A 225,582-nucleotide genomic window follows, 5' to 3' on the forward strand; every position below is an offset into this window, starting at 1 on the left:
TTCTTGATGCAATTGAAAAAGCTGGGGGATTTTTAGCTGATGCTGACCAAATGAAAATTAATTTGGCTGCACGAGTCGTTGATGAAATGGTCATCTATGTCCCGAAGATTGGTGAACAAATGGTGGATAAGACGGAACACGTAGTATTTAATAATACAGATGATGGTAAAATCGATATTAATCGTGCGACAAAAGAAGAATTGGAACAATTGCCTGGAATTGGTCCTTCAAAAGCAGCCAGTATTATTTCCTATCGGGAAGAGAACGGTTTTTTTAAAACGATTGAGGAATTGATAAATGTTACGGGTATTGGAGAAAAATCGTTTGCGCTCATTAAAGATCATATTAAAGTTCGTTAATTAGAAAGCGGTTGACGGTGTTAATTTTTGCTAGCTAAAATGAGAGTAATAGTGAGCTTTAAATGGAGGAGAATGTAAATGAATCGTGTTTCATGGGATCAATACTTTATGGCGCAAAGTCATCTTTTAGCTTTAAGAAGTACATGTGAGCGCCTTCGTGTTGGAGCAACAATTGTTAGAGATAAACGGATCATTGCCGGTGGTTATAATGGGTCTTTATCAGGTCAAGCCCATTGTATCGATGAAGGTTGTTATATCATTGATAATCATTGCATGAGGACAATTCATGCTGAAATGAATGCCATATTACAATGTGCCAAGTTCGGTGTTCAAACGGAAGGTGCAGAAATTTATGTCACCCATTTTCCATGTATACATTGTACAAAAGCGATTATTCAAAGTGGAATTAAAGCAATTTATTATGCGAATGATTATAAAAACCATCCTTATGCGCTCGAAATCATACAAAAAGCTAATGTGAAATGTCAGAAAGTCGCACTAGATGGCATGGTCATTGATACAAAAAGCAAGGAAAAGAGAATATTTGTTGAGAGTCTCATTCAAAAACTAGCCGACCAAGGAATATGTGACGATGAAATTAAATTATTGAAAGAAAAAAGCGATCGTTTATTTAATTCTTATTTTTAGCTAAGGAGGTGGCCAGTCTTGCAAGGAAAATGGATATACGTTGCTTTTTCCGCTTTTCTTGGGTTGATGGCTGCCCTTTATAATTTTCATTATAGTCTTGTAATCATTGCCATCCTTTATTTAATTTGGATTGCTTTCAATGAAAACCGGGTTTCCCTTTTCTTTGTTTGCTCATTTTGGTTAGTATTGTGTGCAATTTTATTTTTGTGGACAAACGAGCGTAATGTTTCTCATTTAACTGGAGAAGAAACATCATTTAAAGGTGTCATTAAGACAATTCCAACTATTGATGGAGACCGTGTCACTTTCATCTATCAACTCCCCTCGAAAGAAAAACTTCAAGTATCATATCGAATCAAAACAGCTGATGAAAAAAATGAATTGAGCCGTCTGCAAGTGGGCATGAGCTGCCGTTTAAAAGGGCAATTAACAATTCCTCAAAAAGCTAGAAATTTTTCCGCTTTTGATTATCAAAAATTTTTATTCTATAAACGGATCCATTGGCTTTTCATACCGGATACGGTTTCTCTTTCCCATTGTACTCCTTCAACAGGTTACAAATATTTTCTCCAAAAATGGAGGGCCACCCAGCTTTCATTTATTAAAGACCATTTTCCAGAACATACGGTTGGTTTTGTTCAAGCGTTAATTTTTGGCGAACAAGAGGAAATGAGCAAAGAAGTTCAAAAAGATTTTCTCCAATTTGGTTTATCACATCTTTTAGCGATTTCCGGATCCCATGTTGTATTGATTGTTGCTGTATGTTTTTATATGTTCGTTCGTTTAGGAGTGCGGCGTGAACGAGCGTTTATGATTATTTTTTGTTCCTTGCCAATTTATATGATTTTAACCGGATGTTCCCCATCGGTTGTAAGAGCCTGCTTGGCGGCGATGCTCGTTTTAGTATCGCAAATACAGAAATTTAAAATTCCACCGTTAGATGTAGCAAGCCTCGTTTTTTTAGTAATGGTTTTACTCAACCCGTATTACATCCTAGACATTGGCTTTCAGCTTTCTTTTATTGTAAGTTTTACACTTATTCTATCTTCACAAATCATCTCTTCTTACGAAAAAGATTGGCAAAAATTAGTTGTTGTTACTGTAGTTGCTCAATTTAGTTCTTTACCGCTTGTTTTGTATTATAATTTTGAATTTTCATTGCTAAGTTTTCCCCTCAATTTTCTTTTTGTACCATTTCTATCTATTATCATTCTACCGCTCTCACTTTTTTCATTTATAGCAAGCCATTTGTTTGAACCATTTGGTGATTTTTTAATTTCATTTCTTTCTATACTGATTAATTATGCTGTTTCTTTTCTAGAAGAAATACGATATTTTTCACAGTTTACACTTCTAACTTTTGGAAAGCCTGAACGATTCTTTGTAGTCATTGAATATATCGTTATCATTTATTTTTTTAAAAGTTGGGAAATGTTTGGATTGAGGCCTCAACAAATGAAAAAAGCAGTTCTTTTATTGTTGGTCACTTTTTCTGTACACTTGTTTTCGCCTTATTTTTCAAAGGAAGGAAAAATTACGATGATTGATGTTGGACAAGGGGATAGCATTCTTATTGAGCTCCCTTTTCGTCAAGCAGTCTATTTGGTTGATACTGGCGGACAAGTTTCTTTATCAAAAGAAAAATGGCAAGAAAGGAAAAAGACCTTTGATGTCGGGGAAGATATTTTAGTGCCGCTGTTAAAAGCGAAGGGAATTCACAAGATTGACAAATTAATATTAACTCATAGTGACTGGGACCATATTGGGGGAACTAAAGCTATTCTTCACCATTTTAATGTAAAGGAGGTCATGCTTGGGAGAAATGAAATCTTTTCTATGGACAATGCATTATTAAATATATTAGGTGATGATGAACGTGCTAATAGACCGATCATTCAATTTGTAAAGAAAGGAGATTATTGGAATGAAGCTGGGCTTACATTTTATGTATTAGGCCCGGACGGCACTGAATTCAACGGAAATGACCGTTCGATTGTTCTTTTTACTAAACTAGGAGGCCTCCGCTGGCTATTTACAGGAGATTTAGAAAAAGAAGGGGAATGGAAATTGCTTCAAGCATATCCGTATTTAAAAACAGATGTCCTAAAGGTCGGCCACCACGGCAGCAAGACTTCAACGACGGAACCTTTTATTCAACAAATTGAACCAAAAATCGCCCTCATTTCTGTTGGTGAAAATAATCGTTTTGGTCATCCCCATCCAGAGGTGATCGATTTATTAAAGAAGAATAAGGTGAAAGTTCTAAGAACTGATGAAAATGGTTCCATTAGTTATAAATTTATTGGCAATAAAGGAACGTTTGAATGGTTATTGCCATAATATAAATCAGCAATGATTGCAAAATTCCAATAAAAATAAAAAGACTGCTTCCCGCAGTCCTTTTCTACCACTAAAGGATATGTTCTTTTCCATTCACTTCTTTTATCCAACAGTTTTGATAACAGTGGCGATAATAAAAATAGTAACAAAAAATCCGAATGAAGCGATAAATCCAACAGCTGAATCAACCGCATCGTTACGTTTGCTTTGTACATCCTTTTCAAATTCGTTCATCTAAATCCCTCCCATATTGACATTTTTAGTATAAGCGAAGTGATGAAAAAAATCCATAATATTAGGGAAAATAGTATTTCTTTTTCACGAAATGACAAGAGTTGTCATCAATATGTTTTTCAAAATTAGCACAAGATAATTTCAAAGGTACAACCGTTGAATAGAATGGAACCCGGGCCTTTCTATTCAGCGTTTATTATAAAGGGAGGGGTTGATGAATTCAACTCCTCTCAATGGTTTTATTTCAATGTACCGCATTCACTTCAAACTTCCATCTTGTCAAAAGTATAACAACCGTCTAGCATAAAGATATTGATGGATGGAGGTGTAATTGGTTGGGTACATATCAGACGTTACATAAAAAAATAAAGGAAAAGCAAATTGCACCTTTATATTTATTTTACGGGCAAGAAGAATTTTTAATAGAAGAAACGGTCAGTTTGCTTGTAAATACCGTACTAACAGATGAAGAAAAAGAAATGAATTTATCGGTATACGATATGAGTGAAGTTCCGATCGAAGTTGCCCTTGAGGATGCTGAAACATTGCCGTTTTTAGGAGAAAAACGGGTCGTTATCGTGAAAGATCCTTATTTTTTCACTGGTCAAAAGGATAAAAATAAAATTGACCATGATTTAAAAAAATTGGAAGAATACTTACAAACACCATCACCAGATGCTGTTGTCATCTTTAGCGGATTTTATGAAAAATTGGATGAAAGAAAGAAAATCGTCAAATTGTTTGAAAAACGTGGCGAAATTGTACATATGCCTCTACTTGATGAACAGGCGCTTCGTGCTTGGGTTAAAAACCGGGTGAAAAATGAGAAAAAGGAAATTGAAGATCGTGCACTTGATCTTCTTCTATTGCTCGTCGGGCCAAAGTTAATTCTTTTAGCCAACGAAATTGATAAAGTCATTACTTATATGGGTGTTGAAAAAAAAATCGATCAAGCAGTTATTCAAAATATTGTTGTCAGGTCATTAGAACAAAATGTGTTCGCTCTTATTGACCGGATTGTTAAAGCTAGAACGGAAGAAGCTTTGGCCATCTATTATGATTTATTAGAACAAAAAGAAGAGCCAATAAAAATCCTTGCTCTAATTGCAGGGCAATTCCGTTTTATTTATCAAGTAAAGTCATTGTACACAAGAGGATATGGTCAAAAGCAAACGGCAAGCTATTTAAAGTCACACCCCTTTAGAGTAAAACTAGCTGCAGAACAGTCAGCACGATTTACTGAACAAGAACTCGAAGACATCATCAAAACTCTGGCAGATGTTGATTACAAAATGAAAACTGGTAAAATGGACAAAAAATTATTATTAGAATTGTTTATATTGCAATTGAAAAAATAAAAAAGAAGCGCCATCAATGGGTGCTTCTTTTTTATCATTATGCGTTTTGTAGTGCATTTAATTTTTTAGCTAAGCGTGATTTTTGTCGAGCTGCTGCATTTTTATGGATAAGACCTTTACGTGCAGCTTTATCAAGCTTTCGAGAAGCTGTTAAAAGTGCGCTTTTTGCGTTTTCGATATCGTTATTTACAAGAAGTGCTTCAACTTTTTTAATAGCTGTACGCATATCAGATTTAATAGACATGTTATGTGCACGGCGTGATTCGCTAACTTTTACGCGTTTAATAGCAGATTTAATATTTGGCATTCCTTTCACCTCCCGATAAGCCGTTACGACTTTACATAGAACAAACAATATTCTATCAAAAGGGTTAGTTCATTGCAATACTTTCCGAAATGCAAAAATTATAATAAATGCATGTTTATTTGTTAAACGGTTATGCTAATTTTTAACAGAGTTTCTTTTTGATAAGGGGGTTATTCATTGAAACAAAAACTAGATTTATCAAAATACAATGTTCGTACTGATTTGGCTATTGAAGCCCATGACATGGTAGTTGAACAACAAAGAAAAAGCGATCAAAATTTATCAACCATTGAAGGTGTCATTATTAAAGAAAAAACAGAAGGAAATGTGAAAATTACGAAGGTGGAAATTACACCGAAGGGGGCAGAAGCTGTAGGCAAGAAGGCAGGTAATTATTTAACGTTGGAAGTGCAAGGGATTCGTCAGCAAAATACAGAGTTGCAAAAAGAAGTGGAGCAAATATTTGCTAGAGAATTGAATGGGTTTTTAAAACAAATAGGCATACCCGATCAAGCAAGCTGTCTTGTTGTTGGTTTAGGAAACTGGAATGTAACCCCTGATGCACTCGGTCCTATTGCAGTTGAAAATCTACTTATTACTAGACACTTATTTACTTTAGAACCTGATACAGTGAAGGATGGATTTCGTCCAGTTAGTGCAATCGCGCCAGGGGTAATGGGGCTTACCGGAATTGAAACGAGCGATATTATTGATGGCGTGATAGCGAAAACAAAACCTGATTTTGTTATAGCAATCGATGCTCTAGCAGCAAGATCCATTGAAAGAGTCAATTCTACTATTCAAATTTCTGATACTGGCATCCATCCAGGTTCAGGTGTTGGAAATAAACGGAAAGAATTAAGCGAAGAAACATTAGGAATTCCCGTTATAGCCATTGGGGTTCCGACTGTTGTAGATGCTGTTTCTATCACAAGCGATACAATTGATTTTATATTAAAACATTTTGGACGAGAGCTTAAAGAAGGAAATCGTCCAAGTCGGTCATTAGCTCCTGCAGGATTAACTTTTGGTGAAAAAAGAGTATTGCGTGAAGATGATTTGCCGGGGGAACAAGAACGCCGCTCGTTTCTTGGATTAGTTGGTACGCTGTCTGATGAGGAAAAACGAAGGTTAATTCATGAAGTATTATCGCCAATAGGACATAACTTAATGGTGACCCCAAAAGAAGTGGATGTTTTTATTGAAGATATGGCTAACGTGATCGCTTCTGGATTAAATGCCGCTCTGCATAACGAAGTCGACCAAGATAACGTTGGAGCTTATACCCATTAGGAGTCCTTTTCTCTTTTTTGTCTATTACTAGTTCTATCTCTCAAAGCTATCGAATAAATGTGTTAATAGAGACGAAGCTTTGAGAGGGGCGAGGAGCATTTGCGCAATTTAATGATCTCATTTAATAGCAATACATTGATTAAGCCAATCATTATAGTAACAACATCGCTAATGGTTATGTTCGTCATCGCAGGGATGTTGACAGCGTTGAAACCGGAGCTCAGAATATCATCTTCATCGGTCAACCAATGGAGCCAAGAGTTTGAAACGAGCTTTTTTGTCCATTTGCTAGGATTCGAAAATCAATATTTTAATCAAGCGATTCCAGCGAGTGATAAAAAAACGATTAACTTAAGTACAATTGCTTTTGAACTGGCAACGAGTATCAATCCGAATGACCCGCGTAGTTTATTAGGGAGAGAGTTGCCTGGTTTTTCGCTTTTTGACGGGGAAATTATCGTCGCTGGACAAGGTACGAACTATACGAATATGCCATATGAATCATCTCCGCCGCTTGAAGTGCTTTTACAAGAGCGGGAAGCATCTATTGAAAACATTGAGAAATATGAAGAATCAGGAAATGTTCCTCCGCCAGCATTAACGACAAATGGAGAAAAGGTTGTCTATATTTATACAACTCATTCCCGGGAGTCATACTTGCCGCATTTGCCGGAAGGTACAAAATCAACCGAATCATACTCTCATGAAATGAATGTAATGAATGTTGCAGAGAAACTTGGAAAAGAATTGAAAAAAAGAGGTATTGGTGTTCAGGTAGAAAAAACTGATTTTACAAAAGTCGTTTCTGAAAAAGGAATGAAATACTATCAATCATACGATGTATCAAGGCCTGTTATTAAACAAGCGATGGAAACTAACCGTAAACTAAAATACTTTTTTGACATCCATCGCGATTCCCAGCCTCATAAAGTAACAACAACTACAATTAATGGAAAAAAATATGCCCGAACGATTTTTATCATTGGCGGTGAACATGCCAAATATGAACAAAATTTAAAATTGGCAACCGATTTGCATAACTTGTTAGATGAAAAATACCCTGGATTAAGCCGGGGAGTCACAAAAAAACAAGGGGAAGGGACAAATGGCAAATTTAATCAAGACTTATCAGAAAATGCTATCTTAATTGAAATCGGTGGGGTAGAAAACAGTATTGAAGAAGTTTTCCGAACAGCAGAAGCTCTTGCAGAAGTATTCAGCGAATACTACTGGCAAGCAGAAGAAGTAAATGGTTAGAGGGATCCGACATGAAAAAATTTATTGGAAAATGCCTCCTCTTAAGTATAATATTATTTTTCGGTGTTCTTCTTGGTATGCAAAAAGCAAATGAAGGCCTTCTTGAAATGAAAGGCTTTGATGATCAAACATTTGCAGAAGCTTTTCATTTTAAGAAAAATGAGGACGGAACAGTTGGAGCATCTGTTCTTGGTAATGAAATTACAGCTCATGATCTTGAGGAAAAACAAAAAATGTTGGAAGAAATGAAAGCTTATCATGTTTTATCTAATATTGGTCTAAAACTAGCTGACTTATTGGGGATTTTGTTTCAATCTCTCGTTCATTTTATCGTTATTACTCTTGATAAGTTTCTGTCATTCATTGGCTGATGGGGGATGCCGATTGTGAAGCAGGGAATTAGGTCCTGCTTCTTTTTCTTTTTCAATTGAATAGTTTTTACGATATTGTTATAATCAAAATCAGTGCAATTTGCTCACGTAGTAGGAGTGGTAACGAATGAATAGTGAAACTAGGCGAAACCGGCAGAAGATGATACGAAATTTTTCAATTATTGCTCACATCGATCATGGGAAATCGACGTTAGCGGATCGAATTTTAGAAAGAACAAGCGCGGTTACCGAACGAGAGATGAAAGAGCAAATTCTTGATGCTATGGATCTTGAACGGGAACGGGGAATTACGATAAAGCTAAACGCCGTTCAATTATTATATAAAGCTAAAGACGGAAATGAATATATTTTGCATTTAATCGATACACCTGGGCATGTTGATTTTACGTACGAAGTATCAAGAAGCTTGGCTGCGTGTGAAGGTGCGATCTTAGTTGTCGATGCCGCTCAAGGGATTGAGGCGCAAACATTGGCTAACGTTTATTTAGCGTTGGATAATAACCTTGAGATTTTACCTGTGATCAATAAAATTGACTTGCCAAGTGCAGATCCAGAGCGGGTAAAAAGAGAAATTGAAGATGTTATTGGGCTTGATGCATCCGAAGCTGTTCTTGCTTCTGCAAAAACTGGCATAGGAATTGATGAAATATTAGAGCAAATTATTGAAAAAATTCCTGCTCCATCTGGAGATCCTGATGCCCCATTAAAAGCATTAATTTTTGATTCGCTTTATGATTCTTACCGGGGTGTAATTACGTATATTCGCGTAGTAGATGGTACAGTAAAAGTTGGCGATAAAATAAAAATGATGGCCACAGGAAAAGAATTTGAAGTAACCGAGGTTGGTGTTTTTACACCAAAACCGGTTCCACGAGATGAATTGACCGTTGGAGATGTTGGCTTTTTGACAGCTTCCATCAAAAACGTTAGTGATACTCGTGTCGGTGATACAATTACTAGCGCTAATAATCCTGCTAAAGAACCATTACCAGGATATAGAAAACTTAACCCGATGGTATTCTGCGGATTATATCCGATTGATACGAAAGATTATAATGATTTACGTGAAGCGCTCGAAAAATTACAATTAAATGACTCTTCCCTTCAATTCGAAGCGGAAACATCCCAAGCACTTGGTTTCGGTTTTCGCTGTGGGTTTTTAGGATTATTACATATGGAAATTATTCAAGAGCGTCTTGAACGTGAATTTAACATTGATTTAATTACAACAGCTCCAAGTGTTATATATAAAGTGAAATTAACAAATGGTAAAGAATTAACCATTGAAAATCCGTCAGATATGCCAGACCCGCAAAACATCGAAGCAATTTTTGAGCCGTATGTGAAAGCTGCTATTATGGTTCCAAATGATTATGTTGGTGCTGTAATGGAACTTTGCCAAAATAAGCGGGGCACATTTATCGATATGCAATATTTAGATGAAACCCGTGTAAATATTACGTATGAGTTGCCGTTATCAGAAATCGTGTACGACTTTTTCGATATTTTAAAATCAAGTACAAAAGGCTATGCATCTTTTGACTATGAACTGATCGGATATAAACAATCGAAATTGGTTAAAATGGATATTCTATTAAATGGCGAAAAAATTGATGCTTTGTCGTTTATCGTTCACCGTGATTTTGCATATGAACGAGGAAAAGTCATTGTTGAAAAATTAAAAGATCTCATTCCTCGACAACAATTTGAAGTGCCTGTACAAGCTGCCATTGGCACAAAAATTATCGCTCGTTCAACAATAAAAGCAATGCGCAAAAACGTTCTTGCGAAATGTTATGGCGGTGATATTTCCCGTAAGCGTAAACTTCTTGAAAAGCAAAAAGAAGGTAAAAAGCGGATGAAGCAAGTCGGTTCTGTCGAAGTTCCTCAGGAAGCATTCATGGCAGTCTTGAGAATGGATGATCAAAAAAAATAAACAATTCATAAAGGGTGACTATGCAGTCATCCTTTTTTATACATAGAAAAAGTACATTTTTGTTAAAGAATGAAAGGAAATGATTAATGGCACGGTCAGTCTATCTTCATATCCCATTTTGCGAATCAATTTGTCATTATTGCGATTTCAATAAATTTTATATTAACAGGCAGCCGGTGCACGATTATTTAATTGCATTGGAAAAAGAGATTGAACATACAATAGCAAAATATCCGCCTGAAGCTATAAAAACCGTTTTTGTTGGAGGCGGTACACCAACAGCATTGCCGCTTCGGGAGCTTGACTTTTTATTTAATATCATTCATAAACATTTGGGTGCATATTTTAATGAAGAAATAGAATTTACTTTTGAAGCAAATCCCAGTCCTTTATCAAAAGAAAAAATTTTGTTATTAAAGGATGGTGGGGTGAATCGCCTGAGCTTTGGTGTACAAACATTTGATGATGAATTATTAAAAATAATCGGCAGATCACATCGATCGATCGATGCTGTACGTTCAATTTATTTGGCCCAAGAAACAGGATTCCAAAATATTAATGTTGATTTAATTTATAGTTTGCCTGGCCAAACTACATATCAGTTTAAAGACACAATTGAAAAAGCATTTACCCTTGGTGTTCAGCATTTTTCCGGTTATTCATTGCAAATTGAGCCTAAAACCGTATTTTACAATTTAATGAGAAAAGGAAAGCTTCAGTTGCCTACTGAAGATGAAGAAGCAATGATGTATGAAATTTTGATTGATGAAATGAAAAAAAACGGTTATGAACAATATGAAATTAGTAATTTTGCATTACCAGGCTATGAAAGCAAACATAACTTAACGTATTGGTGCAATGAAGAATATTATGGAATCGGTGCAGGAGCCCATAGTTATGTCGATGGGGTTCGGAGGGTAAATGCTGGGCCTTTAAATCAATATGTAACTCTCATCAATAAGAATGGATTTCCATATATTGAAGAACATATAGTTACAATACAAGAAAAAATGGAGGAGGAGATGTTTCTCGGTTTAAGGAAAACGGCAGGTGTTTCCGTAGATTTATTTATACAAAAATTCGACAAAAATATTTATGAAATATTTGGAGAGGAAATCAACATGCTTGTGAAAAAAGGATTGCTTGAAGAAACAGACGGTTCAGTTAAATTAACGAAAAATGGAATGTTTCTTGGAAATGAAGTTTTCCAAACGTTCATTAAGTAACTTCACTTTCTGATATTAAAAATGGGCTCGCTTATTGACAATTTACGCTCATTTTTGGTAACTTATATTATAGATTTAGCACTCGCTGTATCCGAGTGCTAACAGGGGTGATTTTTCAATGCTAACCGAACGTCAGCTGTTAATCTTACAAGTGATTATCGATGATTTTATTCGGTCTGCACAAGCCGTTGGCTCTAGAACTATAGCCAAAAAAGAAAAAATTTCCTTTAGTCCGGCAACGATACGAAATGATATGGCTGATTTAGAGGAAATGGGGTTTATTGAAAAGCCGCATACCTCATCAGGACGTATTCCTTCGGAAAAAGGATATCGTTTTTATGTGGATCACCTGCTGTCCCCATCACAGTTAAATGAAGAGGAACTTGCGTCCATTCGCGAACTTTTCAATAGCAAAATTTATGAAATTGAAATGGTTGCCAAAAAGTCAGCCAAACTCCTTTCAGAGTTTACAAACTACACAACGATTGTGTTAGGTCCGGACTTAAAAGAAACTCGGCTTAAGCAAATCCAAATCATTCCTTTTAACCGTGAGAAGGTAGTTGTAATAATCGTTACAGATACGGGTAATGTTGAACATCAAACATTGTCATTGCCTGAAGGTTTGGATGTTTCTGCTTTAGAAAAATTCGTAAACATATTGAATGAGCATTTGAAAGGCTGTCCGATTATTGAGCTGCAGGACCGTATTCAAAAAGAGCTAATTGGAGTTATAAAAAAATACCTATACGATCATAATTTTGTATTTGAGTTAATGAATAAAATTTTTGATCACAATAAAACGGAAAAAGTATTTTATGGTGGGAAAACAAATATGTTATCCCAACCGGATTTCACCGATATTAATAAAATTCGTTCCTTATTATCTTTAATTGAACAGGAAAACATTGTTTATAACTTATTTAAATCAAAAGATGCTGGAATTTCAGTGAAAATCGGCCAGGAAAACAAAATTAAAGAAATGCAAAACTGCAGCGTTATAACGGCAACTTATTCAATTGGTAATGAGCCTATGGGAACCATTGCAATTTTAGGACCTACTAGAATGGAATACTCAAGGGTTATTACATTGCTCAAAATTTTCTCTGAAGACTTGTCTAAGGCGTTAACTTCCTTGTATCAAAATGAAATGTAATGTCCATATTGGTAAAAGGGAAGATTGATAGAAAGCGGTTTTCCGCTTTCCTATACATAAATTTTAGCAATAACTGAATAAAGGCTAGTAGGAGGTGAAACGAATGGTTGAAAAAGACTATTCGATGACAGAAGAAAATATAAAAACGGAGAAAGAAGAGCAAGATTCATTGCAAAATGAAACAAAAGTTGAAACTCAAACTGCTATAAATAATGATCAAGAAGCTTCTGCAGAAAATGCTTCAGAAAATCAAATAGAAAATGAGCAAGATCAAGCGTCGGAAGAAAGCGAAGAACTTTCACCGGAAAAAATAGAGATTAAAAGGCTAGAGCAGGAGCTTGAAGAAAAGCAAAATAGGCTTTTGCGCCTTCAAGCAGATTTTGAAAATTATCGGCGCCGCGTCCGTTTGGATCAGGAAGCTGCTATGAAATATCGTGCTCAAAGTTTAATTGAAAATCTACTTCCTGTCCTTGATAATTTTGAGCGGGCTTTAAATATAGAAGTAAAAGAAGAAGAGACGAAACAATTGCTTAAAGGAATGGAAATGGTTTATCGCCAATTGCAAGATGCTTTGAAAACAGAAGGTTTGAATGTCATTGAAGCAGTTGGCAAAGAATTTGATCCAAATTATCACCATGCTGTCATGCAAGTTAACGACAGCAATTATGAATCTAATGTGGTTGTTGAAGAATTACAAAAAGGCTACATTTTGAAAGATCGAGTAATACGTCCGACAATGGTTAAAGTAAATCAATAGATTTTTTGACTCTCTGAAATTATTTAAGGAGGATTTTTTTATGAGTAAAATTATTGGTATCGACTTAGGTACAACAAACTCATGTGTTGCTGTTATGGAAGGTGGAGAACCGAAAGTTATTCCAAATCCTGAAGGAAACAGAACAACACCTTCAGTTGTTGCTTTTAAAAACGGTGAACGCCAAGTTGGTGAAGTTGCAAAAAGACAAGCGATCACAAACCCTAACACTGTAATTTCAATTAAACGTCATATGGGTACAGACTATAAAGTAGAAATTGAGGGAAAAAAATATACTCCTCAAGAAATTTCAGCAATTATTTTGCAGCATTTGAAATCATATGCAGAAGATTATTTAGGAGAACCGGTTACAAGAGCAGTTATTACAGTACCTGCTTATTTTAATGATGCTCAGCGTCAAGCGACAAAAGATGCAGGTCGAATTGCCGGTCTTGAAGTTGAACGGATTATTAATGAACCAACTGCAGCTGCGTTAGCTTATGGTTTAGATAAAGAAGATGAAAACCATACAATTTTAGTTTATGACCTCGGTGGCGGTACGTTTGACGTATCAATCCTCGAATTAGGCGATGGTATTTTTGAAGTAAAAGCGACAGCGGGAGATAACCAACTTGGTGGGGATGATTTTGACCAAGTCATTATCGATTATTTAGTTGCTGAATTCAAAAAAGAACATGGCATCGATCTTTCTAAAGATAAAATGGCATTGCAACGTTTGAAAGATGCTGCTGAAAAAGCGAAAAAAGACTTATCAGGAGTTACTACAACACAAATTTCTTTACCATTTATTACAGCTGGAGAATCAGGTCCCCTACATTTAGAAATGACATTAACGCGTGCAAAATTTGAAGAACTTTCAGCTCATTTAGTTGAAAGAACAATGGGACCGGTTCGTCAAGCTATTCAAGATGCAGGCATTTCTAAGAGCGAAATTGACAAAGTTATTCTTGTAGGGGGTTCAACACGGATTCCTGCTGTTGTAGAAGCGATCAAAAAAGAAATCGGAAAAGAGCCACACAAAGGTGTTAACCCTGATGAAGTTGTTGCCCTTGGTGCAGCCATTCAAGGTGGAGTATTAACAGGAGATGTAAAAGATGTTGTCTTATTGGATGTAACTCCGCTTTCATTAGGGATCGAAACAATGGGCGGTGTCTTTACGAAATTAATTGAGCGCAATACAACAATTCCAACGAGCAAATCACAAATTTTCTCAACAGCAACTGATAATCAAACTGCTGTTGATATTCACGTTCTTCAAGGAGAGCGCCCAATGGCTGCGGACAACAAAACATTAGGACGCTTCCAATTAACAGATATTCCGCCAGCACCACGCGGAGTTCCACAAATTGAAGTTACGTTTGATATCGACGCTAACGGTATTGTTAACGTTCGTGCAGTTGATAAAGGAACAGGAAAAGAACAATCAATTACTATTAAATCGCAAACAACATTGTCAGATGAAGAAATTGAAAGAATGATCAAAGAAGCAGAAGCAAATGCGGAAGCTGATAAAAAGCGGAAAGAAGAAGCAGAACTTCGCAATGAAGCTGACCATTTAGTGTTTACGACAGATAAAACATTAAAAGATTTAGGCGACAAAGTTGATGCGGCTGAAAAGAAAAAGGCCGAAGATGCTAGAGATGCCTTAAAACAGGCAATTGAAAAGAACGACATTAATGAAATTCGCGCGAAAAAAGATGCATTGCAAGAAATTATCCAACAGCTTTCTATTAAGCTTTATGAGCAAGTTGCAAAAGAAGCTCAAGCAAACCAAGCAGGCGCTGAAAGCACAAAGGCAAAAGATGACAATATTGTAGATGCCGAATTTACAGAAATCAATGAAGAAGAAGCAAAGAAATAAATTGTTTAATCGGTTGCATTGAATGGTCAAAGTCAGGCCTGTCTTGGCTTTGACCTTTTCATTTGCAAAAATGTGCATCGATTCCAAACTTATCTATTATTTATTGCATATCCTAGTCTTGAAGTGATATCATAAAATTTATGCAGTTAGAGATTAGTACGGGAAATTCAGGAGTGGATTTATATGAGTAAACGAGACTATTATGAAGTCCTCGGTGTTTCAAAAGATGCCACAAAAGATCAGATCAAAAAAGCTTATCGCCAACTTGCCCGAAAATATCACCCAGATGTAAACAAAGAGCCGGATGCGACAGAAAAATTTAAAGAAATAAAGGAAGCGTATGAAGTTTTAAGCGATGATGCGAAAAGAGCCCAGTATGATCAATTCGGCCATGTTGATCCAAATGCTGGAGGATTTGGCGGTTTTAGCAGTGCTGATTTCGGCGGTTTTGGTGATATATTTGATATGTTCTTTGGCGGGTCTTCGCGGAAAAGGGATCCGAATGCACCTAGACAAGGTGCCGATTTGCAATATACGATGACATTGGAATTTAAAGAGGCTGCATTCGGTAAGGAAGTAGATATAGAGGTGCCAAAAGAAGAAGAATGTGATACGTGCAACGGCAGCGGAGCAAAGCCTGGAACAAAGCCGGAAACTTGTCCACATTGTAAAGGAAGCGGCCAGATTAGCATCGAACAACAGACAGTATTTGGACGTATTGTTAACAGGCGCGTTTGCCATTCTTGTAACGGTACTGGTAAAATGATTAAACAAAAATGCGCAACTTGCGGTGGCACAGGAAAAGTGAAGAAGCGCAAAAAGATCCATGTTAAAATTCCTGCAGGGGTCGACGATGGTCAACAAATGCGGGTGGCTGGCCAAGGTGAACCAGGAATCAATGGTGGGCCTCCAGGAGATCTATATATTGTCTTCCATGTACGTCCACATGAATTTTTTGAAAGAGATGGCGATGATATTTATTGTGAGATGCCGATCACGTTTACACAAGCAGCACTTGGTGATGAAATAGAAGTTCCAACATTGCACGGAAAAGTAAAATTAAAAATTCCTGCAGGAACCCAAACAGGTACGAGATTCCGTTTAAAAGGAAAAGGTGTGCCAAATGTTAGAGGCTATGGTCATGGGGATCAACATATAAAAATTCGCGTTGTCACTCCAACAAATTTAACAAGCCGTCAAAAAGAATTATTGCGGGAATTTGCTGAAATTAGTGGAGAGAATCATCAGACTGAATATGATGATAGTTTTTTTGCGAAAGTTAAGCGCGCCTTCAAAGGATAATGGTAAAGGAAGGGCAAAAGGTAAAAAATGGACAATCGAATGAAAGAAGCCTTGCGGCAGATAGATTGCCGCTGGGCACTTTCGCTTGTTTAGAAAAAGCAGTAAAAAATATAATTCAGAAAAAAGCGAGTGTTGAATACGATGAAATGGTGTGAAATTAGCATTCATACGACCCATGAAGCAGTAGAAGCCATCTCATATATTTGCCATGAAAATGGTGCAAGTGGCGTTGTCATTGAGGATCCAAAAGACCTTTATAGAGTTTGGGATACGGAATACGGAGAGGTATATGAATTAAATCCGGATGATTATCCGAAAGATGGTGTCATTATTAAGGCATATTTGCCCGTAACTAGTTCACTTGTTGAAAATATTGAAGCGATTAAAGAAGCAATAAATAATCTAGTTCAATATGACATTGATCTCGGTCGAAATTCAGTTCAAGTTAATGAAGTAAATGAAGAAGACTGGGCAACAGCTTGGAAAAAATATTACCATCCAGTGAAAGTGTCCGAAAGAATTACAATCGTTCCGACATGGGAAGAATATGAGCCGGAAAGAAAAGATGAAATGATCGTTGAATTAGACCCTGGGATGGCTTTTGGTACAGGCACTCATCCTACAACGGTGATGTGTATTAAAGCTCTTGAAAAAGTAGTCGAAGAAGGGATGCATGTCATTGATGTAGGTACCGGATCGGGAATTCTCAGCATCGTTTGTGCTAAACTAGGAGCGGGAAAAGTCGATGCGTATGATCTTGATGAAGTTGCTGTAAACAGTGCCAAAATGAATATTGAGCTAAACAAAGTATCAAATATCGTTACGGTCAAACAAAACAATTTATTAGAAAACATTATTGGACAAGCTGATGTCATTGTAGCTAATCTCCTTGCAGAAATTATTTTACGCTTTATTGACGATGTTTATTTAAAACTAAAAAAGAATGGTTGGTTTGTTACTTCAGGAATCATTAAAACTAAACAAAAAGAAATTGAAGAAAGACTTGTTAAAGCTGGCTTTACAATCGAGGAAGTTTTACAAATGGAAGATTGGGTTGCCATTATTGCCAAAAAATAAACCAAAATAGATATTTATTAATGGGTGAGTTGTTCGTGCAAAGATATTTTGTGAAAAACAGTCAAATTATCGATAATAAAGTAAAACTAATGGATCAAGATGCCCATCATATTTCGCGGGTTATGCGTATGAAAATTGGAGAATGTCTCATTTGCTGTACAGAAGACGGGAAAGTTGCCAAATGCGAAATCCAAGAAATTACTAATGATTTCGTTGTTGCAGCTATTATAAAATGGTTAGATGAGGATAAAGAACTGCCCGTGTTTGTAACGATAGCTCAGGGCTTGCCAAAAAGCGATAAATTAGAGTTTATTGTCCAAAAAGGAACGGAGATGGGGGCTTCTTGCTTTCTGCCTTTTTTTGCATCGCGCTCGATCGTGAAGTGGGATGAAAAAAAAGGAAGAAAAAAGGTTGAGAGACTTGAAAAAATTGCAAAAGAAGCTGCCGAACAATCACACCGGACGAAAATTCCCATTATTAAAGAACCAGTGGGAATACATGAACTTATTGAAGAAAGCAAGTCGTACACATATAAGGCCGTTCTTTACGAGGAAGACGCAAAGCTTGGTGAAAAAAGCAATCTATCTAGTATTCTTTCGAAACTTGATTCAGGAGATTCTTTAATTGCAGTTATCGGTCCAGAAGGTGGTTTAACTGAACAAGAAGTTTCATTTCTTTGTCAAAACGGATTTATTCGATGCAGTTTAGGCAAACGAATTTTAAGAACAGAAACAGCCCCTTTATATTTTCTAGCTGCTGTTTCCTATCATACTGAATTATTGGGGTGATCAATATGCCATCAGTGGCTTTTCATACATTAGGTTGTAAAGTAAATCATTATGAAACTGAAGCAATTTGGCAACTATTTCAAGAATCTGGGTATGAGCGGGTAGATTTTGAAAAAATTGCAGATGTCTATGTTATTAATACATGTACCGTAACAAATACAGGTGATAAGAAAAGCCGGCAAATCATTCGCCGGGCGATCAGGAAAAATCCAGATGCTGTTATTTGTGTAACAGGCTGCTATGCGCAAACATCTCCGGCCGAAATATTAGAAATCCCAGGGGTAGATATTGTTATTGGAACCCAGGATCGTCATAAACTTCTAGACTATATTAAACAGTATGAAAATGAACGGAAACCAATCAATGCTGTTGGCAATATTATGAAGGCAAAAGTATTTGAAGAGTTGGACGTTCCTTCCTTTACAGACCGTACACGTGCATCATTAAAAATTCAAGAAGGCTGCAACAATTTTTGTACGTTTTGTATCATCCCTTGGGCTCGCGGCTTATTACGTTCAAGAAAACCTGAAGATGTAATTAAACAAGCGCAAGCACTAGTGGACGCAGGCTATAAAGAAATTGTATTAACAGGCATTCATACTGGCGGCTATGGAGAAGACTTAAAAGATTATAATTTTGCAATGCTTCTTCGTGAATTGGATGAAAAAGTCGTTGGATTAAAACGGATTCGCATTTCATCCATCGAAGCAAGCCAAATTACAGATGAAGTGATCGATGTATTAGAACGTTCCAATAAGATTGTTCGCCATTTGCACATTCCACTTCAATCAGGATCTAATTCTGTTTTAAAACGAATGCGCCGTAAGTATACGACCGAATTTTATGTTGAGCGTTTAAATCGGTTAAAAGAAGCACTTCCTGGGCTAGCGGTAACATCAGATGTCATTGTAGGTTTTCCGGGAGAAACAGAAGAAGAATTTATGGAAACTTACAATTTAATTCGTGATAATAAATTTTCTGAACTGCATGTTTTTCCATATTCAAAAAGAACCGGTACACCAGCAGCGCGCATGGAAAACCAAGTCGATGAAGAAGTGAAAAATGAACGTGTCCATCGTTTAATCGCTTTGTCTGATCAGTTGGCGAAAGAATATGCTTCTAATTATGAAGGAGAGGTACTAGAAGTCATTCCGGAAGAACAATTTAAAGAAGATCCATCCAGAAAGAACCTTTATGTAGGCTATACAGATAACTATTTAAAAGTTGTTTTCCCTGGTACGGAAGAGATGATCGGCGAGATTGTAAAAGTAAAGATTACAAAGGCAGGTTATCCTTATAACGAAGGCGAATTTATAAGCATTGCTTCTGACCAAGGAGAAAAAGAAGTGAAAGTTGGCTAACGGAAGGATGGATTAAGATGACCGTTCATCTTGCAAAAATGATTGATCATACAGCCTTGAAACCTGAGACTACGAAAGAGCAAATAGTAAAATTATGTAATGAAGCGAAGGAATATGGGTTTTTTTCTGTTTGCGTGAATCCGATGTGGGTACAGGAAGCAAGCAACTTGTTAAATGGAACAGATGTAAAAGTTTGTACAGTCATAGGCTTTCCTTTAGGGGCTAATACACCTGAGACAAAAGCATTTGAAACGAAAAATGCTATTGATAAAGGTGCTACAGAAGTCGATATGGTTATTAACATTGGAGCTTTAAAAGATAAAAATGATGATCTAGTAGAACAAGATATTCGCGCAGTTGTTGAAGCAGCTCATGGTAAGGCATTGGTCAAAGTGATCATTGAAACATGTCTTTTGACAGAGGAAGAAAAAGTAAGAGCATGTAAACTTGCGGTTAAAGCAGGCGCTGATTTTGTAAAGACGTCTACCGGTTTTTCATCTCTAGGAGCAACAGTGGAAGATGTTAAACTCATGCGAGAAACTGTAGGAGAGCAGGTAGGTGTAAAAGCTTCAGGAGGAATTCGTGATCGCGAATTTGCCCTCCAACTCATTGAAGCAGGGGCGACAAGAATTGGTGCAAGCGCAAGTGTTGCAATCGTAAAAAGTGAAAAAGCTGAAGCAGACTATTAATGATGGTAAAGGCAGTCCCATATAAAGAATGTGGGGCTGCCTTTCATTTTTATAAACTAAGCTTTCTCCCCATGAAGTTTCATAATAAATTGTGCTAATAACCCTGCAAGCGGCAAAGCAATAAAAGATGATAGTACATTAAAAATTACGCTGACATGGGCAAGCTGTACATCTGGCAGTGAAGTGAGAAAAGATGCAACATCACCAAGAGATTTTATAAATGGGAAAAATAATAAAACTCCAAAAATATTTAGCCAAATATGGGCATAAGCGGCCCATTTTGCTTCTTTATTAGCACCAATACTAGCAATAAAAGCTGTTATGCATGTGCCGATATTAGCTCCTAGGACGATTGCAATTCCTGATGTTAAAGTAACTAAATTTTCGTTTAAAAAACCCATGATAATCCCGGTCGTAGCCGTACTAGATTGAATGATCGCCGTTAATAAAGTTCCAAGACCAACTCCGATTAAATTGCTTTCATTTGACAATTTAATTGATGTATGGACAACCGGAATGGAAGAGAGAGGTTTTGCTAAATTTTCAAAACCGTTCATCGCCACAAATAAGCAACCTAGTCCAAATAAAATGGCACCAATATTAAAGGAAATGTGGTTTTTTGTAAATAATAATATCGCACCGATCAATAATAAAGGTAGAATGGCATCAAAAAGGTCAAACGCAATAAATTCGGTTGTTAATGTTGTACCAATATTCGTACCTAGGATTATGCCGATCGATTGTTTAAACGTTAACATTCCAGCTGCAATAAATCCTATTGTTATAACCATTACAGCGGAACTGCTTTGCAAAATGGCTGTAATGAATGTACCGACTACCATCCCTTTGAATGGTGAATCAGTTATTTTTACCAATAATTCTTGAATCCGTTTATGTGATAAATTATAGAGCCCGATTCTCATTACGGTCATTCCGTATAAAAAAATTGCAATAAAAACGGTAAATAAAGTGAAGATTTTGATCATGAATAAGTCACCATCCTAAAAGCGAAATAGACCGTATGATTACTTTCAACAACCATTCTATGGACAAGTAACATCGGACATGACTTAAACTTTTCGACAGAAAAAATTTATATTCTTTTCTTTAAAGAGGAACAATAGAAATGGCGAATATAAGTTGAAAATCAAACATATTTATTATATAATGGCAAAAGACATGTCTTTTTATAAGCTTTATTTTAATAAGTAGAAAGCATGTCTGGTGCTATGGTTTTTCGGAGGGAGGGAAGTATTTATGTCAGTTACTCGCGTTCGTAAAAATGAATCACTAGAAGATGCTCTTCGTCGATTCAAGAGAGCCGTTTCGAAAAATGGTACACTTTCTGAAGCTAGGAAGCGTGAATTTTATGAGAAACCTAGTGTAAGACGTAAGAAAAAATCAGAGGCTGCAAGAAAGCGTAAGTATTAAGAGAGGGTGTTTTTATGAGTCTGCTTGAGCGTCTTACTGACGATATGAAGCAAGCGATGAAAGACAAAGATAAAGAAAAGCTGTCTGTGATCCGCATGGTGAAAGCTGCTCTTCAAAATGAAGTGATTAAGCTTGGCCATGACTTATCTGAAGAAGAAGAGCTTACTGTTTTAAACCGCGAATTAAAACAGCGTAAAGACTCCCTCCTTGAGTTCGAAAATGCTGGCCGCAGCGATTTAGCTGATAAAATTAAACTTGAAATTGAAATATTGATGAACTATATGCCTAAACAGCTGACTGAAGAAGAGCTAGAAGAAATTGTGAAACAAACGATTTCCGAAGTAAATGCTACTTCGAAGGCTGATATGGGCAAAGTGATGGGGGCGATTATGCCGAAAGTGAAAGGGAAAGCTGACGGTTCGTTCGTCAATCGCCTCGTTATGAAGCATTTATCATAAATTTTCAATGACCAAAGGGACTATTCCTAAATGCCTGTCGTCTGAAAAGATGGCAATGAAAGGAATAGTTCCTTTTTTCGTATAAAAAAGGTTTAATCATGAAACTTCTTCCTACATTAAAACGTATAGTTAAATAAAATAGTTTATTAAGAAAGGGGTGTTTTATGAAGCGGATGTTGTCTGTGAAAAAACGAGCAACTGTCATATCTTTTATTGGTTTGTTGTTTCTATTTTTATTACAAACGATGATTGTAAATGCACAAACAGAAAAAATCGTCTATTTTATTCCAGTAGAAAAAACGGTGGAACAAGGACTTGGTGCATTCTTGGACCGCTCAATAGCTGAGGCGGAAAAAGCGAACGCAAGTCAAATCGTCTTAGAAATTAATACACCAGGTGGCGCAGTGGATGCAGCGATGGATATTGCAAACAGTTTAAGGAATACAGATATTCCGACAACCGCATTTATCAATAAAACTGCGTTATCCGCTGGTGCTTATTTGGCCTTAAATGCTGACCAAATCGTAATGGTGCCTCATTCGACAATCGGTTCTGCAGCAATAATCGATTTGGAAGGGAATACTGCAGGGAAAAAAGCGGAATCCGCATGGCTTGCGGAAATGAAAGCTTCTGCAGAACGAAATAACCGAGATCCAATATATGCGATGGCGATGGTCGATGCAGATATTGATTTACCAGAATATGGGGCAAAAAAAGGGGATTTGTTGACACTGACAGCTGAAGATGCATTGAAAGTTGGCTATGCTGAAAAAATCGTCAACACAAGAAGTGAATTGTTAGATTATTTAGGTTTATCAGGGGCAACTATCGTTGAAATGAATGAAAGTTTTGCTGAAAAAGTTGCCCGGTTTATTACCCATCCGGTTGTCATTCCGATTTTGTTATCAATCGGCAGTCTTGGATTAGTGATGGAACTTTATACACCTGGATTTGGCATACCTGGAACGATGGGGTTAATATCATTGTTATTATTTTTCTATGGCCATATGATCGCGGGGTTAGCTGGAATGGAATCAATAATATTAGTCGTGATCGGTTTTATATTACTCGTTTTGGAGTTTTTTGTTCCAGGTGGAATCTTGGGACTTATCGGCGTGCTTGCTATTATAGGAAGTTTATTGTTGGCAGCAAATGATATTAGTCACATGATTTTTTCAATTTTAATCGCACTTGTAGTAACAATAGTTGCATCCGTCATATTATTTAAACGTTTTGGTTATGAAAAAGGCATTTTTCGGAGAATCATTTTATTTGATTCGACAAGTAGCGATAAAGGGTATGTTGCAACAACAACTCGTTCGGAATTAGTTGGCCAAGAAGGAATTAGCGAAACTCCTCTTCGTCCGTCAGGGGTAGCTATTTTTAATGGAGAGCGCATTGATGTTGTGACAGAAGGTGGTTTTATTAACGCTAATAAAAAGGTAAAAATAATAAAAGTGGAAGGTCCGAAAATTGTCGTTCGGGAAATAAAAAATGAACAGGAGGATTCGTAATGATTGCAGAAGGGACTATATTTTTATTGCTCTTAGTTGGACTTATTATTATTGCTTTGTCAATATTGTTTACATTTGTGCCTGTGATGCTCTGGATTTCCGCTTTAGCTGCAGGGGTTAGAATTAGCATTTTTACGTTAATCGGAATGAGGCTCCGTCGTGTTATTCCAAGCCGAGTCATTAATCCATTAATTAAAGCGGTAAAAGCAGGCTTGAATTTGAATACAAATCAGCTTGAAAGTCATTACCTAGCTGGGGGAAACGTTGACAGAGTTGTTAATGCATTAATTGCAGCACACCGTGCTAATATTGAACTTTCATTTGAACGCTGTGCGGCTATTGATCTTGCCGGCCGCGATGTGTTGGAAGCTGTGCAAATGAGCGTAAATCCAAAAGTAATTGAAACTCCTTTTATCTCTGGGGTAGCGATGGATGGTATTGAAGTAAAAGCGAAGGCGCGAATCACTGTTCGAGCAAATATCGACCGCCTCGTCGGTGGTGCGGGAGAAGATACAGTCATCGCCCGTGTTGGTGAAGGTATTGTTTCAACAATCGGTTCACAAACGGATCATAAAAAAGTTTTAGAAAACCCAGACATGATTTCACAGACTGTATTAACAAAAGGACTTGATTCGGGAACTGCTTTTGAAATTTTATCAATTGATATTGCTGATATTGATATTGGTAAAAATATAGGTGCTGTACTCCAAACAGACCAAGCTGAAGCTGATAAAAAAATTGCTCAAGCAAAAGCGGAAGAACGACGCGCAATGGCAGTTGCTAGAGAACAAGAGATGAAAGCGAAAGTAGAAGAAATGAAAGCGAAAGTCGTGGAAGCAGAAGCGCAAGTTCCACTTGCAATGGCAGAAGCGCTTCGTTCCGGAAACATCGGTGTCATGGATTATATGAACATTAAAAATATTATCGCTGATACACAAATGAGAGACTCCATTGGAAAAATTTCAAAAGATCTTGATGAGGATGAAATTTAAGATGGAATGGTTTTTCGAATTTCTGTTTGGAAATCTTGCTTTTTTGATCTTTATTGTTGGAGGAATTATCAGCTTTCTGAAACGATCTGGTGAATCACAAGGTAGAAAAAAACTTTCAGAACATAAAAAGATTAAGCCTTTCATTCCTCAACTTGAAGAGTTGTTCGAAGAAATAAAAAATATCCAACAAAAAGAAATGCGTAAGCCAACTGAATGGCAGGAACCGGAATTTGCGTTAGACATAAGAAATGATAGAGAACAACGAAAAGAAAACTTGTATTTAGAAAAATTACAAGAAATGAAAAAGACAAATGATCAATTGGATGTGCCTAATACAAATTTATATATGAAAAAAACTGGTCAGAAAATAAAAGGCAATCAATCTATTAAGAAAAAACAAGTGATAAATGGAGTCATTTGGAGCGAAATCATCGGTCCACCCCGGGCGAAGAAAAAACATACTTACTCCTATTTTAAAAGAAGCTAAGCGCTATTGCTTAGCTTCTTTTTTGTGCTAAAACATTTTTCTCGTTCATAAACATGAAAGGAAAGGGGGCTCTATGTATGAAAAAATTCAGACAACAATTAAAAAATTGGGTTACACGAAAAATGGAACTGCCAGCAGATGTTATGATGGATCTCCCTAGAATTACGATGATCGGGCAAATTCATATTTACATAGAAAATCATCGTGGCTTGCTGCAATTTTCCGATAAAGAATTGCGATTGCTATTAAAACAAGGGCAGCTGCTTATTAAAGGCGAGCAATTTGTCTTGAAAACGATGCTGCCTGAAGAGATCTTGCTGGAAGGGAAAATATCTCAAGTACTTTATTTGGATGAACCAGGTAAGTAAGGAGGAGATCTTCAGCTTATGAAAAATCAATGGACCAATTTTTTTTCAGGGTATGTAAAAATAAAAGTGACCGGAAAACTAATTGAACCTTTTTTAAATCATTGTGTCAAGGAAAATCTTAGAATTTGGAATTTGAAAAGGATTAATCCGAATAGTGTCACTGGATATTTAATGCTTGAAGATATCCCAAAAATAAGAAAAATCATTCGTAAAAGCGAATGCAAACTTGAATTTATTGGGCGAAGGGGCATACCGTTTTTATTAAAAAAAATGATTTCCAACAGTGGTTTTATTATTGGGTTATTAGCAGCAGTTTTTCTTATTTTGTTCTTATCAAATATCGTTTGGAGCATCGAAATTACCGGTGCAAACCCTAAACTTGAGCATGATATACGAAAAGAATTATCGGCAATAGGCATTAAACGAGGAAAACTACATTTTTCTTTGCCTACAAATGAACAAATTCAAAGCAAGCTAATGGAGCGCATTCCTGAAATTACTTGGGTCGGAGTACAATTAAATGGAACATCCTATCATTTTGAAGTGGTTGAAAAGAAGGTTGTGGAAGAACCGGCACCTTTAAGTCCTAGACATTTAGTTGCAAAGAAAAAAGCGGTTATCTATGATTATTTTGTTGAACAAGGACAACCTGTTGTGAAGATCAACGATTTTGTAAGGCCGGGACAAATTTTAGTATCAGGTATTATTGGAAAAGAAGGAAAAACAGAATTAACTGCTGCAAAAGGAAAAATTTTTGGTGAAATTTGGTACAAGTCTCACATTACAGTCCCGCTTGAAACAGAATTTCACGTTTTTACAGGAAAATATATGGAGAAGTATTACCTAAATATATTTAATTTTTCAATTCCTTTATGGGGATTTAAAAAAGTAGAATTTTCAAATTATAAAATTGAAAACATTGATAAACAAATAAAATTTTTAAAATGGAATTTGCCGATCGTTTATCGTAAACAAATCATCAGGGAAGAGGAAAAACATCTTCGTAAATATGATCAAAAAACAGCTATACAAGTTGCTAAAAAAACGGCCATTGATGCTTTAAAAGCAAAACTTGATGAAGATGCGGTCATAAAAGGTGAAAATGTTTTGCACCAGAAAGTGGACAATGGTAAATTAAAATTGATGATCCATTACCAAGTTATAGAAGACATTGCAATACCACAACCAATTGTTCAAGGAGACTAAAGAATGCAAGATCATTTAAAAACAATGAATATCCAATTGCAGACTTTAAATGAAGCACTATCTTTATTTGGAACGGAAGATCGTAATTTAAAAATGTTGGAAGAAAAGCTTCAGCTTACGATTGTCACAAGAGGAGAGTCCGTTAGCGTCTCAGGAGACCCTGAAACACTCCAAATAGCAGAACAGGTTTTGTTGGCTCTCTTAAAAGTGATCCGGAAAGGAGCCAGCATTTCCGAACGAGATGTCATATATGCAGTTGATTTAGCTAAAAAGGGCATGCTGGATCAATTTGAAGAATTGTATGAACAAGAAATAACAAAAAATGCAAAAGGAAAATCAATCCGAGTTAAAACATTAGGACAAAGAAAATATATTAATGCAATAAAAACGCATGATCTTGTCTTTGGCATTGGACCTGCTGGCACGGGAAAAACATATCTTGCCGTCGTCATGGCAGTAGCAGCTCTGAAAAAAGGGCTCGTGAAACGCATTATATTAACAAGGCCAGCCGTGGAAGCTGGAGAAAGTCTTGGTTTTTTACCTGGCGATTTAAAAGAAAAAGTCGACCCTTATTTACGCCCTTTATATGATGCATTGCATGATGTGTTGGGGGCAGAACAAGTAGCACGTTTAATTGAAAGAGGCACAATTGAAATTGCACCACTAGCATATATGCGAGGGCGAACATTAGATGATTCTTTTGTTATCTTAGATGAAGCACAAAACACGACACGAGAACAAATGAAAATGTTTTTGACTAGATTGGGTTTTGGTTCCAAAATGGTAATTACAGGCGACATTACGCAGGTAGATTTGCCAAATGGGGTCCAGTCTGGATTAAGTGCGGCCCAAAATATTTTGAAAGATATTGCAGGAATTTCATTTATTTATTTGGAACAATCGGATATAGTCCGCCATCCATTAGTTCAAAAAATTATTCATGCATATGAGAACTATGGAAAAAATTGAAGGGGATTAAAATTATGATCATTGATTTTATTGATGAACATCAATTAGTTGATGAAAAACAAAAAGAGGAAATTGAGAAATTATTGCAATTTGCTGCTGAAAAAGAAAATGTCCCAAATGATGCAGAAGTTTCCATCACATTTGTTAATAATGAGGAGATTCAAGAAATTAATAAAATTTACCGCGGCAAAGATCAGCCTACAGATGTAATTTCTTTTGCAATGGAAGAAATGGGTGAAGGGGAAATAGAAATTAAAGGTACGGATTTGCCAAAAATGCTTGGTGACATTATTATTTCCATTCCTAAGGCAATCGAACAAGCAAAAGAATATTCACATAGCTTTATGCGTGAATTAGGTTTTTTAAGTGTTCATGGTTTTCTCCATTTGTTAGGATATGACCATATCGAAGAAGATGATGAAAAAATTATGTTTTCGAAGCAAAAGGAAATATTGGATGAATATGGACTTCATCGCTAAAGAATTGAAGAGATTGTTTAGAAGCTTCGGCTTTGCCATTCAAGGATTTATTCATGCGGTAAAAAAAGAGCGAAATATGCAAATTCATTTGACCGCTGCATGTCTCGTTCTTTTTTTCGCTTATTTTTTTTCGATTTCCCGAATGGAATGGATCATTATTTTGCTATGCATAGGAAGCGTCATTAGTTTGGAATGCATCAATACGGCTATTGAACGAACAATTGACCTTTGTACAGATGAAATTAAACCGCTTGCTAAACAAGCGAAAGATACTGCGGCTGCTGCTGTTTTTGTTTTTGCAATCATTTCTGCTATTATAGGAGTAATCATTTTTTTCGAAAGAGTATTAACTTTTTTGAATTTTTTGTAAAATTCCGCTGAAAATATATAAAAATTAGTGTAAAATAGAATGAAAGGGTTTCAGGTGAATGGATAAAAAGACAGTCATCAATGTACTGATTGACAAAGCAAAAGACGCAAGAAAAAACGCATATGTGCCGTATTCTAAATTTAAAGTAGGAGCGGCCCTAATGACTGATGATGAAAAAATTTACACAGGATGTAATATTGAAAATGCAGCTTACGGATTATGCAATTGTGCAGAAAGAACAGCGCTTTTTAAAGCGTATTCAGAGGGGGAGCAAAAATTTAAAGCGTTAGCAGTTATTGCCGATACGGAGCGCCCTGTGTCACCTTGTGGTGCATGTCGACAAGTAATGGTAGAACTTTGCGATCCAGAAATGCCGGTTTATTTGTCTAATATAAAAGGCGATCTTTTAGAGACAACCGTGCAGGAGTTGTTACCAATAGCATTCTTAGCGAGGGATTTACATGAAAAATGAAGCACACTACAAATCAGGATTTGTTTCTATTATTGGTAGACCGAATGTTGGTAAATCAACGTTCTTAAATAAAGTAATCGGCCAAAAAATCGCAATTATGAGCGACAAACCACAAACGACAAGGAATAAAATCCAAGGGGTATATACGACTGATAGCTGCCAAATTATATTTATTGATACTCCAGGCATCCATAAACCGAAACATAAACTAGGCGATTTCATGATGAAAATTGCTCTAAATACATTAAAAGAAGTAGATTTGATATTGTTTATGGTCAATGCTCAAGAAGGCTTCGGAAAAGGAGAACAATATATTATTGAATCTTTAAAACAAACGAAGCAGCCAGTTTTCCTTGTCATAAATAAAATTGATCAAGTACAACCAGATGATTTATTGAAAATCATTGACGAATATAAAGGATTATACCCATTTAAAGAAATCATCCCGATTTCTGCACTTCAAGGGAACAATATAAACACTCTTCTTGAACAGATTGAAAAATATATGCCAAATGGGCCGCAATATTACCCTTCCGATCAAATTACTGATCATCCAGAACGTTTTATTATTGCTGAATTAATACGAGAAAAAGCCCTCCATTTAACGAGAGAAGAAGTTCCCCATTCCATTGCGGTTGTAATGGATAAATTGGAACGGCGGGAAGATGGTCATACGGTTTATATTGCCGCAACGATCATTGTAGAACGCGATTCCCAAAAAGGGATTATTATCGGTAAGCAAGGAAAAATGCTAAAAGAAATCGGCCGTTTAGCCCGAATGGACATTGAAGCTTTATTAGGGTCTAAAGTTTATCTTGAGTTATGGGTTAAAGTTCAAAAAGATTGGCGCAACAAGTTAAGCCAATTAAGAGATTTTGGCTTCCGGGAAGATGAATATTGATTTTTACAATTTTTCACTAACATGAAATAAAATTGTTAGGTCAAGCTATTAGCAAGGAGTTTTAGGTAAGGCTAGTTTAAACATTGAAAGGTGGGGTTTCTTGTGATTGATTTTACCTGGAAAATCTTCGCGAAAACTGGCAACTTAGAAACTTATCTTCTTTTTAAGGAGATTGAAAGGGACTATCAAGAAACTGCTGAAAAAAATGTTAACGAGCTAATTGAAACAGAAGCTCCTTGATCCCTTGACCGTGAATTGTAAAAAAATTGGATGGTGTTAAAATTGCTCCGAAAAGTTGAAGGAATTGTCATCCGAACAACCGATTATGGTGAAACAAATAAAATTGTAATTTTATTTACTAGGGAAATGGGCAAAATCGGTGTGATGGCCCGCGGTGCTAAAAAGCCGCAGAGCAGATTAACTCCAGTTTCCCAATTGTTTATTTACGGTCATTTTCTTGTTCAAATTGGCTCTGGTTTAGGAACATTGCAACAGGGGGAAATCATTTCCTCTTTTCGTAATTTGAGCGAAGATTTATATAAAGCTGCTTATGCTGCTTATCTTGTTGAGTTGACAGATAAGCTGACAGAAGAGAAAAAAACAAACCCTTACTTATTTGAATTGCTTTACCAAACCCTTTATTTTATGAATGAAGGACTAGATATTGAAATTCTTACTTCTATATATGAAATGAAGATGCTTTCGCTTGCTGGCATTCATCCAAAATTGGATGGATGCGCCTCCTGCAGCAATACGGAAGGAAAATTCGCCTTCTCAATTCGGGAAGGCGGTTTTATATGCCATCGATGCTACCATAAAGACCCGAACCACATGCGGATTTCAGAAGCGGCTTTAAAATTGCTTCGGCTATTTTATTTTTTTGATTTAAAACGGCTCGGGAAAATTTCTGTGAAAGATACGACAAAAAAAGAAATAAAAGCAGTTATTTCAGCGCTTTATGATGAATACTCAGGCTTAAACCTTAAATCAAAACGTTTTCTCACCCAACTAGAACGGTTTAATCAACAATAAAATAATGTATCTTGCTTCTTCATTCATATAAATTAAGCTATAATTAATATATCAATAGTATAACACAATTATTACATCATTCTTCCAAATGGATTGTTTTTTGAAGAAGTTCTAAGGTGGTGAGTAAAATAGAACTTAGTAGCCGTCAAGAAAAGATTTTACAAATTGTTAAAGATCATGGGCCGATTACCGGTGAACAAATTGCCGATCAGTTAAATTTAACACGGGCAACTTTACGTCCGGATTTAGCTATTTTAACAATGGCCGGTTATTTAGAGGCCCGGCCTCGAGTAGGCTATTTTTATACAGGAAAAACCGGCTCGCAACTGTTAACAGAAAAGATTAAGAAACTGCAAGTTTACCAATATCAATCAATGCCGGTTGTTGTCGATGAAAGTGTTTCTGTTTATGATGCCATTTGTACCATGTTTCTTGAAGATGTAGGGACTTTATTTGTAGTTGATAAAAATTCTTCTTTAGTAGGTGTTCTTTCTAGGAAAGATCTTTTGCGTGCAAGCCTAGGTAATTCTAACCTCGAGGCAATTCCGGTCAATATTATTATGACAAGAATGCCGAACATAACTTTTTGTCATAAAGATGATCTTATTATTGATGTTGCGGAAAAAATTATAGAAAAACAAATCGATGCGGTACCGGTTGTAAAACATACTGAACATGGTTATGAAGTGATCGGAAGGCTTACAAAAACAAATATGACGAAAGTTTTAGTTGATATTGCTAAAGATGAAATTATTTAAGTTTTTAGGTTTCATTTTGGTTAAGTAATTTATAGAAAGGAATGGAGGAATTTTGGATAACGCCAATGTATATGTAGTCTCCGATTCAGTAGGAGAAACGGCCGAGCTCGTTGTGAAAGCGGCTGCAAGCCAATTTCAATCTTTTAGAATCAATATTAGGCGAATTCCTTATGTTGAAGATACAGAAACATTAAGTGAAGTCGTTTCACTTGCGAAGGAAAATAAGGCAATTATCGCTTTTACACTTGTTGTACCAAGCATGAGGGATTTTTTAATTAATGAAGCATCTAAAGCTGGGGTTCCAGTTGTCGATATTATTGGTCCGATGGTTAAACAAATGCAGGAAAGCTATAATAAGAAGCCTAGGGAAGAACCGGGGTTAGTTCGACAATTGGATGAAGATTATTTCAAAAAGGTGGAAGCTATTGAATTTGCAGTCAAATATGATGACGGTCGGGATCCTCGCGGAATCCTTAGAGCAGATATCGTCCTCTTGGGTGTATCGAGAACTTCAAAAACACCTTTATCACAATATTTAGCATTAAAGCGTTTAAAGGTTGCTAACATTCCGATCGTTCCAGAAGTCGAACCACCGGAAGAATTATTCCAAATTTCCGCTGACCGTTGTTTTGCTTTAAAAATTAGTCCTGAAAAGCTTAATCATATTCGCAAAGAAAGGCTCAAATCGCTCGGATTAAGTGCTTCAGCAAACTATGCCAGCCTTGACAGAATTAAAGAAGAGCTTGCCTATTTTGATAAAGTTGTAGAAAAGATTGGCTGTGAAGTTATTGATGTATCGAATAAAGCAGTTGAAGAAACTGCGAACTTAATATTAAGTAAATATACAAAAAAACATTGAAATAAATGTCTCGCAAAAGACAACGGCTTATCATCATCGTTAAGCCAATGTCACGAGACATTTTTTTATTTTTTTCTAGTAATTTAAATAAATATATATTACAATAAAATATTGTGATTAATGAAAAATATTATGTTTATACTTGACAATGAAAGAATAAACTAGTAGTGGGTTTACGTATAATTCCTTGCCTTTTCGACAAAAATCAAAATTATAAAATAATTTTTCTTAAGAAGGAATCCTTACAATTATGTAGAATAAAAAAGGTGGTGAACATTAAAATATATTTTATACAACCAATTTTAATAAAATATGTCGAAATTTGGAGGAATTTTGAATAAGAAGATAGAATAAATTATAGTAGGTAGAATGATCAACTTCATGTACATGGTGATGAAAAAATGGGAAATCGAATTCCCGAAGAAACCATTGAAGAAATACGAAACAAAATCGACATAGTTGAAGTAATTAGCGAATATGTTCAATTAAAAAAACAAGGTCGAAATTATTTTGGACTTTGTCCTTTCCATGGCGAAAAAACGCCTTCTTTTTCTGTATCTGCTGAAATGCAAATCTATCACTGTTTTGGCTGTGGTGCTAGCGGCAATGTTTTTTCATTCATTATGAATGTTGAGAATTGCACGTTCGTTGAAGCCGTAACGACTCTTGCTGAAAGAATACATATTGATTTGCCAACGACAAGGAATCAACAACCTTTCAATGAAAAAACAAATGATTTTAGTGTAGCATTGCGTGCCCACGACCTGCTACAAAAATTTTATCATCATTTCTTAGTAAATACAAAAGAAGGAAAAGATGCTCTTCTTTATTTAGAAAAAAGGGGATTCACCGATAAAGAAATTGAAAGATTTCAAATCGGCTATGCTCCCAATTCTTCCGATTTGGCAACTAGATTTTTTGAAAAAAGAGGCTTTAATCTTTATGAATTGGTTAAAAGCGGACTTCTTTCAAGAAGGGAAAGTGATGGAAAATTTTATGATCGATTTCGAAATCGCATCATGTTTCCGATTTGGGATCACCAGGGCCGGACCATTGGCTTTGGGGGACGATCACTTAGTGATGAAGAACCAAAATATTTAAATAGTCCTGATACAAAGTTATTTAATAAAGGAAAGATATTGTATGGACTTCATTTGGCAAAACCGGCCATCCGTAAAAAGGAACAGGTCGTTTTGTTTGAAGGATATATCGATGTCATATCCGCCTGGCGCGCTGGTGTTGAAAATGGTGTTGCTACCCTTGGGACTTCCTTAACAGAAGAACAGGCACGAATTATTCGGAGAAATGCAGAAACTGTTGTCATTTGTTATGATTCCGATCATGCAGGTATCAATGCAGCCTACCGGGCACAATCAATTTTAACAAATGTCGGCTGTACAGTACGAATTGCGAAAATGCCAGAAGGTTATGACCCTGATGAATACATTTTAGCTTTTGGACATGAAAGTTTTCAAAAAAATGTAATCGATCAGAGCATGACTCTAATGGCTTTTAAAATGGACTATTTGCGAAAAGGCAAAAATTTAAAAAATGAAGGAGAACTAATTGCCTATATCGAAGAAGTATTGAAAGAAATTAGCATGTTGCCGGGAGCTATTGAAAGGGATCACTATTTAAGGCAGCTTTCTGAGGAATTTTCCATATCGTTAGATGCTTTAAAAAGTGAGCAGTATCAAATTTATAGAAAATTAAGAAAAAACAAGGATATTTCATCTCTATATAGAAATAATAGTAATAATAATTTAAAAGCGGTTATTGTTAATAAGAAACTTCACCCGGCTTATTATAATGCTGAAAGATTGATCCTTGCACATATGCTTAGGAGCAATGAAATTGCCCAACAAATTAAAGAGCAAATTGGTTGCTCATTTAATATAGATTCCCATAATGCTATTGCTCTTTTTATTTATGGCTATTATGAAGAAGGTCATTCCCCAGATGTTAGTGGAATCATTCAAAATATTGATGATGAAGAGCTTAGAAGAATTGTTTCTGAGTTGGCAATGATTGAAATCAATTCGAACATATCCGATGAGGAATTATCTGATTATATAAAGCAGGTGTTGAATTATCCAAAATGGTTAAAAATAAAAGAAATCGAAAGAGAGAAATTACAGGCTTTGAAAGTAAACGATGTAATCAAGGCAGCGCAGCTTACCCAGCAGATGATCGAATTAAAAAAAGACTTGAAATAACTACAACAGATCGTTTGAATTTTTGGAAGGAGGGGAACTGATGGCTGAAAAAAGCGCTCGTTCAAAAGAAAAAGAAGTAGATACAGAATACACGCTTGACCAAGTAAAAGAGCAAATTGTTGAACTCGGAAAAAAGCGTGGTGTCCTTACATTTGATGAAATTGCTGAACGCCTATCGCCTTTTGAACTAGATTCAGACCAGATGGATGAATTTTATGAGTATTTAGCTGATAAAGGAATCGATGTAATTTCCAAAGTAGAACATGATGATGACATGATTGATGATCCTGGTTATCAAGAACTGGAAAAAGAAGAAGAGTTTGATTTAAATGATCTATCGGTTCCACCGGGAGTAAAAATAAACGATCCAGTCCGCATGTATTTAAAAGAAATTGGAAGGGTTGACTTATTGTCTGCCGAAGAAGAGATTGAACTTGCGGAACGAATTGAAAAAGGTGATGAAGAAGCAAAACGCCGTCTTGCCGAAGCAAATTTAAGGCTCGTTGTTAGTATAGCCAAACGGTATGTTGGACGTGGCATGTTATTCCTTGATTTAATTCAAGAAGGAAACATGGGATTAATCAAGGCAGTTGAAAAATTTGATCATCGGAAAGGGTTCAAATTCAGTACGTATGCAACTTGGTGGATCCGTCAAGCTATTACACGTGCGATTGCTGACCAAGCAAGAACAATTCGTATTCCGGTTCATATGGTAGAAACAATCAATAAGTTGATTCGTGTTCAAAGGCAATTGCTTCAAGACTTAGGACGTGAACCAACCCCAGAAGAAATTGCTGAAGAAATGGATTTAACGCCAGAAAAAGTTCGTGAAATTTTAAAAATTGCTCAAGAGCCAGTTTCTTTGGAAACACCGATCGGCGAAGAGGACGACTCACATTTAGGCGATTTTATCGAAGACCAAGAAGCAACATCACCATCCGATGCTGCTGCTTATGAACTTTTAAAAGAACAGTTGGAAGATGTATTAGATACATTAACAGATCGAGAAGAAAATGTTTTGCGTCTTCGCTTTGGGTTAGATGATGGCAGAACTCGGACACTTGAAGAAGTTGGTAAAGTGTTTGGTGTAACAAGAGAACGTATCCGTCAAATTGAAGCAAAAGCATTGCGGAAGTTACGTCATCCAAGCAGAAGTAAACGCCTCAAAGACTTTTTGGAATAAAACGTTGGGAAATAGTTTACTTCATGTATAAGGAAGTAAACTATTTTTTGTTTTTTTTTGAGGTGAAATATATGGATAAAAATAGAAAAGAAATTATCTTAAAAGAAATCCATTTTTGGAAAGAGCATCATCTACTACCTGAACATTATTGCAATTTTTTAATCACCTTATATACAGAAGGTTCTGAATCTGAACGTAAGATTTATGAAAAAAAACAGGTTGGATTACATAAAAAATTGTTTAGTTATTTCTTTTATGCTTATTTACTATTGCAGTTCTTATTAACGGTAGTTGTTTTATATTTTACTGAAATGTCGATTGATTTGCAAATTGCTTCAGTCTCATTTTTTTTAATAGTAAACGCGCTAAGCATCGTTTACTTGTGGAAGAAAAAGCGACAGTTTTTTCATATTGCTCTCATCATTGGGGTATTAATACTATTTCTTACAACCGTTCATGTTAGTTCATTACTAACGGATGAATCCATTTATTTCTTTTTTACAGTGTTGTTAAATTGTGCATTTTGGGTATTCATCGGGTTTCGACTGCATTTAAAATATTTAATTATTTCTGGCATTTTGGGAGCTAGTCTTTTGATCATTTATTCATATTTGTAAATAGCTGTAACTTGAATATTATATTTTTTTATTAACAATCTAATAATAGGAAGAATTTATTATTTTACTTAATGAAAAAATAAAAAATATTTAAATTGTGCAATACCTCTTCCACGAAACAACTATTTCAAGTAAAATAAATAGTGTTGCAAACAATCGGGAAAATTGTGAATTTTGTACATAAGGAGGAAGAAAAAATGAACCGCAATCCATTAATGCCATTTGCACTTATTGCTATTTTAGGTATCGTTTTAATGGTAGGGGTCTCGTATTGGGGATTAAACAATGCGGACAAGCTTCTTGCTGCAGAGGAGGGCGAGCAAACGAATACAGAACAAGCTGGACCTGCTGCTGATGATCCAGAAGGATTAGTTAAAGCAAGCTGTGCATCATGTCATGGACAAAATCTTGAAGGTGGAGTAGGACCAGCATTAGCTGATGTTGGCAGCCGCTTATCTGCTGAAGAAATTGCTAATATTATTAACAATGGCCAAGGTGCAATGCCTCCTGGATTAGTTGACCCTGAAAAAGCGGAAGCAATTGCAGGATGGCTAGCAGAGCAAAAATAATTTAGATTTTCTAGCAAGCTTTCTATCTCAAGGTAGAAAGCTTTTTACTTTTTTATTCGAGAAGATTATAGTATACATAGCAATTATTGAAAAATTATAGGTGATAGAATGAATGAGATGGTTTTATCAAAGAGGTTGAAAAAAGTTTCAAATGAAATCCCTCCCGGTTCCAAATTAGCTGATATCGGTTCTGACCATGCTTATTTACCATGTTATGCTGTTCTTGAAGGATTGGCTGTATATGCTGTTGCGGGAGAAGTGAACGAAGGACCTTATCAATCGGCCAAAAAACAGGTTGAAAAATTGAAGTTGGAAGATAGAATAAAGGTTCGAAAAGGCGATGGTTTGGAAGTCTTACAAAATGGAGAAGTCAGTGTAATTACCATTGCAGGAATGGGCGGGATATTAATAAGTGAAATTTTAGAGACTGGCAAAGAAAAACTTGAAGGAGTAAAAAGGTTAATTCTTCAACCAAATGTTGGAGCTAAAAATGTTAGACGTTGGCTTATTGAAAATGGTTGGGAACTTATAAAAGAACATATATTGGAAGAAGATCAAAAAATATATGAAATTCTCGTTGCTGAACGCGGGAACCCGCTCGCTCCATATCAAAATGAAAAGCTTGAATCAGCTTTATTGCTCGGTCCATTTCTAATGAAAGAGAAAAATGAAGTATTTATAAAAAAATGGACATATGAACTTGCGAAATGGAAAAAAATTATGAAGCAGTTGGAAAATGCAGTATTAAATGATGAAACGATTGAAAAAAGAGAGAGAATCATGAATAAAATAGCAATAGTAGAGGAGGTTTTGCAATCATGAAATTTGCAAATGGCCAAGAAATCATCCAGGAGTTTGAAAGATTTGCTCCAAAATATTTAGCAATGGATGGGGACAAAATAGGTTTACAAATCGGCACGCTGAACAAGCCGATAAAAAAGGTGATGGTTGCCTTAGATGTTTTGGAAGAGGTTATTGATGAAGCTATAAAAGAAGAAGTAGATTTGATCATTGCCCACCATCCACCTATCTACAATCCATTAAAAACAGTCATCACTGACAATCCATCTGGTAGAATTGTTTCTAAATGTTTAAAACATGATATTGCCGTTTATGCAGCGCATACGAATTTAGATATTGCAAATGGAGGAGTTAACGATCTGTTAGCAGCTGCATTAGGATTGCAAAATATTGAAGTGCTCGCACCGACTTATGAAGAGCGATTAAAAAAACTTGCAGTTTATGTTCCTGAGAGCCATGCGGAACAACTTAGAAATGCTTTAGGAAAAGCAGGAGCGGGAAATATCGGCAATTACAGTAATTGTACATTTAATACTGCCGGTACCGGCACTTTTTTGCCAAATGATGAGGCTAATCCATTTATTGGTACGGCACGAAAGCTCGAATTTGTAGATGAAATTAAAATTGAAACGATTTTCCCTGCATCGATTCAAAATAAAGTGATTCGTGCTCTTTTAAATGTCCATCCTTATGAAGAGCCAGCGTATGATATTTATCCTTTAGAAAATGAAGGAGAAATTTTCGGATTGGGACGGATCGGTTTTCTACCGCAAGAAATGACGTTAAAACAGTTTGCGGAACATGTAAAGAAAAGTTTTGAAGTGCCTTTTGTTCGCGTCGTTGGTAAATTGGATGCAACGGTTCGGAAAGTGGCTGTTCTTGGAGGAGATGGAAATAAATTTTGGACAAAAGCTAAGTTTAAAGGTGCCGATGTTTATGTGACGGGCGATGTGTATTATCACGTTGCCCATGATGCGATGATGGAAGGACTTCATATTGTAGATCCTGGCCATAACGTCGAGAAAGTGATGAAACAAGGGGTCGCTAATATCTTGGAAAACTTTATAATAGAAAAAAAATATAATACAAAAGTAATCATTTCCCGCATTCATACGGATCCGTTCCAAGTAGTATAAATTATCATAATTGGCACGAGCGATGAAAAATATTTGCATTAAAAAAGGTGTATATTGCTTATATTAGTAATATACACCTTAATGTTTTCATCAATCGTTTATCGTTTAATTTTCGGCAATATTTTGTCTAAAGTGACTTTACGTTCAATTTTCCAAGTAGATTCATCATTAGGGTCAAATTGTTCTAAAAATGCAATTACTTCTTTTGTAATAGGTGTAGGTGTTGAAGCCCCGGCAGTTACAGCAACCTTTTTGATATTTTTTAACCAATCAATATTAATTTCGGATACGTCAGCAATTCGATAGGCAGGGGTGCCTGCAATTTCCTCTGAAACTTGTGCTAAACGATTTGAATTGTTGCTGCGCGGGTCACCGACTACTATCGTCAAATCAGCATCTTTTGCTTGTTCAGCAACTGCTTCTTGACGAACTTGTGTAGCCATGCAAATTTCATTATGAATCTCTGCTTGTGGATATTTTTCTTTTACCTTTTTCATTATATCGGCAACATCCCATTGGCTCATCGTTGTTTGATTTGTTACGATAATTTTATCGGATTTAATCTCAAGGTTTTCAAGATCTTGTTCATTTTCAATTAAATGAACAATTTCTGGTGCGATTCCAAGAGCACCTTCTGGTTCTGGATGGCCTTTTTTGCCGATATAAATGACTTCATAGCCTTTTGATTTGGCATCACGGATGAGATCATGAGTTCTTGTGACGTCAGGGCAAGTAGCATCAAGAACTGTTAGCCCGCGTTCCTCAGCGAGCTTTTTAACTTCAGGAGAAACACCATGTGCTGTAAAAATTACTGTGCCTTCGGTTATTTCTTCAAGAAGTTCTTTTCTTGACTTTCCTTTTATATCCAATGTGATTATATTTTCTTTTGCAAATGCTTCTGTAACATGTTGATTATGAACAATCATACCTAATATATATATAGGTCTAGGTAAATTTTTATCGAGTGCTGCGTTTTGGGCAATTACCATTGCATCAACAACACCGTGGCAATAGCCTCTAGGAGAAATTTTTATAACTTCCATCCCGAGACCCTCCTTTCGTAACTCCATTAACTTTAGGTTATCCGCTTATTAATTATAAGCGAGAGGCGCAGGAATTACAAAGGAAAGTCCTAAATATATAATTTTGGTTTTGATGGTCTCGTCTTCAGTTCTTTTGGCTTGTTTGTTGTTTTATGAATGAATAATTGTTCTTCTTGATGTTGCATATGTTCATCAGAGTCACTATTTTCATTCTCCGAATCGTTCGTTTCATTAGAATCTATACTATTTAATTCTTTCATCATTTTTAACATGGCTGGCATGTTCTTAATAAAAGGCCCATATTGCTGAACCATTGGTCCGATTTGTTGAGCAATGCCGATCGCTTTTTGAATATTATTTAACATGCCGGGGAGACCGCCTGATGAGAAATTTCCTAGTAAATTTGAGAATCCGCTTGCCCCACCAAACATTTGAGGACCTACACCTGGTTGAAATCCCGATCCAAACATGTTAGGAAAATTAAAGCCGTGAGAACCGAAACCGATACCTCCCTGGAAAGGCGCATGATTCCCTCCAAAGCCGAAAAGCTTAGAAAATAATTGTCCAAATCCTCTCGGCTGATGATGCATTGGATTTGGCATCATTGGCCATTGTCTAAACGGGTATTTGGTTGGTCGTTGTATTGGCATACGCATTGGGAAACCGTTCTGTCTATAAGGAAACATTCTATTCCTCCTTTCTTAAATGAAATAACACATCCGCTCATAGTTAAAATATGCGGAATTTGTACGAAAGTGTTAGTTGCTCAAATGTTTGGTTAAAATGAAAAGGCGGTATTGTTAGATATTTTTTCATGTTTGTCTTATACTAATAAGATGATAGAAAAATTATAGTTACGAAAACAAATAAGGGGATTTACTAAATGGAGAAATCAACATTTACCCAATTTGAATTAAAAGCATTTTTGCTAGAAGCTATCGAACATATTGGTTTTCAAAAGCCAACAGAAATCCAAGCAAGAATTATTCCAATTATAAAAAAAGGTGAAAGTGTAATCGGCCAATCGCAAACAGGCACGGGAAAAACCCATGCTTACTTACTTCCAGTTCTCGACCGTATAAACCCACAAAAGGAACAAGTCCAAGCTGTCATAACAGCACCTACAAGAGAACTTGCTAGTCAAATTTTCGAAGAATTAAACAAGCTTATCTCTTTTTGTCCGGAACAAGAACAAATAACAGCAAAACTTTTTATTGGTGGTACGGACAAGCTTCGAGCGATCGAAAAACTAAAGAGCCAACCACATGTCGTCGTCGGTACACCTGGCCGAATTAACGATCTCATTAAAGAACAGGCATTATTTGTTCATACAGGTACGATGCTTGTTGTAGATGAAGCGGATTTAATGTTGGATATGGGATTTATATTTGATGTTGATCAAATTGCTGCACGGATGGCACAGGAGTTGCAAATGCTCGTATTTTCGGCAACAATCCCTGAAAAATTAAAACCTTTTTTGAAAAAATATTTAGAAAATCCTACATTTACTGCTGTTGCTCCTAGACAAGTGGCAGCTGAGAAAATTGAACATTTATTAATACCATTAAGGCATCGTGACAAAATAGAACTCGTATATGAAATTTCCAAACAATTTAATCCATATTTAGCACTTATTTTTACAAATACGAAAGTAATAGCAGATGAAGTGGCTGATCGTTTGCTTGAAAAAGGATTAAAAGTTGGACGGATCCATGGAGATTTAACACCTCGTGAAAGAAAGAAAATGATGAAGCAAATAAAAGATCTCGAGTACCAATTCATAGTTGCCACCGATTTGGCATCAAGGGGCATTGATATTGAAGGTGTCAGTCATGTTATTAACTATGAATTGCCATCGGATTTAGCTTTTTATATTCATAGGGTTGGCCGAACAGCTCGTGCAGGATTTTCAGGGACTGCAGCTACCATTTATGAAGCTCGTGATCGACATGCTTTGGACAAGCTTGAAAAAATGGGGATTGATTTTAAACATGTCGACATTAGAAATGGAGAATGGATTGATTTAGGTGTACGAGACAAAAGAAAAGAAAGAAAAAAACAATTGGACGAACCTGAAATAATTGCACATAAAGTGATTAAAAAACCTAAAACTGTGAAGCCGGGTTATAAAAAGAAGCGCCAACAATTAATTGAACAGTTTGTTAGAAGAGAAAAGAGGAAAATGAAAAAACGAAGTAAATAAAGGGAGAGGAATTATGTTATTAATTGGATCACACGTTTCAATGAGCGGGAAAAAAATGCTTCTAGGAGCGAGCGAGGAAGCCGTTTCCTATGGAGCGAATACGTTTATGATTTATACAGGTGCCCCGCAAAATACGAGAAGGAAACCGATTGAAGAATTAAATATTGAGGCAGGCCTTTTGCATATGAAAAACAACGGCATTGAAGAAATTATTGTACATGCCCCGTACATCATTAATATCGGTAATAGTGAAAAATTAGAAACATTTAAGCTAGGTGTTGATTTTTTGCGTTCTGAAATTGAAAGAACGGAAGCCATTGGAGCAAAGCAAATTGTGCTCCATCCTGGTGCACATGTCGGTGCGGGAGTCGAAAAAGGAATTAAAAAAATTATCGAAGGTTTAAATGAAGTTTTAACAAAAGACCAAAATGTTCAAATTGCTCTTGAAACGATGGCAGGCAAAGGTTCAGAATGCGGAAGTACGTTTGAAGAACTTGCCCAAATCATTGACGGGACTACCCATTATGAAAAATTATCGATCTGCTTTGATACATGCCATACCCATGATGCCGGTTATGATATTGTTAATGATTTTGACGGTGTGCTTGAAGAATTTGACCGTATTATCGGACTTGACCGTCTAAAAGTTTTGCATATTAATGACAGCAAAAACGAACGTGGGGCGCGAAAAGACCGCCACGAAAATATCGGTTTTGGAAAAATAGGCTTTGAAGCGTTAAATTATATCGTACATCACCCGCAATTGGAACATATACCAAAGATTCTTGAAACACCATATGTAGGTGAGGATAAGAACAATCAAAAACCACCGTATCGGTTTGAAATAGCAATGCTAAAATCAAAGCAATTTGATGAAAATCTTTTAGAAAAAATTGTTCAGCAATAAAAAATGGAAGTTGGAGAGGCTGAGAAAAGGTTCATAACCTTCGCTCAGCTTTTTTATTTAAAGTTTATTTTTAAACTCATTAAGCAATTGGTTTGCCTTTTTAGCTAAATGTATATTTACTTCTTTTCCAATTTTTTTTATTATTTTCCGATGTTGCTCATCATCATTAACATTTATTGATCGTTCCGCTTTTAATATACTGATGATTTTGGCAGCTTCATTTTTCGTTAAGCTCACATTGTATTTTTTTGCATGGACTAACAATTCATCCGGTGTAATGGCTTTTAATTTTTGATTGATAAACTGTTGTACGATCATACGATTCATTGTATGCCTTTCCCCTCTCTTTATGCCGCTTACATATATTCATCATATGTGCTCTCATTAAAGTGGTTCTATCCAAAAATTGATAAGGACAGTTATAAATGATTCGTGAAAAAAAAGTCTATACTATGAATGCTCCTCAAATTATGAAAGTGAGGGATCTTTAGTGGAAGATGAAAAATTAAATGAACAACGACAAAAAAACGTTGAAATACGAGAGCGCAATGATTGGGGTACGACAACCTCCGATTATCATGAAGAGACCGCGACAGAAGTGGCACCTAATATTAACGGCAGACAAGGACAATTATCGGGTCAGAGAGATGCAAATGAAGAAACTGGCGGCAGGGTGATGGGAGCTATTGCATTAGCATTGTCACTACTCGCGTTGTTTTATGCACCAGTCCTTTTTGGAGCCGCAGGGATAATTGTTGGTTTTATAGCACGTCGAAGAGGAGCAAGCGGTCTTGGAAATTGGGCAATTGGTATCGGTGTTGTGGCAATGATCATCGACTTATTTATCGACCCGTTTTTCTAGAGGTGAGTAATATTAAAAGGAGCTTAGCCATATAGAAGGCTAAGCTCTTTGTTTCTGATAATATTCTTCTGCCAATTGATCCACTTCTTTTTTTAGTTCTTCTACAAGTTTTTCCTCTGGTACTTTCCGAACAATTTCCCCATGGCGGAAAAGTAATCCTTCTCCTCGGGCACCGGCAATTCCTATATCTGCTTCGCGGGCTTCTCCAGGTCCATTCACTGCACAGCCAAGAACGGCCACTTTAATCGGTGCTTTAATTTTTGCGATATATTCTTCAATTTCATTGGCAATGCTAATTAAATCAATTTCAATTCTTCCGCATGTTGGGCAGGAAATAAGGGTTGCTGCATTAGCTGCTAAACCAAATGCTTTCAATAGCTCCCTTGCGACTTTTACTTCTTCAACTGGATCAGCACTTAAAGATATACGTATTGTATTTCCGATTCCTTTGCTTAAAATAGCTCCTAATCCTGCTGCACTTTTCACTGTACCTGCAAAAAGTGTTCCAGATTCTGTAATTCCTAAATGGAGTGGATAATCAAAAGCTCTTGCTGCTTTTTCATATGCTTCAATTGCCAAATTAACATCTGATGCTTTTAATGAAACGATAATATTATGGAAATCAAGATCTTCTAATATTTTAATATGATAGAGCGCACTTTCTACCATGCCATCGGCTGTAGGATAGCCATATTTATCTAAAATTCTTTTTTCAAGGGATCCGGCATTGACACCAATGCGGATTGGAACTCCTCTTTCTTTTGCTGCTTTAACTACGGCTTCTATTTTTTCTCGTTTTCCGATATTACCAGGGTTAATTCGAATTTTGTCAGCCCCGCCTTCAATTGCTTTTAGAGCGAGACGGTAATCAAAGTGAATATCTACAACAAGCGGGATGTTAATTCGTTTTTTTATTTCAGGGATTGCATTTGCCGCACGTTCATCTGGACAAGCAACACGAACAATTTGGCAACCTGCTTCTTCTAAGCGTTTTATTTGTGCAACCGTTCCGTCAACATCGTGTGTTTTTGTGGTTGTCATACTTTGGATAATGACTTCATTGTTTCCACCGATCGTCAAATTCCCTACTTTAATCGGGCGGGTTTTTGTACGATGTGTTATCTCATTCATGCGAAAAACGCTCCTTCATAATGGTATACTTATTTATTGTACCAATGTCTTCAAAAAAATGACAAGAGTTTTAGCTGAAGGAGCTGATATTGTTTACTTGTTATAGACAGGAAATTTGTATGTTTTTCCTACTTGAATGAGTTCAGGTGTTGTATTTGGATTTAATTGTTGAAAATCGGTTATTAATTGAGAGATTGAAACTGGGAGCGGACCTCCTTGAAGTTTTTCTACAATTGATAGGACTGTTTCACCAGCTTTTACTTCAACTTCTATATAAGAATAGTCGCCATTATTCGCATCTGTCGCTGTTTCCTCTTCGTTTACACTTTCCTTTTCATCGCTTATTTTTTCATCCATTTCATCTTTTTTAAACAAAACGACGGAAGCAGGTGTACTTAAAACTCCTTCGCTTAAATCATAATAAATAACATATAAGACAAACAAAAATAGTAAAAGCCCAAGCAATTTTTTCATTTTTGAATCACCGCTTTTTCCTTTTTTACCACTTTATGCTTGTCTATGTAAAATATGAATACTATACAGAAATTTTCGGAGTATCCATCCATTTGATTGCTTCTTTTATACGTATATCTTTTCCTTTATTGTTTTTTTCCTTTTTCTTTTGCATAAGAGACCTTCCTTTCTGAAAAGTAAAATTTTAATAGGGTTATTACTTGTAAAATTACCAAAATAAAAACTGCCTATTCAGGCAGCTTAGGATCATCATTATGTTGTGACTGTTTTGATTTTGGAATTTCAACAATAATCAAATATAGAACGATTGAAGCAGTCATCCAATAAAGAAAAATAGCGAAAGGGATATGGATTTTCAGGGCATCTGTAATTGCAAAAAAGAGCGTCGGAATTGTAACTGCATACGCAGACAAAATCCATAAAGCGCTATAAGGGAGCGACCGCTTTAGTTGATTTGCAATGATTAACCCGATAAGTGCTAAAAATGAAATGCCAATCAATTTAAAACTTGTTTGCAGTAAATACATAAATATAAATGCAATTGGCAACAGTATTAGGATAATTGTTTTAAATTGTTCAGTAGATTTTATTAACATTTCCTTATTGATTGTTAAATTGCCAAAAGTAGAATATGGAAGCCGTTGTCTCTCTGTTTCAGAAACGAATACAGCTTCGTTTTTTAATAAGCCTATTGCATTCGTATACGTAAATACATCTTCAGCTGTTAATTCTCCTGTTGTATCGAATATGAAAGTAAAGCCATAATTTTCAGTAATCAGCGGTGAATCTAGTTCAGATGTCAATTCGCTATTTTTAAGTGTAAATTCAGGCAGGTCAGTAGCAATTTTATCTATTGCCATTGCTGAGAATTTCCTTAAATCATTGCCAATCGATACAGCAGTAATTGAACTGCATATAAACATTAATAGAAAAACATAACCTATTGTTTTTCCAATACCTTGGAAACGAAATAAGGCCATATCTTTAGGCGAATATAGACTTTTATAAAATTGTTTAAAAACATTCATTTGAAATTCACACCCTTTCATTCGTAATATTATACATTCCACTCAATAGAAACAAGGAAAAAATGTTTTAATTGAGTTTTCGTTGTTTCTTATGTTATATTATGTAGGCAAACTCTTTTAAAGAAATTTTATATTTTCTTAAAAAACTGTTGACATATTGCTCAATGTCCGTTATATTTAAAAATGTCGCTAAACGATATTCCACAGTAGCTCAGCGGTAGAGCAATCGGCTGTTAACCGATTGGTCGCAGGTTCGAACCCTGCCTGTGGAGCCATTATTCGGCGGTGTAGCTCAGCTGGCTAGAGCGTACGGTTCATACCCGTAAGGTCGGGGGTTCGATCCCCTCCACCGCTATTCTATTGTTTTAATAAATATTTTATGTTGGACCCTTAGCTCAGCTGGTTAGAGCTATCGGCTCATAACCGATTGGTCGCAGGTTCGAGTCCTGCAGGGTCCACCATTTTATTAAGGAGGAATACCCAAGTCTGGCTGAAGGGGTCGGTCTTGAAAACCGAGAGGCGGGTCAAACCGCGCGGGGGTTCGAATCCCTCTTCCTCCACCATTATTATTGTCGCGGGGTGGAGCAGTCCGGTAGCTCGTCGGGCTCATAACCCGAAGGTCGCAGGTTCAAATCCTGCCCCCGCAACCAAAATACATAACATGTCTCTCTAATTTTTTTTGCCTAAAAGATGAATAAATACTTTTATGGCTCGATAGCTCAGTCGGTAGAGCACGACCGAATAAGCTTCCAAGAAATAGCATCAGCGTACCGACCGAACCGCTTCATGAATAAACTTTCTGAGGTCGGGACGGAGGACTATCATCTTTGAAGCACAATCATTTTTTTCAAATGCCAACTATGGCTCGATAGCTCAGTCGGTAGAGCAGAGGACTGAAAATCCTCGTGTCGGCAGTTCGATTCTGTCTCGAGCCACTTTCTTTTAAGAAATTTCTTTTGCCACAGTATACAATACTGTGGTTATTTTTTTGAATTTGATGACAAATAAGAAAGAATGGACTGCTTCTGATCATTAAGGTAAAGAAGTGGACTAAATACAATTACGTACAATAAAGTTTCATTTTGTGACAAATTATTGAAGTCATTAATAAAAATTTAGGTAAAAGGTGTTTAAAATTGAACAGTATGTATAAAAATTAACCTGTTTGGCTAAAATAAGGTTGTTATGGAAAAATTTCGAGTTTAAAAATTGAAAAACGGTGGAATAAGTGTTAATGTAAAGGCATGGAATATTTTTTAAACTTAGATGTATAAAAAGTTAAATAAAATGGTCAGGAGGAGATCTAAAAATGGCAAAACATGAATTACCACAATTACCTTATGCTTATGATGCATTAGAACCACATATTGATGCAAGAACGATGGAAATCCATCATTCAAAACATCACAATACTTATGTAACAAATTTAAATAATGCTCTTGAAGGCCAAGAGGAACTTTTAAATAAGTCAGTTGAAGAGTTGATTGCTGATCTTAATGCAGTTCCTGAAGCTATTCGTACAGCTGTACGTAACAATGGCGGCGGTCATGCAAACCACACTTTATTCTGGACAGTTATGAGTCCAAATGGAGGCGGCGAGCCTACTGGCGAGCTTGCTGAAGCTATCAACCAAAAATTTGGCAGCTTTGAAAAATTCAAAGAAGAGTTTTCTAAAGCAGCAGCTACTCGTTTTGGTTCTGGGTGGGCATGGCTTGTTGTAAACAATGGACAACTTGAAGTAACAAGCACTCCAAATCAAGATTCACCATTAATGGAAGGAAAAACGCCTATTTTAGGTTTAGACGTATGGGAGCATGCTTATTACTTGAAATATCAAAATCGCCGTCCAGATTACATTAGTGCATTTTGGAATGTTGTAAATTGGGAAGAAGTTGCAAAACGTTACAATGAAGCAAAATAATAATTGTTTCATGTGAACTTTATAATTTTGTTGCTAATATTAAGGAAGAAATAGCGGATGTAGACGAAAAAGAACCAAGAACGCACCATTGATGTGCGCTTTCTTGGTTTTTTTATTTTAAAATGAAAAACTAATATGTTTTTCTATTAGTAGTATTTTCAATGATGTTCATGTATGATAACTATAATTTGAATTTGCAGAAAATTAGGATAGGAGAAGGCGGTTGCTATTATGAGTGGATTAAAAATATTGGAACTTTCAACAAAAGAGGAAATTCGTAAAGCATATTCCGTGATGAAACAGTTAAGAACCCATTTGGATGAACAAACGTATCTTGACCTAGTTATGGAAGCAAAAGAAAAAGAAAATTACAAGTTGTTTGCTCTTTTTGAGGAAAATACTCTCGCTAGTGTTGTTGGGTTTCAACCAATGATTACCTTATATTATGGCCGGTTTGTTTGGGTTTGTGATCTTGTAACGGATGAAAATAAACGTTCAAAAGGTTATGGAGAAAAACTGCTTTCTTTTGTACACCAATGGGCTAAACAGCATCATTTTAATACGGTAGCATTATCATCTGGATTACAACGATTGGATGCACACCGTTTTTATGAAGAAAAAATGGGTTATCAAAAAGTAAGTTATGTATTTAAGAAAAGTTTAGAAAAATAAATTTTTCCTTGATGGTCTGTTAGCTTGAAAATGCCTATCTTGGAATGAGAAAAAATAAAGAAATGAAATCCAAACGTATGACACCATTATCGCTGGAAAACTATTCATATTTAAATGTAACTGATGAACAAAAAAATTACAAATGCTTGATACTTCGGGATCCGTTAGTCGTACGAATATTGAACGATGTGGATTAATACTTGTTGCAACTGAATTCTTAAAAGTAATTGAATTTTATATCACTATGTCCATTCCTATAAAAGCTGTCCCTAAAGCTGGACAGCTTTTTTTGTTCATTTTAGGTATTATTTGTTAAACAATATAATGAAAGAAAAAATTGATAAATTTATTTTAATTTCTTGACTTTGTCTGTATATTTTGATAATTTATTATCAAATATCGATAACAAATTATCAGTAATTGATAATCCTGTACTGGAGGGATATCAACGAATGGAAAAAATTACAGCAATGCGTGGACCAAATTTACGTTGTAAAGGTTGGAGGCAGGAAGCATTATTACGTTTATTAGAAAATGTTCTTGAAAATGGTGAAAATCAACAAGAATTGATCGTTTATGCTTCCCTTGGTAAGGCTGCAAGAAATTGGCCTTCTTATTATGCGATTGTAGATGCTTTAAAAAATTTAGAGGAAGACGAAACGTTAGTCATCCAATCAGGAAAGCCGATAGGTATATTTAAAACACATCCATTTGCACCTATTGTAGTAATGGCTAATTGTAATATTGTAGGAAAGTGGGCTACAAGTGAAAATTTTTATGATTTACAAGAAAAGGGCTTAATTTGCTGGGGAGGGTTAACGGCAGGTGCATGGCAGTACATCGGCTCCCAAGGTGTCATTCAAGGTACTTATGAAATTTTTCAAACGATTGCCCGCAAGTATTTTAATGGAAGTTTAAAAGGCCGTTTCATCTTAACAGCAGGTTTAGGAGGCATGGGCGGTGCACAGCCCCTCGCTGGTGTAATGGCAGAAGCAGCTATCCTTGTCGTTGAGGTTGATGAAGAACGTATCAATAAACGAATTGACCACGGATACCTCCAAAAGAAAACAAACAGCTTAGATGAAGCTTTAGCATGGATTGATGCAGCAAAAGAAGCGGGTGAAAGTGTTTCAGTTGGATTACTTGGAAACGCTTCCGAAATTTATCCGGAAATTTTACGTCGTGGTATCGTACCAGATATTGTTTCTGACCAAACTGCTGCACATGATTTAGTTTATGGGTATATACCGGCAGGTTTTACAGTTGAAGAAGCAAAACAGTTTCGAAAAATGAATCCAGAATTATTGGCAAAGAAATCATTAGAATCGATTGCAACAGAAGTTCGAGCAATGCTCGAGTTTAAAAATCGTGGTTCAATTGTATTTGATAATGGGAATAATATTCGCTCACAAGCATTCCAAGCAGGAGTTGAAAATGCTTTTGATATTGATATCTTTACAGAGGCTTTTTTACGGCCGTTATTTGCAAGAGCAATTGGACCGTTCCGTTGGATTGCATTATCGGGTAATCCGGAGGATATTCGTACGATCGACCAATATATTTTAGAAAATTTTTCTCACAATGAAATTGCATCTAACTGGATCAAATTAGCAAATAAATATGTACCATTTGAAGGACTTCCTGCACGGATTGGCTGGTTTGGACATGGTGAGCGGACCGAACTTGCATTAGCAGTTAATAAAATGGTAAAAGAAGGAAAACTTTCTGGGCCAATTGCTTTCTCAAGAGATCATCTTGATGCAGGGGCTATGGCACATCCGAATATTATGACTGAACGTATGAAAGATGGCAGTGATGCTATTTCTGATTGGCCATTAATTAATGCGATGCTTAACTGCTCATCAATGGCCGATTTAGTAACAATCCATTCTGGAGGCGGTGGTTATGCTGGTTATATGACAAGTGCTGGTGTAACAATCGTTGCAGATGGAACAAATGAAGCAGATCTAAGATTGAAATATACATTAGACAATGATACAGGAATAGGTGTTCTCCGTTATGCGGATGCAGGTTATGAGGAAGCATTAGATGAAGTTGAGAAAAAAGGCATTAGGAGAATTAATACAGAGGACTATTCAAAATAAAGGAGTGCAAACGATGCGACAATTAACAATGGACGATGTAAAAGCTGCAGTAAAAGGTGGTTCGGTATTTGCTTCAGGAGGCGGCGGTTGGGTCGACCATGGATTGGAAATCGGCAGTGCTGCTATTACGATTGGAAAACCGAAATTAGCAACTGTAGATGAGATTCCTGATGATGCTATTATCGTCACAGCAACAGCGATTGGAGCTCCAGCCGGTACTACCGATTGGCAAATGCTAGGAAAAGATTATATAAAAGCTGTTCAACTTCTCCAAGAAACTCTTGGAAAAAAAGTATATGGATTAATGACTCCGCAAAACGGGATGTCAAGCACGATTAATGGTTGGCTGCCTGCTGCAGCATTGGATATGGTTGTAGTTGATGCAACAGGTGATATCCGTGCACATCCAACAGGGAAAATGGGCTCATTAGGACTTGCCAGCTCGCTTGATTATGAAACCATTCAAGTAGTCGTTGGCGGGAAGCCGGAAACTGGTTCATATATTGAGTTGGTTGTCAAAGGGACACCTGCAAAAACATCAAACATATTGAGAACAGCATCAGATATGTCTGGCGGATTTATTGCTTGTGCGAGACATCCGTTGCCAGCGAAGTATATTAAAGAAAATGCCGCCATTGGCGGAATTAGTAAAGCATTACAATTAGGTTATGCAATCATGGAAGCTGAGCCAAATGGACCTGCTGCGGTCATTGATACCATTTGTAAAACTACAAATGGAACAATTTTAGGGACAGGCCGTGTTTTGAAAAAATCTGTTACTTATTCAGGAGCTTTTGATATTGGAACAATTACTGTTGAAACAGAAGAACATGGTGAATTGATCCTTCATGTAATGAATGAGTATATGGCAGTTGATACTAAAGCTGGTCAACGTCTAACAACATTCCCGGATGTTATTACAACTATTTCTGTTGAAACAGGGGCTCCAGTCAGCGTTGGACATATCGTTGAAGGAATGGAAATCGCTGTATTTAGTATTAATAAAAAATACCTTCCTTTAAGTGCTAGTGTGAAGGATCCAACGGTATATCCTGAAGTTGAAAAAGCTCTTGGTATAAATTTAATCGATTATGCTTTTGATAAAGTTAAGTAATTTGTAGGTGAAACTAGACGAATGACAAGTAAAAGTAATAGTACGCAGACATTAAAAAGAGGATTAGATATTTTATTCGTGCTAGGGGAAGCTGGTACCACTCTTTCAGTAAGCGAGATTGCTGAAAGAGTGAATATCCCTGAAAGTACGGCATACCGTTTGTTGCAAACAATGGAAAAAGTTGAAGTTGTTGAACGGAAGGATAAAGGGCAAATTGGTTTAGGAATGAGAATTCTTCATTTGGCAAGAAGCCTTTCACAACAGATGGATCGTCAAATCAATGAAATTGCCCGTCCTTTTATGGAAAAACTTACAAAACAAGTAAATGAGACTTCTGTTTTGACAATCCGCACGGGATTAGAAGTCATTTGTATAGAAAGCTGTGAGAGCACTCGACTCATTCGTTTTGTAGTTGAAAACGGAAAACTATTGCCCCTTTATTCAGGAGCATCAGGGAAAGCAATTTTAGCATATGAAAGCAAACAAATAATTGATCAAGTTTTGGCTCGTTTAGAGAATGAAAGTAAAAAAGAGGCTTTGATGAAAGAATTAACACAAATACAATCAGATGGATATAGTTTAACTTTCAGTGAAGTTGACCGTGATGTATTTGGGTTGGCTGCACCAATTTTTGATAAAACCGGCCGCATTATTGCTAGTTTGACGATAGCGGGGCCTGTTGAACGGTGGGAAGAACATTCACAGCGCGACCTAATCCAGGCTGTAATAGACAGTGCTAAACAAATAACCGAACATTTAAAAAGCAAAATTTAATATAGCAAAGAAGGTAGAAAAGGTATGAGCGAGCATTTCTATGATCTTCTCATTCAAGGAAATATAGTTAGACCTGATTCAATTATTTATAACGGTGCTCTAGCAATTCAAAATGGAAAAATTGCAGCGATTATTGAGAATCTTGAATTAATAAACGCCAAAGAAATTATTGATGCAAGAGGGCATTTTATATTACCAGGTACAATTGATGCACATGTCCATTGCTATAGTTCAGTTGAGGAAGGTTTTATGACAGCAAGTAGATCAGCAGCTGCTGGAGGCGTTACTACGATCATTGAAATGCCTTATGATGCACCGGGACTAATTGGATCAGAAGAGGCTTTTGTTGAGAAAAGAAAACAACTTGAAAAAGAATCTGTTGTTGATATGGCACTTTTAGCAACGATAAAACCTGAAAATGGATTAGATCAGATTCCTCTATTGGCTAAACAAGGTGCCTGTGGATTTAAAGTATCGATGTTTAATACCGATTCTGTAAGGTTTCCAAGAATTCATGATGGATTACTTTATGATGTATTTGCTGAAGTTGCAAAGACGGGATGCCCTGTTGGTGTCCATGCAGAAAATGATGAAATTGTCCGTCATTTTATAAAAAAATATAAAAGTTTAGGAACTGAAGAACCTCGCTCTCATGCATGGAGTCGTCCTAAAGTTGCGGAATCTGCAGCTGTATTAACGGCTTTAGAGCTTGCCTATTGGACTGGCGTTCACCTGCACATTTACCATTGTACATTTCCTCGTGTTTTTGAACTTGTACAATTTTATAAAAATATGGGTACGAAAGTTACTGCAGAAACGTGTACTCATTATTTAACTTTAACTGAAGAAGACATGCTTACTTTAAAGGCCAAAGGAAAAATTAACCCCCCACTTCGGTCAAAAGAGGATGTAGAGGGTTTATGGAAACAGCTTGAAAAAGGAATGATTGACATTGTTACGTCAGACCATGCACCTTGGACATTAGAGAAAAAGAATAAGTCTGATATTTTTGAAAATTCATCTGGTGCTCCAGGTGTAGAGGTGTTATTACAAATTTTATATAGCGAAGGAGTAGCAAAAGGAAAAATTACGATATTGGATTTAGTGAAGCTATTAAGTGAAAAACCTGCTGAAATATTTGGTTTATCTTCTCAAAAAGGAAAGCTGGATGTAGAAATGGATGCAGATATTGTCATTCTGAATCCAAATGAGACTTGGGTTTTAGATGAAAACGAGCAACATTCAAGTGCTGGCTGGAGTCCTTATCATCAAAAGGTTATTCAAGGAAAAATTACACATACATTTGTTAGAGGAAAATTAGTATACGATGGAATAAGTGTTGTTGGTAAGCCGGGTGATGGAAAATTTGTACATGCAAAACATTAAAGAAAAGAGGTGAAGAATATTGATAGAAGAAGCTCTTCAGAAAAGTATGAAAAGGCTTGAACAAGATATTAAAACCGTAGCTACTTTTGTTGATGAAACAAAACCAGGGTGGACGCGGCGGCCTTTTACACTTTGGTACAAGAAAGCTCGTGAGTGGTTAATGGAACAAATGCATTCTATAAATATGGAAGTCTCTATTGATGCTGCATCAAATGTCATTGGTTCCATTAAAGGAAGCCATCATGATTTGCCTCCAATTATGATCGGATCCCATCTAGATACGGTAACCGGAGGGGGACGTTTTGATGGTATCATTGGTGTTTTAGGTGGATTAGAAGTTGTCCGTATATTAAAAGAAAAAGGTATTCAACTTCGCCATTCGTTAGAAATTGTTGATTTTACAGCTGAGGAACCTAGTGAATTTGGTATCTCTACTATTGGAAGCAGAGGAATGGTTGGCAACCTGACAGAGGAAATGCTTCGTAGAAATGATTCAAGTGGATTAATTTTAAGAGATGCTATAAGGGAAGCAGGCGGTAGACCCGATGACATTATGAAAATGGTTAGGAAAAAAGGTGATATAGCTCTCTATTTGGAATTGCATATTGAACAAGGCCCGGTTTTGGAACAAATGAATCATAAATTAGGGATTGTTACAGGAATTGTAGGTATTCACCGTTATCGGGTTATTGTCGAAGGAAAACCAAATCATGCAGGGACAACGCCGATGAATATGAGACAAGATGCCTTAACAGCATCCTCTGAAATCATTTTGCAGTTAGAAGCAATTTGCCGAAAACAGTATGAAGAACCTGTTGTAGGAACAGTAGGAAAAGTAACGGTCGAGCCAAATGCTGCAAACGTAATTCCAGGAAAAGTAAGCTTTGAACTAGAAGTACGGTCGATCGAAAAAAAACTCATTCAAGCAATAATGCAAGAATTGATAAAATTTGGTGATGATCTTTCAAAACGGCGAAACGTGAAAATTACATTCGATTGTTTATCACAATCAGAGCCGATACGAGTTGATCCATCCATTCAACAAATTATTGAAAAATCGTGCATGTCATTTGCTCCTTCCATGAAACTACCAAGTGGCGCTGGCCATGACGCAAATCAGATTGCAACAATTGCGCCAATAGGTATGATTTTCGTTCCAAGCCGAGATGGTAGAAGTCATTGTCCAGAAGAATGGACAGATTTTAAGGATGTTGCTCTAGGCGTTCATGCGTTGGCTCAGTCAATTATTACATTTGATCAATGCATTTAAAAATATAGTAAACAGATAAGAATTGTAGAAAAAATGATAGGTTCGTATTATAATATGATGGTGATTTATGATCTGCTTTAAGAAATGAGTGGTGGTTTATGGAGACGATTCTAGATGCATGGATTTATATACAAGAACATTCAGATAAATTTTTTGAAGCTGTACGAGCCCATCTCACGATTAGCCTTTGTGCATTAATTGTTGCCATGGCAGTATGCATTCCGCTTGGAATTGTTTGTGCCAAAATAGAAAAAATTTCAAGTGTAATAATGAATGTTTTTAATTCATTACGAGTGATTCCAAGCCTTGCCATTCTAGTCATCGTCCTTCCTATTATGGGCACTGGATTTTATCCTGCACTAGTGGCATTAACGGTACTTGCTTGTCCGCCGATTTTAATCAATACATTTATTGGTTTTCGGGAGATTGATAAATCTGTGTTAGAAGCAGCATCTGGCATGGGGATGGATGGAAAACAAATTTTACGAAAAATTGAATTTCCACTAGCTTTGCCATTAATTTTAACAGGCTGCAGGACAGCTGCAGTAGAAGTAGTGGCAAGTGCGACACTTGCTGCTTTTATTGGCGGAGGGGGCCTTGGTACATTTATCATCAATGGCCTTGGCATGTATAATATACCTTTATTATTAGTGGGTGCTATACCAGTCGCATTATTGGCAATTTTTTCAGAAGTTTCTTTTGCTATGACAGAAAAACTAGTGACAAAGTATCAACGAGATTAAATTATTGAAAGGGGATAAGAAAATGAAAAAACGTTCTTTATTAATTGCTTTTATGACATTGTTGTTAGTCATTTTATCAGCTTGCGGCAACAATTCAACAACAGAAAATTCGGATGCAGGTAATGATGATAAAAAAGACAAACTGACGATTAAAGTAGGTTCGAAAAACTTTACTGAATCTTTAATTTTAGGTGAAATGTATTCTTTAGCGTTAGAAAATGCAGGATATAAAGTTGAACGCAAACTAAATCTCGGCGGAACAATGGTTGCCCACGAATCTCTAAAAAGCGGTCAAATTGATATGTATCCAGAGTATACAGGAACAGGTTTATTAAACATTTTAGAAGAAGAGCCAAAAACTGACCCACAAGAAGTGTATGATATTGTTTCAAAAGGATATAAAGAAAAATTTAATTTAGTTTGGCTTGAACCAACAAATGCTAACGACTCTCAAGGTTTGGTGACAACACGAAAAGTTGCAGAGAAATATGATCTTTATACGATTTCAAAACTTGCAGAATTAGCACCAGAATTACGTTTAGCAGCAGTTCCAGAATTTGAAGAAAGAGAAGATGGGTTGAAAGGGCTAAAAGCTCATTATGGTGGTATGGATTTTAAATCAATTGAATTATACGATTATGGAATTAAATACCGTGTCATTTTAAATGACGAAGCAGATGTTACAGTCGGTTTTACAACTGACGGCGATCTAACGAATAAAGATTTAGTGTTACTTGAGGATGATAAAAACTTCTGGCCACCATATTATGTTGCACCAGTTATTCGTAATGAAATTTTAGAACAAGATCCAGCTGTTGCAGATGTTTTAAATAATGTTTCAAAACTATTAAATGACGAAGTTTTACAAGGATTAAATGCAGAAGTTGATATTAATAAGCGTGAATATGCGGAAGTAGCAAAAGAATTTCTTGTCGAACAAGGAATTATTAAAGAATAAGATAATTATTAATGGGGCTGTCATAATAGTTTGGCATAAGTATTTCTTATAGTGTGCCTAACACAATTGGGACATGCCCTTTTTTTTAAAAGGAGTTGAACTTTATATGGTGGTAAACGCAATCGAATTTCACGAAGTTAGCAAAACCTTCCCAAAGGCTTCTAAACCTTCTGTATATAATACGACACTTACTATAGAAGAAGGAACTTTTGTTACAATATTAGGAACCTCTGGTTCTGGAAAAACAACTCTTCTAAAAATGGTCAATCGAATTCATGAACCATCTTCAGGGAAAATTTTCGTTCAAGGGGAAGATGTATCTAAAGTGTCGGTTACTGAATTGCGCAGGAAAATCGGATATGTAATTCAACAAATCGGACTTTTTCCACATATGACAATTGAAGAAAATATAGCAACTGTACCGAAAATATTAAAATGGGATTCTAAAAAAATTAAGGAACGTGTAGAGTTTCTTCTTGAACTTGTTCATCTGCCGCCTAATGAATTTTTGAAACGTTATCCTCGTCAATTATCAGGTGGACAGCAGCAACGTGTCGGCATTGCAAGAGCTATGGCCAGTGATCCGGATATAATGCTGATGGATGAGCCTTTTGGAGCGATTGATGCCATTACCCGCTCAAGTCTCCAAGATGAGTTAATTTCAATACAAAAGAGATTAAAGAAAACGATATTATTTGTTACACATGATATTAACGAAGCATTAAAGCTTGGTGATAAAATCATTGTTATGGACCAAGGAAAAGTTCAACAATATGACACACCACTGAATATTTTAATGAACCCAGCCAATGAATTTGTCAGCCGCCTTGTTTCATCTGAGGATATTTTTCAACTCTTAGGAATGCTTCAAGCAGACAGTGTGATGGTTCCATTAAGTCAAGTATCAATGAATAATACGAAAACCGTAAAACATAATGATCATTTGAAAAAGGTTTTAACATTACTATTAAATTCTGATATTGATGGAGTCATCGTTGAAGATGATAAGAAAAATCCAATTGGTGCGATTACATTTGAACAGTTAAAGTTGAACAATAAAATAAAACAAGCGGTGTTTCCATTATGATCTTTGAATATATTTCCAATTACTATGATTATATTTTTTCTCTTTTTCTTGATCATTTAATAATTATGGCTCTATCGTTAGGTATTTCTCTCGTAATTGCTTTACCGATTGGATTTTTTTTAACAAAAGTAAAATGGCTTTCTGTGACAATTCTATCTTTTCTCGGCATTATCTATGCAATTCCTAGTATGGCATTCTTTGCTTTGTTAATTCCAATTGCTGGACTTGGAATGAAGCCAGCCATCATTGCATTAGTGGCATATAGTCAATTAATTTTAGTTCGAAACGTGATGGTTGGATTTCAATCGATTAATCCTTCCATCGTTGAAGCAGGTAAAGGGATGGGGCTGAATTCTTTCCAATTATTTTGGAAAATTCAGTTGCCTCTAGCTCTTCCAATTATTATTGGAGGGATTCGGATCGCAACGATTTCAATCATTGGAATTGCGACAATAGCCGCATGGATTAATGCTGGTGGATTAGGTGTTCTATTATTTGAAGGGCTATATCAAAACGCGACCCATAAAATTATTATTGGAACGGTATTAGTATCATTCCTTGCATTGTTTACAAATCAATTATTATTAAAGATTGAAAATAAATGTGCGTTGAAAGCACGGGGTGAACTGTAAAAAGGTATTACTTTCTATTATTGTAGGAGGAATGTTATTGGAAAGCAATTTTCTATTACTGGATGGAAGGTCGCTATCTATTCAAGATATTGTTCGTATTGCCCGGAGGCGTACAAAAGTTAAAATTAGTGATCAAGCAATGAATTTATTAAATAAGGGAAGAAAGCTTGTCCAACAATGGAGCGAGCAAGAAACTCCGGTTTACGGGTTGAATCGTGGCGTCGGTTTGAATAAGGATCGGCCAGTGATTGATGCCTATTCCGAGTATAATCGAAATTTAATTTTGTCCCACTCGATCGGAATTGGGCCAGAAGTGCCAATTGAAGAAATCCGTGCAGTAATGGCAACCCGTTTAAATACGCTGCTTGTTGGTTGTACGGGCATTCAGCCGGAAATAGCAAAAATGTATGAAACATTTTTAAATAAAGAGATCACCCCTATTCTCCCAAGTCGTGGAACGGTTGGGGCTGCAGATATTGGAATTTTATCTCATATCGGATTGGCAATGATAGGGGAAGGGGAGGTCTATTATAAAGGTGAACGTGTTCATGTGTTGGAAGCTTTCAAAAAAGAAGGTATTCAACCGATCACTTTAGGGCCAAAAGATGGATTAGCCATTGTAAGCTCGAATGCATTTTCAGCAGGAATGGCGTCTTTGTTGCTCTATGATCTTTCCGATTTGATAGAAGCTGCTGATATGATTTATGCATTATCGTTAGAAGGCTTAAATGGAAATGTCAGTCCTTTAGATGAATCTGTACTCAAGGTCAGACCTTATCACGGACAAATGAAAAGTGCCAAACGTGTTCGCAAATATTTGGAGAATAGTTATTTATGGGATGAAACACGTCCTATACCACTACAAGATCCGCTTAGTTTTCGAGGTGGTTTTACTGTACATGGTGCTGTCCTTGATTGTTTAGAATATACAAACAGTTTATTAACATTGCAGCTAAATTCTTCAGACGATAACCCTTGCGTCCTAGTTGATGAGAAAAGAATTGTCCCTACGTCTAATTATGAAGTGACAACACTCGTGTTGGGCTTAGAAATGCTAGGACTTTCTCTCGCACATGTTTCAAAAAATAGCTGCTTTCGTACCATTAAGTTAGCAAATCCTGTTTTTACAAATTTGTCACGGTTTTTGTCACCAGACGAAGAACGTGTCATAGCATTTGGAACAATTCAAAAAACATTTTCAGCATTAGATGCGGAAATCCGTCATTTATCAAATCCCGTTTCATCAGATTATTTCGCAATTGCAGGTGAAATTGAGGATCATGCTACGAATTCAGCCTTTGTTGTCCAAAAGCTGAAAAAAATTGTTGATAATCTTTATTATATATTAGGAATTGAAGCCATCCATGCTGCACAAGCTGTTGATTTACGGAAAGGGATTCAAAAAGGAATTGGAACAAACGCAGTTTATGAAGTCATTCGTGAACATATCCCATTTTTAGAGAGAGACCGAAATTTATCCACTGATATAGAAAAGGCATATCAATTGCTTAAATCTAAAAAGCTGTTAAACCATGTACGAAAAACGATGCGAAATCATTCGAATGATATTGACATAACTTTATAGTTTAATCTTTTTTCAAAAAATAGGCCATCTCCTTGCGTGAGGTCTATTTTTTATTCTTTTTTGTATCATTAGTTTCAAATAAATTGCATATCCCCATCCGAACTTAGGAACAATAAAGCCTAGCAGGAAAAGGGGAGTTGAAAATGATTCGTTTTCTACAAAGAATATCAGGACATGAAAAAGTAAATAAGGAAATTGTATTCTTATTATTAATCAGCGGCTTATATTCGTTAAGTATCGCGCTGTCAAACACGTTTGTGAATATTTTTTTATGGAAACACTCAGGAGATTTTAAAGATATTGCCTTCTATAATTTAGCTGTCGTTGTGATGCAGCCGCTAACGTTTATTTTAGCGGGTAAGTGGGCAAAAAAAATTGATCGAATTATCGTATTAAGATTAGGTGTTATCTTTTTGTCTTTGTTTTATTTAACTGTACTTTTAAGTGGAGAGCATGCCTCAAGTTTTTTGTTACTGTTGGGAGGTTTTTTAGGAATTGGTTATGGCTTTTATTGGTTGGCTTTTAACGTATTGACTTTTGAAATTACAGAACCGGAAACAAGAGACTTTTTTAACGGCTTTTTTGGGGTTCTAACCTCCTTGACAGGCATGATCGGTCCTATACTTGCAGGCTGGATCATTTCTAGTTTAAAAGGATTAAGTGGCTACACAGTCATTTTTAGTATTTCCCTTGGTTTATTTTTTGGAGCAGTTTTATTAAGCATGCTTTTAAAACGAAGACCTGCCCATGGTACATATTCTTTTTGGAGAATTATGAAAGAACAAAAGAACAATCAAAATTGGCAAAATGTTTTGCACGCCAGCTTTTTTCAAGGTTTGCGCGAAGGTTCTGTTTTGTTTGTCATCTCCATTTGGGTGTATATTACAACAAATAGTGAAATGGCGTTAGGCGCATTCGGCTTCGTTAACTCAACCGTTGCCTTTGTTTTTTATTTTTTAGCAACAAAGTTTATAAAACCTGAGCATCGATTGAAAGCTATATTGCTTGGTGGCGTGATGCTTTATCTAGCTACGATATTAATTATTTTTGATCTTACCTTTCAACGGTTTATGATTTATGCTGTTTTGATTGCTATTGCTTACCCAACATTGCTTGTTCCTTATATGTCCATTATTTATGATGTGATAGGGAAATCGTGGAAAGCTGCAGAAATGAGAATAGAATATATCGTTGTGCGGGAAGTGTACTTGAATGCGGGGAGAATCACTTCCATCCTATTATTTATTACTTTTGTTTCAATTTTCAATGAAGAGCGCGGTATACCAATGGTATTAGCAATCGTTGGGGCAGGCTATTCTGTTATTTATTTTTTTGTTAGAAATATTCAGATCTATGATCCCGGACGCCAATCGAGATTTAATAAAACTTATTCACCATTGTCTAAAAGAAGACTTGCTGATGAAGATGGAGGTTCAACCGTTTAGGTTGGGCTTTTTTTTTTGCTCGCAAAAAACTCGATCAAAGTTGATTTTACAAAAATTAAAAGGTTATTTACAAAAGGTTTACATTGTATTTATGCAAGATTAATACTGTCCTTCTAAAGTATTGATTGTAATGACGAAATGAACTTAATTTTCAGGGGGAATTTTGGAATGAAAAAATGGAAACAGCTATTATTAACATTTTTTGCGACAGTCCTAGTAATTTTCACAGCTGCATGTGGTGGACAAACGAATAGTGATGATAATAATGATAGCACTCACCAAGGCAGCAAAACAAAAGAAACGGCTGAATTGGAAGGCGATGTAATCATTGATGGGTCTGGAACAGTTTATCCATTAATGGCACGTATAAGTGAAGAATATATGTCAACAAAAGAAGAAAATGTAAGTGTTCAAGTAGGACGTGCTGGTTCTTCTGCAGGTTTCAAAAAGTTTATTCCTGGTGAACTCGACTTTGCGAATGCATCAAGACCGATCAAAGATGAAGAAATTGATAAACTTCAAGAAAATGGAAAGGACCTAAATAAAAATGTATTTGAAATTAAATTGGCTTACGATGGGTTAACTATCGTTATTAATAAAGAAAATACTTGGGCAACAGAAATGACAAAAGAAGAAGTTGTAAACATGTTTACATCTGGAAAAATCAAAGCTCATGACAAACTATTATGGTCAGATATTCGTCCGGAATGGCCGGCTGAAGAAATAACATTTTTTGGACCTAATGAAAATCATGGGACATATGAATTTTTCTTCGAGACAATACTTGATGAACAGCCAATGGTTGAAACAATTAACTTGCAACAAGAATATTCGACATTGGTTGATTTAGTTTCTAAAGATAAAAATGCAATTGCATTTTTTGGATATGGGTATTACGCAAATAATACAGATAAACTGCAAGCAGTAAAAATCGATTTTGGAAATGGTCCTGTTGAGCCTAGTTTGGAGACCATTGGCGAGGACCTTCCTTATGCTGAGTTCACCCGTCCAGTGTTTACTTATTTAAATGTTGATTATGCAAAAGAAAAGCCGCAAGTATTGGATTTTGCAAAATTTGTTGTCGAAACGGCTGATGATTTTGCTGGTGTATCTGGTTTTGCGCCAATGAATCAGGAAACTTTAGATGGGTATCTCAAGTGGTTAAATGCAATCCAATAATTTGGTTCTTACGAATATTTGGTGAAACATCGAATTTCAATTAAGGTCTTTGAATGATTGTTCGCCTTTCTGGATCTGATATGAGATTAATGGTTGGGAATAACATTCACTTTTCTCTTTACAAACATTTTTTGAGTAATCATCAAAAGAACGATAGAACCAATCATTTCATGTAATGGATGAAGACGCTGTTTAGAAGGGGGCCTTCCGAACAGCTGTCTTCTTTTATAAGGTATTAGAGGGGGCACATTTCATGGAAAAAGCTTTAAATGTAAGAGAGCTGATCGAAAACAACAAAAGTAAAAGAAATCAGGAGAAGTTTGAGACTTTAATACCAATCGTATTATTTTTCATCGCCTCTATTTCTATATTAACAACAATCGGCATTGTTTTTACTCTGATTGTTGAAGCCGTTTTGTTTTTTAAACAAGTATCAATGATTGAGTTTTTTACAAGTACGAAGTTAGAACCACTTGCGAAAGAACCTTCGTTTGGAATTCTCCCATTAATAAACGGAACGATTATGACAACAGCGATTGCTATGGTTGTTGCCTTACCTATTGGACTTTCGACAGCAATTTTTCTAAGCGAGTATGCTTCGGATAAAGTGAGAAGGTGGCTGAAACCATTTATTGAAGTATTAGCTGGTATTCCCACAATCGTTTACGGATTTTTCGCTTTCACATTTGTGACCCCACTTTTAAGACAAATCATTCCCGCATTAGAACCGGTCAATGCCTTAAGTCCTGGGATTGTGATGGGAATTATGATTATTCCACTTGTAGCTTCTCTTTCGGAAGATGCTTTAAGTGCTGTACCGAATTCAATGAGAGAAGGTGCCCTTGCTCTTGGTGCAACAAAATTTGAAGTCACGATGAAAGTTGTCATTCCTCAAGCGTTATCCGGCATTATTGCTTCGTTTGTATTGGCGATTTCACGAGCGATTGGGGAAACAATGATTGTTGCAATTGCTAGTGGTTCGAACAAAAATTTTACCTTTGATATAACCGGACCTATGCAGACGATGACCGCTTACATTGTTGAATTTACGAGTGGGGATGCTGCAAGCGGTACGGTTGGTTATTACAGTTTATATGCGGTAGGAATAACATTATTCCTCTTTACATTGGTGATGAATGCTGTTGCCCAATATATTTCCCGGAAATTTAGGGAGGAATGTTAATGAGATTGATAGATTACCAAGTGATTCACAAGAGAATTAGGAATCGAATCATTATAAATAAAGTTATGAAAACAGTTTTTCTCTTTTATACTTTGTTTTCTCTTTTTGTGTTGGGAATTTTAATCTTACAGGTTTTAGGCGACAGCATCGGGTGGCTTGACTGGCAGTTTTTAACGAGCAAACTTTCGTTGTCTGCAGAAAAAGCAGGTATAAAAGGTGTAATAGTAGGTACGGTTTGGCTGATGGCTGTTGTTGCCCCAGCCACGATGATTTTAGGGGTCGGTACAGCAATCTATTTGGAAGAATATGCAAATCACAGTAAATTCCAATCTTTCATTCAAACAAATATTTCGAATTTAGCAGGTGTTCCATCTGTCATTTTTGGACTGTTAGGACTTACTGTGTTTGGTAGGATGTTTGATTTAGGCTCGAGCATCTTAGCAGGTGGATTGACGCTCTCTCTGTTAGTGCTGCCTATCGTTGTTGTTAGCAGCCAAGAAGCGATTCGGGCTGTACCTCAATATTTAAGAGAAGCTTCTTACGGTATGGGGGCAACAAAATGGCAAACAACGAAAAATGTCGTATTACCAACTGCATTGCCAGGTATTTTAACCGGCGTCATTTTAGCTCTCTCAAGAGCTATTGGGGAAACTGCACCATTAATTGTTTTAGGGATTCCAGCATTATTAATGCCTATTCCTGACCATATAATGGATGACTTCACTACACTTCCGATTCAAATTTATTATTGGACTGTTGATTCGGTACTGACGAAAGAATATGCCAATCTTGCAGCAGCGACGATCGTTGTTTTATTGTTTGTACTTTTTCTGATGAATTCCATTGCAATTTTCATTCGCAATAAATTCCAAAAAAGATATTAATTGGGGTGAATTGACATGATTACTGTTTTGGAAAAAAAGCGAAATATTAATGCGGAAAATAAATCAGTAAATTTGGATAAAGCAAATTCTGTTTATTTAAATGTAGAAAACTCTTATAAAACAGCTGTTATCGATACGAAAAATATTAATCTATGGTATGGCAATGACCAAGCTTTAAAACAAATAAATCTTCAAGTATATGAAAATGAAGTAACCGCAATTATCGGACCTTCTGGATGCGGCAAGTCCACCTATATTAAAACATTAAATCGAATGGTGGAGATGATTCCTTCCGTAAAAATTACCGGGGAAATTTTATATCGAGGCAAAAATATTTTTGATAAAACCTACCCAGTTGAAGAATTGCGCACAAAAGTTGGTATGGTTTTTCAAAAGCCGAACCCTTTTCCTAAATCCATTTATGACAATATTGCATATGGGCCAAGAATACATGGCATAAAGAATCGAAAACTTTTAGATGAAATTGTCGAAAAAAGTTTACGCAAAGCTGCTATTTGGGATGAAGTGAAAGATCGTCTCCACGAAAATGCTTACAGCCTATCCGGAGGTCAGCAACAGAGGATTTGTATAGCCAGATGTTTAGCGATAGAACCTGACGTTATTTTAATGGATGAACCAACATCTGCCTTAGATCCAATTTCAACACTGAAAGTGGAAGAACTGTGCCAAGAGTTAAAGGAAAATTACAGTATTGTTATTGTAACGCATAACATGCAGCAAGCAGCTCGAATTTCTGATAGAACGGCATTTTTTTTAAACGGTGAAGTAATTGAGTATGATTTAACGGATCGCATTTTCTCAAAACCGAGAGATCAACGAACGGAAGATTATATAAAAGGGCGTTTTGGATAAAAAAGTTGTCGAGGAGAGAAACTATTGCTTTGCGTGAAAATTTTGACTTAAAATTAAAACAATTGAACGAAAAAATCATTGAGCTCGGAAAACTTGCAGAAAATGCTTTTGTTTCTTCTGTTGGGGCTTTAAAAAACAACGATATTGATCAGGGACGATTCAAATCATAGACGGGGATCATTCCATTAATCATTTGAAAAAAGAGATTAATGATTTAGCAATCCTTCTCATCGAGATTTCCGGTTGCAGTAGATTTACGAAGAATCATTGTCGCTTTAAAAATTGCTTCCGATTTGGAAAGAGTGGCTGATTATGCAGTTAATATTAGTAAATCAGTCATCCCTTATCGGTGAAAAGTTGATGGAGTTCCAAATGTTGGTTCTTTATATAAATGTTTGATATTGCAAAAGATATGCTGGATTTATCATTGAAAGCTTTCGTGATGAATGTGGAATTGGCCAAGAAAATTGCTAATATGGATGACGAAGTCGACAAATTATACGGTGAAACGATTCAAACATTTTTTAAAACAGCGGGTGAACATAAACAAGAATTCATGCAAATTACCCAATTATCATTTATTGCTAGATTCATTGAGCGCATCGGTGATTAAGCGGCTAACATTTCTGAAGGAGTTTTCTATATTGTTAAAGGGATTCGCTATGAATTAAATAACTAGGGAGAAATCGCCTTTTAGCATTTATGAATGCTTTAAGGCGATGTTAATTTTTTCGTAATGATTTTCCCAATTTCTTCGTAGGACATTGAACGATTTAGATCATAACTGCCAATTTGAATGGAGCGGCTCCAATTTTTTTCTTCTAAAAATTGTACAAAAGTATTGCTGTCTTCAATAATACCGGATTGTTCCAATAAATCAGCAATTTCTTTTGTGCTCATGCCGCTTTCAATGATTAACGTATATGTTGCTTGTTCTTCTTTTTCTTTTTCTTGAGTGTCTGTTGTTTCTTGTTTTATTTTCTCTTCTTTTAATTCGGGATTTGCGCCTTTTTGAGCGAGTAATTCAATGTATTCTGCTTTTGGAATTGCTACATATTCTTTTTCATTTAAGTATTGTTCAATTTGGGACTCGGTCATTGCCATATCGTTTTCTAAAGATTTAGGTTGCAATAAGTAAACGGCGGTTATAAATGATGTTGCCATGATCATCCCTAAAGAAAAGCTTCTTAACGTGTTATTGAACATATGATTTCACCTATTTTTTATCATTCAGTCTTTCATTTAAAGGGACAGTAAAGTTTTCGTTTCCAAGCAATTCTTCTTCTAACACTTTCATTTTTTTCTTGAGTTGGTAGTTTTCTTGCATGACCATTAACGATAAATTATCAATCTGAGTTTCCAATTCTTTGAATTTATCTTTTTGAAAAAATGAAAGTACGAAGAGAACTATAGAAAAAGAAAATAAGCAGATCAAAGCAGTTTCTATAGAGATCAACTTTTTATCACCTCAATCAAAGATGGTCCAATTTCATCACTCATTATAGCTTTTTTTGTTGGATTTTGCTAAAAAAACGGAAGAAAAAAATTAAAACGATTGTCGAAAGAACACTAAGCTAAAATTTAGCAAATTTTTTTTAGTAGAAATAACAACCGTTTTGCCGTTTCGACAAAATCACCTCGTTGTAGTGATAACCAATTCAGTGCTATTATAAACGATAAGATAAAAGAATAGATAATAACAATTAATAAAAAATGTGCTTTGAAAGTAAGCGATTTCAAAGTTTTGAAAATAAAATTAATAAATAAGGGTGTTTGAAATGATGAGAAATAAATTACGGAATGAAGATATTGGTATATGGAGTAAACAAAACGGGATCGAATGGGGAAGTGCTTTAAAATGGGAAGGAAAAAAAATATTACAAAAATTTCGAACCTACAAATATGCTTATGCAATTAGCAATAAGCATGGCTTACAACTGGAATGCGAAGATTTCGTTCATCCAAATCAAAAGATTTTTTTGAAAAAAATTACACTTCATAATGATTCAAGGAAATATCAGGATTTAACGCTATTTTTCCAGCAGGATATTGGAATTCAAAATGGTACAGCATTTTTTAGCATGTCGAATCGAACGATCTTTCACGAAGATAAAGGTCGTTATGTTCTTTTTAATGGTATGATTGATAATAGAGGAATTAGTCAATATACGACATGGCAAGATAATGATTTTTACAACAAGAATTTTTTGAATATTGAAAATGGTTCGTTATTATTGAATCCGATTGCAGCCGGCCAAGTGAAAAGTGCTTTTTCGATTGAAACTACAATGTTGCCTTATGAAATTAAACGAGGTTATTATTGGGCTATCGCAGCAAATGATTTGCATGAAATTCAACAACTGAATGAATATATGCAAAGGGACCCTGAAAAGCTTGTAAAAGATTTCATTGAAGAGACATTTGGCTCCAAAGTGATGATCCCTCAGATCAATTAACATCTTGAATATTTAATATATATTTGATATTATATTTAAGTCTGAAATCGTCATTTATACAAATTAATGATCGTGACGAAAGTTGAACTATTAGATGAATAAATGAATGAAGTTTGGAGGGATATACATGCGTGTTAACATTACTTTAGCTTGCACAGAAAGCGGACATCGCAACTATATTACTACTAAAAATAAGCGTACCAACTCTGAGCGTCTTGAGCTAAAAAAATATTGCCCACATTGCAAAACTCATACAATCCATCGTGAAACAAAATAAAACAGTAGGAATTGATTCCTACTGTTTTTTTACATTTTCATAAAAGCTTGAAAAGAGGGACAAAGGAACGTATGAATAAAACAGAAATAAGGAAGAGAATTTTAAGTAAGCTCAAGGCATTGCCCCATCCTACATATGTAGAGTGGTCAAATCAGATTGCTGTTAAATTATATAATTTGGAAACTTGGAAAAGCAGTGATACGATTGCAATTACAATTTCGAGAGGGAAAGAAGTTGATACAAAATCAATCATTGAGAAGGCTTGGCAGGAAGGGAAACGGATTGTCGTTCCTAAATGCAAACCAGAGACGAAAGAAATGACATTTCGTATATTAGAATCATTTGATCAGTTGGAAGTTGTATATTATGGATTGGAAGAACCAAAAGAATGTATAACAAAGGCAGTTTCCACTGATGAAATTGATGCTGTGATTGTGCCGGGAGTTGTTTTTAATTTGGATGGTTATCGCATCGGATATGGAGGCGGTTATTATGATCGCTTTTTAACTAACTATAACGGGTGCACAATTGCACTTGCATTTGAAATGCAGCTCGTTTCGCAAATACCGGTTGAAGATCATGATATTCCGGTTCAAACAATTATTACGAATGAACGGGTATTACTATGTCACACATCGTAATCCATTGTTTATTATTTATGTTTGTTGTATTCGCTGCTGTTAGTGGTTATCGGTTTCAATCTCTTACGATATCTGGAGCTTGGGCGACTGTTGTTGTCGGTACCATCATTATAGCAGCATTTCAGTTTCAAGGATTATTTCTCCTTGGTACATTTTTCGTGACTTCAAGCTTTTGGAGCAAGTATAAACAGCAGAAAAAAAAATGCGTTGAAGAGAAAATTCATAAAAGTGGTGCCCGGGATTGTGTTCAAGTATTTGCTAATGGGGGAATGCCAGCAATTTTAGGTTTATTTTACCTCCTTTTTCAGGAAGAGATATTTCTATACATGTTTATTGTTTCCATCGCAACGGCTAATTCTGACACATGGGCATCAGAAATCGGTTCTACAAGCCGAAAACCACCGATTCACATATTGACTTGGAAACGTGTAGGGGCAGGTACATCTGGCGCTATTTCTTTTCTTGGTACAGTTAGTGCATTCTCGGGTGCACTCTTAATCGGAATCATTAGCGTTTTTCTATGGGAAGAGGTATCATTACAATTAGGAATTTTCATGAGTGTGCTTGGGTTTATTGGTCATTTTATTGATACAGTACTCGGGGCAACTGTCCAGATTACATATGTTTGTCCAAAATGTCGTATCATTACTGAAAAAACAATCCATTGTCAACTGCCAACGCAGCCAATCAAAGGGTTCCGCCTCTTCAATAATGATACCGTCAATTTTTTGTCTATTCTTTTAAGCGCATTATTAATCTTTTTATTCCCGATGTTTTGGAGTTGATTTGATGAGCAATTTCACAAGATATTCAAGGCAAATCCTTTTTTCGCCAATTGGCGAAGAAGGACAGCAAAAGTTATTAAATAGTTCAGTTCTTATTGTAGGCATGGGCGCATTAGGAACTGCTCTTGCTAATCATTTAGTCCGAGCTGGCGTAGGCTTTGTGCGTTTTGTAGACCGAGATTATGTAGAAATGAGCAATTTGCAGCGGCAAATGCTTTTCGATGAAGAGGATGTTACACTTGCTTTGCCAAAAGCCATTGCGGCCAAACGGAAGCTTTCAAACATTAATTCTTCTGTTCAGCTTGATGCAATCGTCGCTGATGTGTCTCCGAAAAATATTGAAGAGCTCCTTGATGGAATAGATATTGTTGTTGATGGAACAGATAATTTTCAAACACGTTTTTTATTAAATGATGCTTGCTTCAAAAAGGGCATTCCTTTTGTTTACGGCGGTGCAGTAAGTTCACGTGGAATGTCAGCAATTTTTGTTCCCTATGAAACACCTTGTTTGCGCTGTTTTATTTCATCAAGCGATCAAGGTGGACAAACATGCGATACAATAGGTGTCATTTCACCGATTATTGATATTATTGCTTCATTAGAGGCTGTTGAAGTCTTAAAATTTCTCGTCGGTGATCAAAAGAATCGCAGAACTAGTTTGCTATCGATCGATATTTGGAACAATTACCGCTACGAAATGAAGTTTTCTGCTCCTAGAAGCGATTGTCCGACATGTCAAAAACACGAATATCCTGCATTAGATTTTTCTGAAAAAGAGAACGTGACGGTTTTATGCGGTAGAGAAACAGTGCAAATCCATGTTGCTGATCATTTTAACTTAGAGGAATGGTTTGAACGTTTTCAGCCGATTGGAAAAGTTCAAAAGACGCCATTTTTATTAAAAATAGAACTTCCTGAAGGAGAACGGCTCGTATTATTCCCGGATGGGCGGGTGCTCGTACAAGGAACGGAAGATGAGGTAAGGGCGAAAACATTATATGCTCGCTATATCGGACTTTAATTCATAATTTTTGTAAGAGCGGGAAAGATAGTAAAGAAATTGAGACGGGTTTTGGTCAATGTCTTTCAATCGAATAAATAAATATCCGTTAATTTGGAATTGACTAAAAAGGGAGGATATTTATGCAAAATGATTTTTTTAAAATAATTCTTATTACCGCTCTTTCATTTTTTCTTTACCGCTATCGCTATCGTATCTTAAATTTTTTGCTTAACCAGCCGATGCTCAGGCAAATTATGGTCAAATCATTCATCGGAAGTCCATTTATACGTGAGCGAATGATGGGACAATTGTTTCGTTAATTACAGTGGAAAGGTTTTTGGTTTCATTGAAAAAGATTGTTCAAGTTGAAATACCTTTTTGTTTGTAAGCTCAAAAGCTAGGTAAATGTTTATTAAAATCGGAGAAAATCCTCTACCTTGACAATGATATAAATAACTATGTATGGCGGTTTATTATCCGCCCCTTTTTTTTATATAATAATAAATAATATAGGTTATTGAAGAAAGTAGGTGGGGGTTTGTACAGCACCCTAAGTCAAGATATATTGTTTTGGCGTTTGGCATATGAATTAGTTCGAAACTACCGTTTTCGTGTTCTTAAAATGAGCGAGCAAGGCGAGCTTTGGTTGGAACAGATGGAAGGAAAAAATAAAAATATTGTCCGGCTTTTGCGCTATGATATTGATTGGGGAAATTGGCTTCTACATGATATTGAACAAACTGAAAAAGTGATTCGTAAATATAAAGAGGCACCTTATAGAAAAAAAATGAATGCTTATAATATTTATATTTCCACTTATCCCCCCGTTGATGATTGGGAGCATAGGCTTGATCGTTCTATAAAAACAAATATGTTTCTTATTGTTGCAGACAACCGTGAAAATGAAGTTTGCGCGTTTTTTGAACGCCTTCATTTACCAGAGCCAAATGTTGATGAGTGGTTGACTGAAGATATAGATCCTGCATATTACAAACAAGCCATACGAGAAATCGAAAGGCAAAGAAATCAATCTGAAAGAGTATTGTTATTTGGGAAAAAGCCACGTTTAACTTATATTTTTGTTGCTTTGAATATGATCATGTTTTTTCTCTTAGAGCTGGCTGGTTCAAGTACTGATATCGTTACTTTAGTTTATTTTGGTGCAAAATATAATCCAGCCATTCTAGACGGAGAATGGTGGCGCTTTATAACGCCTATGTTACTACATATTGGTTTTGCACACCTATTTATGAATACACTTGCATTATATTATTTAGGTCTTTCCGTAGAGAGAATTTATGGGAGTTTGCGTTTTTTTCTCATTTATATTTTAGCAGGTATTTCAGGGGTTGCTGCTAGTTTTGCTTTTACGGACCAAGTATCAGCAGGCGCTTCAGGAGCTATTTTCGGTCTATTTGGAGCATTATTATATTTTGGTATCGTTCACCCTTCACTATTTTTTCGAACAATGGGAATGAATGTTTTTGCTGTTTTGGCTATTAATCTTGCTTTTGGATTTATAGTCCCAATGGTTGATAATAGTGCACATATCGGTGGTCTGATTGGCGGATTTTTGGCATCGGCTTTTGTCCACTTGCCCAAACATAAGCCTTTATTTTTTAGACAACTGTCTGCACTCTTTTTATTAGCTATAATCATTGGTGCCACGATTGCTTACGGTTTTTTAATGAATGGGTCGTAAAAAATGTATGTTCCTTTTTACATTGGTTAAAGATGGAATATGGAAGAAAGCCAATGTAAGGAGGACATGAATTGTTAAAAAATAAAGAAATTCAACATCCCGTTCAGTCTAACATTGATGCGAATGTTCAATTTTTACGGGAACAATTAGGTGTGGGGAAAAGCTTCGATGTCATTCATCTTGATCTTGAATATGCTGGCCGAAAAATGGCGATGTTTCTCATTGATGGTTTTGTGAAAGATGATTTGATCCATTTATTGCAAAAATTTTTGGCAAAATTAAGCCCGGAACATCTCGAACCTGACCCACTTGATAAATTATTAAAAACATATATTCCATATGTAGAGGTGGATAAAAATAACGATTTAGATGTATTAGTAGATACTGTATTAGCTGGCCCAACTGTGTTGTTAATTGATGGCATCGATTATGCAATTATTATCGATGCCCGCACATATCCAGTGCGCGGCCCGGAAGAACCGGATACGGAGCGCGTCGTGCGCGGTTCAAGGGATGGGTATGTTGAAACAATCGTGTTTAATACAGCTTTAACAAGAAGAAGGGTTCGTGACCGCAGTTTAAGAATGGAATATATGCAAGTAGGACGACGCTCAAAAACCGATGTCTGCGTTTGCTATTTAGAGGATATTGCAGATCCAGATCTCGTTAAAGAAATAAAAGAATCGTTGAGTAAAATTGATACAGATGGTTTGCCAATGGCTGAAAAAACAATTGAAGAATTTATCGGAGGAAGACACCTTAATCCATATCCGATCGTCCGTTTTACTGAGAGGCCAGATACCGCTGCTTCCCACCTTTTTGAGGGGCACGTGATTGTGATTATCGACGGTTCTCCAAGTGTCATGATTGCCCCAACTACTTTTTGGCACCATTTACAACATGCTGAAGAATACCGACAAAAACCAATTGTCGGTGCATATTTACGTCTTATTCGTTTTTTGGCTGTTTGGGCTTCAATGTTTTTGTTGCCATTATGGTATTTATTTTCTGTACACCCTGAATATCTTCCAATCCAGCTAGACTTTATAGGTCCGAAAGAACCGGGGGAGGTACCACTTTTAATTCAATTGATTCTTGCAGAAGTCGGTATTGATATTTTAAGGATGGCCGCTGTCCATACCCCATCTTCTCTAGCAACTGCATTAGGTTTAGTTGCTGCGTTAATGATTGGTCAAGTTGCTGTTGAGGTAGGCTTATTTACAAATGAAACAGTTCTTTATATAGCGATCGCTGCCATCGGTACATTCGCAACACCGAGCTATGAATTGAGTTTAGCAAATCGCTTAGTTCGAATCGTCTTTTTATTAATGGCAGGATGGTTTGGACTTATAGGCTTTTGTATTGCCATTACGCTTTGGCTCATCATGTTAGTTCGAATGAAATCCTTCCAAACCCCATATTTTTGGCCGTTTATTCCGTTTTCCTTCCGTGATTTTAAAGATGTATTTATACGAACACCGATCCCTTTAAAAAAACGTAGGCCGACGATTTTGCATCCACAAGACCCTGATCGTTAATATGCAAAAATATGAAAACTGGTGTATTCATAAAGACATTGATATTGCACTTGTGCGAAATCAATGTCTTTTTGTGTGTTAGTTGTAGTGGCTAAAGTTTTTTATTTTTTATATACTAAAGGCAGTACGTAGGAGGGGATCAATTTATGAGAACCATTTATGATATTCAACAGCTGCTAAAGCGTTTTGGTGTGTTTGTATATGTTGGGGATCGGCTTGCTGACTTGGAATTGATGGAAGAAGAGGTTCGGGAGTTATACCGATCCCAATTCATTGATATTAAAGAATTTCAAATGGCACAATTATTATTGAGGCAAGAAATGGAACGTGAGAGGGGAAAACGGCAAAACCTGCATTAGGATGGGGTGAAAACATGGAACCGTTGCTAGTTGGTGTCGATGTCGGTGGGACAACCGTTAAATTAGCATTTGTTTCAGATGGCGGAGAGATTCTTCATAAATGGTCCATTGCAACAGACAAATCGAATTCAGGAAAGAATATTATCACAGATATTGCCTCTTCCATTTTGAATAGGTTAGATCAATATAAGCAGGATATAAGCAGTATAAAAGGCGTAGGAGTTGGTGCTCCCGCATTTTTAGATATGGAGACAGGATTCGTTCATGAAGCAGTAAATTTAGGATGGAAAAATATAAATCTTAAAAAAGAACTTGAACATAAGTTAAACTTGCCAGTTGTTATTGATAATGATGCGAATACAGCTGCTCTTGGGGAGATGTGGAAAGGCGCCGGCGTTCAATCGCAAAATTTGTTATGTATTACAATAGGAACCGGAATTGGCGGGGGCATCATTATAAATGGTGAAATTGTTCATGGAATAAATGGTATGGCGGGAGAAATTGGTCACTTTACAGTATTGCCGGAAAATGGTGCGTTATGCAATTGCGGTAAAAAAGGTTGTCTTGAAACTATATCATCGGCAACAGGAATGGTTCGATTGGCAAGAGAAGAAATTGCACACCATCCCGATAGTTTACTTGCAACCCAATATAATAAAACGAACCTACTTTCAGCGAAAATGATAATTGAAGCTGCGAGAAAAAATGATGATTTTGCCCTTGAAATTGTTGATAAGGCTTCCTTTTATTTAGGATTAGCTATAGCCAATATTGCAATTACAATTAATCCTGAGAAGATTGTGATTGGTGGCGGTGTTTCAAAGGCAGGTTCTCTTCTATTAAAAAAAGTTTCAAAATATTTTAAGCAGTTTGCTTTGCCAAGAGTTTATGAAGGGGCACATTTAGCTTTAGCAACTTTAGGAAATGATGCTGGGGTCATTGGTGCAGCATGGCTTGCAAAAAATAAATTGTAATAATGTACATATTCAAAACCCCCTTTCATACTTTGAAAGTAAAGGAGGGGGTTTAAAGATGAAAGTCATCGGCCGTGCTCATGATTCCTTTTGGTATTTAAGCGAATTATTTCAAGTACCGTTGCCACTGTTGGTAGATTCGAATTGCCAAATAGCTGAAAACGAGTCATTATTGGCGAAGGAAATTGACATTCCAGGTTATATTACAGCTGAATATACAGTTCAAGATGAAGAGTCAATTGACAGCATTGCTAGTAAACTCAACATTGATGTTGAAATTTTAAAGTTATTAAATAAAGATGACAATTTATTACAACTAAAAAAGAATACAAAAATATTAATTCCGAAACGTATAACAGATCCTATTGTAAATGGTAGACAAAATTACAGTTATGAAACGATGATGGAACATATTCGCTTATTAGAGGAAATCTATCCGTTTATGAAAAGAAATACGATAGGAATTTCCGTACAAGGAAAGGAAATTCCAGAACTTATCATTGGATATGGACGAAAAAAAGTACACATGAACGGATCATTTCATGCGAATGAGTGGATTACTACTGCAATTTTAATGGCTTTATTAAATGATTATTTACTATCGATTACCAATAAAACAAAACTTCGAGGCATCCATACGGAAGAATTATATTACAGTACAACATTGTCAATCGTTCCAATGGTTAATCCCGATGGAGTCAATCTCGTATTAAAAGGCCCGCCACAAGATCAAAAATACAGGCAATTTGTGCTTGCGCTAAATAATGGCAATGATGATTTCTCGGGTTGGAAAGCGAATATCAACGGTGTTGATTTAAATAAGCAATTTCCAGCTTTGTGGGAAATTGAAAAGCCCCGCAAGCCGAAACAACCTGCTCCAAGAGACTTTCCAGGATATGAACCATTAACAGAGCCGGAAGCGATTGCTATGGCTAAATTAACAAAAGAAAGGAAATTTGATCGGGTAATCGCTTTTCATACTCAGTGTAAGGAAATTTATTGGGGTTTTGATGATAAACAACCACCGTATGCAGAAGTCATCGTTTCTGAAATGGCTAAACAAAGCGGTTATCTCCCTGTTAAAACGCTAGATAGTTATGCTGGATATAAAGATTGGTTTATTTATGAATGGAAAAAGCCTGGTTTTACTGTTGAGCTTGGTGAAGGAGTGAATCCATTGCCGATCTCTCAATTTACAGATATTTATAATGATTCTTTAGGGCTTTTTTTAGCATGTTTATATATGTAATAGCTGCCTCTTCAGGCAGCTTAGACCTTTCCTGGGGTGAAGAGATGAAAAAATTGTTCGTAGCCATCATAGTTTTTCTCATCAATGGTTGTGATGTTTCTGATAGGGTGGTTCATGATGCTCCTTATTTAAAAAGAAGTGGTGAAAACAAAATTGCAATTTCTGAACAATTTTTAACAAACAATGATTTTAAGCCCATTGTCATTCCTGAGGGGCAAAAATTTTATAGTGTAAATGAATGGTATAATCAAGATACAGTTATTTATTCTGTTGGTGAAAGTGGTGGATCATCTCTATATTTACATAAAATAAATACTGGTGAAAGAAGTTTATTTTTTCAATCTGAAGAATGGATTGGGAAAATAGAAGCCAATATCGACAATTCTTTATTTGCTGTGCAAACGATTGAAAAAAATGGAACAAGCCATTTGCGTATTTTAAATAAAATGGGACATGAAATTTTTACAAGATCAAGCAAGATCGAGGAATTACAATTTTTATGGAATCCTTATGCTCCCAATGAATTAATTGTCACTGAATTTTTGCCTAATTTTGATTTTCGATTATTTAAAATAAATGTCACCGAAAAAGAAATTTACCAAATCCCGCTTGAACATCCTTTTGTTCAATGGATTAGCAAAGATGAACTTGTTTATTTAGATTGGAATCAAAATGAATTTACACTTGAAGCCCCAGTTTTTTTATATAATTTAAAAACTCTTGAAAACAAGAAATGGCTTGATAGTAGCATCATGCTCTTTTCGATGAAAGATATTATAGCTTCTGTAACAATGATTAAGAGCGATTATCAACAGTCACGATATACATTTTATGATGCAAAAACGCGCACGAAGCGAACAGAAATAAATATCCCTGTTTTAAATACATTTTCGGAAGCATGGTGGGTGCCTAGTTTTGACTTTGATGAAAAAAAGCAATTATTTTACTTTATGAAACCGAACCGAGCTGGGGATATTGCCGAATATAAGGATGGATTTCAACTAACAGCGTTAACGATGGATGGGAAGGAAGTAGAGTTAATAAATGTTACGGGAAATGTTCCAATTAAATTGTCTCCGACAGGCGATTGGTGTTTAATTGGCAATCAACTTGAGCAAGTATTAAACATTTCTGATCAACAAATATATAACCTTGTTTTACAATAACGTTAGAAAACAAAAAACATCAACGATTGCAGTCAGCAATTGTTGATGTTTTATTCGTTCTCTCCAAACAATATTACAAAATTAGTGTGCAGTTGGAGTACCATGTCCGTTAAGAATTGCAATAAATGTCATTACTGTAAACCAGCCGAATACAAGTACGGATGCACCTGCGAATACGAATGCTAAAACACTTTTTTGTTTTAATGAACGGAACAATCCTAACAGACATAATAAAGTGATAAGTGCAAAAATAATAACAAGACCCAATGCTCTTCCCTCCTTATTTAAATTCTCTGTTCTAAGTATAGCCAATTTTTTGAATAAAAATAGCAATCTATGTATACTAAAAGAGCATCTGTTGTTTATTTTAATCTTTTTTAGTCTTTTTGTCGAGGACAAAAATTAGGATAGATGTGTCAAAATTTTATGGAAAAATAAGTGTATCTTGCATAAATGGAGGGGAAAATATGGGAATTAAGTGGAAAAAGATTCCGTTAGGACCGCTTCAAACGAATTGTTATATCATTGAGAATGAGAAAAAAGAATGCATCATCATTGATCCGGGAAGTGAAGGAAAGAGATTCATTCATCATTTACAACAACATGAGTTAATACCATCTGCAATTTTATTAACACATGCTCATTTTGACCATATCGGCGCTGTTGATGATGTTCGCGATTTTTGGAATTGTCCAGTTTATATACATAAAAATGAGGAGGAATGGCTATCAAATCCAGCCTTAAATGGGTCGAAGTATTTTGGGTTAAGTAACGAAATCATTGTGAAAAATGCAGATCATTTAATAACGGATGAAGGAATGCTTTCGATCGGTTCTTTCCAATTTGAAGTTTTTGAAACACCTGGTCATTCACCAGGCAGTGTGTCTTATTATTTAGCAGAACAGACGGTAGTCTTTTCAGGGGATGCTTTATTTGCTAGAAGCATTGGTAGAACGGATCTTCCTGGAGGCTCTCATAATCAACTTATTCAAAGTATTCATGACAAACTACTTGTATTGCCAGAAGAAACGGTTGTTGCTCCTGGACATGGACCGCTTACAACGATCATTACTGAAATGAACGAAAATCCATTTTTACACGGATTTTAATAGAAAGGTGTTAAAACTGTGTTAAACAAATTAAAACATGTAATTGAAAATAGTAAAAACGGCAATATATCTTATTCTGAATATATGGGCATCGTTCTTTATGACAAGGAACTTGGCTATTATATGAAACATAAACAAAAAATTGGAAAAGAAGGGGACTTTTATACAAATAGTAATGTTCACAGTGTTTTTGGCAAAGTGTTGGCCAGAATTTTTATCCGACTTGTGCAATTAAAAAAAATACATCCGGTTATTTGTGAAATAGGTGCTGGTACAGGAAGGCTTGCAAATTTTATTCTTGAGGAATGGAAAAAAGTGGATCCTGATTCTTTTAAACAGTTAAAATATATTATTGTTGAGATAAGTCCTTATCATCGTGAAGAGCAACGAAAAGTGATTCGTTCTTTTGAAAAGGTACAACAATTTTCATCCCTTACTGAAATGGTGAACCATCTTGGCAAATTTAATGGCATTATCCTTGCCAATGAGTTATTTGATGCATTTCCAGTAGATGTTGTTCAGAAAGTCAACGGTGAAATGGTTGAAGTAAGGATTACTTTTGAAAATAATCAATTAGTAGAAACATTCGTCCCTTGTAAAAATGAAGAAATTTTCAATTGGCTAGAGCAAAATGGGATCGTACTAACAAATGGTCAGCGAATGGAAATACCCCTTAATATGGATCATTGGCTTGAAGAAACGAATGCTTGGTTAGAGAAAGGAATTATGTTTACGATTGATTATGGGTATACGAAAGAAGAATGGATGCATCCTATTCACCGGGAAGGAAGTTTACGGGGGTATTATAAACATCAAATTATTAAAAATCCTCTTTCTTATCCAGGAGATATGGATTTAACAACACATATCCATCTAGATGCGCTTATTCAAAAAGGGGAACAAGTTGGACTGAAATTATTAGGTATGCTAAATCAACGTGAATTTCTATTAAAAGGTGGGATTTTAAATTATTTACAAGAAAATTCTGATCCAAATCCTTTTTCAGAAATTAGCAGACAGAATCGGGCTATCCGTTCATTGATCATGGATGATGGCATTAGTTCAAGCTTTACTGTTTTAATTCAAAGCAAAAATGCCGATCAAATTATATTGAGTGATATTTTGGTTGACGACTATTAAATAATAAAAGGACGCTGCATTTGCAACGTCCTTTTATCAAGTCAATAAAAAGCTATGATATTTGAACATCATTGTCCGAAATAGCACCAAATGCGTTATGCAAGCTATCTCTTTTATTGGTATTAAGAATAAGCGTTGCTTTAACGCATTTTTAAATTAATGCCCGCCACCGCCAAGCGGCATCATAAATGTTGTCCAATACGTGAAGCCGATGAAAAATAAAGTTAAAAATGCTCCAAATATGTAGACATACATGCGTTCAGACAGTTTTAAAAATCCTACTCCTAAGAAAAAGCCAGTAATGCACAGGAATAATAGCGATGTTGTGTACATATCTCCTAGGTAGAACATAATGCTGAAAATTGCAGTCCAAAATGCCATTACTCGATACATTTTGCCCATGATGTACGCCCCCTTTACATAAATCTTTCTATTCAATACACGATAATAATTACTCTAATTATTATAATGGACAATTTATGTGCTGTAAATGACTGAAATCTCAAATTTTGGCGATTGTGTTGATCTAATTTTCATGGATAAGTGCTAAATAGTTACATGACGAACAACCTTTAAACATATTGTCTTCTTCAATTAGTTCGACATTCTTAAACAAGCTTTTAAACATACCTTCAAGAAAAGCTAAGTGCATTTTGCATATTTCTTGATCTTGGGCAACTACTTCTTTAAATGGGCAATTAAAAATTTTAAAGTATACTTTTGTTTGATCTTCGTTTGTTTCAAATTCAGGATAAAATCCTAACAAGTTCGCAGCATCTTTTAAATAGTTCAACTTTTCACTAAAAGTTAAAGGTTGCCCACTTTTTCTATATTCTTTTTCCATGATTTCTTTCCCAAATTTGTGGCCGGTTTCCATTAATGCTTTTTTACCTACCTCACCTAACGAAAGCAACGTGTTAATTGCAATTTCAGAAAGGAGTTGGTAATCCCTGTATGGAAAATTGAGCTGGACAACATCGTCTGATAGACGATAAATTCTGCTTGGTCTGCCGCCTTTTCCTGTTTTTTTCGTTTCAGAAACGATCATTTTAACATCTTCAAGTTTTGAAAGGTGCAATCTTGCTACGTTTGGGTGGATATTAAAGTTATCAGCAATTTCTTGTACGGTTACTTCACTATGTTGGTTTGCTATATATTGATAAATTGAAAACCGAGTTGGGTCAGAAAGGACATTCGTTATTTTTAATGTTTGTTCCAACGTCTTCACCCCTATCTTTTAAACTATTTTTAATATAATTATTATAGTATAGTTCGATTGTCATTGGAATTATTTCTAGACTTGAGAAATAATTTGTTTGAAAATATTCACAATTATTTTCAGCAATTTGTCACAAAAAAAAGCAAGTCTTTTTTTAATTAAACACATGTTGTAATAAAATATAAAAAAATTATAAAAAACTTTCCGGGTAAGGAAGGATTTTGTCAAATTGCGGCGAATAGAAGTTAATGAACGGCTTTAATATCATAAATAGGCAGGTGTATTTCATTGGGATACATAGAAGAGCGAGGAGAGGCACTATTAAAAGAAGCATTCATGTTTAAAGCAACAGATATTCATGTTCTCCCGCGAAAACATGACGCAGTCATTCAGTTTCGAATTCAAGACAGGCTTATGTTTAAAGAAACAATTGCCCTTTCAGTTTTTGAAAAATTACTATCCCATTTTAAATTTCTAGCAGGAATGGACATTGGAGAAAAACGACGACCACAAAATGGAGCCATTCAATGGATGTTTAACGAAAGAAATGTTAGTCTCCGATTATCAACTCTTCCGACACTTCACCAAGAAAGCTTAGTTATTCGTTTACTGCCCCAAAATAACGACATCCCGTTATCAAAGCTTTCATTATTCCCAAAAGCAGCAGAAATTTTATTTAATTTATCAACTAGATCAGCAGGATTAATGATATTAACAGGTCCGACCGGCTCTGGAAAGACTACAACTTTATATTCCCTTATTCAAGCGATCCAAAATACGGAACATTGTAATATTATTACGTTGGAAGATCCGATTGAAAAACAAATTGATACATGCTGTTTACAAGTTCAAGTGAATGAAAAAGCCGGCATCACTTATGCTGCAGGGTTGAAAGCCATTTTGCGACACGACCCCGACATTATAATGGTTGGCGAAATTCGAGATGAAGAAACAGCAAAGGCGGCTGTACGCGCAAGCTTAACAGGGCATCTTGTTCTGACGACTCTACATACGAAAAATGCAAAAAGTGCTATTAACCGTTTAAAAGATTTAGGCATCTCCATTCAAGATTTGGAACAAACATTGCTTTGTGTATCCGCCCAACGCCTTGTTAATTTAAAATGTCCTTTTTGTAAAGGACCATGTTCCCCTTATTGTTTACAGCTCAGGCAAGTGAATCGTTTATGTATTTATGAACTATTATATGGTGAAAATTTAAAAGCAGCTATAAGAGAAGCAAAGGGAGAAAAGGTTTATTATCAATACCAAACATTGGAACATTTATTGAATAAAGGAATAGCTCTTGGGTATCTCTCTAATGAATCTTATGGAGGAAAGATATGAGAAAGAGAAAAAAGTGGACATTAATAGATCAAGCAAAGTTATTTGAACGGTTAGGCCACTTATTACAACGAGGTTACCCTTTGCTTACAGCACTTGAATTTTTAATGCTTTATGTAAATGATGAAAAAAGGAAAGACTTACGTTTCATATTACAACATTTAAAACAAGGAACACCATTCTATTTATCATTTCAGTCACTTCAATTTTCTAATGAAGGATTGGGATATTTATACTTTGCTGAAAAATATGGAGATTTACCCAATGGCTTGCTTCATGCAGGAAAGATGTTAAAACTAAAAGACACCTATGTAAAAAACACAATGAAAATGATGCGTTATCCACTATTTTTAATCATTCTCCTTCTTGGCGCTTTTATTGTCATGCAACAAGTTGTTATTCCACAATTTCTTCAACTTTACGAATCGCTGAATCTTCCACAATCAAAATTTATTACGTTGTTGATTGCCTTCAAATCAATTAGCCCATTTCTTGGGATAACTTTTTTCTTCCTATGTGCTGCCATTGGCTTTTATTATCAATTTTATTTCCGCTCGCTTACTGCCATCGAACAAAATAAAATTTTATGTAAAATTCCATTGGTTAAATATTTTATAAAAAAATATAATACCTATTTTTTTGCGTTTCACTTCGGAAATTTAGTGGAAAATGGTTTATCTATTAATGAAACATTATCTGTATTTCAGAGTCAAAGCCAAATTCAGTTTTTTCAAGAGGAAGCATCAAGAATTAGATCTTTTTTAGTAGAGGGGGATGATCTGGCAGATATTTTAAAAAACACTATTTATTTTGACAAAGAATTAGCAACAGTTATCATTCATGGGCAAGCCAATGGCATTTTAGCAAGGGAATTGCTTGAGTATAGCCGTTTAATTATTGATGAATTTGAGGAATCATTCACTTGGTGGCTTCGCATTCTTCAGCCGACAATAATGGCAGCAATCGGCGGGATGATCATTGCTTTATATTTATCAATCATGCTTCCTCTTTATGGAACCATTCAAAATATGTAAGAAGGGTTGTGTGAAAATTTTATGAAAATGAGAGAACTATTAGCAATTATAAGTTCAAATTCAGATAGGGAAGGACAAATGTTGAAAAACGAACGAGCTTTTACGTTAATTGAAATGATGATCGTCTTGTTAATTATTTCGATTTTGTTACTAGTTACGATTCCAAATGTAACAAAGAATAACACAGTTGCCCAAAATAAAGGTTGTGAAGCTTTGGTAAATTTAATCGAGGCACAAGTGCAAGCTTATGAAATTGAACATGAAAAAAAACCAGATAATTTAGAAGTGCTCCGTGAAGAAGGTTATATAAAAACATATACATGTCCGAACGGCGATGTCCTCCAATTAAGTGAAAATGGGGAAGTCCAAGGACCTAATGAGTAAGGTTGCAACGTGATTGGCGGTAATAATAATGATTAAAAACAGCTTTCAAACAGAAAATGGATATACAATGACAGAAATTTTACTTGTATTATCCATTTTTATAATTGTTGTAACAATATCTTTTGTATCCTATCAATCTTTAATTCGGCAGCAACAAATTTATCGATTTTTTGCCCAACTTCAGCTTGATGTTTCTTATGCACAAAAGTATGCGATTACAAATTATAAAAATGTTTACCTCCGATTTTACCCAGAAAGTAGCCGCTATGAAATTATCTCCGGTTTTTATGAGCCAAGCCTCTTGAATAGAAAGTTTTCCGATCAAATAAAGCTTGAAATGTTAACTTTGCCAAAAACAGTTACCTTTTATTCTAACGGTACGATTGAAAGAGCAGGGAAAATGCATGTTTACTATTATGATGATATTTATCAGTTTGTGTTTTTATTTGGAAAGGGACAGACATATGTTAAAAAATTGTAATGGATTTTCAGTTGTAGAAGTGCTTGGCTCTTTTTCTATTCTTCTTATAGTAATTACAATGATGATACCTGTTCTTATGATCGTTTACGAAGAAAGGACTTCGCTTGAATATAAGCGTGAAGCATTGCGATATTTGCATAACGAAACAGAGTCGTTTTTATATGATGGCACTCAAGAATTTTGGACAAAAAAAGTTGAAATTTCAAATAGAAAATATGTAGTGACGGCTGAAAACGTAAATGAATTGATAAAAATATGCGTACATTGGGAAACACCGCGGTTAAAGAAAGGATTTGTGTGCGGTTATGCGAAAAAATAAGCGGATGAATTATTATTTCAGTCAGAATGGTTTTACGTTAGTAAATTGTTTATTTGCATTTTCTCTGTTTTTAATGATGAGTTCACTGTTACCAATAATCATTCAATTTATTAAAGTTGAACCTAGAACAGTACCTTATAGTGTTGATTTATTTTTTACTTATATACAGAAGGAAATCGTCCGTGCGAACCAACTCGTTGAAGTTGGAAGTACACTTTATTTAAATATGGGTGATGGAAGTATTGTTCGATACGAAAAATATCAATCGAATATTCGAAGACAAGTAAATGGGGCAGGGAATGAATTTCTGCTCCAAAATGTCGATGATGTTTCTTACGAAATTGTTCCAAATGGTGTAATTGTTTCCATTGATTTATATGGCAAAACATTTCAAAAGAGAATATCTAAGACGCCAAAAATTTTTTGAAAAATGATAGAGAGGTGGGTGCGATGTATGGTATTTTAAATCAAAGAGGTTTTATTTTGCCGACGACTTTAGTTATTTGTTTATTAATTCCTCTCATCATTCTTTCGGAAATTGAATTGTATAAAACGGAAAAGCTTTTTGTAATGGAAGAAGAAGAAGGAGAAAAATTGCAAAATCTTACACAAATTGGTGTGCAGCATCTTTTTAAAATCAGTGAGGAACAAGAACAAAAAACAACGACAGGTACGATCTATTATCCAATCGGTATGATTCAGTATACGATTGAAAAACTAGAAGAGGATATGAGGCGTATTAACGGCACTTGTATAACTGACAAAAAAAGAAAATTATTTTTTGTTGCTATTGTGAATGTAAAAACGAAAGAAATTGTACATTGGGTGGAGGGTTAGTTAATGAAATCGCTATTTTTAACAGGCTTTATGGGGTCTGGAAAAACGACTATTGGGAAACAATTGGCTGAAAAATTATCTCTCCCTGTCATTGATACTGATGAATTTATAGAAAATCAATTAAATAAAACGATCCGTGAAATTTTTGAAACAGAAGGAGAAAAAAAGTTTCGCGAGTATGAAAAGCATTTTTTAAAGCTTGTACCAACTGAAAATACGATTGTCACAACTGGTGGGGGCATTATTTTAGCAGAAGAAAACAGGGCTTGGATGAGAGAGAAAGGATACGTTATATATTTGCATTGTGAACCGGATGAAATCATCCGTAGACTAAAAGATGACCAAACCCGTCCTTTGTTAGATGGGGATAAAGAAAACAATATTCGCACAATATTTTCCCAGCGGTTGCCTTTGTACAATGAGGCCGATTTGAAAATTGATACTATGAATAAAAATCCTGATGAAATTGTTGAAGAAATTGAACAATTGATTAAAACACTTGAATGAGGGAAAGAATAAAGATTGGAAAAAAAGTAGGTGGTGAATGAAATGTCCTCCTATGATTATGTCAGATACTTGACAGAGCAGTTTGTAAAATTTGTAGATACTTCGAAAGAAGAAAGATTGAATAAAAAAGTACAAAAAAAAGCAGAACGGGGACCGGTTTTGACAAGATTATTCGGAATGATCCCCCTTGCTTTGTTAATGAGTTTTAATCGTAAAAAAAGAAGATAGTAAAATGATTGTTTTATTGCCCAAAATGTTAATTTTGGGCTTTTTTTCTTTTTACACCTTGTTAACATTATGTTAGAGTTTTGGTATGAGAGTATAGGGGTGATCATCATTGAAATTAATAGATTCAGAAAAAATATTTGATACATTGAAACGCCCGCTAAAAGATTTAAGAATTTCAGTTATAGATCGATGCAATTTTCGTTGCGTCTATTGTATGCCAAAAGAGTTATTCGGAGATGATTTTCCATTTCTCCCTCAATATGAAATGCTTACATTTGAAGAAATTGAACGCATTACCTCAATCTTTGTGTCGTTAGGCGTGGAAAAAATTCGCCTAACAGGTGGGGAACCACTTTTGCGCAAAGATTTGCCTCATCTTGTAGAGCGTTTAAATCATATAGATGGTGTAAAAGATATTGCTCTGACTACAAATGGAGTACATTTGTCAAAATATGCTCAACAGTTGAAAGATGCTGGACTACATCGAGTAAATGTAAGTTTAGATTCCCTAGATGATAAGCAATTTGGTAAAATTAATGGCCGAAATGTGAAGGTAAGCACAGTCTTGAAAGGAATTGAAGCTGCTGAAAAAGCAGGTCTTTTCATAAAAGTAAATATGGTTGTAAAAAAAGGGATGAATGAAGACCAAATCATTCCAATGGCTAAATTTTTTAAAGAGAAAAATATTACATTGAGATTTATTGAATTTATGGATGTCGGTAATTCAAATGGCTGGGATTTATCCCAAGTTATATCGAAAAAAGAAATTGTAGAAATGATTGATAAAGAAATGCCACTTCAGCCATTAGATCCTAATTATTTTGGAGAAGTGGCAAGCCGTTATCGCTATGTTGATTCGAAGACAGAAATCGGCATTATATCTTCTGTAACAGATTCCTTTTGCTCATCATGTACGAGGATTAGATTATCAGCGGATGGAAAAATTTATACTTGTTTATTTGCTGACAAAGGTTTTGATGTAAGAACGCTTTTGCGGGAAAAAGCGTCTGATCAAGAGTTGAAAGAATCTATCAAGAATGTATGGTTTAACCGTAAAGACCGATATTCTGATGAACGCTTGGAACAAACTATCAAAGGGAATAAGCGAAAAAACAAAATCGAAATGTCTTATATCGGTGGTTGAACAACAGTCTTACATTCCGCAAATCGGTTACTTTTGAAAATCAATGAATAATCGGTTTGCGGATATTTATTTTAATTTTAATGAAAAATTAATATCATTTTTATAGTACTTGATCTGTTAAATAAAATAACCCCCCATTAATAATTTCAATTTTAATTTTTGGTTTATATTGTGCTTCTAATGCTGCTTTCTCAGTGAAGTAACTCTCTCGTTTTTCTTCCAAATCTTCATAAAAATGATCTAATAATTGCAAATCTTTTTGCCACCGCTTATGTGCTTCCTCTGCCCATTGATGGTCATCATTTTCGATGATTTGCATAACCATTCTTTCAATCCTTTTTAAGCCGCTTTTTGGTTTGATAAGCGGAGAGAGAGTGAAACAATAGTCGGGTATTTTCGGTGTCAAATTTTTTTTCATGATCTTTTTATGGGCTTGATCTATCATGACCCCGTTGATTAGATTTAGACCGAGCGAAAACAATAAATCTTTTTTGCGGTCGCAAATATAGGAAGCTTTCAAATTTACAAGAAGCCATGGGTATAACGCTCTATTTACATTCGTTTCCACTTGTTCAAACATGCGAATGGAGGAAGCCATCTTTTTTGTTGAACGGAAAATTTGATGCAATCTTGGCGATCCGAAATGAATAGCTTCACCTTTTACACCATCTGGGACTTTCTTCCGATCGGTAATAAAGGTTAATTTCATTGGAGTTCCTTGGCCGCCTGTTTTTTCTATATAATGCCAATAAAATGGCCGATTCATTAATTCTTTGTCCAATTCTACTGTGAGTTGAACGACAAGGTGTCCAGGTGAATTTTCAATAATTTCACAGCCGTTACTAGAAAAATAGCGTTTCAAAAAGTTATGAATATCTTGCTGTTGCATACGACTCTCCCTCTCTTAACGTTTCGGTACCATAATTAATAACTGAAATTAGATTATCCATTTTTATGCGAATTTCACCGCTTGATTCTGAATGAAATAAAATATCTTCAATATGCCGTTCAATATCGCCAATTTCCAGCCTCGTTAAAATTTCATCAAGTTCGCCAATAACTCTTTCAAATAAATTAATTTTCTCATAAAGCAAATGTAAAATATGTTCTTCAACGGTTCCTTTAGTGGCAAAATTATAAATTAACACATCTCTCTCTTGACCTAAACGGTGGATCCTTCCAATACGCTGTTCAATTCTCATCGGGTTCCACGGCAAATCATAGTTGATAATCCGATTGCAAAATTGCAAGTTAATTCCTTCTCCTCCCGCTTCAGTGGCAATTAAAACTTGAACATTATTTTTAAATAAATCCCTCATCCAATCTTTTTTGCTTCTTTTAAAGCCTCCTCGATAAGGGACAGAGGTAATTCCATGTTGTTTTAGAAACCATTGCAAATAAAGTTGGGTTGCTCGATATTCGGTAAAAACGATGAATTTTTCATTCGTTCCTTGAATCAATTCCAAAACTTTTTCTGCCTTAGAATTTTTTTCTACCTTTCCAGCTAAATCCATTAAATGGTTGATGATTGAAACGACTTCCTCATTTGTTTCTTCTTTATCAAGCATATTTTTTAATGTTAAAAAAGCTGCTTCGCGGCTGGAACAAACTTCTTTTTGCAGCGTAATGAGTGAAAATTGGCTTTTGTTCAAATAAGGGTTTGCTTTTAAAGAACAGACAGCATCGTAAAAGTCTTTTTCTTGTTTCGAAAGTTCAATCGGAACGGTTTTAATAATTCGTTTCGTCCATTCCATTCCAGTATCTTGACGTCTATTTCTTATCATTACTTTGTTTATTAATTGTTTTAAGTAGTCATTATTTTCTACTTTACGGTCTTTTGCTGAGAACTCCTCAGAAAATTTTGATTCGGTGCCAAGGTAACCTGGTTTCAATAATGACACTAAATTAAAAATTTCTTCAACCTTGTTTTGTACTGGTGTTGCCGTTAATAAAAGGCAAAACTTTTTCTTTAAGTTTTGTACAAATTCATAGTTTTTAGTTTTATTGTTTTTTAATTTATGGGCTTCATCAATGATGATCATGTCATAATTTTGCTTGTAGATGATTTCCCGATGAGGATCTCTTTTTGCCGTATCAATGGATGAAACGACAACATCGCATTGTTCCCAGACATAGCTTTTTCTTTGAGCGACTGCAGGTATATAAAACTTTTCATTCAACTCTCGTTCCCATTGTGTTACAAGGGAAGCCGGAACGAGAATGAGCGCTTTTTTGACTAATCCTCGGATCATATATTCTTTTAATATGAGACCGGCCTCTATTGTTTTCCCTAAACCAACTTCATCAGCCAGGATCGCTTTTCCATTCATTTTCTCAACGACCGTTTGGGCAGCCTCCAATTGGTGTGGAAGCAAAGTTAAATTAGGCAAAAATTGGGGAGCAATCAACCCTTCAAACGTTGGGATGAGTAAATGTTCCTCAATTTCATAAGCTAATTTAAATAGTTCCCAATTTGCCCAAGGTCCGTCCGTTTCTATTTTTCTTAAAAAGTCTTCTTGCCAGGATTGATCAAATTCGATGTCTAATTGCATAGAACCGATCCTTTCTTTGTCTCTCATTTGATTATTTAAAAAAAAATTGCCGAACACTTCTAATTATTGTAGGATTATTATAGAAGATTTAAGTTAAAGTATTTCCAATTTGCCGAAAATTATATATGGGCGAATGATAACAAGGGGAGAGACCACAAGAAGTCAAAGTGGCGCCGAAGGAGCAAGCAGCATTGGCTGTGAATCTCTCAGGCAAAAAGACTCTTGTTTGACGCAACTCTGGAGAGCGCTTATTTGCCCATTGGGCGTATTATACATAAGCCACCCACGAGGAAGTAAACCGGTTTCATTGTAAGAAAAAAGATTGAAAGCGAAACAATGAAAAACTTGGTTGAAAACTTTCTGGTAACAGGACAGAGAAATGCACAACATAAATATGTGTATTTCTCTGTTTTTTTATTATATAAAAATAATAATTATGGCAAGGAGGCGTTTTATGTCTGCATTAAAACGGACACCGTTATATTCGTTGTATGAAAATTATGGTGCGAAAACGATCGACTTTGGCGGATGGGAATTGCCTGTACAATTTACTTCTATTAAAGAAGAACATGAGGCTGTTCGCACAAAAGCTGGGCTGTTCGATGTATCTCACATGGGTGAAATTGAAGTAAAGGGTAAAGACAGTTTGGCATTTTTACAAAAAATGATGACAAATGATATTTCCAAGTTAAAAGAAGGCGAAGTTTTATATACAGCTATGTGTTATGAAAACGGCGGAACGGTCGATGATTTATTAGTATATAAAAAAGCAAATGATGATTATTTGCTCGTTGTCAATGCAGCAAATACCGAAAAAGATTTTGAATGGTTAGAAAGCCATGTTTCTGGTGATGTCCAACTAAAAAATGCATCGGAGGAAATTGCTCAATTAGCCCTGCAAGGTCCGCTCGCTGAGGAAATTTTGCAGAAGCTTACAAATGAAGATTTATCAGAAATAAAATATTTCAAATTTAAAGAAAATATCGATTTGCAAGGCATAAAAGCGCTCGTTTCCCGCACAGGTTATACAGGTGAAGACGGTTTTGAGATTTATTGTTCTGAAAAAGATGCAAAAGAGTTATGGAAGCTCATCTTAGAGGCTGGCAAAGAGCTTGGCATTAAACCAATTGGACTAGGTGCACGAGATACATTGCGTTTTGAAGCGCGGCTTCCTCTATATGGTCAGGAGCTAGGCCCTGACATTTCACCACTTGAAGCGGGCATTGGTTTTGTAGTGAAACTAGATAAAGAAACTGATTTTATTGGAAAACAAGCTTTGCAAAAACAAAAAGAAGAGGGTCTAGCAAAAAAGATTGTCGGAATTGAGATGATTGAGCGCGGAATTCCTCGCCACGGCTATAAGGTTTATAACGGCGATGAAGAAATCGGCCATATCACTTCAGGGACACAATCACCGACGTTAAATAAAGCAATCGGTTTGGCACTTATTAAGAGCGATTTCGCGACACTAGGGACTGAAGTAAGCATTGAGGTAAGACCGAAAAAGTACGCGAAAGCGAAAGTTGTGGCAACACCGTTTTATAAACGTCAAAAATAAGGAGGATTCAAATGGATTATCGCTACCTGCCTATGACAGAAAAAGATAAAAATGAAATGTTAGAAGCCATTGGCGTTTCTTCAATTGATGAACTATTTTCAGATATTCCAGAAGAGGTTCGTTTTAAAGGGCATCTTCAATTAAAATCACCTTTATCGGAACCTGAATTAATGAAAGAATTTGCAAGACTAGCAAATAAAAATGCTGATTTAAAATCATATGTATCATTTTTAGGTGCTGGCGTTTACGACCATTATATTCCGACGATCGTTGACCATGTTATTTCAAGGTCGGAGTTTTACACTGCATATACACCATATCAGCCAGAAATTTCCCAAGGTGAACTGCAGGCTATATTTGAATTCCAAACGATGATTTGTGAGTTAACTGGCATGGAAGTAGCCAATTCATCAATGTATGATGGTGGTACCGCAATGGCTGAAGCTGCAGCGTTAAGCGCCGGACAAACGAATCGGAAAAAAGTGCTCGTATCCAAAGCTGTCCATCCAGAATACCGGACTGTTTTAAAAACATATGCACGAGGCCAGCATTTGGAAGTAATCGAAATTGATTTAGATAATGGTACAACAAATATCGAACAACTAAAAAATACGATGGCTGATGATGTTGCTTGTTTTGTCGTCCAATATCCAAACTTTTTTGGACAAATTGAACCATTAAAGGAAATTGAGGAAATTGTCCATTCAAAACAAGCGATGTTTGTTGTCACAAGCAACCCACTAGCACTCGGTGTTCTTACACCTCCAGGAGAATTTGGTGCAGATATTGTTGTTGGTGATGTGCAGCCATTTGGCATCCCGGCACAGTTTGGTGGACCGCATTGCGGCTATTTTGCTGTAACGAAAAAGCTTATGAGGAAAGTTCCAGGTCGTCTAGTAGGTCAAACGGTTGATGAGGATGGAAAACGTGGGTTTGTTCTCACATTACAAGCCCGTGAACAGCACATTCGCCGTGAAAAGGCAACTTCAAACATTTGTTCCAACCAAGCGTTAAATGCATTGGCATCTGCCGTTGCGATGACAGCTTTAGGAAAGAAAGGAATAAAAGAAATCGGATTACAAAATATAGCGAAAGCACAATATGCAAAAACGAAATTTCAAGAAGCAGGTTTTAGCTCTCCATTTACAGGTCCTTTCTTTAATGAATTTGTGATTTCCTGCCCGAAACCTGTTAATGATATCAACGAATATTTATTGCAAAAAGGAATCATCGGTGGTTATGACTTAGGCCGTGATTATGATGAACTTTCAAACCATATGCTCGTTTGTGTAACTGAACTAAGAACAAAGGCAGAAATTGATTTGTTTGTTAAGGAAATGGAGGGTTATTATGCATAGTCATGAACAGCCATTAATATTCGAGATTACAAAAGAAGGGCGCGTCGGCTATAGTCTTCCTGAGTTAGATGTTCCGGAAGTCGATGTGAATGCTGTTTTTCCAAATGAATATATTCGAAAAACAGAACCAGAATTCCCGGAAGTGTCAGAACTTGATATTATGCGCCATTACACGGCATTATCAAGAAGGAATCACGGAGTTGACTCTGGGTTTTATCCACTCGGATCTTGTACGATGAAATACAATCCGAAAGTAAATGAAGCGATCGTCCGTATGGCTGGCTTTAGTCATATTCATCCGTACCAAGATGAAAAAACAATTCAAGGTGCATTAGAGTTAATGTATGAATTACAAAATGACTTGGCTGAAATAACAGGTATGGATCAAGTCACATTGCAGCCTGCAGCAGGTGCACATGGTGAATGGACGGGACTAATGTTAATTCGGGCATATCACGAAGCTAGAGGAGACTTTAAACGCACAAAAGTAATCGTTCCAGATTCTGCCCACGGAACGAATCCTGCTTCCGCAACAGTTGCTGGTTTTGAATCTATTACAGTAAAATCCAATGAAGATGGATTAGTTGATTTGGAAGATTTAAGAAAGGTTGTCGGACCAGATACTGCTGCTTTAATGTTAACGAATCCGAACACATTAGGATTATTTGAAAGTCAAATTGTGGAAATTGCAAAAATCGTCCATGAAGCCGGAGGCAAGCTTTATTATGATGGTGCAAACTTAAATGCAATTTTAGGTAAAGCACGTCCAGGAGATATGGGCTTTGATGTTGTTCATTTAAATCTCCATAAGACGTTTACTGGTCCCCACGGAGGCGGCGGACCTGGATCTGGTCCAGTTGGTGTGAAAGCAGATTTAGTCCCATATTTGCCTGTACCTTTAGCTGCTAAAAATGAAAACGGCTATTATTTAGATTACGATAAACCACAAACGATCGGCCGCGTGAAGCCGTTCCATGGAAACTTTGGTATATATGTTCGCGCTTATGCTTATATTCGTACAATGGGACCGGAAGGATTGAAACTAGTTTCAGAATATGCTGTATTAAATGCAAACTATATGATGAGAAAATTAGCGCCTTATTATGATCTTCCTTATGACACTCATTGCAAGCATGAGTTTGTTTTATCAGGAAGACGCCAGAAAAAGCTCGGGGTACGAACGCTAGATATCGCCAAGCGTTTGCTTGACTTTGGTTATCACCCGCCAACCATTTATTTTCCGCTAATCGTTGAGGAATGTATGATGATAGAGCCGACAGAGACGGAATCAAAAGAAACGCTTGATGCCTTTATTGATGCGATGATTCAAATTGCTGAAGAAGTGGAAAAAAGCCCTGAAGTTGTTCAAGAAGCACCGCATAATACGGTTGTCAAGCGTCTCGATGAAACGCTTGCTGCAAGAAAACCGGTGTTGCGTTACGAAAAATAAATAGTAAAGGAGCTGAGATGTCAGCTCCTTTTATTTCTTTTTAATTTTGCCTGTCCATTGTTTAAAGCCGCCTTTTAGATGGCTAATATCTTTGCAGCCCATTCTTTTAAGGATGGCCGCAGCTCTTGCACTACGATAACCGCTTTGGCAATATAAGTAAACTGGCATGTCTTTTCTAATTTCTGCTTTTCTAGCATGAAGTTGGGTAAGCGGGATATTGCGGGCGCCTAATATATGGCCTGCTTCATACTCATTCGGTTCTCGGACATCGATAAGTTGAGCTTTTCTATAGCCCGCGATAAATTCTTCCTGTGTTAAAGTTTTTAAATATCGTTTTTGATAAAGGCGTGTCCCGATAAAGTAAACAGCAATAGCAACAATCGTAATAATAAATAATTCCATATCTCAAACTCCTCCCCTCTAAAGAACAGTCGTATCCTCATTCATTATATAAAGGTTTATCTTGATTAGCAAAATAAAAAATAATCAACTCTCATTTTGTTCTTTAGTTGCACAGGTAGAGGGGTGGAGAGTTTTCAAAAACAAGTCACAATTCCCTTGTTTAATTTATTTGAGATCAGTTCAACTTTTGGTAGACTATTGGAGTAACCTTCATTCAAAGGAGCAGATATAATAAATGCAAAAAGAAGTATGGTATTTTATCGATTCAGGAAATTGTTCACCAAGCTTTAATATGGCTTGTGATGAGGCGTTATTATTATGGCAAAGTGAAGGTACAATGAAGCCAACGATTAGATTTTATGGCTGGAGTCCGCCTACCCTTTCGATCGGCTATTTTCAAACAGTTGAAAAAGAAATTGATATCGACGCCGTAAGAGCGCACCAACTAGGGTTTGTACGTAGGCCAACTGGAGGCAGAGCGGTATTGCATGATAAAGAGTTAACCTACAGCGTCATCGTACCCGAAAGCCATCCGAAAATGCCGACATCTGTAACAGAGGCTTATCGAGTTATTTCAACCGGTCTATTAGAAGGATTTAAAGAACTAGGCCTTGATGCCTATTTTGCCATTCCTAAAAATGAGGTTGAACTAGATGAATTAAAAAAACCTCGCTCTTCTGTCTGTTTTGATGCACCGTCGTGGTATGAACTTGTCGTGGAAGGAAAGAAAGTTGCCGGGAGCGCACAAACGAGACAAAAAGGAGTAATATTGCAGCACGGATCAATCTTGCTAGATATCGATGAAGACATGCTCTTTAGTCTTTTTAAATTTAAAAATGAACGAATAAAAGTACGGATGATGGAAGCTTTTAAAAATAAAGCAGTTTCCATCAATAGACTTACTAATAAAAAAGTGACCATTGAAGATGCGAAACAAGCATTTAAAAAAGGATTTGAAAAAGGGCTTGAAATTGAGCTTGAACCATATATACTTAGTGAGGGGCAACTAAAAATAATAAAAGAAATTGAAGAGGAAAAATATTTGCGTGATGAGTGGAATTTTCGAAAATAATAAACAAAAATGTGGTACGGAAGCCACATTTTTTTGTTGTTTGTCAAAACCTTGATAAAATCTAGCAATTTATTTTGCAAGCAAGAAAATTTTTCATATTTCGTCATAAGTACCGAAAAAAACATTTTTATCGTGTTTTTTCTCTTCTTTTTAAGAAATTCCTAGTTTGACAAATTCGTCCTTTTCAGTTCCTTAAATCAATATATAGTATGTCTTTTGATAATATTAACACTATATATTGATTTAAAGGGGATAATATGGTACGGTTAGAATACTGAAAGACATCTAGAATTAATTGCTAGAATTGTATAAGAATATTGCAGTTGGTAATCAATAGATTTAAGGAGAGATGAAAAGATGGTGACGGCAGCCGCCGAACAAATGAAGGTGAATATTGAGAAATTAAATAAAGATATTGCGTTATTCCCTCAAGTACATCCAATTACCGAAGATATGAAGATTACACATAGAGGTGTATCTCGTCTCGTAATGTTGGATCGTTATTCTTTTAAAGATACTGAAAAAATTACGCTGTCAACTGGAGACTTTGTAGTTTTGACCATCAAGGAAGACCCAAAATTTCCAGCCCGCGGAGCAGGGTATATTCAAGAAATCGACTGGGAAAATAATACAGCGGTTGTATTAGTTGAGGAAGAATTTCGTGGTGTTTTTGAAGATGAAAAGGAAATAAAAACAGGTATTATTAAGCGTTCGCTTGATGTGATTGAAAAACCGCTTGAAATTTTCTATGAACAGATTGCTAAACGGGTTGCAACAGGTCTTGCTGCTGTCGAAGAAACAGAAGAAAAACAGAAAGAATGGTTTCAGAAGTTTTATGAAGAGTTGGCAAGTTTAAATTTTATTCCGGCAGGCCGCGTTTTATATGGGGCAGGTTCTGGTACGGCCGTTACCTTCTTTAACTGTTATGTAATGCCTTTTGTGAAAGATTCAAGAGGAGGCATTTCCGAACACCGTACACAAGTGATGGAAATTATGAGCCGCGGTGGTGGAGTTGGTACAAATGGTTCTACACTTCGTCCACGCAATACACTTGCCCGCGGGGTAAACGGAAAATCTTCAGGTTCTGTGTCTTGGCTAGATGATATTGCAAAGCTTACACATTTAGTTGAACAAGGCGGATCACGCCGTGGCGCACAAATGATCATGCTTGCCGTTTGGCACCCAGATATTGTTGAATTTATCATTTCGAAAATGCAAAATCCGAGAATTTTACGATTTTTAATTGAAAACACGGAAGATGAGCATATCAAGAAATTGGCGAAAGAAAAGCTGAAATTCACGCCATTAACTGAAACAGAAAGGGAAATGTATCAAGGAATCATCAACTACAAAAATATGCCAGGCTATGGCGGCTTTACAGAAAAGGTGATGCGTGAAGCTGAAGAAAAACTAAAAGTCGGTGGCCATTACAGCGTCCATAACCCGGAATTTTTAACAGGAGCAAATATTTCAGTTTGTTTAACAAAAGAATTTATGGAAGCTGTTGAAAATGATGATTACTTTGAATTAAAGTTCCCTGATGTAGAAAACTATAGCCCGGAAGAAATGAAAATTTATAATGAAGAATGGCATAAAGTAGGCGATGTACGCGAATGGGAAAAGCTTGGCCATAAAGTTCGCGTCTATCGGAAAATTCGTGCGAAAGAGCTTTGGAATTTAATTAATATTTGTGCGACATATTCAGCTGAACCTGGCATATTCTTCATTGATAATGCTAATGATATGACAAATGCGAGAGCTTACGGTCAAAAAGTAGTGGCAACAAACCCATGTGGAGAACAACCTCTTGCACCTTACAGCGTTTGTAACTTAGCTGCAGTAAATCTTGCTAAAATGGCAGATAAAGAAAACAAAACTGTTGATTATGAAAAGCTTAGAAAGACTGTCCGTGTTGGCGTCCGCATGCAAGATAATGTTATTGACGCAACTCCGTATTTCCTTGAGGAAAATAAAAAGCAAGCTTTGGGTGAACGCCGCATTGGCTTAGGTGTTATGGGCTTGCACGATTTATTGATCTATTGTGAAACAGAATACGGCTCTCCTGAAGGTAATGAACTAATTGATAAAATCTTTGAAACAATTGCGACTGAAGCATATCAAGCATCCATTGAGCTTGCAAAAGAAAAGGGCAGCTTCCCATTCTTAGTCGGCGAAACTGAAGAGGAAACAAGAAAGTTAAGAAAAGCATTTACAGAAACTGGTTACATGAAGAGGATGCCTGGGTATATACGGGAACAAATTTTGGAATATGGCATTAGAAATTCACATTTACTAACAGTTGCTCCAACTGGATCTACAGGAACAATGGTTGGTGTTTCTACAGGGCTTGAACCTTATTTTTCATTCTCTTATTACCGGAGCGGACGTTTAGGAAAATTCATCGAAGTAAAAGCAGATATTTTGCAAGAGTATTTAGACCAACATCCAGAAGTCGATCCAAACAACTTGCCAAAATGGTTTGTTACAGCGATGGATTTGAAACCAGAAGCTCATGCTGATGTACAATGTGTCATTCAACGGTGGGTAGACAGTTCCATCAGTAAAACTGTTAACGCACCTAAAGGTTATACGGTAGAACAAGTAGAAAAAGTATATGAACGGCTTTATAAAGGTGGAGCTAAAGGTGGAACAGTATATGTTGATGGCAGCCGTGATGCTCAAGTATTAACTCTTAAAGCGGAAGAAAACCGTTTAGATGAAGTTGAATTTGATAAAGTGCCACATGAACAGCCGCATGTCGTTCTTGTTGATACAATTAGCGATCTTCGTTCAACAGATGTAACGATTGGTTCTGAAGTTGGCAACACATGCCCTGTATGCCGGAAAGGAAAAGTAAAAGAAATTGGCGGCTGCAATACATGCACAAACTGTGGTGCTCAGTTGAAATGTGGTTTGTAAGTTAAATAAAAGTTTAGTAAAAGTAACCTCACTGGAATCTCGCCCGATGAGGTTACTTTTTTATAAGCATTTGTAGGAGAATTTTGAAATAGAAAGAGGATATCGGCAAGGAAGAAAATGAATAGAAATATTCCTTTTTTGCTTCTAAATGGGCTTCCAATCAAAAAACAATATAACAATGTATAATGAATTCACTTGACCTTAATCAAGAATGTTGACAATGTGATTTATGATACGATAGAGTGAAAGTATCAAAAAAATATGAGCGAAAGGATGAACGAGCTAACATGTACAACTAATCCTATTTAATCAACAATCAATTGAAAAAGAAAAGACAGACGAGACTAAATGGATCTGTTTTTTTGCTTTTTTCAATTGTTTTGTTCAGAAATAGGATTGGTTTGTAATGTTGGCTAAAATCTAAAGGGAGACGCAGTCTCTCTTTGTCATGCCTTCTATTCGTATGCCTCCTATTCTGAACAAAATAGGAGGCATTTTTTGTCTCCGTTATTAATCTAAATGGAGATGATTTCATGATTTTATTACAAGCCCATGATATAAAACAATATGTTGGCGACAAGCTCTTACTGGATATAAAACAACTAGAAATCCATCAAAATGATCGAATAGGATTAGTAGGTCGAAATGGAAGTGGAAAAACAACACTGCTTGAAATTTTGTCTGGAAACAGGATACCGGAAAAAGGCAAGGTGATTCATCATACAATTTGTGATTTATTACCTCAATTTAAAAGGCAAGATCCTAAGAAAAGTGGGGGAGAGGTCACTCAAGAGTATATCCGTAATGCCATGGTAAAAGCACCTGAACTCATCCTTGCTGATGAACCGACTGCGAATCTCGATGGAGACCATATTGAATGGATAGAAAACATATTCAAACATTGGCAAGGCACTTTTGTCCTTGTATCTCATGACAGGAAAATTTTGGATGCTCTTTGTACTACAATTTGGGAACTCCACGAAGGAAAAATCAAAAAATATTTTGGTAACTATAGTCAGTATATGAAGAATAAAGAATTAGAAACGAGACAACAAATAGAAGTTTATGGGCAATATGAAAAGAAGAAAAAACAATTGGAGGAAGCCCTGAGATTAAAGGAAAGAAAAGCTGAAAGAGCAACAAAAAAACCGAAAAAAACGAGTGCATCTGAGGCGAAAGGGGCAAAACCATATTTTGCGAAAAAGCAAAAGAAATTGCAAAAAGCAGCAAAAGCAATAGAAACAAGAATAGAAAAATTAGAAAAAGTTAATAAAGTAAGAGAAATTCCACCGTTAAAAATGGATTTACCAAATGAACATGCATTTAAAGACCGGATTATTTTGAGGGTAGAAGATGTAGAAGGAAAAATGGGGGATCGGATTCTTTGGAAAAAGGCAAATTTTCAAGTTCGAGGTGGGGATAAATTAGCTATCATCGGCCCAAATGGAAGTGGAAAAACAACCTTTGTCAAGATGATTTTGAATAAAACAAAAGGGATTACCATCTCCCCAGCGGTAAAAATCGGCTACTTTAGTCAAGACTTAAATATTTTAGAACCGAAAAAATCTATCATCGAAAATGTGAAAATTTCATCTAGGCAAAATGAAACATTTATTCGGACGATTCTTGCCCGCATGCATTTTTTTCGTGATGAGGTCTATAAAGAAGTACAAATGTTAAGTGGGGGTGAGAGGGTAAAAGTTGCATTAGCGAAAATATTTTTAAGCGATATTAATACCCTTGTTTTAGATGAACCAACAAATTTTTTAGACACAGAAGCGGTGGAAGCTTTAGAATCTTTATTAAAGGAATATGAAGGAACCGTTATATTTGTCTCCCATGACCGAAGACTGATCGAGAATGTTGCCACTAAGATTGTAGAAATTCGAAATCAGACTGTACATTATTTTGACGGGACATTTGATGAGTATAGAGCTGCCCACCTAGCAGCTACGCAAAAACAAATTGATGAGCACCTCCTTTTATTAGAAATGAAAATATCTGAGGTTCTTAGTCGGTTAAGTGAGGAACCATCCGATGAGTTGGAAAGGGAATTTCAGGAATTATTAAAGAAAAAAAGGGTGTTAAAAGGGGAATATTAATTATTATTGAAAAAGGATTTATTATTTTTTGGAAAAAGGAATTAAAACGTTAAAATCGAAATGAAGATCTCGCTTTTGAAAAATTCGTTTAAAGGACTTGTTGATTAAGTTTCGACAAGTCTTTTTTACCATTATTTATTTGGATTCTAAGCTCCTTTCCTCATTTTGAGAGTATCAGCTTCCCTCAAATATTGATCTGTTTTTTACATCTATCCTATATTTCCTCGCTTATTTTTTTCCTATTATTTACACATAATGAAATCTCTTTTTGATTGTGTGAAACTTATATTCAGTCCCTTTAAATTTGTAACAAAGGTTGATCGTACAATAGCTATATCCCTTCAGTTGTTGTCTAGTATTAAATCATCTACACCAAAAATATAGAGAGGGAAAACAATCTGTAATATTACGAAGGATCATTTGCACTTATACATAGATAATTATGTACTCGATCATTGCCTAAATTGATTTTATTATTCATTTTTATGAAAAATGTTCTATTTCTCGATTGTTATGATTAGGATTTAATGAATATTTAAAGCCATTTGGAATATCCCTAAGGAGGGGCATGAATGGAAATTGATGGTGTCTTTTCTGGCGGAGGAATGAAAGCGATTGCGTTTGTTGGTGCTATAGAAGTAATGGAACAAGAAGGGTATAAATTTAAAAATGTTGCTGGAACTAGTGCTGGTGCAATTATATCAGCTTTGCTTGTTGCAGGTTTCAAAGCGAAAGATTTGCATCAAATATTAACAGAAGTTGATTTTAAAAAATTTATGGATCGCCCCCAAACTATAACCTTATTCCCTTTTTTAAAATGGGCAAGTTTTTACTGGAAAATGGGAATGTTTAAAGGAGATGCATTAGAAAATTGGATGGGAGATCTATTGAAGAAAAGAGGAATTGCAACATTTGGAGATATTGAAGATGGTACTCTGAAAATTATTGCTTCCGATTTAACAAGAGGCCGAATAATGATTTTGCCTGATGATTTAGAGCAATATGGATTAAATAAAGACCAGTTTTCAATTGCTAAAGCAGTACGGATGAGCGCAAGTATTCCTTATTTTTTTGAACCGGTCAAAATTTATGATCGATCAGGAATGAAATCGGTCATTGTGGACGGTGCGGTGTTAAGCAATTTTCCTATTTGGCTGTTTGAAGAAAAAAAGAAAAGACCGGTTATCGGTTTTAGGCTAAGTCCTCAGTTAGAAAATATACCGCCAAATATTATAAATAATGCAGTTGATATGTTCCCCGCACTTATTGAAACAATGCTTCATTCCCATGATAACCGTTATATTTCGAAAAAAGTTGCTGAACAAATTATTTTCATTCCAATTGATACGGTGAGGGCGACAGAATTTAATCTGTCTAGAAAGGAGAAAAAGCAGTTAGTTGAAATCGGCAGAAAACGTGCCCATGAATTTATTCAAAAGTGGAAGGGATTTCAATAATTAATAGCTCAAAAAAAGAATCAAGCTAAAAATGTGCTCGATTCTTTTTCTTGCCTTTATTTCCTTCAATGACGGTAAAATTATGCTCGCGTTTTTTTGCTGTATGCAAGATGCGGTTCGACTTCCTATTTAGAGGTCTTTTTGTAGAAGCTCCTCTAACTTTCGTCGTTAAATGGTTGGAAGATTCTTTAATTTGTCTTTTTTTCGATTGTTGGGCAGCTTTTCGATACTTAGCATAAGTTTGGCTATTTACACCGCCGAATTGTTTTTTTATAACAATTTTGTATATTACAAAAATTACTCCAATGACTACTGCTGCAATAAATACCTCTTTCATCAATCCGACCGGATTGACTGCTAGGCGATACAACAAACCAAATCCTGCTAAACCAATAATAACAAGGATCATCGGATGAACAGATGGTCGCCGTAACAAGAGGCTCACCTCCCTATCGTGATAATGGATTAAACAATCCTTTCAGCAACTTTAGATTCTGCAATTTGTTTATCATATTCAAGCATTCTTTTAAAAGATGCTATCGAAACCTCAACTTGGTCATCTGTCGGTTCTTTCGTTGTTAATAATTGCAGCCATAATCCGGGATATCCTAAATAACGGAGAATTGGTACATTTCGTAATTTATTCGTTAATTGCAAAACTTCAAAGGATACTCCTAAAACAACTGGTAAAAGTGCTAAACGGTTAACAACCCTAAGCCATAAAGGTTCGGTCGGAACGAGCATATAGACAAATACACCAACGATGACTGTAAATAATATAAAGCTTGAACCACACCGATAATGGAGTCTTGATTCAGCTTGAACATTTTCTATTGTCAAAGCTTTTCCTTTCTCATATGCATTAATAACTTTATGCTCAGCCCCGTGGTATTGAAAAACGCGTTTAACTAATGGGGTTAATGATACAAAATAAATATAGGATAACAATAATATGAACTTGATGAACCCCTCGATTAAATTTTGCATTACGTGTCCTGGGAAAATTGGTCTTAGGAGTTCAGCTAAAAATGCTGGAGTTAATGTGAAAATAAATTTTCCGAATAGGAAGGAAATGATACCTACGGCTGCGACACCAAATATTAATGTTAATTTTGATTCTTTCTTTTCTTTTTGGACAATTTCATCATCTTTAGGATCCACATCATACCGTTCGCTAGAAAAATTTAAATGTTTTGAACCGTTGGCACTTGCTTCTAATATAGCGACAATTCCGCGAATAAAAGGTATTTTTCTTAACTTATCGAAGAGTGGTCTTTTTTCTCTTTTGACGATAAAATATTCAATCGATTGGTCTTTTCTGCGTATGGCTGTTACAAAGCTATGTTTTCCTCCGAACATAACGCCTTCGATAACAGCCTGGCCTCCATAGATCTCTTTTTTTGTGTCTGTCATTTATGTTTCACCAACCAAAATACTTTTCTCAAATACACATTTTTATAGATCAATTATTTTAATCTTTCTTTAATATATATTCTACAAGAATTTAAAAGAATCCTCTATAGTAATACAATAAATAGTATGTCCATTTTGGGAATTTTTAACACGGTCAAACTTTCATCATGATTGTTTGTTTTTCGGAAATAATGAATAATGGAGGTGTTCATCTCATGGCAGAACAAATCGAACAAACAAATGAAAAAGAAAATCCCCAACTTGAACAAAATAAAAAAGAACCGGAATTATCCCATCTTTCAAAAGTAATGATCATCGGATTTTTTGGTGGTGTTTTTTGGAGTCTTATTGGGTATATCGCCTATTTTTTTAATTTTACTGATATGGGACCATCGTTAGTACTTGAGCCCTGGGCAGTGGGTGACTGGAAAGTTAAAACTGCTGGCCATTGGGTAGGCATTTTTATAATAGGTTTGCTGTCTATTGGAGTTGCACTTATTTATAATTTGTTTTTCAAAAACATCCGAAAAATTTGGCCAAGTATTTTGTTTGGCGTAGCTTTATGGTTCATCGTATTTTATCTTCTCAATCCGATGTTTCCAAACTTAGAATCTGTTCGTGATTTTAGCAAGAATACAATTATTACCACCCTATGTTTATACATCCTTTATGGTGTTTTTGTTGGTTATTCCATTTCATATGATGTTGAGCAAATGAAACGAATGAAACATTCATAAAATCTATTCAAATGAGGAGTAGCTGTGGTAAAATATAATGGTTGCAAAAACGTATCATTTATAATTGCAAAGGGGTTTTTTCATGTCAAAGTTACTCCTCATTAACGGGCCAAATCTGAATCTCCTCGGTGTGAGGGAGCCAGGCATTTATGGGCAAACAACATTGAAAGATCTCGAGGAACAGTTGACCGCTTTTGCTCGGGAGAACCAATTGGATTTATCTTGTTTTCAATCCAATCATGAAGGAGCTATTATTGATGCCATTCATGATGCAAGGAACAATTTTTCCGGCATCATTATCAATCCAGGTGCGTTTACCCATTACAGCTATGCTATACGTGATGCCATCGCGAGTGTTGACGTACCAGTTATAGAGGTTCATATCTCAAATGTACATAAACGGGAAGAGTTTAGACATATTTCTGTTATTGCGCCTGTATGCGAAGGCCAAATTGTTGGTTTAGGAATAACTGGTTATAAGTTGGCTATCTTGGCATTTAAAGAATGGCTGGAAAGGAATGTTTGAAATGAATCGCCTTCAGCAAGTTAGGGATAAATTTGTTGAAAAAGATATCGATGGTTTTCTGATTACGAACAGTAAAAATCGGAGATATATGACAGGATTTACAGGCACGGCTGGGGTCGTCCTTATATCTTCGAAAAATGCGATTTTTATTACTGACTTTCGGTATATAGATCAAGCAAAAAATCAAGTCAAATATTATGATATCGTTCAACATCAAGGTCCCATTCATGAAGAAGTGGCTCGGCTTGTAAAGGAATTAGGCATTCAAAAACTCGGCTTTGAACAAGATGAAATGACTTATGGTACATATAAAATTTATGAAAAATTAATTTCGGCACAGCTAGTTCCTATTTCGGGAATGATTGAAAGTTTGCGGCAGATAAAATCAGATGAAGAACTGCAAATTTTAAAAGAAGCTTGTTCAATTGCAGATGATGCATTTACACATATTCTTAAATATATAAAAAGTGGAGTAACTGAACTTGATATTGCCAATGAACTTGAATTTTTTATGAGAAAAAAAGGAGCAACTTCATCTTCTTTTGATATAATTGTTGCGTCCGGTTGGCGTTCAGCTTTGCCACACGGGGTAGCTTCGAACAAGGTGTTAAAGGATGGAGAACTTGTAACACTTGATTTTGGTGCTTATTATAAAGGGTATTGTTCAGACTTAACAAGAACTGTAGCCATTGGAGAAATTAGTGATCAATTAAAAACGATTTACAATATTGTCCTTGAAGCCCAACTGCGAGGCTTGCATGGAATTAAAGCAGGTATTTCCGGAAAACAAGCCGATGCCTTTACAAGAGATTGTATTACTGAAAAAGGGTATGGCGATTATTTTGGTCATTCCACTGGTCATGGTATTGGTCTTGATATACATGAAGGCCCCATTCTTTCGATGAAATCTGAAATGAAGTTACAGCCAGGGATGGTTGTTACAGTTGAACCTGGCATATATTTACCAGGTGTCGGTGGTGTTCGAATTGAAGATGATATTGTCATTACCGAAGAAGGCAATATCGTTTTAACTCATTCACCGAAAGAATTACTACTATTATAAATATGCAATTTATATCAATTTGAATACTTCATTACAAACTACATAATGGGAGGATTTTTATGATTTCAGTAAATGATTTTAGAACAGGTTTAACAATTGAAGTGGATGGAGGCATTTGGCAAGTTATTGAATTCCAACATGTAAAGCCAGGAAAAGGAGCGGCTTTCGTTCGTTCTAAATTGAGAAACTTACGTACAGGTGCTGTTCAAGAAAAAACGTTCCGTGCTGGTGAAAAAGTTGCAAAAGCTCGCATTGAAAATCGTAAAATGCAATACTTATATGCAAGTGGTGATTCTCATATTTTCATGGACAATGAAACTTATGAACAAATTGAATTAAGTGCTTCCCAATTACAACATGAGCTTAAATTTTTGAAAGAAAATATGGAAGTTTATATTATGTCATTCCAAGGCGAAACAATTGGTGTAGAATTGCCGAATACTGTTGAATTAAAAGTAGTTGAAACAGAGCCTGGTATTAAAGGTGATACAGCATCAAACGTAACAAAATCAGCTACATTGGAAACAGGCTTAGTTGTTCAAGTACCATTATTTGTAAATGAAGGAGATACATTAATCATTAGTACTGCTGATGGAAAATACGTATCAAGAGCATAATTTATTAGTGAATCAATAAAGTTTGCAGAGGAGAGTTCTCTCCTCTGCTTTTTTTTTAGTCTAATTTCGAAAGCTTGTCATACATATTTATCAGGAAGATAAATAGGAGGGAACATTTTGAGAAGATGGTTTCACCACCTCGATTCGGCTGTGATGTCGATGGCGGGTCTTCGAATTTTATCTGCATTAATTGAATTGTCGGCAGCCATAGCCATGCTCTTTTTAAACGATGTAAAAAAAGCATTGGCAGTGAATGCTTTTCTCGCAATGGTCGGACCTACAATCCTTATTACTACAATGAGTATTGGGCTGATTAGCTTATCAGATGATTTATCGGTAAGTAAGCTTGTATTCATCGCTATAGGTGTCGGCTTTATATTATATGGAATATATAAATGAATCCCAGAAAGTCATAAAGTGTGGGGACATGCATAAAAATGTCAGTAAATAGCTTCCGCACAATTTTTGTAGGAGGAGGCGCCAGTAATGAATGAAGAGCTTTTTCATATATTGCCAAAGACTATTGCTGAAAGAATAAAACAGTACTCCGAATCTGTTCAAGAAAAAATTGAGGAAATTCGGATCCGGATTGAACGCCCGCTTGAACTTGTTATAAGTGGAGAACCTTTTTACCCAAATGGTTATATTGTGACAAAACAGGATGGCTTGAACTTGTTAAATAAACTTAGCGATTATTCCATATATACACTTGAGGAAGAGCTTAAGCGAGGGTTCATTACGGTGAAAGGCGGCCACCGGGTAGGGTTGGCGGGAAAAGTTATTACAGAACAAGGACGTGTCAAAGCAATTCGGGATATTGCCTCCTATAACATTCGTATAGCGAAAGAAAAAATTGGGATATGTGAACCTTATCTCCCTTATGTTTATAACGGTAAATGGTTGAGCACAATGATTCTCGGTTCCCCGCAAACAGGAAAAACAACAATGCTACGGGATTTTGCTCGTTTCATCAGCATGGGGCTTTATGAACAGAACATTCCAGCTTTTAAAGTAGGCATCGTTGATGAGCGTTCAGAAATTGCTGGTTGTGTTAAAGGAATACCTCAACATCAGTTTGGCCCTCGAATTGATGTTTTAGATGCTTGTCCAAAAGCTGAAGGTATGATGATGATGATCCGCTCGATGAGTCCAGATGTTCTTGTCGTAGATGAAATTGGCAGGATGGAAGATAGTGAAGCCATTTTAGAAGCGATCAATGCGGGAGTATCTCTTTTTGTAACCGTACATGGCTCAAGTCTTGATGATCTTTATAAAAGGCCATCCATTCGTCCACTGCTCGATCTCCAAGTTTTTGATAGATTTATTGAATTAGTGCGTTTCAATGGCCCAGGGACTGTAAAATTGATTCGATCTGGTAATGGGGAAGTCATTTATAAAAATGAAGCGAGAGTGAGATGCAATTGAAATTATTGGGAGCCATTATTATTTTGATAGCAACGACATGGATTGGATTTGAGATAGCCAACAAATTGAGTGAACGGCCAAGACAATTAAGACAGTTGAAAGTGGCGCTCCAATCACTTGAAGCGGAAATTATGTATGGACATGTTGCTTTACGTGATGCAGCAACACATTTATCTTATCAGTTTGAAAAGCCTTTATCATTATTTTTTAAAAAGTTTGCTGAACGTCTTTCGGACAGTGATACAGTTTTTGTAAGTGCTGCTTGGAAAGAAAGCCTTGATGAAATTTGGAAGCGCACAGCTCTAAGACAAGGTGAATATGAAGTTCTCTTGCAATTCGGCGAAACATTGGGTCAACATGATCGAGAACATCAACAAAAACATATTCGTTTAGCCCTTGCACATCTTGAAAGGGAAGAAAATGATGCGATCGAAATGCAACGTCAATATGAAAAAATGGTTAGAAGCCTAGGTTTTTTAGCAGGATTATTAATTGTCATCTTATTGATGTAATAGTTTTGGAGGAATAGGTCATGGAGTTTAATCCAAGTATCATCTTTCATATAGCGGGGATCGGAATTGTAGCTGCTTTTCTTCATACAATTTTTAAACAGATGGGCAAAGAAGATTTTGCTCATTGGGTTACACTAATTGCTTTTATTTATATCTTATTTATGGTCATTACAAAACTACAAGATTTGTTTTTGAAAATTAAAAGTGTCTTTCTTTTTCAATAAAAGGGGGGAGCGGTCATTGAAATTTTACAAATTGTTGGCGTAGCTTTAATTGCCACTTTTTTGGCATTAGTAATAAAAGAACAAAAACCAGCGCTAGCGTCGATGCTAGTCCTTTTTGTCAGTATTAGTATTTTTCTTTTTTTAGTTGAAGAAATAAATGAGATTATTCATATGCTAGATAAAATTGCTGCAACAGCTAATATTAACACGATGTATGTGGAAACGATTTTAAAAATTATTGGAATAAGTTATATTGCAGAATTTGGTTCACAAATTACGAAAGATGCCGGTCAAGGAGCGGTAGCTGCAAAAATAGAAATGGCTGGAAAAATATTAATATTAGTGATGGCTATTCCTATATTAACGGTCATTATTGAAACAGTCATATCATTAATTCCTTCATAATAATCACAATTTTATTTTTAAACGAAAGCCGGGGTGAAAAAATTTGCTCTCTAAAAATAAAAGAAAAATTTCCTTAATGGTTCTCGTATTCTATCTATCTTTAATAATATCAGTTTGGTTGCCAATAAATGTACAAGCATCTCCAGCTGACCCGGCACAAACTTTTATCGATAGCGAATTAGAAAAACTGGGCGTTGATCAAGTAAAACAATTTTGGGAACAAATTGTCCATGAATACGGTGGCTTTTTACCGGAAAGCCAAAAAGGAACGTTTATGGAATTTGTTAAAGGGGACAAGCAGTTTTCAGCACGGGAATGGATCAACGGCATTTTAAAATTTATCCTATATGAATTATTAGCGAATGGAAAGCTCTTAGGAACGTTAATTATGCTCACGATTTTTAGTTTAATTTTGCAGTCGATTCAAAATGCATTTGATCACCAATCGGTCAGCAAGATCGCCAATGCGATTGTTTATATTGTGCTAATGATTTTAGCTCTCAATAGTTTTCATCTAGCGATATCGTATGCTGAATCTGCAATTGAAAACATGATGAATTTTATGATTGCCTTATTACCACTCCTTTTAGGTTTAATTGCTTCCATTGGAAGTTTGGCATCCGTTGCATTCTTTCACCCTATTATTCTTTTTCTTGTTCATACGAGCGGTTTAATTATTAATAAAATCACATTGCCGCTATTATTTTTGGCAACCGTTCTTAGCATTGTAAGCACAATGACTGACCATTACAAAGTAACACAGCTTGCAGGTTTATTAAGAAATATTGCCATCTGGATTTTAGGTGCTTTCTTAACGATATTTTTAGGTGTAATTTCTGTGCAAGGGGCAGCTGTTTCCGTTTCTGATGGTTTAACGGTTCGAACAGCTAAGTTTATAACAAATAACATTGTTCCTGTTTTTGGACGGACGCTTAGTGATGCAGCAGATACTGTTCTTAGTGCATCAGTATTGTTAAAGAATACAATTGGACTTGTTGGTGTAGCCATCCTCTTAATATTAGCGGTGTTTCCGGCTATTAAAGTATTATTATTAGCATTTATATATAAAGCTGCAGCAGCTCTTTTAGAACCGCTTGGTGGAGGGGCTGTCATCCAATGTTTAGATATTATTAGTAAAAGTGTCATTTACGTATTTGCAGCATTGGCCATTGTCTCTATTATGTTTTTTCTAGCTATTACAGTCATCGTATCTGCGGGCAATATAGCAATGATGATGAGGTGAATTAAATGGAATTTCTTACGAATTGGATTGCAAACATTATTTTATTTGTTCTTTTTGCCGTCATCATTGATTTATTATTGCCGAATTCAAGCTTTCAGCGTTATACGAAAATGGTCATTGGGCTTTTGTTGATTGCAATCATTTTAAACCCAATTTTAAAAATATTTGATGAGGATCTTGAACAATTACTTAAAACAATGCAATTGCCAAATGTTGAAGACAAAAAACAAATCGAAAATTTAATAGAAAATAAGAAAAATGAAATACAAGCCTCCCAACGTGCATATATTTTAGAACAGATGGCTGTCCAGATGGAAGAAATGGTGGAGGAGGAGTTAATGAAAAACTTCGGATATCAAGTTGAAACGATTCATTTTCATTTTTTGGAACCAGGTGATGAAATATCTACGGAAAACTTAAAAAAAGTGGAAGTGATCGTAAGAGAGGTACAAAATTCTGAAGAACTAGCAAAAAACATACCGGTTGTAAAAGAAATAAAGATAGATACAAGCGTACCAATTCCAAAGGAAAACAAAACAGATGCAACATCGATTTCAGCGTTTTTAGCAGACCGTTGGCAGCTTAATAGAGAGATCGTAATGGTTGTGATGGAGGGAGGAAAGATGTAGAAATGAGTAATAAGAAAAAAGACTTTGGAAGTTGGTTGAAGGGTTTGTTTTCGAAAACAGCAGAAGGTGAAGAGAAACGGAAGGATCAAAACTATCAAAAATATTTGTTCCTCCTCCTAGCCATTGGTATTGTATTCATGCTCATAGGTAATTTATTCCAGACAAAATCTTCAACGGAAAGGACGGTCGACCAGCCGAATGATGAAAGTACTGTAGAAAAAGATGTGGCTGTATTTGGACAAAAAAAATCAGAAGGGTCTAGTCAAATAGCAGACTATGAAGCTCTTTATGAAAATCAGTTGAAAGAAGCACTTGAACAAATTCAAGGTGTTTCAGATGTGACAGTCATGGTAAATCTAGATGCAACTGAAACGAGCGTCCTTGAAAAAAATACGGTTATTCAAAGTCAACAAACCGATGAAGTGGACCGCGAAGGCGGAAAGAGAACGATTGAGGATATGTCTCGTGATGAACAGGTTGTCATTCTTCGCAATGGTGAACAAGAAACACCGATCGTCCTTCAAACTAAAAAACCTGAAATAAGGGGAGTTCTTATAGTTGCAAAGGGTGCTGAAAATATAAAAGTTAAACAAATGATTGTTGAAGCTGTTACAAGAGTGTTGGATGTGCCTAACCATCGTGTTTCTGTATTGCCGAAAAAAACGAAGGGGGAATCATAATGTTGTTAAAGAAGCAAACAGTTTGGTTGTTGACAATGGTTAGTTTAGTAATTGTTTTGTCTGTATTTTATATTACTTCACCAATGGAGCCTTCCAATGAAATGTCATTAGTGACGTCTCAAGAAGATGTGAAAAAAGATGAAGGAACTTCAAATGAGGGTATTGATGTTTCTATTGAGGAAATGGAAGATGGCACAAAAACAGCAGGGACTGCTTCAGATGATTTATTTACTGCTTTACGTTTGGAAATCGATGAGCAGCGTTCAAAGGCAAAAGAAGAATTGCAAGCGATTGTTGCTTCTAGTGATGTAACAGCAGAAAAACGGAGTGAAGCTTTGGATAAAATGGAAGAACTGCAAACATATGCTGCTAAAGAAGCAATTCTAGAAACGATGATTTTAGCAAATGAAAATTATGCTGATGCTCTCGTTAAGGCTGAAGAAGATCAAGTGCGCGTCATAGTGAAAGCGAAGGAACTTTCAAGGTCAGCAGCCAATGAAATTATGCGATTAGTTCATGATGAACTAGGACCGAAAAAAGTAGCAGTTGAATTTCAGCCAATTAAATAACTTTGGGGTGAAAAGCGAACTGGGATTCCGGTTCGCTATTTTGCTTATAAAATTTTGTCGTAAATTTTAAAAAACTGTCAAAATATTACGAATCTAAAAATATATTGTTGAATTTAAAAATGCACTTATCGTATAGTAGTGTATGTGGAATGGCAATGACTAAAATGTCTTAAAAAACATTTCATTTTATTAAAATTCTTAATAGGGGTAAAGGAGTGTACTGTTTTGTTAAAAGTCCAAGAGATTAGAGAACTTATTAAATTGCTTGATAGCACTTCTATCAGTGAATTAACTTATGAAGAAAAAGATTGCAAAATTAAACTTCGCAAAGGTGCTCTTTATAGCACTGTTCAACCAGAAGTAGTTGTACAAGCTGTACCACAACAAGCGCCTGCTGTGCCGGTTCAAACTGCTGCGGTAGCTCCAAAAAATGAAGCTCCAACACCAGAGGTAAAAGAAGAGCCTGCAAAAGTTGAAGAAAAACCAAGTGCAAATATTGATGCTGAAGGTTTACACAAAATCGTTTCACCAATGGTAGGTACTTTCTATGCTGCACCAGCACCAGATGAGCCTCCATATGTGAAAGTTGGAGACAAAATTAATCCAGATACGATCGTATGTATCGTTGAAGCAATGAAATTATTCAATGAGATTGAAGCAGAAGTAAAAGGAGAAATTGTTGAAGTATTGGTAAACAATGGCCAGCTAGTTGAATATGGTCAACCATTATTCCTTGTGAAACCAGAATAAGGGGGCGGCTATAAGTGATTAAAAAGCTATTAATTGCAAATCGAGGAGAAATAGCTGTCCGTATTATTCGTGCATGTAAGGAATTAGGAATTGAAACGGTAGCTGTTTATTCTGAAGGGGACAAAGATGCTTTACATGTGCAATTAGCTGATGAAGCTTATTGTATTGGACCTGTAGCTTCAAAAGATAGCTATTTAAATAAAACAAATTTGATAACAATTGCGAAGCTTACGAATACGGACGCCATCCATCCAGGATATGGTTTCTTAGCCGAAAATGCTGATTTCGCTGAACTTTGCCGCGACAGCAATGTCATTTGGGTTGGTCCAAGTCCTGAAGCGATTCAAGCGATGGGTACCAAGGATGTTGCCCGCGAGACAATGAGACAAGCTGGTGTTCCAGTTGTTCCTGGTTCAACTGGTATCGTTGAAACGATTGAAGAAGCAAAAAAAGTGGTGGAAGAGGTTATCGGCGGGTATCCGGTGATCATTAAAGCAACTGCTGGCGGCGGCGGTAAAGGAATCCGCGTTGCCTATAATGAAGAAGAATTGATTAAAGGAATAAATGTTACTCAAAAAGAAGCAGCAGCTGCTTTTGGAAACCCAGGTATTTACCTTGAAAAATATATTGAAGACTTCCGCCATGTTGAAATTCAAGTATTGGCAGATAATTACGGGAATGTAATCCATTTAGGAGAGCGCGATTGCACTGTACAGCGTCGCATGCAAAAATTGCTTGAAGAAACACCTTCTCCAGCCATTGATGAAAAGTTGAGAGCAGAAATGGGAGAAGCAGCTGTTAAAGCGGCAAAAGCCGTTAATTATTCCGGTGCAGGTACAATTGAATTCATTTACGATTATCGTAATAAAAAATTCTATTTCATGGAAATGAATACCCGGATTCAAGTTGAACATCCGGTTACTGAAATGGTAACGGGTGTTGATTTGATTAAATGGATGATTCGTATTGCCAATGGAGAAAAATTAACGATTAAACAAGAAGATGTGAAATTTGAAGGCTGGGCAATCGAATGCCGGATCAATGCTGAGAACCCTGACAAAAATTTCATGCCTTCACCAGGCGAAGTCAAAATGTATTTGCCTCCAGGTGGCTTTGGTGTCCGTGTTGATTCTGCTGTATACCCAGGCTATAAAATTCCGCCATACTATGATTCAATGGTTGCAAAACTCATTGTTCATGGATCTACCCGTGAAGAGGCAATTGCTAGAATGAAACGGGCTTTGAGCGAATTTGTCATCGAAGGTATTGACACAACTATTCCTTTCCATCTACGATTATTAAACCACGAGAAATTTGTGGAAGCTGACTTTAACACAAAATTTCTTGAGAAGTATGATTTAACAAAGAAATAGTAATACTTAGTGAATGAATGGGAAAGGAGCTGTCCGTATGGCTGAAAATCAACTAATTGACATGACTGAGCATTCTACGAGTTTCGGTAAGGTAGAAATTGCTCCTGAAGTAATTGAGGTAATCGCTGGTATTGCTTCATCAGAAGTGGAAGGAGTTGCCTCTATGAGGGGGAATTTTGCTACTGGCGTTGCGGAAAAACTTGGTAGAAAAAGTCATGGCAAAGGCATTAAAGTCGAGCTTGGTGATGAAGGCATTAAGATTGATGTTTATGTTGTTATGCATTTTGGGGTATCGATTCCGGAAGTGGCTAGAAAAATTCAAGATAATATTCGTCAAGCGCTGTTCAATATGACAGCTTTAGAAGCTAATGAAATTAACATTCATGTAGTTGGCGTCCAATTTGAACAAAAAGCTGAAGAAGATCAACAATTACTTTAATAAAATGATTATCATAATAGCCAAGGGGGAGAATGCCCTTTGGCTTTTTCTATTGTTAAAAAAAATGTCGGTTTGTGGTATCATTTTTCTATACTGCTGAAAGGAAGATGTTTTTTACATGAAAAGAAGAACAGCGAGAGAAAAAGCGTTGCAATCTTTATTTCAAGTTGATTTGAGTAAAATTGAACCACAACAGGCGATACGGAATGTTTTGGGCGACAAATCAGGGGACCTCTTTTTAGAAAAACTAGTGTTAGGAACGACGGAAAACCTTGCTGCTATCGATGAGGTCATAAGCAAAAATTTAGAAAAATGGACAATCGAACGTTTAGGGAATATTGATCGGACCATTTTACGCTTAGCGACCTATGAAATGCTTTATTTAGAAGATATTCCATACAACGTTTCGATTGACGAAGCAATCGAACTTGCGAAAAAATTTGGTGATCAAAATTCAAGCAAATTTATTAATAGTGTTTTATCTAAAATTAAACAAAATATTGAGACTAAGCTAGGAGGAACAACGAATGACAGCAAAAATAATTAGCGGAAAAGAAATTGCAACACAATTAAGACAAGAAATGAAAGAAGAAGTTGCAAAACTAAAAGAGAAAGGAATCGTACCTGGACTTGCAGTTATTTTAATCGGTGATGACCCTGCATCTCATTCTTATGTAAAGGGTAAGAAAAAAGGTTGCGAAGAAGTTGGTATTTATAACCGATTGATCGAACATCCAGCAACGATTACTGAAGAACAATTACTAAATGAAATTGATCAACTCAATGAAGATGAAAGTATCCATGGAATTTTAGTTCAGTTGCCTTTACCAAAACATATTGATGAAAAGAAAGTAATCGAAAGGATTTCACCGGAAAAGGATGTTGATGGCTTCCATCCTATTAACATCGGTCGAATGATGACTGGACAAGAAGCATTTATTCCTTGTACACCATATGGTATTTTAAAAATGGTTCAACTTCAAAACATCGAAATAGAAGGCAAACATGTTGTAGTCATTGGCCGAAGCAATATTGTTGGGAAACCAGTTGGACAATTGTTTTTAAATGAAAATGCCACTGTTACATACTGCCATTCTAAGACGAAAAATCTTAAAGAAATGACAAAACAAGCAGACATCCTTATTGTCGCTGTTGGTAAAGCCAATTTTATTGGAAAAGATTACATTAAAGAGGGTGCTGTTGTTATTGATGTAGGTGTCAATCGTCTTGAAACAGGAAAATTGTGTGGGGACGTCATTTTTGAAGAAGCAAAAGAAGTTGCTGCATACATAACACCAGTTCCTGGAGGCGTCGGTCCGTTAACGATTACAATGCTTTTATATAATACGATTGAATCTGCAAAACGATTTTATGGTGTTCGTTCATGACAGAGCAAAGATTTTTGACTGTGACAGCTTTAACAAGATATTTAAAAAGAAAATTTGAGATGGATCCACATCTTCAAGATGTATGGATTAAGGGTGAGCTGTCAAATTTTAAATGGCACAGCCGCGGTCATATGTATTTTACATTAAAGGATGAAAATGCCCGGATTCAATGTGTCATGTTTGCTGGTGATAACCGCCGGCTAACATTTAAGCCGGAAGATGGAATGAAAGTACTGATCCGTGGTGAGATTGCTATTTATGAAGCATATGGTCAATATCAGCTTTATGTAAAAGAAATGGAGTTAGATGGAATTGGTAATCTTTTTTTAGCGTTTGAAGAATTGAAAAAAAGGTTAGAGCGTGAAGGTTTATTTGACCAACAAAAGAAAAAGCCAATTCCAAAATTTCCTGAACATATTTGTGTCATAACATCACCTACTGGTGCTGCGATTCGAGACATTATAACGACAATTAGAAGGCGTTACCCAATCGTACGCATAACGATTTTACCTGTTCTCGTTCAAGGAGAAGAAGCTGCCTCTTCAATAGCGAACGCCATACGATATGCGAATATGATCGGCACTTTTGATGTGATAATATCTGGGCGTGGCGGAGGTTCGATTGAAGATCTTTGGCCTTTTAATGAAGAGATCGTTGCAAGGGCCATTTATGAATCAGAAATTCCGATCATTTCGGCAGTAGGACATGAAACGGATTTTACGATTGCCGATTTTGTAGCGGATATGAGGGCTCCAACACCAACGGCTGCAGCTGAACTAGCAGTCCCTCATATTGAAGAGCTGCTTGAAAAAGTGGGGGTCTGCCGTGTTAGGCTTATGAGGGCAATGACTGAAAAAATAACAATTGCAAAAAAAAATCTACAGCATCTACAAAAATCATATGCCTTCCGGTATCCGCGGCAGCTTCTCAATCAAAAGGAGCAAGAATTGGATCGGCTGATTGATAGACTAACAAAAGAAGTAACAAGAAAATTTGAAGCAAAAAAAGAAAAGTTTGAGCATTTGTATGTGAGATTAAAAAAAGCGCATCCAGCCAATCAAATTGTTCGTGAAAATGAACGCTTGGCAAAAATTGTACGTCAACTGGAAAGGGCAGGAATAAAGCAATTAAATAGCAAACAAATGCAGTTAAATCATCTACTTGCAAAGTTGAATGCTTTAAATCCTTTGAAAGTAATGGAACGAGGGTATAGCCTTGCTTATCGGGATGATAAAAAAATAATTAAGTCCATAACCCAAGTTGAACCAGGTGATAAAATTAAACTTTTTTTAACGGACGGGAACGTTGATTGCCAGGTTTTAGGGAAAGAGGAGAGTGACAGTGGTGAACGAAGAAATAACATTAAGCTTTGAACAAGCAATGAAAAATCTTGAAGAAATCGTTGAAAAATTGGAAGAAGGCGATGTACCGCTAGAACAGGCAATCGTTTATTTTCAACAAGGGATGAACTTATCGAAAATTTGTCATGACAAGCTCCAGCATGTAGAGAAACAAATGGAGCAAATTCTTCTCGAAGACGGCGAAATCAAGCCTTTTATATTGGATGAAGACGGGGGAGAATCATGACCAATTTATTAAAAAACTATTTATTTGAAAAAAAGCAATGGATTGATCAAAACTTGCCATTGTATATTGAAAAAATTGAAGCACCTGATATCTTAAAAGAGTCTATGATTTATTCACTAGAAGCAGGTGGAAAAAGAATACGTCCCATTCTCCTTTTTGCAACGATAAATGCATTAGGGATGGATGAAAAAAAAGGTTTAGATGTTGCATGTGCTCTAGAAATGATTCACACTTATTCACTGATTCATGATGATCTCCCAAGTATGGATGATGATGATTTGCGTCGTGGTAAGCCAACGAATCATAAAGTTTATGGGGAAGCAATTGCCATTTTGGCTGGAGATGGATTGCTTACACATAGCTTTGAAGTAATAGCTGAATCACAAGAGCTTGCAGACGAGATGAAAGTAAAAATTATCTCCCAACTTGCAAAAGCAGCTGGTCCAGCTGGAATGGTTGGCGGCCAAGTCGCTGACCTATTAGGAGAAAATAAAACATTAACCGTTGAAGAGCTTGAATATATTCATGAACATAAGACTGGGAAGCTGCTTCGATTTGCAGTGGTTGCCGGTGCCATCATTGCAGGGGCAAGTCCTGAACAGCTCCGGTGTCTTGATCTCTTTGCAAAACATTTAGGCTTAGCTTTTCAAATTAAAGATGATATTTTAGATGTAGAAGGCAACGTCGAACAAATTGGAAAACCAGTTGGCAGTGATGAAGGAAAAGCGAAAAGCACATATCCAAAATTACTTTCACTTGAAGGCGCCAAAAAGATGTGCAATGAACAATTAGAATTGGCAAAGTATTGGTTAGACCAGGCAAATGTGGAAAAGGAATTATTGCTTGAAATCGCTGATTTTATTGTAAAACGTGATCATTGAGCATTTATTTTTTTTATGATATCATAAAACTAACGATGGAGTGGTGCAGTATTCTAGTCAGTCTACTAACTCTGAAGGCGGGCCTAAAAATCCGCTAAAGGGCACATCGATGAAGTTCCTTGTGTTGGCTTGAGGCGCCCAGCCTTGGGTTGATGCTGGGAGTTAAGGTCGAAGGGCGATCCACAAAGGCATGTGGGCGTTGACCCTTCTTCCGCGGAGGCCCATTTTCGTAGGAAGCTCTTACTAATCTTCCTATGGGATGGGGTATGAACCTGTCTTTGCAAAGCGGGAAGTTTTGCAGGCAGCGTAGCCTGCCTTGAGTGGGGTTAGAGGGGATTATGGTTAAAGCATAAGGTCAAGAGTTGGCCACTCTGACGCTTATTGGACGTGTCCATATGAAATCTACCCTGCAAAAGAGGCTAGGAGTTAGTTAAAGACTGTTGAGGAAAACTCCTAGACTGTTCACTCGTGACATATATTGAGGATTATAGTGCGGACTAAGTGGCAATCCAGTCTAGCTGATGGCGACACAGCTAAGGTAGGTTTAAAGGGAAACCGCCAGAGTGGCAACACTCGGTACTTACTTGGGAAAACCTACTGGACCTAAGCCGCAATTTTTACTCAATATATGGCCACTCCGCATACATAAATTGATTTCGGTTAAAATTTATTAACATAGATTTTTGCTTTCAAGGAGATTTTTTCTTAAAATGAACCTTTTTCATAAATCGATACGATTCAGTTTAGGAGTTGCCGTTATCACGTTTGTGTTAGCGGCTATTTTTTCAATTATTTCCACGATGATGCTTAGTGGTGTAAAATGGGGATTAGGCATGTTCATTGTTTTCCTCATCGTCTTGGTGGGGATTTTCTTTGATATTCTTGGTATAGCGGCTACAGCCGCTGATGAAACACCATTTCATGCCATGGCATCGAAAAAAGTCAGAGGCGCAAAGCACGCAATTTTAATTACAAGGAATGCTGATCGTTTTGCGAACTTTTGTAATGATGTAATTGGAGATATTTCAGGGATTATTAGTGGGACAGCTTCAGCGATCGTAATTATTCAAATTACGATAGGATTCGGTTATTCAGAGGATTCCTCGTTTCAAAACATAATTTCCGTTGTTTTTACAAGTATTGTAGCGGCTTTGACTGTTGGCGGGAAAGCTTTTGGAAAATCATTTGCTATTCGCTATTCAACGGAAATTATTTTTCGTGTAGGCCAACTATTATTCCAACTTGAAGATAAATTTAAAATTAAACTATTGAAAGCCGAAAAAAGACGCAAAGTTAAAAGATGAAAGTGAGTTGCTATCATGAATTTAGAGATGATCAAAGATCCTAAAATGATCAAAAATCTAACAATCGATGAACTTGAAGAACTTGCCCAAGCGATCAGGCATTTTCTTGTAGAAAAGCTTTCAAGAAGCGGCGGTCATTTAGGTCCTAACCTTGGCGTTGTTGAATTAACTCTAGCACTTCATAAAGTATTTGACAGCCCTAAAGATAAATTTCTTTGGGATGTAGGACACCAGTCTTACGTTCATAAAATTTTAACCGGCCGAGCTGATCGCTTTGATACTTTAAGGAAGTATAAAGGAATGTCCGGATTCCCAAAAATGAGTGAATCAGAGCACGATGTCTGGGAAACGGGCCACAGTTCAACATCATTGTCAGGGGCAATGGGAATGGCAATCGCCAGGGATCTTAAAGGAACAAATGAAAAAATTATACCAATTATTGGTGATGGTGCTCTTACGGGAGGAATGGCACTCGAAGCACTCAACCATATTGGTCATGAAAAAAAGGACATTATCGTCATTTTGAATGATAATGAAATGTCGATTGCACCGAATGTTGGAGCGCTCCATCATATTTTAGGACGGCTTCGAACAGCAGGAAAATACCAATGGGTAAAAGATGAGTTGGAATATTTAATGAAAAAGATTCCTGCTATTGGCGGGAAGCTTGCGGCAACAGCTGAGCGGGTGAAAGATTCATTAAAATATTTACTTGTTTCCGGTGTGTTTTTTGAAGAATTAGGCTTTACGTATTTGGGGCCGGTTGATGGGCATAATTTTCAAAATTTGATTGAAACATTCCAACTTGCCAAAAAAACGAAAGGTCCTGTTCTTGTCCATGTAATTACTAAAAAAGGGAAAGGGTATAAACCAGCAGAAATGGACAGGACTGGTACATGGCATGGGGTTGGACCGTACAAGATTGAATCAGGGGAAGGAATTCAACCTGTGAACACAGCTCCTGCATGGAGTAAAGTGATCAGTGATGCTGTATTAAAACTAGCGCGCAAGGATAAAAGAATTGTTGCTATAACACCTGCAATGCCTGTAGGTTCACAGCTGCTTGATTTTGCGAAAGAATTACCGGACCGTTTCTTTGATGTAGGAATTGCTGAACAGCATGCGGTGACAATGGCAGCAGGTTTAGCTACGCAAAAATTCAAACCATTTTTAGCTATTTATTCGACATTTTTACAACGCGGGTACGATCAAGTGCTTCATGATGTATGTCGTCAAAATTTGAATGTATTTTTCGGAATTGACCGTGCTGGCCTAGTAGGAGCAGATGGAGAAACACATCAAGGCATTTATGACATTGCTTTTTTACGGCATATCCCGAACATCGTCATAATGATGCCAAAAGATGAAAATGAAGGACAGCATATGGTTTATACGGCCATTAAATATGACAAAGGACCGATTGCCCTTAGATTCCCTCGCGGAAACGGACTAGGGGTTGAAATGGATGATGAATTTAAAGAAATTCCGATTGGAACATGGGAAGTATTAAAAGATGGTAACGATGTGTCTATTCTTACTTTTGGAACGACGATCGAAATGGCACTTGAAGCAGCAAAACTGCTTAAGAAACATGGAATTATGGCAAAAGTGGTGAATGCCCGATTTATAAAGCCGCTAGATGTGACAATGCTTCATAATATTTTAAAGACAGGAATGCCGATCGTAACGATTGAAGAAGCTGTTCTAGAAGGCGGTTTTGGGAGCGCTATCCTTGAGTTTGCCCATGATCATCAGTATTATGATGCAAAAATAGCTCGAATGGGTATTCCAGATCGTTTTATTGAACATGGCAGCGTCAATAAATTATTAGAAGAAATCGGACTAACAACAGAAAAAGTTGTCGAAACCGTTTTAGATCTTCGCCAAAACAAAAGAATCATTAAACAACAAAGGGCTTGAAAGATGAGTATGAAAAAAGAAAGAGTCGATGTCTTGCTCGTTGAGCGGGGCTTAGTTGAAACAAGAGAGAAAGCAAAAAGAGCAATCATGGCTGGCTTAGTTTATACAAATGGGGGGCGTATTGATAAACCAGGAATGAAAGTAGATATTGATGCGCCCCTAGAAGTAAAAGGTGAAGTGATGCCTTATGTTTCAAGAGGCGGCTTAAAACTTGAAAAAGCTATTAATGAATTTCATCTTGATTTGCGTGATAAAATCGTATTAGATATAGGGGCATCAACTGGTGGTTTCACCGATTGTTCATTGCAAAACGGTGCGAGACTCATCTACGCACTTGATGTTGGCTATAACCAACTTGCTTGGAAGCTGAGGCAAGATGACCGTGTCATCGTAATGGAGAGAACAAATTTCCGCTATTCTACAGCAGCCGATTTTCAATATGGCTTGCCAAACTTTGCAACAATCGATGTATCATTTATTTCGTTGAAATTGATATTACCGGTATTAAAAACGGTTATTGCAAATGGCAGTGATATTGTCTGCTTAGTGAAACCACAGTTTGAAGCTGGTAAAGAAGAAGTTGGAAAAAAGGGTATCGTTAAAGACCGAAAAGTCCATGCAAGGGTGCTGAATGATATCATTGATTTTGCGAAAAATCTTGGTTTTCAAATTAAAAATGCTTCGTTTTCCCCAATTACCGGAGGAGAAGGAAATATAGAGTTTTTATTACACTTGTATTGGGACGAAAGCGGAGTTTCTCAAGATAATATAAATATAGATACGGAAAAAATTGTGCAATCTGCCCATGAAACATTAAAGGAATGAATCATTTATGAAAGGGTAACAAAATTGTTATCCTTTTTCATTTTTATAAGACTTTTTTGTTCGCATGTACAATTTTATAAAAATCGGCTAACATAAATGTATAAGTTTTAAGTGTAATCGATAGGTGGTGGTTAATGAATGAATAAGGGGCAGCGTCATATAAAAATTAGAGAAATCATTACAAATCATGAAATTGAAACACAAGATGAACTGGTCGAGATTTTAAAAAATGAAGGATATAATGTCACGCAAGCAACCATTTCAAGAGACATAAAAGAATTGCATCTTGTTAAAGTACCTCTTGCTGATGGACGTTATAAATATAGCCTGCCGGCAGATCAACGGTTCAATCCGTTGCAAAAATTGAAAAGAGCATTGGTAGATGCATTTGTCAAAATCGATTTTACAAACAACCTTATTGTGATGAAAACGCTACCTGGTAATGCGAATGCGGTGGCTGCTTTAATTGATCATCTAGATTGGGATGAGGTGCTAGGCACGATTGGTGGAGACGATACGATCTTAATTATTTGCAGAACAGCGGAAGATTCAGAAAAAATAACAAACCGCTTTTTAGATATGCTTTAATCATGTAAAAGGTGTGACCATTATGTTAGCAGAATTATCAATCAAAAATTTTGCAATCATTGAAAGTTTGGCGGTGTCATTCCAAAAGGGGTTAACGGTTTTAACAGGAGAAACAGGAGCAGGTAAATCAATTATTATTGATGCCATAAGCTTGCTTGTTGGAGGCAGAGGCTCCTCGGAATTTGTACGGCATGGTGCAAAAAAAGCAGAAATTGAAGGGTTATTTTTACTTGACTCTGATGATCACCCATGTATTGAAAAAGCATTTGAACTTGGAATTGAAATTAGCGATGGGATGGTTGTCATCCAAAGGGAAATTTTGGTCAATGGAAAAAGTGTATGTCGCATTAACGGAAAATTGGTGACGATTGGAATCTTACGGGAAATCGGTCGGACATTGGTTGATATTCATGGTCAGCATGAACATCAAGAATTAATGAATGTAGAGCGTCATTTGCCTCTAGTTGATCAATTTGATGAAAAAAATACGAACCTTGCCATTGAGGAATACCAGCGTTTATATAAACAATTTTTACAAATTAAAAAACAGCTAAAAGCTTTAAACGAAAATGAACAGAAGATGGCCCACCGCCTCGATTTAATTCAATTCCAACTTTCAGAAATTAAAAATGCGAATTTAGAACCGGGCGAAGAAGAAAAATTACTAGAAGAAAAGCTTCAACTTACAAATTTTGAAAAAATTCATCGGGCTGTCGAAAGAAGTTATGTTGCTTTAACTGGTGAACAACATGGCTTAGATTGGATTGGTCTTGCAATGAGCGAGCTTGAAGATGTAGCTTCTTTAAATGATTCGTTAAAATCGATTTATGAAAATGTTTCGAGTAGTTTTTATCTTTTGGAAGAAGCGGGATCTTCCTTGCGAGACCAACTTGACTTAATGGAATATGATCCTGCTCGTCTAGATTTTTTGGAAACACGGTTAAATGAAATTCGCTTTTTAAAGAAAAAATATGGGCAAACCGTTGAAGAAATTTTAGAATATGCAGCGAAAATTGAAGATGAAATCGATCAAATTCAAAATCGAGAAGTTCATGTCGACCGCTTAAAAAAGCAGCTTCAAGATGTACAAAAAGATTTGCTTCTTGAAGCGGAACATTTATCGAATATTAGAAAACAAATTGCACAAAAACTTAAAGATGAAATTCATAAAGAATTAAAAGATTTACATATGTCAAAAACGATATTTGAAATCGACTTTTCTTTATCGGAAGGAAAAGAGGACGGACAAACTGTTCATTTTCAAGGCCGCCCAATTGAATTTCTCGAATCCGGGATCGATGTAGTCGAATTTTTAATTTCAACAAATCCAGGCGAACCGCTCAAGCCTTTGTCAAAGATTGCCTCAGGGGGAGAAATGTCAAGAATTATGCTTGCATTAAAATGCATTTTCTCCAAACAACAAGGGATTACTGCTATTATTTTTGATGAAGTTGATACAGGAGTAAGTGGCCGTGTCGCTCAGGCAATGGCTGAAAAAATATATAAAATTTCCCAAGGATCACAAGTTTTATGCATCACCCATTTACCACAAGTAGCAGCGATGGCTGATACACATCTTTACATTTCTAAACAGACGAAAGATGGACGAACCTTTACCTCCATTACTGAACTAGATGATCATGCAAAAATAAAAGAAGTTGCCCGAATGATTTCCGGCGTTGAAATAACGGAGTTAACAAAACAACATGCAAGCGAGCTTCTCGAACTTGCAAAACAAACGAAAACTGAAGCATTAACTTAAAATGCAAAGCTATCCTTGTTTGGATAGCTTTTTTAATTGAGAACAGTTATAAATGAAACCGATGAGGGCAAAATTATAATTGTACCCATGAAATTATGGTGTGGGATTGGAGCGAGGAGAGTGAAATGATTGAAGCTGGATTTGATTAGAAAAATAGTTGGGTTTATTCTCCTTGTTCTTTTAATTGGTGTTGGTTTTCTAAAACCAATTCAAGAGTATATTTCCATTCCGAAAGAAATTATACTCTTTGAAGGACAAGAAGCAACGGTAACATCATTACCAGTTTTTTCACAATCTAAAACGAATGCCATTTATTCAATTGCAGAAAATGGTGATGCAAAGACGCTTTCTATAAAAGGGGAAGAAAGCGGTGAAGAAAAAATGTTACTTGAAATGGCAGAATTCCCTATAAAAAAAGTTGATATAAAAGTATTACCAGATATAAAAATCGTTCCTGGAGGACAATCGATCGGTGTTAAATTAAATACACTTGGTGTATTAGTCGTCGGTCACCATTTAATCGAAACAGAACAAGGTCCGAAATCACCGGGAGAAGAAGCAGGAATTAAGGTTGGTGACATTATCATGGAAATAAACGGCCAGCCAATCCAAGAAATGACCGAAGTTTCCCCTCTTGTTGATGAAGCTGGCGAAAAAGGAAAACCTTTGCAATTAGTCATCTTAAGAGATAATAAAAAATTTGAAACAGAACTAAAGCCGTTGAAAGCAAAACATGAAAACAGCTATCGAATGGGGCTGTTTATAAGAGATTCAGCCGCAGGAATCGGTACAATGACATTTTACCACCCGGAAACAAAAAAATACGGTGCACTTGGTCATGTAATTTCAGATATGGATACGAAGAAGCCAATTGTCGTCCATGATGGACAAATTGTCCGATCGACCGTAACATCCATTGAGAAAGGTGCGAATGGAAATCCTGGTGAAAAATTGGCTCGATTTTCAAATGAAAAAGATATTATTGGGAATATTACCCGCAACAGTCCGTTTGGAATTTTTGGCGAATTAACAAAAGAGATTAAAAACGGTATTATGGATGAACCAATGCCAATTGCTTTGGCGAGTGAAGTAAAAGAAGGGCCAGCAAAAATATTAACGGTTGTTGAAGGCGATAAAGTGCAGGAATTTGATGTAGAAGTGGTTAGCTCTGTACCGCAGAAATTCCCTGCTACAAAAGGATTGGTTATTAAAATATCCGATCCGGAACTATTAGAAAAAACAGGTGGAATTGTTCAAGGAATGAGCGGTAGCCCAATCATTCAAGACGGTAAAATTATAGGTGCTGTTACCCATGTGTTTGTCAACGACCCAACAAGCGGATATGGGGTTCATATTGAATGGATGTTAAATGAAGCAGGAATTGATATTTATGAAAAAAACGACAAAACAGAGAAAAAAGCGAGCTAAATTACAGCTCGCTTTTTTGATTTTATTCGACAAATTTTGTAGATATTATTGTCAAATTACGAAAAAAGTCGAATGGAAGAGAAAAAAGAAGAAAAATAGAGATAATGAGGAATTTTCAATATTTTTTTGATTATTTAAAGGATTTTCCGTTGCATTGTCGAAACTTTCAGTTAGAATAAAATTAGAGAAATAAACGAGGAGGAAGTTTGTTGTGTTAAAGAAAATTAAAGTTTGTCTGGTTGATGATAACCGCGAATTAGTTTCTTTATTAGAAGATTATTTATCCAATCAGGATGATATAGAAGTAATTGGTGTCGCATATAACGGTCAAGAATGCTTAACATTATTGGAAAGCCATGACCCAGATGTTTTAGTATTGGATATTATCATGCCACATTTAGATGGATTGGCAGTCCTTGAAAAAATGAAGGAATTGCCTAAATCCACACTTCCGAATGTTATTATGTTGACTGCATTTGGACAGGAAGATGTTACGACTAAAGCCGTAGAGCTTGGGGCATCATATTTTATTTTGAAACCATTTGATATGGAAAATTTAGTTAACCATATTCGTCAAGTATCGGGTAAAACAACGACTATTGTTAAGCGCCCAACTGTCACAAGACCTGTTTCAGAGCCAAAAGCTAAAAGTCTAGATGCAAATATTACAAGTATTATACATGAAATTGGCGTACCTGCACATATTAAAGGGTACTTATATTTACGTGAAGCGATTTCAATGGTCTACAATGATATCGAATTGTTAGGATCGATAACAAAAGTATTATATCCAGATATTGCTAAAAAATATAACACAACCGCATCCCGGGTTGAGCGGGCAATCCGTCATGCAATTGAGGTGGCGTGGAGCCGCGGTAATATCGAATCCATTTCGAACTTGTTTGGCTATACAGTTAGCATGTCAAAAGCAAAACCAACAAACTCCGAGTTTATTGCTATGGTTGCCGACAAACTCCGTTTAGAACATATGGCTTCTTGAGAGGGCAAGAACCCTGGTAAAGCAAATTGTAAATGATTAAAGTAGGTAATGTGAATTTTCGCATTAGTGACCAATAAACTTTTAATTTTGTACGAACGCTAATAATAAAGCTATAAAAAGGCATCATTTATTTATGGGAATCCCATATATAAGTGGTGCTTTTTGTTTTGATTGATTTTGTGCTAATGAATAACTCTTTTTTTGTTTATTTTTATAAAACTTGGAAAATTGAATTATTAAGGGTACACCATACTTCTACCAGTATTTTTCGGCGAAGGGGGAGAAGGGGAAGCAAGTAGTTTTGCACAGCATCTTGTTATTTTGAATCTGCATATTATAATTAATTTTTACTTTGACATAAGACATAACTTATTGTATATGACTATTGAATTTGAGTAATAAATATTTTATATGATGGGTAAAACGTAACTACACAGTCAATACCTACGGCAGGAGGTGTCAATGTACATAGATTATATTGTATTTTTCGGTTTAATACTGGTCGGTATTATAGTTGTAATGATTGCACCTAAGAGGTCAACTACAATTAATTATGAATTAAAGAAAACTGAATCGCCAATAGAACGCAAATTATACCGAGCCTTATATCTAAACGGTTATAATGTAATAACGCAGTACCGAATAGGTCCATATAGAGCTGATTTATATTTGCCTGCATATCAATTAGTTATCGAATGTGATGGTAAACAATGGCATGGTCCAGATCGAAAAAGATGCCACCGTAAAAGAGACAATTTTATGCAAAGTAGGAGTTATCAAGTAATACGTTTTACTGGCAGCGAAATAAATCGTAATTGAGGTTACGTTTTAAGACGAATTGATGCTGGAAGAAATTGTCAGATCTAGCAGTCGGCTTAATCTATCCTATACCGTTCAACATCTTTTAATGATAATGATTCGTGGTGAGTAGTCTATAAGAAAATAGAAAACAGCGAATTATAGAACTCAATCCTTTTTTAAAGTTAAGAATCTAATTGACCTGCTCAATTTATGCTGAAAATATTCAGCATAAATTCCATCACAACAAACAAGGTGGCCAATTAATTAACTTATTTATCTGAAATTTTCATTGCAGGATTTGCTTTAGTCCTTTAAAATATATACCAACATCAAAATAGTATTGATTAAATAAATAGGTGGTTGGGAAAAGATGAAAGTTGCAAAATTTGGTGGAACTTCTGTAGCAAGTGCTGAACAACTAAAAAAAGTAGCTAATATCATTAAAGCAGATCCTGAGAGAAAAATAATTGTCGTTTCTGCTCCCGGGAAAAGATTTAAAGAAGATACAAAGGTAACGGATTTGCTAATCGCTTTAGGGGAACGTGCTCTTAAAGGCGAAAGTACTGATGAACAATTAACTGCGATTATTAATAGATACAAGGACATAGCTGAAGATTTAAACCTTTCAAAAGAAATCGTTGATGAAATTGCAGAAAATTTGAAAGAACTTGTGAATTCAGACTGCTCTAACAAAGAACGGTTTATGGATCGGTTAAAAGCGAGCGGAGAAGATAATAATGCGAAGTTGTTTGCCAATTATTTAAATTCAATTGGCATTGCTGCGTCTTATGTAAATCCGAAGGAAGCGGGCATTATCGTAACAGATGATCCAGGAAACGCTCAAACGTTGCCAGAAACTTATGAAAATCTAAAAAAATTAAAAGATCGCAAGGAAGTTCTTGTAGTACCAGGCTTTTTTGGGTTCTCTCCTGAAGGAAATTTAGTTACATTTTCTAGAGGCGGTTCCGATATAACAGGATCGATTTTGGCAGCTGGTGTGGATGCTGAACTATACGAAAATTTCACGGATGTAGATTCCGTCTTTGTTGCTAATCCGAATATCGTGGAAAATCCAAAAGAAATTAAAGAACTGACTTATAAAGAAATGCGCGAACTTTCTTATGCGGGGTTTTCTGTATTTCATGACGAGGCTCTTATTCCAGCATTCCGTGCCGGCATCCCTGTTTGTATTAAAAATACAAATAATCCGTCAGCTCCTGGCACATTAATTGTTGCAAAAAGAGATTATTCTAAAGAGCCTGTTGCAGGTATTGCGAGTGATACAGGCTTCTGTAGCATTTATGTAAGTAAATACTTAATGAACCGGGAAATTGGCTTTGGACGTCGTTTGCTGCAAATTTTAGAGGATGAAGGGATTTCTTATGAACATATGCCTTCAGGTATTGATGATACATCGATTATTTTGCGGGAAAATCAATTAACCCCTGAGAAAGAAGAGCGCGTATTAAAACGAATTAAAACGGAATTAAACGTTGACACAATTTCTATTCGTCATAATCAAGCAGTAATCATGGTTGTGGGCGAAGGAATGACTAGCTATATCGGTATTTCAGCAAAAGCGACTGCTGCTTTTGCACGTGCAGGTGTTAATATTGAAATGATTAATCAAGGTTCATCAGAAGTCAGCATGATGTTTGCTGTTGCTGCTGAGGATGCACCGAAAGCGGTACAAGCGCTTTACAATGAGTTCTTTGCAAATACAAAAGAGCAGGAAATGCCGCTCGTATTAGAAATGAAATAATTATAAAATAAAAATTGGCGCATGAATATTTTCATGCGCCTACTCTATTTTGCCCTCTTTTTGAAAACGAGGCTGCAATTTTTTTCTTTTTTTATCCCGATGAAAAATAAATCCAGCAACAAAAAAAAGCCCTAGCAAAAACAATAATAGACCGATGACAAATTGCAGCCATAAAAATGGAATATGAAATTGGGTGATGCCAAAAAGTGTGTCACGCATTAATTTAAAACCTAAAACTGCTAAAAAACCGGGTATAGCGACGATTAATAAAGCAATGAAACGGCTCATTTTTAAATTCCTTTCGTAAAACTTACGATGTTAATTATACCATGAAATATTATGAAAGAAATAAGAAGAAAAGATTGATTTTTTTGCCATATTTAGAGAAGATAAGGGTACTGAACAATTTTGCATGATTGACCAAACAGGAGTGAAAGAAAATGCAAAATGTCAATCCATCCGATTTACACGCAAAAATGTTAGAAGCGATCATTCAATCTTCCGATGAAGCAATTTCTGTCGTTGACGAACATGGGAATGGCATCATGATTAATCCTGCATATACCCGTTTAACTGGGCTGACGCGCGAACAAGTTGTTGGAAAGCCTGCGACTGCCGATATATACGAAGGGGAAAGCATGCATTTAAAAGTTCTTAAGACGAAAAAACCGGTGAGAGGAGTCAGGATGAAAGTTGGCCCCAATCGAAAAGATGTCATCGTAAATGTCGCACCGATTATCGTAGATGGTGTCTTAAAAGGAAGCGTTGGTGTGATCCATGACGTATCGGAGATACAATCGTTAACCGAAGAACTTCAAAAAGCGAGACAAATTATCCGAACATTAGAAGCGAAATATACGTTTAGTGATATTATTGGATCTTCGGAAGAAATGCAACTCGCAATTGAAAAAGCGAAATTAGGGGCGAAAACGCCGGCGACCGTGCTTTTGCGAGGTGAATCTGGTACAGGGAAAGAGCTTTTTGCCCATGCGATTCATAATGAAAGCAACAGAAAATACAATAAATTTATACGTGTAAACTGTGCTGCTATTTCTGAATCATTGTTGGAAAGTGAATTGTTCGGCTATGAGGAAGGAGCATTTTCTGGAGCGCGCCGCGGAGGGAAGCGGGGTTTGTTCGAGGAAGCGAATAATGGCAGTATTTTTCTAGATGAAATCGGTGAATTGTCTCCGGAAACACAAGCAAAATTACTAAGAGTGTTGCAAGAGAATGAAATTGTTCGTGTGGGGGGAACAAAAGCAATCCCAATTAACGTTCGTGTCATTGCAGCAACAAATATAAATCTTGAAAAGGCGATGGCTGAAGGAAAATTTCGAGAAGATTTATACTATCGTATTAATAAATTGCCCATACATATTCCACCGCTGCGTGACCGAAAAGATGATATTCCATTGTTAGTTCGACACCTTTTGCAGAAAATTAATCAAGATTATGGTCGTAATGTGGAAGGATTGACAGATGCTGCACTCCGTTATTTACAACAATACCATTGGCCTGGTAATGTTCGGGAGCTAGAAAATATTCTCGGCCGGGCGGTCATATATATGCATTTTAATGAAACGATGATTGATGTTCACCATATTCCTACTTTAGAAGCGGAAATCAATCAACAAAAAAAAGATGAACTTCCGATGTTCATTGATTTGGATGGAGGAAATAAAATAAAATTAGCAGATATGATTGAACAGTTTGAAGCAAAAATCATTCATGCTGCATTGAAAAAAAATAAAGGGAATAAAACTGAGACAGCTAGGCAATTAGGAATTTCTCTCAGAAATTTGTACTATAAAATTGAAAAATATAATCTTGCAAATGATAGCGTGCAATAAATTGCATATATGAAAATTATTGCATGAGTATTATACAGAAAAATAAAGCGCTTTCAATTATGTGTTTTTGGCATAATTATTGCATTTTTTATTGTAAAGAAAAATTGAAGCGCTGCGACAATTATCGAATAAGGATATGTATAGGGGGACTAAAATATGGCAACAGAATACGATCTCGTTATCCTAGGTGGGGGTACAGGAGGTTATGTGGCAGCAATACGTGCCGCCCAACTTGGGTTAAAAACAGCGTTAGTAGAAAAAAAGAAATTAGGTGGGACTTGCTTGCACCACGGCTGCATACCTAGCAAAGCGCTTCTTCGTAGTGCTGAAGTATTTGCGACCGCCAAGCGCGGGGAGGAATTTGGCGTACTTTTATCTGATGTAAAACTTGATTTTTCTAAAGTACAATCTCGTAAACAAAAAATTATCGATCAACTTCATCGAGGCATTGAACATTTAATGAAGAAAAATAAAATTGACGTTTATGAAGGAGTAGGACGAATTCTTGGCCCTTCGATTTTTTCTCCTACACCGGGCACTATTTCTGTTGAAATGAATAACGGAACGGAAAATGAAATACTAATTCCAAAACATGTAATTATTGCTACTGGTTCTAGACCACGAACATTACCGGGTTTAGAAATAGATGGAAAATATGTAATGACATCCGATGAAGCGTTAGAAATGGAAAATCTTCCTCAATTAATTCTAATTATCGGTGGCGGTGTTATAGGAATCGAATGGGCATCGATGTTATCAGATTTTGGTGTTGAAGTGACTGTTTTGGAATATGCTGACCGGATTTTGCCAACTGAAGATCAAGAGATATCGAAAGAAATGCAGCGAATTATGAAAAAAAGAAAGATTAAGGTCGTAACTGGTGCAAAAGTTCTTCCAGAAACTTTCGAAAAAGGTAACGGAGTAACGATTGCTGCAGAAGTAAAAGGAGAACAACAACTCTTCTCAGCTGATACGATTCTAGTATCTGTCGGCCGCCAAGCAAATATTGAGGATATTGGTTTGCAAAATACATCCATTGAAATTGAAAAAGGGTATATAAAAACGAATGAATTTTATCAAACAAAAGAAAAGCACATTTATGCGATTGGAGATGTAATCGGCGGATTGCAGCTTGCCCATGTAGCTTCCCATGAAGGCATCCTGGCAGTTGAACATATTGCTGGTGAAAATCCTAATCCGATCGATTATACACTTATTTCAAAATGCATTTATTCAAATCCTGAAGTTGCAAGTGTTGGTTTAACTGAAGAGGAAGCTAAACAAAAAGGGTTTCCTGTAAAAGTCGGAAAATTTATGTTTCGAGCAATTGGGAAAGCGCTCGTTTTTGGTGAATCAGATGGATTTGTAAAAATTGTAGCTAACAGTGAGACAGATGATTTATTAGGTGTCCATATGATTGGTCCTCATGTTACAGATTTAATTTCTGAAGCAGGACTTGCGAAAGTTCTTGATGCAACACCTTGGGAAATTGCTCATACAATCCATCCGCATCCAACTTTATCAGAAGTCATTGGAGAAGCTGCATTGGCTGTTGATGGAAAACAAATTCATGCGTAGAGCAATGATTGGAATATTTTTATAACTCTTTATTGAAAGGGGTACAGAGAAATGGTGCAAAATCGTCATCAAGCACTTGGTTTGAGTGATGAAACTGTATTGAAAATGTTTGAAACGATGGTATTGGCGCGAAAAGTTGATGAGCGTATGTGGCTATTGAATCGCTCTGGAAAAATACCGTTTGTAATTTCTTGCCAAGGACAAGAGGCTGCACAAGTCGGTGCTGCTTTTGCCTTAGATCGCACTAAAGACTACGTTCTTCCTTATTATCGTGATGTTGGCGTAGTACTAACGTTTGGGATGACAGCTAGGGAACTGTTGCTTTCTGGTTTTGCAAAAGCAGAAGATCCGAACTCTGGAGGACGGCAAATGCCAGGCCATTTCAGCCAAAAGAAAAATAGAATCGTTACAGGTTCCTCACCAGTTACAACCCAAGTTCCACATGCAGTAGGAATCGCATTAGCAGGAAAAATGGAAGGAAAGGATTTAGTAGCATTTGTCACATTTGGTGAAGGTTCATCAAACCAGGGTGATTTCCATGAAGGAGCAAATTTTGCAGGCGTTCATAAGCTGCCAGTAATCTTCATGTGTGAAAACAATAAATATGCAATCTCTGTTCCGATTGAAAAACAGTTATCATGCGAGAAAGTTTCAGATCGGGCGATCGGCTACGGCATGCCTGGTGAAACAGTTGATGGCAATGATCCACTTGCAGTATATGATGCAGTAAAAAGAGCAGCCGATCGAGCTCGAAGAGGAGAAGGCCCAACATTGATCGAGACGGTTTCTTATCGATTAACACCTCATTCAAGTGACGATGATGATCGAATCTACCGTTCACGTGAAGAGGTTCAAGAATCAAAAAAACGCGATCCACTGATCACTTTTGCTGCTTATTTAAAAAGCGCAGGAGTATTAACAGATGAAAAAGAAAAAGAAATTTATGATAAAGCAAAAGAAATCGTTGATGAAGCAACTGAGTATGCTGAAAATGCTCCATATGCTGCTCCGGAACATGCTTTAAAATACGTCTATGGGGAATAGGAGGAGAGGTTATGGCTATAAAATCCTATATTGAGGCTGTTACGAGCGCGCTTTATGAAGAAATGAAGCGAGACGAAAAGGTGTTTATTTTAGGTGAAGATGTCGGTAAAAAAGGCGGGGTTTTCAAAGCGACACAAGGTCTTTATGAAGAATTTGGCGAAAATCGGGTCATTGATACGCCGCTTGCCGAATCAGCAATTGTCGGCGTTGGTATTGGAGCCGCAATGTATGGTATGAGGCCTGTTGCTGAAATTCAATTTGCTGACTTTATTATGCCTGCAGTGAACCAAATTATCTCGGAAGCAGCAAGGATTCGCTATCGCTCCAACAATGATTGGCATTGCCCAATTGTAATCCGTGCACCATATGGGGGCGGCATTCACGGTGCATTGTATCATTCCCAATCGGTGGAAGCTATTTTTGCCAACCAGCCAGGTCTAAAAATTGTGATGCCTTCAACACCTTACGATGTTAAAGGTTTGTTGAAAGCAGCCATTCGCGATGATGATCCAGTTCTCTTTTTCGAACATAAACGTGCTTATCGTTTAATTAAAGGTGAAGTTCCAGATGATGACTATGTATTGCCAATCGGCAAGGCAGATGTAAAGCGTGAAGGGGAAGACATTACAGTTATAACTTATGGGCTGTGCGTCCATTTTGCTCTCGAAGCGGCTGAAAGATTAGCTAAAGACGGCATCTCCGTTCATATTCTTGATTTGCGTACAGTTTATCCTCTGGATAAAGAAGCAATTATTGAAGCGGCGGTTAAAACCGGAAAAGTGTTACTTGTTACAGAAGATAATAAAACAGGCAGCGTTTTAAGCGAAGTAGCAGCGATCATAGCTGAAAATTGCTTGTTTGATCTCGACGCACCGATCATGCGCCTTGCTGGACCTGATGTACCAGCTATGCCATATGCACCAACGATGGAAAAATTCTTTATGGTTGATCCTGATAAAGTAGAAAAAGCGATGAGAGAACTGGCAGAATTCTAAAAACGTATTCATGAAAAAGCCTGAATTCATTCATCAAAAAGTTTTCGAAGATCGTAAACTGTAAGTGGTTGGATTCTAGACCCTTACAAACTAGAATGGAGGTTTTATAGTGGCTTTAGAAAAAATAACAATGCCGCAATTAGGTGAGAGTGTTACTGAAGGCACGATTAGCACTTGGTTTGTAAAACTGGGAGATTTTGTTAAAAAGTATGAACCGCTTGCAGAAGTTCAAACGGATAAAGTAGTTGCTGAAATTCCGTCTTCATTTACAGGTGTTGTCAAAGAACTTGTTGCAAAAGAAGGGCAAACATTGGCTGTTGGAGAGGTTATATGCTACATCGAAACTGAAGCAACGATTCAACGGACTGCCGGAGAAATGAAGATTGCAAGCCCTTCACCAAAAGTAGATCTTAATGAGACAATGAAGTATCGCTATTCCCCTGCTGTATTAAAAATGGCCCGAGAGCATCAAATAGATCTTGAAAAAATTCAGGGCACTGGTAAAGGTGGACGAATTACGAGAAAAGATTTACAAAAGTTAATTGAATTGGGAGGAATCCCGAGTATAGAAATAGAAAATCGGGATGAAAAGGAAGAGCTGGCTTCCGACACTACACAGAAAGCAGAACAAGTTCCGGAACAGAAAACAGCACCTGTTCCTCAAATTGAAGCTCAAGCTTCCATTGAACGATCAGCAACAGAAGGGAATGTTCAGGAAATCCCTGTGACAGGAGTAAGAAAAGTAATTGCAGCCAATATGGTTCGTTCGAAACATGAAATTCCTCATGCTTGGACTATGGTTGAAGTCGACGTGACGAATCTTGTGGCTTATCGGGATAAATTAAAAGATGAATTCATGAAAAAAGAAGGTTTTCCGCTTACGTATTTTGCTTTCTTTGTAAAAGCTGCTGCATTAGCTTTAAAAGAATTTCCGATCATAAACTCTACTTGGGCCGGAGATAAAATTGTCCAAAAGAAAGATATAAATATTTCTATTGCAGTTGCAACAGATGATGCATTGTATGTACCTGTTATTAAACATGCTGATGAAAAAACGATCAAAGGTATTGCTCGGGAAATTCATGAATTGGCATTAAAAGTACGAAGTGGTAAGCTATCTCCTGACGATGTCCAAGGTGGAACGTTTACGGTCAACAATACAGGTTCTTTTGGTTCAATTCAATCAATGGGAATTATCAATTACCCACAAGCAGCCATTTTACAAGTAGAATCTATCGTCAAGCGTCCAGTCGTCATGAACGGCAACATGATTGCAATCCGCGACATCGTAAACTTATGCATGTCCCTTGACCACCGAGTATTAGATGGATTAGTATGTGGCCGTTTTTTAAAGCGGGTGAAAGAAATTTTGGAAAATATATCCGGAGAAACAACAACAATTTTCTAGTTAAGGCGAGGCTGTTAAATTCAGCCTCTTTTTTATGACAAATTTTATCATTTTTCTACAAATTATTGCTGAAAGTTTCTTTTGATTTTGTGTTTTATTGATACATTAAGTTATTTATACTACTATATATGTAGGTTTCAATTTTTTTGAAAATTAAAACATAAAATTAAAAAATATGTTGGAAGAAAGGGGTGGAGGTATCTCCTAGTGGGAGATGGTTTTGTATGAAAACGGAAAAAGAGAATAAATTTAATTTAGACCAGTTTTGTGAGTTTCCTTTTCCTGATGAAAAAAAATGGCAAGAAGTAGCTGAAAAATCATTAAAGGGAAAACCTATTGAATCTATATATACTGACACATATGAAGGAATACGATTGAAGCCTTTATATATACGGTCTGATGTTGAAGGGCTTTCTCATATCAATGATTTACCAGGAGAAGGTTCATTTGTTAGAGGGACAAATTATTTAAACAATACTCATAAGCCATGGGATATTGCCCAAGAAATTACAGCTAGAAGTGCCAAAGCTTTCAATGAAGCTGTCAGGGAAGACTTAAATCGTGGACAAACAATGGTTCATTTAGTAGTCGATGAAGCAACAAAAAGAGGTATGGATCCAGATAAAGCGAATGAAGAATTAGTCGGTGCGAATGGGATCCCTGTTAGCACATTGGAACAATTAGAAGAAGCTTTAGCAAACATTGATATAGCCAAATATCGCTTGTTTATGCAAACGGGCATTAGCACTATGCCTTTATATGCAAGCTTTGTCGCATATGCAAAGAAACAACGAATTAATATTCAAGATGTAGAAGCTTTTATCGGTTTAGATCCAATCGGTTCGATTGCTAGTTTTGGAAAAACGCAGATTGGTTTAAAAAGGTTATATCATGCGATGGCTCAACTTGCTATGTATGCAAACCAAAATACGCCAAATGTGAAAACGATTTACGTACAAGGAGAGGTATATCATAATGCCGGTGCTAGTGCCACAGAAGAATTGGCATATGTATTGGCAACTGGTGTGGAATATATTTCAGAAATGCTTGAGCGCGGTTTAGACATTGATCAAATTGCAAAACAAATGTATTTTTCATTTGCAGTTGGATCCAATGTTTTCATGGAAATCGCTAAACTTCGGGCAGCTCGCATGCTGTGGTCAAAAATTGTAAAAAGTTTTGGCGGTAGTAAAGATGCCCAAAAAATGTATATCCATGTACGTACTTCAAATCAGACGAAAACAATTTATGATCCTTATGTAAATATGTTGCGTGCGACAACAGAAGCATTTGCCGGAGCTGTCGGTGGTGCAAACAGCATGCATGTATCTCCGTTTGATGAGGCAATACGTCCTGCTGATACTTTCTCACGCCGCATTGCACGTAATACGCAAATCATTTTGCAAGAAGAATCTTACTTGAATCAAATTGTCGATCCTGCTGGTGGTTCATGGTATGTCGAATCTCTAACCGATGCTATTGCGCAAAAAGCTTGGGAAATTTTCCAAGATATCGAAAAATGCGGTGGAATGTATGAAGCACTAAAAGCTGGAAAAGTCCAAGCAGTAATTTCCGAAACTGCAGAAAAAAAGAAAAAGAATGTTGAAACACGTAAAGATCGTATTGTTGGAACGAATATGTATCCGAACTTAGCGGAAAAACCGTTGGAAGTGCGGGAAGTCATCGAAGATTTCAAAACAGATGTCATTAATCGAATAAAAAATAAGAAGGAACAGTCCAATGAAGGGCGAGAAAAAGCGATTGAAGCTATTCGGAAAGCCATTGCAAATGAGGAACAACTTATTCCATTGTTTATCGATGCTGCATCCGCAGGGGCAACTATCGGTGAAATGATTAGCCTATTATCAGAAAATTGCAAAGGTGCAGAAATAACACCATTGACTGCTTATCGTCGTTCTGAAAGCTTTGAAAAGCTGCGTAAAGCTGCAGAAGCTTATAAAGAACAAAAAGGAGAGTATCCAAAAGTATTCTTTATTAATTTAGGATCGATTCCAAATCATAAAGCACGTGCTGATTTTTCTGAAGGATTTTTTGCGGCTGGAGGATTTCAAGCAGTTAGAAATGATGGCTATGAAACGGCAGAAGAGGCTACTAAAGCTTGCGAACAATCTGGAATTGATACGGTCGTTATTTGTGGTACAGATGAACAATATGAACAGTTTGTGCCAACGATTGCAAAAGCGCTTAAAAATAGCAGCAAAGACCGGTATATTTTCGTTGCAGGAAAACTTTCATCCGAGGTTGAAAAACAATTTGTATCAGCCGGCGTTGATGAGTTTATCCATGTGAAGTCGAATTGCTATGATGTATTGGCTCGACTTCAAGAGCGAAAGGGGTTAACTATATGACGAGGAAACCAGACTTTACTAAAATTCCCTACCAAGCAGAACCGACAAACATCGATGTAGATGCTTGGAAAAAACAAGTTGAAACGATCATTGACGGTTCTTTTGATGATTTGCTTTTTCAAACAAATGAACAAATTAAAATAAAGCCTGTTTATGCGAAAGAAGATATTCAAAATCATAATTATATGGATTATATGCCTGGTATTCCTCCTTATTTAAGGGGACCATATCCGACGATGTATGTCGTACGCCCTTGGACGGTGCGACAATATGCAGGTTTTTCAACAGCGGAGGAGAGCAACGCATTTTATCGGAGAAATTTAGCTGCCGGACAGAAAGGATTATCTGTTGCTTTTGACCTTGCAACACACCGCGGCTATGATTCAGACCATCCGCGTGTTGTTGGTGATGTCGGTAAAGCAGGTGTTGCCATTGATTCTATTTTAGATATGAAAATTTTATTTGACGGGATTCCATTGGATCAAATGTCTGTATCAATGACGATGAATGGAGCCGTTTTACCGATTATGGCTTTCTACATTGTTACTGCCGAGGAACAAGGAGTAAAACCTGAACAGTTGTCTGGTACTATTCAAAACGATATCTTAAAAGAATATATGGTGCGTAATACGTATATTTATCCACCAGAAATGTCCATGAAAATCATTGCTGATATTTTTGAATATACATCAAAATACATGCCTAAATTTAATTCAATCAGTATTTCAGGATACCATATGCAAGAAGCTGGTGCACCAGCTGATATCGAGCTTGCTTATACGCTTGCAGATGGTCTTGAGTATGTGCGTACTGGTTTAAAAGCCGGAATTGATATTGATAAATTTGCGCCGCGTTTGTCATTCTTCTGGGCAATCGGCATGAACTATTTCATGGAAGTCGCAAAAATGAGAGCTGCCCGTATCATTTGGGCGAAATTGATGAAGCAGTTTAATCCTAAAGATGAAAAATCATTGGCGCTTAGAACACATTCACAAACATCTGGTTGGAGCTTAACTGAACAAGATCCGTTCAATAACGTCGTTCGTACGTGTATTGAGGCAATGGCTGCGGCACTTGGTCATACTCAGTCGCTCCATACGAACGCACTTGATGAAGCTATTGCATTGCCAACTGATTTTTCAGCAAGAATAGCTCGCAATACGCAATTATATTTGCAAGATGAAACAGGCATTTGTAATGTCATTGACCCATGGGCTGGCTCATATTATGTTGAATACTTAACTGGTAAATTAATTGAGAGAGCATGGGGTCATATCGAAGAAATTGAAAAACTAGGCGGTATGGCGAAAGCAATCGAAACTGGCTTGCCAAAAATGCGGATTGAAGAAGCTTCAGCACGGAGGCAAGCACGAATTGATTCTGGAGCAGAATCAATTATTGGTGTTAATAAATATCGTTTGGACAAGGAGGAGCCAATCGAAATATTGGAAGTTGATAATACTCTTGTTCGCGAGCAGCAAATCGAGCGGTTAAAAGAATTGCGGGCAAATCGAGATGAAGCACGCGTTCAAGCTGCGCTTAATGCGATTACGAAAGCAGCTGAAACAGGAGAAGGAAACTTATTAGAATTGTCTGTTGAAGCAGCAAGAGCCCGTGCATCATTAGGTGAAATTTCTTCAGCGATTGAAAAAGTTTCCGGTCGCCATAGAGCGGTCATCCATTCAATTAGCGGTGTTTATTCATCTGAGTTTACCAATGAGGAAGTCATTGAGCGCGTTAAACAAATGACAGATGAATTTGCTGAGAAAGAAGGCCGTAGACCACGGATCATGATTGCGAAAATGGGACAAGATGGACATGACCGTGGCGCCAAAGTTATTGCAACGGCATTTGCTGATATGGGATTTGATGTAGACATCGGTCCTTTATTCCAAACTCCTGAAGAAACAGCACAGCAAGCTGTTGAAAACGATGTTCACGTCATCGGAATGAGTTCTCTGGCAGCTGGTCATAAAACATTGTTGCCGCAATTAATTGATGAATTGAAAAAGCTTGGACGTGAAGATATTATCGTTGTTGTGGGTGGCGTTATCCCTGCTCAAGACTACGATTATTTAAGAGAACATGGAGCCTCTGCGATCTTCGGTCCAGGAACAGTAATTCCTGTTGCTGCTCAAAAGGTTATGGAAGAAATTAACCGCCGCTTTGGTGATTCTGAGGACGTGTTTTAATTAATGGAGAATAAAAACAGACCGGAATGGGTTCCGGAAAATGCGGACAAAGGTTTTGCCACAAATATAATGAGAGGCGTCGAAGGTGGGCATGATGGGATGGAGAGTAGTCAGCCTATAACCAACTTTCGAGCGGGCGCTAGGAAAGGATATTCACTAGATGAAATCGTCGATGGTATTTTAAAAAATGACCGTGTTATTTTAGCTCGTGCTATAACCCTTGTAGAAAGCAATGCACCGAAACATATCGAAAAAGCACAGCAAATTTTAAATCGTATACTTCCTTACACCGGTAATTCGCTCCGAATAGGCATTACCGGTGTTCCCGGTGCAGGGAAAAGCACATTTATCGAAGCTTTAGGAAGTTTTTTATGTAATAAGGGACATCGGGTAGCCGTTTTAGCTGTAGACCCGTCAAGTAGCATTACAGGAGGCAGTATTCTAGGAGATAAAACAAGGATGGAAAAACTATCACGGGATAAGCGGGCTTTTATTCGCCCATCTCCATCAGGTGGTACGCTTGGCGGTGTCAACCGCAAAACGAGAGAGACAATGCTACTATGTGAAGCCGCCGGTTATGATGTTATATTAATAGAAACGATCGGCGTCGGACAAAGTGAAGTTGTCGTTCGATCGATGGTCGATCTTTTTGCCTTGCTAGTTTTAACAGGTGCAGGTGATGAGCTGCAAGGCATGAAAAAAGGCGTTATGGAATTAGCTGATTTAATTATCGTTAATAAAGCTGACGGAGATAACGAACAAAAAGCAATGGTTGCCAAAGACGAATATAACCGTATTGTTCATTATTTGCGACCTGCTACAGAAGGTTGGCAAACCAAAGCATTAACATGCTCAGCCTATTATGAAAAAGGTATCGATCGTATATGGGAAGAAATGCAAAACTTTGAAAAGAATACAAAAGCTTCAGGTGTGTTTCAAAAAAGACGTGCTTCCCAAATTAAAGATTGGATTTATTCTATGATTAAAGATGAGCTGGAACAGAAATTTTTTAATCATCCACAAGTGAAAAAAGTGTTGCCGGAAATTGAAAAAGAAGTGGTGGAAGGCAGGCAGCCTGTCACCCAAGCTGTTCAATATTTGTTTGAGCAGTATGAAAAGCGGGAATAAATAGAAAAAGGGCATGGTGAGTTGAGTTCACCAGCCCTTTTTAATGTTCTCAGAAGGTGAGAGATGGGGGTGCCTCACCTTCAAAATCTAGGGAGTCTAGGGGTATGGGGCCTAGATTTATTATTATAGTTCCCAATTTTGAACTGAAATAAACATAAAAATTTAAAAATATTAAAATATATTTCTACTATAACATATCTAATCATTTGCGTTAACCTGTTTAAATTGGTAGTATTATCTATATGACTTGTTCAATTAAGGAGTGAAAACATGGATTTTCAAATGTTTATGAATGATATTGTAGATCAAGCAAGAAAGGAAGCCGAAGCTGCAGGGTTTGAACAATTGCGGACACCAGAAGAAGTCGAAGACGCTTTTAAACGCCCTGGCACTACACTTGTATTAGTAAATTCAGTATGTGGTTGTGCGGGAGGAATCGCACGTCCGGCAGCTGCACATGCTATTCATTATGATAAAGTACCTAATCATATGGTAACTGTTTTTGCTGGTCAAGACCGTGAAGCAACAGAAAAAGCACGTGAATATTTTGTAGGGTTTCCTCCATCTTCACCTTCGTTTGCATTAATGAAGGACGGGAAATGTGTCGCTATGCTTCATCGCCATGATATTGAAGGTTCAGAACAAATTGAAGTGGTGCAAAAGCTGCAAGGATTATTTGAAAAATATTGCGATGAAATATAAAATAAAAGTAGACCGGGCTTTGCCCGGCTCATTTTTGTACAGCGCTTTTTAAGATTTGCATCAGCAATTCTTTTTAACAAAAATTGTAAGCGCTTTAAATGAAATTCAATTTAATTTTGAATGCTTTGTACAACCTTGAATTATTCTGAAATATTCTTATATTAAAATTTATTTGTTTACTATTGCTTCATGATTATTTCATGGTACAATACAAACGTATAAATATGAAATGAAGTTCATATATATTTAAATTTATAGCAAAATATTGTATAGAAATGTACATAAAGGAGGAAATTTTTTGAAAAAGTTATTTTCTTTCGCGTTGGTTTCAATTTTATTAGTTGGACTTTTAGCTGCTTGTGGACAAGGTGGAGCTGGTACGGAACAAACAGCTGATAACAATGGAGAAAACAAGGAAGAGAAAAAAGTTCTCATCATGGGAACTTCTGCAGATTATCCGCCATTTGAATATGTAGATACTGCTAAAGGAGAAGAAATTATTGGCTTCGATGTAGACTTGGCAAAAGCGATTACAGAAAAGCTTGGTTATGATTTAGAAGTGAAAGATATAGAATTTTCCGGTTTAATTGAAGCATTAAAAAGCGGAAAAGTGGATATTGTTCTTGCCGGCATGACTCCAACTGAAGAACGGAAGCAAAGCGTTGATTTTTCAGATATTTATTATACAGCAAACCATATGATTGTTTCGAAAAAAGACAGCGGTATTCAATCCGTTGAAGATTTAGAAGGAAAAACAGTGGGCGTTCAGCTTGGATCAATCCAGGAAGAAAAAGCAAATGAAATTAAAGAAACGATCAACATTAAAATTGAAAGCCGCAACCGAGTTCCAGAACTAATTCAAGAAATTAAAGCTGGTCGTTTTGATGCAGCCATTATCGAAGATACTGTGGCTAAAGGGTATTTAGATAATAATGCAGATTTAGTCGGCTTTACAATGGTAAATGAAGAAGAAGCTGGAAGTGCCGTTGCTTTTCCAAAAGGAAACGAAGAATTGGTAACTCAATTTAATGAAATAATCAAAGAAATGAAAGAAAATGGTGAAATGGAAGCTTTAATTAATAAATGGTTTGGCGGAAATGAATAATGAAAAAAAGCGGCGAAGCGGGTGTTTTGCCGCTTTTCTTTAGTTGAATGAATTGAATGAGCCATTTGATGTGGCAAGAAATGGGGGGCTTTTTTTGGATTTTGGACCAATAATACCTTCAATTCCTTATATTTTAAAAGGGATTGGGGTTACAATACAAATTGTTGCGGTATCTGCTTTGTTAGGATTTTTCCTTGGTATCATTTTAAGTTTGTTCAAGATATCAAGAATAAAAGCTTTGCAATGGTTTGGCGATGCTTATACGTCAATCTTTCGAGGAACGCCTTTAATCTTACAACTAATGATTATTTATTACGGTTTGCCGCAAATCATTGGCTATGAAATTTCGGCGTATATGGCATCCATCATGGCATTTGGATTAAATTCCGGCGCTTATGTTTCAGAGGTTATTCGTGCTGGAATAGAAGCGATCGATAAAGGGCAGCGAGAGGCTGCAATGGCGCTCGGCGTTCCGTATGGGCAAATGATGAAAGATATTATTTTGCCGCAAGCTTTAAAAAATATTTTGCCTGCTCTAATGAACGAATTTATTACATTGACAAAAGAGTCAGCGCTTGTATCGGTAATCGGCGTATTGGATATTATGAGACGTTCTTACATCGTCGGTGGCGAACATTATTCATTCTTCCCGCCGATGCTGGTTGCTGGTGTGATCTATTATCTGATGGTTATGGGGCTAACTCTTCTTGGAAAGGCACTGGAGAGGAGAATGAAGCGCAGTGATTAAAGTTGAAAATTTGCACAAAACATTCGGAAGGCTTGAAGTTCTAAAGGGTATTACAACAACCATTGATGATGGGGCAGTCGTTGCGATTATCGGTCCTTCTGGGTCAGGGAAGTCGACTTTTTTAAGATGTTTGAATAAATTGGAAGAGCCTACAGAAGGAAGAATTTGGATCGGGGAAGATGAAATTACCGATCCGAAAACAAATATTATGAAAGTTAGACAAAGAATCGGCATGGTCTTTCAACATTTTCATCTATTCCCACATATGACGGTCCTAGAAAATTTAACATATGCACCAATTAAAGTAAAAGGAATGCCAAAAGCTGAGGCAGAAAAAAAAGCGAGAGACCTTTTAGATAAAGTAGGACTTTTAAATAAAGCAAATGAATACCCAAATCGTTTATCAGGCGGACAAAAACAAAGGGTTGCCATCGCAAGAGCTCTTGCAATGGAACCGGAAGCAATGTTATTTGATGAGCCGACATCAGCGCTTGATCCTGAAATGGTCAAAGAAGTGCTCGATGTTATGAAATCTTTAGCCCATACAGGAATGACAATGGCGATTGTTACCCATGAAATGGGTTTTGCCCGCGAAGTGGCCGACCGTGTGTTATTCTTGGATGAAGGCGTCCTTGTTGAAGATGCTCCACCAAATGAATTTTTTACAAATCCGAAATCAGCGCGGGCAAAAGCATTTTTAGAAAAAGTATTATAGAGGGAGATGGACTTTTCCATCTCTTTTCTTTTTGCATGAAAAATGCTATTCCGTTTCAAACTAACCTTAAATGAAAAATTGAGGATGAAGGCTAATGTTCATTAAATGCTTGCTTTTTATTATGTTTTTTTCACCTTTATGGCCGATCGGTCAAAATCCAATTGTTGGAGATCCATTTTTAATTGTAAATAAAAAGACAAATCAGCTTGCCTATATCAATGAAGGAAAAGTGCAAAAGGTTTATCCTGTGGCAACTGGAAAAGAGGATAGTTTAACACCTGTTGGTAAATTTACGATTACGGTGAAAGCAGTTAATCCCTATTATCGCAAGAAAAATATACCGGGAGGCGCGAAAGAAAATCCATTAGGGACAAGGTGGATCGGTTTTGATGCTGAAGGTACGGACGGCCGTATATATGGTGTCCATGGGACGAATAATCCAAATTCAATCGGCCGCTATATTACCCAAGGATGTGTTCGCATGTATAACAAAGATGTGGAAGAACTGTTTTCACAAATTCCGATTGGTACACAAATTGTTATAATATCAACCGATCTTTCATTTGAAAAGCTTGGACAACAGTTTGGAGCCATTCCACAAGATATCCCGGAAAACTTAAAATTTTTTCTTCAATAATGGGTTTATTAACAAAAAAGATAAAAATTATAGGGATGGCGAAGTCCATCTTTTTTTGTTTTATAATGGGATTAAGATAGATAGTTTTAGGGGAGAATAAAATGTTCAAAATAGGTCCAAGAACATTAAAAACAGCGATAGGAACTGTGCTAGCTATAAGTATAGCTAAGTTATTTCATTTAGATCATTATACTTCTGCAGGTATACTTACAATTTTATGTATTCAAGCCACAAAAAAGAAATCTGTTCAAACAGCAAAGGCACGATTAATTGCTGCGCTTATTGGTATTTTCTTTTCTATTTTATTTTTCAATGGGATCGGGTTTCATCCTCTCGTTTTAGGCCTTCTTTTATTGTTTTTTATTCCAGTAACGGTACGTTTTAAAGTACAAGAAGGGATGGTTACGAGTGCAGTAATAATATTACAGTTTTACAATTTGCAAGAAATGTCTGTTGAGGCAGTTTTAAATGGTATTTTCCTAGTTATTATTGGAATTGGGGTTGCCCTCCTAATGAATTTGTATATGCCTAGTGCTGAAAATAAATTGCGTGATCTTCAAAAAGAACTGGAATCGCAATATAAAATTATTTTAAAGGAAATTTCCATTTATTTAAAAGAAGGCGATCACCTTTGGGATGGAAAAGAAATTACTAATGCATACGATCTTATTCAAAAAGCGAAAACTTTGGCAATTCAGCATAAGGAAAACCGGCTATTTGGGGATGAGGATGATTTTATTGGCTATTTTATAATGAGGGAAAAGCAGTTTGAAGTGATTGAAAGAATGTTGCCGCTTGTAACATCTCTAAAAATTTCAATGGTTCATTCTAAAATGATTGGAGATTTGATCGAAGAAATAGCTGAAGCTGTTCACTCTAAAAATACAGCAGTCGTATTTTTAGCAAAACTAGAAGATTTGCAGCGGACATTTAAGAAAATGCCGCTGCCAAAAACACGGGAAGAATTTGAAATACGCGCATCATTATTAAACTTTTTATGGGAACTTGAAAAATATTTGAATATTAAAAGATATTTTCGGGAAAGCGATGTATGAACAAAATATTGGTTATGTATATTACATGAAAAAATAAATCCCAGTTAATAATGTAGTTAATAACATTGAGGCAATCATTAAATAAACCATGATCTTCATTAGTTTTCGATTCATCAAAAATCCCCCTCTTAATATTCTTTATTATCATTATTGTACTTATACAAATGAAGAGGAACAAGGGAGAAGCTTATGTCTTATAGAATAAAAAATTGTAAATTTTGTCGAATAAAATGAAAAATTGTAAATTTTTCAATGATTTGCAGGAATTCTGGAAATTAAAATCGAAATTATTAAAGTCTGACATTGGATGATGTTTCAAAAGGAGGAGAACAAATTGGCCAAGAAAATCGATCATATAGGAATTGCAGTAAAATCAATTGAAGCATCTTTGCCAATTTATACTGAACATTTAAAACTTAAATTAATGGGAATTGAGGAAGTCGAATCAGAAGGTGTAAAAGTTGCTTTTTTAAAAGTGGGCGAATCAAAAATTGAATTGTTGGAACCTTTGCATGATGAAAGCCCAATTGCAAAATTTCTTGAAAAGAAAGGCGAAGGAATTCATCATATTGCATTAGGTGTTGACGATATAAAAGGTCGTATTCAAGAAATTAAAGAAAAGGGTTTACGTATGATAAATGATGAGCCGAAAACAGGTGCCGGTGGCGCACAAATTGCCTTTTTGCACCCGAAATCGACTGGTGGAGTTTTATACGAATTATGTGAAAAGAAAGAGAAGGAGGAAAAATAGTCGTGGATATTTATGATAAAATTAATGAACTTTACGATCGACGTCGTGAAGTGGAAATGGGCGGTGGGGATGACCGCATTCAGAAGCAACATGAAAAAGGAAAACTAACAGCGAGAGAGCGTATCGATCTTCTCCTTGATAAAGGAACTTTCGTTGAGACGGATCCGTTTATTGAACATCGATGCTCAGACTTTGGTATGGCTGACCAAAAAGGTCCAGGGGAAGGAGTTGTTACTGGGTACGGTAAAATAAATGGTCGTCTTGTGTTCGTATTTTCCCAAGATTTCACTGTTTTCGGTGGAGCATTAGGGGAAATGCATGCTAAGAAAATTGCTAAAATTATGGATTTAGCTGCGCAAAACGGGGCACCAATTATCGGCTTGAATGATTCAGGTGGCGCACGAATTCAAGAAGGTGTTCTTTCACTTGACGGCTATGGCCATATTTTTTATAGAAACTCAATTTATTCTGGTGTTGTTCCTCAAATTTCCGTTATTATGGGTCCGTGTGCAGGCGGTGCTGTTTATTCACCGGCTATTACCGATTTCGTTTTCATGGTAAATAAAACGAGTCAAATGTTCATTACCGGTCCTAAAGTTATTGAAACAGTAACAGGCGAGAAAATTTCTGCTGAAGATCTCGGCGGTTCGAAAGTACATAATACAATTAGCGGTAACGCTCATTTTCATGCAGAAAGTGAAGAACAAGTGTTAAATGATGTTCGAACATTGCTCAGTTACTTGCCGCAAAATAACGAAGAGAAACCGCCAGCAATTGAATATAATGAGGAAGATGATGATTATCGCCCAGATTTGGCTGATGCAATTCCGTTTGACGCTGTTCGACCATATGATGTTCGTGTAGTTATTGAACAAGTTGTTGATAAAGATTCATTTATGGAAATTCAAGCAGGCTTTGCAAAAAACATCGTCATCGGCTTTGCTCGTATCCGCGGCCAAGTTGTCGGCTTAGTATGTAATCAGCCGAAAGTAATGGCTGGGGGACTAGACATCGACTCATCTGACAAAGCAGCACGTTTTATTCGTTTCTGTGACTGCTTCAATATTCCGATTATTACTTTTGAAGATGTAACAGGATTTTTCCCTGGTGTTAAACAAGAACATGGCGGCATTATCCGTCACGGTGCGAAAATTCTTTATGCATATTCTGAAGCAACAGTTCCAAAGCTAACTGTTATTTTACGAAAAGCATACGGCGGAGCATATGTTGCTCTAAACAGTAAAGCGATCGGTGCAGATATAGTATACGCTTGGCCAAATGCTGAAATAGCAGTAATGGGTCCACAAGGTGCAGCGAACATTATTTTTGCCCGGGAAATAAACGAAAGTGAAAATCCGGAAGCAAAACGCCAAGAAAAAATTGATGAATACCGTGATAAGTTTGCAAATCCATATGTGGCAGCATCCCGAGGAATGGTTGATGATGTCATCGATCCTCGAATGACTCGGATAAAAATTATTCAAGCGCTTGAAATGCTTCGCAATAAAAAAGATTCAAGACCGAACAAAAAACATGGCAATATTCCTCTTTAATAATCTATATTTGTTGTAGATTTACAATATATGTGTACAATTTGAAAAAATATTCATTTATTTCTGCGGTGCATCGTTTCGATTCACCGCTTTTTCTTTTGTGATCACAAAATTTTACCATTATAATAGGTAAAAAGGAAAAAGTTGATTGGGAGGATTTTTTTATGATCAATAAAGATCGTTTAATACAAGAATTTATCGAGTTAGTAAAAGTTGATTCAGAAACAAAGTATGAAGGAGAAATTGCGAAAGTATTAAAAAAGAAATTTGAACAATTAGGACTACAAGTTGTTGAGGACCAAACGACTGAACAAACAGGACATGGAGCAGGTAACTTAGTTTGTACACTCCGAGGTACGAAAGATGTCGATCCGATCTATTTTACTTCCCATATGGATACAGTCGTCCCTGGAAAAGGAGTGAAACCAAGCATTCAAGGGGATCGGATTGTCACAGATGGGACGACAATTCTTGGAGCGGATGATAAAGCTGGATTAGCTGCGATGTTAGAAGCTATAAAAGTAATTAAAGAACAAAAGATTGAACATGGAACGATTGAATTTGTTATTACTGTAGGTGAAGAATCTGGCCTTGTTGGTGCTAAAGCATTGGATCCGGCTTTAATGACAGCAAAATACGGGTATGCTCTTGATAGCGATGGGGACGTTGGTACAATTGTTGTTGCTGCGCCTACTCAAGCAAAACTTAAAGTAGTTGTAAAAGGGAAAACAGCCCATGCCGGTGTAGCTCCAGAAAAAGGTATATCTGCAATTACGATTGCTTCGAAGGCTATAGCAAAAATGCCTTTAGGTCGAATTGATGAGGAAACAACTGCCAATATCGGACGTTTCGAAGGCGGCACTCAAACGAACATTGTATGTGATCATGTAGAAATATTGGCTGAAGCTCGTTCGCTCGTTGAAGAAAAAATGCAAGCCCAAGTTGCAAAAATGAAAGAAGCATTTGAAGAAACAGCGAAAGAAATGGGCGGAGAAGCATTTGTTGACGTTGAAATCATGTATCCAGGTTTTAAATATAGCGATGGCGATGCTGTAGTTGAATTGGCAAAAAAAGCGATTACAACCATCGGACGTACACCGAAATTAGTACAATCAGGAGGAGGCAGCGATGCTAATATTTTTGTGGGGCATGGCATTCCAACGGTGAACCTTGCAGTCGGATATGAGGATATTCATACGACGAATGAAAAAATGCCGATTGAAGAACTTGTGAAAACTGCAGAACTCGTAGTTGCAATAATTAAAGAAGCAGCAAAGTGATCCTTAAGGAAGTGATCATAAAAAATGGATCGTTTTTATCCAAAAAACGGCCGCGTCATACTTCATGTCGATATGAACAGTTTTTATGCATCTGTCGAAATGGCCCATAATCCCAAATTAAAAGGGAAACCGCTTGCGATAGCAGGAAATCCGAAAGAACGGCGGGGAATTATTGTTACCTGCAGTTATGAAGCCCGTAAAAGGGGCGTCAAAACGGCGATGCCCCTTTGGGAAGCGAAAAAATTGTGCCCGGAACTAATTGTCATGCCACCTGATTTTGCAAAATATAAAAAAGCTTCCATCGCGATGTTTCAAATATTAAAAAGGTTTAGTTCATTAGTAGAACCAGTCTCTATTGATGAAGGCTACATAGATATTTCGGACAGTAAGCTGTATGGCTCACCTTTAGAAATTGCAAAGAAGATTCAAGAACAAATTCTATCAGAATTGGATTTGCCATCTAGTATTGGAATCGCTCCGAATAAATTTTTAGCAAAAACCGCATCTGATATGAAAAAGCCAATGGGGATTACGATATTGCGGAAAAGAGACGTTCCGACGAAGTTATGGCCTCTAAAAGTTGAACAAATGTACGGAATTGGCAAGAAAACAGCTGAAAAGCTGAATAGCATCGGTATCCGGACAATTGGTGAACTTGCTAATGCTAGCGAATATCAATTGAAACAATTGTTAGGTATTAACGGCATTCGGTTGAAAGAAAGGGCGAATGGGGAAGACCATCGCAAAGTTGACCCTGATTCAGTATCCGAATTTAAAAGCATCGGGAATTCAACAACTCTCCCAGCTGATACAGTAGACGAACAAGAAATTCGTCATGTCTTTGAACGATTGGCTGCTTCTGTAGAGAGAAGAATGGAGCAAAATGGGGTCGTTTCGTGGAATATTCAAATTACGATTCGTTATTTTAACCGTAAGACAATTACGAGAAGCCGAAAATTAAAACAAGCAGTTTTCACGAAAGAGGCAATATTTAATGCTGCTTGGCATTTATTTACGATCCATTGGAGTAAAGTTCCGATCCGTTTGCTTGGTATTACTGCCCAAGAGCTTGAAGAAAAAAAGGAAGCAACAAAACAACTCTCCTTGTTTACTTTTGAAGAAGAGGCAAAAGACGAGCCATTACTTTTGGCGATTGAAAAATTAAAAGATAAATATGGTTCTAATATTATCGTTAAAGGAGCCGAAAAACAAAGGGAGGATTCTAAAGTACCTTCCACAAGTTTCCAAAAAGATTTCTTGAGAGATATGAAAGAATGAAAGGGGGACGAAGCTTGGAGTTAATATTTTTAGGAACAGGTGCTGGCGTCCCTGCAAAACAACGCAATGTGTCAGCGCTTGCCCTCGACCTTTCTAATGAAAGAGGAACAACTTGGCTGTTTGATTGTGGAGAAGCGACACAACATCAAATATTACATACAACGATTAAGCCGCGCAAAATTGAAAAAATTTTTATAACTCATCTGCACGGCGACCATATTTTTGGATTGCCAGGATTCTTAGGGAGCAGGTCTTTTCAAGATGGAACAGACACTCTAACCGTTTACGGTCCAAATGGAATAAAAGAGTTTATCGAAGTGTCTTTAAGAGTAAGTTGTACTCATTTAAAGTATCCACTAGAAATTGTTGAAATAAATGAAGGTGTTATATTTGAAGACGAGCAATTTTTAGTTGAAGCAAAAAAACTTGAACACGGTATTGTTTGCTATGGTTACCGTATTATTGAAAAAGATCTTAAAGGATCTCTTCAAGTTGAAAAACTGAAAGCACTAGGTATTCCCCCGGGGCCGATTTATAAAAAATTGAAAGATGGTAAAACTGTTACTTTGGATGACGGTACAATCCTTCATGGTGCTGATTTTGTCGGTGCGGATAAACCGGGCCGGAAATTGGCGATCGTCGGTGATACCCGCATTTCGAAAAAAGCGATTGAGCTGGCTCTTGATGTAGACGTTTTAGTTCATGAAGCAACGTTTGGAAAAGAAGATCAAATAATTGCCCATAATTATTATCATTCGACGACAGAACAAGCAGCATATGTTGCGAAGGAAGCCAATGTCAAAAAGCTTATATTAAATCATCTTAGTTCCCGCTATCAAGGAGAGGATCTCAATCAATTGTTAATAGAGGCTCAGCAAATTTTTCCGAATGTATTCATTGCCTTTGATTTTTATAGACATGAGATTACTAGAAAATAATTAAGGAGAGATGATAATGGCAAGTGCTCTTTTATCCCCGTTTTCGATTAAAAATGTAATTTTCAAAAATCGAGTCGTTATGTCTCCGATGTGCATGTATTCGTCACATAATGAAGATGGGAAAGTACAAGATTTTCACCTTACTCATTATACGAGCCGTGCTGTCGGTCAAGTAGGACTTATTATATTAGAAGCAACAGCTGTTGTACCGGAAGGGCGCATCTCAAATTTTGATTTAGGAATTTGGGATGATGACCATATCGAAGGATTAAAAAAGATTGTTGACTCTTGTCATCAATACGGTGCAAAAGTTGGTATACAACTAGCACATGCCGGCAGAAAAGCATTAGTTGACGGTGATATTTTCGGACCATCAGCGATCGCTTATTCTGATAAGATGAGAACACCTAAAGAAATGACTATCCAAGACATTGAGCATACAGTTAATGCATTTCAAAATGCTGCTCGGCGGGCCAAAGAAGCTGGGTTTGATGTAATTGAAATTCATGCAGCTCACGGTTATTTGCTTCATGAATTTCTTTCGCCAATAACGAATAAGCGAACAGATTTATATGGGGAAACAGCTGAAAATCGGTATCGCCTTTTGAAACAAGTCATCGATGCTATACGGAAAGAATGGCAAGGATTGCTGTTTGTGCGCATTTCAGCGACTGACTATCATCCTGATGGCTTAACAGTTGAAGATTATTTGTACTTTGCTGAAGAAATGAAAAAACAAGAAGTTGATTTAATCGATTGCAGCACTGGAGGCTTAATATCGACACGAGGTCTTGATGTTTATCCTGGATATCAAGTGCAGTATGCTGAAAAAATAAAGAGGAGTGTACAAATTTATACAGGCGCTGTTGGATTAATTACATCACCATTGCATGCAGAAGAAATTATTAAAAATGGCCGTGCTGACTTAGTGTTCCTAGGAAGAGAGCTGCTAAGAAATCCTTATTGGGTATTTGAAGCTTCAAAACAATTACAAGTGAAAATTGAAGGACCGAAACAATATGAACTAGGATGGAGGTAATAATAAAAGGATCAGCTATTTGCTGGTCTTTTTTATTGATTTGAATATTCGAAACTTTCTGTAAAAATATAACACTTATTAATACAGTCCATAGATATTTTGAAAAAGTAAAAAATTTGTTTTGTGGCTAATAATTGGTCATTTACTAGTTGATGATCATGAAATAAAATGATATTTCAAAAAAATAAAATTTTATCAATTTCTTATAAAAAATGTAGCAGTTTATATTATGTTAAAACTGTTATAATACACTTGCGATTACTGTAACACAAAATAAAATATAGGAAAAACCTTGTTATATCAACTTATTTTTAGTATATTATAAGTGTGTATTATAAAATATTTAAAAAATATGTAACATTTTTCACAGCAATCATGTATAATTGATTGTAAAATAAAACTTAATAGTGATGTTTCTTTTAGGGGGAATCATAATGTCAATATTACCTAAGAAGAATGAATTAGGATTTTTTGAGATAAGACTTGAATCGATTGGCGGTTTGGGCGCAAACTTAGCAGGTAAAATGTTGGCGGAAGCCGGTGTCCTTGGATTGGGCTTAAACGGTTCAAACTTCTCTTCTTATGGTTCAGAGAAAAAGGGTACACCTGTAAAAAGTTTTATTCGTTTTTGTGATCCAGGTGTTGAAATTCGTGACCATAGTCCAATTATGCAGCCACATGTTGTAGGCGTTTTCCATGAAGCGCTTTATAAAACAGTAGATGTTGTCAGCGGCCTTCATGCTGATGGTATTGTACTAGTTAACACAACTCGTGACTTCGATGATGTTAAAAAAGATTTAAAACTTGAATATGGAACTCTAGCAATCGTAGATGCGCTAGGAATTGCTGTTGAAGAAAAAACAAAAGTAAATACAGCAATGTTAGGTGCGTTATTCAGAATCTGTGATTTCTTGGATGCAGAAGCGATGAAAGCGGTTATCCGCAAAACATTTGAAAAGAAATATCCGCATCTAGTTGAACCAAATATCCGCACATTTGAACGTGGTTATAACAGCGTTCAATTTAAAGAATACAAAGTACCGGAAGGTGCTGAAGGTAAGGCGTTTAAAATGCCGGAGCCGCTCTTGGGCTATGAAACTCAAGAAATCGGCGGAATTATCACTGCACAAGCAAATAGTATTTTCAAAGATTTAAGCGGATCCCGCCAAGGTTTCTTGCCAGAATTTAAGATTGAAAAATGTATTAACTGTGCTGCATGTGATACGGTTTGTCCAGACTTCTGTTTTGTGTGGGAAGAAGGGGAAGACAAGCGTGGCCGTAAACAAATGTTCTTAAAAGGAATCGATTATCAATATTGCAAAGGGTGCTTGAAGTGTGTGGAAGCCTGTCCAACAGAAGCACTTGTTGATATGCGCGAAGTGCTTGGCTATGCAGATGAGCACCGTGTACCTCAGCAATTTCCAAGAGTACTTGAAGAGGTGATGTAAGATGGCAATTTTAGAAAAAGACTTAAAAAATATGGATATTAAACCTGAACAAGTTGAAACGTTTGAATCTGGTAATGAAATGGCAGCAATGGCAGCTGCTCAAATAAACTACCACTTAATGGGATATTTTCCAATTACACCGTCTACCGAAGTTGCACAATTCTTAGATCAAATGAAAGCTCGCGGTGAGCATGATATTAAATTAATTGCAGCTGATGGTGAGCATGGTTCAGCAGGTATTTGCTATGGAGCAGCTACAGCTGGTGCCCGTGTTTTTAACGCTACAAGTGCGAATGGATTTATGTACATGCTTGAACAGCTACCTGTACAATCAGGAACACGCTTCCCAATGGTTATGAACCTTGTTACACGTTCAATCAGCGGTCCGCTTGATATTCGTGGCGACCATTCTGACCTATACTTCGGTCTCAATATCGGTTGGGTTATCTTAACAGCACGTACACCGCAAGCTGTTTATGACATGAATATTATGGCACTTAAAATTGCTGAACATGCCGATGTAAGACTTCCAGTGATCGTTGCTTATGATGGATTTTTCACATCACACCAAAAACGTCGTGTAAGCTATTTTAAAGACCGTAAAGTTGTTCAACAATTCGTAGGCGAGCGTCCAACAGGTTATCCGGTTATTGTTGATCCGCGCAATCCAGTTACGATTGGTGCTCATATGGACGGGCATGATTTAACAAATAACCATTATCAATTAACTCTTGCTCTTGAAAAAGCATATGACGTTTACAAGCAAGTAGCTGAAGAATATGCCGCTCTTTCTGGCCGTAAATATGAAGTGCTTGATACGTATAAAATGGAAGATGCAGAAGTTGCTTTATTCTTAATTAACTCTGCTGCAGAAACTGCAAAAGATGCGGTTGATAAACTTCGTGCTAAAGGTATTAAAGCGGGTGTTGTTAGTCCGAATATTATTCGTCCATTCCCGGCAGAAGAAATTCGCAAAGTATTTAAAAATGTAAAAGCATTATTAGTCGGTGAGCGCGCAGATTCATATGGCGGCAAGGGTGCGAACATGACCCATGAAATTAAGTCTGCCCTTCAAGATGATAAAGAAAATAAAACAATTGTATTAAGCCGTGTATTTGGACTTGGAGGAAAAGACTTCTTTACTGATGAAGCTGTACAAATGTTTGAACTTGCTATAGATGCAATGGAAAAAGGTTATGCTGAAAAGCCGTTTGATTACTTTGGTGTAACACCAGGTAAACCGGAAAATAAACTAAAACCTGCGATTAAACCAATGCATGGTGATGCGTTCCGCACAGGTTTAATTGAGGTTACACCTGATCCAGAAACAAATAAATTAAAAGTAAAAATTCCACCTTTACGTGCTTTAACAGCTAAGCCAAAACGTCTAGGTTCTGGTCATGGCGCATGTCCTGGTTGCGGTATTTTCCCTGGACTTGAGTTATTCTTCAAAGGAATCGAAGGCGATGTCATTACATTATTCCAAACTGGCTGTGGTTATGTAGTTTCAACAGGATATCCATATTCTTCTCATAAGCAGCCAATGATGCATAACTTGTTCCAGAATGGTCCAGCAACATTATCAGGTACCGTAGAAGCATTTTATGAAATGAGACGCCGTGGTGAAATCGACTTTGATGATGATGTGACCTTTGTAATGATTACTGGAGACGGCGGTATGGACATCGGAATGGGTTCAGCTATCGGTACTGCAAACCGTAATCATAAGATGATCATCATTGAATATGATAATGAAGGATATATGAACACAGGTTCCCAAATGTCATATTCAACACCGTTAGGACATATGACTAGTACGACTAACGTTGGTAAAACACAACAAGGGAAAGCGTTCCACCATAAAGATACTGCACAAATTATGGCAGCAACGAACATCCCATATGTATTTACAGGAACAGAAGCATTCCCGCAAGATCTTGTGAAAAAAGCAGCGAAAGCACAATGGTATGCTCAAAATGAAGGCATGGCTTACGGTAAAATTTTAATTACTTGCCCATTAAACTGGAAATCTGAAGACCGTTACGGAAGCGTCATTATGGAAGCTGCTGTTAACTGTAACTTCTTCCCTCTTTACGAAGTAGAACGCGGTATTACGACGATTACTTACAACCCTGAAGAAAAAGGTAAGAAAGTACCGCTTTCTGAATGGTTAAAATATATGGGTAAAACAAAGCATTTATTAAAAGAAGAAAATGCTCCTTTATATCAAGAATTCGAACGTGAAATTGAACGTCGTTGGAATCAGCTTAAAGCTAAACATGAAAACCCATATTTATAAAAAAATAATAGGCATTTGTCCTATTTGAGGAAAGGTGCTAGAAGTTAATCAAGAGGAATCGGTGAGATGCCGATTCCTTTTTTGTGCGAATAAAAAGCTGACGATAAAAGTCAGCTTTTTTATTGCTTCATCATAATATTTTCGATTTCTGCTCCTAATTCCTTTGAGCGTTCTGTTGCCCGTTTAATACACTGTACCATTGCTTCCTGGTACTTATATTGTTCCAGTACACTTAGCCCTGCTTCTGTAGTACCGCCAGGACTCATAATTTCCTTCCTGAGCACTGATGGATGTTTTGGTGAGGACTTTAACATTTCTGCAGCACCGATAATCGTTTGTAAAATCAGTTCTTTGCTTACATCTTTATCTAATCCTAAATCAAGCGCTGCTTTTTCCATTGCTTCCACCAAATAATATACATAAGCAGGTCCGCTTCCTGATAAGCCGGTAACAGCATGTAAATCATCTTCATCGACAATTGACACCGTTCCAATTGTTAAAAACAACCTTTTAGCTATCGCTTCATGGTTATGGTTAGCAAAAGTTCCTTGTGAAATTGCAGTGGCTGATTGGCCGATTGTTGCCGATGTATTTGGCATTGCCCGAATGATCGGGATTTTTAGACCTAATAATTCTTCAATACTTTTCGTTGAAATTCCAGCAATAACAGAAATAATCAATTTCTTTTCTGTTAAATAAGGTTTTATTGATTCTAAAGCGGCTGTTACATCTTTTGGTTTCATGGCAAGAATGACAACATCAGCAATTTCAAGAGCATCCTTTAAATTATTCGTCCCTTTTACTCCATATTGTTGTTTATAATATTGTAATCTTTCGACATTTGAACGGTTTGTAACAATCAGCTGTTCACGATCAAAAAGCTTACTGTTTATCATCCCAGCTACCATTGCTTCTGCCATTGAGCCTGCACCTATAAATGTATAGGTCAGTTTTTTATCCATGATTATCCCCCCTGTAAAAAATAAGAAAAGACCTTTCTGTCCTGTAAATAAAGGACGGAAAGGTCTTGTTTCCGCGGTACCACCTTTATTGACAACAAGAACAATTCCATAAAGCCCTATACATCGTATTGCTGGGAATTGATCTTGTGTCCTCTTTAAAGCTCGTATCGTGAGCATACGATTAGGTTTCCCTAATAGCTCAAGGGTAGGTTCGATGTGGATCATGCAATGAAGTTTTTCAGCCTATGAACTTCACTCTCTTTTGCCGATCCGGCTCATCTACTAGTCCCTGTCAACGCCACATCCATCTGTTTACTTTTCAATTATTATGCAAGTTTTGAATATTCATGTCAATAGTAAATTTTGTAGAAATTACAACCATCAGTATAAATTCAAATTCAACTTAAAATGATGTATAAAATTTGAAAATACTTTTCAGATAGATGAATTTTACACTTATAAATTCCATACAGATAAGTAAGAGATAAAAACAATTTCCTGTTATGCTAATATAATGGAATATAAGGAATTTTCCTTTTTAAATCAAGGAGGGAGCGGGATGAGACTACAAAATAAGGTGGCCATTGTTACCGGGGGAGCAAATGGGATTGGGAAAGCAACGGTTTTTCGTTTTACCGCTGAAGGAGCGAAAGTCGTTATAGCTGATTCAAATGAAGAACAAGGTTTGAAAGTGTTGGAGGAAGTTCAGAAACGATCAGGGATTGCCCGATTTGTGAAAGTTGATGTCGCTAGTTCCGAAAGTGTTCAAGAAATGGTAAAAACAGTTTTAGATCAGTTTGGAACGATCGATATTTTAATAAATAATGCTGGCATTACAAATGATGGCTTGCTTGCAAAACTTTCCGAAGAAGCGTGGCAAAAAGTGATTCAAGTAAATTTAACGGGTGTGTTCAATTGTACTAAAGCAGTTCTTCCAGTCATGCTTGAAAAAGGTTCAGGTAAAATCATCAATACCTCTTCTGTTTCGGGTGTTTATGGAAATATTGGCCAAACAAATTATGCAGCCGCAAAAGCAGGGGTCGTTGGGATGACAAAAACTTGGGCTAAAGAATTGGGACCAAAAGGGATTACAGTCAATGCAGTTGCTCCTGGATTCTGTGAAACGAATATGACAGCAAAAGTGCCGGAAAAAATTATGCAAAAGATCATTCAGCAAATTCCGCTTAAACGGCTTGGAAAAGCAGAAGATATCGCGAATGCCTACTTGTATTTGGCTTCCGATGAAGCGAATTACGTAAATGGCACAGTTTTACATGTTGATGGTGGTATTGTCATGTGAAATTAATTATTGAAGAAATTGCTTCAAATAATTTCCCTTAACTCTTACGAAATCGATCAAGAAAGCGGGGAAATTGTAGTAATAAGACCGGAGTTTCTCGGAGTAATCCGAAGAGATTGCGGTCTTTTTTATTAGAATAAAGCCTGTTTCTCAACAAAAAACTAGCTCGTCTAATGATCTCCTTTTTAATTTTTCATTCTATTAACAAGATGTAATGGAATCTCACTTATCTACTAATGGAAATGGATATAAAGGTGAAACTACGGTAAAATATCGACTCTAAAGAGTATGGAATTTTTTAATTTTTTGAATAATTTTAAAATTTATCTCCTAAAATACAAAAAATATGGGATAATTTAACTATATAAATTTTGGAAATCAACCTATCTTAGGTGCTACTAGAGGAGGTATATCATTATGAGCAATGTTCTTTATGAAAAACGCGATGGTGTGGCTTATGTTACTCTTAATCGTCCCGAGGCGATGAATGCTATTGATGAGGCCACCAATGCGGAATTGGAGGAAGTGTGGTGCGATTTCCGCAACGACGATGCTGTTGATGTGGCTATACTCACCGGTAGTGGGCAGGCTTTTTGTGCCGGAGCAGATTTAAAGACCTTTATTCCAAAGTGGGAGAATGCAAACATGCTCGATGTTCGCAAGAATATCCCCAAAGGTTTGGGAGGTGGACTGACTCGTGGGCAGCACCGTCTTTATAAGCCCATTATTGCTGCGATAAACGGCTATGCCATCGGCGCTGGCCTGGAAATCGCTTTAGCCTGTGATATCCGCATTGCTTCCGAAAATGCAAAATTTGGTGTCTTTGAGGTAAGACATGGCTTGCACCAAGGAGATGGTGGTTTAGTCCGCTTAGTAGCTATAGCTGGGATAGGTGTAGCCCTTGATCTCACTCTGACTGGGCGGGAGATTTCAGCTCAGGAGGCGCTTTCTCTAAGACTGGTTACCCGTGTTGTACCTTCGGAAAATTTGATGCAAGCCGCTGAGGAAACTGCACAAATGATACGGCGTAATAGCCGGAATGCCGTTCAATCCGCAAAGGAAACCATTTTTGAACTGATTGGGCGCCCACTAGATGACGCGCTGAGATTAGAGGCGCTATACGGTTATTCGAGCCTGGGGGATTTTTCCGATGCGCGTGAGAGGCTTGCAAAATTTATAAAGAAATAGACACGGCTACCGCAATACGGAAATGTTAAGATTACAATAAATCATCAAATTTGAACATGCATGCCCCCGTTATGTTTATGATGGTAATAATAATTTGAGCATTTATTAAGATAGGTCTAAACCAATTACCATAAAAGGCCATCAAGCGAAGTGTAGAAGAATGTTAAAAATACGAGAAGAGATTTTTTTACGTTTAAAAGCTGTTACCAATGAGCAGAAATACAGGAAAGAGTGAGAGTTGCAGGAACCCTTTTTAGGTGTATACGTGTTTAAGCGGTGTGAAATAGTATAGTATGACATCACATTTCGATGGAACAAATTTTTTTTAAGTTGAAATGGGAACATATATTCTTTATAATTGTTATCAGAACATAGGTTCTTTTTGTGGGGGATGAAAGATGATATCTTATACAAAGATTCCTCATCAGAAAATTTTATGTATAGATATGAAAAGTTTTTTTGCGAGCTGTGCAGCTGTAAAGCTCGGTTTAGATCCTTTAACTTGCTATTTAGTTGTAGTTGGCGATATCAATCAGCAAGGAAGCATTGTTCTTGCTGCATCACCAAAAATGAAGTCGGAATTCGGGATTAAAACCGGTAATCGGCTATTCGAAGTTCCGAATGATCCTCGCATTAAAATTGTGGATGCATCCATGGCATCTTTTTTAAAAACATCAACGGATATTACAAAACTTTTTTATCAATTTGTACCGAAAGAATGTATTCATGTGTATAGCATTGATGAAAGTTTTTTGAAAATAGATGGAACTGAGCGGCTATGGGGAAGTGCTTTGGATACAGCCAGGAAAATACGGGAAGCGATAGCTAAACAATTTCAATTGCCATGTTCCATAGGGATCGGACCGAACATGCTTATGGCCAAATTATGCCTAGATCTCGAGGCAAAAAAGCGCGGGATTGCTGAATGGACGTACACGGATGTAAAAACAAAACTATGGAATGTCACACCATTAAGTAAAATGTGGGGCATCGGCCCCCGGTTGGAACGCACATTAAACCGCATGGGAATCATGACCGTCGGGCAACTTGCCAATTATCCGTTGGCGCTGTTAGAAAAAAAGTTTGGGATTATTGGCAATCAATTGTATTATCACACACATGGCATCGATTTTTCAGAAATAGGCGCTCCTATTTTAAAGGGGCAAGTATCCTTTGCTAAAGGTCAAATTTTGCTTCGCGATTATGATGATCCGAAAGAAATAAAGCATGTTATATTGGAAATGTGTGAAGAAGTGGCAAGGAGGGCCCGTACAGCGAGAAAATGTGGAAGGACCGTTAGTTTAGGGATCGGCTATAGTAAACACGTCGGTGGAGGAGGGTTTTACCGCTCAAAAACGATGGAAGAGCCGACGAATGTGACAATGGATATTTATCGGACGTGTCTTGAGCTATTTGCAGAAAACTATGCCCACCGGACAGTAAGAAAAATTTCGGTTACGCTGTCAAATGTCAGTGATGATGATATGTTGCAACTCAGTTTATTTGAAGAAAATAAAGTAAGGGAGCGCGAACTTGGTTATGTGATGGATGCCATTCGCAAGAAACATGGTCCGAATGCCATTTTGCGCGCGGTCTCTTATACAAAAGCGGGGACGGCGCGCCGACGCAATAAGCTGATTGGAGGTCATCAAGCATAAAAATAGTGTTAATATTCAAAAAAATATTTTTTTATAAAAAAGGATAATACCGTTATCATTTCGAACATATAGATAGGATGTACTTAAGGACAAGGGGAGGAAATGAAATTGACATTAAAAGATGTAGTAATTGTAAGTGCAGTAAGAACTCCAATCGGCGCTTTCAGAGGAAGTTTAAAAGATATATCGGCACCGAAACTTGGCTCCATCGTTATTAAAGAAGCTTTAAAGCGTGCTGATGTACAAGCTGACCAAGTGGATGAAGTCATCATGGGAAATGTGCTTCAGGCTGGTCTCGGACAAAATCCGGCGCGGCAATCAGCGATTTTTGCTGGTCTTCTTCAGGAAACACCGGCAATGACCATTAACAAAGTTTGCGGTTCCGGATTAAAAGCGGTTCATTTGGCAACGCAAGCAATCATGCTAGGGGAAGCAGAAATTGTTGTTGCCGGCGGAATGGAAAATATGAGCCAAGCGCCATATTTATTAAAAGATGCCCGCGATGGATTCCGCATGGGAGATCAAAAGGTCATTGACAGCATGATCAATGATGGTTTATGGTGCGCTTTTAACGATTATCATATGGGAATTACAGCCGAAAATCTTTGTGAAAAATACAATATTAGCCGCGAAGAACAAGATGAGTTATCTGCTTTAAGCCACGAAAAAGCTCAAGCGGCCATTGAAGCAGGAAAATTTAAAGATGAAATCGTTCCTGTTGAAATTCCACAGCGGAAAGGCGATCCAATTATTTTTGAAAAAGATGAACATGTAAAGCCAGGCACAACCGTTGAAAAATTGGCAAAGCTGCGCCCAGCGTTTAAAAAGGACGGTTCTGTTACTGCAGGGAATGCTTCCGGTATAAATGATGGTGCTGCTGCTCTTGTTTTAATGAGCAGGGAAAAAGCAGAACAGTTAGGATTAAAACCATTAGCGCTCATTCGCGGCAATGCCAGCGCTGGTGTAGACCCAAGCATTATGGGAATCGGACCGGTACAAGCTGTAAAAAAAGTGTTAGAAAAAACAGGCTTATCGTTAAGCGACATCAACTTAATTGAAGCGAATGAAGCTTTCGCAGCGCAAACAATTGCTGTCGATCGCGAACTGGGATTCAATAAAGAGATCTTGAATGTAAACGGAGGGGCAATTGCTCTTGGTCATCCGATTGGTGCTAGCGGAGCAAGAATACTCGTAACACTAGTCCATGAATTAAAACGCCGCGCAGGTCGCTATGGCTTGGCAACATTATGCATTGGCGGAGGACAAGGTGTTGCTACAATCATTGAAAATATAGAATAAACGAGTCTGTCCATGATATAATTTGCCATAGAGGTGATGACCGATGGCAAAAAAGAAAGTACAAAACAAAAAGGCTGCAAAAGTGCAGCAAGAAGATCGACTAAGTGTCCTTGACCATTTAGATCAGCATGTACTTGCTAAATTAAAAGAAAAACAACAGAAATTGGCACTCGAAGCGAAAAGACAACAAGAATTGGAAGAGGAACGAAAGCGACAAGAACGAAAACAGCGCGAAAAAAATAAATCGTTTGCAGAACTGTTAGAAGAAAGCAATTTAGATTGGAAAAAGTTTAAATAAAGTAATTGGCTCACAATGGTAAATAACGATGTTTTTTCTTATTTCTTTAATCCTTTAATAAAGTATAAAAAGACGGGGAAGTTCCCGTCTTTTTAGTTCCATTTGAATTTCTTATTTAAGTACGTCATGGTCAACATAACGTTCGCCATTTAATTCACTGATGATATTAATGGCAACTTTGGCGCCATCGCCTGCTGTAATGATTGTATGTAAGCTTGCACCAGCAATAGCCCCTGCTGCCCATACTCCTTCAATATTTGTTTTGCCGTTCTGATCAACTTTGACAATTGACTTCACTCGCGGCTCTGTACCAGGAATAATTGTGAGCCCTGCTTTTTCAGCAACATCAATCATTAAGCCGGTTGCTAAAATAACATGTTTAGCCTGATATGTTTGATTTTCTGTTTCTACAGTGACACCTTCATCAGTTTTTACAATATTTACAGCAGTTTCGTTAATGATTTCAGCTCCAAACTTAGCGGCTTGTTTTTTACCAAGTTCGATAAGATCTGGGCCGGACATTTCCATTACCCCATAATGGTTTTCCATCCAAGCTCTTTTCGTAATACTCTTATCATTATCAATAACTAATGTTTTCTTGCCAGCTTTTGCAGCGAATAAAGCGGCACTTGCACCAGCTGATCCTGCACCGATTACAATAATATCGTACATGAGTCATTCCCCCATTATAAAAAATTTTATTATCCATTATCATCATAAATAAAATCATTGCTAGTGTAAAATAACTTGCCCCAAATATACATAAAGAAAGCCGCCTCAAAGATTTACAGACACTACAACTAAATAGCAAATGGCTTTAGAATAGCGTCGGTAATTTTTGAGACAGCTTTCTTATTAAACTTTATGTACGTTTACAGCTTGAGGACCTCTTGCGCCGTTTTCAATTTCGAATGTTACGGCTTGGCCTTCTTCTAAGGTTTTAAAGCCTTCTTCCTGTATAGCTGAATAGTGAACAAAGACATCTTCACCGCCTTCACGTTCAATAAATCCGAAGCCTTTTTCACTGTTAAACCATTTTACTTTCCCGTGTTCCATTGATAATTTTCCTCCTAAAATGATTTTGCTTTCTTAGTATGTCCAGTTAAAATTTTTTCAAACCAAAATTCTTAAGTTTTTACAACATACCCTAGAATGCCCCTCATTTCAACGAGGAGTCAATCAGTTGTATAAAGTTTCGAATATTGCCTGATTAATTCTCATAAAAATGATATGAACAGCAATGTATTTGGATATGAGGAGGTTTCTTCATTGGATATTGTTGTAAGAAGGGGCGATACTTATTGGTATTATAGTCAACTGTTCCAGCTGCCGCTTCGCTTAATTCTTGATTCGAATCCTACGATACCCGCGAACCAACTGAGGGTAGGGCAAATTGTTAAAATTCCAGGTTTTGTCACAACAAATTATCAAATAAAAGCGGGCGATACATTATGGGCAATTGCTAGAAGCCGGAATTTGCCTATCGATAGCTTGTTATTAGTAAACCCAAATATAAATCCACAGCAATTACGGATCGGTCAAACGATTAAAGTGCCACTAAGGATTATTTGGCGCGTAGTCGACGGAAAAAGAAATTATGATTACAATTTGATGATGGATCACCTTACCCGTTTGAAAAGTATATATCCTTTTGTTAGAATCCCTTCCATTGGCAATTCAGTATTAGGAAAAGCGATACCAGAAGTGAATATCGGCATGGGTGGAAAAAAAGTCCACTTTAATGGTTCTTTCCACGCAAATGAATGGATTACAACTCCAGTAATTATGACATTTTTGAATGACTATTTGCTTGCTCTCACGAACCAAACTCCGATACGTGGTTTAAACATGTACCCTTTTTATGAACAAGTGGCGCTGTCGATTGTACCGATGGTGAATCCGGATGGAGTCGATTTAGTATTGAACGGTCCACCAAATGTAGAACCATGGCGGAACCGGGTTGTAGCAATAAATAAAGGAAGCCGCAATTTTTCAGGCTGGAAAGCTAATATCCGAGGTGTTGATTTAAATAATCAATTTCCTGCCCGTTGGGAAATTGAAGCAGCGAGAAAAGTAAAGGAACCATCTCCTAGAGATTACCCGGGTGAACGACCGCTCTCTGAGCCGGAAGCAATTGCTATGGCACAGCTGACAAGAAGAAAAGATTTCAATCGGGTGCTAGCATTCCATACCCAAGGTAAAGTAATTTATTGGGGCTTTGAAAATTTAGAACCGAAAGAATCAGAAACGTTAGCCAATGAATTTGCAAGGGTAAGCGGCTATGAGCCGATTCGGACGGTAGACAGCTATGCTGGCTATAAAGATTGGTTTATTCAAGAATGGCGGCGTCCTGGTTTTACGATAGAACTCGGTAGAGGTGTAAACCCGCTGCCAGTTGCTCAATTTGATGAAATTTATCAAGAAGCATTGGGAATTTTCCTTGCTAGCCTTTATATGTAAAATAAGCTGTCTTGCGTGTGTAAAGCACACATGTAAGGCGGTTTCTATTTTTTAGACGGAAAAAATAAATAATATTGCATCCGTTTAGGCACTTTATTGATAGAAGGTGTTATTTCTGTATAAGTGCATTGATTTTTTTCAATTAATTCTTTAACAGTTGTGAAATATTGACGGTATTTATAAAGCATGAACCGAATATCTTTCGCTTTACCAGCCATTTTAAAACAATTATTTTGCACATATATTTTCATATTATAAACCCCTTTTCTATAGTTGGTAGAGTTATGATAACTTTTGTATGGTAGACTTTATGATAGATTGTTGAATAATAGAACAAGGAGTTGAAAAAAATGGATCATTTATGGGAAAAAACTTTGTCATCACAGGAGATTTTCAAAGGGAAAATTATAGAGGTAAGAGTAGAAGAAGTAGAATTGCCAAATGGACAGAAAAGTAATCGGGAAATTGTGAAACATCCTGGGGCGGTGGCCATTATTACATTGACAAGTGAGAATAAATTACTACTCGTCCGTCAATATCGAAAACCTCTTGACCGAGTGATTTATGAAATTCCTGCCGGAAAACTTGAGCCTGGGGAAAATCCGTTAGATTGCGCTAAAAGAGAATTGGAAGAGGAAACAGGTTGCACCTCCGCATCGCTCATTCATATCCAATCCTTTTATACTTCCCCTGGTTTTGCCGATGAAATTATCCATATCTATTATGCGGATCAACTCGTAAAACAAGCGAATGGACCAGGTCTAGATCAAGATGAATTTTTAGATTTGGTGGAAGTAACGCTTGAAGAAGCACACCAATTAATAAAAGAACAGAAAATATATGATGCAAAAACAGTATTTGCTGTTCAATATCTACAGTTGAAAAAGTATGGGGAGCTCTAATGAACAAATATTTTGCTGATTTGCATATCCATATTGGCAGGACAAAATCAGGGAAGCCTGTGAAAATCACTGGAGCAAAGTCTTTAACATTGTCAAATATTTTATATGAGGCATCTTTTATAAAAGGAATGGATATGATCGGCGTAATTGATTGTCATGTTCCTGAAGTATTACAGGAATTAGTCGATTTAATAGATAAAGGGAGCGTTGAACTCCTAAAGGGTGGGGGTTTGCGTTATGCAAATGTAACACTCATACTAGGATCGGAAATAGAAGTATATGATGACCATTGTAAAGGACCAATGCATGTACTCGCATTTTTTCCGACGATTGATTTAATGGAAACATTTAGCAAGTGGTTGGCAGAAAGGGTAAAAAATATAAACCTATCCACCCAGCGCATGTATGATACGGGCAAAAATTTACAGCGAAAGGTGAAAGAACTGGGTGGATTGTTTATCCCAGCGCATGTTTTTACACCTTTTAAAAGTTTGTATGGATCAAGCGCACACGTTTCTCTTACAGAAATTTTAAACCCGGATTGGATTGATGCCATTGAGTTAGGTTTAAGCTCGGATACAGAAATGGCAGATCAATTGATGGAACTGCATAGTTATACTTTTTTATCAAACTCCGATGCTCATTCATTAGGTAAAATCGCTAGAGAGTATCAAGCAATCTTAATGGAGGAGCCAACTTTTGAGGAGCTTGCGATGGCTCTTCATGAAAAGAATGGAAGAAAAATATTAGCAAATTACGGTCTGGATCCAAGGCTTGGGAAATACCATCGTACATCATGTGAAAAATGCTTTACGTTACTTGATGATGCAGAAAATTGTCCAGCATGCGGACATAAAAGAGCAACGAAAGGTGTGTTTGAACGATTGCAAGAGTTGAAAAATGCGCAGGGAAAGTTTGTAGAAAATCGTAAAATTCGTCCACCTTATATTCACCAAGTACCTTTGGAATTCATACCGAAGCTTGGTCCGAAAACAATGGACAAGCTGCGAGCACATTTTGGAACAGAAATGAATATTATCCATCATGTCTCTGAACAAGAGCTAAAGAAAATTGTAAGTCCAACAATTGCTCATATGATTATACAGGCAAGAAAAGGCGAACTAGCTCTCGCTTCTGGTGGTGGAGGCCACTACGGGAAAGTAATTGAGTAGGAAAATATTGTTAATAGGATTCGCTTTCTACAAAAGATAATAAATAGAGTCATAGATTTCCTTTCCCCTCATAGAATACAGTAGAGCGGTACTTAGACTTTGAAACATCTAACCAAAGTCTATCAAGTGTATTTCCAAAAAAGTATTGCTCGACCGATCGACTGAGGGGGATCTTTATGAATCGAACGTTGAAAGCTGTTTTAATAAAACATTTTCAAGAAAATTCATCGATTTATTTATTTACTACGGTATTGTTTTTAATCGGTGTAATATTTGGCGCTATTATTGTTAATAGTTTGAGCTATTCCCAAAAAGAGGATTTATATTATTATTTAAGCCGCTTTTTTGGACAAGTATCGAATGGTGAATTTGCCAGCGCTTCTTTAATGTTTAAGCAAAGCTTTGTTCATTATGCAAAATATGTTGGATTAATGTGGATTTTAGGATTATCGATCATTGGACTGCCGATCATTTTAATTTTGTTATTTTTAAAAGGAATCGTCGTTGGATTTACAGTTGGCTTTTTAGTGAATCAAATGGGATGGTATGGATTTTTGTTGTCATTTGTTTCCGTCTTGCCGCAAAATTTGCTTTTAGTTCCCGCTTTTATTTTTATTGGAACTGCTGCCATTTCTTTTTCAATAAGAATGATTCGCAAGCAATTTGTTAGAAGAGTGAATGAACCGATTTTTCCTTATTTTGTCCGCTATTCTTTTGTCATGGCCGGCATGTTGATCATCATAAGCATTGCTTCTTCTTTCGAAGCCTATATTTCTCCTGTCTTAATGAAAAATGTTATTGAAATGATCTATAATTAGAATTATTATAAAATAGGAATAAAGGTAATGTATAATTTAGTATAATTCTAATTTGACACCTATTTTGTCTTTCGCTTATAATAATCAATGAAAACGAGGGAGGGGGTCTTCGATGGAAAAAAGAATAGAAAGAATTAAGAAGCAGCTGCATTCTCAAAGCTATAAATTAACACCGCAACGTGAAGCAACAGTTCGGGTACTTCTCGAACATGAAGAAGATCATTTAAGTGCGGAAGATGTATACCTCCTCGTGAAAGAAAAATACCCTGAAATTGGGTTAGCGACAGTTTATAGAACGTTGGAGTTGTTAACAGAATTAAAAATTGTTGATAAAATCAATTTCGGTGATGGTGTTGCCCGTTATGATTTACGAAAAGAAGGGGCTGCACATTTTCATCACCATCTAGTATGCATGGAATGTGGCTCTGTTGATGAAGTTGAGGAAGATTTATTAGGTGAAGTCGAAAAAATAATTGAAAGAGATTGGAATTTTAAAATTAAAGATCATCGCTTGACGTTTCACGGGATTTGCCACCGATGCCATGGCAAAGAAGTGAAGGAAAAGTATAGAAACCTTGCCTTTGAATAAGGGAAGGTTATTTTTTTGTTTATAGGAAACTTGGATGCAGATTTTTAATGACATGTTATAATAATAAGCGAATGTATGGTAGATAAGGATGACGAACATGACCAATCATGAAAATGCGAAAAAGAAAAAGAAATCACATATTCCTTTTCGTTTAAATTTTTTATTTTTCACTGTTTTTCTTTTATTTTCAATTATTATCTTAAGGCTTGGAGTCGTGCAAATTGCCAATGGAGAAATGTATAAAAAAGAACTTGAACGTACGGAAAATATCATTGTAGAAAATCCGGTGCCCCGCGGGAAAATATATGACCGCAAGTGGCGGACGATCGTGGATAATGAGCCGGTGAATGCAATTGTATATTCACGTATGCCCGGCACTTCCCAAAAGGAAAGGTTGGAGGTAGCAACAAAGCTGGCTCAATACATTGATGTACCAATCGATGATATTTCTGAAAAAGATGAGCGCGATTTAAAAGACTATTGGCTGATTAAATTTCCTGAAAAAGCGAAAGAAAAGTATACACAGGAAGAGTTTGAAAAGCTTGAAGATGATGAATTGTATAAGCTTCAACTCAAGCGGATTACAGAAGAGGATTTAGCTGTTTTTACACCTCAGGAGTTAGAAATTTTTAAAATTAAACGCGAGCTTGATCGTGGATATGACTTAACATTAAATATTGTAAAAGATAATGTAACTCAAAAGGAATTTGCCCTTGTCAGCGAACATTTAAGCGAGCTTCCCGGCATTGATATCATGACAAACTGGGACAGGAAGTATAATTATGGCTCAACATTCCAAACCATTTTGGGCAATGTTACAAGAGGGCTGCCTGCTGAAAAAATTGACTATTATTTAGCGCGGGGTTATAGCCGTAATGATCGAATAGGGGCTAGTTATATTGAGGAACAGTATGAAGATGTTTTAAAAGGAAATAAAGAAAAAATTAAATATATTAAAGATAAAAGCGGAAACATTCTTTCGACTGAAGTAGTTTCAGAAGGGGAGCGCGGTCAAGATCTTGTATTAACAATTGATATGGAATTGCAAAAGCGGGTTGAACAAATTATTACTGAAGAATTAATCAAGGCAAAGAAGTCTTCAGGAAACTTTTTATTGGATCGTGCTTTTGTTGTCATGATGAATCCAAAAACAGGTGAAATTTTGGCACTTGCCGGGAAACAATTGCAAAATAAAAATGGCAAACTCGAAGTACAAGATTTCGCAATTGGCACGATGACGAGCCAATATGAAATGGGATCAGCTGTTAAAGGGGCAACGATTTTGACAGGATACCAGACAGGTGCAATCAAACCTGGTACAGTTCTAGTTGACGAACCCCTGAAAATTAAAGGAACACCTTTAACAGGTTCCTATCAAAGAATGGGTGCTATCAATGATCTAACAGCATTAAAAAAATCATCGAACGTTTATATGTTTAAGACTACGATTAATATGGCTAACGCTGTTTACCGCTATGGTGAATCATTGAATATCCAACCGAAATATTTTGATTTGATGCGTTATTATTTCAATCAATTTGGTTTAGGTGTTAAAACGGGTATTGATTTGCCGAATGAAGCAACTGGCTATACTGGAACAGATGTTACACCTGGTTTGTTATTATTCTTTAGCATTGGCCAATACGATTCTTATACACCTTTGCAGATGGCGCAATATGTGTCAACAATTGCAAATGGCGGTTACCGTATGAAGCCTTTGATCGTCAAGGAAATTAGAAAGCCGATGACCGATCAAGAGATGGGGAATGTTTTACACGAATTTAAACCGCAAGTGTTAAATAAAATAGATATGGAAGAACAGTACGTAAAGCGAGTCCAGGAAGGATTTCGTCAAGTCTTTCAAGAGCCGGGTGGTACGGCCTATGCCTACTTCGGAAATGCACCATATAATCCTGCTGGCAAAACAGGAACAGCGCAGAGCCGCTATTATGGTCCAAAGCGGGAATATTACGGAGCTAAAACTTATAATTTGAGTCTTATTGGTTATGCTCCATTTGATAATCCTGAAGTAGCATTTTCCGTTGTCGTACCGTGGGTAAGTACAGATAAACATCCAGTAAATAAATATATTGGCCGCCGTATTATGGATGCCTATTTCGAACTAAAGAAAACAGAGACCATCCCTTCAACAGAAGAAAGCGAAGCAGCAGTTGAAACTATGGGTGGGAATGGGACTCAACCTGAAAATGGAAATATAAATGCAAATATAAATCAAAATACGAATGGTAATGAAAATGTAAATACAAATGGAGATGAAAATCAATCTTCCATGCAAGAATAATTTTAAAGTAATAGGCCTCGATTAGTAAAATCGATGGCCTATTTTTATACACAAAATCTTTAAATTAATAACCTTCATTCAGCTTTTCGTTCTCAAATCGATTACTGCTTTTCTTGCAATAATTGTTCCATTAAAGAGGTATATACTTGTAATAGTTGAATTTTTACAACTGGATCTAGATTTGCATTTAGAATCCGTTTCGTTCCTAAATAAAATTTCACATGTGGTGTAGTCCGCACTCTTGGATGGCTGTTTTCATCTTTTAATTCCTTCATAATAGTCTTTTTTAATGTTGCTTCAGCATCATGTTCAGTCGCTAAAATACGGTTTTTTCCCAATGATTTATAGGCTTCTAGCAATTCATCATAGTTGAAAGTAGTCATAAACATAAGCCTCCTGAATGTTGCATTTATTTAAAATTAGAGTAAAATAATTAATGGAAATGGGCAAGGTATATCTTGACGCTAGATTTGTGAATTGATATCATAACATACAAATTTATATTTTGAAAACGATGAAAGACCAATAGTAGCTGAAATTCATCTTTTATAGCGAGCAAGGGATGGTGGAAGCCTTGCAAAGATATTCAGTGAAACGGCAGTCTGGAGTTTATTGTAAAAAGTGGGTACATCTGATATTAAAGTATTTCATCGAATTCTAAAACATGTTTGAAGATGTACCAATTAGGGTGGAACCGCGGGAAATGCTCTCGTCCCTAAGCTTTATAAGGCTTAGAGGCGAGAGCTTTTTGTATTTCTTATGATCAATTTTAAGATTTAACAAAAAAAATTGTAAGGAGTGTATGGAATTGGCAGTAGAAAAAACAATGGATCAAATTGTGGCCGTGGCTAAACACCGTGGCTTTGTCTTTCCTGGTTCAGAAATTTACGGTGGACTTGCGAATACATGGGACTATGGTCCGCTTGGTACTGAGTTGAAAAACAATATAAAAAAAGCTTGGTGGCAAAAGTTTGTACAAAGCTCACCTTACAATGTCGGTTTAGATGCAGCGATTTTAATGAATCCAAAAACATGGGAAGCATCAGGCCATCTCGGAAATTTCAATGACCCAATGATTGACTGTAAACAATGTAAAGCTAGACATCGTGCTGATAAGCTAATCGAAAATGCATTAGATGAAAAAGGAATTGAAATGATTGTTGACGGCTTGCCATTTGAAAAAATGGAAGAGCTCATTAAAGAACATGATATTGTTTGTCCTGATTGTGGAAGCAAAGACTTCACACAAATTCGCCAATTTAATTTAATGTTTAAAACATTCCAAGGTGTAACAGAATCAAGTGCAAATGAAATTTACCTTCGACCAGAAACAGCCCAAGGTATTTTTGTAAACTTTAAAAACGTACAGCGCACGATGAGAAAGAAGCTGCCATTTGGGATTGCTCAAATCGGAAAAAGCTTTCGAAATGAGATTACACCTGGAAACTTCACGTTCCGTACAAGAGAATTTGAACAAATGGAGCTAGAGTTTTTTTGCAAACCAGGTGAAGAATTAAAATGGCATGAGTATTGGCTTAATTTCTGTGAAAATTGGCTTTTGTCATTAGGAATGACAAAAGAAAATATCCGTTTGCGTGAGCATTCAAAAGAAGAATTATCCCATTACAGCAATGCAACAACAGATATTGAATATAAATTCCCGTTTGGTTGGGGTGAGCTATGGGGCATTGCTTCCCGTACCGATTACGACTTAAAACAGCATATGGAATATTCAGGTGAAGATTTCCATTATCACGATCAAGAAACAAACGAACGTTACATTCCATATTGCATTGAGCCATCGTTGGGTGCTGACCGCGTTGCTTTAGCCTTTTTAATTGATGCATATGATGAAGAACAGTTAGAAGATGGAACAACACGCTCAGTGATGCATTTCCATCCTGCATTGGCACCTTATAAAGCGGCGATTTTACCATTATCGAAAAAACTTTCTGAAGAAGCACGAGCTATTTACGAGGAGCTATCGAACTACTTTATGGTTGATTATGATGAATCAGGCTCTATTGGCAAACGTTACCGCCGCCATGATGAAATCGGTACTCCATTCTGCATTACGTACGACTTTGATTCAAAAGAAGATCAAATGGTAACAGTCCGCGACCGCGATACGATGGAGCAACAGCGGATTCCAATTGCTGAACTAAAAAGCTTCATCGAAGAAAAAATAAGATTTTAACCATTATAGGAGGGTGTTCTAATGAGAAGAACATCCTCTTATTTTATAGAAAACACTGCTCGTTAACTAATATTCAAATATTGAAATGACTTCTTATAAATGTTGTAGTGCGTCTTTCTTGATCAAAATGATTCAGGATTAAAGGTAAGATTTGCTTAGATTTCTGATTTCTTGTGCACCCCCTACCCCATTTACAAATTCCACATTTTTCTGTACTTTAGAATTAATAGAAATGTTCTTCTTTTCCACCAATGTATAAAATTTCCCATTGTTGACATATCTTTTAATAGAGGGTTGTACACCGATGCAAAAGATGGTGGTGGAGGAATGGGAAATGTCATTTGTGAAAATTGTATTTGATACATTGAAAGTGTTTATATTATTTACTGGTTGTACATTGCTTTTTTATTATGGGATTGTTTGGCTTCATCAAGAGTATGAACATTATCACCGTTATGACGAGCCGGAAGGCGGTGCATTAAAGGTGTCGGCGCATTATGTTGAAGAGTCGCCATCTTGGCTGGACCGGCTGATTTATTTTTATCAAACAGGTGAATAATGAAGGAGTTTTTAATATATGGATAACTATTTAGACAATTTTTTGCATTATTTAACGGTTGAGAAGAAAGCGGCAGCTAATACGATTGATTCGTACCGAAGAGATTTAAAACAATATATAAAATATTTGAAGTGCTCGCTTTCTATTAGTTCATTGAGGGAAGTTACACGCATTCATATTTTAAATTATTTGGCATTTTTAAAACAACAAGGAAAGGCGGGAACGTCCATTGCTAGAAATGTTTCGGCATTACGGGCGTTCCATCAATTTTTATTACGAAAACAAGCAGTTGACGATGATCCGACTGTTTCTATTCAATTGCCGCAGCTTGAAAAAAAAATGCCGACTATACTTTCGCAAAATGAGGTCGAGGCATTATTAAATGTCCCAATCGGGGATGATGAATTTGAAATTCGCGATAAAGCGATGTTGGAATTATTATATGCGACGGGTATTCGAGTTTCAGAGCTTGTTGCATTAGATCTATCTGATGTTCATCTTACGCTTGGATTTGTTCGCTGTGGCGGAAAAGGTAAGAAAGAACGGATCATCCCGCTAGGAAATATGGCTAAAAACGCTTTAACGAATTATTTAGAAAATGCAAGGGGACGTCTGCAAAAGAATAGGGAAACGTGCAATGCCTTATTTTTAAATCATCATGGTGAAAGATTATCGAGACAAGGATTTTGGAAAATTATAAAGAAACTTGCACAAAAAGCGAATATTTCTACTGAATTAACACCTCATACGTTACGGCATTCATTTGCTGCCCATCTGATAGAGAATGGTGCTGATCTTCGAGCTGTTCAGGAAATGCTAGGTCATGCTGATATTTCTTCAACACAAATTTACACTAAAGTTTCAAAAGCTAGATTAGCAGATATTTATAAAACATACCATCCGCGTGCTTAAAAATTATTGCAAAATAATTGATCGACGCAAAAAGAAAAGTATTTTAAGGGAGGATTCATATTGTGAACTTTAAACGCATTTTTTTGATCGTCATGGATTCAGTTGGCATTGGCGAAGCACCTGACGCTGAACAGTATGGCGATAAAGGAGCTGATACTCTAGGGCATATTGCGGAATATATGAACGGACTTAACATGCCAAATATGGCCAAGCTTGGGCTTAGTAATATTAGAGAAATAAAAGGAGTTCCAAAAGCTAAGCGGCCGCTTGCTCATTATTCGAAAATGCAAGAAGCGTCCGTCGGCAAAGATACGATGACAGGACATTGGGAATTAATGGGGTTGTTTATCGATACACCATTTCAAACGTTCCCAAATGGGTTTCCAGAAGAGCTCATTGAACAACTTGAAAAACGCACGGGAAGAAAAGTCATTGGCAACAAACCAGCATCTGGAACTGAGATTATAAAAGAACTCGGTCAACAACATATGGAAACAGGTCATATTATTGTCTACACATCTGCAGATTCAGTTTTGCAAATCGCTTGTCATGAAAAAATTGTACCTTTAGATGAACTTTATAAAATATGTGAAATTGCCCGAGAACTAACTTTAAATGAAAAATATATGGTCGGCCGAGTGATTGCCCGACCTTTTATCGGAAGTGAACCGAATCAATTTGAAAGGACAGCAAATCGCCGAGATTATGCTCTCAAACCATTTGAACGGACAGTGTTAAATGAGTTAAAAGATCATAATTTTGATGTTCTTGCCGTTGGGAAAATTTCCGATATTTTTAATGGTGAAGGAATCACCCAATCAATCAAGACGAAATCAAACTTGGATGGAATGGACCGTCTAATTGATACTTTTACGATGGATTTTACGGGTTTATGCTTTTTAAATTTGGTCGACTTTGATGCGAAATATGGCCACCGCCGTGATCCTGAAGGATACGGGAAAGCGCTTGAGGAATTTGATAAGCGTTTAGGTGAAGTATTTCCGCTCATGAAAGATGATGACTTACTCATCATCACCGCTGACCATGGAAATGACCCTGTACACCATGGCACTGATCATACGAGGGAATTTGTGCCCCTTTTAATTTATCATAAAGGAATCGAAGTAGGGCGGTCTTTACCACAATCAAAAACATTTGCTGATGTCGGGGCGACGATCGCACATAATTTTGCAGTTCCGATGCCAAAGCATGGTCAAAGCCTTTTACCATTTATTTAAGGAGATGATTGTGTGAGGAGTGAGCTATTTTTTCAAGCTGCAAATTTTATTCAAGAAAAAATAAATATATCACCGAAAATCGGCTTTATTTTAGGATCTGGTCTAGGAGTATTCGCTGATGAAATTGTGAATCCGGTAAAAATTAGCTATGATGAAATACCTGGATTTCCGGTATCAACGGTTGAAGGGCATAAAGGACAGCTTGTCATCGGTGCGTTAGAAGGGGTCCCTGTTGTGGCTATGCAAGGCCGTTTCCATTTTTATGAAGGTTATTCCCTTGACAAGGTAACTTTTCCGGTTCGTGTCATGAAACTCATCGGTGTTGAAAAACTGGTAGTTACAAATGCTGCTGGTGGTATTAATACATCATTTGAGCCAGGAGATCTTATGTTGATTACAGATCACATTAATAATATGGGCAAAAATCCGTTAATAGGACCGAATGATGATGCATTTGGTGTTCGCTTCCCAGACATGTCAATATCTTATTGTAAACAGATGCGCGATAAAGCGAGACAAGTTGCTCATAATATGGGTCTTGCGCTGAAAGAGGGGATATATGTTGCTAATACAGGTCCAAGCTATGAAACACCTGCAGAAATCCGTATGCTCCGAAAAATAGGTGGTGATGCTGTAGGCATGTCGACGGTACCGGAAGTGATTGTTGCCAGGCATGCAGGGATGAACGTCCTTGGTATTTCCTGCATTTCAAACATGGCAGCTGGCATATTAGATCAGCCGCTTTCACACGATGAAGTAATCGAAACGACTGAAAAAGCGAAAGAACGGTTTTTAATGTTTGTAAAAGAACTAACAAAAGTTTTATAAGAAATAATAAAATTTTATATTTTATAAAGAAGCAATTGTTGATTATTGCCAAAAAAAAAGGAGCGAGAGCGATGGAAAACCTTCTATCTAAAATGAAGGAAGCTTGTGCATACATACAACAACAAATTTCTATAAAACCTACGATTGGCCTTATTTTAGGTTCAGGATTAGGAGAATTAGCAGATGAAATAGAGAATGCTGTCATCATTGATTATGCGAACATTCCACATTTCCCGGTCTCAACAGTTGAAGGGCATGCTGGAAAACTTGTCATCGGGTTGCTAAACGGTAAAGCTGTTTTAGCCATGCAAGGGCGTTTTCATTATTATGAAGGATATACGATGCAGGAAGTAACCTTTCCTGTCCGTGTAATGAAAGGATTAGGGATTGATACAATCATTGTGACAAATGCTTGCGGCGGAATGAATGCTAATTTCAAGCCTGGTGATTTAATGATTATCACAGATCATTTAAATATGACAGGAACGAACCCATTAATCGGTCCCAATGAAGCAGAACTCGGTCCCCGTTTTCCAGATATGAGCCGTGCTTACTCGCCAGAACTTATTAAGTTGGCCAAAGAAACCGCTCAAAAATTGAATATTTCAATTCAAGAAGGTGTCTATGCTGGCATTTCAGGACCATCGTATATGACGCCTGCAGAGTTAATTATGCTTCGCAATCTTGGAGGAGACGCTGTTGGAATGTCAACCGTACCAGAAGTCATCGTTGCCAATCATATGCAAATGAAAGTTCTCGGCATTTCTTGTGTGACTGATATGGCCATTGGTGAAGAGCTTGAGCCTTTAACACATGAACAAGTAGTTGAAGTTGCAAATCGGACGAAGCCGAAATTCATTCATCTTATTAAAGAAATTATTGCAGTCTTGTAAATAACAATCATTGAGAGGTTTTTTTAATGAGAATGGTTGATTTAATTGAAAAAAAGCGGGATGGAAAAGAACTTACAAAAGAAGAAATCCGCTTTATAATCGAAGGTTACACTAATGAAACAATTCCGGATTATCAGGTAAGCGCGCTTTTAATGGCTATTTATTTTCAAGGAATGACAGAAAAAGAGCGTGTAGAACTGACAATGGCGATGGTTGATTCCGGTGATAAAATTGATCTATCTGCAATAGAAGGAATCAAAGTCGACAAACATTCAACTGGTGGTGTAGGGGACACAACAACGCTTGTTCTAGCGCCGCTTGTGGCTTCAGTTGGCGTTCCAGTTGCAAAAATGTCTGGACGTGGCCTTGGTCATACTGGTGGCACGATTGATAAATTGGAATCGATTCAAGGATTTCATGTAGAAATAGATAACGATCAATTTATTGAACTAGTGAATAGGAATAAAGTTGCTGTTGTTGGACAAAGCGGGAATTTAACTCCAGCTGATAAAAAATTGTATAGTCTTCGGGATGTGACAGCAACTGTGAATTCGATCCCTTTAATTGCTAGTTCCATCATGAGCAAAAAAATTGCTGCCGGTGCCGATGCAATCGTTCTTGATGTAAAAACAGGTGCAGGCGCATTTATGAAAGATTTAGAAGATGCAAAAAAACTTGCAAAAGCAATGGTGGATATTGGTAAAAGCATTGGCAGAAAAACGATTGCTGTTATTTCTGATATGAGCCAGCCTTTAGGATTTGCAATTGGCAATGCCCTTGAAGTAGAGGAAGCGATTGAAACGTTAAAAGGAAAAGGGCCGGAAGATTTGCAAGAGTTATGCTTAACGCTTGGAAGCCATATGGTCTACCTTGCTCAAAAAGCACAGAGCCTAGAACAAGCAAGAAATATGTTAGAAGAAGCGATTTTTTCAGGTAAAGCGATAGAAAAATTTAAAACGTTTATTGCTGCTCAAGGTGGGGACGCATCAGTTGCCGACGATGTAACGAAACTTCCAAAAGCAAGATATATATATGAATTGAAAGCTAGGGAAGAGGGTTGGATCGGAACGATTGTAGCCGATAAAGTTGGTAAGGCAGCGATGCTTTTAGGTGCTGGCCGAGCAACAAAAGAATCAAAAATCGATTTAGCTGTCGGTCTTGTGTTAAGAAAAAAAGTCGGAGACAAAGTGAATAAAGGCGAGGCACTTGTTGAGATTCATAGCAATTTTGAAAATATTGATGAAATAAAAGAATTACTTTATAATTGCTTCACCATTTCTCCAAAAGAAACGACTGCTCCGCCATTAATTTACGACAAAATTTTATAAAGCTTTAAATTAAGCTCATCCAAAAAGGAATGTAAACCTTTTTGGATGGGCTTTTTTTTGGTATCTACTTTATACTCCATTTTTTCTTTACTTTTTAAAAAACGTATTTGATAAAATTCAATGAAAATTTTGGTATAAATCTATAATTTATGGAAAAAATGACGTGTATGAGCATTAAACCTACAGTTGGTATAGGTTTCGAAAAAGGAGGGAGTATTCATGCAAATGAGAACAGTAAAGATTTTCCTAAGTTTTATCTTATTGTTTACAATGCTTGCGCCTACTGGATTCGCAGAAGAAAAGAATGACAACATAGAGAATAAAGTAGAGCTGGCAGATGATGCTCAATCTGCAATATTAATTGAGCGGGATACCGGCACTGTTTTATATGAAAAAGCAGCCGATAAGAAGCTGCCTCCAGCTAGTATGACGAAAATTATGACAATGCTATTAATTATGGAAGCTTTAGATGAAGGTAAAATAAAGCTTGATGAAAAAGTTAGAACGAGTGAATACGCAGCTTCAATGGGGGGTTCCCAAATATTTTTGGAACCTGGTGAAGAAATGACAGTTGATGAGCTTCTAAGGGGAATTGCAATCGCTTCTGGGAATGACGCAACGGTAGCAATGGCTGAACATATTGCCGGATCTAACGAAGCTTTTGTTGAAATGATGAATAAAAAAGCGAAAGAGCTTGGATTAAAAAATACAAACTTTAAAAATGCGACAGGATTGCCAGCAGAAGACCATTATAGTACAGCACGGGATATGGCAATCATGTCTAAAGAATTATTAAAGTATGATCTTATAACAAAATACACAGGGGTCTATGAAGACTATTTACGTGAAAATACCGATAAAAAATTCTGGCTTGTAAATACCAATCGTCTTGTGAAATTTTATCCTGGGGTTGATGGTGTTAAAACAGGTTATACAAGCGAAGCTAAATATTGTTTATCAGCGACAGCTAAAAAGGATGGAATGAGGGTCATTGCCGTTGTTATGGGGGCATCGACACCAAAAGATCGGAACAGACAAATTACTAAAATGTTAGATTACGCTTTTAGCCAATATAAGACACATCCAATGTATGAACGAAACCAACCTATTGCAAAAGTGAAAGTTTCAAAAGGTGATAAGTCTTCGATTAACGCTGTAACATCGGAGCCGATATCGTTGCTTACGAAAAAAGGAGAAAATATTGACAACATTAAGCAAGAATTAGTCATTCATGAAGAAATAAAAGCGCCGATTCAAAAAGGTGATGAACTTGGTAAACTGATTCTAAAAAAAGGAGATAAGATTGTTGTTGAAAGTCCACTTGTAGCGGACAAGGATGTAAAAGCTGCTTCATGGTGGAAACTTTTCAAACGAATGATGGGGGATTTTGTTAAAATATCGGAATAACTTTGTAAAATTATTGTGAATAACCACTAGTTTTGTCATGTTGAAGGAATCGATAAAGATAATGGCGAAAAGACTCACTTAAGACTTTCAAGTTAGGAGGAAATTGAGTTGAGTCTTGTCATCAATTTTGAGACAAAAAAAGATGTGTTGCTCATCCGTTTGAAAGGTGAACTTGACCACCACACAGCAGAAGAATTACGTCAAAAAGCAACAGACGTCATTGAAAAAAATAAGATTCATCACATTATTTTAAATCTCGAAGAATTAACATTTATGGATAGTTCTGGTTTAGGTGTCATTTTAGGCCGCTATAAACAAATTCAAAGCCAAGGCGGTGAAATGGTCGTTTGTTCCATTTCACCGACTGTAAAAAGGCTTTTTGATTTATCAGGGTTATTTAAAATTATTCGTTTCGTTGATGATGAACAAAATGCCCTAAAAACATTGGGGGTGGCCTAAATGAAAAATAAAATGGAATTAAAGTTTTCCGCACTTAGCCAGAATGAATCTTTTGCACGTGTAACAGTCGCTGCTTTTATTGCACAACTTGATCCAACTCTCGATGAATTGACAGAAATTAAAACAGTCGTTTCTGAAGCAGTCACTAATGCAATTATCCATGGCTATGAAAATAATCCTGAAGGTGAAGTTTATATTTCCGTTACTCTTGAAGATGGGGTTGTTCATATCACCATTAAAGATGAAGGGGTTGGTATTGCTAACCTAGATGAAGCACGCCAACCGTTATTTACAACAAAGCCTGAATTAGAAAGATCAGGAATGGGCTTTACAATTATGGAAAACTTCATGGATGATGTCGTAGTCGAATCGAAAGTCAATGAAGGTACAACTGTCCATTTAACGAAATATTTGGCAAATAGTAAAGCTTTATGTAATTAAGGAGATTTGCTTATGGATGTGGAGGTCAAAAAGCAAAAAAGCGAATCCTATTTGAAAGATCATGAAGTAAAAGAATTGATTGAGAGAAGCCAAAAGGGTGACCAAGAGGCGCGGGACTTAATTGTACAAAAAAATATGCGTTTAGTTTGGTCCGTTGTACAACGCTTCCTCAATCGCGGCTATGAACCAGATGATCTGTTTCAAATCGGCTGTATCGGTCTCTTAAAATCAGTTGATAAATTTGACTTATCGTATGATGTCAAATTTTCAACGTACGCAGTACCAATGATTATCGGGGAAATCCAGCGTTTTATTAGAGATGACGGGACTGTTAAAGTTAGCCGTTCTTTAAAAGAAACGGGAAATAAAATAAGGAAAGTCAAAGATGATTTAACTAAAAGACTAGGAAGAGCTCCAACGATTACTGAAATAGCGAAGGAATTAGGAATTTCACCTGAAGATGTAGTATTGGCACAAGAAGCTAGCCGAACACCTTCTTCCATTCATGAAACGGTTTATGAAAATGATGGAGACCCTATTACACTGCTTGATCAAATTGCTGACAATTCAGAAGCAAAATGGTTTGATAAAATTGCCTTGCAGGAAGCAATTAGAGGGTTAGATGAAAGAGAACAGCTTATCGTTTATTTGCGCTACTATAAAGACCAAACCCAGTCTGAAGTCGCAGGAAGGCTTGGCATTTCTCAAGTCCAAGTTTCAAGGCTAGAGAAAAAAATTCTTCAACAAATGAAAGAACAGATGGATATTTGACATTTATTGTCAAATATCCATTTTTTTGTTTATTGTCCACTTTTTGGTCGCTTTAATTTAGAATGAGGCCTAAATACCACAAGCATACTAACAAATACAATGAATTGGCCTAATTGCGAGGTGTACTAAAATGGAAAATGAAACGATTTATATCCGCATGCGGCTTAGATTGCAGTCATTGCCGGATTCCATAATAACTATTGGTGATTTAGCACAAATTATTGGTCAGGATAAGCTTGTGAACAAAATTGCTAAACTTGCCGTATATCAAATTAAGAAAAGTGATAGAAATATTGTAGTTATTGATGTAATGAAAGTAATTGCAACAATTCAAAAGTATTATCCAACGATTGAAATTCAAACAATCGGTCCTTCTCAAACAATTATTGATGTGGTTTATAAGAAAAAGAAACCGACTATTGGATTAATCGCTCTAGTCTGGTTCCTTCTTTTTGTTGGATCTGCAATTGCGATTATGAATTTTCATGAAGATGTTTCAATGCAGCAAGTTCATCAAAAACTGTATTTCATTATGACTGGAAATAATTTAGAAAAACCCCTATTATTGCAGATTCCTTATTCTTTAGGATTAGGAATCGGAATGATTTTATTTTTTAACCATTTCTTTCGCAAGCGTCTGAATGAAGAGCCAAGTCCTCTTGAGGTAGAAATGTTTAAATACCAGCAAGATCTTGATCAATACGTAATTATTCATGAAAACAAAGAAGTAATGAAGCGGATCAGGTCATGACACTAAAAATTTTATTTACAATTCTTGTTGGTTTTGCCGGAGGACTTGCTGTTGGTGCCGGTTTTGTTGCTTTTTTAACCGTTCTCGGTGTCATTCCAAGGCTTACACAACTGACGAAAACGATGAAATACATTTTTTTATATGAGTGGGGAGTTGTATTTGGTGCAACAACAGGAGGATGGATAAGTTTACGAGAAAAAATTTATCATTTTCCATCGATTTCTATGATCCCTATAGGACTTGCAAATGGCATTTTTGTTGGAATGCTTGCTGCGGCTTTAACGGAAGTTTTAAATGTCTGGCCGATTTTAGCAAAGAGAATTGGAGTTCAAGAAAAATTGCTTATTTTACTTACTGCCATTGTTTTTGGGAAAATTTTCGGTTCCTTGTTCCATTGGATCTATTTTGTTGATTATTTAAAACATTCGTAAGGGAGAGGTTCCATGGCTGAAAAAATTACGAAAGAAAATTATAAGGAGCAAATTAAACTGTTTCAACCTAAATTGCCTCGATTTATGAATGGCATCAAAGCATTTTTTATTGGTGGAATCATATGTTTAGGTGGTCAAGTCGTTCATAATATTTACCAAGATTTTTTTCAGCTATCTGAAATTCATGCAAGTTATTTTACAATAATTACATTTATTGTAATTACTACATTGTTAACAGGTTTAGGAATATTTGATAAAATTGGACAATTTGCAGGTGCAGGCACACTTATTTTAGTGACAGGTTTTGCAAATGCAATCATTAGCGCCGCCCTCGAACATAAAAGTGAAGGTCCGGTATTAGGAATAGCAAATAATATGTTTAAAATAGCTGGATCAGTACTTGTCTATGGGGTAGTTGCAGCAACTATCGTAGGGATCATTTCCATGGCGGTAAATCATTTTTGGGTGTAAATAAAATTGCTTTCATTCGACATCTTTAAAGGTGATAAACATGGGACAAGTCGGAAAACAAACGTGGCAATTCCAAAATGATATATTTGTTCATTCAACCGGTACAGCTGTTGGACCAATAGAAGCAAAAGGACCATTAGGGCATTGCTTTGATATTAAGTATGATGATCTACATTGCGGGCAAAAAAATTGGGAACTTGCCGAAAGACAATTAATGGAGGATTCCATCAATGTTTGTTTAGAAAAAGTCAATCTTAAATATGAAGATATTGATATATTTCTTGCAGGTGATTTGTTAAATCAAAACGTCATAGCCAATTATGTAGCGCGTGGAAATCAAATTCCATTTTTATGTATGTTCAGTGCCTGTTCAACGTCCATGGAAACATTGGCAGTTGGGGCTTCTTTAATCGAGGGGGGTTTTGCTTCAAAAGTGTTGGCAGCGGTAAGCAGTCATAATGCAACAGCTGAACGGCAATTCCGCAGTCCAACCGAATATGGTGGACAAAAACCACCGACTGCTAATTTTACTGTTACTGGTGCTGGTGCCATATTAATTGGAAAAGATAAAAACTCGGTAAAAATTACTGCAGCCACCATTGGCCGTGTCGTCGATTATGGAATTAGCAACCCCTATGATATGGGGTCTGCGATGGCACCAGCTGCAGCGGATACAATTATTAACCATTTCCGCGATTTAAAAAGAACACCAAAAGATTATGATCTTATCCTTACTGGAGACTTATCCAGTGTTGGGGCACCCATTTTGCGAAAAATGCTTTCAGATGAAGGGTTTCCTGTTCATTCAAATTATAATGATTGTGGTTTAATGGTTTATCATAGCGATCAGAACGTATTTGCAGGTGGAAGCGGATGTGCCTGTTCCGCTGTTGTAACCTACGGTCATATTATTGATTTAATAAAAGCAGGTGCTTTAAAAAGAGTATTAGTTGTTGCAACAGGGGCACTTTTAAGTCCGATGATGATTCAACAAAAAGAGACAATTCCAACGATTGCCCATGGAGTTGTTTTCGAAAGGGTTGAATAAAAAATGGAATATTTCCTTGCTTTCCTATTCGGCGGATTGATGTGTTTAGTCGGCCAAATTTTATTAGATCAATGGAAACTCTCTCCCTCTCATGTCATGAGTATATTTGTAGTTGTCGGTGTCATTTTAGGTGGCCTTGGTGTATATGATGAATTCATTGAATTAGCTGGTGTTGGAGCTATTTTGCCGATCACAAGCATTGGCTATTCATTATTGAATGGAGCATTAATTGGTGCGAGTGAGTTTGGGGTAAACGGATTAACATTTGGAATGTTTCATTTAACATCTATTGCTATTACATCAACTATTTTATTTGCATTTATAGCAGCAATCATTTTCAACCCTAAAGGATAAAGTCGAAAGTATCGGTTTTACCTAGAAAGGAGTGAATTCAATGTTAACCCAAACAAAAGAAAAGCAACCGATATCAACCGATCTTCGTATGAATGAAGAATTTTTAAAAGACCGAATAGGTTTAGGAACGAGCTTTGATTTAGGTGTGCGCAAAATAAAAATCTTAAAGAAGGATGTTCATGTATATTTTTTAAATGGATTATGTGATTCTGCTTATATTATAGAATTATTAAAAGTATTGATTCAAATCAATGATCACGAAAGAAGCATTAAGGCAATCGTGAAAGATATTATTAAAAACCGACTTTCACATCAACAAGTTCAAGAAGCAAAAGATATGGATCAAGTTGTTGATCAGCTTCTTTCCGGCCTTATGATCATTTTGATTGAAGGAGAAACCATCGCTTTTTCTGTTGATGTTAGAAGTTATCCAGGGCGAAATCCGGAAGAACCGGATACGGAAAAAGTCGTCCGGGGTGCTAGAGATGGATATACAGAAAATATTGTTGTTAATACCGCATTAACGCGTAGGAGAATTCGTGATGAAAGGCTGCGTCATGAAATTATCCAAGTAGGCGAACGCTCAAAAACTGATATATGTATTGCCTATCTTCAAGATGTGGCTGATCCGGATCTTGTGGAAATTATTAAGAAAGAATTAAAAGAAATTGAAATAGACGGGATTCCGATGGCTGATAAGACTGTAGAAGAGTTCCTTGTCAAACAAGGTTGGAATCCGTATCCGATGGTACGTTATACAGAAAGGCCGGATGTAGTAGCTACACATTTATTAGAAGGTCATGTTGTCATCATGGTTGATACATCTCCAAGCATGATTATAACACCAACTACATTTTTCCACCATGTACAGCATGCGGAAGAATATCGTCAAACACCTGCGATCGGCGCTTTCTTGCGGTGGGTTCGTTTTATAGGGATGGTTGTTTCTGTCCTATTGGTTCCTTTATGGTATTTGTTTGTAAAAAACCCTGACTTATTGCCGGAAGCCATTGATTTTATCGGACCTAATAAAGAATATAACATACCAATTATCGTTCAATTGATTATAGCAAGTTTAGGAATTGACCTATTAAGGATGGCGGCCATTCATACTCCAACCCCGCTTTCAACGGCAATGGGCTTAATTGCGGCAGCGTTGATTGGTCAAATTGCTATCGATGTTGGTCTCTTTTCGGCGGAAGTTATTCTTTATGTGGCTGTTAGTGCAATCGGTCTATTTGCAACGCCTAGTTATGAATTAAGTGTTGCGAATAAAATATCACAGATAGGTTTGTTATTGGCAGTTTACTTTTTTGATGTAGCTGGTTTAGTTATCGGGATCACAGTAATAATTTTGTACTTAGCTTCATTGCGTTCGTTAAATACGCCATATTTATGGCCATTTATTCCTTTTGATCCACATGCATTTTTACAAATTATCGTACGAGTGGCAATGCCATTAAATAAAACAAGACCAACTGTGACAAACCCGCAAAATAATAAAAAACAGCCTTTTCGTAAACCATTATTAAATTAAAAATAATAAAAATTGAAAATGTTTCACTATTGCAAATCTTATATTTGCTATGTTAAAGTTTAACTTATTAAAATATTTTAAGCTTTTCTTTATAATCAAGGGGGAAACGTATGTATTTACGCGGAACAAGTATTATTAATAATAAAGGTCACCTAGAAATTGGCGGTGTTGATACAGTCGATTTAGCAAAAGAGTTTGGAACCCCGCTTATCGTATATGATGTTGCTTTAATGCGGGAAAGAGCAAGAGCGTTCAAAGAAACATTTGAAAAGCAAAACGTAAGAGCACAAGTTGCTTATGCAAGCAAAGCTTTCTCATCAATAGCGATGATTAATTTGGCTGATGAAGAAGGTATGAGCCTTGATGTTGTATCTGGTGGAGAGCTTTATACCGCTTTAGCAGCTAATTTTCCGCCTGAGCGTATTCATTTCCATGGTAATAATAAGAGCATAGAAGAAATGAAAATGGGAATTGAAGCAGGAATTGGTTGTTTTGTTGCAGACAATTTCTATGAACTAGAAGTTTTGCAAAATTTGGCTGAAGATTCTGGCAAAACAGTTTCAGTTCTTCTACGTATATCCCCAGGGGTAGAAGCGCATACACATGATTATATTATGACTGGACAAGTTGATTCCAAATTTGGATTCGACTTAAAGAGCGGTCAAGTTGAAAAAGCAATAGAAATTACGAGAAATTCTTCCAATCTTCACCTTCTTGGAATTCATAGCCATATCGGTTCACAAATTTTTGAAACAACAGGATTTTTAATGGCCGTTGATACAATTTTTGAAGCTATAGAAAGATGGGCTTCCGAATTAAATTATGTTCCTTCCGTTCTTAATTTAGGCGGTGGCTTCGGCATTCGATATATAGAAGGAGACGACCCGCTGCCACCTGAAGAATACGTTTCAGCAATTATCGATAAAGTGAAATCACATGTTGAAAGACTTGATATTGAAATGCCGGAAATTTGGATTGAGCCTGGCCGTTCAATTGTCGGAGATGCTGGAACTACTTTATATACAATTGGTTCAAATAAAGTTATTCCTGGTGTAAGGAAATATGTTGCCGTTGATGGCGGTATGGGGGATAATTTAAGACCTGCATTATATCAAGCTAAATATGAAGCGATCCTTGCTAATCGCGCGGATGAGCCTGCAGAGGAGACAGTATCGATAGCTGGAAAATGTTGTGAATCAGGCGATATGTTAATTTGGGATTTGCCATTGCCAAAAGCAAATCCAGGTGATATTTTAGCTGTTTTCTGCACAGGTGCATATGGCTATTCAATGGCTAACAATTACAATCGCATACCTCGTCCGGCTGTAGTCTTTGTTGAAGACGGAGAGGCCCAACTTGTTGTGAAACGCGAAAGCTATGATGATTTAATTCATTTAGATATTCCATATAAAAAGAAAACAAAAGTAGAGCTAATATAATAATTATAAGTGCCTCACTACGGGCACTTTTTATTTTTTATTTTTTATGTTATAAATAGAAACATCATAGGTAAGATAAGAATTGGGAATTCATTATAGAAAGGTGACTAAAATGGAAGAAAATAAACATACCTCTTCGAATTTCATTAGAAATATTGTCATAGAAGATTTAAAGAGCGGAAAGTATGATAAAATTATCACAAGGTTCCCTCCTGAGCCGAATGGATATTTACATATTGGTCATGCAAAATCAATCGTTCTAAATTTTGAACTTGCCGATGAGTTCAATGGAAAAACACATTTGCGCTTTGACGATACAAATCCATTAAAAGAAGACACAGAATATGTAGAGGCTATTAAGGAAGATGTGAAATGGCTCGGTTACGAATGGGATCAATTGTATTTTGCTTCTGATTATTTTGAAGAAATGTACAATCGCGCCGTTTTGTTAATTAAAAAAGGAAAGGCTTATGTTGATGATTCAACACCGGAACAAATTCGAGAAATGCGAGGTACATTAACAGAACCTGGGAAAGAAAGCCCATATAGAAATCGCAGCATTGAGGAAAACCTTGATTTATTTGAAAGGATGAGAGCTGGAGAATTTAAAGATGGGGAAAAAGTTCTTCGGGCGAAAATTGACATGGCTTCTCCGAACATTAATATGCGCGATCCAGTATTGTACCGAATTTATCATGCACCCCATCATAATACAGGTGATAAATGGTGCATTTATCCGATGTATGATTTTGCACATCCTTTGGAGGATGCAATTGAAGGTGTAACCCATTCTATCTGCACAATGGAATTTGAAGATCATCGTCCGCTTTATGATTGGGTCATTCAGGAATGCGAAATGGAAAATAAGCCAAAGCAAATAGAATTTGCACGTTTGAATTTAACGAATACGGTTATGAGCAAACGGAAATTAAAGCAGTTAGTGGATGAGAAATTTGCAGATGGATGGGATGATCCGAGAATGCCGACGATATCAGGTTTAAGAAGAAGAGGTTACACACCTGAAGCGATCCGCGCTTTTTGTCGGGAAATCGGGGTTGCAAAAAGCAATAGCACCGTTGATGTACAAATGCTTGAGCATTTTGTAAGAGAAGATTTAAAATTAAAAGCTCCACGGACAATGGCCGTCCTACGTCCGCTTAAAGTAATCATTACTAATTATCCAGAAGGGCAAATCGAATGGCTTGATGCGGAAAATAATCCTGAAAATCCGGAAATGGGTACCCGTAAAATTCCTTTTTCTAGAGAAATTTATATAGAAAAAGATGATTTTATGGAAAATCCGCCAAGCAAATACTTCAGGTTGTTCCCAGGAAACGAAGTTCGGCTTAAACATGCCTATTTCATTAAATGCCATGATTTTATTAAAGATGAAAATGGCGAAATTGTTGAAATTCATTGTACGTATGATCCCGAAACGAAAAGCGGGACAGGTTTTACTGGCCGTAAAGTGAAAGGGACTTTGCATTGGGTTGAAGCCACCCATGCTGTACCTGCTGAGTTTCGTTTGTATGAGCCATTTATTTTAGATCAAGAAGATGACGATGAATCGAAAACATTTTTAGATTATGTAAACCCAAATTCACTTGAAATTTTACAAGGCTTTATTGAGCCAAATATGACAAATGCAAAAATTCATGACAAATTCCAATTTTTTAGACATGGCTATTTTAATGTTGATCCAAAGTATACAACTCCTGAAAAGCTCGTATTTAATCGAATCGTATCGTTAAAAAGCTCATTCAAATTATAGGAAGTATTGATGAATGTCTGGAAATTGCTGCGAATTGCGGCAAATCCAGACATTTTTTTTGGAGTGAATGCCCCTTTATTTTCTAAAATTATGACAATTATGTGAAAAACAACAAAAATCATCAAATTTTTTGGAAGAACTGACAGGAATTTTTTTAAAATTGTAGAAATAGATAAGGTGTCTTTGTTTTATTTTTTGTCGCTATAGGAGGTGAATTTGTGAAAAAAAGGCTTATAGCGTTCTTCTCCATGTTCATACTACTTGGATTGTTTATGGCTCCAGGTGTTTTGGCAGAGGAGATTGGGCAAAATGATATCGCAGAAAATATTATCAAAACAGCAGAAAAATACATAGGCACTCCATATGGAGGCGAATTTGATTGCTCTGGCTATGTGAAAAAAGTTTTTGAAGAAAATGGTATTGAATTACCTAGATCCTCAGCATCTCAATATATGCATGGAGAGGCTATTAAAAAAGCGGATTTGCAAAAAGGGGACTTGGTATTTTTCAAAACTTCTGGTTCCGGAATTTCACATGTGGGCATATACATAGGTGACAATAAGTTTATACATTCTTCTTCTTCTAAAGGTGTCATCATTTCGAAATTAAACGACCCTTATTATTGGGGTTCTCGGTTTGTCGGAGCAGCAAAGGTATTTTAATATTGAAGGTGGGCAGGACTAAAATGACAGTTCTGCTTTTTTGTTTTAACTATGATTCAATATCATGTAAAATAGGAAAAGTAACAAATCGAAGGAGGCATACATACGATGAAAAAAGCATCAATTGAATTTGAAAATGGTGAAAAAATTATCTTTCAACTATTTCCAAATGAAGCACCTGGAACAGTTGCGAATTTTGAAAAGTTAGCAAATGAAGGATTTTATAATGGATTGACGTTCCACCGAGTAATACCGGGCTTTGTTTCTCAAGGTGGATGCCCATACGGAACAGGTACTGGTGGGCCAGGCTATACAATTAAATGCGAGACAGAAGGAAATCCTCACAAACATGTGGCAGGTGCATTGTCCATGGCTCATGCAGGCAAAGATACTGGAGGTAGCCAGTTCTTTATTGTTCATGAACCGCAGCCACATCTTGATGGTGTTCATACCGTATTTGGACAAGTAATTGAAGGAATGGATACGGTGCTTAGAATTCGTCAAGGCGATGTTATGAAAGAAGTTAAGGTATGGGACGAAAATTAAAGAGATAATTTTCTTGCATTTTTGAAAGAGAAAGTATTGTTATGAAAAATTGTGAAGGCTGGTTTAATAAATGGGTGCAGCCTTCACAATTTACCCATTGATTACGAACAATGAATCAGTTATTATTTTGAATAAGGTAAACTTAACCTTATAAGGTATTGAATGATATAACAAAGAGGGGTTCAAATGTTAATCCGTTATAAAAAAAATTATGAAAAGATCGCAATGGGGCTTTTATCGTTTATGCCTTCTGAGAAAGAGCTAAAAAGGCTTCAGCAGACGATCAAATTGTATGAGGAAGATGAAAATTGGCAGCTTTATCTATATAAAGAAGAAGATATCATTGGGGCTATTGGAGTTAAGATCAAAGGAAATGTTGCGGAGCTTCGACATATTACCGTTAATCCTTCTTTCCGTTCTCAAGGGAAAGGAAAGGCAATGGTATTGGAATTAAAAAAACTATTAGGTGATCATATACAATTAATACCGACAGAAAATACGGCAGACTTTTTTGAAAAGTGTGATGCAACTTCTGACAATACGAATGAATGAAAAGACCCAGTTTCCAGTTAGGATTAGGGTCTTTTGTTTTGTTTTCGTTTTAACTTTTCTCTTCTTTCTTTTATGATTTGGCTGCGATCACGTAAGGAATGTTTATAAAGTAGATATTGATTTGATAAATCACTATTGCTATTCCAATGAAAACCTAACCTTTGACATTGTTCAATACAAATTTTTTTCAACTCATCATCAATTATAGGAAGATTCATACTATAATATGATTTTTCTTCAACTATTTCTTCCCGCCTTTTTTCTAGTGAGGTGAGAAGTGTATTCTTGTCTAAGCCGAGTTTCTGCAAAAGTTGTTCATTTGCATGAAAGTTGTTGATCGCTTTAGTTATTGTTTTGAATGCTCCATTGTAATTTTTAATTCTGTGATGATATAATGCTACAGCAAGCTGGATGAATCCTACCCAAATTGAAGAACGATGTTTTCCTTCTTTTTTCCAGAATTCCTCAAGAATTTCATGGCATTCAAAATAATCTCGTGGACCATGAAAATGGACGAGGTATTGAATATATGCATCTTGATACATCGTATTTAAACTCCTTTAAATATTCTGTTCCAATAGTGTACCACAAAATAAAGGAGAAAAAGAAAAGAAGTGCCTAAAGCACTTCTTTATAAGTTTACATTAATACCAAGCTGCACCAACGATGATTAACAAAATAAACAATACAACGATTAATGCAAAGCCTGCACCATATCCAAAACCTGCAGTTCCGCTCATTTATGTTCCTCCTTTTTAAAATCTTGATACTTACGGTAATAACATATGTAAATTGTGCAATGATGTATAGGCAATTATCAGGACTTGAGGAAACTTTATTATGAAAATTGACAGTATGGAATTACAGGAAATTTTGCTATTATAAAAAAGGATTGTTTTTAAACTTGAAAGTAATTTTTGGTGGGATATTTGATGGAATATAATGTGAAATTAGACTCCTTCGAAGGTCCACTTGACCTTCTTTTACATTTAATAAATCGTTATGAAATTGATATTTATGATATCCCAATGGCGCAAATTACCGAACAGTATTTGCGTTATATTCATACGATGCAAGAGCTTAAACTTGATGTTGCCAGCGAATATCTTGTGATGGCAGCAACACTTTTAGCGATAAAAAGTAAAATGCTATTGCCTAAAACAGAAGAAACGCTCGAAGAAGAGTTGGAATATAGCGGTGATGAAATCGAGGAGGACCCTCGTGAAGAATTGATGAAGCGTTTGATAGAGTATAAAAAATATAAAGAGGCAGCTATTCAACTGAAAGAGTATGAACAAAAACGAGGACAATTATTTACAAAACCACCTAGCAATTTAGCTCCTTATATGCCTGGTGAAAAAGAAAGGCCGTTTACAGATGTGTCTTTATATGATATGTTAAGTGCTCTTGAGAGGCTCCTAGAACGAAAAAAATGGAGGGAGCCAAAAACCGCGAAAGTTGAGCGCCAGGACATCCCGATTCAAATTCGAATGGAACAAATTTTAAATGAACTAAAACGTTCTAATGGAAGAATAAGCTTTTATTCGCTTTTTCCAATTTACGAAAAATCACATATCGTCATTACGTTTTTGGCTATTTTAGAATTAATGAAAAATCAAATGATTCGCTGCGAGCAGGAAAAAAACTTCGACAATATTTGGATTTATACGATGAAAGGAGCTAATGGGGATGAAGCTTGAACAAATGAAGGCTGTTGTGGAAGGCCTGCTCTTTATTGTTGGCGATGAAGGAATCGATTGTAAACAAATTGCTGATGTACTTCAAGTGAGTGAAACTATTGTAGTTGAAATATTGGAAGCAATTAAGAAAGATTATGCGAATCCTGATAGAGGGATTGATTTAGTAGAAGTTGCAGGAGTCTATCAACTTACGACGAAGAGCGAACATGCAGAATTTTATAAACGATTTGCCGATTCCCCGACCTCATCAACCTTATCGCAAGCTGCGTTGGAAACGTTAGCGATCATTGCATATAAGCAGCCGATTACTAGAGCAGAGATAGAGGAAATTCGGGGGGTAAAAACGGAACGTCCGCTTGCAACGCTTACTTCAAAAGGGTTGATCAAAGAAGTAGGTAGGGCCGAAGGTATCGGAAGAGCAATATTATATGGAACGACAAAAGAATTTCTTGAATATTTCGGTTTGAAAAGTTTGGAAGAATTGCCATCCTTGCCAGAAAAAATTGATGAATCAGAGCTTGATAAAGAAGCTGATCTGTTTTTCGAAAAATTCCAAGATACTTTTCCTGAATAGAAAACTTAAGGTATAATAGGTTTGATACATAAAATGACGGAAAAATTATAGAATTGGTGGGATGGGTATGCTAATAAAAGAAATTAAAGGATATGAATTGGAAAAAGCACAGCCAAATACATCCGAGGATTTTTTCAATCGTTCTGAGGTTACATTTATAGATCAAGGGGTTGAAAAAACTTTTTATTTATTATATGTAAGATATTTTGATGAAATTTTAAACGAGTTTGTTCCTTTTGAAAGCGATCCATTATTTACTATTGATGAAAAACCAATTTATTTTAAAGATGTGATTGGCTTAATTTGTATGTTAAAAGATACGACATTGAAAAAACGCAAACGGGTTTATATTAATGAAAAGAAAGATTTAATCAATTATTGCAAAGGTATCGATCCTGACAAATTGAAAGAAATTGTTGGACAAATAATGAAAGGCGGTTATGAATTAAAAACAGTCCAGGCATAAATGTAAGCATGGTGGTTGAATCCATCATGCTTTTTTTATGTTCAGCGTGAAATTCCCGAACTATTTAGAAAAAGCCGTAGGAAATATAAAGGAAAGATTAATGCTTTATGCCGCTTTTGTATGATCTTAAAAAGAAAAGAAGTCCTTGTCACAATGGAAAAAGCTTATGTTGATCTCGTAATTTGCGATGTAACTTATTAAAATTCATAATTTTTATTGGAAAATTACGAAAGTAAAATTTGAAACGTAGAAAAAATAAGATCATTCATCGTCGTTTCTCTATCAGTTATTCTATTTATTTAAGATACAATTTATATTTTAAATTTTATATAAAATGTTTTGCTATAATCAGGAAACGAAATGAATCGGGATTTAGACATGTTTCCTGTCTTAATAGAAAGAATAGATGGAAGTCCAAATGGAGGTAAGACGGATTGAAGGTTTTTAAGCTAAATACTAAATTCCTTACGGTCAGTACGGAAAAGAAGTGTGTTATTCGATCTACCTATTCGCGTTTTGCACGTTTGCCTCTTCTTTGCATAAGATAAATTGTTACTTTGGAAGGATGAGGAGGGGCAAAATGATGAATGAAACCGACTACAAACAATATGTATTAGATTTAAAACAATGGGTCAATCAAGTTGATCAAATTTTGAAAGACCATGTAAATGAAGAAGCTTATAATGACTGGAAACAAGAGATGGACGATCTTGTGAAAGATTTAGAACAGAAAATTACGGAAAATGAATTAGACGAAAATGATTTGGTAGGATTGGAAAGCCGGGCCAAATCTCTTTATGAACATTCGATCTCTCTTCAAAATTATGATAGAAATATGATTAGACAAAAGCGCGTCCCAATCGGTCAACATCAATTGCCACAGCTTCCATATCGTTATGATGCACTAGAACCGTATATATCAGAAGAAATAATGAAGCTCCATCACGATAAACATCACCGAAGCTATGTAGAAGGTTTAAATAAAGCAGAAAAAATGATGGAAAAAGCACGTGAAACGAATGATTATAACTTGTTAAAACATTGGGCTAGAGAAGCTGCATTTCATGGATCTGGACATTATTTGCATACGATATTTTGGTTCAATATGTCTCCAAATGGAGGAGGAAAGCCAAGCGGGCAGCTATTAAAACAAATTGAATTAGATTTTGGAAACTTTGAAAGATTTAAACAAAATTTTACAGCATCTGCAGAACAAGTGGAAGGAGTTGGCTGGGCATTATTAGTATGGGTGCCCAGAGCAGGCCGCTTGGAAATTTTACAGACAGAAAAGCATCAGTTTTTTACCCAATGGGATACGATTCCTTTGTTAGTATTAGATGTTTGGGAGCATGCTTATTATTTACAATATAAAAATGAACGAAAGAAATATATTGATAATTGGTGGAATGTAGTAAATTGGAATAACGTTGCCGAAAGGTTTACTGAAGCAAAAAAAGTGCAATGGAAGAAATATTAATTTGTAACGCTGATTGCTTAATGCTAGCAATCGGCGTTTTATGGTTGCATATTTTCTAATCATAACAAATCATGTCCCGCATAAACTTGTACAAACAACATGTGAAGGGACGTGTTCGTTTTCATGACTTTGCTCAAAAGAGTGATACTTTTACATATGGTTGTACTACTAATATTCATATCAACATTTCCATTGAAAAGTTCAGCACTTACCGATGTTTCTGCTGAAACTGCTATATTAATGGATGCAGCTTCCGGTCGTATCCTTTATGAAAAAGCACCCCACCAAAAAATGCGAATTGCAAGTATTACTAAAATAATGACTGCAATTCTAGCTATTGAATCTGGAAAACTAGATGAAAAAACAATCATATCAAAACGTGCTGTCCGGACAGAAGGTTCCTCCATTTATTTAAAAGAGGGAGAAAAAATCGAACTTAAACATTTAGTGTACGGTTTAATGCTTCGTTCTGGGAATGATGCTGCCGTTGCCATAGCCGAGCATGTGGGAGGAAGTGTGGAAGGATTTGTGTTTTTAATGAATCAAAAAGCGCAAGAAATCGGAATGAGAAATACTGTTTTTGCTAATCCTCACGGGTTGGATGACCATGAAAATCATTATTCCACGGCCTATGACATGGCTCTTTTGACAAAATATGCGCTTTCCAATGAAACATATCGGGAAATTGCTGGAACAAAAGTGTACCGTGCTCCTAATCCTGGTGAAAAATGGGATCGAAGCTGGAAAAATAAAAACAAGCTGCTTACAGGAATGTACCGCTATTCTACGGGAGGAAAAACAGGATATACGAAGCGTGCGAAACGGACTTTAGTTTCAACAGCATCTAAAAACGGACACGAACTCATCGCAGTAACGTTGAACGGACCTGATGATTGGAACGATCATATTGCAATGTTCGAATGGGGGTTTGCAAATTTTGATTTGAAGAACATTGTTCAAGAAGGCACTATTTCTTCTATTAAAGATGACTTTTATAAAGGAAAAGTTATTGTCAAACACGATTTTCTCTATCCTCTTAAAGAAGGGGAGCAAGATAAAATAAAAATAGAAATCAAATTAATTAAACCGAAAAAAAATTGGAAAAGGGCAAAAGATGTTCCATCGCCATGTGGGACAATGGTTATCAAACTGGAGAATGAAAAAATTGGTGAACTGCCGCTTTTTTATAGTAAATATGGAAAACTTAGCACGGAAACATGGTTTTCAACTATGAAAGACATGTTTTTCTATATGATAGGGGTTCGGGCCAATGGTTAACATCATTTGGGTAACGATGACTGTAATTGGCATATTGTTTGCTATAGCAAATGGAACGATGGATGATGTCAATAAAGCAATTTTTAGTGGCGCAAAAGAAGCGGTAACGATTTGTATCGGTTTAATTAGCGTATTAGTTTTTTGGCTAGGATTAATGAATATTGCCAAAGCAGCCGGTCTCTTAAATGGTTTGTCAAAATTGTTTCAGCCTCTTGTTACAAAGCTGTTTCCGGATGTACCGAAGGACCATCCGGCAATGGGGTTTATTTTATCAAATATGATTGCTAATTTATTTGGACTTGGGAATGCTGCTACTCCAATGGGTATCAAAGCGATGGAAGAGTTGAAAAAATTAAATAATAATGAAAATTCTCCTAGCAGATCGATGATTACGTTTCTTGCCATTAATACGTCAAGTATCACATTAATACCAACAACTGTGATTGCCATACGAATGAACTATGGTTCAGAAGCCCCGACAGAAATTGTAGGAACGACGTTAGTTGCATCGTTCTTTTCAACGATGGCCGCGATTATGATCGACCGTTACTTCTATTATCGCCGCATGAAAAAAGGGGGCGGTCGTAAATGAATATAATTAACTTAATTTCACTATGGCTCATTCCAGTTATCATCGGTTTTATATTGATCTATGGAACGATCAAAAAAGTGCCGACGTATGAAGTTTTTGTTGAAGGCGGAAAAGAAGGCATCCAAATCGCTTTTTCGATTATACCTTATTTAGTAGGAATGCTTGTCGCCATCACCGTTTTTCGTGAATCAGGTGCATTGGAATTCTTCACAAATGCACTGAGGCCACTTCTTGTCGCGCTTGGCATTCCACCGGAAATTGTTCCGCTCGCTGTCATTCGGCCTATTTCAGGAAATGCAGCCCTCGGGATTACAACTGATTTAATTGCTACGTACGGACCTGATTCATTCATCGGACGACTGGCATCAACGATGCAAGGGAGCACCGACACAACGCTTTATATTTTAACAGTATATTTTGGTGCGGTTGGCATAAAAAAAATGGGAGACGCATTGAAAGTAGGACTCCTGGCCGATTTAGTGGCCATTATTTTTTCAATAATAATTGTAACAATTGTGTTTGGCTGACATAGAGTTGCATGATGCACTTTATGTCATTTTTTTGCTTTCAAATTAAAGCAAAAAAAATTTCTTATTTGTATTTGTGCCTCCTTTACAAGATTGGAAACACCAATTTTCACTGTGACAAAGCTAATTTTCGACAAAATAAGAACTATCGCTTGAGAAATGGGAATGATACAAGTAAGATTGATTAATGAGGTGAAAAATTATGGAACGATTACAAAAGGTTATTGCGCATGCAGGAATTGCCTCGCGCAGAAAGGCAGAACAATTAATTATTTCAGGTAAAGTGAAAGTGAACGGAAAAATTGTCAAAGAGCTAGGTGTAAAAGTTTCACCTAATGATAAAATAGAAGTCGAAGATATCCCGATTCAAAAAGAAGAGCCAGTTTATTACCTTTTTTACAAACCACGTGAAGTTATTTCAGCTGTAGCTGATGATAAAAATAGAAAAGTTGTAATTGATTTTTTTCCACATGAAGAAAGAAGGATCTTTCCAATCGGACGGCTCGATTACCATACATCGGGATTACTTCTTTTAACAAATGACGGGGAATTCGCCAATTTATTAATGCATCCGAAATATGAAATCGAAAAGGAATATATAGCAAAAATAAATGGTATTCCCTCACGGGATGAATTAAAAAAATTAGAAACAGGAGTAATCTTGGAAGACGGGAAAACAGCTCCTGCGAAGGCAAAAATAATATCGATTGATAAGAAAAAAGGAACTTCAATTGTAAAACTAATCATTCATGAAGGAAAAAACCGTCAAGTTAGGCGAATGTTTGAGGCGCTTGGATATAAAGTGAAAAAATTAAAACGGGAACGATATGCATTTTTGGACTTAGGAAATTTAAAGCCTGGAGAATATCGAGAGTTAAAGCCTCATGAAGTAAAACGATTACGTCAATTAGCTGTCACACAACATTCATAATATTTACACTATGGCTGACTTGTATAAATGGTATAATGATAGAAAATAAAATGGGGGCTGTTTACATTGAAAAATAAGCGGTTGGCTGTTCGGACAGTAATTTTGCTTGTTTTAGCAGGAGCACTGGCCTATACGCTATATTCAAACTTTTTTAAAGATAAACAAATCGTTGGCATAGGAGATCAAGCGCCAAATTTTGTATTGACAGATTTAAATGGAAATGAAGTCGAATTTGCTGATTATCGTGGCAAAGGGGTATTCCTAAATTTCTGGGGAACATGGTGTAAACCTTGCGAAAGAGAAATGCCATATATGGAAAATCAGTATAAAGTTTATAAAGATCAAGGTGTTGAAATTTTGGCTGTTAATGTAGGTGAACCTGAATTGTCAGTTAAAAATTTCGTTGAACGAAAAGGTTTGACTTTTCCAGTTGTGATTGATAAAGACTTGGAAGTACTTGAAGCATATGGTGTAAATCCATTGCCAACAACGTTTTTAGTTGACAAAGAAGGAAAAATTATCGATATCATTACAGGCCAGTTAACAGAAGAAATGATTAAAAATCATATGGAGCGAATAAAACCATAGTCAATTTGGGGGAATAAAATGGATAAGGTAAAGTGTGAATGCGGCCATGTAAACCCTCATGGCACGATTTTTTGTGAAGCATGCGGCAATTCCTTCGATGACGGGGATGAAAAAAAATTATTAGATATGCGTTATGAAGGAAGTGCTCGACGCTCGCAAACGTATAAAAAAACGTTTATCGATCATATTTGGAATTTTTTCTCCTCTGTAAAAGTCGGAGTTTGGCTCATTATTATAACATTACTCGCATCTGCACTGGGGACGCTGTTTCCTCAGGAAATGTACATACCGTTAAATATGACTGCAGAAGAATTTTATGAGAAGGAATACGGTTTTTTAGGTAAGCTTTATTACCAACTTGGTTTTCATAACTTGTATAAATCTTGGTGGTATATGATTTTAATCGCATCCATTGCGATTTCTCTCGTTATTTGTTCCTTAGACCGAGTTGTTCCTCTATATAAAGCGTTGAAAAATCAAGGTGTAAAAAGAAACCCGAACTTTTTAAGGAGACAGCGGCTGTTTGCCGAATCAACGTTAAAAACAGTAGAATCAGAGGAGCGTTGGATTGATGCATTAAAAAAACGGCGGTATCAAGTCCGAATAGAAGATGGTCATATTTTAGCAGAAAAAGGTCGTTTTTCACGCTGGGGTCCTTATGTCAACCACGTTGGTTTAATTATTTTCTTAATTGGAGCGATGTTGCGCTTTTTCCCGGGAATGTATATTGATGATGCGCTTTGGTTGCGTGATGGGGAAATAAAAGTGATTCCAGGAACAAATGGAAAATATTATTTGGAAAATAAACAATTTATAAGGGAACTTTATGATGAAGATGATAATTTCACTGTAGGAATGGGGATGCCAAAAAATTATCAAACAAATGCAGTCCTTTATGAGCGTATTGATGAAATTGTTCCGGGAAAAGAACCGGAGCTAAAGAAAATAAAAGAACATGAAATACGTGTGAATGAGCCTCTTAAATTTGAAGGATTTGCCCTTTACCAAACAGATTTCAAACTGGATGAATTTTACGAAATGTCATTTAGCCTTGTTGAAAAAAGCACGAACAAAAGCTTTGGTACAATTGATATTAATTTGGCAAATCCACAGTCTGTTTATGAGCTTGGAAACGGCTATAAAGTGGAAATTATGAGTTATTTTCCAAACTTTTATTTTAATGATGCGGGAGAGCCAGATACATTAAACAGAATACCGGATAATCCGGCGTTTATTTTCAAAATGTTTACACCGGAAGTGCCTGAAGGAGAAATCAGCTTCGTCGGAATTCGTTCGAACGTTGAACCTTTTGGCGAAAATAAATATAAAATGGCTTTTCAAAATCTGAAAACTAGAAATGCAACGGGATTAACAGTTCGACTTGATCGGACAATTGGCATCATTATTGTAGGTGGCATTATATTTATGATTGGATTGATTCAAGGAAGTTATTGGAATCACCGCCGCATTTGGATTCAAAGAGAAGGAAATCAATTGATGGTGGCAGCTCATACAAATAAAAACTGGTATGGTCTAAAAAAAGAAATTGAGATGATGTTCAAAGATACGATGTTGCCAATTCCAGTTGATCAACAAGAAAAGGCGAAGTAAGGGGGGAAACCTGTGATCGAAATTAGTAGCAATTTATTATATGTTGCTTTTATTCTATATTTATTTGCGACGATTTTTTTTGCGGCATCTATTCGTGACAAATATTCAAAAGCAAACACAAATAAATGGGCAAAATTTGGAATTGTTGTTACGATTATAGGTTTTATAGCTCAATTGGGTTATTTTGTATTACGGTGGATTGCAGCAGGACATGCCCCTGTCAGCAATATGTTTGAATATACAACATTTTTTGGTATGATGCTTGTCTTATCTTTTATCGTTATTTATTTTATGTATAAGAATGCTTTGATCGGAGCTTTTACGATGCCGGTCGCTCTTTTAATTATCGCATTTGCAGCAATGTTTTCTCGTGAAGTTTCTCCTTTAATTCCGGCTTTGCAAAGCCATTGGCTTTATATTCACGTTACAACAGCGGCTTTAGGGGAAGCAGTACTCGCGATCAGCTTTGCTGCAGGTTTAATCTACCTAATTCATGTTGTTGACCAGACAAAACCATCGAAGCGCACTTTTTGGCTTGAAGTTATTCTATACGGTATTTTAAGTGTTGTTGGCTTTGTTATTGTTACCACAACTTTTAAAGCGATGGATTACGAAGTAACATTCAAATGGGTAAATGAAACGGAAAAAGAAGCTGTGATCGCTTATAATATGCCAGCAATTGCAGGCCCTCCTAATGGCGAAAAGGTAACCGATGGTTTTGGACCGCTTTTTGAAACACCTTCGTGGATGAACGGGACCAATGCACCTAGAAAATTTAATACATTGGTTTGGTCATTATTATTGGGATTCATTATTTATGGATTATTGCGGTTAATTTTTCGAAAAAGAATTGCAGCTGCCATACAACCGTTGTTGAAAGGAATTAATCCTGATTTAGTTGATGAAATAAGCTATCGGTCTGTAACAATTGGTTTTCCGATTTTCTCTTTAGGAGCTTTAATTTTTGCAATGATTTGGGCTCAAGTGGCTTGGACCCGTTTTTGGGGCTGGGATCCAAAAGAAGTATGGGCTTTAATTACTTGGTTGTTCTATGCCGCTTTTTTACACCTTCGGCTTTCAAAAGGTTGGCATGGTGAAAAATCAGCATGGCTTGCTGTAATCGGTTTTGCAATTATTATGTTTAACCTTGTAGCGGTAAATTTAGTGATTGCTGGATTACACTCTTATGCATAGTAAATATACGACTGATCTTCTTTGGAGATTGGTCTTATCGACAAACTCTTAATTGAAAGGGGATTTCAGGATGGAAAATCAAGCAAAAATTTTAGTTGTTGATGATGAGGAAAGAATCCGTCGCTTACTAAAAATGTATTTAGAAAGAGAGGATTACATTATAGACGAAGCTGAAAATGGCGAGGATGCTTTGAAAAAAGCGCTCGCCGAAGATTATGATTTGATTTTGCTTGATATCATGATGCCAGGTATTGATGGAATCGAAGTTTGTAAGCAATTAAGAGAAAAGAAATCAACCCCTATTATAATGTTGACGGCAAAAGGTGAGGAAGCGAATCGTGTTCAAGGATTTGAAGTAGGTACAGATGATTATATAGTAAAGCCGTTTAGCCCAAGGGAAGTTGTCTTGCGGGTGAAAGCATTATTAAGAAGATCAGCATCTTCCGTCTATATTCAAACTGAGACGTCAACTAAAGATGTAATTGTTTACCCATATTTAACAATTGATAATGACGCCCATCGAGTGACTGCTGAAGGAAAAGAAGTAAGTTTAACGCCGAAAGAATACGAATTATTGTATTTCTTAGCTAAATCACCTGATAAAGTATTTGACCGTGAACAACTGTTAAAAGAAGTATGGCATTATGAATTTTTTGGCGACTTGCGAACAGTAGATACACATGTGAAACGTTTAAGAGAAAAGTTAAATAAAGTTTCGAGCAATGCCGCCAAAATGATTGTAACAGTGTGGGGCGTCGGCTATAAATTTGAGGTTGGGTCTGAATAATGGTTTGGTTTTGGAGAAGTGTTGTTGGTAAACTTTGGTTTACCATCCTTTTGCTCGTTTCAGCAGTATTATTCTTATTAACCATACTGTTACTACAATTCTTTGAAACTTTCCATGTAACGGAAGCCGAGAAGGAATTAACCCAACTGGCAGCCAAGGTAGCAAATATTATGGAAACATATGAAGATGGGAATTTGGCATTATCCATCGCTTGGGAAGTGATAGATCCATCTTCTAAAGTATTAATTATTGATTCAGAAGGGCATCATTGGAACTCACCAACAAGAAATGAGAATTTAGGTGACCTGCCAGTTGAATTTATTTATAATGATGAAGATTTATCAAAAGTTTTAACTAAGAAAGAAACTGTGATGAAGGTTGCTTATCCACCAAACATAACTACTGAAGCGGGTCAACCATACAATGATATTTTAATTGTTGGCGTTCCAATGAGTAGAGATAAAAGCGGACATGGCGGTGTTTTCATATACCAATCCCTTGATGTTGTCAGTCAAACCTCTAGGGAAACAACAAAAATCATTATCGTAAGTGCAGGCATTGCGATTGTTTTGACAACATTTTTTGCATTTTTCTTATCAACAAGAATTACTGCTCCGCTAAGAATAATGCGTGAAGCAGCCTTTGAAATGGCAAAAGGAAAATTTAATGCGAAAGTCCCGATTTTAACCCACGATGAAATTGGGGAGTTAGCCCTCGCTTTCAACCGTATGGGCAGACAATTAGAATATCACATTCTTGCACTAAATCAAGAAAAAGAACAGTTGGCGAGCATTTTAAGCAGCATGGCTGATGGTGTAATTACAATGAACCGTACAGGTGACATTATTGTTTCCAATCCGCCGGCCAAAAAAGTGTTGGAAGCTTTCTATTTTGAGCACGGGGGCAATGAAAATCATGAGCAGCTGCTGCCGCTTGAAATGCGGGGCATATTAGAAAAAGTCATTGAAACTGAACAACAGCAAATTGCTGAAATATCGGTTCAAGGAAAAAGTTGGGTTGTTCTAATGACTCCTCTTTATGACCAAGAAGCGGTAAGAGGGGCAGTTGCGGTCTTGCGTGATATGACAGAGGAAAGAAAACTAGATAAGCTTCGCAAAGACTTTATCGCCAATGTCTCTCATGAACTGAGAACACCAATTTCGATGTTGCAAGGGTATAGTGAAGCGATTATTGATGATATTGCCGAGACGGAGGAAGAAAAGAAAGAAATTGCACAAATCATTTATGATGAGTCTCTAAGAATGGGTCGTCTCGTCAATGAGCTTCTGGATCTTGCCCGTATGGAATCTGGTCATATAGACCTAAATCTTGAAAAAGTTCCGCTAGCGTCTTATTTCGATAAAATCATCAGAAAGTTTCAAGGCGTTGCGAAAGAGCAAGGTGTTGAGTTAATTTTGGAAATTAACGATACAGAAAGTGTCATGACCATTGATGCAGACCGAATCGAGCAAGTGCTGACTAATTTATTAGACAATGCGATTCGTCATACAAATGAAGGCGGTACAGTTACTTTAACTGTCAATTCAATGCCTGATGGATTTCAAATTTCCGTTAGAGATTCTGGATCAGGCATTCCTGAAGAAGATTTGCCTTTTGTGTTTGAAAGGTTTTACAAAGCGGATAAAGCGCGGACGAGAGGTCGTTCAGGAACAGGGCTCGGACTTGCGATTGCTAAAAATATTGTTGAAGCTCATCGCGGTCATATTTCCGTTCAAAGTAAACTTGGCGAAGGAACTGTCTTCTCATTTTTTATTCCGCGTAATCAAGATTAATAATAATGTTGAAATAACTCGAAATTTTAGATAACATGAATAATAACTAAATAAAGTGTGCCTTTAGGTGTTCATAAATGAACTTAATAGGGAATTTGGTGAGATTCCAAAACTGTCCCCGCAACTGTAATTGTGGACGAAAATGAGAAAAACCACTGTAGGGAACTACGGGAAGGCTCATTTGAGGATGAAGCATAAGTCAGTAGACCTGCCTAAATGCATGCGTTTCAAAGCTTCGGGATGAAAGTTATTGAAACGGCACGTATATTTTAATTATAAATATAATTGTGTCTGTGTGTCGTTTGGCTCATCCTTAAGTGGATGGGCTTTTTTATTATTTTAAAGATAAAGAGGTGTTATTTTTGAAAAATTGTAAAATTTATTTTTCTTTGATTACAGCTTTTCTTTTAATGTTCACTTTAATTGGTTGTGGAAATATGGAAAGCAAAAATGAAAATAGTCAACCATCAAAGCAAACAGAATCGGATCAACAAGCGCAAAGTGGAAGCTTTCCTGTTACAGTAACAGATGCATCAGGTTCTGAAATAAAGATCGAGAAAAAACCGACAAGAATTGTATCTCTTATGCCAAGTAATACAGAAATTGTATTTGCTTTAGGTGCAGGAGATTCTGTAGTTGGTGTAACTGAATGGGATAACTATCCTGAAGAAGTTCTTGAAATAGAAAAAGTCGGTGGCTTAGATTTTAATGTCGAAAAAGTATTGTCATTAAAGCCAGATCTCGTGTTAGCACATGCTTCCAGCATGCAAAATGCCAATGATTATGGACAAATTAGAGATATTGGTATTCCTGTAATTGTCGTCCCGAATGCTCAATCATTTAATGAAGTTTATGAATCAATTACACTAATAGGGAATGCTGTTGGTGCCAATCAAGAAGCTGAAAGAATAATAGATGATATGAAAAAAAGATTAGATGTTATTAAAGAAAAAGCAAGTAAAATTAGTGAAGATGAAATGAAAACTGTTTGGGTTGAAATAATGCCTGAACCAGATCTATATACCACCGGGAAAGGTACTTTTATTGATGATATTTTAAATCTTATTCATGCGAAAAATGCAGCTGGAGCTTATGAAGGTTGGATAAAATTTACTGAAGAAGACGCTATTTTATTAAACCCAGATGTAATTTTATTAACATATGGTTTTTATGTTGAAAATCCTACTGAAAAAGTATATCAAAGAGAAGCATGGAAAGATGTTCCTGCAGTAAAAAATAAGCAAGTATTTGCAATAGATTCAGATAAATTTAATCGTACCGGTCCAAGGTTGATCGAAGGAGTAGAAGAACTTGCATCTTTCATCTATCCAGAAGTATTTAGTAAATAACAAAGTTTTTCCATATTTCTTTTCACTCGCAATATTAGTTTTTTCGATTTATTTGGGTATTTCAATAGGAACGCTTTCAATTCCTATTTCAACGATTATTGATATATTTGGACAATTGTTTTCTCTTTCGAAGACGGATGATGTAGATCCGATGGTTTATAACATTGTCGTTTCCATTCGAATGCCAAGGGTTTTTCTTGCAATGCTCGTCGGTTTTTCATTATCAATTGCTGGCAGCGCTTTTCAAGGGTTATTAAAAAACCCGCTCGCAGATCCTTTTACACTTGGTGTTTCGTCAGGTGCCTCTTTAGGTGCGGTCATCGTCCTTTTTATAGGGTTAAGTTTACCTTTTATTGGAAGGTTTACGCTGCCTGTTTTAAGTATTATTTTTGCTCTTCTGACACTTTTTGTTGTATTAGCATTTACTAGATTAATTGAGCGGAAAATGTCGGTTGAAACGATCATTTTAACAGGAATTATTTTTAGTTCTTTTTTAGGGGCAGTTATTTCATTATTGATCGCCTTATCGGGTGAAGAATTGCGCCAAATTGTAGTTTGGCTCATGGGAAGCGTCTCGATGCGGGGGTGGGTTTACGTATACATGATCCTCCCGTTTACAATAGCTGGAGTTATTATATTACTATTAAACTGCAAAGAGCTAAATGCACTCTCTTTCGGCGAAGAAACGGCTCAGCAACTTGGAGTTGATGTTGCAAAACGGAAAATCATGATCTTAATAGGAGCGTCTTTGTTAACAGGTTCTGCTGTAGCTGTTTCTGGCACGATTGGCTTTGTTGGCCTTGTTATTCCTCATATTACAAGAATGATTTGGGGTCCTGATCATTATAAATTATTGCCTATTTCAATGATAAACGGAGGAGCTTTTTTAATCTTAGCTGACTTAGTAGCCAGGACAATTATTGCTCCCCAAGAATTACCTATTGGTGTCATTACAGCTATTATCGGGGCGCCGGTTTTCGCATTTATATTTTTTCGCAATAGTCGCAAAAGGTAGTTGAATTGTACAATGATAAAAGTAGAAAATTTGTCGGCAGGATATCAACAGAAAGAAGTTATTCATCAAGTAAGTTTCGAAGTAGGAAAAGGAGAAATATTCGGGATATTAGGGCCTAACGGTAGCGGAAAGTCGACTATTTTAAAAATCCTTTCTGGGCAATTTCCTTCATTTTCAGGTTCGGTTTCTATTAAAGGTAAGCCACTTGATGATTATAAGATAAAAGAATTGGCCCAAACGGTTGCCGTTCTTTCGCAACATTATGATATTTCTTTTTCTTATACAGTGAAAGAAACAGTTAAGCTAGGGCGATACGCATACCAAAAAGGACTTTTTCCAACATGGACGATTGAAGATGAATTGGCAGTTCAAAAAGCAATTGATATGACTGGCCTGACTAACTTGGAAAATGAAAAAATTGATTTGTTAAGCGGCGGGGAACGACAGCGTGTATTTTTAGCTAGGGCACTTGCACAAGAACCGGATATATTACTGCTTGATGAACCGACGAATCACCTTGATATTAGCCATCAAATGAGATTGTTTGATTCCCTTTATAAATGGGTGCAGGAAAAACAGTTAACTGTTGTTGCGGTTTTTCATGATTTAAATATGGCAGGCTTGTATTGCAATCGTTTGCTGTTATTAGATAAAGGTAGCGTAAAAAGCATTAATGAACCGCAAAATGTGCTTGAGGAAGAATCACTTTCATCGGTTTATCAAACAAAAATTATTAAAAAACAGCATCCGGTTGTGCCAACTCCTTTAATTACCCTTACTCCTGCAATGGAGTGGAATGAGGCATCGGTTTTTCCAATGTTGAAAACAGTTCAAACAGAAGAAGCGATTATCGTTGAAGCAGAAAAGCCGCTAAAAACATTATCGTCGGCTGTCCTTAATTCTGGTTTTAACTGGAGCAAATATTTTATTAATCGACATGTTGATAAACATTACAATTGTGATGATCCTGAGCAAGACATGAAAATGTATTTAGAGAAAATCGGTTATAATTCTGCTTACACTGTTGGAATGATGACTGCAGCAAAGTTAAATGATGCTTCTATGAAACGAGTTCAAACAGAACAATTTTCGCTTTTTGTAATTGTGACTGCTGGAATGTCCAACGCTGTTGATGTTTCAAAAGCATATTTACGAACAGACTTAGTAAGGACACCAGGAACGATTAATACATGGATTTTTATTGACGGAAAACTATCAGATGCTGCATTTGTACAGGCAATGATGACTGCAACCGAGGCAAAAGTTAAAGCGGTGGCAGAGAATCAAATCTTAGATCCAGAAACGAATACTATTGCAAGTGGGACATCAACCGACAGCTTGCTAATAGCCGCTACGCAGACGGGTTCATTCATTGAATATGCAGGGACAATTACACAGATTGGAAAAGCGATCGGCCAAATGGTTTTTGAGGCAACATTTGAAGCAATCAAGCGCTATAAAGAAAGGAATGGGTCAATTTAATGACGATTCTTTTTTTTCAACATGTAATATCAGCCTGGATCGCCCTCTTGTTAGATAAATGGTTAGGTGATCCTCGGTGGCTTCCTCATCCCGTCCGAGGAATGGGTTTTATTATCGCAAAGCTCGATACTTTTTTAAACAAAGGCGCATTTCGTAAAATAAAAGGATTGATTGCATGGCTTACCACTATACTTTTCGTTTTTTTACCGACTATATTCATTGTTTATTTGCTTAAAGATATTCATATTATATTGGCGATCATTGTTGAAGCAATTTTAATATATACGACAATTGCTGAAAAAGATTTAGCAGAAGCGGGATTTGCTGTTTCAGGGCCTTTAAAAGTAGGCAATTTGCAGCTTGCACGCGAAAAAGTTAGTTGGATTGTTGGACGTGACACCGAAAAGTTGGATGAAAGTGAAGTTGTTCGTGCTGCAGTTGAGACGATAGCTGAAAATACTAGCGATGGCGTCACTGCCCCATTATTTTATGCCATTTTAGGAGGGGCCCCGCTTGCCTTATTATATCGAGCTGTCAATACTTGCGATTCAATGCTCGGTTATAAAAGTGAAAAATATAAAGAATTTGGTTGGGCATCAGCTAAAATGGATGACTTGTTTAATTATATTCCAAGTCGGATGACCGGATATATTATGATTGCTAGTAATATTTTTTCATCGAAATCTACTTTGAAAAAATGTTTGCATATTTTAAATCGTGATGCTAAAAAGCATCCTAGCCCTAATAGCGGCTGGTGTGAAGCTGCAATGGCTGCGCTTTTAGAAGTCCAATTGGGAGGAATTAATACATATAATGGGGTCGTTTCCGATCGTGCGAGAATGGGAGATGCCGTTCATAGATTAGAAGTTTTTCATATTGAGCAATCGATCAGCATAATGAAAAGAACAGTATTAGCATTTATGACCTTGCTTACGTTAGGAGTTGTTTTCTGTGCAATTGCTTCCAGATGGGCATCATTTGTTTGAAAGTAAGAATAGCAGTTCGAAACTTATTTTTATTTCAGGAGGTGTCCGAAGCGGAAAAAGCACATTTGCTGAAAAACTAGCGTGTTCTATTGCAGGAAAGACTTCTTCCTTGCATTATATTGCAACAAGCTTGCCATATGATGACGAAATGGTAGCTAGAATAAAAAAACATCAACTTGACCGCTCAGAAGGCATATATAAGTGGAAAACTTGGGAGCAACCGATGAACCTTCATTATCTAGTAAATCAATTTACAAATCGGGATGTCGTTTTAATAGATTGTTTAACTACATTACTTGGAAATGAATTGTTTTTTGATGGATGCTGGCTCGATGAAAAGAAAGTGGAAGCGATGTTAAATCGTCTGAAAAATACATTCGAATTATATAAACAAACCGCAAAAACGACGATAATTGTTTCCAATGAAATTTTTTCTGAAGGAATTCCAACGGATCGAGGCAGCCGTCTATATATGAAGCAACTTGGAAAATTACACCAATTTTTAATAACTCTTTGTAATGAAGCTTATTTGTTAGAATATGGCGTTGTTCGAAAGATGAAAGAAGGGCATTAAATGAAAAAAATTATAGATGGATTATTAATAGCTTTGCAATTTTTAACAACAATCCCTTTTCATAGTCAAATAGAGTGGGATAAAGACTGCGCAAAATGGTCGGTCCGCTTCTTTCCGCTCGTTGGATTGATTGGCGGAATATTAATTGCAGCACAATTGATTTTATTATTGGAATATACGCACGTTTCAACCGTAATCATTGCTTTTTGGATTTTGTTTTTCGGAGTTTTATATACAGGCGGTCTCCATTTAGATGGTTGGATGGATATGAGTGATGCTATTTTTTCCTATCGTGATCAAGAACGAAAACTAGAAATTATGAGTGATTCCCGTGTGGGGGCTTTTGGTGTTATTTCATTGCTCTTTTTATTAGGTTTTCGCTTTCTATTTATTTATGAAATAATCGAGTTCTCAAGTTTACATCAACTTCTTTTAATCATCCTCATCCCATTTTTAGCAAAAGCAGCTCTGACTGCTTTGTTGATTGAAGGAAAATTTGCAAAAAGTACCGGAATGGCTGCGGCTTATAAAGATGTAATTTCAAAAAAAGATTTACGGTATGTTGTCGGTTTTATCGTTTTAGTCAGCGGAGTGATGATAATGGTTGATTTCAGTCTTACAACTCCGATTATGATATTAATAATAGCTTCAATATTTCTCTATTGGTTCCTAAAGTCAATTATTTATAAAGAGTTTGGCGGAATAACCGGGGATACTTTAGGAGCGCTTGCGGAAGGGGAGGAAACCTTTTTGTGGCTCGTTCTTTGGCTATTACACTACTTCGCCATGGTTTAACCGCTGAAAATGTTGAAAAAAAGTATGTAGGCTGGTCAGACGTTCCGTTATGTGAACAAGGTATCAAAGAGTTAGAAATGTATAAACAACAAGGCTATCCAGTTGGTGATGTGTATTTTGTTAGTGATTTAAAAAGGTGCAAGCAAACTTTTGATTTGCTTTATGGTGATAAGAATGTCAAACCAATTTTAGCTCCAAATTTGCGTGAACTTCATTTTGGCAATTGGGAATTAAAAACATTTGAAGATTTGAAAAATGATCAACAATATTTACATTGGTTGGACCATTTTGAAACCGAACAAATTCCTGGCGGAGAAAGATTTTGTAATTTTAAGAAAAGGGTTTTAGCCGGATGGACTCAAGCTGTTAATACCTTTTTTCATAGTAATATCAATCATATCGTAATAATTTCCCATGGAGGTCCGATCAGGCTATTGTTGGAACGCTATGCGCCAGTCCAAAAAAATTTTTGGAGTTGGTCAATTAAACATTGCCAAGGATATACAATGACAACTACACTAGAAAGAATTAGGAGGAATGAACGATGCATTTTGTTACAGGAGGTGCGTTTCAAGGAAAGAGAAGATGGGTATTTGATGAGTACAGATTAAAAATTAATTCAAATTGGAAATGGCACAATTTTTATGAAAATAGCACGATACTAACTCCTTTAGAAGTGAAAACTGAAAAAATTGTTGTATTGGAAGGTTTAGAAGAAATAATAAAAAAAATGGTTTATGAGCGGGATCCTGCTATTCAAAATAAATGGGAGGAAGTTTTTATAAACTGGTACAATTGGGAAAAGGAATGTCAAGAGCGAAAGGTTATTTTTATTGGTTGTGACATTAGCAAAGGAATTGTACCACTTCAAGAATTGGATCGAAAATGGCGAGATGAAACGGGCTTTTGCTATCAGAAACTCGTGCATCTCTGTTCAAGAGTCGATATTATTTGGAATGGTCTAGCACAAACAATAAAAATGGAAGGTGGGCATCATTCATGAGACTATATACACGTACAGGTGATGAAGGAAAAACAAGTTTAATTGGAGGTCGTGTCGACAAAGATCATCTTCGCGTAATTGCTTACGGAACGATTGATGAAGTAAATAGTTTTGTAGGTCAGGCAATGACTTTATTGGAAGATGAAAAATTTGCCGATATTTATGATGAATTGAAAAAAATCCAACACGAATTATTTGATTGCGGTAGCGATTTGGCTACGATCCATGAGAAAAGGCCTTATAAAGTGACAGATGAGATGGTTACATTTCTTGAGCAGCGAATTGACAAATATATAGCAGAAGCTCCTCCAGTTGAGCGCTTTATACTTCCAGGGGGATCTAAGCAAGCTGCAGCCTTACATATTGCAAGAACTACTACAAGAAGAGCAGAACGATATATTGTCAGCCTACAAAAAAATGAACCGATCAACCAATCGGTATTAAAGTATGTAAACCGCTTGTCTGACTATTTCTTTGCAGTTGCTCGCGTAGTCAATGCTCGTCAACAAATAAAAGATGTAGAATATGAAAGAAGTGCGGTCGTGTTTAGAAATGGAAAAAGAAAGGAAAGCAACAATGAAAATTAAAAAACTGGCTATTTTAGCTTTATTTATTAGCTTTTCGGTTGTTGGCGCAATGATCAAAATTCCAGCGATGTTAATAGGTAGCATTGCATTAGATAGTTTTCCGGCGCTAGTAGCAGCAGTCGTGCTTGGTCCTATGAGCGGTGCGATCGTTTCTTCAATTGGCCACTTGGTATCAGCACAATTAGCTGGTTTTCCTTTAGGCCCTTTTCATATTTTAATTGCGATAGAAATGGCGCTAATTTTGCTGCTTTTTGGTTATGTTTATAAAAAAGGAAAAAAACTTACGAGTTACATTCTGTTCTTTATTTGTAATGGTTTTATTGCTGCGCTTCCTTTTATTTTTATTCTTGGCACCGGTTTTTATGTTGCAACAATGCCATCGCTCGTTATCGGCACGTTGTTTAATGCAATAGCAGCTGCACTTGTTGCGCCAAAGATTGTAGCATATAAAAAATTAAATGCTGCGGAAAAAGGACATGTATAATTATGAGAGATGTTTTGTTTTTACCTGCAACGGGTGATTCCGAGATGGTGATTGCAACGGATTGTTCAGGTGGAATCGGTGAAAAAGCTAATGATATACTATTTGTTGCTGATAATGTCGTGGCGTATTTCGCAATGCGCGTTGCCATGATGGAATTATTATCAGTAGGCGCCACACCATCTGCAGTTATTTTATCGAATTTTACAGGGGAAAAATCATGGCAAGCGTATATGTCAGGTATTCAGAAAGTGTATGAAGAACTTGGCATGAATCCGTTGCCCCTTGTTGGCAGTACCGAAACAAATATGATGTTGCAGCAATCTGCTTTAGGGCTAACAGTCCTTGGAACTGTATTAAAAAACAAAAAAAGAATCAAAAAAACGCCAAAAAATGCTGCATTTGCAGTTATTGGTGTTCCTTTAGCTGGTGAAAAAGTATTAACTGAGCAGGCTCTTGTGGCTCCTTTATCTTTATTTAAAAAATGTTTAGATACTCCGGGTGTCTTTGAAATTGTTCCAGTCGGTTCAAAAGGTATTTTTTATGAATTTCAATTAATGTTAACTATGAACGGATTTGATCGGTATAATGTTGATTGTAGTTTACCTTTAAACGAATCATCAGGACCGGCCACATGCTTTTTAATTAGTTATAACAGAACATTTGAGCAGGAATTGCAAGCCCTTTGCGGTCGACATTTTCACAAAATTAATATAGAATACTAGAGGTAATGGGAAGGACACGTGATTTCAAATTGGGGTGTTCCTTCCTGTTTTTATCTTTAGTATCATTGGTACTGATGTAACATTATCTATTAAAATTCGACTAAATTAGAGAACGGGAGGGGTTTAGCAGCATGAAGGACATATTTCAAAGGTTTTATGACCTTTATCACCATGATTTGTTTCAATTTTTATTTTACATGGTGAAAAATAGAGAACAAGCGGAGGATCTCGTTCAAGAAGTTTATATAAAAGTCCTTCAATCTTTTGACCGCTTTGAAGGAAGAAGCAGCGAGAAAACATGGCTTTTTTCGGTTGCAAGACATGTCGCTATTGATTGGTTTCGAAAACAAAAAAGGACAGCTGATAATCATGCAATTAACGAGGAAACAGTAAGATTTCTGTTAAGAGATGAAGCCCCACTCCCGGAAGAGGTGGCAATTCAAAATGAAAAAATAAAAATGATGTATGAATGCATGGAACATTGTACTGTAGATCAAAAATTAGTACTTGTTCTCCGTTATATACAGTCGTTTTCAATAGCTGAAACAGCAGAAATCTTAGGTTGGACAGAAAGTAAGGTTAAAACAACACAACATCGTGCTTTAAAGGTATTAAAAGCATTGATGGAGGAAGCCTATGCTAAGGAGGGGATGATAAATGCATAAACAAACTTTTGATGAAGAACAACTAGAAAAACTGCTGCAAAATATGCCAAAAGTAAAGGATACACAAGATCCTGAACAGCTTTTTACTATCATTTCCTCTCGTATTGAAGAAAAGGAGCAAAAGCCATTATTAAAGGAAGAAAAAAGCACATGGAAAAAAAAATCTTGGCTTCTTCCAACCTTGGCTTCGATTGCTGCTATCGTCATTGTTGCAATTGTATCACCATCCTTTTTATATGAACAAAAGAAGAACGAAAAGCAAGTGGCTTTTGATTCTCAGAAAGAAAACGCTGCGCTCAACGAACAAAATGAACAAACGGAACGAGAAAATTTTACGATGATGGCAAGGGAGATGCCTTCAACTGTAATAGATTCCAGTATTTCTCATGTGATTACTTCCAAAGGAGATGCTGAAGAAATATTAACAGTTGCCATTCCGGACCGCAATGTTCAATTTGTCGTACCTGTCAGTTTTGTTGTTCCTAACAATGAAACTGAAACAAAGCTGGATCGAATGGAAACAATTCAAGAGCATCTATATGAAGACGCTTGGGGGTTATCAAACTATATTTTAGAAAATGTACAGTATAGTGAAGATAAAAGTAGTCAGGCATTAATTGTAAATGTTCCGGCAAATCATACATTCGGTCAAGGGTCTGCAATGGAAGTCATCTTTTTGGCAACTGTTAAAGAAATGGCGAAACAAATGGGCTATCAGTCCGTCATTTTTGAAACGGAAGGAAAACCAGGAATATTGCTTGGAAATTATGGAGAAATAACCACACTTGATCTCCAAAAGGAAGAGGCGAAAGGCGTTTATTATATTTTTCAACCAGAAGGGTATTTGCAAAAATTTCTCGTTCCTTTTCCAAAGGAAGTTTCATTCAGCAAAGCTCTTGAAATGATGAAAATGCCAAATGAAATGGACAAAAGGCAGCTTAAGCCGGCTATTCCAGAAGAAATCAAAATTAAAAGTGCGAAGATCGATCCAAAAAAGAACGTTGCTATCGTAGATTTTGCCGAAGGTACTATAGTACCTAATGATGAAAATGGTTTACTGATGATTGAGGCCATTTTAATGACAGCTAAAGAATTCGGTGTTTCAGCAGTTGAATTTAATAACGTTGGTGTAGATATAATTGGACAATATAATCTTCAAAATTCGATTCCTGTACCGCTGGCAGTAAATCCAATGCCTTATTAAACGTAGGCTCTAAGCTAAAAAACACAAGATTTGTGTTAGCTTAGAGCCTTTTCATTTATAAAATGAATCAAAGAATGAGGTAAGGATCACTATATGAATATTTTTTATAATTATTACTATCTAAATCTGATATTGTGAAATTTTTCACAAAATTGTCAATAAGACATATCAAATAATAGTTAATTTAATTTTATAATTTTTATTGACAATATAATTTGTCTAGCAATAATTACATAAGGAGTGAGGCAACTATGAAAACTTTAAAATGGGGAGGAACCATTTTACTCTCTCTAGGGTTGATTGTCGGGTGCAGCAATAGCGGAAAAGTAGACAATGCAAATGTTCAACCTCCTGTAGAAGCTGAGACGGTCATCGATCATGAACTAGAGGAAATTATTGCAAAATTTCAACCAATTGGGGATATTCCTGTCCCAGCTGATAACCCAATGACTGAAGAGAAAGTAGAACTGGGCAAAAAGCTTTATTTTGATCCAAGGTTATCAGGAAATAATAAAATAAGCTGTTTTTCTTGCCATGCAACAACTGCAGGATATGGTGACAATTTGCCAACATTTATAGGGTTTGAAGGACACCAAGGAGCACGTAATAGCCCAACAGTTATTAATGCAGGCTATTATACATCAAATTTCTGGGATGGTCGTGCAGCAAGTTTAGAAGAGCAAGCACTTGGCCCAATTCAATCAGAGGTTGAGATGAACCAGAACCTTGATGAATTAATCACTGAATTAAAAGCTGTTCCTGGGTATGTAGATGAATTTAACAAAGTGTTTAACGATGAAATTACAGCTGAAAATATTGCGAAAGCAATTGCAACATTTGAAAGAACAATTACTATTACAGATACTAGATTTGACCGTTTCTTAGCAGGAGAAAGAGATGCCTTAACCGCTCAAGAAATTGAAGGTATGAAACTATTTGCCGGCAAAGCAAATTGTATGTCATGTCATGCCGGTCCTACATTATCAGATAACAATTTCCATAACATCGGTTTAGAAGGCGATGATGGACGATACGGTGTCACTAACCAAGAAGCAGACAAAGGAAAGTTTAGAACTCCTGGATTAAGAGGTGTTGCTCATACTGCACCGTATATGCACGATGGCAGCCTAGCAACACTTGAAGATGTTGTCAAATATTACAATGAAGGTGGAGGAAACCATCCAAATAAAGATCCGCTAATGGTACCGTTAAATTTATCGGATGAGGAAATTAAATCAATTGTAGCTTTCCTAGAGTCTATGAGTGGAGAAGTTCCTGTAGTTGAGGCACCGGAATTACCGTAAGAATAATGCAAAAAGAACTTAAAAAACCTCTCAACTAACAAAGTTGAGAGGTTTTTATGTATGCATTATTATTCAAATTTATTTGGATTACCATCAAATGGCTCATCTGCAACTTTGATTGAGTCAGTTGGGCAACCTTCAAAAGCATCCATCATATCGTCGATTAATACATCTGGAATTTCTACAATACCTTGGTTGTCATCTAATGTTACATATGCAATGCCATCTTCATTGTAATCATAAATGTCAGGAGCAGATGCGCCACAGGCACCACATGCAATACATGTTTCTTGGTCTACAATTGTATACTTTGCCATAAAAAAACCTCCTACAAAATTGTAAAATCATTTATAACTCAATAAGAGCTATAGGTAACACTCATAAACATTGTAAAACGCTTTGATGAACTTTTCAATAGAAAAGTATCATGAGAATCCTTATCATATAACTTTTTCCCTTATTACATGTTGTTTTTGATAAAATAAAACCGTATGACATTATGTTAAGAAAGGATTCGAAAATGTGGAGCAATTTCGCTTATTTACAATTTTAATTTGTCTTTCTCATTTAAATGGTGAGCGCTCCATTAACGGGCTATACCATTTGTTAAAAGGAAAAAAATCATCCCAAACCATTCAAGATACAAAATTATTTAAATTAGAACCTTTTTATCACTTGTTCCCAACCTTAAAAAAGAGAGAATTAATCGATTGTATAGAAGTTCTTCAATTAAATGAATGTATTTCTAACATCGGTCAGGATACTTTTATATTGTCCAAAAAAGGGGTTTTATATTTAAAAAAATTACAAGGACAATTTTCAATTCCAAATTACTTAAATGGGTGGCGTTTTCATAAAGAAGCAATGGAATTTTGGCAGCGGTTTTCATTAACTGTTCAAACATTGTCCCATTTGATTTATGATAAGCAATCGTTTTTACCTGTAGTCCGTGATGATAATACACAGCATTGGGTAAAGAGCTTTTTACGAAACATACATGATCGTTTTACCTTTGCCGATGAACTTTATAAAGAGTGTCATTCTATTTTAAAGAAATTGCCGAAGCTTCATGCAGAAATTTTTGTTTTGCATATGAGTGGTGTTCATCGGGTAGGGTTTACGATTGATCAAATTTCCAGAATTTTTAGGTTGGATAAAGACTATACATATGTTCTATTTCAATCTGTCTTGCATTTTTTTATATTAACTGTTAATAAACATCATGATCATTATCCCCTTCTTAGCTTCTTTATAAAAGAGGAAAAAAATGAATATAATTTGACAGTTTCTGCAAGAAAAACGTATGAACTATTAAGGCAGAAAAAATCGATTGAAGAGATTGCGGAAATACGTAAATTAAAAACGAGTACTATAGAAGATCACATTGTCGAAATCGCTTCAGAAATAAAGGAGTTTGATATTCAACCTTTCATATCAATCGAGGAACAAAAACGTATTAATAATGCTATTCAAACTTTAAAAACGAAAAGATTAAAACCGATTAGAAATGCTCTAGAAAATTCCGTCAGTTATTTTCAAATACGGTTAATGCTCGGAAGGATGGAGAAATAAGTGCAACTCGAAAAAATATTGCAGGAAAAGTTTCAATATACTAGTTTTCGCCGGGGACAAAAAGAAATTATTATTGATTTACTTAAAGGAAATAATGTTGTAGCTATGCTTCCAACTGGAGCAGGAAAATCGATTTGTTATCAGCTTCCTGGTTATTTATTAGAAGGGTCGGTATTAATTGTTTCACCTCTGTTGTCGTTAATGGAAGACCAAGTACAGCAATTAAAAGCAAGAGGTGAAAAGCAAGTCATTGCTCTAAACAGTTTCCTCCCCTACCAACGTCGGAAATATATTTTAAAATCGTTGTCTCAGTACCGGTATATATATGTTTCTCCGGAAATTTTACAATCTGAGGAGGTCTTAAGGGCTTTACATACAGTTAAAATCAGCTTGTTTGTCGTTGATGAAGCTCATTGCATTTCACAATGGGGACATGAGTTTCGAACAGATTATTTAAAATTGAATGCTGTTAAATGCCATGTTGGCAATCCTCCATGCTTAGCGTTAACAGCTACTGCGACAAAAATGGTTATTGAAGATATTATCTTGCAACTTGGTTTGGAAAGTGTGAAGCAGCATGTTTATCCAATCGACCGACCAAACATAGCAATTTCTGTTCAAGAAGTCCAATCACTTGAAAATAAGATTAACGCTACAATCGATTATGTTAAAACATTAAAAGGTCCGGGAATTATATATTTCTCAAGCAGGCAATGGACTGAAAAAATGGTAGAATTATTGAGAGAAAATGGAATTGATAGAGTGCAGTTTTATCATGGCGGTTTGGAAAACGATGACCGTATTTTAATTCAACAACAGTTTATTAATGATCAGCTTGATGTAATTTGTTGTACAAATGCATTTGGAATGGGAATTAATAAACCGAATGTACGCTATATTATTCACTTTCATTATCCCGGGCAGTTTGAGTCCTATTTGCAAGAAATTGGGCGTGCCGGGAGAGATGGACAAGAAAGTATTGCAATTTTATTATTTAGTAAGGAAGATCATGAAATTGCCAAGAATATTCTTTTTCAAGATTTTGCAACTGAAAGTGAATGGGAGTTTGTATTTCAGCTCATTCAAACTGCTTATCCAACATTGAATCATCTGGAAGAGCTATTGGTAGAAAACTATGGATTTTCTGAAGTAAAATGGCGTTTTATGAACTATCATTTTGAACAATATCAAATGTATTTGAACAAAGAGGTAAATCGAAATTGTGATTTTGATGCTGTAAAAAAGAAAATTTTGCATATAGTTTCCAATAGAACTCGTTTAAAAGAAAAAAATTTGACTGACTTTAGACAATGGTTGGTCATGGCAAATAAATGCAGAAGGGAAACATTGTTAGAAAAATTTGACCAACAAATTGAGTCAAAACGAGACCAATGCTGTGATTTTTGTGGGCTTAATATGGAAAATTACAAAAAAATGGTCGTTCATAAAGGAGATGAAAAGGATTATTATCAGTATACAGACTGGGAGGAAGAATTGAAAATAATTCTTCGGCAATATGGCACAAAGGCTTCCGGGAGGGTACAATTATGAAAAAACGGCAGGCTGATTTAATCAAAGAAATGAACGACCATGAAGTTCTTTTACAACTTTACATTACACAATTTGTAATTTTGGCTTTAGCTCTTTGCGCAAGTATTTTTTTATTTCCTGATGCGAATTCTTTTTTCCAACTTTGGGATTGGAAGAATATAGAAGAAATTATTTACTACGGCGGCGGTGCAGCTCTCATTGTCATAATCATCGATATTATATTGATGAAAATTGTACCTAAAGAGATGTATGATGACGGTGGGGTTAATGAAAAAATTTTTAAAAAACGCCCCATTTGGCATATTTTCATTATTTGTTTATTAGTAGCTTTTTCAGAAGAATTTTTATTTCGTGCAGTTATTCAAACGCATTTTGGATATTTAATTGCAAGCATTATATTTGCTTTTTTACATCTGCGCTATTTGTATAAATGGCTTTTATTTATAGTTGTTACAACGTTAAGTTTTTATATCGGTTGGATTTATGTTTTGACTGAAAATGTTGTCGTTACAATTTTTATGCATTTTTTGATCGATTTTATATTTGCCCTAATGATTCGCCTTCAAATTTTTCGTGAATTTTAAAGCAAGAGGTGATCGTATGACAGAAAACTTTGAATCTATTGACCAAGCAGAATCTCTTAGAAAACAAATGGAAAAAATTGATTCAGAGATAGAAAGTGTAAAAGATTTTTTAGAAGAGACATCCACCCCGCTTCCTCCAAGAAGTGAGGTTCATAGAAAAAAAAGAAAGAAAATGAAAATGAAGATCCAGCATCCTTTAGTGCGCCTCTTAGGTTTAACGTTTATTTTAATCGTCTGTTTAGTAGCGACCTTTCAGTTATGGAAAGATAAAATACAGGTGGAACAAACAAGTAAACAACAAGAAAGTATGGAAGATGAAAAAACATTTGATATTTTTGAAATGAATCAATCAGGTTCAGATGGAATCGAGGATATTGGATTAAATCAGCTCAAAGAAAAGGATGCAAAGGAGACTGACTTGCCGACAGAGACTGTGACTCCGGATGGTCGAGAAATGGAAAATACAAACCAAGATGCCCCAGCTGAAAATAAAGAGAAAAATGATATAAATAATAGTACTGATCGTTCGAACATTCATAATACTACTGAAAGTAAAGGAGAAAATATTTTATATCATCGCGTGAAAGCGGGAGAAACATTGTACCGAATCTCAATGAAATATTATCATTCAAGAGCTGGTGAAGAAATTATTAAAAGAGCGAACCGTTTGGATGCAAATGGTACAGTTTATACTGGACAACTATTAAAAATCCCATTAAGATGACAATTTCCAATCTTTTCTAAGGAATATTTTCTAAAGGTGCCGAATAAAAGTAAGAGTAGGATTGGATCATAATGGGGTGAACAAATGGATCGTACAGATGATTATTTGGATGAAATTGGACGAGTTATTATTAAAGATTTATGCGAGTTAAAGAAAAAATTTAAAAAAAAAGAAACAGAATTTAAAATTTATAAAGCAGCATTATTCATATTGTCAATTGTATTTATTGGGTATTTGTTCTTTAATTCTATATACCCTTATCGCTTTAATTATGGTGCAATGATTAATAAACTCATAAATAATGAATTTAATTATGTTTTTATTGCTGTCTTGATCACCCTTTATTATCGAACAAAGTTTATTGAAAAAAAGACTGAAAAAGCGGAAAATGAATATCATGCCCTACGGCGTGAATTTATCCAAAGGACGGAAGAACTGTGGCCCGAAGGTGAAAAAAGAGAAAAACGGCACCTTTTTTTAAAAGAGATGAAAGAAAAATATGATATTAATCTCTATTACGAGAATGAATAGAAAACTAATTACTATTTTCAATAATATATA

Annotated in this window: 235 protein-coding genes, 6 tRNA genes, 3 pseudogenes, 2 riboswitches and 1 other annotated feature (1 of these 247 cut by a window edge); of the genes and pseudogenes, 215 read left to right on the forward strand and 29 right to left on the reverse strand. The window is 36.4% G+C overall.

Features of this window, described 5'->3' with window-relative positions; all coding sequences use genetic code 11:
- The 3 genes from HR057_RS00610 to HR057_RS00620 all read left to right on the forward strand — a co-directional run.
- A protein-coding gene (locus tag HR057_RS00610; protein WP_329955800.1) for a helix-hairpin-helix domain-containing protein crosses the window boundary here: on the forward strand, nt 1-359 show its 3' portion. The gene continues 271 nt to the left of window position 1, outside the view; the window shows 359 of its 630 coding nt (coding positions 272-630); the start codon falls outside the window, past its left edge; its stop codon occupies nt 357-359.
- A 78-nt stretch (nt 360-437) separates the two neighbouring features.
- Entirely contained in the window at nt 438-1,007 is a 570-nt protein-coding gene (locus tag HR057_RS00615; protein WP_173729463.1) for a ComE operon protein 2, read from the forward strand.
- A gap of 18 nt (nt 1,008-1,025) precedes the next feature.
- Complete coding sequence (locus HR057_RS00620) at nt 1,026-3,347, forward strand: DNA internalization-related competence protein ComEC/Rec2 (RefSeq protein WP_173729464.1); 2,322 nt, start codon at nt 1,026-1,028, stop codon at nt 3,345-3,347.
- A 102-nt stretch (nt 3,348-3,449) separates the two neighbouring features.
- Here HR057_RS00620 and HR057_RS00625 read toward each other — a convergent pair whose 3' ends face one another.
- Nucleotides 3,450-3,581, reverse strand: coding sequence for a YqzM family protein (locus HR057_RS00625; RefSeq protein ID WP_173729465.1), 132 nt, complete (start codon nt 3,579-3,581; stop codon nt 3,450-3,452).
- Between the two features lie 335 nt (nt 3,582-3,916).
- Between HR057_RS00625 and holA the strand changes: the two genes are divergently transcribed.
- The gene (gene holA, locus HR057_RS00630; RefSeq protein ID WP_173729466.1) at nt 3,917-4,939 is read left to right on the forward strand and encodes a DNA polymerase III subunit delta; all 1,023 of its coding nucleotides are present in this window, start codon (nt 3,917-3,919) and stop codon (nt 4,937-4,939) included.
- A gap of 37 nt (nt 4,940-4,976) precedes the next feature.
- On the opposite strand, the gene rpsT is transcribed toward holA, so the two are convergent.
- Nucleotides 4,977-5,246: a 30S ribosomal protein S20 gene (gene rpsT, locus HR057_RS00635; protein WP_173729467.1), complete on the reverse strand. Its 270-nt coding sequence runs from the start codon at nt 5,244-5,246 to the stop codon at nt 4,977-4,979.
- Between the two features lie 177 nt (nt 5,247-5,423).
- On the opposite strand from rpsT, the gene gpr reads away from it, so the two are divergent.
- The 13 genes from gpr to deoC all read left to right on the forward strand — a co-directional run bounded on the left by gpr (nt 5,424) and on the right by deoC (nt 20,356).
- Nucleotides 5,424-6,539, forward strand: a complete 1,116-nt coding sequence (gpr, locus tag HR057_RS00640; RefSeq protein ID WP_173729468.1) for a GPR endopeptidase — start codon at nt 5,424-5,426, stop codon at nt 6,537-6,539.
- 111 nt (nt 6,540-6,650) lie between these two features.
- The gene (spoIIP, locus tag HR057_RS00645) at nt 6,651-7,796 is read left to right on the forward strand and encodes a stage II sporulation protein P (protein ID WP_173729688.1); all 1,146 of its coding nucleotides are present in this window, start codon (nt 6,651-6,653) and stop codon (nt 7,794-7,796) included.
- Nucleotides 7,797-7,807: 11 nt separating this feature from the next.
- A complete protein-coding gene (locus HR057_RS00650; protein WP_173729469.1) occupies nt 7,808-8,167 on the forward strand; it encodes a YqxA family protein in 360 nt (119 codons plus the stop codon).
- 127 nt (nt 8,168-8,294) lie between these two features.
- Nucleotides 8,295-10,124: a translation elongation factor 4 gene (gene lepA / locus HR057_RS00655; protein ID WP_173729470.1), complete on the forward strand. Its 1,830-nt coding sequence runs from the start codon at nt 8,295-8,297 to the stop codon at nt 10,122-10,124.
- Between the two features lie 86 nt (nt 10,125-10,210).
- Nucleotides 10,211-11,350: a radical SAM family heme chaperone HemW gene (gene hemW, locus HR057_RS00660; protein WP_173729471.1), complete on the forward strand. Its 1,140-nt coding sequence runs from the start codon at nt 10,211-10,213 to the stop codon at nt 11,348-11,350.
- A gap of 118 nt (nt 11,351-11,468) precedes the next feature.
- A complete protein-coding gene (hrcA, locus tag HR057_RS00665) occupies nt 11,469-12,503 on the forward strand; it encodes a heat-inducible transcriptional repressor HrcA (RefSeq protein WP_173729472.1) in 1,035 nt (344 codons plus the stop codon).
- Between the two features lie 103 nt (nt 12,504-12,606).
- Nucleotides 12,607-13,260 carry a nucleotide exchange factor GrpE gene (grpE, locus tag HR057_RS00670; protein WP_230474303.1) on the forward strand — a complete coding sequence of 218 codons (654 nt, stop codon included), beginning with the start codon at nt 12,607-12,609 and terminating at the stop codon, nt 13,258-13,260.
- A 40-nt stretch (nt 13,261-13,300) separates the two neighbouring features.
- On the forward strand, nt 13,301-15,139 hold the full coding sequence (gene dnaK / locus HR057_RS00675) for a molecular chaperone DnaK (protein WP_173729473.1): 1,839 nt from the start codon (nt 13,301-13,303) through the stop codon (nt 15,137-15,139).
- 183 nt (nt 15,140-15,322) lie between these two features.
- On the forward strand, nt 15,323-16,441 hold the full coding sequence (gene dnaJ / locus HR057_RS00680; RefSeq protein ID WP_173729474.1) for a molecular chaperone DnaJ: 1,119 nt from the start codon (nt 15,323-15,325) through the stop codon (nt 16,439-16,441).
- A gap of 141 nt (nt 16,442-16,582) precedes the next feature.
- A complete protein-coding gene (prmA, locus tag HR057_RS00685; RefSeq protein WP_173729475.1) occupies nt 16,583-17,518 on the forward strand; it encodes a 50S ribosomal protein L11 methyltransferase in 936 nt (311 codons plus the stop codon).
- A gap of 35 nt (nt 17,519-17,553) precedes the next feature.
- Complete coding sequence (locus tag HR057_RS00690) at nt 17,554-18,306, forward strand: 16S rRNA (uracil(1498)-N(3))-methyltransferase (RefSeq protein WP_173729476.1); 753 nt, start codon at nt 17,554-17,556, stop codon at nt 18,304-18,306.
- Between the two features lie 5 nt (nt 18,307-18,311).
- Entirely contained in the window at nt 18,312-19,667 is a 1,356-nt protein-coding gene (gene mtaB, locus HR057_RS00695) for a tRNA (N(6)-L-threonylcarbamoyladenosine(37)-C(2))-methylthiotransferase MtaB (protein ID WP_173729477.1), read from the forward strand.
- A gap of 17 nt (nt 19,668-19,684) precedes the next feature.
- Complete coding sequence (gene deoC, locus HR057_RS00700; RefSeq protein WP_173729478.1) at nt 19,685-20,356, forward strand: deoxyribose-phosphate aldolase; 672 nt, start codon at nt 19,685-19,687, stop codon at nt 20,354-20,356.
- A 56-nt stretch (nt 20,357-20,412) separates the two neighbouring features.
- On the opposite strand, the gene HR057_RS00705 is transcribed toward deoC, so the two are convergent.
- Nucleotides 20,413-21,342 (reverse strand): Na/Pi symporter, encoded by a 930-nt coding sequence (locus HR057_RS00705; RefSeq protein WP_173729479.1) that lies wholly within the window; start codon nt 21,340-21,342, stop codon nt 20,413-20,415.
- A 271-nt stretch (nt 21,343-21,613) separates the two neighbouring features.
- On the opposite strand from HR057_RS00705, the gene rpsU reads away from it, so the two are divergent.
- From rpsU to HR057_RS00815, 22 genes are all read left to right on the forward strand, one after another.
- A complete protein-coding gene (rpsU, locus tag HR057_RS00710) occupies nt 21,614-21,787 on the forward strand; it encodes a 30S ribosomal protein S21 (protein WP_173729480.1) in 174 nt (57 codons plus the stop codon).
- A gap of 14 nt (nt 21,788-21,801) precedes the next feature.
- Nucleotides 21,802-22,245, forward strand: coding sequence for a GatB/YqeY domain-containing protein (locus HR057_RS00715; RefSeq protein ID WP_173729481.1), 444 nt, complete (start codon nt 21,802-21,804; stop codon nt 22,243-22,245).
- Nucleotides 22,246-22,418: 173 nt separating this feature from the next.
- A complete protein-coding gene (locus tag HR057_RS00720) occupies nt 22,419-23,759 on the forward strand; it encodes an NfeD family protein (RefSeq protein WP_407926105.1) in 1,341 nt (446 codons plus the stop codon).
- Nucleotides 23,759-24,751 (forward strand): flotillin-like protein FloA, encoded by a 993-nt coding sequence (gene floA, locus HR057_RS00725; protein ID WP_196237800.1) that lies wholly within the window; start codon nt 23,759-23,761, stop codon nt 24,749-24,751. The genes HR057_RS00720 and floA overlap by 1 nt, the downstream gene beginning before the upstream one ends.
- Before the next feature lies 1 nt (nt 24,752).
- Nucleotides 24,753-25,238 (forward strand): hypothetical protein, encoded by a 486-nt coding sequence (locus HR057_RS00730; RefSeq protein ID WP_173729483.1) that lies wholly within the window; start codon nt 24,753-24,755, stop codon nt 25,236-25,238.
- A 77-nt stretch (nt 25,239-25,315) separates the two neighbouring features.
- The gene (yqfC, locus tag HR057_RS00735; protein ID WP_173729484.1) at nt 25,316-25,606 is read left to right on the forward strand and encodes a sporulation protein YqfC; all 291 of its coding nucleotides are present in this window, start codon (nt 25,316-25,318) and stop codon (nt 25,604-25,606) included.
- 18 nt (nt 25,607-25,624) lie between these two features.
- Nucleotides 25,625-26,812: a sporulation protein YqfD gene (gene yqfD / locus HR057_RS00740; protein WP_173729485.1), complete on the forward strand. Its 1,188-nt coding sequence runs from the start codon at nt 25,625-25,627 to the stop codon at nt 26,810-26,812.
- Between the two features lie 3 nt (nt 26,813-26,815).
- Complete coding sequence (locus HR057_RS00745) at nt 26,816-27,781, forward strand: PhoH family protein (RefSeq protein WP_173729486.1); 966 nt, start codon at nt 26,816-26,818, stop codon at nt 27,779-27,781.
- Between the two features lie 14 nt (nt 27,782-27,795).
- Nucleotides 27,796-28,260 carry an rRNA maturation RNase YbeY gene (gene ybeY, locus HR057_RS00750; RefSeq protein ID WP_173729487.1) on the forward strand — a complete coding sequence of 155 codons (465 nt, stop codon included), beginning with the start codon at nt 27,796-27,798 and terminating at the stop codon, nt 28,258-28,260.
- Nucleotides 28,238-28,630 (forward strand): diacylglycerol kinase family protein, encoded by a 393-nt coding sequence (locus HR057_RS00755; protein WP_173729488.1) that lies wholly within the window; start codon nt 28,238-28,240, stop codon nt 28,628-28,630. The genes ybeY and HR057_RS00755 overlap by 23 nt, the downstream gene beginning before the upstream one ends.
- A gap of 58 nt (nt 28,631-28,688) precedes the next feature.
- Nucleotides 28,689-29,102, forward strand: a complete 414-nt coding sequence (locus HR057_RS00760; RefSeq protein ID WP_173729489.1) for a cytidine deaminase — start codon at nt 28,689-28,691, stop codon at nt 29,100-29,102.
- Entirely contained in the window at nt 29,092-30,003 is a 912-nt protein-coding gene (era, locus tag HR057_RS00765) for a GTPase Era (protein WP_173729490.1), read from the forward strand. Before HR057_RS00760 ends, era begins: the two co-directional genes overlap by 11 nt.
- A gap of 102 nt (nt 30,004-30,105) precedes the next feature.
- Nucleotides 30,106-30,243 (forward strand): YqzL family protein, encoded by a 138-nt coding sequence (locus tag HR057_RS00770; RefSeq protein ID WP_173729491.1) that lies wholly within the window; start codon nt 30,106-30,108, stop codon nt 30,241-30,243.
- Between the two features lie 42 nt (nt 30,244-30,285).
- The gene (recO, locus tag HR057_RS00775) at nt 30,286-31,035 is read left to right on the forward strand and encodes a DNA repair protein RecO (protein WP_173729492.1); all 750 of its coding nucleotides are present in this window, start codon (nt 30,286-30,288) and stop codon (nt 31,033-31,035) included.
- Between the two features lie 116 nt (nt 31,036-31,151).
- Complete coding sequence (locus HR057_RS00780; protein ID WP_329955801.1) at nt 31,152-31,793, forward strand: helix-turn-helix transcriptional regulator; 642 nt, start codon at nt 31,152-31,154, stop codon at nt 31,791-31,793.
- Nucleotides 31,794-31,845: 52 nt separating this feature from the next.
- Nucleotides 31,846-32,652: a pyruvate, water dikinase regulatory protein gene (locus tag HR057_RS00785; protein ID WP_173729494.1), complete on the forward strand. Its 807-nt coding sequence runs from the start codon at nt 31,846-31,848 to the stop codon at nt 32,650-32,652.
- A gap of 401 nt (nt 32,653-33,053) precedes the next feature.
- On the forward strand, nt 33,054-34,868 hold the full coding sequence (gene dnaG, locus HR057_RS00790; protein ID WP_173729495.1) for a DNA primase: 1,815 nt from the start codon (nt 33,054-33,056) through the stop codon (nt 34,866-34,868).
- Between the two features lie 40 nt (nt 34,869-34,908).
- On the forward strand, nt 34,909-36,051 hold the full coding sequence (gene rpoD / locus HR057_RS00795) for an RNA polymerase sigma factor RpoD (RefSeq protein WP_173729496.1): 1,143 nt from the start codon (nt 34,909-34,911) through the stop codon (nt 36,049-36,051).
- Nucleotides 36,052-36,122: 71 nt separating this feature from the next.
- Complete coding sequence (locus HR057_RS00800; RefSeq protein WP_173729497.1) at nt 36,123-36,668, forward strand: hypothetical protein; 546 nt, start codon at nt 36,123-36,125, stop codon at nt 36,666-36,668.
- Nucleotides 36,669-36,865: 197 nt separating this feature from the next.
- On the forward strand, nt 36,866-37,237 hold the full coding sequence (gene cccA / locus HR057_RS00805) for a cytochrome c550 (RefSeq protein WP_173729498.1): 372 nt from the start codon (nt 36,866-36,868) through the stop codon (nt 37,235-37,237).
- Between the two features lie 108 nt (nt 37,238-37,345).
- A complete protein-coding gene (locus HR057_RS00810; protein WP_173729499.1) occupies nt 37,346-38,059 on the forward strand; it encodes a tRNA (adenine(22)-N(1))-methyltransferase in 714 nt (237 codons plus the stop codon).
- Entirely contained in the window at nt 38,053-39,174 is a 1,122-nt protein-coding gene (locus tag HR057_RS00815) for a Nif3-like dinuclear metal center hexameric protein (protein ID WP_173729691.1), read from the forward strand. The genes HR057_RS00810 and HR057_RS00815 overlap by 7 nt, the downstream gene beginning before the upstream one ends.
- Before the next feature lie 98 nt (nt 39,175-39,272).
- Here the strand turns inward: HR057_RS00815 and HR057_RS00820 are convergent, their stop codons facing one another.
- Nucleotides 39,273-40,217, reverse strand: a complete 945-nt coding sequence (locus tag HR057_RS00820) for a 4-hydroxy-3-methylbut-2-enyl diphosphate reductase (protein ID WP_173729500.1) — start codon at nt 40,215-40,217, stop codon at nt 39,273-39,275.
- An 89-nt stretch (nt 40,218-40,306) separates the two neighbouring features.
- The gene (locus HR057_RS00825) at nt 40,307-40,903 is read right to left on the reverse strand and encodes a YqfQ family protein (RefSeq protein ID WP_230474304.1); all 597 of its coding nucleotides are present in this window, start codon (nt 40,901-40,903) and stop codon (nt 40,307-40,309) included.
- A gap of 197 nt (nt 40,904-41,100) precedes the next feature.
- Here HR057_RS00825 and HR057_RS00830 point away from each other — a divergent pair, with 197 nt between their 5' ends.
- A complete protein-coding gene (locus HR057_RS00830) occupies nt 41,101-42,420 on the forward strand; it encodes a DEAD/DEAH box helicase (protein WP_173729501.1) in 1,320 nt (439 codons plus the stop codon).
- Nucleotides 42,421-42,433: 13 nt separating this feature from the next.
- The gene (locus HR057_RS00835) at nt 42,434-43,327 is read left to right on the forward strand and encodes a deoxyribonuclease IV (protein ID WP_173729502.1); all 894 of its coding nucleotides are present in this window, start codon (nt 42,434-42,436) and stop codon (nt 43,325-43,327) included.
- 57 nt (nt 43,328-43,384) lie between these two features.
- Here HR057_RS00835 and HR057_RS00840 read toward each other — a convergent pair whose 3' ends face one another.
- Nucleotides 43,385-43,654 (reverse strand): DUF2624 family protein, encoded by a 270-nt coding sequence (locus HR057_RS00840; protein ID WP_173729503.1) that lies wholly within the window; start codon nt 43,652-43,654, stop codon nt 43,385-43,387.
- A gap of 163 nt (nt 43,655-43,817) precedes the next feature.
- On the opposite strand from HR057_RS00840, the gene HR057_RS17275 reads away from it, so the two are divergent.
- Nucleotides 43,818-44,189 (forward strand): DUF4190 domain-containing protein, encoded by a 372-nt coding sequence (locus HR057_RS17275; protein ID WP_173729504.1) that lies wholly within the window; start codon nt 43,818-43,820, stop codon nt 44,187-44,189.
- A 39-nt stretch (nt 44,190-44,228) separates the two neighbouring features.
- On the opposite strand, the gene ispG is transcribed toward HR057_RS17275, so the two are convergent.
- From ispG to HR057_RS00860, 3 genes are all read right to left on the reverse strand, one after another.
- Nucleotides 44,229-45,320, reverse strand: coding sequence for a flavodoxin-dependent (E)-4-hydroxy-3-methylbut-2-enyl-diphosphate synthase (gene ispG, locus HR057_RS00850; protein ID WP_173729505.1), 1,092 nt, complete (start codon nt 45,318-45,320; stop codon nt 44,229-44,231).
- Between the two features lie 93 nt (nt 45,321-45,413).
- Nucleotides 45,414-45,794: a LysM peptidoglycan-binding domain-containing protein gene (locus HR057_RS00855; RefSeq protein WP_173729506.1), complete on the reverse strand. Its 381-nt coding sequence runs from the start codon at nt 45,792-45,794 to the stop codon at nt 45,414-45,416.
- A 227-nt stretch (nt 45,795-46,021) separates the two neighbouring features.
- Entirely contained in the window at nt 46,022-46,822 is an 801-nt protein-coding gene (locus HR057_RS00860) for a DUF1189 domain-containing protein (protein ID WP_173729507.1), read from the reverse strand.
- 200 nt (nt 46,823-47,022) lie between these two features.
- Between HR057_RS00860 and HR057_RS00865 the strand changes: the two genes are divergently transcribed.
- From HR057_RS00865 to phoU, 24 genes and pseudogenes are all read left to right on the forward strand, one after another.
- Nucleotides 47,023-47,097: transfer RNA gene (locus tag HR057_RS00865), tRNA-Asn, on the forward strand.
- 6 nt (nt 47,098-47,103) lie between these two features.
- Nucleotides 47,104-47,177, forward strand: a tRNA-Met gene (locus HR057_RS00870).
- 29 nt (nt 47,178-47,206) lie between these two features.
- Nucleotides 47,207-47,283: transfer RNA gene (locus HR057_RS00875), tRNA-Ile, on the forward strand.
- A 9-nt stretch (nt 47,284-47,292) separates the two neighbouring features.
- Nucleotides 47,293-47,385 (forward strand) — tRNA-Ser (locus tag HR057_RS00880).
- A 10-nt stretch (nt 47,386-47,395) separates the two neighbouring features.
- Nucleotides 47,396-47,472, forward strand: a tRNA-Met gene (locus HR057_RS00885).
- Between the two features lie 212 nt (nt 47,473-47,684).
- A tRNA-Phe gene (locus HR057_RS00890) sits at nt 47,685-47,757 on the forward strand.
- Between the two features lie 374 nt (nt 47,758-48,131).
- Nucleotides 48,132-48,743: a superoxide dismutase SodA gene (gene sodA / locus HR057_RS00895; RefSeq protein ID WP_173729508.1), complete on the forward strand. Its 612-nt coding sequence runs from the start codon at nt 48,132-48,134 to the stop codon at nt 48,741-48,743.
- A 231-nt stretch (nt 48,744-48,974) separates the two neighbouring features.
- Nucleotides 48,975-49,415, forward strand: coding sequence for a GNAT family N-acetyltransferase (locus HR057_RS00900; protein WP_173729509.1), 441 nt, complete (start codon nt 48,975-48,977; stop codon nt 49,413-49,415).
- 452 nt (nt 49,416-49,867) lie between these two features.
- Nucleotides 49,868-51,520 carry a urocanate hydratase gene (locus HR057_RS00905; RefSeq protein WP_173729510.1) on the forward strand — a complete coding sequence of 551 codons (1,653 nt, stop codon included), beginning with the start codon at nt 49,868-49,870 and terminating at the stop codon, nt 51,518-51,520.
- Nucleotides 51,521-51,533: 13 nt separating this feature from the next.
- Nucleotides 51,534-52,634, forward strand: coding sequence for a DUF917 domain-containing protein (locus tag HR057_RS00910; RefSeq protein ID WP_230474305.1), 1,101 nt, complete (start codon nt 51,534-51,536; stop codon nt 52,632-52,634).
- Nucleotides 52,635-52,655: 21 nt separating this feature from the next.
- Nucleotides 52,656-53,408 (forward strand): IclR family transcriptional regulator, encoded by a 753-nt coding sequence (locus HR057_RS00915; RefSeq protein ID WP_173729511.1) that lies wholly within the window; start codon nt 52,656-52,658, stop codon nt 53,406-53,408.
- A 24-nt stretch (nt 53,409-53,432) separates the two neighbouring features.
- A complete protein-coding gene (locus HR057_RS00920; RefSeq protein WP_173729512.1) occupies nt 53,433-54,794 on the forward strand; it encodes a dihydroorotase in 1,362 nt (453 codons plus the stop codon).
- A gap of 19 nt (nt 54,795-54,813) precedes the next feature.
- Nucleotides 54,814-56,064, forward strand: a complete 1,251-nt coding sequence (locus HR057_RS00925) for a Zn-dependent hydrolase (protein WP_230474306.1) — start codon at nt 54,814-54,816, stop codon at nt 56,062-56,064.
- 98 nt (nt 56,065-56,162) lie between these two features.
- Complete coding sequence (locus HR057_RS00930; RefSeq protein ID WP_173729513.1) at nt 56,163-56,807, forward strand: ABC transporter permease; 645 nt, start codon at nt 56,163-56,165, stop codon at nt 56,805-56,807.
- A 22-nt stretch (nt 56,808-56,829) separates the two neighbouring features.
- The gene (locus HR057_RS00935; RefSeq protein WP_173729514.1) at nt 56,830-57,765 is read left to right on the forward strand and encodes an ABC transporter substrate-binding protein; all 936 of its coding nucleotides are present in this window, start codon (nt 56,830-56,832) and stop codon (nt 57,763-57,765) included.
- A gap of 106 nt (nt 57,766-57,871) precedes the next feature.
- Nucleotides 57,872-58,852: an ABC transporter ATP-binding protein gene (locus tag HR057_RS00940; RefSeq protein ID WP_173729515.1), complete on the forward strand. Its 981-nt coding sequence runs from the start codon at nt 57,872-57,874 to the stop codon at nt 58,850-58,852.
- Nucleotides 58,849-59,484 (forward strand): ABC transporter permease, encoded by a 636-nt coding sequence (locus tag HR057_RS00945; protein ID WP_196237802.1) that lies wholly within the window; start codon nt 58,849-58,851, stop codon nt 59,482-59,484. Before HR057_RS00940 ends, HR057_RS00945 begins: the two co-directional genes overlap by 4 nt.
- Before the next feature lie 37 nt (nt 59,485-59,521).
- A complete protein-coding gene (locus HR057_RS00950) occupies nt 59,522-61,069 on the forward strand; it encodes an HAL/PAL/TAL family ammonia-lyase (RefSeq protein ID WP_230474307.1) in 1,548 nt (515 codons plus the stop codon).
- A 143-nt stretch (nt 61,070-61,212) separates the two neighbouring features.
- Nucleotides 61,213-62,514, forward strand: coding sequence for an MFS transporter (locus HR057_RS00955; RefSeq protein ID WP_173729517.1), 1,302 nt, complete (start codon nt 61,213-61,215; stop codon nt 62,512-62,514).
- A gap of 168 nt (nt 62,515-62,682) precedes the next feature.
- Nucleotides 62,683-63,693, forward strand: coding sequence for a PstS family phosphate ABC transporter substrate-binding protein (locus HR057_RS00960; protein WP_173729518.1), 1,011 nt, complete (start codon nt 62,683-62,685; stop codon nt 63,691-63,693).
- Between the two features lie 253 nt (nt 63,694-63,946).
- Nucleotides 63,947-64,876 (forward strand): phosphate ABC transporter permease subunit PstC, encoded by a 930-nt coding sequence (pstC, locus tag HR057_RS00965; RefSeq protein ID WP_173729519.1) that lies wholly within the window; start codon nt 63,947-63,949, stop codon nt 64,874-64,876.
- Nucleotides 64,876-65,760 carry a phosphate ABC transporter permease PstA gene (pstA, locus tag HR057_RS00970; RefSeq protein ID WP_173729520.1) on the forward strand — a complete coding sequence of 295 codons (885 nt, stop codon included), beginning with the start codon at nt 64,876-64,878 and terminating at the stop codon, nt 65,758-65,760. The genes pstC and pstA overlap by 1 nt, the downstream gene beginning before the upstream one ends.
- A 72-nt stretch (nt 65,761-65,832) precedes the next feature.
- Nucleotides 65,833-66,633, forward strand: coding sequence for a phosphate ABC transporter ATP-binding protein PstB (pstB, locus tag HR057_RS00975; RefSeq protein WP_329955810.1), 801 nt, complete (start codon nt 65,833-65,835; stop codon nt 66,631-66,633).
- Nucleotides 66,634-66,656: 23 nt separating this feature from the next.
- Nucleotides 66,657-67,312 (forward strand): annotated as a pseudogene (gene phoU, locus HR057_RS00980) (phosphate signaling complex protein PhoU).
- 32 nt (nt 67,313-67,344) lie between these two features.
- Here phoU and HR057_RS00985 read toward each other — a convergent pair.
- Together HR057_RS00985 and HR057_RS00990 are read right to left on the reverse strand one after the other, a co-directional pair.
- On the reverse strand, nt 67,345-67,839 hold the full coding sequence (locus tag HR057_RS00985) for an endolytic transglycosylase MltG (RefSeq protein WP_173729522.1): 495 nt from the start codon (nt 67,837-67,839) through the stop codon (nt 67,345-67,347).
- Nucleotides 67,840-67,849: 10 nt separating this feature from the next.
- Nucleotides 67,850-68,089 (reverse strand): hypothetical protein, encoded by a 240-nt coding sequence (locus tag HR057_RS00990; RefSeq protein ID WP_173729523.1) that lies wholly within the window; start codon nt 68,087-68,089, stop codon nt 67,850-67,852.
- A 325-nt stretch (nt 68,090-68,414) separates the two neighbouring features.
- On the opposite strand from HR057_RS00990, the gene HR057_RS00995 reads away from it, so the two are divergent.
- From HR057_RS00995 to HR057_RS01050, 12 genes are all read left to right on the forward strand, one after another.
- Complete coding sequence (locus HR057_RS00995; protein ID WP_230474308.1) at nt 68,415-69,089, forward strand: hypothetical protein; 675 nt, start codon at nt 68,415-68,417, stop codon at nt 69,087-69,089.
- Nucleotides 69,090-69,216: 127 nt separating this feature from the next.
- Nucleotides 69,217-69,366 carry a 50S ribosomal protein L33 gene (rpmG, locus tag HR057_RS01000; RefSeq protein ID WP_173729525.1) on the forward strand — a complete coding sequence of 50 codons (150 nt, stop codon included), beginning with the start codon at nt 69,217-69,219 and terminating at the stop codon, nt 69,364-69,366.
- A gap of 71 nt (nt 69,367-69,437) precedes the next feature.
- Entirely contained in the window at nt 69,438-70,007 is a 570-nt protein-coding gene (locus tag HR057_RS01005; RefSeq protein WP_173729526.1) for a 5-formyltetrahydrofolate cyclo-ligase, read from the forward strand.
- Nucleotides 69,992-70,792 carry a DUF92 domain-containing protein gene (locus HR057_RS01010; RefSeq protein ID WP_173729527.1) on the forward strand — a complete coding sequence of 267 codons (801 nt, stop codon included), beginning with the start codon at nt 69,992-69,994 and terminating at the stop codon, nt 70,790-70,792. Before HR057_RS01005 ends, HR057_RS01010 begins: the two co-directional genes overlap by 16 nt.
- 4 nt (nt 70,793-70,796) lie before the next feature.
- The gene (locus tag HR057_RS01015; protein WP_173729528.1) at nt 70,797-71,813 is read left to right on the forward strand and encodes a ThiF family adenylyltransferase; all 1,017 of its coding nucleotides are present in this window, start codon (nt 70,797-70,799) and stop codon (nt 71,811-71,813) included.
- A gap of 122 nt (nt 71,814-71,935) precedes the next feature.
- Complete coding sequence (locus HR057_RS01020; RefSeq protein WP_173729529.1) at nt 71,936-72,115, forward strand: hypothetical protein; 180 nt, start codon at nt 71,936-71,938, stop codon at nt 72,113-72,115.
- Between the two features lie 218 nt (nt 72,116-72,333).
- A complete protein-coding gene (locus HR057_RS01025; protein ID WP_173729530.1) occupies nt 72,334-73,497 on the forward strand; it encodes a rhomboid family intramembrane serine protease in 1,164 nt (387 codons plus the stop codon).
- Nucleotides 73,498-73,568: 71 nt separating this feature from the next.
- Nucleotides 73,569-75,035 carry a spore germination protein gene (locus tag HR057_RS01030; RefSeq protein ID WP_173729531.1) on the forward strand — a complete coding sequence of 489 codons (1,467 nt, stop codon included), beginning with the start codon at nt 73,569-73,571 and terminating at the stop codon, nt 75,033-75,035.
- Between the two features lie 146 nt (nt 75,036-75,181).
- Complete coding sequence (locus HR057_RS01035; protein ID WP_173729532.1) at nt 75,182-75,394, forward strand: YqgQ family protein; 213 nt, start codon at nt 75,182-75,184, stop codon at nt 75,392-75,394.
- Between the two features lie 14 nt (nt 75,395-75,408).
- Nucleotides 75,409-76,368 (forward strand): ROK family glucokinase, encoded by a 960-nt coding sequence (locus tag HR057_RS01040; protein WP_173729533.1) that lies wholly within the window; start codon nt 75,409-75,411, stop codon nt 76,366-76,368.
- Nucleotides 76,369-76,426: 58 nt separating this feature from the next.
- A complete protein-coding gene (locus HR057_RS01045; RefSeq protein WP_173729534.1) occupies nt 76,427-77,617 on the forward strand; it encodes a M14 family metallopeptidase in 1,191 nt (396 codons plus the stop codon).
- Nucleotides 77,618-77,661: 44 nt separating this feature from the next.
- On the forward strand, nt 77,662-78,783 hold the full coding sequence (locus tag HR057_RS01050; RefSeq protein ID WP_230474309.1) for a YqgU-like beta propeller domain-containing protein: 1,122 nt from the start codon (nt 77,662-77,664) through the stop codon (nt 78,781-78,783).
- 81 nt (nt 78,784-78,864) lie between these two features.
- Here the strand turns inward: HR057_RS01050 and HR057_RS01055 are convergent, their stop codons facing one another.
- Nucleotides 78,865-79,050 (reverse strand): DUF2759 family protein, encoded by a 186-nt coding sequence (locus tag HR057_RS01055; RefSeq protein WP_173729535.1) that lies wholly within the window; start codon nt 79,048-79,050, stop codon nt 78,865-78,867.
- Between the two features lie 206 nt (nt 79,051-79,256).
- Between HR057_RS01055 and HR057_RS01060 the strand changes: the two genes are divergently transcribed.
- Together HR057_RS01060 and HR057_RS01065 are read left to right on the forward strand one after the other, a co-directional pair.
- Nucleotides 79,257-79,892 (forward strand): MBL fold metallo-hydrolase, encoded by a 636-nt coding sequence (locus tag HR057_RS01060; RefSeq protein ID WP_329955811.1) that lies wholly within the window; start codon nt 79,257-79,259, stop codon nt 79,890-79,892.
- A gap of 18 nt (nt 79,893-79,910) precedes the next feature.
- The gene (locus tag HR057_RS01065; RefSeq protein WP_329955802.1) at nt 79,911-81,032 is read left to right on the forward strand and encodes a class I SAM-dependent methyltransferase; all 1,122 of its coding nucleotides are present in this window, start codon (nt 79,911-79,913) and stop codon (nt 81,030-81,032) included.
- Nucleotides 81,033-81,188: 156 nt separating this feature from the next.
- On the opposite strand, the gene HR057_RS01070 is transcribed toward HR057_RS01065, so the two are convergent.
- Nucleotides 81,189-81,434, reverse strand: a complete 246-nt coding sequence (locus tag HR057_RS01070; protein ID WP_173729537.1) for a DUF2626 family protein — start codon at nt 81,432-81,434, stop codon at nt 81,189-81,191.
- Nucleotides 81,435-81,558: 124 nt separating this feature from the next.
- Nucleotides 81,559-82,251, reverse strand: coding sequence for a helix-turn-helix transcriptional regulator (locus HR057_RS01075; RefSeq protein ID WP_173729538.1), 693 nt, complete (start codon nt 82,249-82,251; stop codon nt 81,559-81,561).
- A 288-nt stretch (nt 82,252-82,539) separates the two neighbouring features.
- Between HR057_RS01075 and comGA the strand changes: the two genes are divergently transcribed.
- The 10 genes from comGA to moaA all read left to right on the forward strand — a co-directional run bounded on the left by comGA (nt 82,540) and on the right by moaA (nt 88,526).
- Nucleotides 82,540-83,595 carry a competence type IV pilus ATPase ComGA gene (comGA, locus tag HR057_RS01080; protein WP_230474310.1) on the forward strand — a complete coding sequence of 352 codons (1,056 nt, stop codon included), beginning with the start codon at nt 82,540-82,542 and terminating at the stop codon, nt 83,593-83,595.
- Entirely contained in the window at nt 83,592-84,626 is a 1,035-nt protein-coding gene (comGB, locus tag HR057_RS01085) for a competence type IV pilus assembly protein ComGB (RefSeq protein WP_173729539.1), read from the forward strand. The genes comGA and comGB overlap by 4 nt, the downstream gene beginning before the upstream one ends.
- Nucleotides 84,627-84,704: 78 nt before the next feature.
- A complete protein-coding gene (gene comGC, locus HR057_RS01090) occupies nt 84,705-85,010 on the forward strand; it encodes a competence type IV pilus major pilin ComGC (RefSeq protein ID WP_173729699.1) in 306 nt (101 codons plus the stop codon).
- 28 nt (nt 85,011-85,038) lie between these two features.
- On the forward strand, nt 85,039-85,491 hold the full coding sequence (gene comGD / locus HR057_RS01095) for a competence type IV pilus minor pilin ComGD (RefSeq protein WP_173729540.1): 453 nt from the start codon (nt 85,039-85,041) through the stop codon (nt 85,489-85,491).
- Nucleotides 85,475-85,810: a type II secretion system protein gene (locus HR057_RS01100; protein ID WP_173729541.1), complete on the forward strand. Its 336-nt coding sequence runs from the start codon at nt 85,475-85,477 to the stop codon at nt 85,808-85,810. Before comGD ends, HR057_RS01100 begins: the two co-directional genes overlap by 17 nt.
- Entirely contained in the window at nt 85,797-86,237 is a 441-nt protein-coding gene (locus tag HR057_RS01105; protein WP_173729542.1) for a ComGF family competence protein, read from the forward strand. The genes HR057_RS01100 and HR057_RS01105 overlap by 14 nt, the downstream gene beginning before the upstream one ends.
- A gap of 23 nt (nt 86,238-86,260) precedes the next feature.
- The gene (comGG, locus tag HR057_RS01110) at nt 86,261-86,647 is read left to right on the forward strand and encodes a competence type IV pilus minor pilin ComGG (protein WP_173729543.1); all 387 of its coding nucleotides are present in this window, start codon (nt 86,261-86,263) and stop codon (nt 86,645-86,647) included.
- A 3-nt stretch (nt 86,648-86,650) separates the two neighbouring features.
- The gene (locus HR057_RS01115; RefSeq protein ID WP_173729544.1) at nt 86,651-87,154 is read left to right on the forward strand and encodes a shikimate kinase; all 504 of its coding nucleotides are present in this window, start codon (nt 86,651-86,653) and stop codon (nt 87,152-87,154) included.
- A 42-nt stretch (nt 87,155-87,196) separates the two neighbouring features.
- On the forward strand, nt 87,197-87,382 hold the full coding sequence (locus HR057_RS01120) for a YqzE family protein (protein WP_173729545.1): 186 nt from the start codon (nt 87,197-87,199) through the stop codon (nt 87,380-87,382).
- A 118-nt stretch (nt 87,383-87,500) separates the two neighbouring features.
- Nucleotides 87,501-88,526 (forward strand): GTP 3',8-cyclase MoaA, encoded by a 1,026-nt coding sequence (gene moaA / locus HR057_RS01125; RefSeq protein ID WP_407926106.1) that lies wholly within the window; start codon nt 87,501-87,503, stop codon nt 88,524-88,526.
- 100 nt (nt 88,527-88,626) lie between these two features.
- Here the strand turns inward: moaA and HR057_RS01130 are convergent, their stop codons facing one another.
- Both HR057_RS01130 and HR057_RS01135 read right to left on the reverse strand, forming a co-directional pair.
- A complete protein-coding gene (locus HR057_RS01130) occupies nt 88,627-89,415 on the reverse strand; it encodes a YqhG family protein (protein WP_173729547.1) in 789 nt (262 codons plus the stop codon).
- Nucleotides 89,393-91,078 carry a DEAD/DEAH box helicase gene (locus tag HR057_RS01135; RefSeq protein ID WP_173729548.1) on the reverse strand — a complete coding sequence of 562 codons (1,686 nt, stop codon included), beginning with the start codon at nt 91,076-91,078 and terminating at the stop codon, nt 89,393-89,395. Before HR057_RS01135 ends, HR057_RS01130 begins: the two co-directional genes overlap by 23 nt.
- A 133-nt stretch (nt 91,079-91,211) precedes the next feature.
- A riboswitch (glycine riboswitch) is annotated at nt 91,212-91,310 on the forward strand.
- Between the two features lie 222 nt (nt 91,311-91,532).
- Here HR057_RS01135 and gcvT point away from each other — a divergent pair.
- From gcvT to gcvPB, 3 genes are read left to right on the forward strand one after another with little or no spacing between them, the layout of a single operon-like run.
- Nucleotides 91,533-92,636, forward strand: coding sequence for a glycine cleavage system aminomethyltransferase GcvT (gene gcvT, locus HR057_RS01140; protein WP_173729549.1), 1,104 nt, complete (start codon nt 91,533-91,535; stop codon nt 92,634-92,636).
- Between the two features lie 11 nt (nt 92,637-92,647).
- Nucleotides 92,648-93,994: an aminomethyl-transferring glycine dehydrogenase subunit GcvPA gene (gcvPA, locus tag HR057_RS01145; RefSeq protein ID WP_173729550.1), complete on the forward strand. Its 1,347-nt coding sequence runs from the start codon at nt 92,648-92,650 to the stop codon at nt 93,992-93,994.
- The gene (gene gcvPB, locus HR057_RS01150; RefSeq protein WP_173729551.1) at nt 93,987-95,444 is read left to right on the forward strand and encodes an aminomethyl-transferring glycine dehydrogenase subunit GcvPB; all 1,458 of its coding nucleotides are present in this window, start codon (nt 93,987-93,989) and stop codon (nt 95,442-95,444) included. The genes gcvPA and gcvPB overlap by 8 nt, the downstream gene beginning before the upstream one ends.
- A gap of 30 nt (nt 95,445-95,474) precedes the next feature.
- On the opposite strand, the gene HR057_RS01155 is transcribed toward gcvPB, so the two are convergent.
- Entirely contained in the window at nt 95,475-95,846 is a 372-nt protein-coding gene (locus HR057_RS01155; RefSeq protein ID WP_173729552.1) for a rhodanese-like domain-containing protein, read from the reverse strand.
- A 235-nt stretch (nt 95,847-96,081) separates the two neighbouring features.
- Between HR057_RS01155 and HR057_RS01160 the strand changes: the two genes are divergently transcribed.
- The 4 genes from HR057_RS01160 (at nt 96,082) to HR057_RS01175 (ending at nt 103,396) form a co-directional block, all read left to right on the forward strand.
- Nucleotides 96,082-96,918, forward strand: coding sequence for a lipoate--protein ligase family protein (locus HR057_RS01160; RefSeq protein WP_173729553.1), 837 nt, complete (start codon nt 96,082-96,084; stop codon nt 96,916-96,918).
- Nucleotides 96,919-97,275: 357 nt separating this feature from the next.
- A complete protein-coding gene (locus HR057_RS01165; protein ID WP_173729554.1) occupies nt 97,276-99,837 on the forward strand; it encodes a vitamin B12-dependent ribonucleotide reductase in 2,562 nt (853 codons plus the stop codon).
- 533 nt (nt 99,838-100,370) lie between these two features.
- Complete coding sequence (locus HR057_RS01170) at nt 100,371-101,939, forward strand: Vga family ABC-F type ribosomal protection protein (RefSeq protein ID WP_173729555.1); 1,569 nt, start codon at nt 100,371-100,373, stop codon at nt 101,937-101,939.
- Between the two features lie 572 nt (nt 101,940-102,511).
- The gene (locus HR057_RS01175) at nt 102,512-103,396 is read left to right on the forward strand and encodes a patatin-like phospholipase family protein (RefSeq protein ID WP_173729556.1); all 885 of its coding nucleotides are present in this window, start codon (nt 102,512-102,514) and stop codon (nt 103,394-103,396) included.
- 25 nt (nt 103,397-103,421) lie between these two features.
- Here the strand turns inward: HR057_RS01175 and HR057_RS01180 are convergent, their stop codons facing one another.
- On the reverse strand, nt 103,422-103,832 hold the full coding sequence (locus tag HR057_RS01180; protein ID WP_173729557.1) for an SA1362 family protein: 411 nt from the start codon (nt 103,830-103,832) through the stop codon (nt 103,422-103,424).
- Nucleotides 103,833-103,861: 29 nt separating this feature from the next.
- On the reverse strand, nt 103,862-104,809 hold the full coding sequence (locus HR057_RS01185) for a DUF1385 domain-containing protein (protein ID WP_173729558.1): 948 nt from the start codon (nt 104,807-104,809) through the stop codon (nt 103,862-103,864).
- 215 nt (nt 104,810-105,024) lie between these two features.
- Here HR057_RS01185 and HR057_RS01190 point away from each other — a divergent pair, with 215 nt between their 5' ends.
- The 30 genes from HR057_RS01190 (at nt 105,025) to HR057_RS01335 (ending at nt 131,247) form a co-directional block, all read left to right on the forward strand.
- Nucleotides 105,025-105,546 (forward strand): YqhR family membrane protein, encoded by a 522-nt coding sequence (locus HR057_RS01190; RefSeq protein ID WP_173729559.1) that lies wholly within the window; start codon nt 105,025-105,027, stop codon nt 105,544-105,546.
- 82 nt (nt 105,547-105,628) lie between these two features.
- Nucleotides 105,629-106,072 carry a type II 3-dehydroquinate dehydratase gene (gene aroQ / locus HR057_RS01195; RefSeq protein ID WP_173729560.1) on the forward strand — a complete coding sequence of 148 codons (444 nt, stop codon included), beginning with the start codon at nt 105,629-105,631 and terminating at the stop codon, nt 106,070-106,072.
- A 1-nt stretch (nt 106,073) separates the two neighbouring features.
- Nucleotides 106,074-107,135 (forward strand): M24 family metallopeptidase, encoded by a 1,062-nt coding sequence (locus HR057_RS01200; RefSeq protein ID WP_173729561.1) that lies wholly within the window; start codon nt 106,074-106,076, stop codon nt 107,133-107,135.
- Nucleotides 107,136-107,194: 59 nt separating this feature from the next.
- On the forward strand, nt 107,195-107,752 hold the full coding sequence (gene efp, locus HR057_RS01205; RefSeq protein ID WP_173729562.1) for an elongation factor P: 558 nt from the start codon (nt 107,195-107,197) through the stop codon (nt 107,750-107,752).
- Between the two features lie 117 nt (nt 107,753-107,869).
- Entirely contained in the window at nt 107,870-108,151 is a 282-nt protein-coding gene (locus HR057_RS01210; RefSeq protein ID WP_230474311.1) for a YqhV family protein, read from the forward strand.
- A gap of 87 nt (nt 108,152-108,238) precedes the next feature.
- Nucleotides 108,239-109,177: a stage III sporulation protein AA gene (spoIIIAA, locus tag HR057_RS01215; RefSeq protein ID WP_173729563.1), complete on the forward strand. Its 939-nt coding sequence runs from the start codon at nt 108,239-108,241 to the stop codon at nt 109,175-109,177.
- Nucleotides 109,168-109,689, forward strand: coding sequence for a stage III sporulation protein SpoIIIAB (gene spoIIIAB / locus HR057_RS01220; protein ID WP_173729564.1), 522 nt, complete (start codon nt 109,168-109,170; stop codon nt 109,687-109,689). Before spoIIIAA ends, spoIIIAB begins: the two co-directional genes overlap by 10 nt.
- A 20-nt stretch (nt 109,690-109,709) precedes the next feature.
- Nucleotides 109,710-109,913, forward strand: a complete 204-nt coding sequence (gene spoIIIAC, locus HR057_RS01225; RefSeq protein ID WP_173729565.1) for a stage III sporulation protein AC — start codon at nt 109,710-109,712, stop codon at nt 109,911-109,913.
- A gap of 15 nt (nt 109,914-109,928) precedes the next feature.
- Nucleotides 109,929-110,318, forward strand: a complete 390-nt coding sequence (gene spoIIIAD, locus HR057_RS01230; RefSeq protein WP_329955812.1) for a stage III sporulation protein AD — start codon at nt 109,929-109,931, stop codon at nt 110,316-110,318.
- A 76-nt stretch (nt 110,319-110,394) separates the two neighbouring features.
- A complete protein-coding gene (gene spoIIIAE, locus HR057_RS01235; RefSeq protein WP_173729702.1) occupies nt 110,395-111,561 on the forward strand; it encodes a stage III sporulation protein AE in 1,167 nt (388 codons plus the stop codon).
- Nucleotides 111,562-111,566: 5 nt separating this feature from the next.
- Nucleotides 111,567-112,190: a stage III sporulation protein AF gene (spoIIIAF, locus tag HR057_RS01240; protein WP_173729566.1), complete on the forward strand. Its 624-nt coding sequence runs from the start codon at nt 111,567-111,569 to the stop codon at nt 112,188-112,190.
- A gap of 2 nt (nt 112,191-112,192) precedes the next feature.
- Complete coding sequence (gene spoIIIAG, locus HR057_RS01245) at nt 112,193-112,870, forward strand: stage III sporulation protein AG (RefSeq protein ID WP_173729567.1); 678 nt, start codon at nt 112,193-112,195, stop codon at nt 112,868-112,870.
- The gene (locus HR057_RS01250; RefSeq protein WP_173729568.1) at nt 112,870-113,439 is read left to right on the forward strand and encodes a SpoIIIAH-like family protein; all 570 of its coding nucleotides are present in this window, start codon (nt 112,870-112,872) and stop codon (nt 113,437-113,439) included. The genes spoIIIAG and HR057_RS01250 overlap by 1 nt, the downstream gene beginning before the upstream one ends.
- Before the next feature lie 225 nt (nt 113,440-113,664).
- Nucleotides 113,665-114,189, forward strand: coding sequence for an acetyl-CoA carboxylase biotin carboxyl carrier protein (gene accB / locus HR057_RS01255; RefSeq protein WP_173729569.1), 525 nt, complete (start codon nt 113,665-113,667; stop codon nt 114,187-114,189).
- Nucleotides 114,190-114,203: 14 nt separating this feature from the next.
- Nucleotides 114,204-115,562 carry an acetyl-CoA carboxylase biotin carboxylase subunit gene (accC, locus tag HR057_RS01260; RefSeq protein ID WP_173729570.1) on the forward strand — a complete coding sequence of 453 codons (1,359 nt, stop codon included), beginning with the start codon at nt 114,204-114,206 and terminating at the stop codon, nt 115,560-115,562.
- Between the two features lie 37 nt (nt 115,563-115,599).
- Nucleotides 115,600-116,001 carry an Asp23/Gls24 family envelope stress response protein gene (locus tag HR057_RS01265; RefSeq protein ID WP_173729571.1) on the forward strand — a complete coding sequence of 134 codons (402 nt, stop codon included), beginning with the start codon at nt 115,600-115,602 and terminating at the stop codon, nt 115,999-116,001.
- Between the two features lie 118 nt (nt 116,002-116,119).
- On the forward strand, nt 116,120-116,548 hold the full coding sequence (gene nusB, locus HR057_RS01270; RefSeq protein ID WP_173729572.1) for a transcription antitermination factor NusB: 429 nt from the start codon (nt 116,120-116,122) through the stop codon (nt 116,546-116,548).
- Nucleotides 116,529-117,389, forward strand: a complete 861-nt coding sequence (gene folD, locus HR057_RS01275; protein WP_173729573.1) for a bifunctional methylenetetrahydrofolate dehydrogenase/methenyltetrahydrofolate cyclohydrolase FolD — start codon at nt 116,529-116,531, stop codon at nt 117,387-117,389. The genes nusB and folD overlap by 20 nt, the downstream gene beginning before the upstream one ends.
- A complete protein-coding gene (gene xseA / locus HR057_RS01280; RefSeq protein WP_173729574.1) occupies nt 117,386-118,762 on the forward strand; it encodes an exodeoxyribonuclease VII large subunit in 1,377 nt (458 codons plus the stop codon). The genes folD and xseA overlap by 4 nt, the downstream gene beginning before the upstream one ends.
- Nucleotides 118,734-118,976 carry an exodeoxyribonuclease VII small subunit gene (locus tag HR057_RS01285; protein ID WP_173729575.1) on the forward strand — a complete coding sequence of 81 codons (243 nt, stop codon included), beginning with the start codon at nt 118,734-118,736 and terminating at the stop codon, nt 118,974-118,976. Before xseA ends, HR057_RS01285 begins: the two co-directional genes overlap by 29 nt.
- Complete coding sequence (locus HR057_RS01290; RefSeq protein WP_173729576.1) at nt 118,973-119,857, forward strand: polyprenyl synthetase family protein; 885 nt, start codon at nt 118,973-118,975, stop codon at nt 119,855-119,857. The genes HR057_RS01285 and HR057_RS01290 overlap by 4 nt, the downstream gene beginning before the upstream one ends.
- Before the next feature lie 710 nt (nt 119,858-120,567).
- Nucleotides 120,568-121,161, forward strand: a complete 594-nt coding sequence (locus HR057_RS01295) for a CNNM metal transporter family protein (protein WP_173729577.1) — start codon at nt 120,568-120,570, stop codon at nt 121,159-121,161.
- Nucleotides 121,162-121,176: 15 nt separating this feature from the next.
- The gene (dxs, locus tag HR057_RS01300) at nt 121,177-123,081 is read left to right on the forward strand and encodes a 1-deoxy-D-xylulose-5-phosphate synthase (RefSeq protein ID WP_173729578.1); all 1,905 of its coding nucleotides are present in this window, start codon (nt 121,177-121,179) and stop codon (nt 123,079-123,081) included.
- Nucleotides 123,082-123,084: 3 nt separating this feature from the next.
- Entirely contained in the window at nt 123,085-123,906 is an 822-nt protein-coding gene (locus HR057_RS01305) for a TlyA family RNA methyltransferase (RefSeq protein WP_173729579.1), read from the forward strand.
- A 138-nt stretch (nt 123,907-124,044) separates the two neighbouring features.
- The gene (ahrC, locus tag HR057_RS01310; RefSeq protein ID WP_173729580.1) at nt 124,045-124,494 is read left to right on the forward strand and encodes a transcriptional regulator AhrC/ArgR; all 450 of its coding nucleotides are present in this window, start codon (nt 124,045-124,047) and stop codon (nt 124,492-124,494) included.
- Between the two features lie 22 nt (nt 124,495-124,516).
- On the forward strand, nt 124,517-126,256 hold the full coding sequence (gene recN, locus HR057_RS01315; protein WP_173729581.1) for a DNA repair protein RecN: 1,740 nt from the start codon (nt 124,517-124,519) through the stop codon (nt 126,254-126,256).
- Between the two features lie 129 nt (nt 126,257-126,385).
- Nucleotides 126,386-127,684, forward strand: a complete 1,299-nt coding sequence (gene spoIVB / locus HR057_RS01320; protein ID WP_173729582.1) for a SpoIVB peptidase — start codon at nt 126,386-126,388, stop codon at nt 127,682-127,684.
- Between the two features lie 211 nt (nt 127,685-127,895).
- Nucleotides 127,896-128,684: a sporulation transcription factor Spo0A gene (gene spo0A, locus HR057_RS01325; RefSeq protein WP_173729583.1), complete on the forward strand. Its 789-nt coding sequence runs from the start codon at nt 127,896-127,898 to the stop codon at nt 128,682-128,684.
- A gap of 462 nt (nt 128,685-129,146) precedes the next feature.
- The gene (locus tag HR057_RS01330) at nt 129,147-129,503 is read left to right on the forward strand and encodes an endonuclease domain-containing protein (RefSeq protein WP_173729584.1); all 357 of its coding nucleotides are present in this window, start codon (nt 129,147-129,149) and stop codon (nt 129,501-129,503) included.
- Nucleotides 129,504-129,855: 352 nt separating this feature from the next.
- A complete protein-coding gene (locus HR057_RS01335) occupies nt 129,856-131,247 on the forward strand; it encodes an aspartate kinase (protein ID WP_173729585.1) in 1,392 nt (463 codons plus the stop codon).
- Nucleotides 131,248-131,286: 39 nt separating this feature from the next.
- On the opposite strand, the gene HR057_RS01340 is transcribed toward HR057_RS01335, so the two are convergent.
- Nucleotides 131,287-131,535: a DUF2627 domain-containing protein gene (locus HR057_RS01340; protein ID WP_173729586.1), complete on the reverse strand. Its 249-nt coding sequence runs from the start codon at nt 131,533-131,535 to the stop codon at nt 131,287-131,289.
- Between the two features lie 188 nt (nt 131,536-131,723).
- On the opposite strand from HR057_RS01340, the pseudogene HR057_RS01345 reads away from it, so the two are divergent.
- The 15 genes and pseudogenes from HR057_RS01345 to HR057_RS01410 form a co-directional block, all read left to right on the forward strand.
- A pseudogene (locus tag HR057_RS01345) lies at nt 131,724-132,860 on the forward strand (sigma-54 interaction domain-containing protein); the annotation flags it as partial.
- A gap of 99 nt (nt 132,861-132,959) precedes the next feature.
- A pseudogene (locus HR057_RS17340) lies at nt 132,960-133,097 on the forward strand (helix-turn-helix domain-containing protein); the annotation flags it as partial.
- Nucleotides 133,098-133,253: 156 nt separating this feature from the next.
- A complete protein-coding gene (gene lpdA, locus HR057_RS01350; protein WP_173729588.1) occupies nt 133,254-134,675 on the forward strand; it encodes a dihydrolipoyl dehydrogenase in 1,422 nt (473 codons plus the stop codon).
- A gap of 51 nt (nt 134,676-134,726) precedes the next feature.
- On the forward strand, nt 134,727-135,719 hold the full coding sequence (locus HR057_RS01355; protein ID WP_173729589.1) for a thiamine pyrophosphate-dependent dehydrogenase E1 component subunit alpha: 993 nt from the start codon (nt 134,727-134,729) through the stop codon (nt 135,717-135,719).
- A gap of 11 nt (nt 135,720-135,730) precedes the next feature.
- On the forward strand, nt 135,731-136,714 hold the full coding sequence (locus HR057_RS01360; RefSeq protein ID WP_173729590.1) for an alpha-ketoacid dehydrogenase subunit beta: 984 nt from the start codon (nt 135,731-135,733) through the stop codon (nt 136,712-136,714).
- Nucleotides 136,715-136,823: 109 nt separating this feature from the next.
- Entirely contained in the window at nt 136,824-138,122 is a 1,299-nt protein-coding gene (locus tag HR057_RS01365; protein WP_173729591.1) for a dihydrolipoamide acetyltransferase family protein, read from the forward strand.
- A gap of 224 nt (nt 138,123-138,346) precedes the next feature.
- Nucleotides 138,347-140,491 (forward strand): methylmalonyl-CoA mutase family protein, encoded by a 2,145-nt coding sequence (locus HR057_RS01370; RefSeq protein ID WP_173729592.1) that lies wholly within the window; start codon nt 138,347-138,349, stop codon nt 140,489-140,491.
- A complete protein-coding gene (scpA, locus tag HR057_RS01375; RefSeq protein WP_173729593.1) occupies nt 140,488-142,683 on the forward strand; it encodes a methylmalonyl-CoA mutase in 2,196 nt (731 codons plus the stop codon). The genes HR057_RS01370 and scpA overlap by 4 nt, the downstream gene beginning before the upstream one ends.
- A 3-nt stretch (nt 142,684-142,686) precedes the next feature.
- The gene (gene meaB / locus HR057_RS01380) at nt 142,687-143,811 is read left to right on the forward strand and encodes a methylmalonyl Co-A mutase-associated GTPase MeaB (protein ID WP_173729594.1); all 1,125 of its coding nucleotides are present in this window, start codon (nt 142,687-142,689) and stop codon (nt 143,809-143,811) included.
- A gap of 270 nt (nt 143,812-144,081) precedes the next feature.
- Nucleotides 144,082-144,513: a BrxA/BrxB family bacilliredoxin gene (locus HR057_RS01385; RefSeq protein ID WP_173729595.1), complete on the forward strand. Its 432-nt coding sequence runs from the start codon at nt 144,082-144,084 to the stop codon at nt 144,511-144,513.
- A 298-nt stretch (nt 144,514-144,811) separates the two neighbouring features.
- The gene (locus HR057_RS01390) at nt 144,812-145,618 is read left to right on the forward strand and encodes a transporter substrate-binding domain-containing protein (protein WP_230474312.1); all 807 of its coding nucleotides are present in this window, start codon (nt 144,812-144,814) and stop codon (nt 145,616-145,618) included.
- 94 nt (nt 145,619-145,712) lie between these two features.
- Nucleotides 145,713-146,366, forward strand: coding sequence for an amino acid ABC transporter permease (locus HR057_RS01395; RefSeq protein WP_196237804.1), 654 nt, complete (start codon nt 145,713-145,715; stop codon nt 146,364-146,366).
- Nucleotides 146,359-147,081, forward strand: a complete 723-nt coding sequence (locus HR057_RS01400; protein WP_173729597.1) for an amino acid ABC transporter ATP-binding protein — start codon at nt 146,359-146,361, stop codon at nt 147,079-147,081. The genes HR057_RS01395 and HR057_RS01400 overlap by 8 nt, the downstream gene beginning before the upstream one ends.
- Nucleotides 147,082-147,175: 94 nt before the next feature.
- Complete coding sequence (locus HR057_RS01405; RefSeq protein ID WP_173729598.1) at nt 147,176-147,718, forward strand: L,D-transpeptidase; 543 nt, start codon at nt 147,176-147,178, stop codon at nt 147,716-147,718.
- 101 nt (nt 147,719-147,819) lie between these two features.
- Nucleotides 147,820-148,773: an aromatic acid exporter family protein gene (locus HR057_RS01410; RefSeq protein ID WP_173729599.1), complete on the forward strand. Its 954-nt coding sequence runs from the start codon at nt 147,820-147,822 to the stop codon at nt 148,771-148,773.
- A gap of 21 nt (nt 148,774-148,794) precedes the next feature.
- Here HR057_RS01410 and prli42 read toward each other — a convergent pair whose 3' ends face one another.
- A complete protein-coding gene (gene prli42 / locus HR057_RS01415; RefSeq protein ID WP_173729600.1) occupies nt 148,795-148,887 on the reverse strand; it encodes a stressosome-associated protein Prli42 in 93 nt (30 codons plus the stop codon).
- 220 nt (nt 148,888-149,107) lie between these two features.
- Between prli42 and mce the strand changes: the two genes are divergently transcribed.
- The 8 genes from mce (at nt 149,108) to HR057_RS01455 (ending at nt 159,359) form a co-directional block, all read left to right on the forward strand.
- Nucleotides 149,108-149,524 carry a methylmalonyl-CoA epimerase gene (gene mce / locus HR057_RS01420; RefSeq protein WP_173729601.1) on the forward strand — a complete coding sequence of 139 codons (417 nt, stop codon included), beginning with the start codon at nt 149,108-149,110 and terminating at the stop codon, nt 149,522-149,524.
- 2 nt (nt 149,525-149,526) lie between these two features.
- Nucleotides 149,527-151,077, forward strand: coding sequence for an acyl-CoA carboxylase subunit beta (locus HR057_RS01425; RefSeq protein ID WP_173729602.1), 1,551 nt, complete (start codon nt 149,527-149,529; stop codon nt 151,075-151,077).
- 164 nt (nt 151,078-151,241) lie between these two features.
- Entirely contained in the window at nt 151,242-152,357 is a 1,116-nt protein-coding gene (locus HR057_RS01430; RefSeq protein ID WP_173729603.1) for a M20/M25/M40 family metallo-hydrolase, read from the forward strand.
- 24 nt (nt 152,358-152,381) lie between these two features.
- Nucleotides 152,382-153,635: a DNA polymerase IV gene (locus HR057_RS01435; RefSeq protein ID WP_173729604.1), complete on the forward strand. Its 1,254-nt coding sequence runs from the start codon at nt 152,382-152,384 to the stop codon at nt 153,633-153,635.
- 14 nt (nt 153,636-153,649) lie between these two features.
- A complete protein-coding gene (gene rnz / locus HR057_RS01440) occupies nt 153,650-154,573 on the forward strand; it encodes a ribonuclease Z (RefSeq protein WP_173729605.1) in 924 nt (307 codons plus the stop codon).
- Between the two features lie 16 nt (nt 154,574-154,589).
- Nucleotides 154,590-155,612 carry an NADPH dehydrogenase NamA gene (gene namA / locus HR057_RS01445; protein ID WP_173729606.1) on the forward strand — a complete coding sequence of 341 codons (1,023 nt, stop codon included), beginning with the start codon at nt 154,590-154,592 and terminating at the stop codon, nt 155,610-155,612.
- Nucleotides 155,613-156,046: 434 nt separating this feature from the next.
- Nucleotides 156,047-157,060: a 2-oxoacid:acceptor oxidoreductase family protein gene (locus HR057_RS01450; RefSeq protein WP_173729607.1), complete on the forward strand. Its 1,014-nt coding sequence runs from the start codon at nt 156,047-156,049 to the stop codon at nt 157,058-157,060.
- Between the two features lies 1 nt (nt 157,061).
- Nucleotides 157,062-159,359: a thiamine pyrophosphate-dependent enzyme gene (locus HR057_RS01455; protein WP_173729608.1), complete on the forward strand. Its 2,298-nt coding sequence runs from the start codon at nt 157,062-157,064 to the stop codon at nt 159,357-159,359.
- A gap of 119 nt (nt 159,360-159,478) precedes the next feature.
- On the opposite strand, the gene proI is transcribed toward HR057_RS01455, so the two are convergent.
- Entirely contained in the window at nt 159,479-160,321 is an 843-nt protein-coding gene (gene proI, locus HR057_RS01460) for a pyrroline-5-carboxylate reductase ProI (protein WP_173729609.1), read from the reverse strand.
- 559 nt (nt 160,322-160,880) lie between these two features.
- Here proI and fabG point away from each other — a divergent pair.
- The 5 genes from fabG (at nt 160,881) to HR057_RS01485 (ending at nt 166,064) form a co-directional block, all read left to right on the forward strand.
- Nucleotides 160,881-161,621, forward strand: coding sequence for a 3-oxoacyl-ACP reductase FabG (gene fabG / locus HR057_RS01465; protein WP_173729610.1), 741 nt, complete (start codon nt 160,881-160,883; stop codon nt 161,619-161,621).
- A 417-nt stretch (nt 161,622-162,038) separates the two neighbouring features.
- Nucleotides 162,039-162,809 (forward strand): enoyl-CoA hydratase/isomerase family protein, encoded by a 771-nt coding sequence (locus HR057_RS01470; RefSeq protein ID WP_173729611.1) that lies wholly within the window; start codon nt 162,039-162,041, stop codon nt 162,807-162,809.
- 398 nt (nt 162,810-163,207) lie between these two features.
- Nucleotides 163,208-164,467, forward strand: a complete 1,260-nt coding sequence (locus HR057_RS01475; protein ID WP_173729612.1) for a Y-family DNA polymerase — start codon at nt 163,208-163,210, stop codon at nt 164,465-164,467.
- A 102-nt stretch (nt 164,468-164,569) separates the two neighbouring features.
- Nucleotides 164,570-165,766 (forward strand): acetyl-CoA C-acetyltransferase, encoded by a 1,197-nt coding sequence (locus tag HR057_RS01480; RefSeq protein ID WP_173729613.1) that lies wholly within the window; start codon nt 164,570-164,572, stop codon nt 165,764-165,766.
- A gap of 43 nt (nt 165,767-165,809) precedes the next feature.
- Nucleotides 165,810-166,064 (forward strand): YqkE family protein, encoded by a 255-nt coding sequence (locus HR057_RS01485; RefSeq protein WP_173729614.1) that lies wholly within the window; start codon nt 165,810-165,812, stop codon nt 166,062-166,064.
- Nucleotides 166,065-166,175: 111 nt separating this feature from the next.
- Here the strand turns inward: HR057_RS01485 and HR057_RS01490 are convergent, their stop codons facing one another.
- Entirely contained in the window at nt 166,176-166,736 is a 561-nt protein-coding gene (locus HR057_RS01490; RefSeq protein ID WP_173729615.1) for an FAD-dependent oxidoreductase, read from the reverse strand.
- A gap of 183 nt (nt 166,737-166,919) precedes the next feature.
- Nucleotides 166,920-167,120: a cold-shock protein gene (locus tag HR057_RS01495; protein ID WP_173729616.1), complete on the reverse strand. Its 201-nt coding sequence runs from the start codon at nt 167,118-167,120 to the stop codon at nt 166,920-166,922.
- A 213-nt stretch (nt 167,121-167,333) separates the two neighbouring features.
- Between HR057_RS01495 and HR057_RS01500 the strand changes: the two genes are divergently transcribed.
- On the forward strand, nt 167,334-168,524 hold the full coding sequence (locus HR057_RS01500; protein ID WP_173729617.1) for a M14 family metallopeptidase: 1,191 nt from the start codon (nt 167,334-167,336) through the stop codon (nt 168,522-168,524).
- Between the two features lie 44 nt (nt 168,525-168,568).
- Here HR057_RS01500 and mciZ read toward each other — a convergent pair whose 3' ends face one another.
- A complete protein-coding gene (gene mciZ, locus HR057_RS01505; protein WP_173729618.1) occupies nt 168,569-168,775 on the reverse strand; it encodes a Z-ring formation inhibitor MciZ in 207 nt (68 codons plus the stop codon).
- Nucleotides 168,776-168,874: 99 nt separating this feature from the next.
- On the opposite strand from mciZ, the gene HR057_RS01510 reads away from it, so the two are divergent.
- The 5 genes from HR057_RS01510 (at nt 168,875) to HR057_RS01530 (ending at nt 174,307) form a co-directional block, all read left to right on the forward strand.
- A complete protein-coding gene (locus HR057_RS01510; RefSeq protein ID WP_173729619.1) occupies nt 168,875-169,426 on the forward strand; it encodes an NUDIX hydrolase in 552 nt (183 codons plus the stop codon).
- Nucleotides 169,426-170,598 carry an endonuclease Q family protein gene (locus tag HR057_RS01515; RefSeq protein ID WP_173729620.1) on the forward strand — a complete coding sequence of 391 codons (1,173 nt, stop codon included), beginning with the start codon at nt 169,426-169,428 and terminating at the stop codon, nt 170,596-170,598. Before HR057_RS01510 ends, HR057_RS01515 begins: the two co-directional genes overlap by 1 nt.
- 176 nt (nt 170,599-170,774) lie before the next feature.
- The gene (spoIIM, locus tag HR057_RS01520) at nt 170,775-171,416 is read left to right on the forward strand and encodes a stage II sporulation protein M (protein WP_173729621.1); all 642 of its coding nucleotides are present in this window, start codon (nt 170,775-170,777) and stop codon (nt 171,414-171,416) included.
- Nucleotides 171,417-171,528: 112 nt separating this feature from the next.
- Nucleotides 171,529-172,005, forward strand: coding sequence for a ferric iron uptake transcriptional regulator (fur, locus tag HR057_RS01525; protein WP_173729622.1), 477 nt, complete (start codon nt 171,529-171,531; stop codon nt 172,003-172,005).
- A gap of 97 nt (nt 172,006-172,102) precedes the next feature.
- Complete coding sequence (locus tag HR057_RS01530; RefSeq protein WP_173729623.1) at nt 172,103-174,307, forward strand: peptidoglycan D,D-transpeptidase FtsI family protein; 2,205 nt, start codon at nt 172,103-172,105, stop codon at nt 174,305-174,307.
- Nucleotides 174,308-174,408: 101 nt separating this feature from the next.
- Here the strand turns inward: HR057_RS01530 and HR057_RS01535 are convergent, their stop codons facing one another.
- Nucleotides 174,409-174,690 (reverse strand): hypothetical protein, encoded by a 282-nt coding sequence (locus HR057_RS01535; protein ID WP_173729624.1) that lies wholly within the window; start codon nt 174,688-174,690, stop codon nt 174,409-174,411.
- A gap of 122 nt (nt 174,691-174,812) precedes the next feature.
- Nucleotides 174,813-175,027 (forward strand) — a binding site (T-box leader).
- An 82-nt stretch (nt 175,028-175,109) separates the two neighbouring features.
- On the opposite strand from HR057_RS01535, the gene HR057_RS01540 reads away from it, so the two are divergent.
- From HR057_RS01540 to HR057_RS01645, 22 genes are all read left to right on the forward strand, one after another.
- Nucleotides 175,110-176,504: a glycine--tRNA ligase gene (locus tag HR057_RS01540; RefSeq protein ID WP_173729625.1), complete on the forward strand. Its 1,395-nt coding sequence runs from the start codon at nt 175,110-175,112 to the stop codon at nt 176,502-176,504.
- 334 nt (nt 176,505-176,838) lie between these two features.
- Nucleotides 176,839-177,063 carry a YqzK family protein gene (locus HR057_RS01545; protein ID WP_173729626.1) on the forward strand — a complete coding sequence of 75 codons (225 nt, stop codon included), beginning with the start codon at nt 176,839-176,841 and terminating at the stop codon, nt 177,061-177,063.
- Between the two features lie 18 nt (nt 177,064-177,081).
- A complete protein-coding gene (xerD, locus tag HR057_RS01550; protein WP_173729627.1) occupies nt 177,082-177,975 on the forward strand; it encodes a site-specific tyrosine recombinase XerD in 894 nt (297 codons plus the stop codon).
- Nucleotides 177,976-178,037: 62 nt separating this feature from the next.
- Nucleotides 178,038-179,213 carry a phosphopentomutase gene (gene deoB, locus HR057_RS01555; RefSeq protein WP_173729628.1) on the forward strand — a complete coding sequence of 392 codons (1,176 nt, stop codon included), beginning with the start codon at nt 178,038-178,040 and terminating at the stop codon, nt 179,211-179,213.
- Between the two features lie 12 nt (nt 179,214-179,225).
- Nucleotides 179,226-180,041, forward strand: a complete 816-nt coding sequence (locus tag HR057_RS01560) for a purine-nucleoside phosphorylase (RefSeq protein ID WP_173729629.1) — start codon at nt 179,226-179,228, stop codon at nt 180,039-180,041.
- A gap of 71 nt (nt 180,042-180,112) precedes the next feature.
- Nucleotides 180,113-180,934: a purine-nucleoside phosphorylase gene (locus tag HR057_RS01565; RefSeq protein WP_173729630.1), complete on the forward strand. Its 822-nt coding sequence runs from the start codon at nt 180,113-180,115 to the stop codon at nt 180,932-180,934.
- A 26-nt stretch (nt 180,935-180,960) separates the two neighbouring features.
- Complete coding sequence (locus HR057_RS01570; protein WP_173729631.1) at nt 180,961-182,262, forward strand: pyrimidine-nucleoside phosphorylase; 1,302 nt, start codon at nt 180,961-180,963, stop codon at nt 182,260-182,262.
- Nucleotides 182,263-182,481: 219 nt separating this feature from the next.
- A complete protein-coding gene (locus HR057_RS01575) occupies nt 182,482-183,669 on the forward strand; it encodes a D-alanyl-D-alanine carboxypeptidase family protein (RefSeq protein ID WP_173729632.1) in 1,188 nt (395 codons plus the stop codon).
- Between the two features lie 108 nt (nt 183,670-183,777).
- Nucleotides 183,778-184,128: an anti-sigma F factor antagonist gene (gene spoIIAA / locus HR057_RS01580; protein WP_173729633.1), complete on the forward strand. Its 351-nt coding sequence runs from the start codon at nt 183,778-183,780 to the stop codon at nt 184,126-184,128.
- Nucleotides 184,129-184,569 (forward strand): anti-sigma F factor, encoded by a 441-nt coding sequence (spoIIAB, locus tag HR057_RS01585; protein ID WP_173729634.1) that lies wholly within the window; start codon nt 184,129-184,131, stop codon nt 184,567-184,569.
- Nucleotides 184,570-184,581: 12 nt separating this feature from the next.
- Nucleotides 184,582-185,340 (forward strand): RNA polymerase sporulation sigma factor SigF, encoded by a 759-nt coding sequence (gene sigF, locus HR057_RS01590; protein ID WP_173729635.1) that lies wholly within the window; start codon nt 184,582-184,584, stop codon nt 185,338-185,340.
- 130 nt (nt 185,341-185,470) lie between these two features.
- Complete coding sequence (locus HR057_RS01595) at nt 185,471-186,091, forward strand: stage V sporulation protein AA (RefSeq protein WP_173729636.1); 621 nt, start codon at nt 185,471-185,473, stop codon at nt 186,089-186,091.
- The gene (locus tag HR057_RS01600; protein WP_173729637.1) at nt 186,088-186,522 is read left to right on the forward strand and encodes a stage V sporulation protein AB; all 435 of its coding nucleotides are present in this window, start codon (nt 186,088-186,090) and stop codon (nt 186,520-186,522) included. The genes HR057_RS01595 and HR057_RS01600 overlap by 4 nt, the downstream gene beginning before the upstream one ends.
- A 12-nt stretch (nt 186,523-186,534) precedes the next feature.
- Nucleotides 186,535-186,993 (forward strand): stage V sporulation protein AC, encoded by a 459-nt coding sequence (spoVAC, locus tag HR057_RS01605; RefSeq protein WP_196237806.1) that lies wholly within the window; start codon nt 186,535-186,537, stop codon nt 186,991-186,993.
- Nucleotides 186,994-187,033: 40 nt separating this feature from the next.
- Nucleotides 187,034-188,041 (forward strand): stage V sporulation protein AD, encoded by a 1,008-nt coding sequence (gene spoVAD / locus HR057_RS01610; RefSeq protein WP_173729638.1) that lies wholly within the window; start codon nt 187,034-187,036, stop codon nt 188,039-188,041.
- A 3-nt stretch (nt 188,042-188,044) separates the two neighbouring features.
- On the forward strand, nt 188,045-188,395 hold the full coding sequence (locus HR057_RS01615; RefSeq protein WP_173729639.1) for a SpoVA/SpoVAEb family sporulation membrane protein: 351 nt from the start codon (nt 188,045-188,047) through the stop codon (nt 188,393-188,395).
- 40 nt (nt 188,396-188,435) lie between these two features.
- On the forward strand, nt 188,436-189,932 hold the full coding sequence (locus HR057_RS01620) for a spore germination protein (protein WP_173729640.1): 1,497 nt from the start codon (nt 188,436-188,438) through the stop codon (nt 189,930-189,932).
- A gap of 110 nt (nt 189,933-190,042) precedes the next feature.
- Nucleotides 190,043-191,371, forward strand: a complete 1,329-nt coding sequence (gene lysA / locus HR057_RS01625) for a diaminopimelate decarboxylase (protein WP_173729641.1) — start codon at nt 190,043-190,045, stop codon at nt 191,369-191,371.
- 112 nt (nt 191,372-191,483) lie between these two features.
- Complete coding sequence (locus tag HR057_RS01630; protein WP_173729642.1) at nt 191,484-193,142, forward strand: glutamine--tRNA ligase/YqeY domain fusion protein; 1,659 nt, start codon at nt 191,484-191,486, stop codon at nt 193,140-193,142.
- A 218-nt stretch (nt 193,143-193,360) separates the two neighbouring features.
- On the forward strand, nt 193,361-193,804 hold the full coding sequence (locus HR057_RS01635) for a C40 family peptidase (RefSeq protein WP_329955805.1): 444 nt from the start codon (nt 193,361-193,363) through the stop codon (nt 193,802-193,804).
- Nucleotides 193,805-193,912: 108 nt separating this feature from the next.
- The gene (locus HR057_RS01640; protein ID WP_173729643.1) at nt 193,913-194,350 is read left to right on the forward strand and encodes a peptidylprolyl isomerase; all 438 of its coding nucleotides are present in this window, start codon (nt 193,913-193,915) and stop codon (nt 194,348-194,350) included.
- Between the two features lie 186 nt (nt 194,351-194,536).
- Nucleotides 194,537-194,902, forward strand: coding sequence for a GNAT family N-acetyltransferase (locus tag HR057_RS01645; RefSeq protein WP_173729644.1), 366 nt, complete (start codon nt 194,537-194,539; stop codon nt 194,900-194,902).
- Nucleotides 194,903-194,925: 23 nt separating this feature from the next.
- Here the strand turns inward: HR057_RS01645 and HR057_RS01650 are convergent, their stop codons facing one another.
- Together HR057_RS01650 and HR057_RS01655 are read right to left on the reverse strand one after the other, a co-directional pair.
- Nucleotides 194,926-195,447 (reverse strand): DUF309 domain-containing protein, encoded by a 522-nt coding sequence (locus HR057_RS01650; RefSeq protein WP_173729645.1) that lies wholly within the window; start codon nt 195,445-195,447, stop codon nt 194,926-194,928.
- A gap of 99 nt (nt 195,448-195,546) precedes the next feature.
- Nucleotides 195,547-195,642 carry a YjcZ family sporulation protein gene (locus HR057_RS01655; RefSeq protein ID WP_173729646.1) on the reverse strand — a complete coding sequence of 32 codons (96 nt, stop codon included), beginning with the start codon at nt 195,640-195,642 and terminating at the stop codon, nt 195,547-195,549.
- A 192-nt stretch (nt 195,643-195,834) separates the two neighbouring features.
- On the opposite strand from HR057_RS01655, the gene HR057_RS01660 reads away from it, so the two are divergent.
- The 27 genes from HR057_RS01660 (at nt 195,835) to HR057_RS01790 (ending at nt 220,590) form a co-directional block, all read left to right on the forward strand.
- Nucleotides 195,835-196,602 (forward strand): segregation/condensation protein A, encoded by a 768-nt coding sequence (locus tag HR057_RS01660; protein WP_173729647.1) that lies wholly within the window; start codon nt 195,835-195,837, stop codon nt 196,600-196,602.
- Nucleotides 196,592-197,176 (forward strand): SMC-Scp complex subunit ScpB, encoded by a 585-nt coding sequence (scpB, locus tag HR057_RS01665; protein ID WP_173729648.1) that lies wholly within the window; start codon nt 196,592-196,594, stop codon nt 197,174-197,176. The genes HR057_RS01660 and scpB overlap by 11 nt, the downstream gene beginning before the upstream one ends.
- Nucleotides 197,177-197,243: 67 nt before the next feature.
- A complete protein-coding gene (locus HR057_RS01670) occupies nt 197,244-197,642 on the forward strand; it encodes a hypothetical protein (RefSeq protein WP_173729649.1) in 399 nt (132 codons plus the stop codon).
- Between the two features lie 580 nt (nt 197,643-198,222).
- Nucleotides 198,223-199,119: a superoxide dismutase gene (locus HR057_RS01675; RefSeq protein WP_173729650.1), complete on the forward strand. Its 897-nt coding sequence runs from the start codon at nt 198,223-198,225 to the stop codon at nt 199,117-199,119.
- A gap of 123 nt (nt 199,120-199,242) precedes the next feature.
- Nucleotides 199,243-200,397, forward strand: coding sequence for a D-alanyl-D-alanine carboxypeptidase family protein (locus HR057_RS01680; protein ID WP_173729651.1), 1,155 nt, complete (start codon nt 199,243-199,245; stop codon nt 200,395-200,397).
- Nucleotides 200,390-200,989 (forward strand): nucleoside recognition domain-containing protein, encoded by a 600-nt coding sequence (locus HR057_RS01685; RefSeq protein WP_173729652.1) that lies wholly within the window; start codon nt 200,390-200,392, stop codon nt 200,987-200,989. The genes HR057_RS01680 and HR057_RS01685 overlap by 8 nt, the downstream gene beginning before the upstream one ends.
- Nucleotides 200,986-201,516 (forward strand): spore maturation protein, encoded by a 531-nt coding sequence (locus HR057_RS01690; protein ID WP_173729653.1) that lies wholly within the window; start codon nt 200,986-200,988, stop codon nt 201,514-201,516. The genes HR057_RS01685 and HR057_RS01690 overlap by 4 nt, the downstream gene beginning before the upstream one ends.
- A 202-nt stretch (nt 201,517-201,718) precedes the next feature.
- Nucleotides 201,719-202,447 carry a pseudouridine synthase gene (locus HR057_RS01695; RefSeq protein WP_173729654.1) on the forward strand — a complete coding sequence of 243 codons (729 nt, stop codon included), beginning with the start codon at nt 201,719-201,721 and terminating at the stop codon, nt 202,445-202,447.
- A gap of 66 nt (nt 202,448-202,513) precedes the next feature.
- Nucleotides 202,514-203,035: a thiol-disulfide oxidoreductase ResA gene (gene resA, locus HR057_RS01700; protein ID WP_173729655.1), complete on the forward strand. Its 522-nt coding sequence runs from the start codon at nt 202,514-202,516 to the stop codon at nt 203,033-203,035.
- An 18-nt stretch (nt 203,036-203,053) separates the two neighbouring features.
- Nucleotides 203,054-204,646, forward strand: a complete 1,593-nt coding sequence (locus HR057_RS01705; protein WP_173729656.1) for a cytochrome c biogenesis protein ResB — start codon at nt 203,054-203,056, stop codon at nt 204,644-204,646.
- A gap of 12 nt (nt 204,647-204,658) precedes the next feature.
- The gene (gene ccsA, locus HR057_RS01710; protein WP_173729657.1) at nt 204,659-205,840 is read left to right on the forward strand and encodes a cytochrome c biogenesis protein CcsA; all 1,182 of its coding nucleotides are present in this window, start codon (nt 204,659-204,661) and stop codon (nt 205,838-205,840) included.
- Nucleotides 205,841-205,910: 70 nt separating this feature from the next.
- Nucleotides 205,911-206,627 carry a response regulator transcription factor gene (locus HR057_RS01715; protein WP_173729658.1) on the forward strand — a complete coding sequence of 239 codons (717 nt, stop codon included), beginning with the start codon at nt 205,911-205,913 and terminating at the stop codon, nt 206,625-206,627.
- On the forward strand, nt 206,627-208,420 hold the full coding sequence (locus HR057_RS01720; RefSeq protein WP_173729659.1) for an ATP-binding protein: 1,794 nt from the start codon (nt 206,627-206,629) through the stop codon (nt 208,418-208,420). The genes HR057_RS01715 and HR057_RS01720 overlap by 1 nt, the downstream gene beginning before the upstream one ends.
- A 48-nt stretch (nt 208,421-208,468) precedes the next feature.
- A riboswitch (cobalamin riboswitch) is annotated at nt 208,469-208,650 on the forward strand.
- A 132-nt stretch (nt 208,651-208,782) separates the two neighbouring features.
- Nucleotides 208,783-209,769 carry an ABC transporter substrate-binding protein gene (locus tag HR057_RS01725; protein WP_230474313.1) on the forward strand — a complete coding sequence of 329 codons (987 nt, stop codon included), beginning with the start codon at nt 208,783-208,785 and terminating at the stop codon, nt 209,767-209,769.
- Complete coding sequence (locus HR057_RS01730; RefSeq protein ID WP_173729660.1) at nt 209,732-210,784, forward strand: FecCD family ABC transporter permease; 1,053 nt, start codon at nt 209,732-209,734, stop codon at nt 210,782-210,784. The genes HR057_RS01725 and HR057_RS01730 overlap by 38 nt, the downstream gene beginning before the upstream one ends.
- A 12-nt stretch (nt 210,785-210,796) precedes the next feature.
- A complete protein-coding gene (locus tag HR057_RS01735; protein WP_173729661.1) occupies nt 210,797-212,266 on the forward strand; it encodes an adenosylcobinamide amidohydrolase in 1,470 nt (489 codons plus the stop codon).
- Entirely contained in the window at nt 212,266-213,252 is a 987-nt protein-coding gene (gene cbiB / locus HR057_RS01740; RefSeq protein WP_173729662.1) for an adenosylcobinamide-phosphate synthase CbiB, read from the forward strand. Before HR057_RS01735 ends, cbiB begins: the two co-directional genes overlap by 1 nt.
- Nucleotides 213,218-213,826 (forward strand): bifunctional adenosylcobinamide kinase/adenosylcobinamide-phosphate guanylyltransferase, encoded by a 609-nt coding sequence (locus tag HR057_RS01745; protein WP_329955807.1) that lies wholly within the window; start codon nt 213,218-213,220, stop codon nt 213,824-213,826. Before cbiB ends, HR057_RS01745 begins: the two co-directional genes overlap by 35 nt.
- Nucleotides 213,827-214,621, forward strand: coding sequence for an adenosylcobinamide-GDP ribazoletransferase (gene cobS / locus HR057_RS01750; protein WP_173729663.1), 795 nt, complete (start codon nt 213,827-213,829; stop codon nt 214,619-214,621). It abuts the gene before it with no gap.
- On the forward strand, nt 214,579-215,232 hold the full coding sequence (locus tag HR057_RS01755) for a histidine phosphatase family protein (RefSeq protein WP_173729664.1): 654 nt from the start codon (nt 214,579-214,581) through the stop codon (nt 215,230-215,232). The genes cobS and HR057_RS01755 overlap by 43 nt, the downstream gene beginning before the upstream one ends.
- A complete protein-coding gene (locus HR057_RS01760; protein ID WP_173729665.1) occupies nt 215,166-215,624 on the forward strand; it encodes a bifunctional adenosylcobinamide kinase/adenosylcobinamide-phosphate guanylyltransferase in 459 nt (152 codons plus the stop codon). Before HR057_RS01755 ends, HR057_RS01760 begins: the two co-directional genes overlap by 67 nt.
- On the forward strand, nt 215,621-216,211 hold the full coding sequence (locus HR057_RS01765) for a cob(I)yrinic acid a,c-diamide adenosyltransferase (RefSeq protein WP_173729666.1): 591 nt from the start codon (nt 215,621-215,623) through the stop codon (nt 216,209-216,211). Before HR057_RS01760 ends, HR057_RS01765 begins: the two co-directional genes overlap by 4 nt.
- Complete coding sequence (locus tag HR057_RS01770) at nt 216,201-216,695, forward strand: ECF transporter S component (protein ID WP_173729667.1); 495 nt, start codon at nt 216,201-216,203, stop codon at nt 216,693-216,695. The genes HR057_RS01765 and HR057_RS01770 overlap by 11 nt, the downstream gene beginning before the upstream one ends.
- Nucleotides 216,696-216,739: 44 nt before the next feature.
- Nucleotides 216,740-217,417 carry an ATPase gene (locus HR057_RS01775; protein ID WP_230474314.1) on the forward strand — a complete coding sequence of 226 codons (678 nt, stop codon included), beginning with the start codon at nt 216,740-216,742 and terminating at the stop codon, nt 217,415-217,417.
- Nucleotides 217,418-217,548: 131 nt separating this feature from the next.
- Nucleotides 217,549-218,082 carry an RNA polymerase sigma factor SigX gene (gene sigX / locus HR057_RS01780; protein WP_173729669.1) on the forward strand — a complete coding sequence of 178 codons (534 nt, stop codon included), beginning with the start codon at nt 217,549-217,551 and terminating at the stop codon, nt 218,080-218,082.
- Nucleotides 218,075-219,286, forward strand: coding sequence for a GerMN domain-containing protein (locus HR057_RS01785; protein WP_173729670.1), 1,212 nt, complete (start codon nt 218,075-218,077; stop codon nt 219,284-219,286). Before sigX ends, HR057_RS01785 begins: the two co-directional genes overlap by 8 nt.
- A 251-nt stretch (nt 219,287-219,537) precedes the next feature.
- A complete protein-coding gene (locus HR057_RS01790; RefSeq protein WP_173729671.1) occupies nt 219,538-220,590 on the forward strand; it encodes a cytochrome-c peroxidase in 1,053 nt (350 codons plus the stop codon).
- 68 nt (nt 220,591-220,658) lie between these two features.
- Here HR057_RS01790 and HR057_RS01795 read toward each other — a convergent pair whose 3' ends face one another.
- Nucleotides 220,659-220,907, reverse strand: a complete 249-nt coding sequence (locus HR057_RS01795) for a ferredoxin (protein WP_173729672.1) — start codon at nt 220,905-220,907, stop codon at nt 220,659-220,661.
- A 205-nt stretch (nt 220,908-221,112) separates the two neighbouring features.
- Between HR057_RS01795 and HR057_RS17280 the strand changes: the two genes are divergently transcribed.
- The 5 genes from HR057_RS17280 to HR057_RS01820 all read left to right on the forward strand — a co-directional run bounded on the left by HR057_RS17280 (nt 221,113) and on the right by HR057_RS01820 (nt 225,552).
- A complete protein-coding gene (locus tag HR057_RS17280) occupies nt 221,113-222,162 on the forward strand; it encodes a helix-turn-helix domain-containing protein (RefSeq protein ID WP_173729673.1) in 1,050 nt (349 codons plus the stop codon).
- A complete protein-coding gene (locus tag HR057_RS01805) occupies nt 222,163-223,713 on the forward strand; it encodes a RecQ family ATP-dependent DNA helicase (RefSeq protein ID WP_173729674.1) in 1,551 nt (516 codons plus the stop codon).
- Entirely contained in the window at nt 223,710-224,297 is a 588-nt protein-coding gene (locus HR057_RS01810) for a CPBP family intramembrane glutamic endopeptidase (RefSeq protein WP_173729675.1), read from the forward strand. Before HR057_RS01805 ends, HR057_RS01810 begins: the two co-directional genes overlap by 4 nt.
- A 16-nt stretch (nt 224,298-224,313) precedes the next feature.
- The gene (locus HR057_RS01815) at nt 224,314-225,021 is read left to right on the forward strand and encodes a LysM peptidoglycan-binding domain-containing protein (RefSeq protein ID WP_173729676.1); all 708 of its coding nucleotides are present in this window, start codon (nt 224,314-224,316) and stop codon (nt 225,019-225,021) included.
- Between the two features lie 84 nt (nt 225,022-225,105).
- Nucleotides 225,106-225,552, forward strand: coding sequence for a DUF2663 family protein (locus HR057_RS01820; protein ID WP_173729677.1), 447 nt, complete (start codon nt 225,106-225,108; stop codon nt 225,550-225,552).
- Nucleotides 225,553-225,582 lie beyond the last annotated feature (30 nt).

This window comes from Calidifontibacillus erzurumensis, from assembly GCF_013303125.1.
Lineage (GTDB): Bacteria > Bacillota > Bacilli > Bacillales > Bacillaceae_J > Calidifontibacillus > Calidifontibacillus erzurumensis.

Excerpts from the sequence above, each read along its gene's own strand:
- HR057_RS01795 (WP_173729672.1), bottom strand. The coding sequence starts at position 220,907 with ATGGCAAAGTATACAATTGTAGACCAAGAAACATGTATTGCATGTGGT.
- spoVAC (WP_196237806.1), top strand. The coding sequence starts at position 186,535 with ATGGCTGAAAAAATTACGAAAGAAAATTATAAGGAGCAAATTAAACTG.
- HR057_RS01565 (WP_173729630.1), top strand. The coding sequence starts at position 180,113 with ATGGAAAACCTTCTATCTAAAATGAAGGAAGCTTGTGCATACATACAA.
- HR057_RS01200 (WP_173729561.1), top strand. The coding sequence starts at position 106,074 with ATGAATCGCCTTCAGCAAGTTAGGGATAAATTTGTTGAAAAAGATATC.
- spoIIIAG (WP_173729567.1), top strand. The coding sequence starts at position 112,193 with ATGAGTAATAAGAAAAAAGACTTTGGAAGTTGGTTGAAGGGTTTGTTT.
- HR057_RS01370 (WP_173729592.1), top strand. The coding sequence starts at position 138,347 with ATGAAAACGGAAAAAGAGAATAAATTTAATTTAGACCAGTTTTGTGAG.
- HR057_RS01530 (WP_173729623.1), top strand. The coding sequence starts at position 172,103 with ATGACCAATCATGAAAATGCGAAAAAGAAAAAGAAATCACATATTCCT.
- aroQ (WP_173729560.1), top strand. The coding sequence starts at position 105,629 with ATGTCAAAGTTACTCCTCATTAACGGGCCAAATCTGAATCTCCTCGGT.
- spoVAD (WP_173729638.1), top strand. The coding sequence starts at position 187,034 with ATGGGACAAGTCGGAAAACAAACGTGGCAATTCCAAAATGATATATTT.
- rpoD (WP_173729496.1), top strand. The coding sequence starts at position 34,909 with ATGGCTGAAAAAAGCGCTCGTTCAAAAGAAAAAGAAGTAGATACAGAA.
- HR057_RS01355 (WP_173729589.1), top strand. The coding sequence starts at position 134,727 with ATGGTGCAAAATCGTCATCAAGCACTTGGTTTGAGTGATGAAACTGTA.
- HR057_RS01410 (WP_173729599.1), top strand. The coding sequence starts at position 147,820 with ATGTTCAAAATAGGTCCAAGAACATTAAAAACAGCGATAGGAACTGTG.
- HR057_RS00905 (WP_173729510.1), top strand. The coding sequence starts at position 49,868 with ATGGAAAAAATTACAGCAATGCGTGGACCAAATTTACGTTGTAAAGGT.
- sodA (WP_173729508.1), top strand. The coding sequence starts at position 48,132 with ATGGCAAAACATGAATTACCACAATTACCTTATGCTTATGATGCATTA.
- HR057_RS01305 (WP_173729579.1), top strand. The coding sequence starts at position 123,085 with ATGAGTATGAAAAAAGAAAGAGTCGATGTCTTGCTCGTTGAGCGGGGC.
- HR057_RS01250 (WP_173729568.1), top strand. The coding sequence starts at position 112,870 with ATGTTGTTAAAGAAGCAAACAGTTTGGTTGTTGACAATGGTTAGTTTA.
- hrcA (WP_173729472.1), top strand. The coding sequence starts at position 11,469 with ATGCTAACCGAACGTCAGCTGTTAATCTTACAAGTGATTATCGATGAT.
- prmA (WP_173729475.1), top strand. The coding sequence starts at position 16,583 with ATGAAATGGTGTGAAATTAGCATTCATACGACCCATGAAGCAGTAGAA.
- HR057_RS01820 (WP_173729677.1), top strand. The coding sequence starts at position 225,106 with ATGGATCGTACAGATGATTATTTGGATGAAATTGGACGAGTTATTATT.
- HR057_RS01630 (WP_173729642.1), top strand. The coding sequence starts at position 191,484 with ATGGAAGAAAATAAACATACCTCTTCGAATTTCATTAGAAATATTGTC.
- gcvT (WP_173729549.1), top strand. The coding sequence starts at position 91,533 with ATGTCTGCATTAAAACGGACACCGTTATATTCGTTGTATGAAAATTAT.
- HR057_RS01120 (WP_173729545.1), top strand. The coding sequence starts at position 87,197 with ATGTCCTCCTATGATTATGTCAGATACTTGACAGAGCAGTTTGTAAAA.
- comGC (WP_173729699.1), top strand. The coding sequence starts at position 84,705 with ATGTTGAAAAACGAACGAGCTTTTACGTTAATTGAAATGATGATCGTC.
- HR057_RS01715 (WP_173729658.1), top strand. The coding sequence starts at position 205,911 with ATGGAAAATCAAGCAAAAATTTTAGTTGTTGATGATGAGGAAAGAATC.
- HR057_RS01645 (WP_173729644.1), top strand. The coding sequence starts at position 194,537 with ATGTTAATCCGTTATAAAAAAAATTATGAAAAGATCGCAATGGGGCTT.
- HR057_RS01660 (WP_173729647.1), top strand. The coding sequence starts at position 195,835 with ATGGAATATAATGTGAAATTAGACTCCTTCGAAGGTCCACTTGACCTT.
- grpE (WP_230474303.1), top strand. The coding sequence starts at position 12,607 with ATGGTTGAAAAAGACTATTCGATGACAGAAGAAAATATAAAAACGGAG.
- comGB (WP_173729539.1), top strand. The coding sequence starts at position 83,592 with ATGAGAAAGAGAAAAAAGTGGACATTAATAGATCAAGCAAAGTTATTT.
- deoC (WP_173729478.1), top strand. The coding sequence starts at position 19,685 with ATGACCGTTCATCTTGCAAAAATGATTGATCATACAGCCTTGAAACCT.
- HR057_RS01735 (WP_173729661.1), top strand. The coding sequence starts at position 210,797 with ATGATAAAAGTAGAAAATTTGTCGGCAGGATATCAACAGAAAGAAGTT.
- dnaJ (WP_173729474.1), top strand. The coding sequence starts at position 15,323 with ATGAGTAAACGAGACTATTATGAAGTCCTCGGTGTTTCAAAAGATGCC.
- gcvPA (WP_173729550.1), top strand. The coding sequence starts at position 92,648 with ATGGATTATCGCTACCTGCCTATGACAGAAAAAGATAAAAATGAAATG.
- HR057_RS00720 (WP_407926105.1), top strand. The coding sequence starts at position 22,419 with ATGTTGTCTGTGAAAAAACGAGCAACTGTCATATCTTTTATTGGTTTG.
- comGG (WP_173729543.1), top strand. The coding sequence starts at position 86,261 with ATGTATGGTATTTTAAATCAAAGAGGTTTTATTTTGCCGACGACTTTA.
- recN (WP_173729581.1), top strand. The coding sequence starts at position 124,517 with ATGTTAGCAGAATTATCAATCAAAAATTTTGCAATCATTGAAAGTTTG.
- HR057_RS01640 (WP_173729643.1), top strand. The coding sequence starts at position 193,913 with ATGAAAAAAGCATCAATTGAATTTGAAAATGGTGAAAAAATTATCTTT.
- HR057_RS01615 (WP_173729639.1), top strand. The coding sequence starts at position 188,045 with ATGGAATATTTCCTTGCTTTCCTATTCGGCGGATTGATGTGTTTAGTC.
- HR057_RS01545 (WP_173729626.1), top strand. The coding sequence starts at position 176,839 with ATGTCATTTGTGAAAATTGTATTTGATACATTGAAAGTGTTTATATTA.
- HR057_RS01050 (WP_230474309.1), top strand. The coding sequence starts at position 77,662 with ATGAAAAAATTGTTCGTAGCCATCATAGTTTTTCTCATCAATGGTTGT.
- HR057_RS01670 (WP_173729649.1), top strand. The coding sequence starts at position 197,244 with ATGCTAATAAAAGAAATTAAAGGATATGAATTGGAAAAAGCACAGCCA.
- sigX (WP_173729669.1), top strand. The coding sequence starts at position 217,549 with ATGAAGGACATATTTCAAAGGTTTTATGACCTTTATCACCATGATTTG.
- HR057_RS01405 (WP_173729598.1), top strand. The coding sequence starts at position 147,176 with ATGTTCATTAAATGCTTGCTTTTTATTATGTTTTTTTCACCTTTATGG.
- meaB (WP_173729594.1), top strand. The coding sequence starts at position 142,687 with ATGGAGAATAAAAACAGACCGGAATGGGTTCCGGAAAATGCGGACAAA.
- HR057_RS01535 (WP_173729624.1), bottom strand. The coding sequence starts at position 174,690 with ATGACTACTTTCAACTATGATGAATTGCTAGAAGCCTATAAATCATTG.
- HR057_RS00915 (WP_173729511.1), top strand. The coding sequence starts at position 52,656 with ATGACAAGTAAAAGTAATAGTACGCAGACATTAAAAAGAGGATTAGAT.
- HR057_RS00650 (WP_173729469.1), top strand. The coding sequence starts at position 7,808 with ATGAAAAAATTTATTGGAAAATGCCTCCTCTTAAGTATAATATTATTT.
- dxs (WP_173729578.1), top strand. The coding sequence starts at position 121,177 with ATGAATTTAGAGATGATCAAAGATCCTAAAATGATCAAAAATCTAACA.
- HR057_RS01070 (WP_173729537.1), bottom strand. The coding sequence starts at position 81,434 with ATGGGCAAAATGTATCGAGTAATGGCATTTTGGACTGCAATTTTCAGC.
- folD (WP_173729573.1), top strand. The coding sequence starts at position 116,529 with ATGACAGCAAAAATAATTAGCGGAAAAGAAATTGCAACACAATTAAGA.
- spoIIIAA (WP_173729563.1), top strand. The coding sequence starts at position 108,239 with ATGAATGAAGAGCTTTTTCATATATTGCCAAAGACTATTGCTGAAAGA.
- HR057_RS01385 (WP_173729595.1), top strand. The coding sequence starts at position 144,082 with ATGGATTTTCAAATGTTTATGAATGATATTGTAGATCAAGCAAGAAAG.
- hemW (WP_173729471.1), top strand. The coding sequence starts at position 10,211 with ATGGCACGGTCAGTCTATCTTCATATCCCATTTTGCGAATCAATTTGT.
- HR057_RS01765 (WP_173729666.1), top strand. The coding sequence starts at position 215,621 with ATGAGACTATATACACGTACAGGTGATGAAGGAAAAACAAGTTTAATT.
- floA (WP_196237800.1), top strand. The coding sequence starts at position 23,759 with ATGATTGCAGAAGGGACTATATTTTTATTGCTCTTAGTTGGACTTATT.
- lysA (WP_173729641.1), top strand. The coding sequence starts at position 190,043 with ATGTATTTACGCGGAACAAGTATTATTAATAATAAAGGTCACCTAGAA.
- namA (WP_173729606.1), top strand. The coding sequence starts at position 154,590 with ATGGCAAGTGCTCTTTTATCCCCGTTTTCGATTAAAAATGTAATTTTC.
- HR057_RS01475 (WP_173729612.1), top strand. The coding sequence starts at position 163,208 with ATGATATCTTATACAAAGATTCCTCATCAGAAAATTTTATGTATAGAT.
- HR057_RS01335 (WP_173729585.1), top strand. The coding sequence starts at position 129,856 with ATGAAAGTTGCAAAATTTGGTGGAACTTCTGTAGCAAGTGCTGAACAA.
- HR057_RS01175 (WP_173729556.1), top strand. The coding sequence starts at position 102,512 with ATGGAAATTGATGGTGTCTTTTCTGGCGGAGGAATGAAAGCGATTGCG.
- HR057_RS00920 (WP_173729512.1), top strand. The coding sequence starts at position 53,433 with ATGAGCGAGCATTTCTATGATCTTCTCATTCAAGGAAATATAGTTAGA.
- HR057_RS01650 (WP_173729645.1), bottom strand. The coding sequence starts at position 195,447 with ATGTATCAAGATGCATATATTCAATACCTCGTCCATTTTCATGGTCCA.
- HR057_RS01455 (WP_173729608.1), top strand. The coding sequence starts at position 157,062 with ATGGCAATTTTAGAAAAAGACTTAAAAAATATGGATATTAAACCTGAA.
- HR057_RS01155 (WP_173729552.1), bottom strand. The coding sequence starts at position 95,846 with ATGGAATTATTTATTATTACGATTGTTGCTATTGCTGTTTACTTTATC.
- spoIIAB (WP_173729634.1), top strand. The coding sequence starts at position 184,129 with ATGAAAAATAAAATGGAATTAAAGTTTTCCGCACTTAGCCAGAATGAA.
- HR057_RS00615 (WP_173729463.1), top strand. The coding sequence starts at position 438 with ATGAATCGTGTTTCATGGGATCAATACTTTATGGCGCAAAGTCATCTT.
- HR057_RS01040 (WP_173729533.1), top strand. The coding sequence starts at position 75,409 with ATGGAACCGTTGCTAGTTGGTGTCGATGTCGGTGGGACAACCGTTAAA.
- mciZ (WP_173729618.1), bottom strand. The coding sequence starts at position 168,775 with ATGAAAATATATGTGCAAAATAATTGTTTTAAAATGGCTGGTAAAGCG.
- dnaG (WP_173729495.1), top strand. The coding sequence starts at position 33,054 with ATGGGAAATCGAATTCCCGAAGAAACCATTGAAGAAATACGAAACAAA.
- HR057_RS01695 (WP_173729654.1), top strand. The coding sequence starts at position 201,719 with ATGGAACGATTACAAAAGGTTATTGCGCATGCAGGAATTGCCTCGCGC.
- prli42 (WP_173729600.1), bottom strand. The coding sequence starts at position 148,887 with ATGAATCGAAAACTAATGAAGATCATGGTTTATTTAATGATTGCCTCA.
- HR057_RS01620 (WP_173729640.1), top strand. The coding sequence starts at position 188,436 with ATGTTAACCCAAACAAAAGAAAAGCAACCGATATCAACCGATCTTCGT.
- HR057_RS01675 (WP_173729650.1), top strand. The coding sequence starts at position 198,223 with ATGATGAATGAAACCGACTACAAACAATATGTATTAGATTTAAAACAA.
- era (WP_173729490.1), top strand. The coding sequence starts at position 29,092 with ATGAAAAATGAAGCACACTACAAATCAGGATTTGTTTCTATTATTGGT.
- spoIIM (WP_173729621.1), top strand. The coding sequence starts at position 170,775 with ATGAATCGAACGTTGAAAGCTGTTTTAATAAAACATTTTCAAGAAAAT.
- HR057_RS01330 (WP_173729584.1), top strand. The coding sequence starts at position 129,147 with ATGTACATAGATTATATTGTATTTTTCGGTTTAATACTGGTCGGTATT.
- HR057_RS01705 (WP_173729656.1), top strand. The coding sequence starts at position 203,054 with ATGGATAAGGTAAAGTGTGAATGCGGCCATGTAAACCCTCATGGCACG.
- HR057_RS01115 (WP_173729544.1), top strand. The coding sequence starts at position 86,651 with ATGAAATCGCTATTTTTAACAGGCTTTATGGGGTCTGGAAAAACGACT.
- cobS (WP_173729663.1), top strand. The coding sequence starts at position 213,827 with ATGAAAAAAATTATAGATGGATTATTAATAGCTTTGCAATTTTTAACA.
- pstC (WP_173729519.1), top strand. The coding sequence starts at position 63,947 with ATGGAAAAAGCTTTAAATGTAAGAGAGCTGATCGAAAACAACAAAAGT.
- ispG (WP_173729505.1), bottom strand. The coding sequence starts at position 45,320 with ATGAATGAGATAACACATCGTACAAAAACCCGCCCGATTAAAGTAGGG.
- xerD (WP_173729627.1), top strand. The coding sequence starts at position 177,082 with ATGGATAACTATTTAGACAATTTTTTGCATTATTTAACGGTTGAGAAG.
- HR057_RS00840 (WP_173729503.1), bottom strand. The coding sequence starts at position 43,654 with ATGAATCGTATGATCGTACAACAGTTTATCAATCAAAAATTAAAAGCC.
- HR057_RS01160 (WP_173729553.1), top strand. The coding sequence starts at position 96,082 with ATGCAAAAAGAAGTATGGTATTTTATCGATTCAGGAAATTGTTCACCA.
- HR057_RS01165 (WP_173729554.1), top strand. The coding sequence starts at position 97,276 with ATGGTGACGGCAGCCGCCGAACAAATGAAGGTGAATATTGAGAAATTA.
- HR057_RS01170 (WP_173729555.1), top strand. The coding sequence starts at position 100,371 with ATGATTTTATTACAAGCCCATGATATAAAACAATATGTTGGCGACAAG.
- sigF (WP_173729635.1), top strand. The coding sequence starts at position 184,582 with ATGGATGTGGAGGTCAAAAAGCAAAAAAGCGAATCCTATTTGAAAGAT.
- HR057_RS00800 (WP_173729497.1), top strand. The coding sequence starts at position 36,123 with ATGGATAAAAATAGAAAAGAAATTATCTTAAAAGAAATCCATTTTTGG.
- cccA (WP_173729498.1), top strand. The coding sequence starts at position 36,866 with ATGAACCGCAATCCATTAATGCCATTTGCACTTATTGCTATTTTAGGT.
- HR057_RS01100 (WP_173729541.1), top strand. The coding sequence starts at position 85,475 with ATGTTAAAAAATTGTAATGGATTTTCAGTTGTAGAAGTGCTTGGCTCT.
- HR057_RS01690 (WP_173729653.1), top strand. The coding sequence starts at position 200,986 with ATGAATATAATTAACTTAATTTCACTATGGCTCATTCCAGTTATCATC.
- HR057_RS00960 (WP_173729518.1), top strand. The coding sequence starts at position 62,683 with ATGAAAAAATGGAAACAGCTATTATTAACATTTTTTGCGACAGTCCTA.
- HR057_RS01575 (WP_173729632.1), top strand. The coding sequence starts at position 182,482 with ATGCAAATGAGAACAGTAAAGATTTTCCTAAGTTTTATCTTATTGTTT.
- HR057_RS01480 (WP_173729613.1), top strand. The coding sequence starts at position 164,570 with ATGAAATTGACATTAAAAGATGTAGTAATTGTAAGTGCAGTAAGAACT.
- spoIIIAB (WP_173729564.1), top strand. The coding sequence starts at position 109,168 with ATGCAATTGAAATTATTGGGAGCCATTATTATTTTGATAGCAACGACA.
- HR057_RS01010 (WP_173729527.1), top strand. The coding sequence starts at position 69,992 with ATGTCACACATCGTAATCCATTGTTTATTATTTATGTTTGTTGTATTC.
- HR057_RS01450 (WP_173729607.1), top strand. The coding sequence starts at position 156,047 with ATGTCAATATTACCTAAGAAGAATGAATTAGGATTTTTTGAGATAAGA.
- HR057_RS01540 (WP_173729625.1), top strand. The coding sequence starts at position 175,110 with ATGGAATTGGCAGTAGAAAAAACAATGGATCAAATTGTGGCCGTGGCT.
- lepA (WP_173729470.1), top strand. The coding sequence starts at position 8,295 with ATGAATAGTGAAACTAGGCGAAACCGGCAGAAGATGATACGAAATTTT.
- HR057_RS01515 (WP_173729620.1), top strand. The coding sequence starts at position 169,426 with ATGAACAAATATTTTGCTGATTTGCATATCCATATTGGCAGGACAAAA.
- ybeY (WP_173729487.1), top strand. The coding sequence starts at position 27,796 with ATGATCATTGATTTTATTGATGAACATCAATTAGTTGATGAAAAACAA.
- HR057_RS01655 (WP_173729646.1), bottom strand. The coding sequence starts at position 195,642 with ATGAGCGGAACTGCAGGTTTTGGATATGGTGCAGGCTTTGCATTAATC.
- HR057_RS00945 (WP_196237802.1), top strand. The coding sequence starts at position 58,849 with ATGATCTTTGAATATATTTCCAATTACTATGATTATATTTTTTCTCTT.
- xseA (WP_173729574.1), top strand. The coding sequence starts at position 117,386 with ATGACAGAGCAAAGATTTTTGACTGTGACAGCTTTAACAAGATATTTA.
- comGD (WP_173729540.1), top strand. The coding sequence starts at position 85,039 with ATGATTAAAAACAGCTTTCAAACAGAAAATGGATATACAATGACAGAA.
- HR057_RS00705 (WP_173729479.1), bottom strand. The coding sequence starts at position 21,342 with ATGATCAAAATCTTCACTTTATTTACCGTTTTTATTGCAATTTTTTTA.
- efp (WP_173729562.1), top strand. The coding sequence starts at position 107,195 with ATGATTTCAGTAAATGATTTTAGAACAGGTTTAACAATTGAAGTGGAT.
- HR057_RS00755 (WP_173729488.1), top strand. The coding sequence starts at position 28,238 with ATGAATATGGACTTCATCGCTAAAGAATTGAAGAGATTGTTTAGAAGC.
- gcvPB (WP_173729551.1), top strand. The coding sequence starts at position 93,987 with ATGCATAGTCATGAACAGCCATTAATATTCGAGATTACAAAAGAAGGG.
- HR057_RS01790 (WP_173729671.1), top strand. The coding sequence starts at position 219,538 with ATGAAAACTTTAAAATGGGGAGGAACCATTTTACTCTCTCTAGGGTTG.
- HR057_RS01005 (WP_173729526.1), top strand. The coding sequence starts at position 69,438 with ATGAATAAAACAGAAATAAGGAAGAGAATTTTAAGTAAGCTCAAGGCA.
- HR057_RS00955 (WP_173729517.1), top strand. The coding sequence starts at position 61,213 with ATGATTCGTTTTCTACAAAGAATATCAGGACATGAAAAAGTAAATAAG.
- HR057_RS00860 (WP_173729507.1), bottom strand. The coding sequence starts at position 46,822 with ATGAATGTTTTTAAACAATTTTATAAAAGTCTATATTCGCCTAAAGAT.
- HR057_RS00855 (WP_173729506.1), bottom strand. The coding sequence starts at position 45,794 with ATGAAAAAATTGCTTGGGCTTTTACTATTTTTGTTTGTCTTATATGTT.
- HR057_RS01360 (WP_173729590.1), top strand. The coding sequence starts at position 135,731 with ATGGCTATAAAATCCTATATTGAGGCTGTTACGAGCGCGCTTTATGAA.
- fur (WP_173729622.1), top strand. The coding sequence starts at position 171,529 with ATGGAAAAAAGAATAGAAAGAATTAAGAAGCAGCTGCATTCTCAAAGC.
- HR057_RS00930 (WP_173729513.1), top strand. The coding sequence starts at position 56,163 with ATGGAGACGATTCTAGATGCATGGATTTATATACAAGAACATTCAGAT.
- HR057_RS00835 (WP_173729502.1), top strand. The coding sequence starts at position 42,434 with ATGTTATTAATTGGATCACACGTTTCAATGAGCGGGAAAAAAATGCTT.
- HR057_RS01770 (WP_173729667.1), top strand. The coding sequence starts at position 216,201 with ATGAAAATTAAAAAACTGGCTATTTTAGCTTTATTTATTAGCTTTTCG.
- cbiB (WP_173729662.1), top strand. The coding sequence starts at position 212,266 with ATGACGATTCTTTTTTTTCAACATGTAATATCAGCCTGGATCGCCCTC.
- HR057_RS01785 (WP_173729670.1), top strand. The coding sequence starts at position 218,075 with ATGCATAAACAAACTTTTGATGAAGAACAACTAGAAAAACTGCTGCAA.
- HR057_RS01495 (WP_173729616.1), bottom strand. The coding sequence starts at position 167,120 with ATGGAACACGGGAAAGTAAAATGGTTTAACAGTGAAAAAGGCTTCGGA.
- HR057_RS01105 (WP_173729542.1), top strand. The coding sequence starts at position 85,797 with ATGCGAAAAAATAAGCGGATGAATTATTATTTCAGTCAGAATGGTTTT.
- HR057_RS01490 (WP_173729615.1), bottom strand. The coding sequence starts at position 166,736 with ATGTACGATATTATTGTAATCGGTGCAGGATCAGCTGGTGCAAGTGCC.
- spoIIIAE (WP_173729702.1), top strand. The coding sequence starts at position 110,395 with ATGGTTCTCGTATTCTATCTATCTTTAATAATATCAGTTTGGTTGCCA.
- HR057_RS00820 (WP_173729500.1), bottom strand. The coding sequence starts at position 40,217 with ATGGAAGTTATAAAAATTTCTCCTAGAGGCTATTGCCACGGTGTTGTT.
- scpB (WP_173729648.1), top strand. The coding sequence starts at position 196,592 with ATGAAGCTTGAACAAATGAAGGCTGTTGTGGAAGGCCTGCTCTTTATT.
- scpA (WP_173729593.1), top strand. The coding sequence starts at position 140,488 with ATGACGAGGAAACCAGACTTTACTAAAATTCCCTACCAAGCAGAACCG.
- HR057_RS01720 (WP_173729659.1), top strand. The coding sequence starts at position 206,627 with ATGGTTTGGTTTTGGAGAAGTGTTGTTGGTAAACTTTGGTTTACCATC.
- HR057_RS00900 (WP_173729509.1), top strand. The coding sequence starts at position 48,975 with ATGAGTGGATTAAAAATATTGGAACTTTCAACAAAAGAGGAAATTCGT.
- rpsT (WP_173729467.1), bottom strand. The coding sequence starts at position 5,246 with ATGCCAAATATTAAATCTGCTATTAAACGCGTAAAAGTTAGCGAATCA.
- spoIIIAC (WP_173729565.1), top strand. The coding sequence starts at position 109,710 with ATGGAGTTTAATCCAAGTATCATCTTTCATATAGCGGGGATCGGAATT.
- HR057_RS01130 (WP_173729547.1), bottom strand. The coding sequence starts at position 89,415 with ATGCAACAGCAAGATATTCATAACTTTTTGAAACGCTATTTTTCTAGT.
- HR057_RS00830 (WP_173729501.1), top strand. The coding sequence starts at position 41,101 with ATGGAGAAATCAACATTTACCCAATTTGAATTAAAAGCATTTTTGCTA.
- HR057_RS01015 (WP_173729528.1), top strand. The coding sequence starts at position 70,797 with ATGAGCAATTTCACAAGATATTCAAGGCAAATCCTTTTTTCGCCAATT.
- HR057_RS01340 (WP_173729586.1), bottom strand. The coding sequence starts at position 131,535 with ATGAGCCGTTTCATTGCTTTATTAATCGTCGCTATACCCGGTTTTTTA.
- HR057_RS01570 (WP_173729631.1), top strand. The coding sequence starts at position 180,961 with ATGAGAATGGTTGATTTAATTGAAAAAAAGCGGGATGGAAAAGAACTT.
- HR057_RS01470 (WP_173729611.1), top strand. The coding sequence starts at position 162,039 with ATGAGCAATGTTCTTTATGAAAAACGCGATGGTGTGGCTTATGTTACT.
- HR057_RS00745 (WP_173729486.1), top strand. The coding sequence starts at position 26,816 with ATGCAAGATCATTTAAAAACAATGAATATCCAATTGCAGACTTTAAAT.
- HR057_RS00995 (WP_230474308.1), top strand. The coding sequence starts at position 68,415 with ATGAGAAATAAATTACGGAATGAAGATATTGGTATATGGAGTAAACAA.
- pstA (WP_173729520.1), top strand. The coding sequence starts at position 64,876 with ATGAGATTGATAGATTACCAAGTGATTCACAAGAGAATTAGGAATCGA.
- rpsU (WP_173729480.1), top strand. The coding sequence starts at position 21,614 with ATGTCAGTTACTCGCGTTCGTAAAAATGAATCACTAGAAGATGCTCTT.
- HR057_RS01435 (WP_173729604.1), top strand. The coding sequence starts at position 152,382 with ATGGATCGTTTTTATCCAAAAAACGGCCGCGTCATACTTCATGTCGAT.
- HR057_RS00825 (WP_230474304.1), bottom strand. The coding sequence starts at position 40,903 with ATGTTTCCTTATAGACAGAACGGTTTCCCAATGCGTATGCCAATACAA.
- lpdA (WP_173729588.1), top strand. The coding sequence starts at position 133,254 with ATGGCAACAGAATACGATCTCGTTATCCTAGGTGGGGGTACAGGAGGT.
- fabG (WP_173729610.1), top strand. The coding sequence starts at position 160,881 with ATGAGACTACAAAATAAGGTGGCCATTGTTACCGGGGGAGCAAATGGG.
- HR057_RS01685 (WP_173729652.1), top strand. The coding sequence starts at position 200,390 with ATGGTTAACATCATTTGGGTAACGATGACTGTAATTGGCATATTGTTT.
- ahrC (WP_173729580.1), top strand. The coding sequence starts at position 124,045 with ATGAATAAGGGGCAGCGTCATATAAAAATTAGAGAAATCATTACAAAT.
- mtaB (WP_173729477.1), top strand. The coding sequence starts at position 18,312 with ATGCCATCAGTGGCTTTTCATACATTAGGTTGTAAAGTAAATCATTAT.
- HR057_RS01020 (WP_173729529.1), top strand. The coding sequence starts at position 71,936 with ATGCAAAATGATTTTTTTAAAATAATTCTTATTACCGCTCTTTCATTT.
- HR057_RS01485 (WP_173729614.1), top strand. The coding sequence starts at position 165,810 with ATGGCAAAAAAGAAAGTACAAAACAAAAAGGCTGCAAAAGTGCAGCAA.
- yqfD (WP_173729485.1), top strand. The coding sequence starts at position 25,625 with ATGAAAAATCAATGGACCAATTTTTTTTCAGGGTATGTAAAAATAAAA.
- proI (WP_173729609.1), bottom strand. The coding sequence starts at position 160,321 with ATGGATAAAAAACTGACCTATACATTTATAGGTGCAGGCTCAATGGCA.
- nusB (WP_173729572.1), top strand. The coding sequence starts at position 116,120 with ATGAAAAGAAGAACAGCGAGAGAAAAAGCGTTGCAATCTTTATTTCAA.
- HR057_RS01815 (WP_173729676.1), top strand. The coding sequence starts at position 224,314 with ATGACAGAAAACTTTGAATCTATTGACCAAGCAGAATCTCTTAGAAAA.
- HR057_RS01680 (WP_173729651.1), top strand. The coding sequence starts at position 199,243 with ATGACTTTGCTCAAAAGAGTGATACTTTTACATATGGTTGTACTACTA.
- yqfC (WP_173729484.1), top strand. The coding sequence starts at position 25,316 with ATGAAAAAATTCAGACAACAATTAAAAAATTGGGTTACACGAAAAATG.
- HR057_RS01760 (WP_173729665.1), top strand. The coding sequence starts at position 215,166 with ATGCATTTTGTTACAGGAGGTGCGTTTCAAGGAAAGAGAAGATGGGTA.
- HR057_RS01265 (WP_173729571.1), top strand. The coding sequence starts at position 115,600 with ATGGCTGAAAATCAACTAATTGACATGACTGAGCATTCTACGAGTTTC.
- HR057_RS00940 (WP_173729515.1), top strand. The coding sequence starts at position 57,872 with ATGGTGGTAAACGCAATCGAATTTCACGAAGTTAGCAAAACCTTCCCA.
- HR057_RS01185 (WP_173729558.1), bottom strand. The coding sequence starts at position 104,809 with ATGACAGACACAAAAAAAGAGATCTATGGAGGCCAGGCTGTTATCGAA.
- HR057_RS01600 (WP_173729637.1), top strand. The coding sequence starts at position 186,088 with ATGACACTAAAAATTTTATTTACAATTCTTGTTGGTTTTGCCGGAGGA.
- HR057_RS00760 (WP_173729489.1), top strand. The coding sequence starts at position 28,689 with ATGGATAAAAAGACAGTCATCAATGTACTGATTGACAAAGCAAAAGAC.
- spoIIIAF (WP_173729566.1), top strand. The coding sequence starts at position 111,567 with ATGGAATTTCTTACGAATTGGATTGCAAACATTATTTTATTTGTTCTT.
- HR057_RS00935 (WP_173729514.1), top strand. The coding sequence starts at position 56,830 with ATGAAAAAACGTTCTTTATTAATTGCTTTTATGACATTGTTGTTAGTC.
- HR057_RS01290 (WP_173729576.1), top strand. The coding sequence starts at position 118,973 with ATGACCAATTTATTAAAAAACTATTTATTTGAAAAAAAGCAATGGATT.
- HR057_RS00910 (WP_230474305.1), top strand. The coding sequence starts at position 51,534 with ATGCGACAATTAACAATGGACGATGTAAAAGCTGCAGTAAAAGGTGGT.
- spoIIP (WP_173729688.1), top strand. The coding sequence starts at position 6,651 with ATGATCTCATTTAATAGCAATACATTGATTAAGCCAATCATTATAGTA.
- HR057_RS01430 (WP_173729603.1), top strand. The coding sequence starts at position 151,242 with ATGATCAATAAAGATCGTTTAATACAAGAATTTATCGAGTTAGTAAAA.
- HR057_RS01775 (WP_230474314.1), top strand. The coding sequence starts at position 216,740 with ATGGTGATTGCAACGGATTGTTCAGGTGGAATCGGTGAAAAAGCTAAT.
- HR057_RS00985 (WP_173729522.1), bottom strand. The coding sequence starts at position 67,839 with ATGTTCAATAACACGTTAAGAAGCTTTTCTTTAGGGATGATCATGGCA.
- HR057_RS00625 (WP_173729465.1), bottom strand. The coding sequence starts at position 3,581 with ATGAACGAATTTGAAAAGGATGTACAAAGCAAACGTAACGATGCGGTT.
- HR057_RS01190 (WP_173729559.1), top strand. The coding sequence starts at position 105,025 with ATGGCAGAACAAATCGAACAAACAAATGAAAAAGAAAATCCCCAACTT.
- dnaK (WP_173729473.1), top strand. The coding sequence starts at position 13,301 with ATGAGTAAAATTATTGGTATCGACTTAGGTACAACAAACTCATGTGTT.
- HR057_RS00730 (WP_173729483.1), top strand. The coding sequence starts at position 24,753 with ATGGAATGGTTTTTCGAATTTCTGTTTGGAAATCTTGCTTTTTTGATC.
- HR057_RS01810 (WP_173729675.1), top strand. The coding sequence starts at position 223,710 with ATGAAAAAACGGCAGGCTGATTTAATCAAAGAAATGAACGACCATGAA.
- rpmG (WP_173729525.1), top strand. The coding sequence starts at position 69,217 with ATGCGTGTTAACATTACTTTAGCTTGCACAGAAAGCGGACATCGCAAC.
- HR057_RS01510 (WP_173729619.1), top strand. The coding sequence starts at position 168,875 with ATGGATCATTTATGGGAAAAAACTTTGTCATCACAGGAGATTTTCAAA.
- HR057_RS00810 (WP_173729499.1), top strand. The coding sequence starts at position 37,346 with ATGAATGAGATGGTTTTATCAAAGAGGTTGAAAAAAGTTTCAAATGAA.
- HR057_RS01295 (WP_173729577.1), top strand. The coding sequence starts at position 120,568 with ATGAACCTTTTTCATAAATCGATACGATTCAGTTTAGGAGTTGCCGTT.
- HR057_RS01135 (WP_173729548.1), bottom strand. The coding sequence starts at position 91,078 with ATGCAATTAGACATCGAATTTGATCAATCCTGGCAAGAAGACTTTTTA.
- HR057_RS01035 (WP_173729532.1), top strand. The coding sequence starts at position 75,182 with ATGAGAACCATTTATGATATTCAACAGCTGCTAAAGCGTTTTGGTGTG.
- HR057_RS00715 (WP_173729481.1), top strand. The coding sequence starts at position 21,802 with ATGAGTCTGCTTGAGCGTCTTACTGACGATATGAAGCAAGCGATGAAA.
- HR057_RS01045 (WP_173729534.1), top strand. The coding sequence starts at position 76,427 with ATGAAAGTCATCGGCCGTGCTCATGATTCCTTTTGGTATTTAAGCGAA.
- HR057_RS01595 (WP_173729636.1), top strand. The coding sequence starts at position 185,471 with ATGGAAAATGAAACGATTTATATCCGCATGCGGCTTAGATTGCAGTCA.